Annotated in this window: 156 protein-coding genes, 1 tRNA gene, 1 other RNA gene and 1 riboswitch; of the genes, 87 read left to right on the top strand and 71 right to left on the bottom strand. The window is 51.5% G+C overall.

Annotated elements, in window-relative coordinates:
• The 5 genes from F454_RS14455 to F454_RS0106655 all read right to left on the bottom strand — a co-directional run.
• On the bottom strand, nt 1-186 hold a 186-nt coding region (locus tag F454_RS14455; RefSeq protein ID WP_033367576.1), incomplete at its 3' end, for an IS110 family transposase.
• 77 nt (nt 187-263) lie between these two features.
• Complete coding sequence (locus F454_RS0106640; protein ID WP_156817173.1) at nt 264-692, bottom strand: hypothetical protein; 429 nt, start codon at nt 690-692, stop codon at nt 264-266.
• A 407-nt stretch (nt 693-1,099) separates the two neighbouring features.
• Entirely contained in the window at nt 1,100-1,561 is a 462-nt protein-coding gene (locus F454_RS0106645) for a glycosyl-4,4'-diaponeurosporenoate acyltransferase CrtO family protein (protein WP_018969859.1), read from the bottom strand.
• A complete protein-coding gene (locus tag F454_RS15690; protein WP_018969860.1) occupies nt 1,561-2,661 on the bottom strand; it encodes a glycosyltransferase family 2 protein in 1,101 nt (366 codons plus the stop codon). Before F454_RS15690 ends, F454_RS0106645 begins: the two co-directional genes overlap by 1 nt.
• A 9-nt stretch (nt 2,662-2,670) precedes the next feature.
• Nucleotides 2,671-4,170 carry a phytoene desaturase family protein gene (locus F454_RS0106655; RefSeq protein ID WP_018969861.1) on the bottom strand — a complete coding sequence of 500 codons (1,500 nt, stop codon included), beginning with the start codon at nt 4,168-4,170 and terminating at the stop codon, nt 2,671-2,673.
• Between the two features lie 82 nt (nt 4,171-4,252).
• Between F454_RS0106655 and F454_RS0106660 the strand changes: the two genes are divergently transcribed.
• Nucleotides 4,253-5,614, top strand: coding sequence for an aldehyde dehydrogenase family protein (locus tag F454_RS0106660; protein ID WP_026292758.1), 1,362 nt, complete (start codon nt 4,253-4,255; stop codon nt 5,612-5,614).
• Nucleotides 5,615-5,632: 18 nt separating this feature from the next.
• Here F454_RS0106660 and F454_RS0106665 read toward each other — a convergent pair whose 3' ends face one another.
• The 6 genes from F454_RS0106665 to F454_RS0106690 form a co-directional block, all read right to left on the bottom strand.
• A complete protein-coding gene (locus F454_RS0106665) occupies nt 5,633-6,097 on the bottom strand; it encodes an SRPBCC family protein (RefSeq protein WP_018969863.1) in 465 nt (154 codons plus the stop codon).
• Nucleotides 6,094-6,705, bottom strand: coding sequence for a tetratricopeptide repeat protein (locus F454_RS0106670; protein ID WP_018969864.1), 612 nt, complete (start codon nt 6,703-6,705; stop codon nt 6,094-6,096). Before F454_RS0106670 ends, F454_RS0106665 begins: the two co-directional genes overlap by 4 nt.
• The gene (locus tag F454_RS0106675) at nt 6,698-8,224 is read right to left on the bottom strand and encodes a phytoene desaturase family protein (RefSeq protein ID WP_018969865.1); all 1,527 of its coding nucleotides are present in this window, start codon (nt 8,222-8,224) and stop codon (nt 6,698-6,700) included. The genes F454_RS0106670 and F454_RS0106675 overlap by 8 nt, the downstream gene beginning before the upstream one ends.
• Nucleotides 8,225-8,331: 107 nt before the next feature.
• A complete protein-coding gene (locus F454_RS0106680; RefSeq protein ID WP_018969866.1) occupies nt 8,332-10,434 on the bottom strand; it encodes a GDSL-type esterase/lipase family protein in 2,103 nt (700 codons plus the stop codon).
• A gap of 30 nt (nt 10,435-10,464) precedes the next feature.
• Nucleotides 10,465-11,313 (bottom strand): NAD(+)/NADH kinase, encoded by an 849-nt coding sequence (locus F454_RS0106685; protein WP_156817174.1) that lies wholly within the window; start codon nt 11,311-11,313, stop codon nt 10,465-10,467.
• Nucleotides 11,314-11,428: 115 nt separating this feature from the next.
• Nucleotides 11,429-12,073 (bottom strand): superoxide dismutase, encoded by a 645-nt coding sequence (locus F454_RS0106690; protein WP_018969868.1) that lies wholly within the window; start codon nt 12,071-12,073, stop codon nt 11,429-11,431.
• A gap of 114 nt (nt 12,074-12,187) precedes the next feature.
• Between F454_RS0106690 and rmuC the strand changes: the two genes are divergently transcribed.
• On the top strand, nt 12,188-13,714 hold the full coding sequence (gene rmuC, locus F454_RS0106695; RefSeq protein ID WP_169334338.1) for a DNA recombination protein RmuC: 1,527 nt from the start codon (nt 12,188-12,190) through the stop codon (nt 13,712-13,714).
• Nucleotide 13,715: 1 nt separating this feature from the next.
• Here rmuC and F454_RS0106700 read toward each other — a convergent pair whose 3' ends face one another.
• Nucleotides 13,716-15,650 (bottom strand): discoidin domain-containing protein, encoded by a 1,935-nt coding sequence (locus F454_RS0106700; RefSeq protein WP_018969870.1) that lies wholly within the window; start codon nt 15,648-15,650, stop codon nt 13,716-13,718.
• A 183-nt stretch (nt 15,651-15,833) separates the two neighbouring features.
• Here F454_RS0106700 and F454_RS0106705 point away from each other — a divergent pair, with 183 nt between their 5' ends.
• Together F454_RS0106705 and F454_RS0106710 are read left to right on the top strand one after the other, a co-directional pair.
• Entirely contained in the window at nt 15,834-16,763 is a 930-nt protein-coding gene (locus tag F454_RS0106705; RefSeq protein ID WP_018969871.1) for an SRPBCC family protein, read from the top strand.
• A gap of 38 nt (nt 16,764-16,801) precedes the next feature.
• Nucleotides 16,802-17,386, top strand: a complete 585-nt coding sequence (locus tag F454_RS0106710; RefSeq protein ID WP_018969872.1) for a nitroreductase family protein — start codon at nt 16,802-16,804, stop codon at nt 17,384-17,386.
• 56 nt (nt 17,387-17,442) lie between these two features.
• Here the strand turns inward: F454_RS0106710 and ffs are convergent.
• An RNA gene (gene ffs, locus F454_RS16095) (signal recognition particle sRNA small type) lies at nt 17,443-17,537 on the bottom strand.
• Nucleotides 17,538-17,613: 76 nt separating this feature from the next.
• On the bottom strand, nt 17,614-20,430 hold the full coding sequence (locus tag F454_RS0106715) for an autotransporter family protein (protein ID WP_018969873.1): 2,817 nt from the start codon (nt 20,428-20,430) through the stop codon (nt 17,614-17,616).
• Between the two features lie 128 nt (nt 20,431-20,558).
• Between F454_RS0106715 and F454_RS0106720 the strand changes: the two genes are divergently transcribed.
• The 10 genes from F454_RS0106720 (at nt 20,559) to F454_RS15695 (ending at nt 33,516) form a co-directional block, all read left to right on the top strand.
• The gene (locus F454_RS0106720; RefSeq protein WP_018969874.1) at nt 20,559-21,314 is read left to right on the top strand and encodes an ABC transporter ATP-binding protein; all 756 of its coding nucleotides are present in this window, start codon (nt 20,559-20,561) and stop codon (nt 21,312-21,314) included.
• A gap of 74 nt (nt 21,315-21,388) precedes the next feature.
• Nucleotides 21,389-22,420 carry an MlaD family protein gene (locus F454_RS0106725; protein WP_018969875.1) on the top strand — a complete coding sequence of 344 codons (1,032 nt, stop codon included), beginning with the start codon at nt 21,389-21,391 and terminating at the stop codon, nt 22,418-22,420.
• Nucleotides 22,421-22,488: 68 nt separating this feature from the next.
• Nucleotides 22,489-22,887: a hypothetical protein gene (locus F454_RS0106730; protein ID WP_156817175.1), complete on the top strand. Its 399-nt coding sequence runs from the start codon at nt 22,489-22,491 to the stop codon at nt 22,885-22,887.
• 403 nt (nt 22,888-23,290) lie between these two features.
• Nucleotides 23,291-24,478: a ribonucleotide-diphosphate reductase subunit beta gene (locus F454_RS14470; RefSeq protein ID WP_018969877.1), complete on the top strand. Its 1,188-nt coding sequence runs from the start codon at nt 23,291-23,293 to the stop codon at nt 24,476-24,478.
• 134 nt (nt 24,479-24,612) lie between these two features.
• Entirely contained in the window at nt 24,613-25,695 is a 1,083-nt protein-coding gene (locus F454_RS0106740) for a ribonucleotide-diphosphate reductase subunit beta (RefSeq protein WP_018969878.1), read from the top strand.
• A gap of 95 nt (nt 25,696-25,790) precedes the next feature.
• Complete coding sequence (locus tag F454_RS0106745; protein WP_018969879.1) at nt 25,791-26,189, top strand: four helix bundle protein; 399 nt, start codon at nt 25,791-25,793, stop codon at nt 26,187-26,189.
• Between the two features lie 143 nt (nt 26,190-26,332).
• Nucleotides 26,333-29,623 (top strand): ribonucleoside-diphosphate reductase subunit alpha, encoded by a 3,291-nt coding sequence (locus F454_RS0106750; RefSeq protein ID WP_018969880.1) that lies wholly within the window; start codon nt 26,333-26,335, stop codon nt 29,621-29,623.
• Between the two features lie 161 nt (nt 29,624-29,784).
• Complete coding sequence (locus tag F454_RS0106755; RefSeq protein WP_205619000.1) at nt 29,785-31,200, top strand: hypothetical protein; 1,416 nt, start codon at nt 29,785-29,787, stop codon at nt 31,198-31,200.
• A 969-nt stretch (nt 31,201-32,169) separates the two neighbouring features.
• Complete coding sequence (locus F454_RS0106765; RefSeq protein WP_018969883.1) at nt 32,170-32,391, top strand: hypothetical protein; 222 nt, start codon at nt 32,170-32,172, stop codon at nt 32,389-32,391.
• Between the two features lie 183 nt (nt 32,392-32,574).
• On the top strand, nt 32,575-33,516 hold the full coding sequence (locus F454_RS15695) for a prohibitin family protein (protein ID WP_018969884.1): 942 nt from the start codon (nt 32,575-32,577) through the stop codon (nt 33,514-33,516).
• 76 nt (nt 33,517-33,592) lie between these two features.
• Here F454_RS15695 and F454_RS0106775 read toward each other — a convergent pair whose 3' ends face one another.
• Nucleotides 33,593-34,567, bottom strand: coding sequence for a helix-turn-helix domain-containing protein (locus F454_RS0106775; protein WP_018969885.1), 975 nt, complete (start codon nt 34,565-34,567; stop codon nt 33,593-33,595).
• A gap of 134 nt (nt 34,568-34,701) precedes the next feature.
• Here F454_RS0106775 and F454_RS0106780 point away from each other — a divergent pair, with 134 nt between their 5' ends.
• Nucleotides 34,702-36,354, top strand: a complete 1,653-nt coding sequence (locus F454_RS0106780; protein WP_018969886.1) for a sulfatase-like hydrolase/transferase — start codon at nt 34,702-34,704, stop codon at nt 36,352-36,354.
• Between the two features lie 133 nt (nt 36,355-36,487).
• Nucleotides 36,488-37,201, top strand: a complete 714-nt coding sequence (locus tag F454_RS0106785; RefSeq protein WP_018969887.1) for a peroxiredoxin-like family protein — start codon at nt 36,488-36,490, stop codon at nt 37,199-37,201.
• A gap of 76 nt (nt 37,202-37,277) precedes the next feature.
• On the opposite strand, the gene F454_RS0106790 is transcribed toward F454_RS0106785, so the two are convergent.
• Nucleotides 37,278-37,670: a group III truncated hemoglobin gene (locus F454_RS0106790; RefSeq protein WP_018969888.1), complete on the bottom strand. Its 393-nt coding sequence runs from the start codon at nt 37,668-37,670 to the stop codon at nt 37,278-37,280.
• 575 nt (nt 37,671-38,245) lie between these two features.
• Here F454_RS0106790 and F454_RS0106800 point away from each other — a divergent pair.
• A complete protein-coding gene (locus F454_RS0106800) occupies nt 38,246-38,521 on the top strand; it encodes an HTH domain-containing protein (protein WP_018969890.1) in 276 nt (91 codons plus the stop codon).
• A gap of 39 nt (nt 38,522-38,560) precedes the next feature.
• Here the strand turns inward: F454_RS0106800 and F454_RS0106805 are convergent, their stop codons facing one another.
• Complete coding sequence (locus F454_RS0106805) at nt 38,561-39,565, bottom strand: helix-turn-helix transcriptional regulator (protein WP_018969891.1); 1,005 nt, start codon at nt 39,563-39,565, stop codon at nt 38,561-38,563.
• 149 nt (nt 39,566-39,714) lie between these two features.
• Between F454_RS0106805 and F454_RS14480 the strand changes: the two genes are divergently transcribed.
• Both F454_RS14480 and F454_RS0106815 read left to right on the top strand, forming a co-directional pair.
• Nucleotides 39,715-39,909 carry a hypothetical protein gene (locus tag F454_RS14480; RefSeq protein WP_018969892.1) on the top strand — a complete coding sequence of 65 codons (195 nt, stop codon included), beginning with the start codon at nt 39,715-39,717 and terminating at the stop codon, nt 39,907-39,909.
• Nucleotides 39,910-40,199: 290 nt separating this feature from the next.
• Nucleotides 40,200-41,114, top strand: a complete 915-nt coding sequence (locus tag F454_RS0106815) for a lysozyme inhibitor LprI family protein (RefSeq protein WP_083912917.1) — start codon at nt 40,200-40,202, stop codon at nt 41,112-41,114.
• 64 nt (nt 41,115-41,178) lie between these two features.
• Here the strand turns inward: F454_RS0106815 and F454_RS0106820 are convergent, their stop codons facing one another.
• Nucleotides 41,179-41,586, bottom strand: coding sequence for an NINE protein (locus tag F454_RS0106820; RefSeq protein ID WP_018969894.1), 408 nt, complete (start codon nt 41,584-41,586; stop codon nt 41,179-41,181).
• 242 nt (nt 41,587-41,828) lie between these two features.
• Here F454_RS0106820 and F454_RS0106825 point away from each other — a divergent pair, with 242 nt between their 5' ends.
• The 14 genes from F454_RS0106825 (at nt 41,829) to F454_RS0106890 (ending at nt 56,576) form a co-directional block, all read left to right on the top strand.
• A complete protein-coding gene (locus tag F454_RS0106825; RefSeq protein WP_018969895.1) occupies nt 41,829-43,352 on the top strand; it encodes a DUF1254 domain-containing protein in 1,524 nt (507 codons plus the stop codon).
• 45 nt (nt 43,353-43,397) lie between these two features.
• Nucleotides 43,398-44,918, top strand: a complete 1,521-nt coding sequence (locus F454_RS0106830; RefSeq protein WP_018969896.1) for a DUF1254 domain-containing protein — start codon at nt 43,398-43,400, stop codon at nt 44,916-44,918.
• 5 nt (nt 44,919-44,923) lie between these two features.
• Nucleotides 44,924-46,453 carry a DUF1214 domain-containing protein gene (locus F454_RS0106835; protein ID WP_033367583.1) on the top strand — a complete coding sequence of 510 codons (1,530 nt, stop codon included), beginning with the start codon at nt 44,924-44,926 and terminating at the stop codon, nt 46,451-46,453.
• A 32-nt stretch (nt 46,454-46,485) separates the two neighbouring features.
• On the top strand, nt 46,486-47,460 hold the full coding sequence (locus F454_RS0106840; protein WP_018969898.1) for an AAA family ATPase: 975 nt from the start codon (nt 46,486-46,488) through the stop codon (nt 47,458-47,460).
• Complete coding sequence (locus F454_RS0106845; protein WP_018969899.1) at nt 47,457-48,422, top strand: DUF58 domain-containing protein; 966 nt, start codon at nt 47,457-47,459, stop codon at nt 48,420-48,422. Before F454_RS0106840 ends, F454_RS0106845 begins: the two co-directional genes overlap by 4 nt.
• Nucleotides 48,419-48,925, top strand: a complete 507-nt coding sequence (locus F454_RS0106850; RefSeq protein ID WP_018969900.1) for a DUF4381 domain-containing protein — start codon at nt 48,419-48,421, stop codon at nt 48,923-48,925. The genes F454_RS0106845 and F454_RS0106850 overlap by 4 nt, the downstream gene beginning before the upstream one ends.
• Nucleotides 48,918-49,910, top strand: a complete 993-nt coding sequence (locus F454_RS0106855; protein ID WP_018969901.1) for a vWA domain-containing protein — start codon at nt 48,918-48,920, stop codon at nt 49,908-49,910. The genes F454_RS0106850 and F454_RS0106855 overlap by 8 nt, the downstream gene beginning before the upstream one ends.
• Nucleotides 49,903-50,877 carry a vWA domain-containing protein gene (locus F454_RS0106860; protein ID WP_018969902.1) on the top strand — a complete coding sequence of 325 codons (975 nt, stop codon included), beginning with the start codon at nt 49,903-49,905 and terminating at the stop codon, nt 50,875-50,877. Before F454_RS0106855 ends, F454_RS0106860 begins: the two co-directional genes overlap by 8 nt.
• Nucleotides 50,871-51,563: a tetratricopeptide repeat protein gene (locus F454_RS0106865; protein ID WP_018969903.1), complete on the top strand. Its 693-nt coding sequence runs from the start codon at nt 50,871-50,873 to the stop codon at nt 51,561-51,563. Before F454_RS0106860 ends, F454_RS0106865 begins: the two co-directional genes overlap by 7 nt.
• Nucleotides 51,560-52,858, top strand: a complete 1,299-nt coding sequence (locus F454_RS0106870) for a BatD family protein (RefSeq protein WP_083912918.1) — start codon at nt 51,560-51,562, stop codon at nt 52,856-52,858. The genes F454_RS0106865 and F454_RS0106870 overlap by 4 nt, the downstream gene beginning before the upstream one ends.
• A gap of 318 nt (nt 52,859-53,176) precedes the next feature.
• Nucleotides 53,177-53,506, top strand: coding sequence for a hypothetical protein (locus tag F454_RS0106875; protein WP_018969905.1), 330 nt, complete (start codon nt 53,177-53,179; stop codon nt 53,504-53,506).
• Between the two features lie 681 nt (nt 53,507-54,187).
• Nucleotides 54,188-55,693: a Na+/H+ antiporter NhaC family protein gene (locus F454_RS0106880; protein ID WP_018969906.1), complete on the top strand. Its 1,506-nt coding sequence runs from the start codon at nt 54,188-54,190 to the stop codon at nt 55,691-55,693.
• A gap of 63 nt (nt 55,694-55,756) precedes the next feature.
• Nucleotides 55,757-56,212, top strand: a complete 456-nt coding sequence (locus F454_RS0106885) for a YehS family protein (protein ID WP_018969907.1) — start codon at nt 55,757-55,759, stop codon at nt 56,210-56,212.
• Nucleotides 56,213-56,282: 70 nt separating this feature from the next.
• Nucleotides 56,283-56,576 (top strand): hypothetical protein, encoded by a 294-nt coding sequence (locus F454_RS0106890; protein ID WP_018969908.1) that lies wholly within the window; start codon nt 56,283-56,285, stop codon nt 56,574-56,576.
• A 135-nt stretch (nt 56,577-56,711) separates the two neighbouring features.
• Here the strand turns inward: F454_RS0106890 and F454_RS0106895 are convergent, their stop codons facing one another.
• From F454_RS0106895 to F454_RS16305, 6 genes are all read right to left on the bottom strand, one after another.
• Complete coding sequence (locus tag F454_RS0106895; RefSeq protein WP_018969909.1) at nt 56,712-58,349, bottom strand: peptide chain release factor 3; 1,638 nt, start codon at nt 58,347-58,349, stop codon at nt 56,712-56,714.
• Between the two features lie 207 nt (nt 58,350-58,556).
• Nucleotides 58,557-59,135 (bottom strand): PEP-CTERM sorting domain-containing protein, encoded by a 579-nt coding sequence (locus F454_RS0106900; RefSeq protein WP_018969910.1) that lies wholly within the window; start codon nt 59,133-59,135, stop codon nt 58,557-58,559.
• Between the two features lie 59 nt (nt 59,136-59,194).
• Nucleotides 59,195-59,443, bottom strand: coding sequence for a hypothetical protein (locus F454_RS0106905; RefSeq protein WP_018969911.1), 249 nt, complete (start codon nt 59,441-59,443; stop codon nt 59,195-59,197).
• Nucleotides 59,444-59,452: 9 nt separating this feature from the next.
• The gene (locus F454_RS15700; RefSeq protein WP_018969912.1) at nt 59,453-62,131 is read right to left on the bottom strand and encodes an alkaline phosphatase family protein; all 2,679 of its coding nucleotides are present in this window, start codon (nt 62,129-62,131) and stop codon (nt 59,453-59,455) included.
• A 209-nt stretch (nt 62,132-62,340) separates the two neighbouring features.
• Entirely contained in the window at nt 62,341-62,817 is a 477-nt protein-coding gene (locus F454_RS0106915; protein WP_018969913.1) for a hypothetical protein, read from the bottom strand.
• Nucleotides 62,818-62,838: 21 nt separating this feature from the next.
• Complete coding sequence (locus F454_RS16305) at nt 62,839-63,015, bottom strand: hypothetical protein (RefSeq protein ID WP_018969914.1); 177 nt, start codon at nt 63,013-63,015, stop codon at nt 62,839-62,841.
• Between the two features lie 208 nt (nt 63,016-63,223).
• On the opposite strand from F454_RS16305, the gene F454_RS0106925 reads away from it, so the two are divergent.
• The 3 genes from F454_RS0106925 (at nt 63,224) to F454_RS0106940 (ending at nt 66,333) form a co-directional block, all read left to right on the top strand.
• The gene (locus F454_RS0106925) at nt 63,224-64,561 is read left to right on the top strand and encodes a sulfatase family protein (RefSeq protein WP_240471544.1); all 1,338 of its coding nucleotides are present in this window, start codon (nt 63,224-63,226) and stop codon (nt 64,559-64,561) included.
• A gap of 136 nt (nt 64,562-64,697) precedes the next feature.
• A complete protein-coding gene (locus tag F454_RS14490; RefSeq protein WP_018969916.1) occupies nt 64,698-65,531 on the top strand; it encodes a patatin-like phospholipase family protein in 834 nt (277 codons plus the stop codon).
• Nucleotides 65,532-65,637: 106 nt separating this feature from the next.
• The gene (locus F454_RS0106940) at nt 65,638-66,333 is read left to right on the top strand and encodes a PEP-CTERM sorting domain-containing protein (protein ID WP_018969917.1); all 696 of its coding nucleotides are present in this window, start codon (nt 65,638-65,640) and stop codon (nt 66,331-66,333) included.
• Between the two features lie 75 nt (nt 66,334-66,408).
• On the opposite strand, the gene ppx is transcribed toward F454_RS0106940, so the two are convergent.
• Nucleotides 66,409-67,914: an exopolyphosphatase gene (ppx, locus tag F454_RS0106945; protein ID WP_018969918.1), complete on the bottom strand. Its 1,506-nt coding sequence runs from the start codon at nt 67,912-67,914 to the stop codon at nt 66,409-66,411.
• Between the two features lie 226 nt (nt 67,915-68,140).
• On the opposite strand from ppx, the gene gltS reads away from it, so the two are divergent.
• A complete protein-coding gene (gene gltS / locus F454_RS0106950; protein ID WP_018969919.1) occupies nt 68,141-69,373 on the top strand; it encodes a sodium/glutamate symporter in 1,233 nt (410 codons plus the stop codon).
• Between the two features lie 28 nt (nt 69,374-69,401).
• On the opposite strand, the gene purT is transcribed toward gltS, so the two are convergent.
• The 8 genes from purT to F454_RS0106990 form a co-directional block, all read right to left on the bottom strand.
• The gene (purT, locus tag F454_RS0106955; RefSeq protein WP_018969920.1) at nt 69,402-70,583 is read right to left on the bottom strand and encodes a formate-dependent phosphoribosylglycinamide formyltransferase; all 1,182 of its coding nucleotides are present in this window, start codon (nt 70,581-70,583) and stop codon (nt 69,402-69,404) included.
• Nucleotides 70,584-70,621: 38 nt separating this feature from the next.
• A complete protein-coding gene (locus F454_RS0106960; RefSeq protein WP_018969921.1) occupies nt 70,622-70,981 on the bottom strand; it encodes a hypothetical protein in 360 nt (119 codons plus the stop codon).
• Nucleotides 70,978-71,874 carry a hypothetical protein gene (locus F454_RS0106965; protein WP_018969922.1) on the bottom strand — a complete coding sequence of 299 codons (897 nt, stop codon included), beginning with the start codon at nt 71,872-71,874 and terminating at the stop codon, nt 70,978-70,980. Before F454_RS0106965 ends, F454_RS0106960 begins: the two co-directional genes overlap by 4 nt.
• Nucleotides 71,875-71,894: 20 nt before the next feature.
• Nucleotides 71,895-72,365 (bottom strand): LysM peptidoglycan-binding domain-containing protein, encoded by a 471-nt coding sequence (locus F454_RS16705; protein ID WP_018969923.1) that lies wholly within the window; start codon nt 72,363-72,365, stop codon nt 71,895-71,897.
• A gap of 54 nt (nt 72,366-72,419) precedes the next feature.
• A complete protein-coding gene (locus F454_RS0106975; protein WP_018969924.1) occupies nt 72,420-73,229 on the bottom strand; it encodes a TatD family hydrolase in 810 nt (269 codons plus the stop codon).
• A 34-nt stretch (nt 73,230-73,263) separates the two neighbouring features.
• Nucleotides 73,264-73,683 (bottom strand): SufE family protein, encoded by a 420-nt coding sequence (locus F454_RS0106980; protein WP_018969925.1) that lies wholly within the window; start codon nt 73,681-73,683, stop codon nt 73,264-73,266.
• A gap of 12 nt (nt 73,684-73,695) precedes the next feature.
• On the bottom strand, nt 73,696-74,517 hold the full coding sequence (ygfZ, locus tag F454_RS0106985; RefSeq protein ID WP_018969926.1) for a CAF17-like 4Fe-4S cluster assembly/insertion protein YgfZ: 822 nt from the start codon (nt 74,515-74,517) through the stop codon (nt 73,696-73,698).
• A gap of 99 nt (nt 74,518-74,616) precedes the next feature.
• Nucleotides 74,617-75,456: a hypothetical protein gene (locus tag F454_RS0106990; RefSeq protein ID WP_018969927.1), complete on the bottom strand. Its 840-nt coding sequence runs from the start codon at nt 75,454-75,456 to the stop codon at nt 74,617-74,619.
• Between the two features lie 266 nt (nt 75,457-75,722).
• Between F454_RS0106990 and F454_RS0106995 the strand changes: the two genes are divergently transcribed.
• The 9 genes from F454_RS0106995 to F454_RS0107035 all read left to right on the top strand — a co-directional run bounded on the left by F454_RS0106995 (nt 75,723) and on the right by F454_RS0107035 (nt 87,676).
• On the top strand, nt 75,723-77,255 hold the full coding sequence (locus F454_RS0106995; protein WP_018969928.1) for a cellulose synthase family protein: 1,533 nt from the start codon (nt 75,723-75,725) through the stop codon (nt 77,253-77,255).
• Between the two features lie 19 nt (nt 77,256-77,274).
• Nucleotides 77,275-77,883, top strand: coding sequence for a L,D-transpeptidase (locus F454_RS14500; RefSeq protein ID WP_018969929.1), 609 nt, complete (start codon nt 77,275-77,277; stop codon nt 77,881-77,883).
• Nucleotides 77,884-78,058: 175 nt separating this feature from the next.
• Nucleotides 78,059-78,328, top strand: a complete 270-nt coding sequence (gene rpsT, locus F454_RS0107005) for a 30S ribosomal protein S20 (RefSeq protein ID WP_018969930.1) — start codon at nt 78,059-78,061, stop codon at nt 78,326-78,328.
• 190 nt (nt 78,329-78,518) lie between these two features.
• Nucleotides 78,519-78,749 (top strand): hypothetical protein, encoded by a 231-nt coding sequence (locus F454_RS0107010; RefSeq protein WP_033367586.1) that lies wholly within the window; start codon nt 78,519-78,521, stop codon nt 78,747-78,749.
• Between the two features lie 92 nt (nt 78,750-78,841).
• On the top strand, nt 78,842-79,708 hold the full coding sequence (pdxA, locus tag F454_RS0107015; protein ID WP_018969932.1) for a 4-hydroxythreonine-4-phosphate dehydrogenase PdxA: 867 nt from the start codon (nt 78,842-78,844) through the stop codon (nt 79,706-79,708).
• 72 nt (nt 79,709-79,780) lie between these two features.
• The gene (locus F454_RS0107020) at nt 79,781-80,128 is read left to right on the top strand and encodes an aspartate 1-decarboxylase (protein WP_018969933.1); all 348 of its coding nucleotides are present in this window, start codon (nt 79,781-79,783) and stop codon (nt 80,126-80,128) included.
• A 70-nt stretch (nt 80,129-80,198) separates the two neighbouring features.
• A complete protein-coding gene (gene secG / locus F454_RS14505; RefSeq protein ID WP_240471545.1) occupies nt 80,199-80,834 on the top strand; it encodes a preprotein translocase subunit SecG in 636 nt (211 codons plus the stop codon).
• A gap of 23 nt (nt 80,835-80,857) precedes the next feature.
• Nucleotides 80,858-82,045 (top strand): rhomboid family intramembrane serine protease, encoded by a 1,188-nt coding sequence (locus F454_RS15710; protein WP_156817177.1) that lies wholly within the window; start codon nt 80,858-80,860, stop codon nt 82,043-82,045.
• A 366-nt stretch (nt 82,046-82,411) separates the two neighbouring features.
• Nucleotides 82,412-87,676 (top strand): LamG-like jellyroll fold domain-containing protein, encoded by a 5,265-nt coding sequence (locus F454_RS0107035; protein WP_018969936.1) that lies wholly within the window; start codon nt 82,412-82,414, stop codon nt 87,674-87,676.
• 46 nt (nt 87,677-87,722) lie between these two features.
• On the opposite strand, the gene F454_RS0107040 is transcribed toward F454_RS0107035, so the two are convergent.
• A complete protein-coding gene (locus F454_RS0107040; protein WP_018969937.1) occupies nt 87,723-88,565 on the bottom strand; it encodes an alpha/beta fold hydrolase in 843 nt (280 codons plus the stop codon).
• 7 nt (nt 88,566-88,572) lie between these two features.
• Nucleotides 88,573-89,388, bottom strand: coding sequence for a transglutaminase-like domain-containing protein (locus tag F454_RS15715; RefSeq protein ID WP_018969938.1), 816 nt, complete (start codon nt 89,386-89,388; stop codon nt 88,573-88,575).
• Nucleotides 89,389-89,692: 304 nt separating this feature from the next.
• On the opposite strand from F454_RS15715, the gene F454_RS0107050 reads away from it, so the two are divergent.
• Entirely contained in the window at nt 89,693-90,682 is a 990-nt protein-coding gene (locus tag F454_RS0107050; protein WP_018969939.1) for a PEP-CTERM sorting domain-containing protein, read from the top strand.
• Nucleotides 90,683-90,774: 92 nt separating this feature from the next.
• Here the strand turns inward: F454_RS0107050 and F454_RS0107055 are convergent, their stop codons facing one another.
• From F454_RS0107055 to F454_RS0107070, 4 genes are all read right to left on the bottom strand, one after another.
• On the bottom strand, nt 90,775-91,455 hold the full coding sequence (locus tag F454_RS0107055; RefSeq protein WP_018969940.1) for a type I 3-dehydroquinate dehydratase: 681 nt from the start codon (nt 91,453-91,455) through the stop codon (nt 90,775-90,777).
• A gap of 89 nt (nt 91,456-91,544) precedes the next feature.
• A complete protein-coding gene (locus tag F454_RS0107060; protein ID WP_018969941.1) occupies nt 91,545-92,378 on the bottom strand; it encodes a metallophosphoesterase in 834 nt (277 codons plus the stop codon).
• Between the two features lie 32 nt (nt 92,379-92,410).
• The gene (gene thiD / locus F454_RS0107065; RefSeq protein WP_033367622.1) at nt 92,411-93,226 is read right to left on the bottom strand and encodes a bifunctional hydroxymethylpyrimidine kinase/phosphomethylpyrimidine kinase; all 816 of its coding nucleotides are present in this window, start codon (nt 93,224-93,226) and stop codon (nt 92,411-92,413) included.
• 122 nt (nt 93,227-93,348) lie between these two features.
• On the bottom strand, nt 93,349-94,329 hold the full coding sequence (locus F454_RS0107070) for an ABC transporter ATP-binding protein (RefSeq protein WP_018969943.1): 981 nt from the start codon (nt 94,327-94,329) through the stop codon (nt 93,349-93,351).
• A gap of 123 nt (nt 94,330-94,452) precedes the next feature.
• On the opposite strand from F454_RS0107070, the gene F454_RS0107075 reads away from it, so the two are divergent.
• From F454_RS0107075 to F454_RS14520, 6 genes are all read left to right on the top strand, one after another.
• Complete coding sequence (locus F454_RS0107075) at nt 94,453-95,058, top strand: phosphatase PAP2 family protein (protein ID WP_169334341.1); 606 nt, start codon at nt 94,453-94,455, stop codon at nt 95,056-95,058.
• 42 nt (nt 95,059-95,100) lie between these two features.
• Entirely contained in the window at nt 95,101-95,847 is a 747-nt protein-coding gene (locus tag F454_RS0107080) for a pyridoxine 5'-phosphate synthase (RefSeq protein ID WP_018969945.1), read from the top strand.
• Between the two features lie 3 nt (nt 95,848-95,850).
• On the top strand, nt 95,851-96,237 hold the full coding sequence (gene acpS, locus F454_RS0107085; RefSeq protein ID WP_018969946.1) for a holo-ACP synthase: 387 nt from the start codon (nt 95,851-95,853) through the stop codon (nt 96,235-96,237).
• 100 nt (nt 96,238-96,337) lie between these two features.
• Nucleotides 96,338-96,412: transfer RNA gene (locus F454_RS0107090), tRNA-Asn, on the top strand.
• Nucleotides 96,413-96,611: 199 nt separating this feature from the next.
• On the top strand, nt 96,612-96,962 hold the full coding sequence (locus tag F454_RS0107095) for a SpoIIAA family protein (protein WP_051083289.1): 351 nt from the start codon (nt 96,612-96,614) through the stop codon (nt 96,960-96,962).
• 243 nt (nt 96,963-97,205) lie between these two features.
• Nucleotides 97,206-98,132, top strand: a complete 927-nt coding sequence (locus F454_RS14520) for a DUF302 domain-containing protein (protein ID WP_018969948.1) — start codon at nt 97,206-97,208, stop codon at nt 98,130-98,132.
• Here the strand turns inward: F454_RS14520 and gluQRS are convergent.
• The 4 genes from gluQRS to F454_RS0107120 all read right to left on the bottom strand — a co-directional run bounded on the left by gluQRS (nt 98,080) and on the right by F454_RS0107120 (nt 102,181).
• Nucleotides 98,080-98,949, bottom strand: coding sequence for a tRNA glutamyl-Q(34) synthetase GluQRS (gene gluQRS / locus F454_RS0107105; RefSeq protein ID WP_018969949.1), 870 nt, complete (start codon nt 98,947-98,949; stop codon nt 98,080-98,082). The genes F454_RS14520 and gluQRS overlap by 53 nt on opposite strands.
• Before the next feature lie 21 nt (nt 98,950-98,970).
• The gene (gene rho, locus F454_RS0107110) at nt 98,971-100,620 is read right to left on the bottom strand and encodes a transcription termination factor Rho (protein WP_018969950.1); all 1,650 of its coding nucleotides are present in this window, start codon (nt 100,618-100,620) and stop codon (nt 98,971-98,973) included.
• A 409-nt stretch (nt 100,621-101,029) separates the two neighbouring features.
• Entirely contained in the window at nt 101,030-101,698 is a 669-nt protein-coding gene (locus F454_RS0107115) for a L,D-transpeptidase (protein WP_018969951.1), read from the bottom strand.
• A gap of 48 nt (nt 101,699-101,746) precedes the next feature.
• Nucleotides 101,747-102,181, bottom strand: a complete 435-nt coding sequence (locus F454_RS0107120; protein ID WP_156817179.1) for a hypothetical protein — start codon at nt 102,179-102,181, stop codon at nt 101,747-101,749.
• 104 nt (nt 102,182-102,285) lie between these two features.
• Here F454_RS0107120 and F454_RS0107125 point away from each other — a divergent pair, with 104 nt between their 5' ends.
• Entirely contained in the window at nt 102,286-102,867 is a 582-nt protein-coding gene (locus F454_RS0107125) for a hypothetical protein (RefSeq protein WP_018969953.1), read from the top strand.
• Between the two features lie 9 nt (nt 102,868-102,876).
• Here the strand turns inward: F454_RS0107125 and F454_RS0107130 are convergent, their stop codons facing one another.
• On the bottom strand, nt 102,877-103,371 hold the full coding sequence (locus F454_RS0107130) for a GNAT family N-acetyltransferase (RefSeq protein WP_018969954.1): 495 nt from the start codon (nt 103,369-103,371) through the stop codon (nt 102,877-102,879).
• 190 nt (nt 103,372-103,561) lie between these two features.
• On the opposite strand from F454_RS0107130, the gene rpmH reads away from it, so the two are divergent.
• From rpmH to F454_RS0107180, 11 genes are all read left to right on the top strand, one after another.
• Nucleotides 103,562-103,744: a 50S ribosomal protein L34 gene (rpmH, locus tag F454_RS0107135; RefSeq protein ID WP_018969955.1), complete on the top strand. Its 183-nt coding sequence runs from the start codon at nt 103,562-103,564 to the stop codon at nt 103,742-103,744.
• Between the two features lie 86 nt (nt 103,745-103,830).
• Nucleotides 103,831-104,187: a ribonuclease P protein component gene (gene rnpA / locus F454_RS0107140; protein ID WP_083912923.1), complete on the top strand. Its 357-nt coding sequence runs from the start codon at nt 103,831-103,833 to the stop codon at nt 104,185-104,187.
• Nucleotides 104,184-104,486, top strand: a complete 303-nt coding sequence (gene yidD, locus F454_RS16100; protein ID WP_083912924.1) for a membrane protein insertion efficiency factor YidD — start codon at nt 104,184-104,186, stop codon at nt 104,484-104,486. Before rnpA ends, yidD begins: the two co-directional genes overlap by 4 nt.
• Nucleotides 104,487-104,498: 12 nt before the next feature.
• A complete protein-coding gene (gene yidC / locus F454_RS15720; RefSeq protein WP_018969957.1) occupies nt 104,499-106,388 on the top strand; it encodes a membrane protein insertase YidC in 1,890 nt (629 codons plus the stop codon).
• Between the two features lie 136 nt (nt 106,389-106,524).
• Nucleotides 106,525-106,630, top strand: a riboswitch (TPP riboswitch).
• A gap of 115 nt (nt 106,631-106,745) precedes the next feature.
• Nucleotides 106,746-108,854 carry a phosphomethylpyrimidine synthase ThiC gene (thiC, locus tag F454_RS0107150; RefSeq protein ID WP_018969958.1) on the top strand — a complete coding sequence of 703 codons (2,109 nt, stop codon included), beginning with the start codon at nt 106,746-106,748 and terminating at the stop codon, nt 108,852-108,854.
• Nucleotides 108,855-108,992: 138 nt separating this feature from the next.
• Nucleotides 108,993-109,445 carry a type II RES/Xre toxin-antitoxin system antitoxin gene (parS, locus tag F454_RS14530; protein WP_018969959.1) on the top strand — a complete coding sequence of 151 codons (453 nt, stop codon included), beginning with the start codon at nt 108,993-108,995 and terminating at the stop codon, nt 109,443-109,445.
• Entirely contained in the window at nt 109,429-109,947 is a 519-nt protein-coding gene (locus tag F454_RS0107160; protein ID WP_018969960.1) for an RES family NAD+ phosphorylase, read from the top strand. Before parS ends, F454_RS0107160 begins: the two co-directional genes overlap by 17 nt.
• Before the next feature lie 78 nt (nt 109,948-110,025).
• A complete protein-coding gene (locus F454_RS0107165) occupies nt 110,026-110,553 on the top strand; it encodes a gamma carbonic anhydrase family protein (RefSeq protein ID WP_018969961.1) in 528 nt (175 codons plus the stop codon).
• 86 nt (nt 110,554-110,639) lie between these two features.
• Nucleotides 110,640-111,029: a bifunctional nuclease family protein gene (locus F454_RS0107170; protein ID WP_018969962.1), complete on the top strand. Its 390-nt coding sequence runs from the start codon at nt 110,640-110,642 to the stop codon at nt 111,027-111,029.
• A gap of 83 nt (nt 111,030-111,112) precedes the next feature.
• The gene (locus F454_RS0107175) at nt 111,113-111,946 is read left to right on the top strand and encodes a mechanosensitive ion channel family protein (RefSeq protein ID WP_018969963.1); all 834 of its coding nucleotides are present in this window, start codon (nt 111,113-111,115) and stop codon (nt 111,944-111,946) included.
• Between the two features lie 63 nt (nt 111,947-112,009).
• Entirely contained in the window at nt 112,010-112,612 is a 603-nt protein-coding gene (locus tag F454_RS0107180) for a nitroreductase family protein (RefSeq protein WP_018969964.1), read from the top strand.
• 138 nt (nt 112,613-112,750) lie between these two features.
• Here F454_RS0107180 and argH read toward each other — a convergent pair whose 3' ends face one another.
• Nucleotides 112,751-114,103 (bottom strand): argininosuccinate lyase, encoded by a 1,353-nt coding sequence (gene argH / locus F454_RS0107185; RefSeq protein WP_018969965.1) that lies wholly within the window; start codon nt 114,101-114,103, stop codon nt 112,751-112,753.
• A gap of 225 nt (nt 114,104-114,328) precedes the next feature.
• Nucleotides 114,329-114,469 carry a hypothetical protein gene (locus F454_RS16310; RefSeq protein WP_018969966.1) on the bottom strand — a complete coding sequence of 47 codons (141 nt, stop codon included), beginning with the start codon at nt 114,467-114,469 and terminating at the stop codon, nt 114,329-114,331.
• Between the two features lie 143 nt (nt 114,470-114,612).
• Between F454_RS16310 and F454_RS14535 the strand changes: the two genes are divergently transcribed.
• Entirely contained in the window at nt 114,613-114,948 is a 336-nt protein-coding gene (locus F454_RS14535) for a Dabb family protein (RefSeq protein ID WP_018969967.1), read from the top strand.
• A 1-nt stretch (nt 114,949) separates the two neighbouring features.
• Here F454_RS14535 and F454_RS0107200 read toward each other — a convergent pair whose 3' ends face one another.
• From F454_RS0107200 to F454_RS0107235, 8 genes are all read right to left on the bottom strand, one after another.
• Nucleotides 114,950-115,627 (bottom strand): ROK family protein, encoded by a 678-nt coding sequence (locus F454_RS0107200; RefSeq protein ID WP_156817181.1) that lies wholly within the window; start codon nt 115,625-115,627, stop codon nt 114,950-114,952.
• A gap of 56 nt (nt 115,628-115,683) precedes the next feature.
• On the bottom strand, nt 115,684-118,182 hold the full coding sequence (locus F454_RS0107205) for an SH3 domain-containing protein (RefSeq protein ID WP_018969969.1): 2,499 nt from the start codon (nt 118,180-118,182) through the stop codon (nt 115,684-115,686).
• Nucleotides 118,182-120,236 (bottom strand): VWA domain-containing protein, encoded by a 2,055-nt coding sequence (locus F454_RS0107210; RefSeq protein WP_018969970.1) that lies wholly within the window; start codon nt 120,234-120,236, stop codon nt 118,182-118,184. The genes F454_RS0107205 and F454_RS0107210 overlap by 1 nt, the downstream gene beginning before the upstream one ends.
• A complete protein-coding gene (locus F454_RS0107215) occupies nt 120,233-121,240 on the bottom strand; it encodes a vWA domain-containing protein (RefSeq protein ID WP_018969971.1) in 1,008 nt (335 codons plus the stop codon). Before F454_RS0107215 ends, F454_RS0107210 begins: the two co-directional genes overlap by 4 nt.
• Nucleotides 121,237-122,010, bottom strand: coding sequence for a hypothetical protein (locus F454_RS0107220; RefSeq protein ID WP_018969972.1), 774 nt, complete (start codon nt 122,008-122,010; stop codon nt 121,237-121,239). Before F454_RS0107220 ends, F454_RS0107215 begins: the two co-directional genes overlap by 4 nt.
• On the bottom strand, nt 121,970-122,839 hold the full coding sequence (locus F454_RS0107225) for a DUF58 domain-containing protein (protein ID WP_018969973.1): 870 nt from the start codon (nt 122,837-122,839) through the stop codon (nt 121,970-121,972). The genes F454_RS0107220 and F454_RS0107225 overlap by 41 nt, the downstream gene beginning before the upstream one ends.
• Nucleotides 122,840-123,814 (bottom strand): AAA family ATPase, encoded by a 975-nt coding sequence (locus F454_RS0107230; protein WP_018969974.1) that lies wholly within the window; start codon nt 123,812-123,814, stop codon nt 122,840-122,842.
• 136 nt (nt 123,815-123,950) lie between these two features.
• Nucleotides 123,951-124,259 (bottom strand): DUF3820 family protein, encoded by a 309-nt coding sequence (locus tag F454_RS0107235; RefSeq protein WP_018969975.1) that lies wholly within the window; start codon nt 124,257-124,259, stop codon nt 123,951-123,953.
• A 136-nt stretch (nt 124,260-124,395) separates the two neighbouring features.
• On the opposite strand from F454_RS0107235, the gene F454_RS0107240 reads away from it, so the two are divergent.
• Nucleotides 124,396-125,412 carry a ThuA domain-containing protein gene (locus F454_RS0107240; protein ID WP_169334343.1) on the top strand — a complete coding sequence of 339 codons (1,017 nt, stop codon included), beginning with the start codon at nt 124,396-124,398 and terminating at the stop codon, nt 125,410-125,412.
• A 90-nt stretch (nt 125,413-125,502) separates the two neighbouring features.
• On the opposite strand, the gene F454_RS0107245 is transcribed toward F454_RS0107240, so the two are convergent.
• The 3 genes from F454_RS0107245 to rpsB all read right to left on the bottom strand — a co-directional run bounded on the left by F454_RS0107245 (nt 125,503) and on the right by rpsB (nt 133,606).
• Nucleotides 125,503-131,412, bottom strand: coding sequence for a putative Ig domain-containing protein (locus F454_RS0107245; RefSeq protein WP_020684023.1), 5,910 nt, complete (start codon nt 131,410-131,412; stop codon nt 125,503-125,505).
• Between the two features lie 579 nt (nt 131,413-131,991).
• Entirely contained in the window at nt 131,992-132,858 is an 867-nt protein-coding gene (gene tsf, locus F454_RS0107255; protein WP_018969978.1) for a translation elongation factor Ts, read from the bottom strand.
• Nucleotides 132,859-132,922: 64 nt separating this feature from the next.
• A complete protein-coding gene (rpsB, locus tag F454_RS0107260) occupies nt 132,923-133,606 on the bottom strand; it encodes a 30S ribosomal protein S2 (RefSeq protein WP_018969979.1) in 684 nt (227 codons plus the stop codon).
• Between the two features lie 328 nt (nt 133,607-133,934).
• Here rpsB and F454_RS0107265 point away from each other — a divergent pair, with 328 nt between their 5' ends.
• Nucleotides 133,935-134,156, top strand: coding sequence for a hypothetical protein (locus tag F454_RS0107265; RefSeq protein WP_018969980.1), 222 nt, complete (start codon nt 133,935-133,937; stop codon nt 134,154-134,156).
• 66 nt (nt 134,157-134,222) lie between these two features.
• Here the strand turns inward: F454_RS0107265 and F454_RS16315 are convergent, their stop codons facing one another.
• Complete coding sequence (locus F454_RS16315; protein WP_156817182.1) at nt 134,223-134,372, bottom strand: hypothetical protein; 150 nt, start codon at nt 134,370-134,372, stop codon at nt 134,223-134,225.
• A gap of 83 nt (nt 134,373-134,455) precedes the next feature.
• Between F454_RS16315 and F454_RS14540 the strand changes: the two genes are divergently transcribed.
• Nucleotides 134,456-135,868 carry a sulfatase family protein gene (locus F454_RS14540; protein ID WP_205619001.1) on the top strand — a complete coding sequence of 471 codons (1,413 nt, stop codon included), beginning with the start codon at nt 134,456-134,458 and terminating at the stop codon, nt 135,866-135,868.
• A gap of 205 nt (nt 135,869-136,073) precedes the next feature.
• Here the strand turns inward: F454_RS14540 and F454_RS0107275 are convergent, their stop codons facing one another.
• On the bottom strand, nt 136,074-137,789 hold the full coding sequence (locus F454_RS0107275) for an alanine/glycine:cation symporter family protein (RefSeq protein ID WP_018969982.1): 1,716 nt from the start codon (nt 137,787-137,789) through the stop codon (nt 136,074-136,076).
• A 132-nt stretch (nt 137,790-137,921) separates the two neighbouring features.
• Here F454_RS0107275 and F454_RS0107280 point away from each other — a divergent pair, with 132 nt between their 5' ends.
• From F454_RS0107280 to F454_RS0107295, 4 genes are all read left to right on the top strand, one after another.
• On the top strand, nt 137,922-138,440 hold the full coding sequence (locus F454_RS0107280) for a hypothetical protein (protein ID WP_018969983.1): 519 nt from the start codon (nt 137,922-137,924) through the stop codon (nt 138,438-138,440).
• Nucleotides 138,441-138,523: 83 nt separating this feature from the next.
• Nucleotides 138,524-139,513, top strand: a complete 990-nt coding sequence (locus F454_RS0107285) for a murein hydrolase activator EnvC family protein (protein WP_018969984.1) — start codon at nt 138,524-138,526, stop codon at nt 139,511-139,513.
• Between the two features lie 75 nt (nt 139,514-139,588).
• A complete protein-coding gene (gene xseA, locus F454_RS0107290; RefSeq protein WP_018969985.1) occupies nt 139,589-140,926 on the top strand; it encodes an exodeoxyribonuclease VII large subunit in 1,338 nt (445 codons plus the stop codon).
• Nucleotides 140,926-141,609, top strand: coding sequence for a DUF3109 family protein (locus F454_RS0107295; protein ID WP_018969986.1), 684 nt, complete (start codon nt 140,926-140,928; stop codon nt 141,607-141,609). Before xseA ends, F454_RS0107295 begins: the two co-directional genes overlap by 1 nt.
• On the opposite strand, the gene F454_RS0107300 is transcribed toward F454_RS0107295, so the two are convergent.
• Entirely contained in the window at nt 141,606-142,271 is a 666-nt protein-coding gene (locus F454_RS0107300) for a hypothetical protein (protein WP_018969987.1), read from the bottom strand. The genes F454_RS0107295 and F454_RS0107300 overlap by 4 nt on opposite strands.
• 148 nt (nt 142,272-142,419) lie before the next feature.
• Between F454_RS0107300 and fabD the strand changes: the two genes are divergently transcribed.
• Nucleotides 142,420-143,352, top strand: a complete 933-nt coding sequence (gene fabD, locus F454_RS0107305; RefSeq protein WP_018969988.1) for an ACP S-malonyltransferase — start codon at nt 142,420-142,422, stop codon at nt 143,350-143,352.
• Nucleotides 143,353-143,535: 183 nt separating this feature from the next.
• Here fabD and F454_RS14545 read toward each other — a convergent pair whose 3' ends face one another.
• The 6 genes from F454_RS14545 to F454_RS0107335 all read right to left on the bottom strand — a co-directional run bounded on the left by F454_RS14545 (nt 143,536) and on the right by F454_RS0107335 (nt 151,092).
• Nucleotides 143,536-144,876 (bottom strand): hypothetical protein, encoded by a 1,341-nt coding sequence (locus F454_RS14545; protein ID WP_018969989.1) that lies wholly within the window; start codon nt 144,874-144,876, stop codon nt 143,536-143,538.
• A 193-nt stretch (nt 144,877-145,069) separates the two neighbouring features.
• Nucleotides 145,070-145,948, bottom strand: a complete 879-nt coding sequence (gene argB, locus F454_RS0107315) for an acetylglutamate kinase (protein WP_018969990.1) — start codon at nt 145,946-145,948, stop codon at nt 145,070-145,072.
• A 57-nt stretch (nt 145,949-146,005) separates the two neighbouring features.
• A complete protein-coding gene (locus F454_RS0107320) occupies nt 146,006-147,343 on the bottom strand; it encodes a hypothetical protein (protein ID WP_156817183.1) in 1,338 nt (445 codons plus the stop codon).
• Nucleotides 147,282-148,262 (bottom strand): aminoglycoside phosphotransferase family protein, encoded by a 981-nt coding sequence (locus F454_RS0107325; protein ID WP_018969992.1) that lies wholly within the window; start codon nt 148,260-148,262, stop codon nt 147,282-147,284. Before F454_RS0107325 ends, F454_RS0107320 begins: the two co-directional genes overlap by 62 nt.
• A gap of 44 nt (nt 148,263-148,306) precedes the next feature.
• Nucleotides 148,307-149,227 carry a nucleotidyltransferase family protein gene (locus tag F454_RS0107330; RefSeq protein WP_018969993.1) on the bottom strand — a complete coding sequence of 307 codons (921 nt, stop codon included), beginning with the start codon at nt 149,225-149,227 and terminating at the stop codon, nt 148,307-148,309.
• A 77-nt stretch (nt 149,228-149,304) separates the two neighbouring features.
• Complete coding sequence (locus tag F454_RS0107335) at nt 149,305-151,092, bottom strand: ABC transporter ATP-binding protein (protein WP_018969994.1); 1,788 nt, start codon at nt 151,090-151,092, stop codon at nt 149,305-149,307.
• 144 nt (nt 151,093-151,236) lie between these two features.
• On the opposite strand from F454_RS0107335, the gene F454_RS0107340 reads away from it, so the two are divergent.
• The 7 genes from F454_RS0107340 to F454_RS0107370 all read left to right on the top strand — a co-directional run bounded on the left by F454_RS0107340 (nt 151,237) and on the right by F454_RS0107370 (nt 161,067).
• Nucleotides 151,237-152,016, top strand: a complete 780-nt coding sequence (locus F454_RS0107340; RefSeq protein ID WP_018969995.1) for a hypothetical protein — start codon at nt 151,237-151,239, stop codon at nt 152,014-152,016.
• Nucleotides 152,017-152,047: 31 nt separating this feature from the next.
• Nucleotides 152,048-152,848, top strand: coding sequence for a coiled-coil domain-containing protein (locus F454_RS0107345; RefSeq protein WP_018969996.1), 801 nt, complete (start codon nt 152,048-152,050; stop codon nt 152,846-152,848).
• 116 nt (nt 152,849-152,964) lie between these two features.
• Complete coding sequence (locus F454_RS0107350) at nt 152,965-153,423, top strand: hypothetical protein (protein ID WP_018969997.1); 459 nt, start codon at nt 152,965-152,967, stop codon at nt 153,421-153,423.
• 134 nt (nt 153,424-153,557) lie between these two features.
• Nucleotides 153,558-155,543: a transketolase gene (gene tkt, locus F454_RS0107355; protein ID WP_018969998.1), complete on the top strand. Its 1,986-nt coding sequence runs from the start codon at nt 153,558-153,560 to the stop codon at nt 155,541-155,543.
• Nucleotides 155,544-155,694: 151 nt separating this feature from the next.
• Nucleotides 155,695-156,525 (top strand): EF-hand domain-containing protein, encoded by an 831-nt coding sequence (locus tag F454_RS15725; RefSeq protein ID WP_018969999.1) that lies wholly within the window; start codon nt 155,695-155,697, stop codon nt 156,523-156,525.
• A 146-nt stretch (nt 156,526-156,671) separates the two neighbouring features.
• Nucleotides 156,672-159,353: an MGH1-like glycoside hydrolase domain-containing protein gene (locus F454_RS0107365; RefSeq protein WP_018970000.1), complete on the top strand. Its 2,682-nt coding sequence runs from the start codon at nt 156,672-156,674 to the stop codon at nt 159,351-159,353.
• A gap of 250 nt (nt 159,354-159,603) precedes the next feature.
• A complete protein-coding gene (locus F454_RS0107370) occupies nt 159,604-161,067 on the top strand; it encodes a phospholipase D family protein (RefSeq protein ID WP_169334344.1) in 1,464 nt (487 codons plus the stop codon).
• 61 nt (nt 161,068-161,128) lie between these two features.
• On the opposite strand, the gene ilvE is transcribed toward F454_RS0107370, so the two are convergent.
• Entirely contained in the window at nt 161,129-162,010 is an 882-nt protein-coding gene (gene ilvE, locus F454_RS0107375) for a branched-chain-amino-acid transaminase (RefSeq protein ID WP_018970002.1), read from the bottom strand.
• A gap of 136 nt (nt 162,011-162,146) precedes the next feature.
• Between ilvE and F454_RS0107380 the strand changes: the two genes are divergently transcribed.
• Nucleotides 162,147-162,674 (top strand): hypothetical protein, encoded by a 528-nt coding sequence (locus F454_RS0107380; protein ID WP_156817185.1) that lies wholly within the window; start codon nt 162,147-162,149, stop codon nt 162,672-162,674.
• Here F454_RS0107380 and F454_RS0107385 read toward each other — a convergent pair.
• Nucleotides 162,663-163,862 (bottom strand): class I SAM-dependent methyltransferase, encoded by a 1,200-nt coding sequence (locus F454_RS0107385; RefSeq protein WP_018970004.1) that lies wholly within the window; start codon nt 163,860-163,862, stop codon nt 162,663-162,665. The genes F454_RS0107380 and F454_RS0107385 overlap by 12 nt on opposite strands.
• Between F454_RS0107385 and F454_RS0107390 the strand changes: the two genes are divergently transcribed.
• The 4 genes from F454_RS0107390 to F454_RS15730 are packed head-to-tail and all read left to right on the top strand — an operon-like array spanning nt 163,861 to nt 169,876.
• Entirely contained in the window at nt 163,861-166,293 is a 2,433-nt protein-coding gene (locus F454_RS0107390) for a transglycosylase domain-containing protein (RefSeq protein ID WP_018970005.1), read from the top strand. The two genes, F454_RS0107385 and F454_RS0107390, sit on opposite strands and share 2 nt — an antisense overlap.
• Nucleotides 166,294-166,327: 34 nt before the next feature.
• On the top strand, nt 166,328-167,389 hold the full coding sequence (locus tag F454_RS0107395) for a hypothetical protein (RefSeq protein ID WP_156817186.1): 1,062 nt from the start codon (nt 166,328-166,330) through the stop codon (nt 167,387-167,389).
• Between the two features lie 4 nt (nt 167,390-167,393).
• The gene (locus tag F454_RS0107400; protein ID WP_018970007.1) at nt 167,394-168,791 is read left to right on the top strand and encodes a hypothetical protein; all 1,398 of its coding nucleotides are present in this window, start codon (nt 167,394-167,396) and stop codon (nt 168,789-168,791) included.
• A gap of 17 nt (nt 168,792-168,808) precedes the next feature.
• Nucleotides 168,809-169,876, top strand: a complete 1,068-nt coding sequence (locus F454_RS15730; protein ID WP_018970008.1) for a GNAT family N-acetyltransferase — start codon at nt 168,809-168,811, stop codon at nt 169,874-169,876.
• On the opposite strand, the gene F454_RS0107410 is transcribed toward F454_RS15730, so the two are convergent.
• The 3 genes from F454_RS0107410 to proC all read right to left on the bottom strand — a co-directional run bounded on the left by F454_RS0107410 (nt 169,873) and on the right by proC (nt 172,018).
• The gene (locus F454_RS0107410; RefSeq protein WP_018970009.1) at nt 169,873-170,871 is read right to left on the bottom strand and encodes an endonuclease/exonuclease/phosphatase family protein; all 999 of its coding nucleotides are present in this window, start codon (nt 170,869-170,871) and stop codon (nt 169,873-169,875) included. The two genes, F454_RS15730 and F454_RS0107410, sit on opposite strands and share 4 nt — an antisense overlap.
• 12 nt (nt 170,872-170,883) lie before the next feature.
• A complete protein-coding gene (locus F454_RS0107415) occupies nt 170,884-171,147 on the bottom strand; it encodes a Sec-independent protein translocase subunit TatA/TatB (protein WP_018970010.1) in 264 nt (87 codons plus the stop codon).
• A gap of 61 nt (nt 171,148-171,208) precedes the next feature.
• Nucleotides 171,209-172,018 carry a pyrroline-5-carboxylate reductase gene (gene proC, locus F454_RS0107420; RefSeq protein ID WP_026292776.1) on the bottom strand — a complete coding sequence of 270 codons (810 nt, stop codon included), beginning with the start codon at nt 172,016-172,018 and terminating at the stop codon, nt 171,209-171,211.
• Between the two features lie 108 nt (nt 172,019-172,126).
• On the opposite strand from proC, the gene F454_RS16515 reads away from it, so the two are divergent.
• Complete coding sequence (locus F454_RS16515) at nt 172,127-173,749, top strand: tetratricopeptide repeat protein (RefSeq protein ID WP_169334345.1); 1,623 nt, start codon at nt 172,127-172,129, stop codon at nt 173,747-173,749.
• Nucleotides 173,750-174,050: the final 301 nt, after the last annotated feature.

Here is a 174,050-nt window from a genome sequence, read left to right on the forward strand (position 1 = left end):
ATGAGTTCCCGTTTCCATCACCATGCGCGCTTCTGGATACTTTTGTGAAAGCCGGCGTAGGCTCTCACGATGATTGGTGATTGAGCGTTGCTCTAGCGTTTCGCCAGCTTGGTCAAGGATGCAGATAGCGTGAGAACGATCTCCAAGATCGATTCCGATCGTATGAGTGGGAATGTGGTATTTCATAGGGTGAGAAGCATAGCAGAAAACGGTTCAATGTACCGTCTTCACCTTCTCATTCTATCTTGTTCGGCAAGGGCAGTTTAAAGTTGTTGGTGTGACCACTCTATCGGGTCTGCAGCTGAAAGAGACCATAGAGGAGTGATTACTTTGTTGTCTTCATCAAAACCGATCCATAGTCCATCTAAGCCTCCACTATTACGAGCCATAGCTTTCCAATCCAGACTGTTACCTTCACTGATGTATCTCTCCCAATCTGAGATCCATATCCAAACATTAGAGTCAATGTCAGTATTTTGGGGAGTTCCTAGTGTTTTTAAGGCTTCTTCTTTTGTTGCCCCTTCAGAAATCCAAAGCCGTTGTTCATCACGTCTTATTGTCATCTCGGTACAGCGCTCAGATTGAGGCAGCTCAGAGATATGTTTCTCGAATGGTCTGTAATGAACCAAGAGGAATGGTGCAGAAAAACACAGTAGTGCTACCAAAAATATTGACGGTACGAGAAAGCGCATGAAATTTAGCCGAACAGTTAAGTACACCCGCCGAACATTTGTTCGGTCGGAGTGCTACGCAAGGTCTAACAGCGGAGCTGATTTTAACAAGTGCCTTTTGCTTGGGGCAATCCATCAAACTAACAGGTAGAGGAGCCAATTTCGCAGAGCTGCGAGTAGTCAGTAGCGAGCTGGAAGGGCTGGGGTCTGATCGCTGGCAGCGAGTCCGGTTTCGCTATCCGATGAGGGATTGATCCTAGCGCGATGAAGCTCAGGCTACCGAGATGCTGCTCTATCTAGAGAACACTGCACCACAGCTGGAAGTCTGGGATTTTGGGGCTACGAGACCCCGAAGTTTGAGTCGTGTCTCCAGTCGGATATATGAGGACACAGCTTGTTCCCAAGCATGGTTTCTCATAAATTTCACATCACTTTGTATCAAACAAGACCACACGGAGCCTGAGCTCGGTGTGGCGGAGGTTGAGGATGCAGGGGAGGTTGGAGAGTTGGGCGTAGATGAGGATGATCCAGTTGGCGGGAGTGGGGTTGTAGATGACTAGAGTGGAGATTGCGAGGGCTTGGAGCCAGTGTGCGAATTGGCCGCGGCGGCACTCTGCTAGGAATTGTTGGAGCTCTTGTTTGTGATGGGATTTGATACCGGATTTACTCGGTCCCCCGAGCCACGGGGCGCCATCTGGGAGGATGTTCTTCCATTGGTGGACTCGAAATAGGCTGGTGTAGAGCTGGCTGGGTTCGTGTGCTGGGTTATGGTGTAGTTGGAACCATTGCTGAGGCAGCTGGAGGCTGAGCCAGGCGAAGCCTAGATGCAGGACCGGTATGAGTACGACGTTGAGTACTGCAATCCACAGTGCTGGTAGTTCTAGCAACATCAATGGACTTGGCGGCCTTTCCAGTCGGTGGTTTTACCCAGCTTCTTGGTCATGAGGCTGACGAAGAAGAGTGTTTGATAGAACAGGAGAGCGAGTGGGAAGAGCGCGGCATTCCAAGCGCTGAAGTTTCCAATCTTGGAGAAGGTGTTCCAGCATTGGCCAGCATAGATGATGTAGGCGGCGAGGGTGGCGATGGTGAATACGGGATCGGCAATGAGGGGGCTGAGTAGGAGTGAGATGAGGCTGAACATGGCGCCTGAGATCCAGAGAGAGGAGTATGTGAGGGCGCGTTTGTTGGTGTTGGCAGCGCCATTGCTGAAGCCTTTTTTCCAGCTATTCCAGAGCTCGGTGAAGCCGCCGGGGAACATGCGCATGCTGATGTCTTGGCCGCCGAGGTAGCTGGAGCAGGCGTGTCCAGCGGCATGCAGGTGCTGGCTGAGGTGGAAGTTCTCTAGGGTGCAATTTTTGACGCATTCGTGGCCGCCAATCTCTTGGTAGAGTGACTTAGGGATGAGCATGCACTGGCCGAAGAGCGCGGCTTGGCGGCCGTCGCTTTCTCCTCTGCCGAAGGCGTTGACGCCGAGGACCATGAGGGTGTTGAAGAAGCTGGAGGCTTCTTCGTAAGGCTCGCTGATCAGGTGCTTCGGGTTCACCGATACCGCACCTTCGTGGTCTTGAGCTGCTTGTTTGAGTTTGGCTAGGGCTTCGCTGCCACTGAGGCGGACGTCGGCATCGAGGAAGAGCAGGAGCTCGCCTGTGGAGGCTTCGACTCCCTGCATGCAGGCCCAGGGCTTGCCTTTCCATCCAGCTGGTAACTCGGAGCCGGTGATGACTGTGGCGCCGTGGGACTGGGCGATGCTCGCGGTGGCGTCGCTGGAGCCATCGTCGACAATGATGATTTCGAGCGGTTTGAGGTGTTGGTGTTGGAGGCTCTGGATGAGGTTTCCGATATTGGCTTCCTCGTCTCTGGCTGGGATGATGACTGAGATGTTTGAGCTACCTTGGGTGCTATCGGCATCTGGCAGGAAGCGAGGGTTTGAGAAGACTTCACGGAGTGCGAGTGTCCCAGCAAGTCCAAGTAATGGGAAGATGAGTAGCATGGGGGGTGGCTAGCGAAGCGGGTGGCGCTTGATGACTCGGTCGGCACATTTTTGTCCTGAGAGCACGACCATGGGCATGCCGCCACCGGGGTTGGTGCTGCCTCCTGTGAAGTAGAGGTTCTTGTACTTGGTGCTGGTTTTCGGTGCTTTGAAGCCGTAGTTCATGCCCCAGTCGCTGACGACGCCATAGATTGAACCTTTGTTGGAGTTGTACATGCGCTCGATGTCAATCGGGGTGAGGAGGTCTTCGACGATGATGCTCTCGCGTAGGCCGGTGAGGCCGCAGCGTTCCATCTTGTCGATACAGCGCTCTTTGAGTTCGATGTAGTCCTGCTCGGTGATTCCTGAGCCCTCTGCGAGTGGTGGGATGTGTGGCAGGATTTTGATGTTGTCGCAGCCTTCTGGGGCTTTGCTGGGGTCGGTGCGTGTGGGGGCGACGACGTAGAGTGTGGGGTCCTGCGGGAGTTGTTTTTTGTGGAAGACGGTTTCGAAGTGTTTGTGTTGGTCTTTGGAGTAGAAGAAGTTGTGGTGTGCCAGCTGTGGGAATGGTTTGTTGGTGCCGAGGTGGAGCACGATGCCGGAGCACGCAGGGGCAAATTTTTCTAAGTTCTTGATGAAGGCTTGGGGCTCGCCGAGGAGTTTTTCGTAGCACGGGATGACCTCCATGTTACTTACGACGATGTCGAAGTTTTGGATAGTGCCATCGGCTAGGGTGATGCCGGTGACGGTTTTTCCGGACTTGTTGATTTGAGTGACGTCGGCATTGAGGTGGATCTGGATTCCCAGCTCTAGCATGAGTTTCTCGAGTCCGCGAGCGAGGTTGTACATGCCATCGCGCACGTACCAGAGGCCGTAGTCGAACTGGATGATGGGCATGAGGTTCATGTAGCCTGGGGCGTCGAGTGCAGATGACCCAACGTACTTGATGAAGTACTCGAGGATGAGGCGCATTTGCGGGTCGCTGATCCGCTCTTCGATCGACTTAGCCATCGATTGTTTGTAGTCGATTTTGCCGCTGAAGAGTTGGAGGTTGTAGTGTTTGATGAATTCCCAGAGGTTGTCGAGGCCTTGTTCGAAGTAGCCTTCATCGACAATTTTGTATTGTTCGCGGGCGTAGTCTAGGAAGCTTTGGAACTCGCTCCAATGTTGTTCGAGGTCGCCGGGGAGTTTTTGTAGCTCCTGCTTCATCAGGTCTTGCTCTTGGTAGAGGTCGATGTGTTCCCGTTGTTCGAAGAAGTTGCGCCAGTGTGGGGTGACGGGGTCGAGCTGCACGTAATCGCTCATCTTCTTGCCAGCGCGCTCGAAGAGTTGTTCGAACATGTGGGGCAAGGTGAAGATCGATGGCCCAAGGTCAAAGGAAAAGCCTTCGATTTCCATGAGGTTGAGTTTGCCGCCTACGCGTTCATTTTTTTCGAACACAGCGACATCGTAACCAGCAGCTCTGAGTGAAATAGCAGCTGACAGACCTCCTAGACCTGCTCCAATCACTGCGACCTTGTTAGTTTGCATAGTGAAACAATCGCAACATTGCACCGTTTGTAAAGCTCCTTAGACGTTGCTGGATGGCTAATCTTTGCTATGTATGTAGGGGATGACTAGAGATCAATCAGCTAGGGAATTGGTAGAGGCGCAGCGAGCGTATTACCGCAGTGGGGCTACGCGTTCGTATGCGGCACGCATGGCGGCCTTGAAGTCGCTGGAGCGGAGTTTGATGGCGCACCGTGAGGAGGTCTTGGCGGCACTCGATACTGATCTAGGGAAACCCCCCGTGGAGGCCTACTTGGCTGAATATTTCTTTATCCTCAGTGAGCTACGCTTGGTGATGAAGTCTCTGAAAAAGTGGATGAAACCGAAGCGTGTCTCAAACCCGGTGTATTTTTTTCCGACCCGTACGGAAGAGCGCCGTGATCCGTTTGGGGTAGTGGGTATTTTTGTGCCATGGAATTATCCATTGCAGCTGGCGCTCAGCCCCTTGGTGACGGCGATAGCAGCGGGCAATTGTGCGGTACTCAAGGCGGCGGAAAGCGCGCCAGCGACGAGTGCTTTGCTGGCGAAGATTGTGGCTGAGGCATTGCGGGCGGAGCACGTGACGGTGATGCTTGGCGAGGTGGATGCGGCGCAGGACTTGTTGGCGAGTGATCTCGATTTCATTTTTTACACTGGTAGTACGCAGATCGGGAAGTCTGTGGGGCAGAGTGCGGCATCGCGCTTGATTCCTCACGTGCTTGAGCTTGGAGGGAAGTGCCCGGTATTGGTGGACAAGGCGGTGGATGTGGAAGGCGCGGCGCGGCGCGTTTTGGTGGGCAAGTTTTTCAATGGTGGGCAGACTTGTTTTGCGCCAGACTTTGTGGTGGTTCACGAGTCGGTGAAGCAGCGCTTTGTGGACGCTTGTGCTCGCTTACTGGATGAGATCCCTTGGGCTGCTGAAATGGCCTGTGTGGTGAATCAGCGCCACTTTGAGCGGCTGCAGGGATTGCTGGAGGAACCGATGATTCAGGCTGAGGGGGCGGCGCGTGTGGGTGGGATGAAGCCTACCATTCTGCCGGAATCGAGCTGGGATTCGAAGGTGATGCAGGAAGAAATCTTTGGGCCGATTCTGCCGGTGCTCACGTATCGTGAGGATGCGGACTTGGTGGCTCAGTTGCGGACGCAGGGGTCGCCCTTGGCCTTGTATTTGTTTTCTGAAAATGACGCCTGGGTGGAGGCGCGGATTGCGGATCTACCCTCGGGGGGTGTCTGTGTGAATGACACGATGAAGCAAGGTTCTCACTTGGGAGTCGCGTTTGGTGGGGTCGGGGAGAGTGGCTACGGGCGCTACCGTTCACGGGCTGGGTTTGAAGCATTCACTTACCAACGAGCAGTGGTGAAGCGCGGCTTCAAGGTGCGCGATATGTTCGAGCTAAAGCCGCCGTATGGCGACATGATCGAGAAACTGAAGAGCTTGATGAAGTAGCTACTTGATGCCAAGTGGCTAGCTGAAAAACTCTTTGGTGAAGGCCGCGCGTTGGTCAAAGATGTCTTCGAGTTGTTGCTTGACTTTGAGTGCGTGGGCGATGGCGCCAATCGGGCCAAAAGGCATGACATAGGTGACTTCATCGGTCATCAGCACACCGTCCTCGTTGCTCTCGAAGCGATGGATGTGGTGCCAGATTTTGTAGGGGCCGATGCGTTGTTCATCGACAAAAAAGCGTTGGGATTCCGAGTTGTCTTGGACGTGGGTGATCTCGGTGAGCCAGTTGACTTTGACCATGGGGGCGAGCTGGATCTTGTAGCCGATCATTTGTCCGACGTGCATGTCTTCGGCTGTGCAATGGGTGATCTCAAAGCCTAGACCTTCGGGGGTCATGCGCTCGAGGTTGCGTGGGGTGGCAAAGAAGTCCCAGACGGCTTTCATGTCGGTGGGGATCTGCTGCTGACGAATCAATTGGTGGATCATGGGGTGGTGAGTTTACCGTATTTGGAGTTTGGGTCGATGCGGTGGCAAGTGGCTTTACATTGCTGCGCGAGGGCGTCGCGCCCGTCCTCTTTGTAGGCGAGTGCGGCGTAGTAGAGCATTGCTTGGCGCTCGCGAGAAGAGAGCTTTAGGGTGCCTTTGAGGGCGCCTGGAACGAGGGTGTCGAAGTCGCTTAGGCTGATGCTCCGGCATTCAAAGATTTTGGGCACCCGGAAGTAGGCGATGGCGCGGACGAGGCGCACGCGCGGGTTGTGCGGGTCTGATTGGACGGCGTGATCGATGAGGTGTTTTCCTCGTTTGAGGTTGGAGACTTTGGTGGGGGGCCAGAATGCGGCCTTGGCTTTGAGTGCGTGTGCGCTGCCGAGGTAGGCCTCGGCGAGGTGGTCTTGTGGGTCTTGCTGCATCACAGCTTCAAACTGCGCAATCTTACGATCGATGGTGTCGATATCGAGGCTAAGGCATTCGTTGTGCCAGTTGAGGTAGCGTTGGTTACGCGTGGTGTGGGAGACAAAGTTTTGGTCTGATGCTGCGGCGATGTGGCCCAGCGTCAGGGTGATGAATAGGCTGGCTATGGTGGTCTTTCTAAACACTGACTTTCGCTGTTAATATTTCACTAGCGAGGTCGATCCGGGGGCGTTTGACGCCGTAGGACTCGCAGATCAAGTTCGCAGAGATTCGGGCACTTTCAAATATGGTGGGAAGCCCGCTCCCCGGATGCGTGCCTCCACCGACCAAGTAGACGTTGGAGAATTCCTTCATTTTGTTTTGTGGGCGGAAGGAAAGCATCTGGTCGAGCGTGTGCGCGAGGTTGAAGGTGGCGCCGAGGAAAATGTTTTGGTCTTCCCACCCCTGCGGGGTGATATAGCGTTCCTCCACGATGTGCTCGCGTAGGTCTTTCATGCCGGTTTTTTCGATGATTTTATCGAGCACTTTTTCGCGGTATTCGGCGAGGGTCTCTTCCCAGTCGTGTCCGTGGCGATTGTTGATCGTGGGGACCAGGATGTAGAGCTGTGAGTGACCATCTGGTGCGACGGTGGGGTCGGTGACGGTGGAGTTACGCACGTAGACTGACATGTCATCTGAGACCACTTGCTCGCCTTCGATGTCGCGCAGGTTCTGGTGGTAGTCGTCGGCGAAGAGGACGTGATGGTGTGGCTCGTCTGGGTAGACTGTGTCGAGTCCGAGGTAGAGCATGAAGGTCGAGCAGGAATACTTTTTCTTCATCAATTCCTCGCGCGGCGCGGCGAATTTGCCGAAGATGGTGTTGCGTGCGTGAGCGTAGTCGGCATTCACTACGAGGTCATCGCATTCCAGTATGGTGCCATCTTCGAGTTCGACACCGCGGGCGCGCTTGCCTTTGTAGTGGATTTCTTTCACCTCGCTATTGAGAAGGATTTTCCCCCCTTGGTCGCGGAAGGCATTGGCCATGCCCTCGGAGATGTTGGCGAGGCCTCCCTGTACGTGATAGATGCCGTGGGCGTATTCGATGTAGGAAAGGATACTGAAGAGGGCGGGGCAATCCCACGGTGACATGCCGAGGTATTTTGCTTGAAAGGTGAAGGCGAGCTTGAGGCGCTCATCGGTGAAGTACTCGCTCAAGACGTCCATCACGGATTTTTTAGTCGCCACATAGGGCAGGGCCTTGAGCATGTAGGGTTTGAAGTAGCTGCTGAGCTTGTGGTACGGGCTGAGGAGGCAGGGGAAGATGGTTTTGAGCTTCACCGCATGATCTTCCATGAAGCGCAGGTAGTTCTCAGACTCACCAGGGAAACTCGCCTCGATATTGGCCTTCATCGTTTCCATGTCCGAGCTGGTCTTCAGAGAGACGTCGCCCCAGCTGAGCGTGGTCATCGGATTGAGCGGCACGAAGTCCATGTAGTCCTCTGCAGTTTTGCCAATCTCGGCAAAGACCTCATCTAGGGTGAACTTTTGGTGCAGGAAGGTAGGACCCGTGTCGAAGGTGTATGGACCAGCTTTGATCGCGGAGTTGCGACCGCCCACACGGTCTAACTTTTCTACGATGGTGACATCATACCCACGGTGCGCTAGCATCATGCCATTTGTTAGGCCGCCGGGCCCAGCACCGATGATAATGATTTTTTTATCCATACTTTGGATTAACAAGTAGCTTAGCAAATACGAATGAGCAACTCAGCAATAGAAGTTTATCACCTGAGAGGTGCTGCTTGTTGTAGGTGGGTGGGGAAAGTGGAGGCTTATTTTTTGACCATGAGTGGCTTCAGCGTGGGGAGGATGGCTGCAGCCCAGGCATCATAGCCAGCCTCCGAGAGGTGGAGCATATCTGGCTGATAGAGCTCAGTTTTGAGGCTTCCATCGGCATTGGTGAAGCTTGGATTGAGGTTGAGGAAGGTGACGTTTTCTTTATCGCCAAGTGAGGCAATGCTGCTCTGGATGGTGTTGATGTCTTGGCGGAGCTTGGACTGTGGGTCGAGGTTTGCTGGGAAGGTGCCCAGGAGGAGGATTTGAGTGTTGGGAAGCTTGATGACGAGTTCTTCGACAAGGGCCTGGATGCCCGAGACGACTTGGTCTGCAGGTTGTTTGGCGGTGACTAGGTTGTTGATGCCGATCATGAGAACCACGGTTTTCGGCTTGAGGCCTTCGAAGTTGCCATTGTTGAGTCGATAGAGGAGGTGCTCCGTGCGGTCGCCGGAGATGCCGAACGAGGCCGTGTTCCATTGTGCGCCAAAGCTGCGGTCGAACGCACGCTGTCCACCTTTCTGGGCGATGCGTTGTTGTGCGCCAGACCAAGCCTGGGTGATGGAATCTCCGAAGAAGATGAGGTCGAGGTTGGGGTGGGTTTTGGCAATGTCGTTGATCTTGCGGAATTGTCCCCACCAAGTGCCTCCACCCCAGCCAGCGCCGGGGCGGTATTCGCTAGATGGTGCTGGGAGGATGGCGGGATTGGTGTAGGCTCCAATGCTGAAGAGTGAGAAGCTGGTGAGTACCTTGGGATTGGGCATGGAATGCGGGTGGTGGCCACCAGGCTTGCGGATGACCAAGGAAAAGTCGGAGAGCTTGGTTGCCGCAATTTCGCTATTTTCGCTGGGTGGCACGACCTTGTCGGCTTGGGAAATGAGGTAGAGTACGGGGATTTTCGAGTTTTTGAGGTGGTCGAGTTGGTCGACCGGGTTGAACGCGTATTCCTTTGCTGCGGCGTCGCTGAGCCATCCGTATGCGGCTTTGCATTGATCCCAATCTGGGGCGCTACCAGCTGAGAGGCCGAAGCCGCCTGGCCAGCTGCGGGTGTCGAGCACACCATTGTCACAGATGATTCCAGCCACTCTGTTGGGGTGCTTGATCGCCCAGTTGTGGATGATGAGGCCACCGCGGCTCATGCCTTCGAGTAGGGGCTTTTCTGAGAGTCCGACCGCCTGCATGGCGTAGTAGAACTTATCCCAGCGGGCGACCGCTTCGGGTGATCCGAAGAGGCCCGCCACATCGCAGTAGGCCACGTGCCAGCCGAGCTCGAGGAGGGCGATGTCTAGCTGTGGTTGATGTCCCCAGAAGCGTGCGCGCCAGACCCAAGGGGCACCTTTGGCGACTTGTTTTGGGGCGACAACCTTGCAGTCGGTGCCGAGGAAGCTAAAGCTTTGTTGCTCGTAGCCAAAGAAGTTAGAAACCTTGGCGTCATCCATGAGTGGGGTGGTGAAGTCGGGGTCGCGTTCGGTGGTGATGAACTGAAAGAGTCCGCGAGCCATGGCTTCGGCTCCGAAGCTATTTGGGTGGACGCCGTCTGGGAGCCACTGTGGTTTGTCGATGAGCAGTGATCGGAAGTCGAAGGTTTCTACGCCGGTTTCAAAGGCGACTTCGCGGATCAAGGGGGCGATTTGTTGGGAGACTACTTGATCTGTGATTCCCCACTTATCTTCAGCGACGGGGACGGGCTGGCAGAGGATGATACGTGGCTGAGGCTCGAGGTTCAGGTAGGGTTCGATGAGCGCTTTGGCGTCGGCTTTGAATTCGGCCTTGTGTGCCCAGTTATGTGGTTTGCTGTCATTGGTGCCGAGTTTGATGATGACGATGTTTGGCTGGTAATTGACTGATGCTTTGTAGAGTGCTTCTTTGCTGTATGGGTGGTCGCCTTTGCTGAGCATGGTACGCGCGCTGATGCCAAAGTTTTTGACTTCATAGTCGGCTCCGAGCAAGTGGCCTAGCTGGGCTGGGTAGCTCATGTCATCTCGGTCAGGGATGCCGGCGCCGAAGGTGATGGAGTCACCGACGCAGGCGATTTTGGTTTGAGCCACTGCGCTGAGGCAGAGGCAGAGCAGGATGCTGAGTGGGCGGAGTAGTGATTTCATAATGGATGAGAGTGGGGTCTTCTGGGGTGTTTAGCTCCAATGGAGTTTTTGGCGTACCGTAGAGTAGAAGCTACGGTCTTTGAGGGTCAGAACATTCAGATGGTGGCTGGCTTTTTTGATGCTGATGCTGGCGTCACTGGGGAGCTCAATCACCTCGCGTCCATCGATACTGACGAAGGCTGGGCTCTCAATTTGCTCGGAACTGACGAGCTCGACCACCGAGGACCCGTCGACCACAAGCGAGCGGTTGCTGAGCGAGTGAGGGCAGATGGGGGTGATGAGGAAGACTTCGGCAGTCGGGGCGATGAGTGGACCTCCGGCGGCCAGCGAGTATGCTGTGGAACCGGTTGGCGTGGCGACGATCAATCCATCAGCTCGGTATTGGTTGAGCAAGGTGCCATCGATGCGTGCGTCGATGGTGATCAGGCGTCCGGTTTGGCCACGGCTGAGGGTGATTTCATTTACCGCAAAGTCGGTGATGCTATTGCCATTACTGAAGAATACGGTGGTCTCTAAGAGGGTGCGTGGGGTCACCGTGAAGGCGCCATTGAGTATCGCGTCTACCAAGAGTGAAAGCTCAGTTTCTTGGCAAGCGGTTAGAAAACCTAAGGTGCCAATATTGATTCCGGCAATCGGCGTGCTACTCGGGCCGATGCGGTGGGCTGCGTTGAGCATGGTGCCATCACCTCCCATCACGGTTAGGATGTCGCACTCAGCGGCTAGAGCGGTGGCTGGGATTCCTTGATCATTGCCGATGATGGCGGCAGTGTCGTCTTCGAGTATGATCGAACAGCCTTTGCTTTCGGCCACGCGCGTGAGCTCATGGATTGTTTTCGCTGAACCTTCTTTGTGCGGGTTGGCAATGATACCCAATTTCATGTTGGCGAGTGTGAAGTTAGACGGCTGTTCTGTGAAGCCCTTAATGAGTTGAGGAGGCACAAAAAAGCACACACCGCTGTGGGTGTGTGCTGAGAAAAGGTGGATTGCTTGTCGATTATGCGTGTTCGCCTTCGCCAGTGGCAGTCGCGTACTTCTCACTCACGACGTCCCAGTTGACCACTTCGAAGAAAGCTGCGAGGTAGTCTGGGCGGCGGTTTTGGTAGTTGAGGTAGTAGGCGTGTTCCCAGACGTCACAGCCGAGGATTGGAGTGCAGTCGCAAGCGCCAGAGATTTCGCCCATGAGTGGGTTGTCTTGGTTTGCTGTGGAGCAAACACAGAGCTCACCCTTCTCATCGGAGCAGAGCCATGCCCAGCCTGAGCCGAAACGTGTTGCGCCAGCAGCGGAGAATGCCTTCTTGAATTCGTCAAAGGAACCGAACTTAGCGTCGATCGCTGCAGCGAGCTTGCCTGATGGAGCGGAGGCACCGCCTGGGGCGATGACTTTCCAGAAGAATGAGTGGTTGAAGTGACCACCGCCGTTGTTGCGGACTGCTGCTTGCTTTTCAGCAGGCACTTTGTCGAGTTGTTGGACGAGTTGGCAGATTGGAAGTTCAGCGAGTTCGCTACCTTCTAGTGCTGCATTGAGGTTGGTCACGTAGGTGTTGTGGTGCTTGGAGTGGTGGATCTCCATGGTACGTGCGTCGATTTGTGGTTCGAGCGCATCGTATGCGTATCCGAGTTCTGGAAGTTCGTATGCCATAATAGTTAGATGATATGATTGGCTCCCATCTGTCGATGTGTTAGCACATGACTGTTGAGAGCTGGTGATAGATTAGGCTCGACCTTTGAATTTCGCAAGTATCAAGATATGGATATGATCACTCCTGAAATGTTGGCAATTGCAGGTGCTGCAGTCACTGTAATTATGGTAGTCGTTGGTTTGTTAGCGAATGCTGGAAAAAAGTCAGCAGTAGCAGCGCTTGAGGCAAAGTTGGGCTCGGATTTGGCGCATGAGCAGAAGCGCAATGAAGAGCTGAAGGAGGAGCTGGAAAAGCTGAAGGGGGAGCACACTGCGATGAAGGTGAAGGAGGCTGACCTTATCAGTACCGAAGCTGGCCTGAGGGCGAAGTTAGAGGCAGAGCAAAAATCGTTAAAAGAAAAGGAGGCGTTACTTAGCAAAGCTGAGGCAAAGTTCAGCGACACCTTCAAGGCTCTTTCCCAAGACGCCCTTAAAGCGAGCCAAGAGCAGTTTTTGCAGTTGGCGAAGACGAGCTTCCAATCCCAGCATCAGAGTGCCAAGCAAGACATGGAGAAGCGCGTTGAAGCGGTGGAGGGCATGGTGAAACCTATCAATGCTTCGTTAGAAAAGGCACAGCAACAGGTGGCGGACATCGAAAAGGCTCGTGAAGGTGCCTACACGGCACTGCGTGAGCAGGTGCGCCACATGCAGGAAACGCACCGAGGTCTGCAGCGAGGTACTGAGCAATTGGTCAAGGCATTGCGCCAGCCAACTGGCCGAGGGCAGTGGGGGGAGATGCAGTTGCGCCGTGTGGTTGAGATGAGTGGGATGCAGGAGCATTGTGACTTTGAAACTCAGACGACCACGACCACGGATGAGGGCAAGCGTCTGCGTCCGGATTTGCTTGTGATGTTGCCTGGTGGGCAGCAAGTGGTGGTGGATTCGAAGGCTCCGATGGATGCGTACTTGGATGCGGTGGAGTCGAATGATGAGGCTGAGACCGAGGCGGCATTGGCGCGTCACGCGAGCCAGGTGCGAACTCACATCCAGCAACTCGGGAGTAAAAACTACCAAGATCAATTTGAGACGAGCCCTGAGTTTGTTGTTTTGTTCCTTCCGAGCGAGGCCTTTTTCTCTGCGGCATTGGCTCAGGATAGTTCGTTGATTGAGAAGGGTGTGGACCAGGGGGTGATACTCGCGACGCCCACGACCTTGATTGCCTTGCTACGAGCTGTGGCCTATGGATGGAGGCAGGAAGCGCTGGCGCAGAATGCGCGTGAAATTTCGCTGGTGGGGCGCGAACTCTACGATCGCCTCCGCACCTTTACCGAGCACGTTGACAAGGTGGGCAAGTCACTTGGCACGACGGTTGGTCATTTCAACAAGGCGGTTGGTTCCCTGGATACTCGTGTGTTGGTGAGTGCGAGAAAGTTCGAAGATCTGGGGGCTTCTTCTGAGGTCGCCTCGCTCGCCGAGGTGAAGCCCTGCGAGTCGGTGGTGCGCCAAGTGATCGAGCCAGTGCTTACGAGCTCGGATTCAGAGATTGGCACTGCGGCTTCAGCGATGCAGAAGGTGGTGGATGCTGGTGGCTTTGCCGATTTTGCCTCACCTGAGTCTGACTTCGAGGGTTTTCTCGCTGAAGGCGAAGGGGACGGGATCTGAGCTAGTATATAGCCATCTCGACCCACTGAACGAGGTACATGCCAGTGTTCTTGTCACAGTAGGCGTGATACTCTGGTGTGCGAGCGCGCACGTAGCGGCTGGTTTGTGGCTTGCATTTGAAGTGCTGAGGTTTGGTGTCACCTAGGGTGATGTGGCGCGATTCGATTTCAGTCCAGCTTGTGCCGTCATTGGAAACCTCGATGATGACTTTTGTTGGTTGGCCATAGCCTGCGTCTTGGCGCGGGTGGAGTACCACCTCGGTGAAGGTGCTGGGTGTTTCGAAGTCGATAGCGATCCATTCTTCTTCCGGCTGGATTTTTGCTTGGCTAGACCAGCCTTTGTTGCCCCAACCTTTGATTTGTCCATCATCCCATGCTTGGCTTTGGCCGTCGTTGATGAAGCGGCGATTGAAGTAGGCGCGTGGTGATGCCCACTTTTTCATGTTGCTGAATGCGCTGGAGCAAAGCGTTTGGCAATGGAGGGTGAGGCTTTTGCGAGGGAGCGTCTGGGGCGCGGTTTCGAGCACGATGACGGTATTGTGCGAGTGCCAGTGGGAATTGTCGGTTAGAGTGAGAGATAAGGACTCCGGGCTCTGAGCAAGTGTCACAGGAGCACCGCCGACGAGAAGTTTGGCATTGAGGAATTGCTTGCCGTCGGCTGGAGCCGGGAGGGTGAGCGTCTTGCCTGCGGGGGGATTGAGCACATGGATGTATTCTTTGCGGTCGTCGGTGGAGCGGGTGGCGACGATGCCATTGGGTAGCGACTTCAGGCGCAGCAGCGACTGTACCGGGTAGGAACTGCTGCAGTAGACATTGCTGAGTGACTCACGGACGGGTTTGACTAAGTCTGCCCAGACTTGGAATGCCTCACGCACACCTTTTTCCCAACGGCCATCGGCGTAGGGGCTCGCTGCCCAGCAGGCTCCGCCTCCTTCGACGGTGGTGCCAGCAAGGAAGACACTGTAACGGAACATTTGTTCTCCAGTGAGGCGGGCGATGCCGCGGTCGTGGCCACTAATTGGTGCCCAGTGCAGCCCTTGAACCACCGCGGTCATCTCGCGGTAGGATGGCCAGTTTTCCACATTGTAGTCATTTTCTGGGAGTTTTTTCCACGGTTCGTGCCAATGGGCACGCCAGACTTCTTTGACTTTAAATTCGGTGAGTTCTGTCGGGTTGAGCAATCCATAGAGTCCGAGGTTGGGGGCGCGTGAGGTGATGGTCTCGCGGAGTCGCGGAAGGTCGAGGATGCCGGGGGATTCGTTGACACTCGTTTTGCTCATGGTGCCGAGTGTGCTATCGAATCCTAGGCCGATGATGCGGCTGCCATAGCGTTCGGCGAACTCTGCGAATAGTTCGTTGGTGAAGTCGTTCCACTTGCTGTAGTTGGTGTTTTCGTTGATCACCTCGATCCCTAGAATTTTTTTCGCTTCGGGCGTGAAGAGGCTTGGGAGCAGGGGGTGGGTGAACATCACCATGTCGATGCCGCGCTTGTCTAGGGCGTCGATCATTTCACCAATGACATCGCGTGGGGCAGCCATGTGGCCGAGCCCCCACTTGTTGAGCACCTCGCTGGGGTGCATGATCGCCATGCCGTGGTAGTTGGTGAGAATGACGTAATCGAAGCCCAATGCGGCAATGTCATCGGCAATTTTCTCGATATCGATTGCGGCGTAGTAGGCGGCTTTGTTTGGGCTACGCTTTCCTTCGTAGTCGGTCATCTTTTCATTCCAATGGATGAAGAGTCCAAGGCGGCGGGAGAAGATGTCTCGGTAGTGCTTCGCCTCGATGGTGGCACTTGTAGCTGCTGGCTCAGCGGCAGGGGCAGGGGCTGGTGTTTCGGCTGCGGCCGTGATGCTGCCGAAGCTGCTAGCGAGCCCGATGATGGCGGCTGTGCTCCAGCGTTTGCCCCTTGCTTTGATCGTTGTTCCCCATTCCATAGATAAAAGTATTCTGATTGTAGCGAGGACTACTTCTGAGCCTGCGAATTCTTACACAGTATTTTTGAGGAGTGAGGGATAGCCTTCTGGATGCTTTGCCGCTGGGCGGCCAGCTGTTGGTGGAATTGGATCGCTCTCGAATGACTTGGTAGACCTATCAGAAATTTGTGCTATAAATGAAGTATGTCTACATACCATGCCTCCGCTTCTATTTCGATTCGTCAGGATATTGATGATGTGTATGCGTATTTACGCGATCTGAACAACTGGCCGGAATGGTCGCCTTGGTTGGTGTGTGATCCAGAGGTGAAGGTATCGATCGACAACACCAGCTATGCTTGGGAAGGGGAGTTTGCAGGAAATGGTCGGATTGAGATTTTGAAAGAACAGCCGCACCGTAAGATTGACTTCAAGATGGTGATGAAGCGGCCCTGGAAGGCGCGTTCGCACCTCGCCCTGTTGCTGCAAGAGGTGGATGGTGAGACCCAAGTGACGATGACTCGAGCAGGGAAGTTGCCTTTCTATCTCTTCTGGATGAAGGAGGTGATGCAGCAGCTGGTATTGATGGAATTTCAGCGCGGCTTGCGCATGCTGAAGGACCTCATGGAGACAGGCAAGGTGCTCTCGACAGTGGATTTTCTTGGGAAGCAAGAGGTCGAAGGGTGTTACTACGTGGGGGTAGAGCGCCACTGTGCCATGGAGTCTATGGAGATCGCCATGCGCGAAGATTTTGCCATGTTGATGGACTGGGTCAATGAGCAGCCTGATAGCCTTCTCGATGAACGAGGTAAGCAGATGTTCACTCTCTATGACCAATGGAACCTCAAGCACGGCGTCGTGCACTACCGGGTGTGTCATCCGGTGAAGCAATTGGTTGATGAGGTGCCGCATGGCTTTGTGCGCGGCAAGCGTGATGCTTGTGCCGCGCAGGTGATCGGGCACACCGGGTCGTACCGCCATCTCGCCAATGCATGGTCTGCCGCGACGGTGCGCGCGCAGGGTAGAATCTTCCGCGGTAACGGGCGCAATAAACCATTCGAAAAGTACAGTTCCTTCCCGAGTGAGGTGGGTGAGTCGTCAAGTGTCACCTTGGTCTGCATTCCCGAAAAATAGGCATTGCAATCCGGCTCGCATGGCTCAAATTTTGCGCCATGCAATCCAACGAACTTAGCCAAATCATAGCCAAGCGTCGCAGCATCAAGCCGGCGCTAATGGATCCAGCGCGCGCGATTCCGCAGGAACTCTGGGAGCAATTATTCGAAGCTGCCAATTGGGCACCGACTCACGGGCTCACCGAGCCGTGGCGCTTTGATGTCTTTGCTGGTGACAAGCGTCAGCTCGTGGCAGACGCGCTTCAAGCTAGCTACAAAAGCGTGACTCCCGAGGCTGAGTTCCGTCCTGAGAAATTTGAAAAGATGGGCAAGAACCCATTCCTAGCAAACTCGGTAGTAATCGTGAGCATGCACTTGGCTGAGGGGTCGAAGATTCCTGAAGTCGAGGAAGCTGAGGCGGTTGCCTGTGCCGTGCAGAACCTACACTTGCTAGCCTCTGAGCTCGGACTCGGTGTCTTTTGGTCATCGCCAGCAGTGAGCTATAGCAGCGCTTTCGAAGAGGCGCTTGAGCTTGGGGATAAGCAAAAATGCCTCGGCATGCTTTACGTCGGGTGGCCACGTGAAGGGCTCGAATGGCCGGTGAGCAAGCGTGGCAATGCCATGGATAAAGTCACCTTTCGCTAGGGCGATTCGATCATGGACTAAGGGCATCACTTCAAAAAGTGATGGCACTAAACAAAAAGTGCCAAGAGACTGCGGCAACTCTAGACACGCTACCGTTGCTCCGATTAAGGCCTGGCGGGTTTCACACGCTAGAGCTCCACAGCTCTTGACGCGCCCTGTGTAGGATTGGCGACAGGCAATTGCAAGAATCATTTTGGGAAAAGCGAGCAAGGCTCAGCTGCAGCGACCTACCAGAAAATGGAGATGTTGCCGCCCAGGCTTGATTCGTGACCGTGTGACCTCCACGCATAGAGGTAGCCGGCTCCTACTTGGCAGTTTTGTGTCACTGCTGCTTCCACGCCGAGCCCTGCGATGAGTCCATGTGGTCCGCGGTTTTGGCCAACGAAAGTGCTGCTAGAGATTCCGCCTAAGCCGGCTCTAATGTCATGGGCGCTATTTTGATCTGCATAGGCATCGTACTCGTAACGCAGTCGAAGCTTAGTTAGAAACTCACCAGCACGGATCTCATGCCTGTGGGTGAGATCGCATCCGGCACTGAATAGTAGGGCTTGAGCATCTGCTGATTCCACTTGGTAGTCGTAGCTGCTGCCGCCACCGCTCTCATTGAATCCGTTCTGCTTGAGGTAGGTGTAGAGCGCGCCAATGGATGGGGTGAGGGTGAGATCCTTACGCCATAGATAGTCTTTTTCCAACATCGCTCCGAGGGTGACGCCTTGGCTTGCAAAGTCGGCGCTGGAGGAGGACGCAATTCCTCCAGAGGTTGTGTGGTTGAGGCGTGAGGCATCGCTTTCCCCGTAGAATCCATTGAGCAAGGTATTGAGGCGTAGCCCGTTGTTTAGGCGGTGTTGGTTGTAGAGGCCTATGAGGAAATAGTTACTGTCAATATCGTGGTTGATATGGTCGTGCTCTTTGAGCCTGCTGAACGCGCCACCTATAAAGATTCCAGTGGTGTGGCTTTGGTTGTGAAGCAAGTCGTAGCCTGCGGCAATTCCAAAGATGTCGTAGTCAAAATTTCCAGTGACATTACTTGCTCCAGTGACGGATCCGTCGGTGAATGCAGTGTCTATCCAGAGCCTTTGTTGGTGTTCAAGTGCTTGATTGATGGTGGCTTTGGAGTCGTTTGACTGAGCCCGCATGAGGTGTCTTCTGGATGCTTGGCTTAAAGCCATATTGGATATGAGATCGGTGGCTTCAAGGCCGATAGTGAGATTGGATGAGTAGGCTTCTGGGTTGTTCTGGCTGGCGGCGAATGCCAAACCTGCGGTTGTGAGTCCTTGTAGCGCTGGATGCATGTTGAGCTGTGCTTGGGTGGGGGATTGATTGCCGCTGATGCCAAGAGTTTGTTGGATGTATTGTTGTGCTGCTTGTTGTTTGTTGGATGAAGAACTGGGTCTACTTGGAGGTGTTTGAGTGGTAAGGCTCTGGGGTAGCTGAATGGGCGTTGGTGTTTGTGCTACCGAGGAAACTACCTGCTGTGCGGTCTTGATGCCAAATCTCACCTTTACTTGCTGGTCGGTAATGGTGGTGCTTTCTGGCTCAGCTCCGACGAAGGCGTGAAAGCTATGGGCGTCCTCGACTATGTTGGCTGTTGGAAGTTTCGAGAGTCCGCTGGCTGCAGTGATCACGGTGAATTCTCTACCATTGAGATAAGCGCTGGGGCTCTGCGCCATTTGGTTGTCGACCAGACTGATGACAGGAAGGGTATTCATGTGGACTGCGCCAGCGACTTGGACTTGGTCGTGGGTGGTTCCTGGGAGGTCGCCCGCGCCTTGCGTGGGGTCCATGTTGACGCTGTACTTGGTGCCACTGAGGTCAAGTGCACCGCTGCCATTGAAGCTCAGTGTGCCGATTCCATTGTTGATGTTACCGGGGCTGAGTTGAATGATTTTTTGTAATGTTTTGGTTCCGAGTTCTACGGCACCATCTCCATAGAGTCGGCTCACTTCGGTATTGGAGTATACTTGGGAGATGTCGAGGGTGGCGCCGGCATCAATACTGACCGACGAGGCGTCAACCAAAGTGGCATCACCAGCCAGTCCGAGGGTGCCAGCCTCGATGCTGAGGTCGCCTTTGTAAAAGCGACTGATGCCGTGGAGAGTGATCTTGCTAGTCCCTCGCTTGATGAATCTCCCAGAGCCTTGAAAAGTGGCGCCTGGGATGTCTGCATCGAATGATTGGTCAAAAATGAGGCTGCCGCCATTCAGTGTGGTACGGGTGCCGTAGACAAAGGCATTGGATGTGATTTGAAGTTCTCCTTCGTTGACCTCGATGTAGCCGAAACCGTCGGTGAAGCCAAGGCTGTCACCTGAGGCTTTATTGACATCTCCGTTGAACGTAAATTTTCCAGTTCCTCTCTTGGTGAGCTGTGGGAGGCCTTGGTTGTCATAAATGATATTCCCGTTGTACGTGTAGTCATTGCCATCGCCATTGTTGACGATGATGTCGCCGTAGTTGTTGCTTTTTCCAATATTGGTGAGGCGGATGTCGCCATCTCCTTGGATGGCTCCTAAGCTGATGTACTGGCCAGTGGTGCTATCTAGGTTGAACTCGACGTGAAATGTACTTCCACTGTCGATATTGAAGTAGGCATTCTCAACGTGAAGGCGCGTGGTGGATGAGCCAGTGTTGTGTGTGATTAGCTTAAATTGCGCATTGTTGGTGAGGTGGACATCGCCTTGAATATTCGTGCTGAAGTTCGAATACATTGTCACTAGTCCTGAGCCGCTGCCCCCGTCATCGATGGTCAGTCCGTTACTAATGTTGATATTGGGAACTACAAATGCCATGCCTGTACCCATGCTGTTAATTGTTAGGCTATTGGGGTAAGTTAAGCTGCTGTTGGTGCCACCAACAATGCAAGTGGCAGTGGATCCATCGTTTCGGCCATTGATCACGGTGAAGCCTGGACTGGTGGGGAAGCTTCGTGGGTCGACTGCTGTACTGCCAGTGTGGTCACAGACTGTGTCTGCGGCGTAGACTTGCTTAGAAATTGGTAGAGAGAAGATGATACCAATGACGATTTGGGAGGTAGTATAAACTTTCATGAGAATAGTGAGATCTAACCATAATGTCAGGCTGACACCGTGATGGCAATGTGAAAGTGCTGCGGGGAGTTGATCTAGTGGCTTATTTCTCTTTTCAATTGCGTGGTGCTGCTTCTAAATGTGGGTCGATGTCAGAGAGGCAACCATTTATTGAGGCGCGAGGCTTGGAGAAGAGCTTTGGCTCACAGCATATTTTGCGCGGTCTTCATGCCACAGTGTACAAGGGGGAGACCTTGGTGGTGCTGGGGCCATCTGGTGAGGGAAAGTCAGTGTTGATGAAGTTGCTCACGGGCTTGCTGAGTCCTGATGCTGGCGAGGTCTTGGTGGACGGCAAGCGCATTGACAACTTAGACGAGCGCGAGTTGCTTACGTTGCGTCGCCGCATGGGCATGATGTTTCAGAATGGCGCACTCTTTGACTCGATGACGGTTGGCCAGAATGTGGCGTTTCCATTGCGGATGAATGAAGTTGCCGATGAGGAGGAGATCTACCAAAGGGTAGAGGAATCCTTGGAGATTGTACGGCTTAGCGGGCAAGGTGATAAGATGCCTTCAGATCTTTCTGGAGGCATGCGCAAGCGTGTCGCTTTGGCGCGCGCGGTGGTGAGTCGACCCCATTGTATTTTCTATGACGAACCGCATGCTGGACTCGATCCGGTCACGGCGGATAAGATTGATCGATTGATCAAGCGCCTCGAAGGCGAGCACGGGATCACCAATATCGTGGTGACTCACGAAATGCGTAGCGTGTTTCGGATTGCAGACCGTGTGCTCTTTATCAAAGGGGGAGTGGTTTATTGGGAAGGTACTGCGGCAGAGCTTCAGTCGGTAGATGATCCATTCTTGAGGGACTTCATCGATGGTAATTCCGGCGCGCCTTGGTGACTTTACGCTAGTGTGAGTGTTCCCTAAAATTCTGCCCTTGCATATCTAGCAGCAAGAGCTGAGAATCTGCGCCAATGCAGCTCAAAGAGAAACGCCCGGAAACCCTCGCAGGTCTTTTTGTATTTGTCGGCATCCTTGTGTTGGCATTGCTGATTGTGCAGTTTGGTAAGATCAAGCAACAGTTCAGCGATGATTATCACATTTATGTGGAGTTTGAGAATGCCTCAGGCTTGATCAAGGGCAGTGAGGTGCGACTTGGTGGTGCCAAGGTGGGGCGCGTGACGCAGGTCCCGGAGCTCACTGACAACTTGAGTGTGCGGGTGGATTTGGCAATTGATGAACGTGTTCCAATCTATCGTGGTTCTGAATTTCAGATTCAATCGTTGTCATTGCTAGGTGACAAGATGGTGGTGATCGTTCCACCGTCGACGCGTAGTGACGCCGCGAGACTGGTCGATGGAGACATGGCCCAAGGGGTTGAGACCGCAGGACTTCAGGGCTTGCAGTCAGATGCCTCTGGTGTGGCGCGCAATGCTCAGCGTGTGCTCAGTCGAATGGATGAGCGCTTGGCCGATGTAGAGGAAATGTTGGCGGATTTCCGAGTGACACTAGACCGAGTGAATAACGGGGTGCTTTCCGATCAAAATATTCAGGCATTCGAGGGCACGATGGCGAACATCGAAGAGACCACGTCACGCTTTGCCAAGGCTAGCCAAGATCTGGAAACAGGCCTCAAGGAACTGCCTTCAACGATCTCAGCCGTGCGAGCCGTGGCGGAGCGAGGCGACAGTACCTTCCAGAGCCTTCAGGAGAAGATGGATAAGATCGACCCTGTGCTAGACGAGCTGCCAAGCACCGTGCGTAGTTATCGCGAGCTTGGAAAGAAGCTCAGCCAGCTCACTGACAGCGCGAACACCACGATCAAATCGATGAAGCAAGGGCAAGGGCTACTGGGGGCTCTTCTCTATGATGAACAAGTCAGTCAGGATACCAAAGACTTCATCCAGAATCTCAAAAAGCATGGTCTTCTCGGGTATAAAGATGAAGACAGCTCAAAGCCTTACGATGCCAAAGATAGCCGTTTTCGCGGCATTCGACGCGATTGATCAGGGCATAGAAAACATGACTTCTCTTGTAATGGCGGCGTGTCCTCGAGTCCTAGAGAATCTGGTGCATGATCCACTATAGAAATGGTCGGCCCAAGCCACAAGATCCAGGCAATGGGGTACAAGGTTTTCAAGGTAGGCAGAATACACGGCCCTACGACCCAAGAAAAGAGCGCTGGGGTAGACGGGTGGCTCGCTACACGTATAGGGTGGCTTGGGTGGCACACGGCTACTTTGCTTTGGGCATGCTCCTACATTCCCTAGGAGCTGAGCCGTTACCGCATGCTGGATCTGTGCTCGTTCTCGCTCTTCCTGTGGTACTCGCGGGGAGGTTGATCGCCAACGGTCTCACTCGGCATGACGAAGATTTTAGCTACAAGGCTGTGAAGGTCTATTTCTCAGGCCTGCTCGTCTACTTGGTACTCGGAATAGCTGGCGCTGTGGTGAACCTATTCTTTGTTGCTTGAGCGGGAGTAGATTGAAGCGCGCTGAACTAGAGGTAATTAGCAAAAACAAGCCCGGGGAATCATCCCTAGAGAGGCAGGGAGCATGATGATCAAACGCGTGAATTATAAGATTTACCACTGTTAGTCGATTCATGTCAAAGAAAGAATCTAAGTCGGGGTTCTGCTAACTGTTAGGTTGATTTTTTTTATACCCAATCGGGTGGATTGTGACACTTTTGCCCACTTGGGTGGGGAGGGCTCTGAAGGCTAAGAAAATCCAAGCTTTTCGACGATTTTGTGGGTGGAGGTAGAAAAGAGGCTAGATGGGCAATAGCACAACATGTTGTATTGTGAATAATTTGTTTATACCACATAGGATAAAATGGCGTTGACCAGATTTAGTAAAATCGACATAGTTGTGAGCATGTCAGAGCGGGTGGCTGAAGCTGCCAAAGCGAGTCAAAACCACCCTGCGACGCCAAGCCTTGAAAGATGGGGCTTTGAAGCGCGGAGCCTACCTCAAACCACCTCCTACCCAGCACAACATCACACTATGTCCACCACCACAGTCACCCTCGGCGATCGCACCTTTGAGATTGATGAAGCCAAAGCGCAGGAAGCGTACGCGGCGAAGAAAGTCATCAATGGTCGTGACACCATGTTCTTCAATATCCTACCGCTGAAGTACCAGTGGGCGTACGAGCTGTATAAGGAAATGAAGAACAACCACTGGGAGCCTGAAGACGTGGCGCTTCGCGCGGATGCCGACCTATGGGATGCCTTGCCGGAGGAAGCGCAGCAGGTGCTACAGATGCTGATGGGCTACCAAGCAAGCTCAGGCGAGATCACAGGAGCGGAAGAAATTTATGCGATTCGTGACATTGTCACCGCCCCCGAGCTCAAGCTTGTATTTGGCCGCTACGTGCACGAGCAGAACACTCAGCAAGACGTCCTTGTTCATATCTTTAGTTCACTCGGGCTCAACCCGAGCCAATGCACCCAAGGATTCGCCGAGGTAGCCGCCAAGCTCAGCGCGTTTACCGCCGAGCACCTGGTTGAGCTTGATCGCCACCTCGACATGACTGATTTGGCCAACAAGCGAGCCTTCGCAAAGAACACCTTTTTCTTCAGCCAGTGCATGGAAGGATTGCAGCTCTACAGTCTTTACGCTCAATTGATTGGGCTTGGGCACCGAGGCCTGCTCACAGGCGTTTCTGAGATCTTTACCAAATTGCTTCGTGATGCGGGCTTCCGCTGCGAGCTCTTCCGGAAGCTCTTCATCGAGCTTTGCCAGGAAAACCCAGACATCCGCGATGCCGCCTTTGATGCTGAGCTCGAGGCACTGATGCAATCTGCGGTAGCGGTTGAGCAGGAGTTTATAGCGAATGCTCTTCCTGAGCTTGAGCAATCAGGTTATACTGCAGAGTCACTCACTACTTACATTGACCACGTAGCCGCCAAGCGACTGGCCTCTTGTGGTCTTGGCCCAGAGCCTGCTGGCTCCTCCTTGCCACAGCTAGACGAAGTATTCTTCCCGAGTGAGGTGCACGCTATGCACGCCAGCGCCACAACCTCCAGCAGCATTTCTGACTTCGACGACGACGACCTTTAGCGAAGCTAAAGGAGTGATCAGTGTGGAGTGCGAAGTGTGAAGCCCAGCATTCCTCAGCAACCACTCCTAAAAACCCTAGGTTTCAAATTATAAAATACTCCTCACTTCACACTCCCAACTTATCACTTGCACCCATGACAACAACCCAACTCGCTGACGCTTCCATCACTCTAAACTCCGATGCTGCTGAGCAAATTATTGCTAGCAAGCGCGTGATCAATGGCACCACCCCAACTGGCTTTGGACTCGCCCCACTCAAGTACAAGTGGGCCTACGAGATCTACAAAAACATGCGTGCCAACCACTGGGAGCCAGAAGACATCACCATGCAGAAAGATGTCGAGCAATGGCGCAGCGATGAAGTGTCCGACGTCGAGCGTTGGATCATCAAGATGGGCATTGGCTACTTCTCAGCCGCCGAAGGGATCGTTGGCGACAACGTGATCCACGTGATTCGTGAGCTCGTTTCAGCACCAGAGCTCAACCTCGTATTCCGCCGCCACGGCCACGAAGAAAACATCCACGCCGACTCACTCGTCTACATGGTTTCTTCCCTAGGCATCAATCCACACGAATGTGAGGCGATGCTCGAAGACATCCCAACGATCAAGGACAAGACCAACTTCGTGGTGAGCAATAGCCGTGGCCTCCGCCGCGACATGGACATGACCAAGCTCGAGAACAAGCAAGCGCTCGCGCGCAACATCTTCATGTTCGGCCAAGTCATGGAAGGCACCCAGTTCTACGGCCTCTTCGGCATGATCCTCAGCCTCTACCGCCAGAACAAATTCCCTGGGATCGGCCAGATGTTCCGCTACACCCTGCGTGACGAATCGAACCACATCGAACTGCTGCGCAACCTCCTCATGGATCTCATCGACGAGAACCCAGAGATCTGGACCGCCGAATTCCAAGAAGACCTCCGCGCCACCATGGCCGAAGGGATCCGCCTCGAAAAAGCCTTCATCCGCGATTGCCTTCCAGTGGCCGCTGTGGGACTCAATATGGCTGAGTTCGAGCAATACATCGATTTCATTGCTGACCGCCGCCTCACATCCTGTGGACTCGCTCCATTGGTCGAGGGTGGAACCTCAAACCCATTCCCATGGCTCGCCGAGATGATGGACATCAAGAAGGAACAAAACTTCTTCGAAGGCCGAGTCACCGAATACCAAAAAGCTTCGGCACTAGGAGAGATCGACGATGACGATCTCTAGCGCAGCTAGAGCGAGTGATACGTGTGAAGTGTGGAGTGCGAAGTTCCAACTAGCCTGCACTTATGACTTCACACTCCTAACTCATCACTAAGCGAATGATTAAAACCTTTGAAGATTTAGACGTATGGAAACGCAGCTGCCAGATGGCAGTGGACGTTTACAGCGTGCTTCAAGACTCAAAGGATTATGGACTAAAAGACCAAATGCAGCGCGCAGCTGTATCGATAGCATCAAATATAGCAGAAGGTTCTGACCGTGGGAGTACAGCGGAGTATATCCGTTTTCTCCGCTACAGCAAGGCATCCTGCGCTGAGCTTCGAACTCAGTTATACATAGCCCAAAGAATTCGGAAAAACTCCAATCAAGAAAGCCTCCAGAACGGCACTGAGTTAATTCAAGAAAGCAAAGAGATCTCTGCCATGTTGCAGGCTCTGATTAATACACTAGAACAAAAAACCAAAACCCCAACGAACCCAAAAACCTCGAACCAGTAGTTTCAGAAGTCCAGCACTTCACACTCCTCACTTCACAGATACAAGTTTGTCTTAAACCTCCAACTAACCCAAAAACCTCGAATCAGTAGTTTCAGAAGTCCAGCACTTCACACTCCTCACTTCACACTTATCCCTTTCCTACCATGTACCGTAACCTCACTCTCGAAGAAGATGTCGCACTGAAAAATGTTGTGACCCGTCCACGCTCAGAAAAGCCTGACTTTGCTTGGCGCGAGCAAGTCAATAGCAGCAATAAGAGCGTGCCACAGGTGATTGTGGTCAATGGCAAGTCTGAGTCTGAGCTCTCGCTCGAAGACGTGGCTGATACCATCGGTGGTGCCCTCACCGACCTCCTCTTGGCGCGTCAGGCAGAGGAAGCCAACATCTTCAACGACGAGAACCGTCACTTTGTTTCCAACGTCGCCCACAATGTGGCCGAGTCGCTCATCGAGCAAGTCACTGACGGTGGCCAGCTCAAGCTCACCAAGAACGACCTCTTCCTCCTCATCGAGAAGGCGCTGATCGAGAATGACGCCCACGACGTGGCGAAGTCTCTGGTCTTCAACCGTTCGCTTGCCGACAAAGGTTCCATCGAGGTTTCTAGCATTTCCAACGAGCCATTCACTGTGCGCCTGATCCGCCGCAATGGCAATGTGGTGCCATGGTCTGAGACCAAGATCGAGAACGCAGTGCGCCAGGCATTCCTCACCATGAAGGCAGATGCCGCACCAGCAGCACCAGTCGCTCACGCCGTCACCGAGCGCGTGCGCAAGGAAGAGAAAGCCTTCATCCACATCGAAGACGTTCAAGACATCGTTCAGGAAGAACTCATGCGCGCCGGTCACTTCAAGATCGCCGCTCACTACGTGCTCTATCGTGCCGAGCGTGCTGCCACTCGTTCAGAAGAAGATTCCCTTCCAGTCGAAGACCCGCAGCAGGATTCCATGGTCGTGGTCACCACCGATGATGGCAACTCGATCTTCTGGGATGGCACCGAGCTCAAGAAGCGTATCCAGTTCGCCTCCATCGGCCTCAACCTCAACCTCAGCGAAGCCGACATCGAGCGCGAACTCCGTCGTTCCATCGGCACTGAGATCACCCAAGAAGGTCTAAAGACCACCGTCATTCTCAATGCCAAGACATTGATCGAGCAAGACGCAGACTTCTCGCTCTTCGCCGGTCGTATCCTTCTTTCCTACATCTACGAGGAAGTGCTCGACTGGAATATCCTTAACGACGGCATCGAAGGCCTCAAGGCCGCCCACGTCACCTCCTTCAAGAAGCACCTCAAACACGGCGTAGAGATCAAGCGCTACAGCGCAGAGATCCTCGACGGTCGTTACGACCTCGACACCCTTGCCGAAGCGCTCGACCCAACAGCCGATCTCGACTTCGACTTCCTCGGCATTCAAACACTCTACGATCGCTACCTCGTGATCGACAAGACAGGGGACAAGCAACGCCGCCTCGAAGTACCACAGTTCTTCTGGATGCGTGTCTCCATGGGCCTCTTCAAGGAAGATGGCGAGAACAAGCAAGATTGGTGTATCCGCCTCTACAACCTCTACAAAGGTCGTCGCTTCTGTTCCTCCACTCCAACACTCTTCAACTCTGGCACACTCCACAGCCAGCTTTCCTCCTGCTACCTCTACAAGGTGGACGACTCGATCGAATCCATCATGCAGCGCGGCATCGCCGACAATGCCTACCTCTCCAAGTGGGCTGGCGGACTCGGTGGTTCATGGACTGCCGTCCGCGGTACCGGTGGTTACATCCAGGGCACCAATGGTGAATCCCAGGGTGTCATCCCATTCCTCAAGCTCCACAACGACCAACTTGTGGCAGTGAACCAAGGTGGTAAGCGTCGCGGCTCCGGCTGTGCTTACCTTGAGACTTGGCACAACGACATGGAAGACTTCCTTGAGCTGCGCAAGAACACCGGTGACGAGCGTCGCCGTTGCCACGACATGAACACCGCCAACTGGATTCCGGATCTCTTCATGAAGCGCATGGAAGCGCGCCAGGACTGGACACTCTTCCGCGCCAATGAAACTCCTGACCTCCATGACCTCTACGGTAAAGCCTTCGAGCGTCGCTACGAGGAATACGAAGTAATGGCAGCAGAAGGTAAGATCTGGTCGCAGAAGCAACCAGCGATCGAGATGTGGAAGAAGATGCTCAAGATGATCTTCGAGACCGGCCACCCATGGATCACCTTCAAGGACCCGTGCAACCTCCGTTCACCACAAGACCACGCTGGCGTCATCCACTCGTCCAACCTCTGTACCGAGATCACCCTCAACACCTCCGACGAAGAAACTGCGGTGTGTAACCTCGGCTCCGTCGTGCTCGATAACCACATCCGCGAAGATGGATCGCTCGACCACGACATGCTCAAGGAAACCATCACCGTGGCCATCCGTGCGCTCGACAACGTCATCGACATCAACTTCTACCCAACAGAAGCTGCCAAGACCGCGAACTCCCGCCACCGTCCGATCGGTATGGGGGTCATGGGACTCCAGAATGCACTCTACAAGAAGAACCTCGCCTTTGCCTCAGACGCAGCGGTCGAGTTTAACGACGAGATGATGGAAGCCATCGCATACTACGCCTATGGCGCATCCTCGGATGTTGCAGCAGAGCGTGGCACCTATTCATCCTACAAGGGATCCAAGTGGGATCGCGGCCTCATGCCTCAGGACACCGTCCAGCTCCTCGAAGACGAGCGCGGCGTGAAGATCGATGTGCCACGTGGCAACAAGATGGACTGGACACCAGTGCGCGAGAAAATTGCCAAGCACGGCATGCGCAACTCCAACGTGCTTGCCATCGCGCCGACAGCCACCATCTCCAACATCATGGGCACCACCCCGTGTATCGAGCCGAACTACAAGAACCTCTTCGTGAAGTCCAACCTCTCCGGTGACTTCCTCGTGCTCAACCGCCAGCTCGTGGGCGACCTCAAGAAGGAAGGCCTCTGGAACCGCGAAATGCTCGACCAACTCAAGTACTTCGATGGCGAGCTCGACGAGATCGCTGAGATCCCAGACCACATCAAGCAAAAGCACCGCACCGTATTCGGCGTCCCATACCAGGCCGTCATCGATGCCGCTGCCCGCCGCCAGAAGTGGATCGACCAATCCCAATCGGTCAACCTCTTCCTCGCCACACCAGACATCAAGACGCTCTCACACATGTACCGTCGCGCCTGGTCCACCGGCCTCAAGACCACCTACTACCTCCGCACACTCGGTGCCTCAAATATTGAGAAATCCACCATCGACGTGAAGAAGGAAACCCGTGGCGTAGCCGCCGGTACAGCAGGTGCCGCCGCAGCCGCCGCTCCGAAAAAGCAATACACCGCCGCCGAGGTCCAAGCATGTTCCCTCGAAGCCATGATGAATGGTGAAGAATGTGAGGCTTGTCAGTAGTTCTAAGACTCGATGACCGAGCCCTTCGGAACCTTGCGTGAAGAAGGGTGGAGAGTGCGAAGCTTGTCAGTAATATTTAAAGTAAAGCCTCTTCTGTTTACTATAGGGGCGAGCTTTCAATGTGAAAATTAAAGAGGTCTTTAGGGCTCAACCAAGGAATGATGGAACAGTTGGTAGAAAGTTTTGATATGGGCAAATATGAGCACATAAATAGTGAACAGAAGAAAGCTTGGGATAGAATTGTTGGGCTAGAAAAACGAGTGGATTCGGTTGTAGAAGACTGGGAGACTGTCCTTAAAAATCCAGAGCATACGGCTAAAAACGACGCGGCCACAACTAAAGGATACAGGACTCGGGGGAAAAAAGCATTAGAAGAGCTACAATCTACTAAACAGGAAGTTGAAGGCCTGAAGCTTGGTATGGAGGATCTTTATACCCATTACGATGCAAGTAAAGGGATCGCTAGCCAGGCTGTTGAGGATTTAAAAGCATCTAAGCTAAAACTAGATGAGAAGATAGGTGAGCTTCAGGACTATATCGAAGGGTTTGATTCCGTTATTGAAGAGCATCCTGATATAGAGCAAGAGATTAAAGGGTTGGCTGGAAAGGTTTCTGAAGGGAACGAGTTGCTCACTAAGGCCTCTAATACTCACAAATCAATACTTAGGCGCAAGGAGGAAGTCGATGAGGCGTATTTCGATATTTATGGATACGAAGACGAGGATGAGCTAGGTCAGACTATATTGGTGGAGGGGAAGAAAGATCGGCTTGAAAAAAGTTTTAACGATCTGACGCACAAAGCTGAGTCGATCGAAAAGCAGCAAACGCAGCAAATAGAATCTATTGATATAAAGTTTAAGGAGAAGGCTGATGCTTGGAAGGGAATTGTGGACGAACTTTCTAAGCAAGTGAAGGATCTGATGCCTGAAGCGCTTACCAAGGGGCTCAGTGCCGCATATTCTAAAAAGAAAACGGATGAAGAAGCTACCTTGATCAAGCACGAAGGGGCATTTGTAAAGTCCATAAGGTCAGCTGTAGGAGTTTCTCTTATTCCTTTCTCATTAGGTGTTTATATGCTTTTTAATGGTAATAGCTTAGATGATGTGATTTTGAAGGCTCCAAGTTTAGCTTCTTCAGTTTTGCCAATTTATATTCCGATTATTTGGATGGCTTATTCCGCAGATAAAAAAGCTAAGCTATCTAAGCGTCTGATTGAAGAGTACACTCACAAGGAAGTATTGAGTAAAACCTATGAAGGGTTATCGACTCAAGTTAATGCCTTGCCTGATGAAGAAGTGAGTGCGGAGCTTCGGGTTAAATTGTTAACTAATGTTCTTAATATTAGTGGTGAGAATCCAGGTAAGTTGATATCTGATTATAATAAATCGGATCACCCTGTTATAGACGTTCTTGAACAGAGTACTAAATTGACCGAGTCGTTCGAAAAGTTACAAAGTATTCCAGGTATAGGAAAGCTAGCTGAGAGGCTAATTAAGCGTTCAGAGGATGATATTGAAAAAACCGCACAAAAAGCTTCTAAAGGTTTAGATCAGTTGGATGAGAGTGAGATTGCATGAGATACATGGTGACATTCGTATTCTAAATATAATTCCTAATAGTAGAAGACCACTTTAATGAAGTTGTATAAGTTTCGTGATGAAACGCAGATGCAGTTTGGGTTTGATGTTATTTTTGAGAGAAGGTTTTTTTGCGCAGATTGGCGATTCTTGAATGATCCAACTGAGGGGCTTTTTACACATTCCCACTATACTGACGATGATCTTTACAAACTACATGGTGACAGGCTTGGTATAAGGGGGGATATCGCTTCAATGTGCAAACATGGTGCTAGGCATACGAGATGTGAAGCTCTGCGATGCCCAATTTTCTCTCCTTTGGGATCTTATAACGCATCAACCTCGCTGGACGACTGGGGACAGTCGTCCCTGCCTAGAGAGCATGGTGGTGCGGTGTGTCGAGATGATGAAATTCGACAGACACTCTGTGGTGTAACACATGAATAAAATACGTATTGATGACTCTTATGCTTGGTGGCTGGCTCAAGGTCGCTTATTCTTGCAATCAATTAATACCTAAGCTCATGAAGCTCTTCGAATACCACATATGACCAAGTTGTCTAATCATCGGTGCGATGGTTGTTTTCTTTGTCGTTAAAAAAATTTACGACTTTTTCACTGGTGGTGGCTGATGTGACAAAGAATGAGTAGTTACTCATTTTTCAAGTATGACATTCGGCTGTGCACACATGGTACCATGCTAACGAGATGTCACTACATCTAAGATCTCAGCCCTCGATCAGCCCCCTTTTGAATGTAGCTTAGCCGTCTTAAAACTACATGGTGGCAGGCACGGTATGAGGGGAACTATCGCTTTAATGAAAATCCCACGGGTATGCACAGTGGTCGGTTCAACATGACGGTAAGCTCCAACGTGCCCACGAGCATCCTAGGTTTCGCAGAGCATTCCGGTGGAAAGGTGGTAATTAGATTCTTGACTGGATTCTAGTCTGTTTGCGATAAGCTTCTATGATCGAAGAAATTGTGACACCACTAGTGAATGTGGTATTACGTGCCATGGGATGGATTTTTTTCGAGGTTCTAGTACAATTTATCATTGCGTGGCCCGGCAAAATTCTCTGCAGATTATTTGGAAAGAATGTTGATATCGACAGCGGTTCCGCACTTGTAGTTGGTATCATATTTTGGATTGGCTTCTTTGCCGTCGTTTACACTATGTTGCGCCAATAAATGTATACCCATGATGAAGCTAGTCTGTCTGCGAGAAGGATAAATGCTGCGGTGTGAAGTCATGTGCTTGGCTGACGTATCTCCAGCCAAGCGCTGGCAACTAGTGTTGGAGGGCGGTTGTACAAGAATTAGAAGGTTTAGTAGTCGACCTTAGAGTGCTTACTGTGGATGGTGTCTCTAACCATGAAACTAAATCAAATCAAGTCAGTTGCGGGAGTGGCGGTCGTTGTAGCGCTGGTTGTGGGTGGCACCTCGTGCTTCACCACTGTCGAGGGTGGTCACAAGGGGGTCGCCATCACTTTTGGGAACATCTCGGATCAGGAGCTCGATGAAGGATTCCACTTCAAGGCACCCTGGACCAAAGTCATTTCTATTGATTGTAAGAACCAAGCTGAGAGTGAATCGTTCAGGCAAGTGACATTGAAGGCGCGTGATCAGCTCACCTCACGGGTGGACATCACGGTGAACTGGAGAGTGGATGGTAGTTTTGCGGCAGAAGCCTACCGGGAGACTGGTGGCCTCGAGGGACTGCGCGATAAGTACCTCATTCCAAAGACGCGTAGTCTCATTCGTGAAGAAGGAAAAAGCGTGGAGCGTTCTGAGGACTTCTTTAGCTCCGACGTTCAGATCGCCCTTCAAGATGGGATTTTGACCAAGCTTAAAGAAACATTATCCGACAAGGGGATCATTATTGAAGCGGTGTTGTTCCGTAATATCGAGCTGCCACCATCGATCGAGCGTGGCATCAATGCCAAGAAAGAGATGCAGCAAGAAGCGGAACGCGCCGAAGCGACATTGCTCAAGTTTGAAACCGACCAGAAGCAAAAGGTGGCTCAGGCAAAGGCTGAATTAGAGGCGGCAAAAACTGAACAAGAACGCCGAATGGTGCAAGCCGATGCGAAGGCATACGAGATTGAGGCCGAGGCAAAGGCGAAGGCTCGTTCGATTGAGCTAGAAGGTGAGGCCCGCGCTAAAGCGATTGCACTAGAAGGTGCCGCACTCAGAGACAACCCGGTACTAGTAGACCTGAGAAAAGCAGAGAAGTGGGATGGTAAATTGCCAACCACGATGTTCGGTGCAGGGCAGGATGTCATGATTGACCTGAGCAAAACTCCGAAACAATAGCAATAATCCGAACCGCCCAGTTTCGTCAATAGACGCTAGGCTGGGTGGTTGGGACTCCTGAGTAGCCAGGATCACTCTAAAGAGTGTGAGATCCCAATGAATAGACCTTGGTTTTATCCGTGGATGGCAGTTCCCCGAACCGAGCTTTGTAACCCGCTGCAAATTGACCCATATGCCGGAATCCCCACTTTTTAGCGACCTCACTCACAGATTCACCTCCATCCGATCGCAAAGTTCTTCGCACTTCGTCATACTTCCTAGAAAGTAAGTATTGCTTGGGGCTCATCTGTAAATAGTTCTTAAATAAATATTGCAGCGATCGCTCACTCACCGCTGCAGCATCGCACAGCTCAGCAATTTTTAATGAACGTCCTCCGTGAGCAGTCATGTAGTCTATTACATTTTTATAGCTTTGTGACTGTCGCATATTCAAAATAGGCTGATAAACCCTGCTTCCCGATAACCACTGAGAGATGAGTCGATCCATCAAATTGTTCAAACGAAACCAATACTCCTCACGCACAGCTGACTCATCCAAATGGTTGTAGTAAATATCTCCCAACAATATTTCAATTTCTCTCCGGAAATTCTCTAAGGCCTCGCTAGGAAGGTGCACCACTTCCATGCCTAGTAGAAGTGAAGAGGGGTAGCTAAACTCCATTGCCTCGGCCTTTTTTTCGAGCATTTCTTGCGGAATATGGATCGCATAAATATGAAAGTCACTAGGAGAAAGTGATTCAAAATCCGAGTTGTAGGGAAAGCATAGCAGGTGATCATTTGCCACACTCTGGCCTCTCCACATAAAATTACCTTCTACTCTCTTTTGAATGATGAAAGTGCGACCTCCCTGTGGTGCGAGACCGTTTTGATGTAGTTTTCTATTGAGACTGCACTCTCCTAACTGGGTGCCATGCATTCCTATCTGCCGGATTTTCGCATGAAAATCACCTCGATCTAACTGAATGAATTCAGCCTGCCACTGCTTGGCTGTTTCAGTATAGAGATCAGAGTCATAAAATTCGATGTCTGTTTTGAAGTCTATGTGTCTCATGAAAATGCTCTTTTTTTGCGGTTTTTAGATGTTCGGAATGCCGATTTCCCGGAAAATGCTTGAGGTAGGTTTATATGGGTAGATTGTTGTGGGTAATTTTTAGCAAACTACACAAACTAATCCATCCATAATCTATGAAAAACAAACTAGTTATTTCTCTGCTAGCGGGGACTATCTTCTCTCAGGTAGCCATTGCAGATGAAATTATTCATGATGCCGAATACTACATTTTAAAATCTCAACACGAAGCACAGTGGAAAGAAGACGACCAAAGCGTGGATGCTAAGCTCACAGAATATAGGAACAACAACAAAGGGAAGTCACCGAACATTCTTTATGTCTTAGTCGACGATCTCTCTTTTGGGGAAATGGGCATCCCAGAAATGAACTACGTGAGAGGTTCCCAAACTCCTCGTATCAACCAATTCGCTGATGAAAGCATCTCATTCATGCGCATGTACACTGAGCCATCTTGCACGCCTTCACGTGTAGCGATGATGACAGGTCGTCATCCAGTACGTAATGGCCTAGGTGAAGTAAAGGCCACTGTGGCAGGAGAGGCTTTAGCAGCTAGTGAAGTGACCATTGCTGAAGTTCTTTCAGATGCTGGTTACAATACTGTTCACATAGGTAAATGGCACATGGGGGACATTGCCGAAGGCTATCCTCATAACCAAGGGTTTGACTATGCGTCCTTCCCTATTCATCAGCAGGTTTTGTTAGGTTTCATGACCCCTGAGTCAGATCAAGCTCATGTGATGCAAGGTTGGGTAGAAGGCTCTGACAACAATCCCTTTGCTTTAGATAAAACCTTCAAACCAAATGGTCTTGTGTACGGCCTCGAGGCGACAAAAGGAGAGCTGGCCAGGGAAGTTGATTTTAAAGCTGGAGAACAGTGGACTCAAAAGCACTACGATGCCATGAACGATAAATACCAGAGGGAGACTCTTGAGCAACTCAGGGAACTATCAAAAAAGGAGGAACCATTTTTCTTACAATACTGGCCGCTCATCCCGCTTGAGTTCGATCGGTCAGCATTTGATAAATTCGATATGCAAAATGGAGGGACTGGCGTAGAAAGCCTTCACAAGTTAGATAAATGGTTTGGTCAGATTCTGGATGAAGTGGATAAGCTAGGGATTACTGAGGACACACTCATTGTTCTTATGGCGGACAACGGTCGCTTCCGTCAATTTGACAGAGTGTTAGGGTTTAGTGGAGGAATTTATCGAGGTGGAAAGGTCGACACTCAAGAAGGGGCAGTCCGAGTAAATGCTTTTGCCCGCTGGCCTGGGATGATCAAGGCTGACCAACTCGCAGGAGATATGATTCATATCTCAGATCTCTATACAACCTTCGCTCACATCGGGAACGCTAAGCAGTACATACCTAGAGACCGAGTCATCGATGGGCTCGACCAAACGGCACTATTTCTAGAAGGTGAAGGTAAAGGTCGACGAGACTACGCATTCATCTATAGTGGTAACACACTTAGAAGCATCGTAAAACAGAAATACAAACTAGAGCTTCCAGAGCCTGGGCAGCCTGGTGTAGCAGCTAAGATATATGACCTGCAGCGAGACCCTAGGGAAGAATCCCCAATGCTTGAGGTGGCTCTTTGGGCTAGCGCGAGTTACCAAGACATCATTGCGCGTCACATTGGCCAGATGCAAAAGTACCCCAATGCAAAAGTTGGCTCAGGTCGACCTTATAGTGGAATCGAAAATCTGCGACCTGAAAGCAAGAAAATGGTCGACTTCTTTATGGGCTGGAAGAACCAGAATTAATACATTTCACCTAGCAACAAGTAAGCCTCAGAAGTGATTCTGAGGCTTACTGTTTTTGGGGTATGCCTCGTATCTATGGCTCAAATGGGGAGAGGCTTCGGAATAAAGCTGGGAGTGGGTACTCAGACTTAGCATGAAGCTTTTAACGACGACTGCCGCCTTCCTCCTCACTTCCGCCGCGACCCTTCTAGCAGAAGGATTGCAGGAACAATTAGATACAAGAAAATCAGCCTTTGAGTCGAAGGCTCCGAAAGAAACAATCACCGAGTACGACAAGGGAATTCAAGCGGTGCAGGACTCGGGGGTGTTGGAGGGAGCTCTCAATGTCGGGGACTCTGCCCCAGACTTCACTTTGAGCAATGCCATTGGAGAAAAAGTCACGCTTTCTACTCTACTGAAAGACGGACCGGTGGTGCTCACTTGGTACCGTGGTTCCTGGTGCCCGTACTGCAACATTGCACTGCGATCCTATCAGGAAAACCTACCAAAATTCAAAGCATTGGGAGCGCAATTTGTGGCTCTCTCCCCAGAGCTTCCCGACAAGTCGTTGCCGACCAGCCAGAAGCATGCACTCGAGTTTGAGGTCCTCACGGATCTGAATAACCAAGTCGCCAAGCAATTCAATATCGTCTTTGAAATGACCCCATGGTTGGCCAAGGCCATGGACAATTTCGCTGGGCTCGACGGCTACAATGGCAAGGGATACGACACTCAGACCTTGCCACTCTCCGCCACTTACATCATCACCCCAGATCGCAAAATCGCCTACGCGTTCCTCGATGCCGAGTACCGCAACCGAGCCACTCCAGAACAAATCCTCAAGGAACTAGCAAAGCTAAATGATTAAAGTAGACGGACGACTGGTAGTAGTTTTTAGGTCGTGCGTGTGCCGTTCAAACCTAGCAGGGATGGCCATTTTCTAACTACTTGGTTAGTCGATGGTGCTGGACGATAGAGAGCTGGGCTTGTCCCATCCTCTGTGCTGCCAGTTTCGCTTTTTCTGCGAGCTCTCCCACGAATAGGCGATCGAGTGTCTCGCCCCACAGCTTGAGCCAGCGGTCAAAGTGTTCCATGCTCATGGAATGCTTTAGTTGTTGATCCACCTGGATATGCTTCTGCACTGGATTTCCTTTGAAATTAGTTCCTCGTAGTAAATGCCCTTCCCAGAAGTCGCTTAGCTTCGACAAGTGATCGGGCCAATCGTCAGTGGGAATATGGTGATTGAAAATAGGGCCTAATAGATCGTCCTTTCTCACCTTGGCATAAAATTGATCCACCAAGCGGACAATATCTTCTCTAGATTCAATCGTTTTCATTACTGAATAAGTATGTCAGTTGTCGAAGTGAGGTCAACGTGCTAGAGAAGTTAGCTCAGTGGTAGCCGCTATATGGAGCTATACCTGACGATGAACAGTACCGAGCTTAAGCACCCTAGGTTTTAACGGGGTGGTACTTCTACGATTAGCGCAGGAACCCTAGGTTTATTTAGCAGTAGAGATGTCCGCTGCTATTCATTATGAGCGTTTGACTGAAGTTGAGGTAGTGGGAACTAGTGGTTTTCGAAACTTGCTTTTGGTGAGATTGTCGGTATTTTTCAAAGCGAACAACTGTGCCTGAAATTGGCTCATTTTATTATGGATCTCACAACTATTCTCACCGCAGCTGTCATTGTGCTGGCGGTTTTATTTCTTGCATGGCGTGGCTATATTGCGCTCAAGCGATATTCGTGTTGTGGTTCGTGTGGTTGCGATCTGATGACGAAGAAGGAACGCAAAGCGTACGAGGCGCGCAAGAACGCTGGGAACTGATTCCTTGCGTAAGCAGCATGGCCACGTGATTCCCCGTAAGGGACGACGAAAGGCTGGGCAACGCGACCGAATATTTGAACACCATGAATGCACTCGAAATTGCAAAATCTGTTTTAGAAGCCAAAGGTGGTTTTCTACACGTGAATGAAATCGCGAAGCATGCCCATGAAATGGAGCTATGTTCCGATGATGAGCTTAAGGACCTACCGAAGTTGTTGTCCTCCGCCTTATCTAAGGAGGTGAAGACAAAGAAACCCTTTTTCAGCAGAATCAAGGACGGTAAAGGGGGATTCGAGCAAGGTGTGTACCGGCTGAAGAAAAGTCAACGCTTCCCCAAACATCGCTGGGGCGAGTCCTAGTACAGACCGTAAGGGGCTTCGTAGAGTGAGAGGATAAGTTCAGCCGTCGGATTGATGGTTTTGTATGAAATTCTTTGGAGATTCTCCGGTCCACTTTTTGAAGGCATGGTTGAAGTTGCTGGTGTCGTTGTAGCCTAAATGAGCTGCAATTTCGTTCACGTACATTTTCCCTTCTAGCAACAAGCGCTTAGCTTCCTCAAACCTAACGCGTGAGGTGAGCTCGCGGTAGACGACTTGGTTTTCCTTGAGGGTGTTCTGCAGGGTGCGGATGCTGACTCCGGCCAATTCTGCGGTTTCTTCAATGCTAGGAAGAAATCCGCCTAGGCCTGCCCGCACGGTTTGCTCGATCGAGCCAATAGGGTCATCCGACGGCGCTGATTCTGAGAGTTTTGATTGTACTGAGGGGGAAGTGGACTCAGTGGCAGCATCGATACGGACACTGAGTAAGTTGCTTGGAATGTCAAAGGACACATGCTGGACATCGCGGGTGGCAATAGCGCCAGAGATCGCGGTAAAACCAGACAAGTCGCCGGCTTCAGCATCGATCGCTAGATGGCTCGGACACCACTTGTGTCCAGCCGCCAGACGCACGGCGTCAATCAGCACCAGTAAGGCAAAGCCATCCAGTGAGGCTCGGGCTGGGCAGTCGTCATGCTGGAGATTGAGACTCACGGATTCTGAGCTAGTTCCTTCGCCGATCCATGCGCGCGCTGCGGAGTTTGTCATGGGGACTGCCTTCACCAACCGTTCTAAGAGCTCTTCTAAGGAACCTGCATTGGCCAAATGCTGGCCAAAGTCTCCGAGGTCCATCACCGAGGTTTTTTCGCCAACCTTGAGTCCGAGTTGCTCCATTCCCTCGACTCCTTCTACCGCTGCCACAAAGCGACAAGCATATTCAAAGGGCAATAAGCCTTCGTGGTTGGTGAGGGTTTCTAGGTTCACGTGTAGAGCTTTCATGATGCGTTCCACGTCAGCCCCACCTTGGTGAAGGTAAGAGGGGAATGGGCTAAATGCCGCATTACGGGCCAATGGAATTCGTTTCATGCTAACAGAGGGATTGTGCAGCTACTTGCATGTAATCACAAGGTTATACCTTTGAGCTCATTCGGCATTTTTGGTTTAGTGTAAGTAGATCAAACAAAAGCCATAACGGCTTCAAGGTCACAACTAAATCTAACTAGAATATTACTCAAATGAAAACATGCACATTACTCACACTCGGACTTCTTGTTTCTCTCTCACCACTTTCATTCTCTTCGTCACCAAGCGAACGTAGCGACGACCGACAAGGTAACCGCAACGAACGTCAAGATGATCGTCAAGGGAACCGCGGTGACCGCCAAGAAAATCGCGGAGACAATCGCCAAGAGAGACAAGACCGCCGCTAGATAGCGTAAACTCTGCTCAACACACCCCGCTCAGGATCAGCTCCTGAGCGGGGTTTTTGTGTCTATTTGGCAACGGCTCAAGAGTGCTCAGAGGGGGTAGGTCTGCAATCAGAGTCTAGAAGAAATCTGTTAGATTGGTTCGAACGCTGATCATCATCTGATGCATTGGATGAGTCGCTACGCTATCATGGTGTGGTGGTGGCTTTCGAAATTTTAATCTTCCCATTTAAAAGTCAATGATTCGCAGTAAATAGCTTGAGTGAGAGTGAGGGTTTTTGTTAGGTAATGGTATGAAACGATTGACCTCTTCCATGCTCCTGGCTTTTGTTTGTGCGCTTCTAGCTCCTGCGGCGCTGGCACAGACTCAGCGCGAAATGAACGAGGAAGCAGCAAAGTATTTCCAGGATGCAGATAAAAAACTCAATGCCGCCTACAGCGCGGTGATTGCGTCTTTTGGTGAGGATGAGGGGCAAAAGGAAGCTTTACGTGAGGCTCAGCGTGCGTGGTTGAAGTTCACAGAGCTGCACCTCAAAGCCGTATTTTATGTGCCCGAGGGTGAGGATGCTCGCACGTATTTTGGATCGATACACGCGATGAATTACGCCTTCGAGAAGGGGGATTTGTATCAGCAACGTGCGGTGCTCTTGAACAAAATGATTGGGCTGAACGAGGAAGACGGGAGCTTGAATATCGTACCAGGACAGAGCATCGGGGCGCTGAAAAGTGGCAGCACCATCGATGATTTTATGATGTTCTATGGCGTGGAAAACATCAAAGAAGTGGAGGTGCCGATGGGTGAAGGGGAGACGGTCAAAGGCTACGCATTATTTCCCAACGATCCTGAGCGAGAAGTGACGATCATTTTTAGTGAGGATCAAAAAGAGCTAAAGGTTCTGATAACAAGCGAGACGTCCAGATGGACAATTCTCGATGATATAAAGATTGGCACCACTTTAGTGGATTTAGAGAAATTGAATCATTCAGAATTTAAGCTGTACGGCTTTGAATGGGACTTTGGAGGAGTCGTTAATTCCTATGGAGATGGGAAATTAGAAAAATACAGAAGCAATCTTACGGTCATTTTTGACCCAACAGTCTTCGACGAAAAAACGCAGAAGGTTCTAGGGGATAACGAGTACAAATCCTCGAACCAGAGCATGATCCATGCTAAGCCTGTGATTCGAGAAATCTGGGTGAGTATGTGACGCATTGAAGCCCATCACCCCAGAATTCTCTCAGACTGCAGAGTGTCAACGGCTTTGGAGAATGTTATCGCTCGCCAGCGTCTTGGCTATTGCGGATGGTGATTTGTTCGTTGAGTGTGAAGAAATCGTAGATGTAGCCCATGCCCATGAGTCCGCCGGTGAGCAACCAGATAAGGCCCGTGCCGATCTTGCCCATGTAGAAACGATGGATGCCAAAGATCCCCAGGAAAGTCTGAAGGATCCAAGCGATGTTGTAATCGATATTGCCAGATTGGTAGCGGAAGTCGCATTCCTTATCCATGGAGGGGATGAGGAAGAGATCGATGAGCCAACCAATGCCACAGAGCCCGGCGGTGAAGAACCAAATCACTCCAGTAATCGGGCGACCATAGTAAAAACGATGGGCTCCAGTGAACCCGAAAATCCAGAGTGTGTAGCCAATGGCTTTGGAGTGTGTGTCTGAGCTTGTCATGTCTAATGTTTGTTATAGGAGCGCTGGTGGCATGAGGCGAGCATGAATGGTATTTGGAATGTCGAGTTCGCCCGCCTACTTTGTTGTCTCTCAGATATTAGTTTTAATTGTTAGTTTTATCCGAGGTAGGCTATCAAAACCTTGCTTAGATTTGAAATCCTGTTAATGGTGATATGTTGATTTTAGAGCCATGAACCATGAGGGTGAATGAACTAACAACTATTGAAAAACCTGATAGATTTATGATGAAAATTAAAACCCTTCCTTCCCTCTTCTTGATGTCGCTAGGTGTTAGCCTTAGCACCGCGACTGCTCAAGATTCATTCAAATACACCACGGAGATACCCGCGGGGATCATCACCCCAGACAAAGTGGAGACCTCGATTGGCGAACTCGATTTCACCGACGGGGTACCATCGCGCGAGACTGCGGAAAAGGCCTACGACTTTATGGACACGGCTCGTGCGGCGGATGCTTTTCTCAAGGGCATGCCAGCGGCATCGATCGCAGCGATGTTGGAGGGCAATCACTCTCAAGGTGCGGTAGAGGCGCACCAAGTCGTTCTCTTTGATAAGTTGATGGATTCCAAGTCTCTCTTCCTGACCGCGAACACATCGACCGTCTACACCTTCCCTGATTTGGATCTCAAGCGAGATGGGCCGACCGTGGTGGAGGCTGCCAAAGGCATGCTAGGGGCAGCCAACGACGGGTTTTTCCGATTTGTTGAGAATATCACTGGGGGCAAGTACCTATTCCTACCGCCCGGTTACGAAGGTGAGGTGCCTGAGGGCTACACGGTGTTGCGTCCTGAGACTTATCGTTTGTGGGTGTTCCTGCGCAAGTCACCGAAGAGCAAATCCCCTGAGGATGTCGCGGCTGCAGCCCAGTTTGTTCGTGATGGTCTCAAAGTGTATCCTTTATCCAAGGCGTCGAATCCACCGGAGATGGAATGGATCAGCGGGACTGGAAAAGCCTACAACACGATCCACTACAACAATGCTGAGTTCTACGATCACATGCATGAGGTGATCGACTACGAGGCACCGGGGCTACTCAGCCCAGAGATTCGAGGTTTGTATGCCTCGCTTGGCATCGAGAAAGGGAAACCATTCAAGCCGGATGAGCGGATGAAGGCGATTTTGAAAGACGGCGTGGCGATTGGCAATGCGCAGGCACGTTCGATCGTTTGGTACCCACGCGTCGACATGAACATGGGAGGTGTCCAGATTTACCCAGATACCGGCAGTGCCTGGAATATGGGCTACCCCGAGCGCAATGTGCACTTCAGCGGTAAAGATGGCGTGACCATGAATACTGATGCTCGAGTGAGTTTCCACTACCCCTACACTGGCGTGACTCCTGCGATGGCGACACCTCGCGAGGGGACTGGTTCGGACTATGGCTGTATTTACCTCGACGGTGATAAGAATCCTTTCGATGGCAGCAAGACGTACAAAGTCACCCTGCCGAAGGACGCCCCGATGGCAAACTTCTGGGCAGTGACGATTTATGATACTCAGACCCGTTCGATGCTACAGACCGACCAAGAGGCCTGCGGTGTTGATAGCCTCCAAGACGGACTGCGCTACAACAAGGATGGATCAATCGACATTTACTTTGCCCCTAAGGCGCCTCCTGGATTTGAGAAAAACTGGGTACAGACGATTCCGGGCAAGAGCTGGTTCACCATCCTCCGGATGTACAGCCCACTCAAGGCGTGGATCGACCAGACCTGGCGCCCGAGCGAAGTCATCAAAACCAACTAATCGATCCATCACCAGGACGCACAAGTCACAAACCCACCATTCATCATGAAAAAACAAACCACCCATTCGCTTTGCCTGCTGGCATTCGGCGCCCTCTCAGCCACGAGCTTGGCTGAAGACACATTCAAATACACCACCGAGATCCCCGCGGGGATCATCACCCCTGACAAAGTGGAGACCTCGCTTGGTGAACTTGACTTCACCGATGGCGTTCCCTCTCGCGAGACTGCGGACAAAGTCTACGACTTTATGGACACCGCTCGCGCGGCGGATGCCTTTCTCAAGGGGATGCCGGCTGCCTCAGTGGCGGCCTTGATTGAAGGTGCTCATTCGCTTGGTGCTGTGGAGCACAACCAAGTGATGATCTTCGATGGCTTGATGAATGCCAAATCCTTGTTCCTCACTGGCAATAGCGCAACTGTGTATGTCGTTCCGGATCTGGACTTGAAGCGCGATGGTCCAACCGTGGTGGACGCGCCCAAGGGATTGCTTGGTGCTGCTAATGACGCCAACTTCCGATTTGTCGAGAACATCACGGGAGGGAAATACCTGTTCCTGCCGCCTGGCTACGAAGGTGAGGTGCCAGAGGGCTACAAGGTTTACCGTCCCAAGACCAACCGCTTGTGGGTTTTCCTGCGCAAGACGCCAAAGAGCAAAGCTCCGGATGATGTCGCCGCTGCGGTGCAGGACGTGAAAGAGAATCTCAAGGTCTACAAGCTAGCGGATGCCGCCAAGCCGCCGAAGATGGAGTGGTTCAGTGGCTCGGACAAGGACTTCAACACGATTCATTACAACAATGCGGAGTTCTACCATCACCTGAATGAGGTGATTCAGTATGAAGCAGCCGGATTGTTCACCCCCGAGGTGCGCGGGTTGTTTGCCTCTTTAGGTATCGAGAAGGGCAAGGAGTTCAAGCCCGACGAACGCATGAAGGCAATTCTTAAAGATGGGGTGGCCATCGGCAATGCCCAGGCTCGTTCGATCGTTTGGTACCCACGCATCGACAAGAACATGTCTGGTGCGCAAATCTACCCAGACACTGGCAGTGCTTGGAACATGGCCTACATGGGACGCAACGTGCACTTCAATGGCGAAGATGGCGGCACCATGAATACGGATGCGCGTGTGATGTTCCACTACCCATACACCGCAGTGACTCCCGCCATGGCGGCGCCGCGTGAAGGCACGGGTTCGGATTATGGCATTGCCTTCCTCGATGGCGACAAGAAGCCCTTCGATGGTAGCAAGACCTACAAGATCACCTTGCCGAAGGATGCTCCGATTGAGAACTTCTGGGCGGTGACGATCTACGACACCCAGACCCGCTCGATGTTGCAGACGGATCAGAAGAATGCTGGGGTGGACAGCCTCCAAGACGGCCTCCGCTACAACAAAGATGGATCCATCGATCTCTACTATGCTCCCAAGCCGCCTCCAGGATTTGAGAAAAACTGGGTGCAGACTGTGCCAGGCAAGAGCTGGTTCACCATCCTTAGGATGTATAGCCCGAAGAAGGCTTGGATCGACCAAACTTGGCGCCCTAGTGAAATCATCAAGACGAATTAGAACGGATGCGTAAACATAGAACCGCATGCTCAGTGGCGGGAATGCTAGGCTTGATCGCGTCAAGCTCAATGGCAGTCACGCCTACCGACCAAGGGTTTAACGACACTGGTGATATCTTGGCTCGTTCGAAGCAACACGCGAACATCGAGTACGACATCATGGTGCAGCGTGCTACCCAAGCCGCGATCTACTACATGCCGGCTGTTGCTCAGGTAGACTTCATCAAGGCGACGAGGCGAGTGGGTGGTGATTACGGCACCGTGAACTTTGTCACGAAGCCGTTTGGTTCCGACAAAGGTTTCCTCACTGCCAACGACACCACCGCTTATGCGTGGGGTTCTTTATCGACTAAAAAGGGTGCTGTGGTGGTGGAAGTGCCACCCATGAGCGACAAAATCGACTACTTTGGTTCGTTCATCTCCGCTTGGCATGTTCCGATGGTGGATGTCGGTTCTAAAGGTGCTGACCAAGGGAAGGGCGGCAAATACCTGTTCTTACCACCCAACTATGACGGCCAACATGGATCCGCGAAAGAGCTCGAAGCCAAAGGCTTCATCATCGTGCCGGGCATGGATGGCCATGACGCTTCCTACTCGTTTCGGCCCACATTGTTGAACGGTGCCAGTCACGCGGATGCGGGTCAGCATGCGAAAGGGATTAAAGTCTACGCTCTCTCAGACGCGCTCAAAGGCGAGGTCGAACCAACCAAGTATTTGGACGTGACAGGCTTAGCTTACGATTGTCTGCCGTACTACAACATGAGCTTCATTGAAGACATCAATGATGTGGTGCAGAACAACCCGATTCGTGAGAAGGACCGCGCGATTTATTCGATGCTCCAAAGCATAGGCATCAAAAAAGGCGAGGCATTCAAACCAACAGAAACTCAGAAGAAAGCAGCACTTGAAGGGCTTGAGCTGGCCTATTCTTACATGCAGAAGAAGTTCGTCACTGAGGGCGAAACGGTTGCTCCATTGTGGGTGAAGGACGGCAAGAAGCTTTCTCAGTGGTCGTTCTGGAACTTTGGTTCTCAGGCGCAGTTAGGCTTCCCGTTTGAAGATGGTGAGGAAATTCTGATCGATAAACGAGCGGCCTCATACTTCTACGTCACCTTCTTGCCGAACAAGCTCGGTGGTGCCACATTCTACCTAACGGGGCTACGAGATTCAGATGGCAACATGCTCAATGGCAAGGACACCTACAAATTGAATGTCCCAGCAGACGTGCCCGCCAAAGATTTTTGGTCGGCGATCGTCTACAACATGGAGACCAAGAACTTCAACCGTGGCGTGGACCGAGTCGGTGCTTCTACCAAAGACTTGGAGAAGATGGTGAAGAACAAAGATGGTTCCGTGGATGTCTACTACGCTCCCAATCTGGACAAGGTTCCCAAAGGCTACGAAGCGAACTGGGTGACCACTGAAAGTGCGACAAATGCCAATGATTGGTTCTTCCTATTCCGCCTCTACCGTCCCGCTAGCAAAGATTGGTTCAAGACCTGGATGCTCAATGACGTCGAGAACATCTCCAAATAGCTCGTATCACTCTCACTAATTCAAAATCTACTATGCAGATCGACTCGAACTTAAAAGCCTTCCAAGAGCTCAACGACGCCATCAACCGTGTGGTGATTGGCCAGGACCATGTGGTCAAGACCTTGCTTCTCGCTCTCTTGACGAATGGCAATGTTTTGCTGGAAGGGCTGCCCGGAACGGCAAAGACGCGTTCCGTCAAATCCTTGGCTCGTTGTCTGACGGCTGAGCTTGGGCGCATCCAGTTCACCCCTGACTTGTTGCCATCCGATGTGACGGGCAATGAGGTCTACCAAGAAGTGGAAGGGCGGCAGATGCTGCAGTTCCAGCAGGGACCTATTTTTAACAACATCGTACTCGCGGATGAAATCAACCGCGCTCCAGCGAAGGTCCAAGCCGCGCTTCTGGAAGCGATGGAGGAACGGACCGTGACGGTGGCGGGCAAAAGCTACCAGCTACCTCCCTTGTTCATGGTCTTAGCTACTCAGAATCCCATCGAGCAGGAAGGGACCTACCCGCTTCCGGAGGCTCAGATGGATCGTTTCATCATGAAAACCAACGTGGATTACCCGGATGATACTGCCGAAGAGGCGATCATCCGCCTTGTCCGTGGCGAGGAAGCTGGCGATGCCGTTGAGGAACCTAGCTTTTCTCAAGAGGTGGTATTCGCAGCGCGTGAGCAAGTGGCGGCTACGACGGTTTCTAAGAATATTGACCAATACATTGTGGCCTTGATCATGGCGACCCGTGACCCCGCGCGCTATGAGGATTCTCGCTTGAAGGATTGGATCCGCGTGGGTGCAAGCCCGCGAGCAAGCATCGCATTGGATAAGTGTGCTCGTGCTGCAGCTTGGCTGGAGGGCCGTGATTTTGTGACACCTGACGATGTGCGAGGAGTAGCGCATGGCGTGCTTCGACACCGCTTGATTCTCAGTTACGACGCCTTGGCCGAGTCGGTCACGACCGACGATGTGATTGATGAGATTCTGAAGAAGGTGACGGCTGCATGAAGCAAAAGGGCAAATGGTTCGGGGCGCAAGCCAGCCAGCACGGGGAGACGCAGGATGACCGCGTCGCCGCGAGCCTGGCACATCTGCGCGCATTAGAATTTTCTGCGAGAGGGTTCTCGTTGCTGCCGCGCCAGCCTGCCGAGAGCATCATGAGTGGACGCAACGCGTCACGCCTGCGTGGGCGTGGACTCAATTTCGAGGAACTGCGGCACTACCGGCCGGGCGATGACATCCGTACCATGGATTGGAAAGTGACCAACCGCACCGGAAAACCCCACGTCCGCGTCTACACCGAGGAAAAAGAGCGCCAAGTCTATCTTCTGGTAGACCAGAGGGTGAGCATGTTTTTTGGCAGCCAACGGGCGATGAAGTCTGCGGTGACGGCGGAGCTTGCGGCCTTGTTAGCCTGGCGCGTGGTGGGCGAAAGCGACCGCGTCGGTGCCTTGATCTTTGATGACCAACATTGCCACCACTTTACCCCGCGTCGCAGCCGTGAGGGCGTGATCGATATTCTGAGCTGTCTGGAGGCATCCAATGCCTCGCTGCGTGCTGGCTCCCGAGCGAATGCTGGACAACTCAATGTCGCGCTCGACTCGCTCATGAGGAGGGTCACTCACAATGCACTGGTGATCTATATTGGGGATGGATTTGGTTGGAATGGTGGCAGCGACGAAATGCTCAAGCTTCTCTCTCAGCACAACGATGTGATCACCATGAATGTGTTTGATCCAGCCGAGACCTTGCTGCCGAATTTGAAAGAGCTCGTGGTTTCTGATGGGGAAATGCAGATTGTTGTGACGGGGTCGCGTGAAACCTTGCAGCAACGGTTTGAGGAAAGCTACCTCAAGCACCTGCGACACATGCGTGAGGCGCTGCAGCGCTTTGACCTACCATTGATTGAAATGAACACCGTGGACGACCCGCTGCAGCAGTTGCTCCGAGCCATGGGAGCACCAGCATGAGTGGTAAAGTATTTGAAGCAGACTGGGGCAATGAATCACTGCGCGGGTTGGTGGAGCTGGAGTTCCCCGAGCCCGTGTCTCTGGTGCCCAGCACCCCAGGATGGTGGATCTTGTGCCTTGTCCTGATTGGGCTTGTGCTCAGGGGCTTTTGGAGGCGTCGGCAGCGTTACTTGCGCGATCAATACCGCCGTGAAGCATTGGAGCAATTGAGCTCGATCGAGCAAGGTCTCGCCGCTGGCGATTTTGGAGCCGTGCGCGAGCTGGCTCCCTTGCTAAGGGCCACGGCAATCGCAGCCGCTGGGCGTGATCAATTTGCGGGGCTTGAGGGCGACGGCTATGCTGTGGCGCTCGAGGAACTCAGCCCAGGGCGAGTGCCGGTGCCCGTGGAGGCGCTGCAGCAGCTGGCCTATGCGCCACTGGATACGATTGGGGGGATGGACACCGACAGCGTGATCCAGGCCTTGGAGGATTGGATTCAACACCATCAACGACCCCATGATTGAGTTTACACATCCTTGGGCGTTCCTGCTCTTGCTTGCTCCGGCATGCATCTACTGGTTGGTGCCATCGCACCGTGAAAGCCGTGATTCATTGCAGGTTCCATACTTCCAACGCTTGGCGGCCTTGAGTGGGGAAACCCCGCGCGTGGGCGCGAGCATTCGCCGACGTTTGGTGATCCAAGCGGTGGCTAGCTTGTTGGGTTGGTGTTTGTTAGTGACTGCTCTAGCGCGCCCAGAATGGGTGGGTGAGCCAGTCAAACTCGAGAAAACGGCGCGCGACCTGATGCTGGCAGTGGATTTATCCGGATCGATGGAAGCCACAGATTTCAGCGATGCAGCGGGTGAAAAGGTCGATCGCTTGACGGTGGCGAAGGAGGTCTTGGCCGACTTTGTGGCCGGGCGTGAGGGGGATCGCTTGGGCTTGATCGTCTTTGGCTCTGCCGCCTACATTCAGGCACCCTTCACTGATGACCACGCGGCATGGCTGAAGCTATTGGACGAAAGCATTGTCAACATGGCGGGGCCGAGCACGGCGCTGGGGGACGCCATTGGCCTTTCTATTTCGCACTTTCGCCAATCAAAAACCGAACATAGGGTGCTGATCGTGCTGACGGATGGCAATGACACCGGCAGCAAGGTGCCACCACTGGATGCCGCAAAGGTGGCGAAGGTGGAGGACGTGACCATCTACACCGTGGCGGTCGGAGATCCAACGACGGTGGGGGAAGATGCGCTAGACATGGAAACTCTGGAGGCTGTGGCTCGCGGCACGGGGGGGAGCAATTTTGTGGCGACCAACCGCGAGAGCCTGAGCGAGATTTACCAACGCATCGACGCGCTTGAGCCCGCGCGCTACGACAGCCTGTCGTACCGTCCTCGTCAGACGATGTTTCATGTGCCCTTGGCCGCATTCGCGCTGCTGTACATTCTATCGATGCCATTCTTTGTGTGGGCTGCGCGTCACAAACGGAGGGTGAACCATGACTGAGTTGGCATTCATTGAGACCTTGCATTTTTTGCGACCAGCTTGGTTCCTTTTGTTGATCCCCTTTGCCTTGATCAGCATGTTGCAATGGCGGTCGGGTGATCTGGAGCGCCAGTGGAAGGGCGTGATTGCGCCGCACTTGTTGCCCCATCTTGTGGTGCAGGGGAGCCAGCGCCAACTGATCTCTCCCTTGTGGGTGTCCTTGGTGGTGCTGCCAATGTTGGTAGTGGCATTGGCTGGGCCGAGCTGGACCCGTGGCGAGTCACCCTTTGCGGTTGACTCCGCCTCACTCGTGGTCGCGGTGGACCTCGGGGAGTCGATGGGCTCCGAGGACCTTCAGCCGAATCGCTTGCAACGGGCACGCAGCAAAATTTTAGAACTCTCTCAAGCGCGCGGCGATGCCAACACTGCCTTGTTAGCTTACGCGGGCTCGGCTCACACGGTCCTCCCCCTGACCGATGATGCCAGCATCCTTTTGCACTACCTAGAGGCGCTGCAAGTGGGGATGTTGCCGAAGTCTGGGAAGGCGCCGGAGTTGATTCTGCCGATGGCTCGTGACTTGCTGGCCGAGGGTGGTGGGACGCTCCTCATTGTGGCCGATGGTGCTACCGAGAAATCCGTGGAAGCCTTTCGCAGCCAGCTCGATGGAGCGGGGATTCAGCTGATTGTCTGGGGGATGGGGAAAACTCAGGCTGAGCTCGACCAGGACGCGGCAAGGGGGCTGAAAAGTGCCGCGCTGCCGCTGAATGAAGCCGGCTTGATCGCGCTGGCCGAAGCAGGGGGTGGAGCCTATCAGAGAGTCACTTTAGACGATGAAGACGTGACTCAGGTGTTGCAGCAGATTGATCGGCATTACGCGCTCAGCGGTGATAGTTCACGTCCGTGGGTGGATGGTGGCTATTACCTTGTTTGGCCGATTGCCTTGCTGTTTTTACTTTGGTTTAGAAAGGGGTGGTCACTCAAATGGTAGGCTCAATCATAGAGCGCTTGGGAGCGCACAAACGCAGGGTGCTTGCGCTGGCGGTGGTGTCCGCCATTGTTTGGGGCTTGGCATTCCCACAGTCCTTTTTGAACCTGTGGTTGAGCCCAGATCAACAGGGCAGGCTGTGGTTTCGCTTGGGCGATTATGAGAAGGCCTCGCGTGCTTTTGCCGACCCACGCTGGAAGGGTTTCAGCCTCTATGCCAACGAGGACTTCGAAGCGGCGGAGCAGTATTTTTCACAATACCAAGATGAGGCATCTTTGTTTGCCCGTGCCAATGCTCTGGCGCATTCGGGTGGCTATTACGCGGCTTTGGAACTCTATGAGAAGCTGGCCAAACAATTCCCACAGCACCCGGCTCCTGCCAAAAATATTCCGATCATGCAGGCCTTGATTCAGGCCACCGCGGACATGGCGGAGACTCGGCAAAAGAAAGAAAACCAATCGGGCAAGAAGCCTGGCGAGGGATCAGAATCCTCCGACGGCAGTGGCAAGCAAGGCGCAGGGAAGCTTGATCAGTACAGCGCCGAACAGTTGCTGCAGGACCCGGGGCTCACAGAGATGTGGCTGCGTCAGATCCAGCGCGATCCATCAGAATTTATCACCACCAAGTTCTACATGCAATTGGCGCAGAGTGAGAAGGAAGCGAGCAAGGAAAACCAGGAACAAGAATGAAGCACAGAAAGATAGTTGGGTTTTTGTTGATCATGGTCATGGCTCAAATGGTCTCGGCCGAGACGATTGAGGGGCTACTGAGTGCTGGCAAGCTCGAGGCGCGTGCGCTCGTCGCCACGCCAGCACCGCACTACCGCAAAGCTCCCGTCGAAATCGTGATCGAAGTGGGAACCCCAGATCGATTCAATGGCAGTATCCGAGTGCGCGACTTCACCGTGCCCACGACCTTGGTGCGACGCATGAGCAAGACCGCCAAGAACGAGACGCGGCGCCGTGAAGGTGTGAGCTGGAAGTTTCAGACATGGCGCTACCAAGTGCATGCCGAACACGAGGGAACCCTAGGTTTTCCAGAATTGACCACCTTCATCTCTGTTGAAACGGAAGCTCACGGCGAGGTGAAAGGGGCACTCAAATTGACTGTCCCAGCGATTCAAATTGTCCCAGCTCCGGGTACCGAGGGGCTGGATTCTTGGGTGGCGGCAACGGCATTTGATGTTGAAGAATCTTGGGAGAGTGAGCAAGAATCCTATGAGGTCGGCGATGCCGTCACCAGAGTGCGCAAATTCACGATCAAGGGCGCGCCCGCGATGGCGATCCCAGAGTCCGCCCGCATCGACTTCGATGGCATCTACGTCTACCAAGCCCCAGCATTGGTGGACGACCAAGAGGTCGGTGGCGCGCTACAAGGGACGCGCGAAGAACGCGTGGTCTTTACCTTCAAGGGAGGCGGTAGCTTCACGATACCAGAAGAGCAGATTCATTGGTTTAACCTTCAAAGCCAATCGGTGGAGCGCATCGATTTTGCTGAGCGGATTCTCCAAGTCTCGGGGCCACCAGTTTCAGCCGATCGCAGTGCCGATGCAGCACCTCGCAATGCGGCAACTTGGTGGTATGCCGGATTGGCTGCTTTGCTGATGGTGTCGGCCTATCTGCTGGCGCGCAGGACACATGGATCGCTGCGCATAGCCCAGGTGCGTGAGTCGCTCCAAGCCGCGCGGCGCAAGCGCCAAGACCGTGCTGCGTTCATGCAAGCCGCCGAGGCCCAGAACAGCCATCGTTGTCTGGAGTTGTTGTACCAACAAATGGCGGAGCTCAGTAGCTGGGAACTTCGTGCCGCCTGCCAGCACGACCCACGCATGTTGGCGGCCTCCGAGGCCCTCATGGCACATGCCTTTGGTAGCGGGAAAGTACCCGAGCCGAGTGAAGTGAAATTCCTGTGGCAGCTCAGCAAAGCGCCCAAAACGCAACAGCGCGAAAGCAACAAGCTAGAACTAAACCCAGGGTGCTCAGAGTAGGTGTGTGGCCAGCTTTAGGGCAGCCTTTGGCTGGAGTATTCAGTATTCAGTGTTCAGTTTTTCAGACCAGCATGATGAAACCTAGGGTTTTCACCTTTGGTGAAGTTGCCAGTTCTCAGTTAGCAGTTCACAGCCCAGCATGATGAAACCTAGGGTTCCTCATTGTTAGGGGTGCGATGTATTGATTGCGCAACACTGAACCGTTTGCGAATTGGATCGGAAGATACAAAAATCTTTCATTCAAATCAGGGGGGCTGTTAGTGTGTACGCGGCACTCCGACCGAACAAATGTGCGGCGGGTGTACTCAACTGATTAGCATGAAGACGATCCACCCTCGAACCATAAAAGGAAAAGATATCGCTATCTTCGTACACGATGTCGATGGCAACTCTGGCGGGAGTGCTGTTCTTTTTGGAGTTGCTCGATACGAAGATGAGCAGTTCTTCGTCGAAAGATCTCAAGAACCACATATGTTTCCTATACCTGAATCTGCATGGCCAAGCCTTAAGGTAAACGATAACCCTAAAGCTGGAGAATTATTTGAAGAAGCTCCTTTTGTCGTTAGGCTCATCCTTCGCCCTATGCCTGACGATACTAACGAAGACGACTTCGAGAAGCTAAACATACCTATACTAGATCAAGACTGACGTAATAAACTAACTTTGTAGATCCCAAAGATAGCCTCTCACCGGAGCTTTAGCAGAGCATGAAAGTTATCGGTTGTTGCATCATAAACTAGTCTGTCTGCGATAAGCATATGTGACTTGAGCCTTATGTAGTAGGCTTTCAGCCTACGGTTCTTTTTATACGTGAACCTAGGGTTGCGGCTTCGCCTGACCCTAGGCTGATATGGATTTCGCTTTCAGCGAAAAAGTCTCTTCTCAGACAGAATAAAACCTTTTTCACCTTCTGTGAAGTATCCGGTTCTCGGTTAGGAGTTCACAACTAGGTAGCTAGGTATGGAGGAACCCTGGGTTTTGGCCAGCCTTTGACCGGAGTGCGAAGTGTTCCGTGTTCTGTGTTCCGTGTTCCGTGTTCCGTGTTCCGTGTTCCGTGTTCCGTGTTCCGTGTTCCGTGTTCCGTGTTCCGTGTTCCGTGTTCGGGGCGGCACGAGGCACCCTAGGTTTTCATAAAGTTTGTAGTTCTAGCCATCTACCTTTTGCGGGTTTTTGTGCCTTTTTGCGGCAGAAGAAAGCGAGCTTTGGGTTTCATTGCTTTTCATCGTGTCTGGCCTTAATAAGCTAAATCCTAATACCTAAAACCGCGGCCTTCAGGCCGCCCTAAATATATCAGTGCGTTTTTGGTGGGAGTTTGTTAGTGTGATTTGCATGCTTGAAAGCTACTATTTGTTGGTGCCAGCGGTGGTGGCACTGGCGACGATATTGATCACGAAACGAGCGGCGCTTTCCTTGTTGTTAGCCTCTGTGGTGGGGGTGTTGATCCTTCATAGTGGCAATGTCTTGTTGGCTTCTAAGGGGTTATTGGTGGACCATCTATTCCCTTCGATTTCGGGGGTTTGGCATATTGGACCGATCATTTTCACCTTGATTTTGGGGAGCTTCGCTCAGGTGCTGGAGCGATCTGGTGGCTTTCGCAAGTTGTTGGAGATGCTGATGGGCGATGGATCGGTGAGCGAGGGTGCTGGCCAACGCAGGGCGCTTTTCAGCACCTACGGCCTAGGGTGTTTGTGTTTTTTTGATGGCTTGGCAAATGCGATTTTAGTCGGGCGCGTGGCGCGCCCTGTGACCGATGCGCTGCGGGTGTCGCGTCAGATGTTGGCCTACGTGATTGATTCCACTAGCTCGGCGGTGGCCTGCATTGCCTTTATTTCGACGTGGATTGCGACCCAGCTTTCATTGATCGAACAAGGGGTAGCGGGGGCTGGGCTGGGGCTGAGCTCGGCTGAGTTGTTTATTAGATCGATCCCCGCGAACCCGTATTGCTGGATGGTTCTGTTAGTTTTGTGGATGGTGATCTGGCGGGCTTGGTGGATCGGGCCGATGCGCAAGTACCAGCTGGAAGTGGTGCCCGTGTCTGAGGAACTTGAGCCCGCAGGTGCCTCGCTTGGCTCCGTGTTGTGGCCTTTGGCATCCTTGTTGGTGGCGATCCCTGGGGTGATTTTTCTTTGGCAGGATGGCGATCAATGGTCGTGGCGGAATGCGTTTTCTAGCAGCGCGGTGCCGCAAGCCATGGTGGTGGGAGCTAGCATTTCTTTGTTGGTGGCTTGTGCTTGTTTCCCCAAGCAAGGACGGGCTGAACTGGGCAAGCATGTGGTGGATGGTGCGGCGGCATTGTTGCCGGCCTTGTTGGTGCTGGTGTTTGCCTGGACCCTAGGTTCGGTGTTCAAGGAACTGGAGGTGGCGCAGAGTTTGAGCCAATTGCTGGGTGGGAATGTGGCCTTGCCATGGTTGCCACTCGCGGTCTTTTTGGTGGGGGCAGTGACCTCGTTTTTGACTGGTTCGTCGTGGGGGACGATGGGCTTGCTGATGCCCTTGTCTTTGCCCGTGGCGCTGGAGCTGGGGGCGGAGATGCCCGCCGACGCGTTGGGCGCTTATCTGCCGATGGTGATTGGTGCGGTGTTCGGTGGTGCGGTGTTTGGCGACAACTGCAGCCCATTTTCTGACACCACCATTGTGACGGCTCTGGCGACCGGGTGTAGCCCGAGCTCGCACGTGGCGACCCAGCTTCCGTACGCTTTGATTGCGGCGCTGGCGGCATCATTGGCCTACGCGATGATGGCTTTGGGTTTAAACCCAGGGTTCTCCACTCTCGCCATTGGCGCTGTGTTGTCCCTGCTTGTGTTCGCACTGAGTCGGCGCTCAAGTGCTCGCTGAGCCGTCTGGCATTTGAGATTGTTCTTGTCAGCCATAGGCGTGAGACCCAGCGTGCGTGTCAGTATGACAAACAACGATATCCTGCGCCGCCTACGCTATGCATTCAATTACAGCAATGTTCAGATCGCTAACATAATGCAACATGCCGGCACCGAGCCGAGTGCTGCGCAGCTGAGCTCGTGGTTGAAGCGTGAGGATGACCCTGAGCTTGTGAAATTCTTGGATCCCGAGTTGTGCCAATTTCTAGACGGTCTGGTGATCGAAAAACGTGGGCCGCGTCCGGATGGATCTAAGCCAGTAGTGCAGGAATTTATCTCGACCAATGAGATCCTAAAAAAACTCAGGGTGGCGCTCTCTCTAGGAGAAGACGGGATGATGGAGGTCTTCAAGAATGCGGACTTTGTGGTGACCAAGGCTGAGCTTGGTTCGTTCTTCCGCAAGGAAAGCCACGCCAAGTACGCCAAGTGCCCGGAACAGGTCCTGCGCAAGTTTATCCATGGTCTTGGTCAGCAAAGCTGATGTAAGATGCCGGCTGCTGTTTTGATGAGTGGTTGACTCTTTGGGGATGTGGTGTACCGCTCCATTCGATATGTCAGAACAACAAAACGCAACAAGCTCATTCGGTTTTCCTAAGTCCACCCCTAAGAAGCTTCAGGAGGATATCGAGAAGTCGATCCCGAAGGAATTCTACGAGCAAGCGATTGTGATCTTGCGCGACAACGAAAAGCAAAGCCTGCGCGACACTCTTTCCACAAAGCCATACCAGCTCACTCCGAGCATGATTGCCATGCTTCTCAAAAACTACTATTCACACGGTTGCGACACCGCAGTGATCTTGGAGAAGGCGAGCCAGCTCGCCGCTCTGATGCAGAAAGAACAATAAGTACGTTGTCCGCCTTTGGCTGGAGAGTTCCGTGTGCAGGCACCAGCTTTTCAGGCCAGCATGATGGAACCCTGGGTTTCATCTCGCAAACATTCCTAACTGATCATTCCTCATCCGAGGGCGCAGCCCGACCAGTTACTCGGTGGCGTGGTCGCGGAAGGTGAGGTGTTCGTTGCGGTCGTGGAGGACGGTGACCATGTACTTGGAGGAAAGTAGGACGACCCAATTGCCATCTTGATCGCGTGCGACGGCGGCGCCGGATGGAAGTTGTACTTTCGGTGGGTCCTGCGGGCGTCTCATGGTGTCGGGCTCATTTTCTTTGAACCATTGGACGACCGACCACGGTGGGCTTTCGAGTCTGGTTTCGACCTTGTACTCGGTGCGAAGTCGTTCTTGGAGGACCTCGAACTGGAGTGGGCCGACGGCGCCTAACATTGGCACTGCTTGGGAGCTACCATGCACGGTGTAGGCCTGAGCCACGCCTTCTTTCATGAGCTGCTCCATGCCGGAACGGTAGCGTTTGACCGCGGAGGTGTCGCTATTGAGGATGTAGGCGAAGCACTCTGGAGTGAAGCGTGGCATCTCTTTGTAGACGATGTTGGGGTCGCTGGTGAGGGTGTCGCCGATGAGGAAGTTGTAGTTCCCCACGAGGGCAAGGACATCGCCTGCGTAGGCGGTGTCGAGAGTTTCGCGGCCTTGGCCGAAGAGTTTTTGAGCATTGGCGAGGCGTACCTTTTTGCCAGAGCGTTGGTCGATGACCTGCATGTCGCGCTCGAAGACGCCGGAGACGATGCGTACGAAGACGGCGCGGTCGCGGTGCTTCGGGTTCATGTTGGCTTGGATCTTGAAGACGAAGCCGGAGAAGTCTTTGTTGGTAGGCGGCACCATTGCTTCTTTGCTGACTCGACCAGTGGGGGCTGGAGCCATGGATAGGAAGCTTTCGAGCATGTTCTGGACACCAAAGTTGTTCATGGCACTGCCGAAGTAGATTGGCATTTGTTCGCCCGCGAGCACTTGTTCGATGTCGAGTGGTGCGGTGAGCTCATTGATCATTTCCACTTCCTGGGTCACGGTCTCGTAGAGGTCGTCACCGAGTGTTTCGCGGACCGCGTCATCTTCGATTCCAGCCACTTCAAGCGGGGCCTTGAAGGCGCCGTGTGCAGTCTTCTCGAAGAGGTTGACTTCGGCTTTTTGGCGGTCGTAGATTCCGCGGAAGCGTGGACCATCGCCGAGTGGCCAGTTGACCGGCGCTGGTGCGAGCTTGAGCACGGTCTCGAGCTCGTCTAGCAGCTCAAGTGGTGGGCGAGTCGGGCGGTCCATCTTGTTGATGAAGACAAAGATCGGGACGCCACGGCGGCGACACACATCGAAAAGTTTGAGGGTCTGCGCCTCGATCCCTTTACCGGCATCGATGACCATGACCGCCGCATCCACAGCGGAGAGCACGCGGTAGGTGTCTTCAGAGAAGTCGTGGTGACCAGGAGTGTCTAGCAGGTTGACGCAGCTGCCATTGTACTCGAACTGTAGCACGGTGGAAGACACCGAGATGCCACGTTCCTTTTCCATGCTCATCCAGTCACTGGAGGTGGATTGTTGTTCTTTTTTAGAAGTGACACTACCTGCCAAACCAATGGCACCACCATAGAGCAAGAGCTTCTCGGTGAGTGTGGTCTTACCTGCATCCGGGTGCGAGATAATGGCGAAGGTTCTACGACGAGAAATTTCGCGGGCGGCTGCAGCGGGAACTGAGCTAGTAGTGGCTGAATTTGTCAAAACATGGAAGCGGTAACGCGAAGTGACCGAATAAGCAATGACAGTTTATGAGCGAATGTGTTGGAGGGAAATGTGTGTGTCTTTGACAGGCTGAGTGGTCAATTCTGAGACAACTATGGCATGGCAGTGCTGGAATCATCTGCAACCAGCCTAGGCCATCGGCGATGCCCTAATTTTCTGCTTGAGAGGTGCCAGCATGGGCGCGAATTACTTGCGGCGCCTTTTGAGAGCTGCGGCAGAACCAACTAAGAGTAGAGCGGCTGAGGATGGTTCAGGAATGGCTCCTGCACCTGCAGCAATAGGTGTGCCTGAGTCGTCATAGGCAAAATCGTATACCGTGATAGTATTCGCGGCAGCATCGAAGCTTAATTGAATCCAACCATAGTTGTTGCCGCTGTCTAGACGTACTCCGGCATACTGACCGGTGCTGGTGTCAAAGGTGCTACCATCTCGGACGTCACCATATGCACCGAAGCTACTTCCTGAACCGATGATATCTCCAGCAGAGTATTCTAATAAGTTAGATCCAGTTCTAGCAATCTGGGATTGTGGGCTTTCGATGGTGAAGTCATCAGAGCTGTAGTCGGCAATGAAGATTTCAGCACTAGGTACGCTACTGGCTTGGATAACCGCTGATTGGTTGGTGAAATCGATATAGAGTTCATCACCGTTTTGGAATGTTAAGGTTAGATCTGCAATGTCTGTATAAATGATCGCAGCGGTTGCTTGAGAGCCAGTCACAGTTAGACCTGTGAGGGCAATATTTTTGATGGAGGGATAATTCATATAATATGGAGGTTTAATTCACTCTACCATATTACATGTTCGGTGTTAGTTATTCAATGTTAATCTGTTATGAATGAGTTGATTAATTCTTCAGAAATATCAGGAATATCAAATCTCTTCTTTAGACGAGTGATAGGTTTTTCCATGGATTCGCTGGAAAGGGCCACGCCGATGATGCGTTGGTATTTACCTGAAAGAGCAATGCGAATCTGTGTGGTTTCAGTAATGGGGATGTCGGCGATGAGGGGCTTTAGGCGAGGTATTTCATCTGGCCAAGGCTTGCGTATCTGAATCGGTGTTGCCTTCATGAATCTGTGTTATAAAGAGTTTTTTTGGTTATAGAGCGCAGGATCAATGACTGCCTGAGCTGCCTGCATGAGGACTTGCTCCGTCATGGGTAGGATTTCTATGAGTTGTTTGAGTTGTCTACCTGGCTCTTCACTGAGCAGACCATTGTAATCGATCTCAACGAGTCTGACATTGGGTGCGCAGTGTAGAATTGCTAGAATTGTCTCTTTGTGTTTGGTGAGTTCTTGAGAGGTGAGTGTCTTTCCTGACGCTTGAGGGGATTGTGAATCTATCATGCTTGCTTGTGATTTAGAGATCTCTTGAGTATCCCTGCACATGAAGATGATGTTGTACTGGTGCTCGATTGGGAGGTAGGGAAGCAAGAGGGAAATGACCTTGGTGACTTTCCCTTCACTTTGCTCAATCACCTCAGGATTGGCAGCGAGTGACTTGATTGGTTCCCATTCGAAGTAACCGTTGGGGTTGCTTTGATCTGGGGTTCGTATGGAATCAGTCATGAGCGAGCAGCCTGCTTGATTTAGGATTTTCATCATCATCGATGTGCCGGAGCGTGGTAGGCCTGATACCAAAGTGAACGATTTCCCTGAACTGCCTGGGGTAATGACCTCCTTTGTATGGATGGAATCAATTTGCGATTGGTGAGCGCGATAGGCTTCGCGCTCACCTTCCCACTGGGTGAATCTAGTTAGTGAATCCTTATCTAACTGGCTTTTCTTATTAAGTTGTTGTTCCTTTTTGTGTTCGACGAGTTGTTTGAAGAGCTTGAGATAGTCATTGAGCTCGCTGCTATTTCTCCAGTGTTGGATGGTATTGACGCGGTGTTGGACGAGGATGTTCTTGGGATTGATCGAGAGAGCTGTCTTTGCATGTTCAAGTGAATTTTCCCAGTGTTCATGAGCTTCTGATATTTCTGATAGAATGAGATGAGCTTCGACACAGTCATATTGTAGATCAATGACCTTTTGAGCATTGTCTCTGGCGCGTTCTAGTTGTTTGTGTTGGAGGTGTACTTTCGCACAGCCCAAGAATGGACGGTGATCATCTGGTGTGAATTGTTTGGCCTTTTCGAAGGCTGCTAGTGCCTCACCAGCTTGGTTGAGGTTGTAGAGCACTTCGCCTCTACGGATCATTAAGGTGGCGCGGTTATCTTCTAATTCTTCAGATTGATCTAGATGGTTCCAAGCTTTCTCATAGTTGCCCCGAGCACATTCGATATTTGCCATTACCAAGTGTGCTCTGGGAGTTTCATCACCGTAGTCTAGGATGGTTTGGATACTTTCTTCGGCACCATCAAAGAGCTGCAGTGAGAGCTGGCATAAGGCGAGTTGGTTTGCATGATGGGGTTTTTCAGGAGCGAAGAAGTATGATTCCTCTAGGTACGGAAGAGCCTCTTCTTCATAACCAATCGATCTGAGAGCAACTCCCATATTCCATGCGTTGTTAGCGCGTGTTTGTTGGGTTGCCGCTGGGCCGTCTAATGAATCACTCTCGACATAGCCCAATGACTCAAACTGATTTAACAATGCATCTTCAGGGTCTCGATAAATAGGCTTAGCTTGATAGTGAGTGGTGGTGTTTTCCCAGGATGGAATCGTCTGGATTCCATGTTTTCCGGAAAATAGCTGGTCGAGAACCTTTCCATCCATGTCACTGCCGATTGCTAGGCCAAAATGGTGCAGTAAGGTAGGGGTGATATCAGCGAGGCGAGCTCCTTTTATCTCGTAGTTAGATTTGATGCCCGGACCTACCATCGCGACTATGCCCATTGGGCGGTGCCAAGCGGCGATGCCAGCGGTAACATTGGGTGTGACAATCGGGCGCTGGTGGTCGCTCTGAAATCCATGATCTGAGACCAACATGACCGTCAAATTGCTACCCGTATATGTTAGTAGATCACTTAATAGAAGGTCTTGCAGTTGATAGGACCTTTCCACGACCCCTTGGTACAAATCGAATAGTTCTTTATCGATGTGATCTCGATAGGGTGGATGAAACTCCATGAAATCGTGTGAAATCCAATCGAGGAAGTGAAAGTAGATACCTAAAAAATCGAAGTCTTGGTCTTTTTTGAGAATCTCGATAGAGCTGTTGTGAACTGTGTACAGTTCTGCGAGATGCTTCCGCAGTTTATACATTCTATTGAGGTCGCGCTGCGGGACACGCTTCAGGTTTGGAACAAGGTATTCCAGAATGCCTGTTTCTATCTCACCTGGATGTACTTTACATTCTTGGAATGAAGAAGCCATTGAATTTGGTGAGATGGAGTCTTCTTCGATCACTTGGCTTGTGAGTGGGCGTGTGAATGCATCAGAGATGCAGACGCCATTGATATTTTCCGCTGGGTGAGAGGCAAACCATCCGACCACATGAGCCTTCATCGATTGCTCGGACAGTAGGTTCCAGATCGCTTTACATTTCCTCGAATAAGACCCAATAGGTCTCACTTTTTGGGTTTCTGGGCATACTTCTGAGAAGCCTGCAATGCCGTGTTTGTGGGGATCTTTGCCTGTGCCAATCGAATTCCACAACATGGGGGAAAGGTAGGGGGGCATGCTGGCTAGGTTGCCATAAGAACCATTACGAACAATATTCTGAAGTTGTGGGAGCTTCCCTTGTTGCATCAATGGGCGGGCCACTTTCCAGTCAGCTCCATCCCAGCCTATAAGGAGGGTTTTTTTGAAAGGCATTACTAACAGCTTATAAGCTACTAGAGTAATCGACAAGAAGGAATTACTTCCTGAGTCCTTCTGTTTGAGTCTTTAGCATGGGGCTCCTTGCTTGAGTCGTCGTGCAGGCTCGTGAGAGAGCTTAGGAAAACTGGTTAATGAATCTGCATGAAGCAGGCTGTGCTTTGTGTCTGTAGACAATGGCTAGACGCGAGAGGGGGAGCACTTGCTCATTCACTGGCTATGAGTAGCGCTTTTATTTTCTCTTGGCTATCGGGCGATAGCTTATTGAGCGGGTAGGTGATTGGTTTGTCTTTGATGATAAAGATGACCTGCTGCTGGTTGGCTGACTGGATTGCTGCTGTGATAGATTTTCCCTGAAGGTTGGTCCATTCTTGTGATTCTGCTAAGAGTTCTTCCTGCTCAGCGGGCGCATCATTTTTGGCTTCGCTTTCAGAGCTCACTTGCTGTTCTTTGACGAACTTTTTGAGTTCGCGCGCTGCTTTTCTGGGATCTTCGGCAAGTTCTTCATAGGTGATGACATCGATGAGTTCATCGCCATCAGAGTTGGTGACGAAGACCATGGGAATGATGCGCCCTGCCTTTTGCTTTCCAGCTTGAGCTCCATTGGGAAGTTTTCCCCAGTCTGTTTTGGAGTGCGCGAAGACCACGGTGCCGGCTGATTTTAGGTTTTTAAATGCTGCCAAACTGGCAGTGATACAGGGACCTCAGGTAGAGCCAGGATCGGTGTAGACAAAGATGAGTGGCTCCTTGTCAGCGGTGGCTTCTTGTTTGGCTTCATCAAGCTCGTCGATAGTGAATATCGATTTGGGAACTTTGAAGCCTGCCAGAGCCAAATGGCCACTGAGTAGCAGAGCAATCATGATAAGGGGTGAGTGCTTCATGGGAATTGGGGATTCGCTGGTGCTATTATTAATCAAACAAGTATCAGGTAGAATAGTGTGATCGATCAAGGATAGATTACTCCATTGTCTGATGGAGGATGTGTGATGAGGCTTGAGCTCCTCAATGATCGATCACCTAGGGGTCGTCTAGCATGGTTAAAAATATCAAACAAAAGGTGAAAAATGTTCATTTATCGCTCGTAGTGATATGACTGGTTTGGCCATAATGTCATCTCGGTTGATTCAACAAACTACCAACACGATTAAAAAAATGCATACGAATTCTCTACGACTGCTAGCGATAGCTTTTACGAGCTTTTTATCTGTCCTTACGGTGACGGCTGAAGACAAGCCGCCTAATATTGTGGTCATTATCAGTGATGACCATGGATTCAATGATTATGGATTTATGGGACACCCACATATCAAGACTCCGCATATTGATAAGTTAGCCTCTGAGAGTAAGGTCTTCACACGGGGTTACGTCAGCACACCGCTCTGTTGTCCATCGCTGACTACGATGCTAACTGGCTTGTATTCTTACCAACACGGATACACAGGAAATGATCCAGTTGATGGCTGGTCTAAGCGCCAAAAATGGTTGGCCCATTACAAAACATTGCCCCAGCTGCCTAAGATGCTCCAAGAGAAAGGGTATCTGAGTCTGCATACCGGAAAATTTTGGCAGGAAGACCCTATCCAGGTGGGTGGGTTCACGCACTCGATGGGAAAAACATTACGCCACGGTTCTCAAGAATCATTGGGGATTGGGCGCGATGGGATGCAGCCGGTTTATGATTTTATTGACGAAGCTCAGGATAAGGAAAAACCATTCATGGTGTGGTATGCACCATTCCTTCCCCACACACCACATAATCCACCAGCTCGTCTAGAGAACAAGTACAAGGGCATCCGTAACGGGACCTACTTTGCGATGGTCGACTGGCTAGATGAAACCTGTGGCCAACTCCTAGGTTACCTTGAAGATAAGGGGCTCGATGAGAATACCGTGGTACTCTATATATCAGATAACGGCTGGCCTGGGCCTCACAAGGTGTACCCGTCTGAGCTTGGAATGAGAACTCCTATCATGATCAAGTGGCCTGGGAAGGTGACGCCAAACATGGACGTGTCAAATGTAGCGAGTAATATTGATTTAGCGCCAACGATTCTCAGTCTTGCTGGGCTTCAGAAGGCTGCAATGATGCAAGGTATAGACCTGTTGGACACGCAGGCGGTCGAGTCCCGTAAATTTGTCTTTGGAGACAACTATCACCACGACATGGCTGCGGCAGATAAACCCGAAGCATCCCTGCGCGCACGCGTGGCAATTTCAAATCAATGGAAATTGATCTCCTGGCAAGAAGAGCAACCCGACCTGCGAGAGATCCCATGGCTGACACCTGCTCCCAAGCAGCGCTATCAATTGTTCAACCTACAATTAGATCCATTTGAGAAACAAAATTTAGCCGAAGACCGGCCGGAAATTGTTGAACAGATTGAGAAAACATTAGACGCATGGTGGGTTCCAAACTCTCTAGATTGATTTAGATAGGATCACATTCATACGATTGGCTGATACTGGCATCTCACTTATCTCTCTGAGGTAGGTGAGATTTTTTGTTGCTACTCTGCGCTGCATGAGGTGTTGCCTCAGTGGGGGAATATTGTAGAACAAGAACATGAAGAAAATTGGTCTATGCTTGGGAGGCGGCGGGGCTAAAGGATTTGCCCACATCCCGATTCTAGAAGTGATGGATGACTTGGGGGTGAAGCCAGCTTGCATCAGCGGTACGAGCATTGGTGCCATTGTTGGAGCGCTCTACGCTTCAGGACGAAGTGCCCGAGAGATTGCCGATCTTAGCCTTTTCCCAAAACCCAAGGGTCTGAAAGAAGCATTGAAAAGTAAAGATTTAGGGAAACTTTGGGACATGATCGACCCGGATTTAGGTTGGAATGCCAAGGGGCTCTTGAAGGGGGAGAAGGTGTTAGGGTTCTTGGAAGAAAGTCTCAAAGTGAAGTCCTTTGAAGAGCTCGACATTCCCTTCCGCTGTGTGGCGACGGATTTCTGGAACTATGAAGCGGTCGCCATTGATTCTGGTAATCTACTGGAGGCCATTCGAGCGAGCATGGCCATCCCCTATGTGTTTGCACCGATTTCTAAAGGTGGTCAGGTGTTGGTGGATGGTGGCCTTACAAACAATGTGCCAGTCGATCTGCTAGATGATGATTGTGATATCAAAATAGCGATCAATCTCAGAGGTGAACGTTCCACGCCTAAGGATAAAATCCCGAATGCTCTCGATGCCGTGTTCCATTCTTATGACATTATGATGGAAGCCACGACGCAGGCAAAGCTGGAGTCATATCCAGTGGACATCTACCTTCATGCTCCAGTGGTCGATGTGGATGTGATGGACTTTCATCGCGCTGAAGAGGTCTACCAACAAGGGCTCCCAATGAAGCATGTCTTTCGTGAACAACTAGAGGCAGCTCTCTGGGATTCGTGTACTTAGGAGTCCTAAATTTGCATGGTTTGAAATTCAAGGTGGTTTAATGTTGCGTACCTGGTTGGATGTTTGGTATAAATCGTTACTCAATGATCATTAACCCTGTAGAATCATGAAAATTAAAAATAGAACACTGTGTGCCGCTCTTGCTCTTTGCACGGCTTTCACTCTGACCGCTGTTGATGCGGCTGTTATTCTTTCGACAGACGCCACTCGAATTGATGATAATGCTGGTGGAGGTGTTGGAAGTCTCGACCCCGATGGTGTAGGTGACTCTCTACCTGGTAGTGCTAACATGCTGGTAGGATACTTTGATAATGGTGCTGTCGAAGACATGGTAAGTGTTTGGGTGTTTCAGATGACTGGGTTCAGCTCTGGTGGTGATATTAGCAATGCGGATTTTTCGGTAGAGCAGACGGTGAATACCGGTACATTGGCGACTGATGTGCACGTGATTAGAACCTCTTCGAGTGCTAGTTTTCTGACAACTGACTATCAAACCACAGCTGCCACCTTGATGAGCAACTTCTCTACAAGTGTCGGGCTACAATCATTGGATGCAGGTGGTCAATCTGCACTGACCTCATACCTTCAGTCCAACTGGGTGGAAAATGACTATGTATTCATCGGAGTGAAAAACCAGACGACACCGACTGGCCTCACTAACGAGAATGGTGATGCGGGGAATTTCCGTATTTTCACGAGTGGTGCAAATGGAGGGAGCCTGACGCTAACTGTGGTGCCAGAGCCATCTTCTTCAGCCTTAATGGGACTGGGTGCTCTTGCTCTCTTGAGGCGTAGGCGCTAGGAGTTCGTTCCTGCATTAGAGGATCTTCAAAGCTCGGGTGAATCACCCCGAGCTTTTTTATTTGCTAGCTGCTGCCTATTCAAACTTCAGCTGCCAATCTACGGCCTTCCAGTAGGCTTGTTCGGTTCTGAGGTCAGCTTTCAGGAGTTTGTTTTTATCTAGCCATTTCGGGTCGACGCTGCTGAGTTGCCAGGTCTTTCCCTTCACCTTGAGAGTGAGGGGAGGGAGTGAGATATTGTTACGCTGACCGTTGACCACCACGGCTAGGCGAAGTACGCGGATGAGGTTGAGGACGTGTTTGCGTTTGAAAAGGGTGAGTTCTTCCATTTCATGAATTTTGAGGGATTTTCGGTGAAATCGGACGAGGGTTGCAATGACGCGCTGTTGTTCAGAGTTGAAACCGGGGAGGTTGGTGTGGCGGAGTAAGTAGGCTGAGTGGCGGTGAACTGAGGAGAGGTTGATGCTGAGTCCGACTTCGTGAAGGAGAGCACTCCAATCGAGTAACTCGAAGAGCTCAGAATGCTCATCGAGTCTGAGCTCTGGACTCACCTGTTGCAGAAAATCGTGCGCCTGTTCTTTGACATTGATGGCATGGTTGATATCGACCTTGTATTTTTGCGCGAGTGCTTCAGTGGTTCGCAGTCTGATGTCAGAGCGCTTAAAAAGATCCTCCATTTGGTAAAGGAGTCCTTCACGCAGCGCTCCTTCAGAGAAGTGCATTTCCTTGATCCCTAGGGCTCGGAATACACCGGTGAGAACCGAAACTCCTGCGACAAACACCGGCTTGCGCTCGGCTGATAGACCGACGAGATCGAGTGAGTCGATGGTGTCGAACTCGCAGAGCTTGCTTGCTAATTGCTTCAGCGCCTCCGCCGTGATGGCCCCATCTTCAAAGCCAAGGCCGACGAGGACCCCTCGGATTGATTTAATCGTGCCTGAGGAACCAAACGCGACTTCCCAGCCTGCGTTACGGTATTGTTCGGCGATGGGTTCAAGGCGTTGCTGAGCAGCAAGTACTGCTTTGTTAAAGAGTTTCTTTGTGATCTTTCCTTTGGCGAAATATGCTTTGGTAAAACTCACACAGCCCATTTGTTTGCTATTCACAATGTGAGGCTCGAACCCACGACCGATGATGAGTTCCGTACTGCCTCCCCCGATATCCACCACGAGTTTGGAGTCTGATTCTGGTTGTGTGTGTGCCACGCCAAGGTAGACGAGGCGTGCTTCTTCAGCCCCCGGAATCACTTCAACCGGGTAGGGCAGCACGCGCTTAGCTAGCTGAAGAAAGGTGGGAGCATTGGTGGCGATACGAAGTGTGTTGGTCGCGGCAATGGACACATCTTCCGGGGCGAATCCCTGAATACGTTCTGCAAACATCGCAAGGCAATCGAGGCCTCGGTTGATTGCGGCATCATCCAGCGTGTTTCTTTCATCGAGTCCTGAGGCTAGGCTCACCCGTTCTTTGTGTCGGCTAACGAGTTGGAGCTCTTGACCAATGACGCGCGCTACCACCATGTGAAAACTATTTGATCCCAAGTCAATGGCCGCAATCTTGCGAACTTTTTCTGATGCTGATGTCATGGCGGTAAAAATCTCTTACTGAGTTCCTAGATCATGAGGGAAGATGTAGGATTCAGCAATATGATTGTTGCCATTCTCTAGTCTCGCAGTGTGAGCATTTCGGGTGTCGTCATCTATGCTGTTCAAACACATTCGATACTGCTACGTGATCCGTATCGAGCTGCAATCGCTGAGCGCATTGAGGTGACTCGGTTGATAGAGCAATTAAGCAAACAATTTTATTGAGATGGAATATGTAGATAATGTGTTGGAAGTTGATACTTTCCTAACAGTGACTTTAGGGATTTTGGTGTTGTTCATTGGACGACGCCTGACGGGGGCTGTCGGGCTTTTGCAAAAATTCAGTATCCCGACCCCAGTATCAGGAGGCTTGTTAGTTGCCTTATTCATCACCTTGTTTTATTCGATCACAGGCATTGCTGTGAATTTCAGCATGGGAGCTCGCGACATTTTGTTAGTCTATTTTTTCACGACGATTGGCATCAACGCGAGCCTGAAGGACCTGATGCATGGTGGGCGACCGTTAGTGATTTTATTGCTGATCACGATTACTTACATGGTGCTGCAGAATCTGACTGGGATTGGGGTGGCTAGCTTGTTTGGACTGTCGGGTGCTGTGGGGCTACTTGGGGGGACTGTTTCGCTGATTGGCGGGCACGGTACAGCGATTGCATGGGCTCCTAAAATAGCGGAAAGTCATGGGGTTGAGAATGCGATGGAAATGGGGATCGCTAGTGCCACCTTTGGTCTGATTTTAGCTAGTTTGATGGGGGGGCCGATCGCCAATTACTTGGTGAAGAAGCATAAGCTCAAAGGCCAGAGCGACGAGGCTTTGGAGGTTGGTGTAGCCAATGACGAGAGCACTACCTCACAGATGGATTACATGGATGTACTAGACGCGGTGTTGGCCATTCACGTGAGTATTTTACTTGGAGGCTTGATTAATCTAGGTGTCGAGCAGACGGGACTCGATCTACCATTTTTCGTGAGTTGTTTGTTTGCTGGTATCTTGCTCACAAATCTGACGCCCAAGAACCTTCCTCGTCTCACGGGTACGAAATGGCCCACGCGCAAGCCGGCTGTGGCGATGGTAGCTGATATTTCTCTTGGAACCTTCCTCGCAATGTCCTTGATGAGTATGAAGCTGTGGGAACTCCTCGATCTAGCAGGCCCCATCTTCACCATCCTAGCAGCTCAGTTCGCGGTGGCGGTGGCGGTGAACATCTTCATCGTCTTTCCAGCGATGGGTAGAACTTATGATGCTGCAGTCATCTGCTCAGGATTTGGCGGGATTTCTCTTGGGTCGACTCCAACAGCGATGGCCAACATGTCGGCTGTTACCAAGCAACATGGGGCATCACACCTAGCCTTCATCATCGTGCCTCTAGTCTGCGCCTTCTTCATCGACCTAGCCAACGCCATGCTCATCCCTCTGTTCCTGGGCTGGGTTGCAGGGTAGAGACGCAGCCGCTTGGGTGAGGGGCTCTTTAGAGTGTCACTTCAAGTTTATTGTAGGCGCGTTCTGCCTTGGCACGCGCAGTGTCGGTGTCGACATCACGAGCGAGGATAACTGCCATGCGGCGGTGGCCATGCACTTCTTGTTTGCCGAAGAGGCGGATGTCGGTGCCGGCTTCTTCGAGCACTTTATCGAGTGCGCCAAATTGGACGTCTGTGGAGCTACCTTCAACCACCACAGCATGCGAGGCGGATGGACCGCGGAAGGCGATTTCAGGGATTGGTAGGCCTAGGATGGCGCGAGCGTGGAGTGCGAACTCCGAGAGGTCTTGGGAGATGAGCGTGACCATGCCGGTGTCGTGTGGGCGTGGCGATACCTCGGAGAAGATTACTTCGTCACCTTTGACGAAGAATTCGACACCGAAGAGACCGCGGCCGCCGAGGGCGCTGGTGACTTTATCAGCCATGTCTTGAGCGGATTTTTTGGCAGCTTGGCTCATTGCTTGTGGTTGCCATGACTGGCGGTAGTCACCGTCTACCTGTTGGTGACCGATGGGTTCGAGGAATGAGGTGCCGCCTACGTGACAGACTGTGAGAAGGGTGATCTCATAATCGAAGTCGACAAATCCTTCGACGATGACCTTACCTCCTCCGGCGCGACCGCCTTCTTGGGAGTAATTCCATGCGGCTTCGATGTCGGCTTCGCTTTTGATTGTGCTTTGCCCATGGCCAGAAGAGCTCATGATGGGCTTGCAGACGCAGGGGATACCGATGCTATCGATGGCTGCGAGAAATTCTTCTTTGTTTGCTGCGAATTGGTAGCGCGAGGTGGTGAGGTCGAGATCTTCGGCAGCGAGGCGGCGTATGCCCTCGCGGTTCATGGTGAGTTGGGTTGCCTTGGCAGTGGGCACGATGTGGAAGCCTTCGGCCTCGAGCTCGGCGAGTGTGTCGGTAGCAATGGCTTCAACCTCTGGCACGATGCAGTCTGGTTTTTCTAGTTCGATCACACGGCGGAGTTCTGCTCCATCGAGCATCGAAAAGGTGTGGCTGCGGTGGGCCACTTGCATGGCTGGTGAGTTTTCTTTGCTATCGCAGGCGATGACTTCCACGCCAAGGCGTTGGAGTTCAATGACGACTTCTTTGCCGAGTTCGCCAGATCCACAGAGGAGTACTTTGGTAGCCGATGGAGTGAGTGCGGTGCCGATGCTTGCCATAGCAAGATGCTGACTAGCTTGTGTTAAAATTACAACAGCTATTCGGCTGTGGGCTGTATTTTGGGTTCAGCCACCTTGGTCAGAAGTTGATGTAGCAGTGCGCAGATCTGAGCAGCAATGATCCAACTGCACAGACTCCAGAGGATTTCGTGCACCCAACGATTCGAGAATATGTTGAGGTAATAAGGCCACTCACCACTCAAGTAGCGGTTGAACAATACGATAAGTAGTGAACTCACAGAGCCTGCTAAATGGAGGTAGCGGTCGCGCTTAAAGATGAACAAGGCAATCGCAACAAGCAGGAGGCCGTAAACATTCACAGAGAATGCCATGAGTGCCAAGAGGAGGAATAGATAGAAAAACCATTCTACGAGCAATCTCAGGCGACAGGCTTTCATCGGGGTGTTGTCGGGTAGGCATCAATCAGCTCCTGCAGTTTACGTGTGCCTGGGTGGCCATTGTAGAGGACTTTACCCTCTGAGCTGATGAGCACGGCTGTGGGGAGGGTCTGGATCATGAGCTGGCGACTGAGGTCGAGACTGGGGTGTTCTAACAACCATTTTGCGTGATCGCGCAGTTGGAATTCGTCGAGTGTGCTTTTTGCGTCTGCGAGGATCTCTGGATTGAGTTCGCCGAGGATGCAAGTGCTATGGATTCCACGTTGTTTGGCTTCGTGGCAGAAGGCCTTCCAGGCATCAATAGATTCGATCCATTCTTGTGACCAAGGTGACCAGAAGAAGACCAAGTGGGCTGGGGTATCTAGCTTGCCAATCGAGCGTTGTTGGAGGGGTTGCTCAAGTGTAGGCAGCTGGCTGCTGAGCTCAATGCTGAGCTTGGCCATTGCTTTCTTTAGCTTGAAGGCTTCGATGTGTGGCGCCAGTGCGGGGGCTTGGCGGGGGCTGAGCCAAAAGGCTTCTAGCATGTGCTGTTGGAAGGCATTTTCTGACCCAAGTTCAAGGGCTGCTAGTGCTTGGGTGAAGTGGACGATAGCCTTCCAGTCGTCTTCGAGTGTGAATATCTGGGAAGAGGCGCTATCGAAATTGGAGTACAGGGGGGCGAGTTCTTTGGAGAGGGCGGCCAGTTGCTTGAAGTCTTGCTGGTCGACGTGGTGGATGAAGCGAGCCTCAAGCAGTACTTGCTTGCTCAAGCCGTCCTTCTTGCCCTGCGCCAGAGCTGATAGAAATTCGGCTTCAGACTGAGCCGCGAAGAGTGCCTCCATGGCGCTCGGGGCTTGCTGGTCAGCGGCTATTGCTGAAAAGCTGAGAGCCGCTGCTAGAAACAGAGAGCGCATGGGAGACTGGAGCAGGTTGCTTAGTTGCTGGGAATTCGCAATGTTTGTCCCACATTGATGCGGTCGCTGCTCATGTTGTTTGCAGCTTTGATGGCGCCGACGGTGGAGCCGTGGTTGCGAGAAATTTTCCAAAGCGAGTCGCCAGGTTGCACGGTGTAGCTGGTTGTTGTGCCGCTGGTAGCGGGAGCCGCAGCTGGGGCTGGTGTTGGGGCTGGTGTTGGGGCTGGTGTTGGGCTATAATCGGGCGTGACATTCGCCGGCGGGGTGTACGCGGTGGGTTGCTGCACGGGAGGAAGTGAGCCGCCGACTCCTGGTTGTGATGGGTAGGCATTGGTCTCGCCATTAGACTGAGGCACCGCATAGGGGTTTGAGCCCGGGGTGCTTGAATTTAAGTTGGCAGCCGGAGCGCCGTAGGGGTTGCCTGAGTTTGGGGTGCAGGAGCTGAGTGCTGCGGCTGCTAATGCAGGAACGAAGAGAAGCAATGATTTCATATGAAGTGGTACGTTAGAAAAAATAAAATTGTTACCACTCAATAAATCGTTCGGCTAGAGGGGTGGCAACTTAAAAAATGAGCAGACTGCCGATTCTGTGTGCTTGGCGAGTTGTTCTAATGACTCTCCTCTAGCGTCTGCGATGAAATCTGCAGTGAGGCGCGTGTGTCCGGGCTCGCAGCGTTTCCCTCGATGAGGCGCTGGGGCAAGGTAGGGGGCATCGGTTTCTAGCATGAAGCTACCAGCGGGGGCGGCGATGGCTGACTCGCGGCAGTCTTTAGCAGATTTGAACGTGCTGATAGCTGTGAAGGAGACGAGCCCACCGAGGTCGAGCACCTTGTGCATATTTTCCTGAGGGCCTAGGAAACAATGAAAGACAGCTTGGGCGCGATCGGAAAACTCGGAGTAGATTGCGAGTGCGTCGTCAAAGGAGGCGGTGCCGGATCGGTCGCGGGTGTGGATGACCACATTTTTGCCGAGTTTGCAGGCTAGTTCAAAGTGTTGACGCAAGAAGTCTTGTTGGCGTTGGTTGTAGGCTTCTTCGGTCCAGCCATCTGGGGCTGGGTGATAGTAGTCTAGGCCAGTCTCGCCGATGGCCACACATCGTGGGTGCTGCGCGTGAAGCTGGAGCTGCGTCATGTAGTCGTCTGGAGTTTCGCAGACGTCGGTAGGGTGGATACCGATGGCGCAAAAGATCTCTGGGTGTGCTTCAGTGAGTGCTAGATTGTTAGGGCAATCCTCTAGGCAGGTGGCGAGAGTCACCATCCTGCTGATATTTGCCTCGCTGGCACGCCTTACCAAATCAGGGATTTCTTCAGCTGGGAACTGGCGCGACGCCAAGTGGCAGTGTGAGTCGGTGAGCATGGGGTGGCGATCGCTACGGGGTCGATGGCTAGGCTTAGCCTGCTGAGCTGAGTTCAAGAGCTCGTTGCTTCATCTGAGTGGCCATGAGGTTGAGAGCATTGGCACGTGTTGGCGCGAGGTGTTCCTTGAGGCCAGTTTGGTCGATGAAGCTCATGTCTGCTGTGAGGATAGCATCGGATGATTCATTGTCGAGAATGCGCACGAACAGGGCGATCATGCCTTTCGTGATGAGGGAGTCGGAGTCTGCGGTGAAGCGGATATTCTCGCCTTCCTTCGTGGCTTCTAGCCAAACCTGTGATTGGCAGCCTTTGATGAGGCGTTCATCGGTGTGGAGGCTTGGGTCGAGCGATGGCATTTTCTTGCCTAGGCCGATGACGTATTCGTAGCGTTCAGTCCAGTCTTGGAAGAGGTTGAGCTCGTCTAGCAATTCTTGTTGTTTGGATGCGATAGACATGGTTGGAAATATTTAGATTGTTTTGATCAGGCGTGCGGTGCTGGTGCCAATTTGAAATTCTGTCTCGGAGTAGAATTTTTTGGCAATGAATGCCAGCCCAATATGTTTGCCATCAATGGTGGTGGCGCTGGTGAGCGTGCCAGCGGGTTTTTCTAGAGTGGCGCCATCGGCGAGCAAGGGAGCAGGGATTTCAGGAAGGGCATCGAGCTCTAGCATGGCGAGTTTTCGGTTGGTTCGGCCAGCGGAGCGCATGCGCGAGATGACTTCTTGGCCGGTGTAGCATCCTTTGCTGTAGGAAATGGCGCGATCTTCGAGGCCGGCTTCTGGAGGAAGTGTGTCGTTCCCGAGTTCAGCACCCCAGGCTGGAACCATGTTGGCAATGCGTATTTCTTCGAGTGCTTCAAGAGTAAGGTTGGCTTCGGGAGCCTGGGATGTTTCGACTAATTGTTCGGTGGCGGTTTGGCCAAAGCGATTGACGCTCCAGCGAGGTGCTGAGCTGTCGAGGTGTTCGGCCAGAGGCGCGTGAAGTAATCGATAGTTGTCGCTGAGGTCGGTGATTTCGACATCATCAGCGATGATGTAGCGATCGAGTCTAAGGTGGAGCTCCTCGCGTAGCTCAGGGGCTGCGTCTACCAAGAGACCGCCATGGTGGGCGCGCACAAATATGTCGGCATCCATTTTCCCTTTATGGTTGAGAATGGTGGCGTAGCAGGCGGCCTCAGGGGTAGCGAGTGAGAGGTCTTGACTGCATTGGCCGCTGAGGTAGCGCTGCGCGTCCTCGCCGGTGAGGTGGAAAATCGTGCGGTTGAGGAGGGCGATGGATGGTGATGGCATGCGGATCAATGGAGTGGTTGGGATCTGCGGTGGATTCTTGCGCAGATGCCCAGATACTCAAGTGAAAAGCATGCAATCGCACTCCGCCATGCTGGCGGCTTACTTGCCGCGTGAGAGCGCAAGTTTGGTGAGTTCTGCACTAAGGATTCGGATCTTACTGACTTTGCCTTCGGTGGGTTCCTCATCGGCAGCGAGGGTCATGGTGTCGCGTAGGTCGGCGCAGATTTGTTGAATCTTGACCATGTGGGGAAGTTCGGACACCTGAGGATCAAGGGAGCCGACGACAGATTCGTAGTAGTCTGCCACATCTTCACGGAAGAGTTGGTTGGCGCGTTCTTCGGTGAAGTTGCGATCGACAGCGAGTGACGCGCATTCGAGTGCACGGGCCCATCCACCCAATGAGATGAGGTGAGCGAGGTCTGCATCCCGCAGTTGGACTAGCTCGATCTCGACGTCCTTTTGAGTGGCGGCAAGTTCGGCGCGCAGTTCTTCAGAGCGGTTGTTGGCGGCGTGATCGAGGAGTGAGGCTGCGTGGCGGTTGACGCGTTCTCCTGCACCCAGGGCTTTTCCATAGCGTGAGAGTTCCTTGGCAACTTCTTCAATGTCATTGAGTGTGTTGTTTTGCACGGCGAGGAAGCCTTCCGCGATGAGCACGCCGATCTCGAGGGCTAAGTCGGAACGCACCAATGGCATGCGGCTGCGTTTGGGGTGCTGGGTTTCTTCGACTGGCAGTGGGGCAAGTTGCTCGAGGTCATCAAAGATGAGGCGGATCGATGGTGCCGTGAATTCATTAACTCCTAGTTCCTCTCGTACGTGTGGGTCGTCAATCAGATCTGCGGGGATTAGCTTTTCTGGTTCGTTATTCTCCTCAGCCCAGGCTATGTGGCTGAAGCTAAGGAGTGAGACTAGAGTGAGGCTGCCGAGTGGACGCAAAATCATGGTGTAAGGGAAACATAGATCCCTTTGGCATGGCAAATCTAAACACACTGATCTTTTCGAGAGGCTTGCTCCTTGTCTCAGACCGACTTGTTAGCCGCTGCACTGAGGGCTTACTGAGTCGTAATCAAGGGATTAAGAATGGAGTGCGAATCTTGTTAGGTTTGATACTAGTCATTGACATTTAGCACCGATTAGTGCATCGGCAGTATGCGGGTCGAATAACAATTTACCTGCAAACTCCTACACACCACAAACTTTCGACGGCCATGATGAATTGGATTTGGTTTATTGCATATTTCTTAGTGCTCATCGGCTTAGCTGGCTACGGCTTCCACCGATTGACTACCTTGTTTCTTTATTTGAAGCACGCTGACGACACGCCCACGCCGCTGAGGAAGTATGCGGATGCTGAGCTACCGGTGATCACGATGCAGCTTCCTTGCTTCAATGAATTGCATGTGGTGGAGCGTTTGATCGACCACATTGCTGAGCTCGACTACCCCAAAGATAAGCTTCAAATTCAGATTCTTGACGACTCGACTGACGACACGGTGCGAGTGTGTGCTGAGCAGATTGAACGTCTACACAGTTTGGGCTTTGACGCAGTGTATGTGCACCGCAACGACCGTATAGGTTTCAAGGCTGGAGCCTTGGAAAATGGTATGAAGACCGCGAAAGGGGAGCTTCTCTTTATCCTTGATGCAGACTTTGCTCCGAAACCAGACGTGCTTCGTAATACGGTACACTTCTTCACCGATCCTAAAATTGGGATGATCCAAACACGCTGGGGTCACATGAACCGAGAGTACAATATGCTCACTCGAATTCAGGCAATGTTTCTGGACGGGCATCTCGAGCTTGAACAAACCGCACGCAGTCGCTCTGGACGATTTTTTACTTTCAATGGAACTGGTGGTATGTGGCGCAAGAGCTGTATCGATGATGCCGGTGGCTGGGAGCACGACACGCTAACAGAAGATATGGATCTCAGCTACCGAGCGCAGCTCAAGGGCTGGCGCTTTGTGTTTCTGAAAGACATCGAGACGCCTGCGGAGTTACCGGTTGATATGGACGGCTTTAAGAGCCAGCAACACCGCTGGACCAAGGGCTCTATCCAGTGTTGTAAGAAGTGCTTGGTCGACATCTGGGAGAGTGGCTACCCTCTAAAGTGCAAACTCGAAGCGACTGCTCACCTAACCTCTAACTTCGCCTACTTGTTGTTGATTGTGTTGTGTTTTCTTCTCTACCCGAAGCAAGAATACCGCCCGACCTTCGAGTTGCTTGAAAAGTACCCATGGCTAGAGCACTTCCTGAATGTGCCGATTTTCCTGTTTGGCTCTGTTTCAGTGGCATTGTTTTACCTTATGGCGCAGAAGGCGCTGCGTCCGAAGACTTGGTACAAGGAGGTGGTTTATCTGCCAGTACTATTGGCGCTAGGCATTGGCATGTCAGTGAATAATGCCAAGGCTGTGATTGAGGCCTTGATGAACCATCAGACTGGATTTGTTCGCACGCCCAAGTACGGGATCGGCGAAAAAGCGGAGTCGAGTGGTGCTGAGAGTGTGAAAAGCAGTCGCTACAAAACGATGAAATCGATGATGCCCCTGATCGAGTTTGCCTTCGCCATTTTCTTTAGTGTGGTGGTGGTGTCGAATGCACTGGAGGCGAACTGGCTTTCAGCGGTTCTTCTGATGCCATTCCCTGTAGGTTTCTTTTATACTTCCGTACCATCCTTGCTGCGTATGATGCCGATCAATCAAAAGGCTGATGCTGAGTCGATTGTGGATGAAGGGAAGTAGTCGCCTACCAACCAGAGTCATGAAAACCCTCCATGTATTAGCACTACTATCTTTGAGTGTGTTTGTCGTCAGCTGTGGCATCGGGCATGATCGAAACCGCAGTGAGATGCTCGTCAGTGTTGCCGATCAGAAAATGCTGCTCAGTCAGCGCGGCCAGCCGGTTAAAGTCTATCCCGTCTCGACTTCTAAGTTTGGACTTGGGGATGTGCCCAAGTCGAAATGCACTCCTCTGGGTACAATGAAAGTCGCTAGAAAGTTTGGCGATGGCGCTGTGCCGGGTACCGTGTATAAATCGCGCAAGCCGACGGGGGAGATATTGAAGCCAGACGCACCAGGGCGCGATCCGATCGTGACGCGCATTCTCTGGCTGCGAGGCACGGAAGAACAAAATCGTAATGCGTTCGATCGCTACATCTATATCCACGGAACTCCTGAAGAACGCACCATAGGCTCCGCCACTAGCTATGGTTGTATCCGGATGAAGTCACATGATGTGATTGATCTCTACAACCGTGTTGGAATCAACGCCTCAGTCACCGTGGTGACTCAGCCACTATCACAGACTGAGGCCGGCCGGCTCTACGATCAGGCAATCCAAACTCAGCAGGCCGCAGCCACTGCGCAGTGAATCCGCGAGCCCTTACCAGAGTAGGAGGTAAGACCGCTACTCTAGGGCGACTCAAGGCGGTGGTTCCAGAAATTCCTAGAATTCATACTCAAATGCTTGACAAGATATGCGATATGAGTAGTTTTCCCCCCCCGGCGCTACGGTGCCAACTTCAGCAATTTTACTTTAACAAATCATGGCTAACTCAAAACAAGCACTCAAGCGCGTACGACAGAACGCTAAGCGCAACGCGACTAACACCGCTCTCAAGAGCCGTGTTAAGACACTCCGCAAGAACTCCATCGCAGCTGCAGCAGCTGGTGATGCAGACGTGGCTAAGAAAGCATACCAGCAGTTCACATCTGCTGTAGACAAGGCTGCTAAGAAGAATATCTTCCACAAGAACAAAGCTGCAAACCTCAAGAGCAAGACTGCCAAGGCAATCGTTGCTGCACAAGCTGCTTAATTCTCGTTTGCTGAAGTTATCAGTCTGAGAATTTCTCACGATCGGAGGCTCTTCTAAAGAAGGTCTCCGATTTTTTTGTCTCATTACTAAGTTGAATCAAAGTCCTCTAATAGGACTTGAATTCTAAGTCGTGAGACATAGCATCTTTTATAGAGTATTCCTCTTATTGGAATCTCAACAAACCACCATTATGAAGACCACTGTCAACGATAGCCGACTCAAGAAAGCCCAGGAAATAGCATCCAACCCTGTAGCTTACAAGGTTTGTGAAGGTTGCGACTCCATTGTGGGAATTCAATCGGTTACTTGCCCGAATTGCCATGGTTACCGTTTTGATGTTGATCCTACCCGGGTGGTGGATCAAGCGATTTACCTTGGTGCGCGAAAGCAAACATCGGTGACCAGCGAAGACATGGTATAGCCTGTCCCGTGCAGGATTTCACTCGAGTCTTGATTGTTGTGATCGGTAGTTGAACCGAACTGCAAGATCGATTATTGCCAGTGTCTACAGCGATGAAGACAATAGGAATCACCTTAGGCGATCAGGCTGGTATTGGGCCAGAGATTGTGGATGCGGCGCTTGAGCGTCTCGCTCTCCCGGATGGGGTTGAAGTACGCGTGATTGGCGAGAGATTAGAGGGTGTGGTGCCGGGTAAGCCCACGCTTGAGACCGCTAGAGCGGCCTTGGATTCTCTTGAGGAATCAACGCGATTGATGCGTGATGGTGAGATTGCCGCTGTGGTGACAGCTCCAGTGGCAAAGGAGGGATTGCATCAATTGGGGTTTGATTTCCCCGGGCAAACCGAATTTTTTGCGGAGCGGCTTGATTGTGAGAATTTTGCGATGTGTTTGACTGGGCGATCCTTGACGGTGGCCTTGGTGACCATTCACGTGCCGATAGCGCGTGTGCCTGGCCTCTTGAGCGAGGAGGAAATCGTGCGTGTTGGTGCTTTGCTGGCTGGGTTTCTGGAACAAAAGAACCGGCGCAAAGCTCGGGTGGCGGTGTGTGGTTTGAATCCACACGCTGGCGAGAATGGAGCATTTGGTGATGAAGAGGTGACTATCATTGCCCCTGCGATCCAGCTGTTAGGCGAGCGATACCCTGAGGCCGAGTTTAGTGGGCCTCACCCGCCGGATACGGTGTTTGGTGCTGCGGCGCAGGGAGAGTATGACGGCGTGCTCTGCATGTACCATGACCAAGGCTTGATTCCTCTGAAGCTCTTGGATTTTGATAATGGCGTCAATGTGACCTTGGGCTTGCCCGTACCGCGTACGAGCCCTGACCACGGCACAGCATTTGGCATTGCTGGTAAGGGAATCGCGAAGGCGGATTCCATGCTCAGCGCGATCCAGACCGCTTGTGACTTGGTGCGTCAATAATGCGACGGCTGGGATCTTGATTCGTGTAGAGAAAAGTTTGACTTTGTGGTCAAATTGGTAATTGCTCGCAGCATGTTACGTCAACTTTTGAAGTCAAAGATCCACCGTGCGATGTGTACGATGGCAGATGTAGAGTATGAAGGCAGTATTGAGATCCCGGGGGACCTCATGGAAGCTGCAGACATCATCGCGGGTGAGAAGGTGCTCGTGACCTCGGCAACTGCAGGCGGTCGTCTAGAAACCTACGCACAACCGGGTGTGCCGGGTACTGGCAAGATCATCATGAATGGTGGAGCCGCGCACGTCATCAAAGCGGGTGAACGTATCACGATCATGGCATTTGCACTTTCTTCTGAGCCAATCGAAGCGAAAAAGATTGTCTGTAACGACCAGAACGAAATCGTTCGCCTAGGCAAGTAGTGGGAATCTCTGAGTTCCCAACGAAATACCGCTTTACATTGAGTTATCTTCTCATCATATTCCGCGTCTCATGAAATTAATGATTTTAGCTGCATCTGGCGCTGTGCCGATCATCATCAACGTATTACTCGTTATCTTGGTAGCGTTGAGCTTGTTGTTGTGTTTGGTTATTCTGATGCAACGTCCTAAGCAAGAAGGTCTTGGTGCTGCATTTGGTGGTGGGATGACCGATCAAGCATTTGGTGCGCGCACCACGGATGTATTGCAGAAAGGCACCGTTTGGCTTGGCACACTCTTCTTTGTGATCACACTGACTCTTTCCCTTCTCGTCGCCTCGCAGAGTGAAACGAAAGAAGTGGAGTCGACACTTGCTGAAATTGAAGCAAGTCAAGAAGCAGAAAAGGTAGAGGCTGAGCAGGCTCCTGCCGAGGAAGTGGCGCCAGTAGAGGAGGCCACTCCAGCTGAGGCTGCAGAGGCGCCAAAGCTTGCGGAAGAAGCTGTGAAGCAAGCATCCGAAGAACTTACACAATCTGCTCCTGCAGCAGAAGAAGCTGCTAAAGAGCAAGTGGAAGCTGTCCAAGAACAAGTGACCGAAACTGCTGCTGCTGTTGAGGAAAAAGTGGAGGAAGCTGCTGCTGAAGTGCCAGCTGCTCCAAAAGCTGAGGACGTGGTTCCAGCTGTTCCTACTGAGAAGCCAGCTCAGTAATTCTATTTTAGACTCCGAATCCGGTGTCATATTCAATCGCATTGCCAATTTGGGCGAGACCGGACACGTTTCCTGTCAAACCTCAGATTGGCAATTTTGGTTATATCCGCAAGGGTGGGGAGCCGCAGGCCTGTGTCGATATGGATGCATTGATCCAGGGATGTCAGGCTGAGGATAAAATTCCCCTACTTGTTTGGACTCCAGACAGCGAATACCTTCAAGTCGCCGAAGAGTGTGTTGCCTTGCGTGCGATGTTCCTGAATACGACGCGTGAGCGGCTGGGAAAAAGGGCTCAAAACTTAGGTAGGATTAGCCTCCTATTAGGCGCTGTGGTGATTAGCTACTTGCTGATATCTCTGTGTGCTGGTGCTACTTTTGTAGAGGTCTTATCCTCAGGTTTTTTCCTACTCATTGCTCTACCGTGGCTTTTTTATACGCTGCTGCCATGGTACAATAGTACCAAGTTTCTGCGTCAATCTGCGCATCCTGATTCAAGGTTTTGGGAGAAGGAGGTGGCGGATGCTCGCTTTGAATATTGGCTACAGCATCAAAAAGCACCGTGGACTCAGGTTTTGAGTGTCATGATGATTGTGCTAGGTGCCATCCAATTATTTGTTTCTCAGGGCTTTGATTGGTCGCAGCATGCCGTTGGGTCCGTGGCGCTTACAAAACAAGCTTCTGATCCGTTCTGGCGCTACCTCACAGGGCCGCTGGCGCACGGAAATCTGATCCATTGGGGGATGAATTTTGCAGCGCTACGATACCTTGCCAAGCGAATGGAGTTGTTGGTGGGGTGGCAGCATATGCTCTGGGTGATCGTCTTTTCAGCTTATGCAGGGGCCGTGGCAACAGCGTATTGGATGCCAGAGGTTCCTAGCGTTGGGATATCAGGTGGAATCCTAGGGGTGCTTGGGTTTCTATTGGCCTTTGAAACACGCCACAAGGCACTCGTACCGAAGTCGCCAAGGCGTCGTCTTGCAGCAGCTCTTGCCTCGGTGACATTGCTTGGAGCGATTGGTTTCCAATTTGTTGACAATGCAGCGCATGCAGGAGGTCTTGTGGCCGGCGTCTTTTATGGTTGGGTGGTATTCCCAAGCAGCACCTCAGTCCAGCGGCCAGAGCGGCTGAAGAGGGATTATATCACAGGTGTGTTAGCGCTATGCATCCTACTGGTGGCCACAGTGACTTGCGCTTACCAGATGTTGGTATGATTGAATGAAGCTTGATGGCCACGGCTTGTGCTTTGTTGGTCTAAGGCAGAATAAATAACTGATAGATGATAGATGATCTGTGTGATCAAGTGAAGGATAATTGATGTGATTTTATGAAGCACGCCTGAGCTTTCTTGGTCGGGATTTCAGTAGATTTCTTGGCAAAAGATAAGATGACGTATCCTTAAAATTATGTGCTTTGTCGTTTGATACGAAGCTTCTTGGGAGTCTAGATACTTAGTATAGCCATAATTTATTATTGAGGCATTAGATTCACGAATACACAAATTGATGCGATTAATCTTACTATCTCTATGTTCGATACTGCTGCTGGTTCAGGTCAGTTTGGCCAGTCCGTCGCTTATTTTGGATGCTGCAAACACGGATACAATTCAGCTGGGTGCCGGGGAAGTTGTGGAGCAATGGGCTGACCTCTCTGGAAGAGAGAACCATGCGACCACTCTCGCGGGTGCTTTATTTTTGGACGAATCTCAGGCATCGCCAAGTGGCCTTTACGGCATTGATTTTGGGGAGACCTTGAATTCCTTGGAGTTGATGGATGCAAGCGCAAGTGACAGTGTGTTCGATTTTAGCGATGCTAGTCGCAAAGGTTTCGCAATGTTTGTGGTGCTTCGAGTGGATGCGAATATTGGTGGGTGGAATGATGTGATTGGCAATAGCAGCAGTGTGAGCTCCGGATTCGGGATGCGATTCAGTGATGCCGGCACACTTGCAGCCTATCTGGGGGGAAGCAAAATTGAGAGATCAAGTGATGCGCAAGTAACTGTTGGAGATACTTTCGTTCTAGCTGCAAACTACAATGCTGCTTCTGAGCAATTTGATTTTTATGATTCATTGAATGACAGCAGTACTAGTATCTCGGTGGCGCCTGGCGACTTTAGTAACGCCAGTGGATTGCTCCTTGGGGCGACGAATAATACTGGGCGCTTTCTCGATGGAGTTGTGTATGAGGTTCAGCTATTCGAGCGACCTCTCAGTACGCGTCAATTTGCTGAAGAATATGGTAAACTTAAGCAGAAGTGGGTCGCTCCGGCTGAGACTGAGATCACACCGTTTCTGCATTTGAATGCAGCGAGCTCGGAGCTTGGCTATGCGGAGGGCGCAGTGATTGCGCATTGGTCCGATCTCTCGGCGAATGGCTACGATGCCACCAATGAGGGGACGATGGTGACTCATGAATTCGGCGAGCACTTGGCAGAGTCAGGGGTGGCTGGAGTGCATTTCGGCGCTGCTTCTAGCAATTTGGAGGTCTTCAACGAGGTGGAGCAGGATGCTTTGCTAGATTTTACTGGGAGTGCTTCGGCTAAATCAGGTTTTGCAGTTCTTGTGGCATTCAAGACTGAGAGTTTCACACCGTTATGGAATGATATTCTTGGTAGTGAATCCTCGTTTGGTGATGGATTTGCTCTGCGGATGAGTAATACGGGGCAACCCGTGGCGACCTTGGAGGGTGTTGATGCTCGATCCAGTAGCAAGGTAGAACTTGGTGAAACCGTGTTGTTCGCTTTTAATTATGATGCGGTGGCAGGGAGCTACAGTTTTTGGGATTCTACCAGCGGGGAGACTCTCGTAGAGTCTGTGGTGGCGGCAGATTTTTCTGATAGTTCTCCCTTCACGATTGGGCGCGCGAATAATGCTGGGCGTTATTTTCATGGTTCGATCTACGAGGTGAAAGTGTTTGATCGCAATCTGAGTGAATCTGAACTTGATCAAGAAAAAGAAGTCATGAGCACTGCGCTGGCTGGGCTGGAGTTGCCAGTCGAAGTGATTGGTGTGGAGGGGCGCATTGAAGAGCGAGAGCTGTATTTAAGCCCATCACAAGCGGCTGAGGCAAATCGGCTATGGTTACAGGTCAATAATCTGGGATACGAGAATAAGGCGGCTGTCTCGATCAATCATGGAGCTTGGCTCAACTTGAACCACGACACGGTGGAGATGCAATACCAAGAGGCTCGCCGTGGAGGGATGGCGCATGGAGGTTTCAGTACCATTCGCTTGAGTATTCCGGTGGATGCTGGCCAGCTACTTGCTGGTTCGAACTCACTGCGCTTCCGCTTTAACGAATCGGATGGGCTGTCAGTGGGGTATCGCGTGGTGGATATGAACTTTCTTGATGATACTGGCGAACTCATCTTAGCAGACTCCAGATTCTATGAACAAGACCCCGATAGCTGGGAGGCACCCTACAGTGATCCAAGTTCAATTGCTGCAGGCAAGGTGCTGTGGGAAGAGGCTGGGCTATGGAGTCATCCTAAAGCTGATGGGCAGACTGGTTGGTGGTATGATCATCAAATCCCTGCAGCAAAGCCGATTTTGGCAAATTGCAAGGATTGTCATACCCGAGATGGGCGGGACTTGGAGATCTTTAGTTACAGTAATCAATCGATCATTGAACGCGCTCGCTTTCATCAATTGAGCGAGGAAGACGGTAAGTTGATTGCAAGCTACATCCGATCCCTTTCCGATGAGCACAGCACGGTTGGTAGGTACGGGCGACCATGGAATCCTCCCTTCCAACCAGGGCCGGCTGTTGCCGAGCGCCCTGTAGAGGAATGGGCCGCAGGGGCTGGGCTTGATGCCGTGTTGGATCGTGACGCGGATATGCGCGATTATTTATTCCCGAATGGTGAGATTTCGGAACAATCAGTGGATGCGTTTTTCGATGCCGATAAGATGCTCGACCACTCGCTCATCCCACTCTCGATTCAATTTCCAGATTGGAAACATTGGCTTCCAATGATTCACCCTAAAGACGCGTGGAGCCGGAACGGTTATTACGACAACCCAACAGCATTCAACAACAGTATCAGTGCCGATGTGAAAGGCAGTCTCACTGAATTCCATGGCCATGTGGACGACATGCTGCAAAATGGTGTCAACTTTGAGACTTTGATTTCTGAGTACAAAGAGTTTCGTAGTGATTTACGTTTCTTTGTGGCATCAGGGGACCTGCTTGATAATGATGGTACTTATGAAGGTGGAGCACGCCATTGGCGAACCTTATGGGGTGACGCCAATAAGCAAGGTCTCGTGATCGGTGATGATAGTGTGTACGATGCTGAGACACATTCTGTTGTTCGTCAGTTTGCAACTACCAGTCTCGCTAGGTTGCTGGCCGTAAAAAACTTTGAGTTCCACCATGAGCTAAATATTCAAGGGAGAGCAGATGAATACATCGACAGCTTGGATCAACCAGGCGACCGCCAATGGATTAGTGATGCCTACAATGTGTTTGAGACACCACCACACTTTAATGCTCCGTTGAATGGAGACCGGCATTATGATGGGCAGCTTCTCGCGACCGGGGAGTTTGAGTCTACGAATTGGTACCACCTTCAGTTAGTTCTAAATAGTGGTAACGGGCAGATGAGCCACAACTCACCTGTGGACTACAACTACACGCCTCCTTTTGTGTTGGACGCTTCCCATAGTTCGGGGATTTATGAACCACTGCGCTACTTCCTGACTTTAAATACAGCCTACCAAACAAAGACGTGGACGGGTGGAGAGGATCCGAATGATGGAAAAGGCTTCCGCATTCGTGTGATGGGGCCGTGGTATATTGCTAACATCAGTGATAGTACCCAACTCAATGGCTTTGGTTCAGGTTATATCCTGAGCTTGCTCGATCAGATTGAGCCGGGAATGAGTCATTGGGTGATGAACGCCATGCTCGAATTGTTTCTGACCGAGATGGAACAAGATCATAACGATCTTAGTGGGTGGACTCGCTATGACGTTGGTGGTGATTGGTCGCAGAATCTCGATCCCATTGCCACCACCACGACCTACCAAGACCCTCTAGATTCCAATAGTTCATTGGTGGCTACTGGTGACTGGGCCCATCGGATTTTTTACATGGTACGATTCCTTTCTGAACGGGGGGCGGATCCTGAGAAAATTGATCGACTCATCGATTGGGGGAAGGCTGCATGGCCGAATCTGGCAGATGGGGCGATTGGCTGGGATGCCTTGCGTGATCAATCTGCTACCACACTTGCACTCGACACAGGAGGCAATAGCTTAACCGCGACTAATGCTATTAGTGTGGTGATCCATAATGGCGGCGATACCCCAGAGGTGCAATGGTACGTGAATGATGTGCTGGTGGCATTGCCTTCCAGTACGAGCACCTTGCCATCGAGTTACTTCGATCATGGAGACACGATTCTGGTGAAAGTAACGAGTAACAGTGGTGACGTGCCAGCTGGGAATCGTGCGGTAGAGCTGAGCCACACCCTACCTCAACTGGGTTTTCAGCTGACTCGCGATGGTCAGGTAGTCGAAGCAGGAACTGGTGCCTTGGCTGAGATGGGGGATGAGCTGTTGTTGCAGGTGTCCCCGATTTCTGGGCCTGTCTTATGGTTGGATGCGTATCATCTGAATGGGACCACTCTGCCAAGTGATGGAGAATCTATCAGCACTTGGAGGGACATGTCGGCGACTGAGAATCACGCGTTGGCTCCATCTGTTGAGTATCAGCCAGTATTCCGAAGTGACGCGTTGGATGGGAGACCAGGTGTTGAATTTGGAGCTCAAGATTTGGATGGGCTTGAATTGTTGGATGCCAATGAGGATGACTTCCTCGATGGTGATTTCACCCTCTTTATTTTGGGTTCTGGGGATGTTGAGAATGGTCCATGGAATCTTGATTTGATTGGTAATGATACGTCTACAGGAAATGATGGTGAGGGATGGGGGCTACGCCTACGCAATAATAGTCGTTTGATCCCTATCGTTGGTGGTGAAGACGGGAATCTCCCTGGCTATGACTACAGCCAATTTACCATTCGAATCAATAAATCAGGTAATGATGTTGCGTATTACTACAATGGCCAATACGTCACAACGCTGACGCTGACGGATGGGGCGAAACTCACAAGAGACGATAACCGTTCGACCTTCTTGGGTACGATTAGCTATACGAATCCAGATGCTAGTGACTATTTCAAGGGCTTGTTGCATGAGGTGTTGATCTATGATCGCTCTCTAGAGCCCAGTGAAGAATCCTTGGTAGAAGGGTATCTATCTCACAAATGGTTAGGTGGAGATAATCTCACTAGCGATAGTTACTATTTTGAAAACCCTCCGATTGAATTGACACTCCAGTCTCCAGATGGGCAGGAGAGAGTCATCGATGAGTCACTCTTTGCTCAGCATCGCATTGATCTGGATTCGTTGATAGATTTTGGGGCTTACCAGCTAGATTTTGGCGGAGCGAGCGACATTGAATACGAGATTTTTCTGCGGCAGAATTTTGAGGCTTGGGCCGCTGAGAATCACCCATCCATCGAGAATCGCTACGTGGATAATGATGGTGATGGCCAGTCGAACTTTCTAGAGTATGCTCTTGGCTCAGATCCTGGAAATGCTGAGAGCATGGGAGGGATTGAGCTCGTGAATATGGAAAATGCCACAAGGCTCAGGTTGCCTGTGCGCAATGACGACGACAGCATTAAGTACACACTTCAGAGTAGTACGAACCTGGAGGATTGGGGAGGTGATACCCCGATTCTACCACACCCAAAAGCCAGTGCTACCGAGCTCATCGAAGTGGATTTCCCGCATGAAGTGAAAAAGTTTTATCGGATCAAGGTCGAGCCGCAATAATACGCAGAATACGACACAGAGAGAGTCGGCCTTAGCTACTTGAGGGTTATAAGGAGCGCTCTACCCAGTCGGAAACTGTGTCAAAAAGTAACTGGCGGTGGGGTTCTGCGAATGTTTCATGACGCATGCCCTCGAGCCCTGTCCATTGTTTTTGCGGCCATTCAAGCTCCTGGAATAACTGACGTGAGAATTCTGGCGGGCAGATTTGGTCTTCGAGCCCTTGAGTAAGGAGAAAGGGGTTTGGGTAGTGATGGCTCGTTAGAGTCTCATGCACGAATTCTGAAATCTCGATGAGCTGGCTGCCCCATCCCAGCGAAACTCGTTGGTGTGCTAGGTCTCCAAGCTTAGGCACACGATCGTCACCCGGCTCGCCTCGATTGCATTGTTCCGCCGTGACCTTGGTGTCGATGGTGGTACGTGGAAGTAATTTGCCAATTTTTTTAGCAATCCCAACAAACCAATCAGGATGGCCATTCGCTGGCTTGAGCAGCGGGCCGTTGACCCAACAAAATGCTGGTTGAGCTAGCTCACCTTTCAATGAGAGGGCGAGATGCCTTAAGGTCAAGAGGCCGCCCATCGAGTGTCCTGCGATACCTACAGGCAAGGAGCCAGCCAGAGCCAAGTTGTGTTGTATGAGCGCATCGATGTCTCGGAGTCTCAGGTGGCCACGCTTGCCACCGCTGCGGCCGTGACCAGGCAAGTCTGAGAGAATGCAACGAATACCACTCTGGGTGAAGGGGTGAAGTACTTCCACGTAGCGTTCGGCGTAGTCGCCTTGGCCATGCGTGAAAATACAAACCATTCTCACACGAACACCAGGCGGCGGCTCAAGGGTGAGGTGATGGTATCGCCGGCCAGCGATCTGGATGAATTGGACGTCAGGAACCACAGTGCAATCAATCTACATGCATCTTATCGAAGATCATGGTGAAGACTTTTTCGTCTTCGAAGCGTTGGCCTTTTTTAAAGCAATGCATCAGGTTGCGGATAATGCGAAGCAAGATAGAGCCCAAGGGGGCGCTCTCCGTGATGGCGTGTCTGGCGTAGTCTGAGATGTGTTTGTTTGAGTTGAGGACTTCTTCGACAGAAATTAAGCGCCCGCGATGGAAGCAGTCAGCGAGATGCTTTTTCCCATTGATTTGAATCATAGCGAGAAAGTGGCCAGGGTAGTTGCATCCATGCACTTCTAGATTGAGGCGCCGTGCCACCAAAATGTAGATGAGAGAGAGGCTGATGGGGTTACCCGTTTCGTTGTCGATACACCAGCAGAGATCGCTATTTTCGGGAGCATAGTAATTGTCTTTGTTTCCCTTGAACCGGCCTGACTCAAATAGCCAAGCGCGCAGTGCATTTTCTGAGATGTGTGCTTTTTCCGTTCGTGCCTCTTCGGCAAGGATATCAAGAAGGTCCGGGAGCGAGGGGCGCAGCGTGATGCCATCATGGAGAAAGTCTGAAACCATTGAAAGGTATGACTCAAAGGTTTCATAATCACCATCGACGCTGTGTGAACCTTGAGGTGGGACTTGCCACTCGGCCATCAATGTCTCGCGCCGGCCCGGTAGGAGCATCTCAGAGAGCAGCTTTTGGCTCGTCGTGGATATGTCGACGCCCAATGCTGCAATCTCATGACTGAGGTCACCACTCGTGTCGGCCAGTTCTTTGCTAATGGCACTCTGAATTGCAGGCTCTTCGTCATCTAAAAGCTGAAGCATATAAGGCAATTTCTGGAAATCAACCATACCTCGTAGAGACTAGCCTGTGCATGCGAGCAGGTCAACTATCTGATTCTTTAGATTTCTACTGTTGGTCAGAGGCTGATATGGCATTCTTTGTGCTATACTATCATTGATACGAACGACCATATACAAAAGGCAGAATGTACTTGTTGTAAGTTGACTATGCGAAGTTTCGGTGTATTATAGCTACCCAAACAATTCACATTATCTAACAATTTAGCGACCAATGAATTCCCCTCTACTAAGATTGCTGAGCATCATCGCATGCTTGTGTGTCAGTATGGCGGACAGCAAAGCCGCCCTATTGATGGATACCTATTTCACGACGGATCCAACGTATGATGATCCAGGTGACGCTACTGATGATTCCTTTGGTTATGATCTGCCTCTTGATGTTACGGTGTATGATGGCGATGAAATAAAGTTTAAAATCGACGTCGACAAAGGAACTTACGAGTGGGAGGTAAAGCGTGATAAGAACAGCCCGGCTACGAAGATTGAAAAGACTAGTGATAGTGCTGGGGCCTTCACGTTTGATCCGTCAGGGAAGGACTATGGGGCATTTATATTTGGAAGTCTAGATATCCAAGAAGGGGCAACAATTAAGTTGGACATGAAAGATGACGGTGGGACCTACCCCGGGTTTGCGATTCTAACCACTGGTGGCTTGTCGATTGCTGCCGAAATTGAATATGATGGAGAAGGCGATGGTCCGGGTGGGGATGTGTATTTGTATTCCCAGGGTACCATGACGCTTTCATCTCACATTTCCTTGGATGGAGATGATAATCATGATGATAATATGGGCAATGGAGGAAACTTGATTCTTCAAGCCGATGAAATTATTCTGGACGGAGCGACTTTATCCGCAACTGGTGGACAGGGTGATAAAAAGAATGATACTGGCGGAGCTGGTGGTAGTTTCTTAATTGATACGAACACATTGTCATTGGAAAATTACGACACAGAAGCTGGGCCGTATTTTGATATTCGCGGTGGCGAAGGTGACAAGAAAGATGGTGAGCTTGGTGATGGCGGAGTGGCTCGGCTGTATGCCGATGAAATCGACTTAGATGGAGTTTCTCAACCCGGGGACGATTTTTCTGATCTAGACCTTTTTGTAGAGTTGTTCGACGCGTCTCATTCGGTGAATGATGCCAATGTTGGTTCCGCAATTTTAGTTACCACTGCGGTGCCTGAGCCCAGTGCCACCGTGGCGTTGATGCTAGGAAGTGTGATGCTGCTGACGTCTCGCAAGCGCACCTTGTGAGCAGAGCGTAAAGGCTGGCTTGCTGCTCGGCTTAGATCAGACAGAAGCGGGGCTTCTTTGACCTAGCGTAGGCTGGGCCTTTAGTGTGTTTTCTAATAGGCTACGCTGGAACGAACCGCTTGGCTTAGCAGCTTAGCTGGCCATTGGCCTGGAGCGGTTTCTTTTGCTCCTAGAAAGCCATAGTTGAGTAGAGAACCAAGTTGTGAATACAAGACTCGTGACACCGGTCCCAAGCTACCCATGCCCATGAAGGAGGTGGCGATTGGGTGGCCTTCTTGCATGATTTTGGCACAGCGGTACATGTCATCGAGGCTCTTGTGCATCACCGCTATTTTTACCATGTCGGCACCTAGATCGATAGCGCGGCGGATGCTTGCGCGGATCTCTTCATCTGATGGAGTTAGGTTAAAATTGTGCGCGGAAGCGACGATGAGGGCTCCATTACTGCGGGCGAGCTCAGCCGACTCTGACATGGCCTCCAGGTTTGCGAGTTCGATGTCGACGAAGTTTGCAAATGGCGAGAGCCCGACGATCAATTGGCCGCGTTGTTCCTGACTGAGTTCTGCCACTCCACCCTCGCTGGGGCAGCGTGCTGTGATCAAGGTTTGTAGTCGGCTCGACTTGAGGCTGAGTAATTGTTCGCGCACCTTGGTGATTTCGCTGATGAGTCCATCGAGACGAAATTCTACGATATCGCATTCCTCAGGATCATATTGATTCTGGATTTGGGAAACATGGGCAACGGAGCCTACCACCTTGGGGCTCTGAGGCATGCTAGGATGGCTGCGTCTCATACTCATGGGCGTGGATGGTGCACATGGAACCACAAGATTCAACTCCAAACCCCGGGGATGTGAGTGATCTAGACTTGGCGGCGCAAGGTGATGCGAGCGAGCTCAGGGGGGCAGGCGAAGCGCACGCGTACTCCAGTGGTGCCCACGCCACGGCTGACAAAAATCTGTGAGGCATCGCGCTCATAGCGATCGTAGATGTAAAGTTTGCCAAAGTTGACTTTGGCAGGAGCATAGCCAAAGAAGGGGACTCGGCATTGCCCGCCATGGGTGTGGCCTGAGAGTTGCAGATCGATCTTCCGAACCGCACGCATGACATCGAAGTAGTCTGGCTCGTGCACCAGAGCGAGGATACTGGCATCTTCTGGAATGCCATGTAGTGCTGCTTTGGCATTGGGTTTGCCTTTCCACACATAGTCTGTGCCAGCGATGTAGAGGGGACGCTTGGCACTTGTTTCTAGTTTGAAGTTTTCATTCGAGAGCAGGGGGATCCCTTCCGCTTCGAGCGCTTTTTTGTAGTAACTGCGTAGGTCGCACCAGCCATCGTGATTGCCTAGGCAGGCCACGGTTCCGTAGGTGGCTTTGGGGCGTTTGAGATGATCGAGGAGTGCGGGGAAGCACTCGGCATCGTGGTCCACAAAATCGCCAGTTAGAGCAATGAGGTCGACGGGGTTCTGTTCGAGCGACCGCACCACTTTTTGCATGAGTTTGTGGTCTTTGTCCGGCTTGTAATGAAAGTCGGTGAGGTGGGCGATGGTGAAGCCGTCCAGCTCTGGGTCGAGATCCTTGATGAAGATCTCTCGTTTCGTCGTGCTGAGGAGGTTTGGCTCAAGCATGAAGGCATTTCCGAAAGCAGCCGCCATGGCAGCGGCGCTCATCTGGAAGTAGCGTCGGCGGGTAATCATTGATGGTGGGAGTTTGTTGAGGGAAGGAGGGCTCAGGGCTTGAGGGCTCCTGGCCGCAATTGATTGAGGGCTTGGACTTGGCCACCGCTAGGTGACTGGAAGTCAAAGGACTCAGTAATGGCGGAGTGTACCCAATCTTTAGATGTTTTAACAGCATCAACCATACTTAAGCCTCGTCCGATGTTCGCAGTGATGGCGGCGGATAGTGTGCATCCGGTGCCGTGTGTGCTGTCGATATCGATCGTGGGTGCGCTAAATCTGTGGTGTTTGCGGTCGGTGTATAGGACATCCACTCGATCGTCGCTTTGTGGCAGGTGCCCACCTTTGACAAGGCATGCAATGTTGTAGAGGCTGCTAATTTCTCTTGCAGCATCTTCCATTTCGCTGAGTTGTGAGATCTCTTCCTTGAGGAAAACTGAGGCTTCTGCGAGATTTGGAGTTACTAGGGATGCGACTGGTAGAAGTCGTTGGGAGTAGGCATCGATGGCATCATCTTCAATCAGATGGGTGCCAGAGCTGGCAACCATCACTGGATCCACAATGACGGGTATGGGGAGGTCTTCTAGTAATTCACTCACTGCCACAATGTGTGCTTTGGAGTAGAGCATCCCGGTTTTGATCGCCTTGATCTGGTAGGTTTCGAGTAAGACTTTGAACTGGTCTTGGAGGATGGCTGGTGGGATGGGATGAATCGAGACTACTTGGTTTGGGGTCTCGGCAACAACGCAGGTCAGAGCGGTTAAACCGTGGGTGCCGAAATAGGAAAATGCTTTGAGATCGGCTTGGATGCCAGCTCCGGAGGAACAATCGGAACCAGCGATGCTGAGGACTACGGGTGGTTTGATCATGGTCGGGGTGATGATGGCTAGGGTGAATGGTGAACGATGAACCAAGTGCCAAGATGCTCAATTGGTTCGAAATGGATCTATGTGAGATTGAGGTAATGGACAATGGAAATCTTCCAAGCTTGTCATCCTTGGGGAGCTAGACAACCCGTGCAATCTTGAACCCAATGGCCAAGCTCGATTTCTTTCAGTTCAGGGTTGCGGTCACAGAGGCAGAGGTTCGGATTGCCTAGGGTGTTGCGGTGACGGAAGGCGCAGCCGGGTGGTGGGTCGATGAGCGATGGTGGGAGCCCCGGTATGGTAAAGAGGCGTTCGCCTTTGGCGTGCTCCGATGGGGAGGACTTGATCAATGCGCGGGTATAGGCGTGTTTGGGGTGCTGGATGAGTTGTTTGGTGGGGGCATTTTCTACGACACGTCCTGAGTACATCACCATGATGCGGTCGCAGACTTGTGAGACAACGGCGAGGTCATGTGAGATTAAGATCACGGCGGTGCCAAGCTCTTGCTGGCGTTGCTTGATGAGGTCGAGTACTTGCTTTTGAACTGTCACGTCGAGTGCTGTGGTAGGCTCATCACAGATGAGAAGGTCGGGCTTGGTGATCAATGCCATGGCGATGACGACGCGCTGACGCATGCCACCCGAGAATTCGTGTGGGAATGCATGCACCCGTTTTTCTGGGTCAGGGATCCCGACTTCGGCTAGTGCGGTGATTGCGCGTTGTAGGGCTTCTGCTTTGCTAACCTTTTCGTGCAAGAGCACGGGCTCCATCAGTTGGGTAGAGATTTTGAGGTAAGGGTTGAGAGAGGTCATCGGGTCTTGGAAAATCATGGAGACCTTCTTGCCGCGAATGTTCCTCAGGTCGGACTCCGAGGCGCTCAGTAGATCCGTCTTGGAATCTAGGATGGCCGTGCCGGAGTGGATTTTCCCTGGAGGCTTGGGGATTAGTCCCATGAGAGAAAAGCAAGTGACTGACTTACCTGAGCCAGATTCACCTACGATGCCTAGGGTCTCACCGCGTTCTACAGAAAATGAGACGTCTTCCACTGCGTGCACGACTCCGCTGCGCGTGTGGAAGTAGGTAGATAAGTGAGAGACTTCGAGCATTGGGCTTCACTATGCAAAGATCGCAGGACTTGCAGCAAGGAGAAAAGGAGTGCTATTGGTGTTAGTTCGCGCTGGTGATTTGAAAGTGGCTAGTGCTATAGTTTGGGCGCGATGAGACTGGAGATGAAAGAGCTACTGCGCCGTCTGTATTCAGGCGCTATTTTAGTGATCTGGATTATCCTTCCATACGCACTTTTGCAAGCGATTGAAATACGCGAAGTTTGGTGGCTTGAGCAAACTCTTTTCGATCGATGGATCGGCATCCACTTCAATGCGGTTTGGGTCTATTTTAGTTTTTACTTCTTGCTGGCATTTGCAGGATTGGCACCAGAGCGCAGAGTCTACCTACAATACTTGTACGCTGTTGGGTGGACGACAATGGCGGCTCACATGATTTTTTTAATGATACCTAGCGGCTTATCTCGCGATGCGATTGAGATGCAAGGAGCGCCTCAGCTGTATCAATGGCTGGTAGAATATGATAAACCGCGCAATGTCTTTCCATCGTTGCATGTGGCTTTGTCGGTGCTAGCTGGTATGGCACTCCAGCGATCATGCAGATTTTCGTCATTCGTCAAGGTGCTCGTTTGGGCTTGGGTATCTGGGATTGTTTGGTCGACGGTGGCGCTTGGTCAGCACGTGATTTACGACGGGATTTTAGGGGCCTTGATTGCGGTGGTGACTTGGTGGGTCGTGGGGCGATATGCGACGAGTTTGCACCCTGAATAAACGAGCTTTGACAGAGGCTGCTGGGTGAGGCATATCCAAGTCATGAGTTTACTTTTAGGTGTCAACATTGATCACGTAGCAACCCTGCGCCAAGCGCGATACGCCCTGCAGCCAGATTCTCCGAATGCGGAACCTTCGCCTGCATCGATTGTTCGGGATGCGAAGGCTGGAGGGGCTGACTCGATCACGATTCACGTGCGCGTGGACCGTCGCCACATGCAGGATGCCGACGCGTATGAGGTGAAGAATACCTGTGATCTTCCGATTAATCTCGAGATGGGGAATACTCCTGAAATGCTAGCCTTAGCGCTCGATCTGAGCCCCGAGTTTGTTTGTTTGGTCCCTGAAACGCGTGAGGAAGTGACAACAGAGGGCGGCTTAGATGTGCATGGCCTTTTTGATTCGCTTCAGCCAACAGTCGCGAAGCTCCGCGAGGCTGGTATTAAGGTCAGCATGTTCATTGACCCAGATGTGGAGCAGGTGGAGGCATCCGCACGTATTGGGGCTGAGATGGTAGAGCTGCATACTGGCTGCTTCGCCAATGCCTTTGGTGATACACGCAAACAGGAAGTGCAGCGCCTGACGCAGGCTGCGAACAAAGGGCATGCTCTCGGTGTCCAAGTGAATGCTGGACACGGCATCAATTACACGAACATTGTGGATCTTTATGAGGTGCCACATTTCGCTGAATTCAATATCGGCCACTCGATTGTGGCGCGCTCGGTGAAGGTGGGCTTTGAGACTGCAGTGGCTGAGATGGTCGAGCTTATGAAAGGATACCAAGGTTAAGCTGTGGTGATCTTTGGCATTGGTATCGACGTCACAGAAATCGATCGTATCGAAGATATGATTGAGCGCCTAGGTGAGCGCTTCACTCAGCGGATTTTCACCCAAGAAGAACGAGACTACTGCGAAAGTCAGAAGGCCCCAGCAGTCCACTTCGCAGGGCGCTTCGCCGTAAAGGAAGCTGTGGCCAAAGCCTTGGGGACGGGCATAGGGAAGGATCTTGCCTTCATTGACGTCAATGTACGGCGTGCTGCATCTGGCGCACCCAAGGTGGAGTTGACTGGTGATGGTAAAGCCTTTATGGAGAGGCGCGGGATTCGCCAGATCATGGTAAGCCTCACACACGCAAAGCACTACGCAGCAGCGAATGCGATCGCGATTTGCGCCGACTGAAAAAAGTGCATATTCTCCATAGTTTTTTCTTGCACATGATCGTGAGTTCATGCAGTTTTCCGCCGTCGCGAGTCAGAGTGATCTGATGAATGACACAAGTTCCGGCATAGCTCAGCGGTAGAGCGGGTGACTGTTAATCACTAGGTCCTTGGTTCGATCCCAAGTGCCGGAGCCATTTAATAAGCCTCATTTCCAAGTAGGAGATGAGGCTTTCCTTTTGTCCTCAAATGCGCGCTGGGTAGCCAGTAGAGTAGGGTGGTTTGATTCAAGTATTCGACTCTAACATATTGTGACGATTCGCTCACATCGATGATTTCTCTAGACATAGTGTGATTCATGGTGGTGAATATAGTGTTATGTATGAATTGTCTTTGATGAATGATGGATCTGTGGTGTTCGAGTTGAATGGTGCACCTGACGCGGTCGACATGGAGAATATTCTGCAGCAAATGAGTGAACTCTCGGAGGGAAAGCAGGGAATGACCATGCTCTATAAGATTTCTTGTTTCGAGATTCCCTCGGCCTCAGCAATGATGGTCAAATTGAGCGATTTACCGAGATGGATCGGGGTCATGAAAGCGTTCAAGAAAATGGCAATCGTCACGGAAAAAGCATGGATTCGCAATGTGGCGGAACTTGAAGGTTTTTTGATCAGGGGCCTCGAAATTAAAAGTTTTGAGTTCGACGAAATTCACCAAGCAGAAGCCTGGCTCGACGAGGGATAGAAGCCGCAGGGTAGTGGCCAGAATTTAAGTTTTATAGGCACCCTCGACTGGGTGCTTCGAAAATGTTAAATATAATCATTCATGACATCTATTTGTTAGCTTTTGTTGATAGATGAATGGTGTGATTTAGTTTTGTGATAGATGTGTGTTTATTCAGTTGAATGGATGTGTGAGCTCATGGCATAATGCAGCCCTTCTCGGATTCGAATTGTATCGGATCGAGTCGCCAACCCCTCATTCCACATGAAGAAGCTCCCCATTCTTTTAGCCTTACCACTGTTGTTAGTTAGTTGTGACTCAGGTTCGCATAGTGCCAACCGTGACCTTGAATTAGAAACTTCAGATAGAGCGATTGCTGTCGTTGAAGGCAGTGCCAAGCAGGCGGGGATGTCGCGCCTGCTCAGCGTGGATCACTCAAGGCTGGCGGCGGCTGAGGGGGCTGTTCTTGATGCCAATCGTGTGAGCCTGTATTCGAGTCCGCGCGTCCATTCAATGATGCTAAAAGAGAATATTCGGTCTGGTCTGGATCTGCCGTACCGAGTGCAAGCGTATTACCACAATGCAGAGTTCGTGGTAGACTATACCTCTGCCGAGTTTGTCGCCATCCGTCATGGAGTGAGCGAGTCGCCAGTGGTGCACCTACTAAAGCGCGATTTAGAGGCATTGGTAGAGGGGGTACCAGAGGCGCGTCCGGTCCCTCACGATGGTCTAGAGGAAAACTATGGGATTGTGGAGCTGCGATCAGGATTTGTCTTTGATGAAACGGTCAGCAAATTGAAGGCAGCAGTGTTGAGCGAGGGGGATACTCAATGGTTTGAGACGATCGACTTCCAAGCTCAAGCCAAGCAATTTCAGATTGAACTACCGCCAGTGAAGCTCTTGATATTTGGCGCACCGACACCTGGTGCTAGAGCGATGCGTGAGTTTCCGTCCATTGGTTTGGATGCGTTTCCTCAGAAAGTTCTCGTGTATCAAGATGGGGCGCAGGTGCGTGTGATTTATAATGAAATCCCCGCAATGGCACGCCTGCACTATGGGGACGCGGCCTTCGCGCACAAGTTTATAGCATTTCGACTCAAGAGTACCCTCGATCAAGCGATCTCGTTGGAGGATAAAGCTATGAGTACTCTTGCTGTCTCAGAGCTAATTCAAGAGCTTGTTGGGGAGTGAGCCCCTGCTTGCTGCGTAGGGATTGTAGGGATCGTGCTGCGTGGCGCTTCGCCAAGCGCACTCCAGTATCGTCAGTGACGAGCGGGTGATGGTGGTAGCGAGGTTCAGGGAGCTCGAGTAACACTTGTAGTAGGCGGTGAATGTGCGTCGAGTCTAGCAGGTCTCTGCCTCTAACCACATCGCTTATTCCTTGGTAGGCGTCGTCTACGACAACCGCGATATGGTAGGAGGTTCCTATATCCTTCCGCGCTAGAATGAGGTCTCCTAGGAGTTCTGGTTGGACTGTGATTTTACCGTGATAGTGGTCATGGAAACTCAATGCTCCGACAATCGCTCCCGCTTTTCGAGCATCTAAGCGCCAACTTGGAGTGCGACCTTCAGCTAGTTTTTGATTGATTTGAGAATCGCTCATGCCATGACAAATCTGCGGGTAGTGAGGACCATCCGAGCCATGTGGCGCGTGGGCCAATTGTGTGAGCTCGTTTTGGATTTCTCTACGTGTGCAGAAGCAGGGATAGATGACGCCTAGCTCTTTGAGCTTATCCAGTGCTAGATCATAGGCTGCTAGGCGGTCTCGCTGACGTAAAAATGGCTTTGGCGCATGAAGCCCGGCCCACTCCAAGTCTTCTTCAATAGCTTGGTAGAATGTGTCTCTAGTCCGCGTTTCGTCAATGTCTTCGAAGCGCACTAGAAACTGCCCCTGTGTGCTCAGAGCGAGCTGGTGCGCTAGGTGTGCGGAGTAGAGGTGGCCTAGGTGAAGCAAGCCTGTGGGCGAGGGGGCAAATCGGGTGATGACCTCAACTTCAGGAATTGCCATAGGAGCGTAGCTCTTTACTTGTTAGCCCTTAATTTCTAGCAACATTTGTGCATTGTTGTGGAAGCGCTTTAGGAAGAATATCAGACGCTCCATTGCTTCGTGAGGGCGTGCCCCTGAGAGGCCACGACGGATGAGGTGAATCTTGTGGAGCATATGTTCCGGTAGCAGAAGTTCTTCACGTCGTGTGCCTGACTTAAAGATGTCTACCGCTGGGAAGATGTACTGTTCGGCGATCCGGCGATCGAGGCAGAGCTCCATGTTACCGGTGCCTTTGAATTCTTGGAAGATTGCTTCATCGGCGCGTGAGTTGGTATGAACCAAGGCTGTAGCGACGATGGTAAGTGAGCCTGCTTCGCGGGTGTTTCGTGCTGCTGCGAAGAGCTGACGCGGGACTTCAAGGGCGCCTGAAATGATACCTCCTGATTGGATGCCGCGGCCTTTACCCTTTTTGTTGCCACCCATGTTGGTGTTGTAGGCGCGGGCGAGGCGGGTGATGGAATCCATGAGTAGGAAGACATGCTCTCCAGCTTCCACGAGTCGCTTGGCGCGTTCGATACAGAGCTCAGCAACGCGGCAATGGTTTTTCGCTCCAGAATCATTAGAACTTGCGTAGATTTCTGCCTCTGGGAGGTTCATCTTGAATTCCGTGACTTCCTCTGGACGTTCGTCAACGAGGAGAATCATGAGGTGCATTTCTTCTGAATACTTGTCGCGAACAGCTTCAGCCATATGTTGCATCATGGTGGTTTTACCTGAGCGCGGCGGCGAAACGATGAGCCCTCGTTGGCCTCGGCCAATAGGGGCGATGATGTCGAGTACGCGTGTGGAGAAACGATCGCTTTCTGTTTCAAATGGAATGCGTTTGCTAGGGTTCACCGCTTTGAGTTCTTCAAAGTGTGGTAACTTGCGCGCTTCGTCGACTGGCTTGTCATTGACGCTGTTGATCTCCACGATTTGGAGTCCGCGAGGGCCCTCTTTGGCGATAGCTTTGATCCAGAGCCCTTCGCGAAGCCCATTGACTCTCACGATATCAGGTGAAATGAAGACATCGTTGTTGGATTGCTCGAGGTTGGAAGAAAGCTCTCTGAGGAATCCAAACCCTTTTGGGCTGAGTTCCAAAATACCGCTTACCGCGACAGGTGGGCCGGTGAGTTCGACTGGCTTTGTCTCGCGGCGTTCGCGGTTCCCGTTTCGGCGGTTGCGGTTATTATTACGTCGATTGCGATTGTTATTGTTGCGACCGTTGCGGTTACCATGATTACGGTTTTTATTTTCTCCGTCTTGCGAGTTTTCATGTTTCTGCACAGGGCCCCCGCCTCTAACGCGACCATTTTTTTTGGCTGGCGCTTTCGCTTGCTTACCTTCTTGAGGAGGAGCGGATTCTTTCGCTTGTTCAGGTGCTGGAGTTTTCACTGGCTTGGGTGCGGGGGATGGTGCAGCGCTTTCTGTTGTCACTTGAGCTGCTGAGCTTGGAGCTGCTTCGGCGGGTGATGCCGCTTTTTTGGTGCTGGTTTTTTTTGCCACTTTCTTGGTGGTGGCTTTCTTGGTAGCAGTTTTTTTCGCGCTCGTTTTTTTCGCCGCTTTTTTTGCTGCGGTTTTTTGGGTCGCAGCCTTTTTGGCAGTCACTTTTTTTGCCGCTTTTTTAGCAGGCGTGGAAGCTTCTTCGCTCATAATAAATTGGTGTGGAGATACCCCTAAATACGGGGGGTAATCTTCTAACTAATGTTGTAGTTGGGTAGGTAAAACTGGTTAGAACTAACGGTTCGTAAATGGTTCTGTATGGAAAAGTGTCGTTTCGGGAGTGTGCCCGAGCTTGTTAGTGTAAGCAGAATGGGTGTGACTATTCTCGACTAACAAAGGCGTCTGTGAACTTTAAGAAAGTTCGAAAGGGGGAATCAGATAAGCTGTGAGCTGCGTGTGTCCTAAAACTCTAGGTTTGCAACACAGATATCGTGAAGACGCTTCATGTTGCGACGGATGTGCGGTGAATGCAAATATTTTTTTATCAAGCCTGTGACGAGTGTACAAAAAAGCCATCCATGTTGGCATGGATGGCTGTGGAGAAAGCGAGGGAGTTATCTTACTTGAGTGTCGGTGGTTTGTGACGCTTGTAGACTTTGTTGGTGACGAGGTACTCGATTGGGAAGTCTGGAAGTGGGCCCGCATCGACTGGGCGTGGGACATTGCGTCCGATGGTTTGGTCTTCGGGTTGTGAGTATGCGATGTTGACTGGAGTACCAGTTTTGACGATTTTGAAGAATTTTGGAGCCACGTTGTGATGCATGCGGATGCAGCCATGGGTGCAGGGTGTGTGTTTCATCCATCCTGTGTGGAATCCGTAGGCAGATTTGAATTCCATCCAGTACGGCATTGGGGTGCCGATAAATTTGGTGCCAGCAGGTTTGTTGCGTAGGTAGCCTCGTGAGTAGCTGCCGTTGCTATGCTTGAAGTAACCATGGGTATTTGCACGGCGGTATTCTTCTTTACTGTAGATGGTGAAATTCCCTTTGGGAGTTGGGGTGGAAGCTTTACCAACGGAGACAGGCATTACGAGAAGTGGCTTATTGCCTTCCATCACGTAGACCATTTGGTTGTTGGTTGAGACTTTGACTCTAACGTTGTTGGGGTTTTGAGGTTTGGTGGCTGGACGGTTGTAAGCGTCGTAGGCACCAAGGTTGGCATTCGGTTCGCAGGAGCTAAGGAAGATAGCTAGGGCTGCAGAACTTAGAGCGAGTAGGATGTTTTTCATGGGAACTGTAAGTTAATGGGTTTCTATCAAGAGAGCAATGCTGGAATTCTATCGGCGTGGATTGCGTGAGTTTTCCCAGCTAATGACGCGCTCGTTGCGGAATTCTACTTGAGCAATAAGTTCGGTGTCATAGCTGGTGCCGCGGTTGACCCCTATACCATAGTGGTCATAGCCATAGTATCCGTAGCCGCCATAGATTCCGCCTGTGGTGCGAGGTGAGTGTTGGTAGTAATACCATTTTTCAAATGGCCCTGATTGGTTTTGGCCTTTGGCGGAGCGGCTGGGGTTGCCCCAGGCGATAAAGACTGCTTTTTTAGGCATGCCTTTCTTAATCTGCCCACTTTGAACGAGATTTTGATCCTCGGTGCTGAGTTCGGAGTAGATGTCGAGATTGTTGGAAATTCGCTTTTGGATTTGATTGGTCGCACAGCTGCTGAGGAACAGGGAAGTGAGAGCTGCCGCAGCGATGAGGTGGATTTTCATGTCTCTACCAATATCGAAGATTAGGGAGTGGTTCAACTCCCAATGTCTTGGCTGCTTGGTTTGCGCCTTGTCAAATTGTGACGGATTCGGTACATGCATTCTTCATGCAACGCGTTCTATCTATCTTAGTTCCTGTCGCGCTCCTTGCTTCTTGTGCGAGTGAACGTGAGGTGAGCTATGAGCAGGCAGAGGCCTCAGGACTGGCGAAGTACCAGAGTGATGTGCGTTACATGGTTGATGAAGCGGGAAATGTCCAACCTACTGGTCAAGACCAACGCAGCCAATTCGAGTCAGAGGGGAATTTCTACCAAGCTCAGAGCCAGAAAAATTCGCAGTTTTCGAAGTCTGAGTACAATGCGTCGCGGTGGAACCAGAATGCGAATTCGAGCTACAGCAAGAAGGCGTACTCTGACGGCAAGGCTTCCGGTTCTTACAAACATTCACCTTACTTCGTGCAACAGCAGGCAGCGGCGCAAGGCCGAGAAGCCGCTGTGTCGCAGCAAAGCTATGGACAGCAAGGAGCTTACGCTCAGGCTGGAAACCAAGCATACTCAAATAGCACATCCGTGGCTAAACCAACAGATGCTGCGACGTCTAATCGCAATCTGCCGCCGCCGGAGATCTTTACACTGGGGGAGATCAACCAACTGGGCGTGGACGATACCAACGCGATGTTGGGTAGATAGAGAGTGTGCTTAATCGATGTTCAAGCGCATCGGGATCATGGACGAGTGGGCGAAACCGTGCTTTTGGAAAAAACGCTGGGAGTCTTCACTAATTTTGTCCGTCAGTAGTGTGATGCGGGCAAAGTTCTTTTGCTTGGCAAAGTTACTGACGTGATCCAGTAGAAGGGTGCCGTAGCCTTGGCCGCGGTGGCTCGGGTGCATGATAAAGTCTTCCAAGATAAGGACCATTCCGCCCATGGCGGTAGAGATGGTGAAGAGTAGGTTCACCATGCCAAAGATTTGGTCATCATTGCGCAGCACAAAGATGCGCCCCCTTGCGGGCTGTTCAAGAATCATGGAGACGCCTTCGCGTTGTCTTTGTGGGTCGGAAGTGAAATCACCTTGTTGCTCGAAGAGTGCAGTGAGTAGATCGGTGATTTGATCTAAATCTTCGATGGTAGCAGTTTGTACTCGGGGGAGATCGTTGCTGGAACTTAAGGTGCTTTGTTGAAGTGTACTACTCATAATCGGGTGTCTGGAGGATAAGGCACTGATGTTTTAATCCCAAATTTACTTCGAATCGATAAAAAAATGACTATAGAGACGAATGACGTATTGACAAAGCGTCTGAAATACTTAGTTTGCCCGCCCACCCAAGCATCTCGTAATTGAGTGATTGGCGAGGCACATTAATCTTTCAAAAGGATATATCACCATGAGCAAAAGAACTTACCAACCATCTAAGCGTGTTCGCAAGCGTCAGCACGGTTTCCGCGCCCGCATGGCTACTAAAGCTGGACGCGACATCATCCGTCGTCGTCGTCAGAAGGGTCGCAAGCGTCTCCTTCCGAAAGGTGCTGAGCTTCAATACAAGCGTCACACCAAGCAACACACCTAATTGACTCGCAGTGATTTCACTTGGGGTGCGGTAGTCGTATCCCAAGTTATTCACTGTATGATTCAATCAGCAAAGTGAAGCGCCCCATGCGTCTTCCTAGAAAATTCTCGATGAAATCTCGTGCAGAATTTGCACAGGTTCGAGAATTGGGTAGGTCGCGTTCGGGGCGCTATCTTGTTGTAAGCGTGCTGGAGTCAGACGAGCTCGAACATTTTAAGTATGGGCTCATCACCACCAAGAAGATTGGCAAGGCGCATCAGAGGAATTATCTTCGCCGCGTTGTTCGCTCGATCATGAGTGATCACGGAGGGCAGGTGATCGGTAATCGCTACGTGGTGACAATCTTACGTTGGAGGGCTCCAGAGGCTACTTATGAACAACTAGAGCGCGAGTGGTTGAAGCTGGCGCGCAAGCTTGGGGCCTTGCAGGAAGAAGAGTCATGAAGCGTCTGCCAGTGCGAATCATCCAAGGATTGATCCGTGGATACCAAAAGTTTTTGAACCCAATGTTGCGGGTACTATCAGCTGGGACCTACACAGGCTGTCGTTTTTCACCTTCTTGCTCGCAATATTTTTATGAGGCTGTAGAGATGCATGGGGCCATCAAGGGGAGTCTGCTAGGAATCGGAAGATTATGCAGGTGCCATCCCTGGGGCGGCTTCGGACACGACCCAGTCCCACCCAAGAAGAAGTGCTGTTGCTGTGATCAGCCAGTTACTTCTCACAAAGAATCACAAATTTAGACACACACAACAATGGATAGGAAAGCATGGATCATCCTCGTACTTTGTAGCCTTGGCCTGGTTGCCAACTACTACTACATGAGCGAAACCCAGAAGGAGCTTGAAGTACAGCAACGGGTTGAAGAAACAGCCCAAAAGACTGTAGAAGCGGAAGCCCTGAAAGATGGCTTAGTGACTCAGAAACCTACGATCGAGTCGGGTGAAAAAGACCAGCCTCATACTCTCGTCGGGATGGATGGTGAGATTGAAGATGTGATCTACACCTTCACCAACTTCGGAGGCGGCGTGAAGTCTGCCGCATTCCCACAGCAGCAGACGATTTATGGAGAGGGCCATGTCGAGGTCAACGTGCATTCACCCTTTGCTGTTGGTGCCCTTGCCGATGACTACCAGAAGATCGACAATAGCTATTACGAAATCGTAGCCAAAGACGACAAGTCCATCACCTATCGAGGCCAAGTCGCACCGGGAGTTGAAGTGACGAAGTCATGGAAGCTCGTAGAAAAAGCGGAGGCCAAAGGCTACCAGCTTCATTTGGACGTGACCTTCAAGAATGCCAGCGCGAGTGTGATCAATGTTTCTGATTACGGACTCTATACGGGAACAGTGGCTCCCTTGCATGGCAAAGAAATGCAGGACAAAGCAGGGTGGTTTTACTTTGAGGATAGTTCCTTTTCATTCAAACAGCACAAGCCATTCTCGGGGGGGTGGTTCAGCGATGCCAAAGCGGTGGAGATCATCAAGCCATCTTCGCTTGAGTATGCTGGTGTGAATAACCAGTTCTTCACCACATTCATCATGCCGAAAGGCTTCCAAGCTGACTCACTTTGGGCAACTGGACGTGAGCGTGAGATTCAGGAAGACGAAGAGATGATGAAGCGTTGGGTCTTCACCATGGGTGTCAACTTTCCTGACCAGGTAGTCAATGCTGGCAGCGAGCAAAGCTACAGTGTCGATATCTACATGGGGCCAAAGAAGCGTGAGCTGATCAAGCAAGTGGCGCCACACACTGACTCGATCATGAATTACGGATGGTTTAGTGTTTTCGCGACATTCATGAGTTGGGCGCTCAACATGATTCATGGTTGGTTTGGTGATGCTTCATGGGCTTGGGGCGTTTCCGTGATCCTCTTGACAGTATTTATCCGCATCATCATTTGGCCGCTGCACAACAAGTCCACTCGTACGATGAAGCGTATGGGGAAACTGCAGCCGATCATGAAGGAGATGCGTGAGAAATACGCAGACAATCCTCAGAAGCTCAATCAAGAGACCATGAAGATGTATCGCCAGTATGGCGTGAATCCGATGGGTGGGTGTTTGCCAATGTTGATCCAGATTCCAATTTTCTTTGGTGTGTTCAAGATGCTGGGTTCTGCCGTTGAGATGCGTGGAGCGAGCTTCCTGTGGGTTGAAGATCTTTCCCGTCCGGACACAGTCTTTGAAGTGATGGGTGTGCCAATCAACGTTCTTCCAATTGTGATGGCGATCACCATGGTGCTGCAAATGCGCCTCACCCCACAAGCTGGTGATAAACTCCAGCAGCGCATCTTCATGATGATGCCTTTGATGTTCTTCTTCTTCTGTTACAACTACGCAGCCGCCTTGGCTCTGTATTGGTCCACGCAAAACGTGGTGTCGATCGGTCAGACTTTGTTGATGAAAAAGCTCCCTGAGCCAGAGCTCAAGGAATCGGGGAAATCCAGCAATGATGACTCAGCAAAGCCACGCAAGAAGGGCCTCTTCGAGAAATTTGCAGAGCGCCTTGAAGATGTGCAGCGTCAGCAAGAGATTGCGGCCGGTAAAAAGCCTGGAGGGAATGCCCCACAAAATCCGATGGCACCCGGTCAGATGAAGCAAGCTAAGAAGCCAAAAAAGCGCGATCCAAAGACGGGCGGCTAAGTCGATAGGATTCTCTAATCGAACATTTTATCAAAGCGGAGCTGAGCAATCAGCTCCGCTTTTTTCATCGTATCATTACCGCATCTCGTCGGGCATATAGAATCCTCTTGCATCTATGATGGTGGGAACTACCTTGATCGCAAGACAGGGGAGCCGCTGAGGCTGAGAATGGACAGTTACGTGCATGACCCTTGGAACCTGCTGCGGTTAGAACCGACGAAGGGAGTCGCCTGAGATGCTAACAAATTGATCGTATGTAAGGTTAGTTTACTCAGTCAACTCGCCTGTCAGACACCGCTCTCGACAGGCTTTTTTATTTACTTTATACAAACTCAAGACACCTAGAACTAAGTTATTATGATTTCACCAGATGAATCGACGCCAGAGAATTTGACTCAGCGCTCAGACTATACCGGCAACTTTGTAGAGAACATTGACAACTCCGCTGAGCTTGAAGCGATCGAAAAAGATCCCACCATTTTTCCTAACTCGACTCGCGTCTATGTGGGTGGCCAGCTGCACCCGAGTGTGAAGGTTCCGATGCGTGAGATTCGCCTATCAGATACAGAGCATCCGAATGGCAGAGTGGAAGCAAATGCTCCAATCCGAGTCTACGATTGCTCTGGCCCATGGGGAGACCCGTCCTTCAATGGTGATCCACGCGAAGGGCTCCCAGCTCTCCGCCGCGATTGGATCATCGGGCGTGGCGATGTAGTCGAATATGATGGGCGTGAAGTGAAGCCGTCTGACAATGGCTACCTCTCCGACGTGCATGCTGAGAAGTATAACGAAGGAAAGAAGGCAAAGAACAAGCTCAAGGAATACCCGGGACTCAAGCGCAAGCCGCTCAAAGCATCAGCGGGCCACCCCGTCACTCAGAAGTGGTATGCAGACCAAGGCATCATCACCCCTGAAATGGAGTTCATTGCGATCCGCGAAAACATGGGGCGCATCGAAGAATTTAAGACGGTCAACGACCGCTACCCAACACTGGACGAACTTCCTGACGACGCATCTGATGCGATCAAAGAGCTTATCAAGAGCAAGTCGCACACCCCCGATGGCTACAACATGCCGCGTCCATCAGACATTGATCCGTTCAAGCAGGTGTCTCGCAACCGCATGGATCACCAACACCCAGGTCAATCGTTTGGTGCTGAAATCCCGAAGCTCATCACCCCAGAGTTTGTGCGTTCTGAAGTGGCGAGAGGCCGTGCGATTATCCCAGCGAACATCAATCACCCAGAAATCGAGCCAATGATCATTGGGCGTAATTTCCTCATCAAAATCAATGCGAACATCGGTAATTCAGCTGTTGCATCTACCATCGATGAAGAAGTCGAGAAAATGCGCTGGGCCACCAAGTGGGGTGCTGACACTGTGATGGATCTTTCTACCGGCAAGAACATCCACGCCACCCGCGAGTGGATCTTACGCAACTCTCCAGTGCCGATCGGCACCGTTCCAATCTATCAGGCACTCGAGAAAGTGAATGGTAAGATCGAGGATCTTACCTGGGAGCTCTTCCGCGACACACTTATCGAGCAAGCCGAGCAAGGGGTGGATTACTTCACCATCCACGCTGCGGTGCTTCTACGCTTTGTACCACACACAGCTCGCCGCATGACTGGCATCGTCTCCCGCGGTGGCTCCATCATGGCGAAGTGGACGCTCGCGCACCAAAAGGAAAACTTCCTCTACACCCACTGGGATGACATCTGCGACATCTGTGCCGCTTACGATGTTTCTTTCTCGATCGGTGATGGCCTCCGTCCGGGCTCCATTGCTGACGCCAACGACTACGCGCAGCTCGCTGAGCTCGAAATCCAAGGGGAACTCACCACACGCGCCTGGGCAAAAGGCTGTCAGGTGATGAATGAAGGACCAGGCCACGTGCCACTTCACCTCATCAAAGAAAATATGGAGAAGCAAATCGAGTGGTGCCACGAGGCTCCATTCTACACTCTCGGCCCACTCACCACCGACATCGCTCCTGGTTACGATCACATCACTTCAGGTATCGGTGCTGCAAACATCGGTTGGTACGGCTGTGCCATGCTCTGCTACGTGACTCCCAAAGAGCACCTCGGCCTTCCGAACCGCGACGACGTGCGCGAAGGCGTGATCACCTACAAGCTCGCAGCCCACGCTGGCGACCTTGCCAAAGGACACCCAGCGGCGCAGGAACGCGATAACGCGATCTCCAAGGCTCGTTTCGAGTTCCGCTGGCGCGATCAATTCGCCCTAGGCCTCGATCCTGCACGCGCGATCGACTTCCACGATGAGACATTGCCAGCTGAAGGAGCCAAGACTGCTCACTTCTGTTCGATGTGCGGACCCACATTCTGCTCGATGAAAATCACAGCAGACGTCCGCAAGTACGCAGAAGACAACGGCTTCACCGAGGATGCAATCGAGGAAAAAGGTCTGGAAAAAGCGACCGCTGAGCTCACTGGCCAAGCGTAGTCATAGCAATCATTGATCATTTATTCAAAAGCTCAGGCGCCAAGGTGTCTGAGCTTTTTTTATTGAAATGAAGTTATCATGTGATGTGTTGCAAGTTTTCATTTGAAGGTGTTCATCTGATGTGATACATTCTCTCATATGAGAAGTGGTGTGGTGCATAGTTTCCTCCCGAAAAAAGAAGAGAAGTCTCTAAAACTTGCAGAGGCTGAGGACTCATATGGAGCAGAGAAGACTCTCGTGCAGCTGCTCAGAGAGGGCTTTCCGATGGCGGAGTTCCATTGCCTCCAGGACTTACTTCAAGTGCCTGAAGAGGAATTGGGGCGCCTGATTGGTATCTCGCAGGCTACCTTGCATCGTCGCAAGAAGCTGGGCCGCCTAGACACACCGGAAAGTGAACGTGTCGTGCGTGTGGCACGCCTCTTCGGCATGAGTATGGAAGTCTTTGAAACGGAGATTGCCACGCGTGAGTGGCTCAAGTGCGAACACCCTAGCCTCCTCAATGAATCACCATTGGCGCATATGGATACCGAATTCGGCGCTCGAGAAGTAGAGAACCTCATCGGTAGGCTCGATCATGGAGTATTCTGTTAAGTCGAAGCTGTCGGAGCTCAGTGCTGCTGCGGAGGATGAAGGGATGCTCTACGCCTATCGTATCGTGGCCCCTCGTTGGGTGGAGTCTGCATTTAGTGGAGAAGGGGCTCACAAGTATGGTGGCCGATGGAATGCCCCAGGTAGGCATGTTGTTTATTTGGGAGGCTCTCGTGCTCTGACGGCCTTGGAAATGCTGGTGCATCTCACCACCCCAAGTTCTCGTAAAAAGACCTACCAGCTCATACGTGTTGGGATTCCTAGGGAAGACCTTGCTGTCTATCCATCAGAGATCTTGCCTGCACACTGGAATGCTGAGCCGTCGATGGAACCGACTCAAGCCATTGGCAATGATTGGGTCGATGCCGCTGCTCAGCTCGCCCTCATGGTCCCTTCGGCTCTGATTCCTGAAGAATACAACCTCCTCCTCAATCCAAAGCACCCACGCTTTTCAGAATTAATGATCGAACCTCCGTTAGATTTCCGCTTTGATCCGAGGTTATGAGAATTTGTCTAATGCTTTCGATACGCTGAGGTTGCACTTAGCACTTTTCACTCGCTCTATCATGGCTATGGTTAGGGTATGGCTATTGAGACCTATGAATCGTTTGCTCCTGAAGTCCATGACTCGGCGTTCATCACTGCGAGTGCGGATGTGATCGGGCGCGTGCGTGTGGAGGAGGAAGCAAGTATTTGGTACAATGCGACCTTACGTGGCGACATCAACGAGATCGTGATTGGTCCGCGTTCTAATGTGCAAGATAATGCCGTGATTCACTTGGCAGATGATTATGGAACCTACCTCGGTGAGTTGGTGACTGTAGGGCATGGTGCGATTGTTCATGCAGCAACAATTAAAGATGAGGTGTTAGTTGGTATGGGTGCCTGTGTGTTAGATGGTGCAGTTGTTGGTGAACGTTCGATTATTGGAGCCAATTCATTAGTGACTGGAGGCATGATCATCCCACCGGGTTCTCTCGTGATGGGTTCCCCTGCGAGGGTGGTGAAGAGCCTAGATCTTGATGCTCAATCCAAGGTGAGGCATTGGGCTGAGAAGTATGTAAAACAGTCGCGTTTATATATGGCGCGAAGCAATGGTGGCGTGGTATAGTGGGATATTCTAATTGTTAAATTGTGATGCAAGCTGAGGTGGTACGTGTGGAACCTGTGGCTCTGATTCAGTCAGAGACAAGCTGCATGTTGTTCATTAAAGGGGAGCATAAAACGATGGTCATGCACATTGACCCGCATGTAGGGAATGCGATCAACCTAGCTCTGGGGTATCAGAACACACCGCGGCCCATGACTCATGACCTATTTATCAATAGCCTCAATGGCATGGGTGCTAGGATCAGGCGTTGTGTGATTGTGGAAGTGGATGATCAAGAAGTCTATTATGCTAGATTGATCATCGAAGCTCAGAACGAGGTGATGCAGCGCAAGGTTTTAGAGATTGATTCTAGACCCAGTGACGCCATTGCCCTCGCAGTGCGATGCGGAGCGCCTATGTACTTTGTGAAGGAACTCTGGGATAATTTAGAGGATGCAACCGCATTGTTGGAATCGATCCAAAACGGTGAGGATTGAATGGTCCTCCATTCCCATTAATTCAAACATTCATACGAATTTGCTAGATCTATCAAATCGAATCGAGCATAAATGCTACTGTGATGAATACAATTCTAGCTGAATTAGATACAAGCACGATCATAAACCTCGTGTCCCAATGGGGCGGTAAAATTTTACTCGCGCTCCTTACCCTCATTATCGGTTTTTATATTGCGAACTGGGTGGGGGTGCTCTTAGGAAAACGCCTTGATCAGAAAGGGGTTGATCCAACGGTGAAACCGTTTTTATGCGGCCTGGCGGCCACTCTCATTAAGGTAGCAGTTGTTGTTTCTGCAATTGGCACCCTAGGGGTAGAGGCCACCTCTTTCGCAGCGATCTTTGCTTCGATGGGTTTGGCTGTCGGTATGGCGCTGAGTGGCACCTTACAGAACTTTGCTGGTGGCGTGTTGCTGCTCGTGTTCCGACCATTCAAGATTGGAGACGTGATTGAGACGCAAGGGTACACTGGATGCGTGAAAGAAATTCAAATTTTCCAGACATTTCTAACAACACCTGATAACAAGTTGATCATGGTGCCGAATGGCAAGGTTGCGAACGACTCAATGGTCAACTACTCAGCGATGCCTGAGCGTCGCGTCGACTTTGTATTTGGCATCGGCTACGGCGATGACATCGATCAGGCCCGCGGTGTGATTGAGCAGGTGATAGGTGAAAATACTGCCGTCATCACTGACGAACCTGGGCGTGAGCCAATGATCGTAGTAGGTGAGCTAGCAGACAGCTCGGTGAACTTCACTGTGCGAGTTTGGGTGAAGTCAGCAGACTATTGGGATGTGTTCTTCTCTACCAATGAGAAGGTGAAGAAAGCCTTCGACGCAGCAGGCGTTTCTATCCCATTCCCACAACAGGATGTTCATGTCTTCAAGCAAGGATAAACTGATCTTCTGTGATTACTTTGGAATAGATCCAACAGAAAACCCTCACAGATACGTAGCACTATGAATACATCAGAAAATATTGAAAGCCGTCGTTCGATCAAACATTACGATCCTGAGCACGTCATGCCCGAGGCAGATCTCCAGGAGCTTCTCCGTCTGACCAAACTCGCACCATCATCCTTCAACATGCAGAACTACCGCATCTTGGTGGTTCGTAATCCTGAGCTGCGCCAGCAGCTTCGCGAAGTGGCATGGGACCAAGCACAAGTGACAGATGCCTCTGTGCTCTTCATCCTGTGTGCAGATCTCAAGGCGCACCAAGCAGACCCTTCAGACTACTGGGGGCACGCACCGCAGGCAGTGCAGGATATTCTGGGACCAATGATCAAGCCGTTTTATGATGGCAAGGATCAATTGATTCGTGACGAAGCGATGCGTTCTTCAGCACTTGCTGGCATGACGCTGATGTTAGCGGCTCGCGACCTCGGCTACGATTCTTGCCCGATGGTCGGCTTTGACCCGGATGCTGTTTCTAAGTTGATTAACCTACCTGATGGCTATGCGTTGAGCTTTATGCTTCCGGTGGGTAAGAAAGCTGAAGAAGCTTGGGACCGTGGCGCCCGTCTTGCTGACGATAAAGTGGTCTCTTACGACAGGTTCTAAAAAAATTTAAAACATTCCTCCCGAACACAACACCCTACAGGATTTTGTCTTGTAGGGTGTTCTTGTATCACTACAAAAAAGCCTGAGTGCATCATGTGACTCAGGCTTTGAAAATAATGCGTACTCAGTCGCTTTTTACTAGAGAGTCGACTTCCAGCGCGCTACTTCACTTTTCACATTTTCGACACTTGGAGCACCTGGGTTGGTGCGCGCTTTGAGCGCGGTCTCAAGCGAAAACACATCCTTGGCATCGGTGCCGTAGTGTTCGGAGATTTTAGTGAGGTCGATTTGGTCGAGTGGGGTCTTCGACTCGACAGCGACGGCGACCGCCTGCCCTACGAGTTCATGAGCGGAGCGGAAGGGCACGCCATTCTTGACCAAGTAATCGGCAAGATCGGTAGCGAGCAGCATGGGGTCTGAGGCTGCGGCTTTGCATTCTTCGACATTCACGGTCATTTCTGCGATCATCTCAGTGTTCACTGCGAGCGCCATCTTGAGGGTGTCAATAGAGTCGAAGAGTGGTTCTTTATCTTCCTGTAGGTCGCGGTTGTAGGTTAGAGGAAGCCCTTTGGCGGCAGTGAGGAGGGAGACGAGGTTTCCGTAGAGGCGGCCTGTCTTACCGCGGGTGATTTCACAGACGTCTGGGTTCTTCTTCTGTGGCATGAGTGAAGAACCAGTGGTGTGAGCGTCGGAGAGTGTGGCGAAGCCAAACTCGCTGGAACACCAGAGAATGAGGTCTTCGGAGATGCGTGATAGGTGAGTGCCTACAAGTGCAAAGTCAAAGAGCAGCTCCATGATGTAGTCGCGATCTGAGATAGCATCCATGGAGTTAGTTGTGACTCTATCAAATCCTAACTCTTCAGCAATTTGCTGGCGATCTAGGTTGATGGTAGAACCTGCTAGAGCCCCTGAGCCAAGTGGTGAAACGTTGACGCGCTTGCGGGCATTTGCAAGGCGGTCGATGTCGCGAGCAAACATTTCTACGTAGGCGAGCAGGTGGTGCCCAACAGTCACTGGCTGGCCACGCTGGAGGTGGGTGTAGCCTGGAATGACTGCATCTGCGTATTGCTCGGCCTGCTTGAGCAATGCGCCTTGCAGTTCTTTGATTTGGGTGCTGAGTGTGTCGATTTCTTCGCGACAATAGAGGCGGGTATCGGTAGCGACCTGGTCGTTGCGAGAGCGCGCGGTATGAAGTTTTCCGCCAGCAGCGCCAATGCGCTTGGTGAGAGCGGACTCGATGTTCATGTGGATGTCTTCGAGTTCGATGGAGAAGTCGAAGTTACCGGCGTCGATGTCTTTTTCGATCTCACGGAGTCCAGCCTCGATCTGTTGGAATTCCTCGTTGGTGAGGATACCAGCTTTGACTTGAGCACGGGCGTGGGCGATGGAGCCGGCGATGTCGTGCTTGTAGAGGCGCCAATCGTAGGAGATGGATTCTCCATATTGTTGTACGAGATCAGCGGTAGCTTTTGAAAATCTTCCTTTCCACATGTGCTAGGTCATAGGAGAGAAAGGCGGAGCTGTGAAGTGATAATTGCGAATTTGTTCGCCTGAGACATTGCCAGTAGGGCGGCAGCTTGTATTCGCCATGAAAACAAGGAGAGAAAAGGGGAGGGACAGCGGCACTTCAGCAATGGTAGGCTGAAGTTAGGGGAGGGGAATGTGTTGCAGGGATGAAAGAGTTCGTCCTGCTTAGGTGGTGGGCTCAGAACGGACTTATTGGTCCGTGATTGGCAGCTTGGCGTAGTCGGCCTTCTGCGGTGCATAGGTCTTGATATCCCCACTGTGGTTGAAGGCGGACGCCAGCCAAACACCGAGTAAGATCAATGAGCTCCCAAGAAATAGGCGTAATTTCATGCACCCAGTTAGTTAATTTTGTAAGGAATTGTCAACTATTTGCTACCGTTAATGAGTTATTTGTTGTTATGAATGCAATCGTTCAAAGCAAGTGACTTAGGTGATCTTGTTAGAATATTCACTTTATACCACCACGATCATCGATGTCCCATCCAGAACCACGCTGCCCGTACCGGCACATAGTATTATTTCAATTTAAGGCAAGCGCGGGAGCTGAGCAGATAGCAGACATTGAGCAGGCATTCATGGCGCTCAAGTCAAAGATTGAAGTCATCGAGTCAATGGAATGGGGGCAGAATGTGAGCCCGGAGGGATTGAATGATGGGCTTAGCCATGCTTTTTCTCTAACCTTTGCGTCGAAGGAAGGACTTGAGCAGTACCTCCCGCATCCTGCGCACCAGGCATTCGGCGAGCAGTTGCGACCAATTTTGGAGAAAGCGGTGGTGCTTGATTACGTGGCGCAGCCGGTCTTGGGGTGATTTACCATGGTTCTTCCCAGAGTCTGAAGCCTCCGGTGAAGGCTGCGTTGTTATCGACGCATCGGGTGTTTTCCGGTAGCTGTTCGATGAGTTTGGCATTGCCGCCACCTAGCACGACTTCATTGGCGGTAAAGGCGGCGCGCAGGATCTTAACGACCTCGAGAGCTTCGTGTTGCCAGGCATCGAAGCCCATATCGGAGAAACCATTTTTACCGACGAAGTCTTCAAAGCTTTTGCCGTCGCGGTAGGGAAGGTGACCAGCTTCCATCGGGACAGGGGTGTAATCTTTGATTAGCGTGGTGCCGAGCCCTGTGCCAAAGCCGAGGAATAGCATGGTGCCGCCTTGGTAGCAACCGACTGCTTGCATGGCAGCGTCGTTGATGACTTTACAAGGCATGCCAAAGGCTTCTTCGAAATCAAATCCAATCCAGCCGGTGCCTAAGTTTACCGGGTCAAGCTGTGGGCTGTTGTTGTCACAGACACATGGGCAACCGATGGAAATCACCTCGTAAGTCCATTCATGGGTAGCTTCTTTGACTTGATCGACGAGTTGTTGGGGATGCAAGTCTGGATCTGATGGGATCTTGATACGCTTCTCTTGACCCGTGGCTAAGAGCTTGATGTTAGAACCGCCAATGTCGATGACGAGTGTGGGTCTCGAGTTAGATGAGTTATCCATAGCTAGTGACATCATAGGACGAATCTAGCTCATCGCACAATATTGAATCTTAGCTACTAGCGGTCAATTTGTTGGAGTTGTGCGGTCGGAACCCAGGCATGTTTGTTGTTGGGGAGTTGGATGTGCGTCCAAGCATTGTTTGTTTCGAGGATGGCGCACTCTACTCCATCACTGAGCGGCACCTGGAAGGCATTGGCAAAGCGATGGCTGGGGCCTTTTTTGGCAATCGCATGATCGACGATGACGACGGCGGCGTTTTGGTGCTTGGTTTCTGAATGGATGGTCAATCCAGCCAGTACTGCAAAGATGCATAAAGTCATCACACAGATTTTGCGGCTTCGGGGTGAACGTAGGTAGAGGTAGGTGAGCAGGCTAATCCACAGAAAAGTAGAACATAGGCTGAGGGCGCTGCGCAGCCAGATACGCGGGATCTTGAGTAAGGCCTGCCCGCTGTGAGCTCCTGTGTGGATGGCCACGAGTGAGCGGGCTGACGCTAGGTTGTCCGTCACTTGAGAATCGAGGGGCAGGTAGTAGCTAGCAGAGCGGAAGGCTGCAATCGAACGCCCAAGTTCGCCAGCGTGAAACCAAGCATTTCCAGCATTGTAGTAGGACTTTCCTGGGAGGTGTCCAAGATCTGCAGCAGCTTCGTAGCACAGGGCCGCTTCGGCAAATTGTTGCTTTGATTCGGGACTTAGTTGTTGAGCTTGAGCGAAGCGTTGCTCAGCTTTGGACCAAGGGGACGAGGCGTTGGCTCGTGGCGAGAAGATGATGGCAGTGATTATGATGCACAAGGTGGTAACTCCAGCCATGGCCTTGCTGATACGCTTGGCGATTGGCAACAAATTGGGGAGCTGTGCGGGTGATTTAGCAGACGCATAGGCTTGTTGATCTAGAGTCTTGTGCGTGGCGATGACTTGATCAATATCCTGCTGATTGACCTTAGCATGCTGTAGGCATTTTATTGAATCGGCGCTGGTCCAGGCGCCTGGTTTGGCGTGGTGTTGGACGGCAATCCATTGGATAAAGGCTGCGGCTTGTTCGGGGGTTCCTGGCTTGGATCGCTTGAGTGAGAGCATGGCCTTGCGCGATGCTTGGAAGGCTGGGTCTAGCTTGAGGCGGCGTCTCAGTTGCACCACTGGCCATAGAGAGATCATGGCGATGGCTCCGATGAGAAGCATGCTGCTAAGATTTTCTGAGAGGCAGACGATCAATGATTGGATGAAGTCCTGCATGGTATTGGCTTGGTGGTTACTCCAGATTCCATCTGGCTGAGTCTGGAGTGTGGTGGGTGATTGGAATTGGCTAAGTGGTAGAGTAGAGGCGTCTTCGAGTGGGCTAACATTGAGCGAGATTGATGCTGAGCTTAGTGTGGCGTAAGCCCCCGCATCGGAATCGAATACGATTAGTTGGATTGGTGGTATTTGTTGCACTGAGGGGGTGAGAATCCTCATGCGATTTTGGTATGTTGTGTGCTGAGGGTTCCATGTGCTCGAGCGTGTGGAGTCGATGATAAAGCGTTCATCGAAGTCTGCAGATTGTCTGAGCGAAGGCATGTCTATCAAACTCTGAGGAACGGGAGTGTTGAGTTGTGTGGTGTGGGTGAGCAAGTCGCCAATCTTTGATTGTTTAGGCTCGATGTTTTGGGAGACTTCAAGGGGGAGGAACAAACCACTGAAGGTTTGATCGGCAGGGAGCTCAGGGAGTGGAAGAACCTCAATTTCTAGGGCTTGCGATTCGATCCACCATTCTTGGAACTGTGCTTCATCGGGCGGTGTGGTAAAGAAGCTGTTGTTAAAATGAGCGGCGTAGTGGCCAAACATAGCTTTGGGTTTTGCTAGCTTGGCGACTTCTAGTCGGGTTCTGGGGAGTGTGTGTGTGCCGGCTCTTTCGAATTTCAGGTAGAGCGGTAGGCTCACCGTACCTAATGCCTTTTCATTGCCCGCGATCTTCTGGCGGGTGGCGATCACACGGCGCCCGCCGATTGGTAGTCCAATCTGCTGATCTTCCTCAGCGGTGTTGCGTGGGATGGCCACTTTGATGCCTTCATCGTGGAAGAAGCTGGGGTTGAGGCGTAGATTCTGGAATGCTCCGGCATGGACGCTGCTCATCCAAGTAAGGTCGACGCGCAGCGGTTCACCTACGTAGACCTTGGTTTTGCTTGGCACAATGTTGAGCGCCATCTTATCGACTTGTTGAGGGGCATCGACATTGAATGTCGACGCTTGTGATGTCAGGGTGGATTGGCCCGAGCGGAATTGGAGCGCGGGGAAGGTGAGGTTCCCTGCCTTGTGGGGGATGAAGCGCAGGTGGAGTATGGACTTGATCTGTGGGGCCTTTGGCTTCGTTTCAAGCTGGTAATCCAGGAGCTGCAGGTGATCGCCCAAGTTGGTGAGATTGGTGGGTTCATCGATGATCTTGTTGAAGCTTAACGTGGCGCGTACGGGCTGGTGGATGAAGAGAGACTTCTGGAGCAGCTCTGGGCGCGGCGTCTCAGCGTGCACGCATGCTGCGCACATGGCGATCGCGAGGCTCAGTATGGGAAGTAAGGTGCGCATCAGTAGTCGTTTTCAATGTTTGCGGCATTTTTACTGGCGCGTTTTTGTTGTCTGAACTGGAGGTTTCCTTGTTCTTCCTGAAGGATTTCTTCTGCAGAGTAATTGGGGGTTGGCAGCCCTTGCATTGCGGCACTGGCAGCGAGGTCGCCCTGTTTTGCATCGTCGCTCAATGTCGATTGCGCATGATCATTCATCTCATCAAATTGTTCTGAATCCTCACCGGGTAGATCGGATTCATCTCCCTCTTCACTGGCTTTCTGTGAGTCGCCTGAAAGGGACTTGAGGATCAATTCTATGGTTTCAATGGCGGCCGTCTGCCTTTGCGAGGCTGGGAACCATTGTTCAGCTTGGAGCAAGTAGGTGTGGGCTTGAGTGAGCGTGGGGATAAGCTTCTGACCATGTTCGAGTGCTTGGCTCATGAAGGTGATGGGAGGCGCGGCAGGTGGGAGTTGTTCTAGCAGCTGCTGATGCAGCTCCTCTATCATCTCTATGGCTTGCTGACTGGTATTGAGAACCGTTAGTTGCTGTTGTGCTTGTGCTGGCTCGCTGAGGCGGTGTTGGAGCACCTTGTCTCTGAGTTTGACTTGTGCATCGAGAGCTTGCTCGAGGAGGGCGATGATTTTGGCAAGTTCCTCCTCGAGTTCTTTTTCTTGTTCTTCGAGTTCTTGAATTTGGGTTTTTAGAGAGTCCATCCACTGTGAGCAATGTGCGATGGCGGCACTATGGCGGCGTTGCTGAGGGTTGTGACGTGCACTGCTGAGGAAGGCGTGGCGTGCCTGTTGAGCAAGCTGGTAGGCGGTTTTTGGCGTGTCGGCTGATTTAGCCAAAGCGCGGAGGCTGAGACCTAGGTTCATCTGGACGGCCGCGAGTGTTGCTGGGCTTTGGTTGGCCTCTATCATCCTAACATAGAGTAATTGGAACTCGGTAGCGGCTTCTTCGTAGCTGTGGTTTTGATAGAATGTGGCGGCTTGCTCGAAGCTAGGAGGGCGATTTTCTGTGTTGAGTTCACGGGCATCGAGGGTTTGCATGCAGGGGGTGATGCAAAGCGCTAGCATGGTGGCGTGACCGATCTGAAGCCCGCGCTTGCCCCAGAGCTCGGAGACCAGGAGAAGGAGGATCGCTGGAAGGATCAACCAGAGCGCGGCTTCCTGGTAGACGACAGCTCCTTCTGCCATGTCGCTGGACTGGCTTGATTTGTCTTTGATGAAGTCGTGGTAGAGATGGCCGAGATTGAATGGTTGGGTGCCAGCGGGGTGGTACTCGGCGCGAGGTGTTATTGAGGCAAATTGTTTGAGTGCTAGGTCATCGAGCTTGGTTAAGACAGGTTTGCCATTTTGTGTGAGCTCAGAGTCTTGACCATCTCGTTGGATCGGGATCGGTGAGCCTACAGACGGGTCGCCAAGTCCGACGAGCAAGACATCGACTTCATCGCGATTGAGGGCCTGAGCGACACGGTCCATGACGGATCCATGGTCTCCACCGTCGGTGAGTACGATGAGGTCTTGCACGCCTTTGCGACCATCTAGGTAGACTTGGTCGATCACTTTCTCTACGGCGGATTGTATTGTGGTGCCTCCGAAATCGACACTGCGGGGGTGTGCTTGGTCCAGCATGTAGCGCAGGAAGTCGTGATCGTAGGTCAGTGGGCAGAGGATGGAGGAGCTGCCAGCGTAGACGACGAGGCCGACGCGTTGGTTAGGAATGCTGGGTAGGGTGTCGCGTATCGCTTGCTTGGCAAGCTCCAGACGCGAGGGGCTGAGGTCGTTTGCGAGCATGCTACGGGAGACGTCGAGGGCAAAGACTAAGTCACGGCCCGGCTTGTTGAGGGACTCCACTTGCGGGTCGTAGCCTGGGCGCGCTAGGGCTAGGCACAATAGGGCGACTGCCAGCACGCGGAGCACATCACGTAGCTTGCGGTGGGTTGGTGTGTTGCCGCCCATCGAGCGCAGTAAGGTGATGCGCCTTTTGCGTGCGTGGGTGAGCAATGCCACCAGCGGAAAAATCAGCAGCAAAAGCAGCAAGTAGACGGGCTCTTGAAAGGTGAACTGGTTCATGGCACGACGCGGAGGATGGTGGCTTCCAAGACCAAAGCTAGGGTGAGAGAAAGGAGACCGAGGGAGAGAGGAATCCAAAATAGTTCGCTGATTCGCTCGTGATCGCGGGTGGTCATCTGCGCGGTTTCAAGTTGATCGATTTCAGCGTAGACAGCGCGCAATGAGGCGAGGTCGTGGGCTTGGCGAAAGATGCCGCCAGTCGCAGTACTGATGTGTTCGAGTGTCTGTTCGGCGGCGTTGAGTGTGGGAGTGGTTTCTTGGTGATCGCCTAGGCTGATGCAGTAGATCTTGCAAGCCCAGGATTTTGCGAGTCCAGCCGCCTCGAGTGGGAGGTGGGCGCCTGAGTTGTTTTCTCCGTCGGTGAGCAGGATGATGACCTTGCTCGTGATGGCATTGAGTTCATCATCGGATTGTTGATGTTTGAGCTCTTCGAGTTTCTGTAGTCGTGCTGCGGCAATCGCAAGGGCGTCTCCGTAGGCAGTGCCGTCCTCGTTCGGGCGTTCTTGGATGTCCAGGCTGCGAACGATTTGTAGCAAGGCTTGGTGGCCAAAGGTGAGTGGGCTACGGGTGTCGGCGTAGCGGGCGAAGGTGATCAGGCCGATCAGGTCATTCGGGCGCCCAGCGAGCTCCTCGCCATCACCTTCGATGAAGGTCTCTACCATTTCTTTAGCAAGCTCCATGCGAGTGATCGTGGTGCCGTCGTGGCGGTAGGCTCTCATGTCCATGCTGCTCGAAACATCGACCAACAACTGGATAGCAATCCCTTCGTTGACGTCTTGGCTGAAGTTGGATTGCGTTTGAGGACGGCTCAAAGCGATGATGAAAAGGAAGATGGACGCGTGGCGCATGGCCACGGGGATCCAGAGGTATTTGGCTTTGCCGTGGTCGGCGTGGCCCCATTGTTGCGTGGAGGCGACCGTGAGAGCGCTGCGCTTGCGCTTGCGGCGTAAGAGGAACCAAAAGAGGGGGGTCAAGATGAGGAACCATGGCGCGCTGATGCTCATCCTTGGGCCTCCTTCTGTAATTGTTGCAGTAGCGCGTATGCCTGTGGATCACGGGCGTAGAGTGCGGATTCGAGAACGGCTCTCTGGGTGGCTGTGAGTGAGTTGCCCTGGAGAAGCGACTGGATGGTGCCCCGAGGGATGACTCCGGTTTTAAGTGCCTCGATTAACACGCTGAGTGTCGGGGGAGCGGTAGCTGTGGGGATAGGTGTCACGCGCTGTCGTTGATACTTGAAGAGAAGCACACCAAGCAAGGCGATGCCTCCGACGCAGAGACTGATCCATAAGGGGAGGGAGGTGTTAGGTGATGCATCTTGGGGTAGAGTGAGGAGCTCTGTGCTGAGCTGCTCTGTAGTTGGTGAGGCAACGGTGACTGTGATGGGGGGGGCTGTGATTGTTCGTGTCTGTGGGCCGCGGGTGAGTGTGGCGAAGATGCCATCGATGGCGATCTCGCCGCTGCGGGTAGCCTGCAGCGTCCATGCGTGGGATTGGCAAAAGTGCCCCCCGAGCATCTGAACGGGGTTCTTGGTGCTATTGCTGAGGTAGATATCAGGCATCTCTTCGATGAAGAATGCAGTCTCCATGAGTGTGGGGCTTCGCAGTGTGGCAGTGAGAATCAATGGCTCACCCACGGTGCAGCGTTCGCTGGAAATGCTGACTTGGAGTTCTTGGGCGCTAGCAGTGATACTGAGGAGCGCTGTCCAGATGATGAGTAAGGTACGCATGATCGGTTTAGCCTCCTGTTTCGTCAGCTTCTCGGCGGTGTCTGGCATGAAAATAGCCTGCGAGCGCTTCGGCTGTGTTGTCGCCTACGTTGACTTCAAGGAGGTCGATTCCTGAGCTGAGCATGCTGTGTTTGAGAGCTGTGCTATGTTGTTGGTGTCCTGAGCTGGCGGCGCTGTCGACTACCCGTTGTTCGCCAGTTTCGGCATCTTCAATACGCATCAACCCCCGTGCGTTTTTGGCCGTTGCGGGATTGGTGTCGGCGATATGGATGGCATTGACATCGTGACGCAGAGAGAGCGACTGCAACTCCTGGCTGTATGCGTCGGTGAGAAAGTCGGAGATGACGAAGACGATCGAACGCTTCTTGGTGATGTGGCCAAATTGCTGAAGCGTTTCGACGAGATTGGTGCCGCGCCCCTGGGGTTGAAAGTTGCTGAGAGCATCCATGATACGGAGTGCCTGGCTGCGGCCTTTGGCAGGTGGGATGACGAGTTCGACCTGGTCGGTGAAGGCAATCAAGCCGACACGGTCTTGGTTTTGGATAGCCGCCATGGTGAGCATGGCGCCCAGCTCGGTCATGGTGCGTCGTTTGCGCCCTTGTTCGTCGTGTGACATCGAGGCGGAGAGGTCGACGAGAAGATAGAAAAATTGTTCACGTTCTTCGATGTAGCGTTTGATGTGGGCTTCGCCGGTGCGGGCAGTGACCTTCCAATCCATGGCTCGTACGTCGTCTCCAGCTTGGTAGAGGCGCACGTCTTCAAATTCGATCCCTGAACCTTTGAAAATCGAGCGATATTCCCCAGCCAGTAGGTGTTCGACTGGGCGGCGGCACTTGAGCTCTAGCAAGTTGAGCTGATGTTCGATGAAATCATTCACTTAGTGTTTCGGCACGGGTACTTGACTGAGAATTTGGTCGATAAGCGCGTCGGAGCTGAGCGATTCAGCTTCGGCGCGGTAGGTGATGGCAATGCGGTGTCGTAGGATGTCATGAGCGACATCTTTGACATCTTGGGGGAGGGTGAAGTCGCGCCCTTGCAAGAGGGCCCTCCCTCTCGCGGCGAGCGACAAGTAGATCGAGGCGCGTGGTGAGGCTCCAAAGCGGATGTAGGGGCTGAGGTCTAGGCCGTAGTTGGCTGGGTGGCGGGTGGCATCGACAATGCAGAGCAGGTAGCGCTCGATTTTTTCATCAATAAAGACGGACTCGAGGTCCTGGCGCAAACTCATGAGTTCATCCATGGTCAGCACAGCTTCTACCTCTAGCATGGGCTCGGCCTTGGCCATGCGTTGGATCACCAAAAGTTCATCCTCCATGCTTGGGTAGTCGACCTTGAGTTTGAACATAAAACGATCCACTTGCGCTTCTGGCAGGGAGTAGGTGCCTTCCTGTTCGACTGGGTTCTGCGTGGCAAGTACGAGGAAGGGGCGGGGCAGTTCATAGGTCTTTTTACCCAAGGTTACCTGTTTTTCCGCCATGGCTTCCAGCAGAGCAGACTGCACCTTGGCTGGGGCTCGGTTGATTTCGTCTGCCAGCAAGATGTTGGTGAAAATCGGGCCTTTATCGGCGTTGAAACTATGATCACGTGGGTCGTAGACTAAGGTGCCGGTGAGGTCTCCAGGGAGGAGGTCGGGGGTGAATTGGATGCGGCTGAATTGGGCGTGGATCGACTTTGCAAGGCTGTTCACCGTGAGTGTCTTGGCCACTCCTGGGACACCTTCTAGCAGGACGTGACCATTGCAGAGCAAGGCAAGCAATAAGCGATCTATCAGAGATTCTTGTCCAACGACGACTTTACTGATGCCCTCACGGATAGTTTCAAGCGTGGCGGATGCCTTGTTGGTGTCAGTACTCATAAATATTTAGGGTGTGTGGGAAGTGATGGCTACGCTGCAGTATTGGCTGGTATTTCAAAGAATGCAAACACCCGAAGAACGCTTGTTTGCGCTATGTAGATCATGTTAGTTGCTGATAGATGGGAGCGTTTTTGAGTTAGAAATCGCTTGTTGGTTTGGGCTTTCTGGTGCTGATTCTGCCGCCGCGAGCTTGGCGGATCGGGTCGAAGACGGGGTCCATGCCGCATTCTTTGATCGCGTGTACGGCTTGCATGAGTTCCCCGAGTTGTCCTTTAGGGAAGCCACGTTCGGCGAACCAAGCGAGGTATTCTGGTGGTAGGTCGGTGAGCGGGATGCCGTGAGGTGGGTAGTGGTTTGGTCCAAACTTGCCGAAGGGCATGTGCGCATTGCTGATGCTGGCAAGGAGGTTGCGAAAGTCTTCGCGGTCGATTTCTGTGATGTCCATGTGGGATGAATGATTTGCTAGAGCTGTGCTGCATGTGCGCGTTCAAATTGAATCTTTCTTGTCAGATTTGTCTTTTCCTATGCGTATCATTTTCTACAACCATATCACTACAAATGAATTTGTGAACCACCACCCGATGATGAAACTACACACATTACTTTTTGGCGCCTCACTCTGGTTTGGCATTTCTGCGACAGGGCTTGCGCAACTTTCGGTACAAGACCTGCAAAAGTCTGTACAGAAGGTCCGCCAGCAAGAACAACAATTGAATCAGCAACGACTTGAGCTGGAAAAGAAGCGGCACAAGATCGAGGCTCAGATCACGATCATTCAGAACCAAGCGGCATTCGATCAGGCGGTTTCTGCGATGAAAGTGCAGAAGCCAAAGAAGAAGCGAAAGTTGCTCATCTACTCACGCACCCGTGGCTTCAGACACGACTCGATTCCTTATGGAGTCTACACTCTCACTGAGCTGGGAAAGCGTACCGGCGCCTACGATGCGGTATCTAGCGAAGATCCGAATGTTTTCCTCCAGCCTGACTTCATGGAGTACGATGCCGTTTTGATGCTCAGCACGACTGGGAATGATGTTATCCCCAAAGGGCCAGCACGCGAGGCATTCCAGAAATTTTTGGCACAGAAGCGTGGTTTGGTAGGTATCCACGCGGCCACCGACTGTCACCGTGATTGGGACCAATACCTCACTGCCATGGGGGGGCTCTTTGATGGGCACCCATGGAATGCTCATGATGTGGTGACTTTTTATAATGAAGAGCCGGATCACCCGATCTGTGAACATATCAAGACGGGCGATACTTTCCGCGATGAAATCTACCAATACCGCGACGACCAATACTTCTCTCGCGACAACTTGCGTATCTTGTTGAGCCTCGACCTTTCAGGCAAGAACATGAAGAAGCCTGGGATGAAGCGTAAGGACAATGACTACCCAGTTTCTTGGATTCGTAAGTACCAAGGATCTCGCGTGTTTTACTCAACTCTGGGTCACAACAAGGCCACGTTCCACAGCGTGATGGCGCTGCAGCATTTCCTCAATGGTATCCAATTTGCGATGGGCGATCTCGCAGCAGATGCTCGCCCAAGCTCAGAGGTGGGGAATGGCAAGCCGCAGCCCCTGCCAGAAGGGTTCTAGGATTTATAGCTAGATCTATTCCAATCAAGAAAAGCGCCCCAGCCACGGATGAGATGGCTGGGGCGTTTGCGTGTCTGAATGGCAGCTGCGTTATTGGCTCTGGATATGCATCGAGTCGATGAAGAGGGAGTCCAGCTGGGTGTTGTTGCTGTCGCGGTTATTGTCGGTGGCACGGATGTGGATGGTGCCACTGAGGCCTGTGGGTAGGCTGAATGTTTGCTCGGTATTGTCATCGCTAGTTTTACTGACGCTGAACATCGAGATGAAGTTGCTGCCATCGATCGAGTAGGCGAAGTTGAAGCTATCGCCCTCGGAGTTAGAGCTATGGAAGGCTTCGAGGTGGAAGCTCACTTGGCCGAGCGGGATGTCGGTGAATGTCCAAGTGTATTCTGCGGCGGAGCTATTATTGTCGATCGCTTCGCTGATGCTAAAGTAGGCATCATCGCTGATGTCAGCATCTCCAAGGTTGCCACTTGGTGATCCTAGCGTCGCGTTGCCCGTGGTGGCGATCGCGTATTGAACTTCCTTGATGGTCGCGGTGAGCGAGACATTGGAGATACTCAGGTATGGGGTGCTAGCATTGTTGGTTTTCCGAGCAAAGCCGATCGCAATGTAATCGTAGTCCGATAGTAGGCTGGGAGCGTTGACGAAGCTGGAGAGGTCGAAGCTGCCGCTGTAGCTTTGCGCTCCCGTGCTTCCAGTCAGCTTGACCGCCGCTGCTTTGTTGTGTCCTTCATTGCTTGCTCCATTGGCGTCCCAAGCACCATCGATTCCGCCGAGGTTGTAATCGTCGAAGGTGCCCGTGTTGCCGATAGAGGAACTTCCATCTGAGTTTTCCCAGACGTTGCCATTGGTAGACGCGAGGTTCATGGTTAGGGTGCCTGCTGCGGAAGGGGTGGCATTTTCCACATAGCCCCAGAGGTGCACGTAGAGTTCTTCGGCGCTATCACCTTGGTTGTAGTCAAAGCTGAGCTGGATTTCGTTGTGCGGTTCATTTGGCAGACCGGTGAGGTTGATGATGGCAGCCACGGCCCCTTCTGCAGGTCGATTGGTGGCTGTGCTGGTGTTTTCAAGCACGCCATTGCTGAGGCTCCAAGCGCTCTGGGAGTGTTTTTTGAGATCCACATCATCGCGTAGGAGGCGGGTGTCCGTGCTCATGCTGACCATATCGGCAGAGCTTAGCAGGATGTAGTCGGCTGGCTGTACTGGGATTTCCAAGGTGATGGAGTCCGTCCCACCAAGGGCACTGACTTGGATGGTGAAGGCGTTATTGCCGACATCGCTGGTTTCAGGAGTGCCCGTGAGGGTGCCATCTGTGGCGATGTCGAGCCAGCTAGGGCCCGTTAGTTTTGAGTAGCTGATGGTATCGTCTTCAGGATCTGATGCTGCGCCATCGAGGAGGTCGCTACTAAAGTAGTTCCCAACCTTGGCGTTGGTGCTGATGATTGGGTCGTAGTAATCGAAGCTCGGTGCTTGATTGACCGCGGAGGCGACTGCCGCAGTGACTGCGGATTCTACGTTGTTGGTATTCCAGCTGGTGACCTGGTAGGCATAGACGGTGCTGCCGTTGGCGCTGGTGTCTGAATAGTTGCTGGAGCTCAGCCCATCTGCCAAGAGCACAAAGCCGGAGCCTGAGTCACGGTAGACTGAGTACGTAGCAAAGTCAGGGTCATTACTATCTGCCCAGTCGAGTTGTACTGCGCCGACGCCTGATGTGGCGGTGAGGCCGCTGGGTGTGTTTGGAGCTTTGATGCTCGCGGTGATACTCAAGTTTGAGATGGTGACCGAGGCATTGGTAGCGCCGGCCACATTGCGGGCGAAGCCGATTGCCATGTAGTCGTATTGGTTCACAGCATTGGGGGCGGTGGAGTAATTGGTGAGGTCGATGGTGGCGCTGTAGCTTTGCGCGCCGGTACTTCCCGAGAGGATGGCAATCGCGTCATCACGGCTGCCGTTACCAAAGGCTCCATCAACATTGCCAAAACTGTAGGGCGTGAGAGCTCCACCTGAAGATTCCCATACGTGACCGTAAGTGGATTCGGTATTCATGGTGTTGGTGTTCGAGCTGGAGCTCACATCGGTGTAGCCCCAGAAGTGAACCACGAGTTCTTCGGCGGGGTCAGCGGTGGTGTAGTCGAAGCTTAGGGTGATGACGTTTTGTGGCCCGCTGTCGTGACTACTCAGATCAATCATGGCTCCAATCGCTCCTGTACCAAATTTTGAGACATCATTGCTGCTATTGGAGAGGGTCTGGTTGTTCACCTGCCAATCGCTGCCTACGGTGTGGCGGAATCCTACGTCATTGCGTTGTAGGCGTACATAGGGGCTGGGGTTGAGCACCACATCTGCTGGCGAGAGCAAGGTGTGGGTGATCGGGTAGACATTCAGTTCAAGTGTGGTGGTGTCGCTGCCTCCATTTGAGTTGGCTTGGACGGTGAAGGAATTGATGCCACCATCCCCGATGCCAGGTACCCCGGAGAGTGTGCCATCGGCAGCGATGTTTAGCCATGCGGGACCGGAGGCTTTCGAGTAGGTGATGGGGTCGGATTCTGGGTCATTGGCAGTTCCGGCAATGGTGCCTGCGTATGGTGCCCCTTCGGTTCCGGTGTTCGAGCTGAGCAAGAATTGTGGGAATGTGGGCGGCTGATTGATCAAGCCGTAGACCTCATTGCTGAAGTTTGACTCTATCCCTGCGTTGTCCCAACTAGTGATGACGTAGTAGTTGTGGGTATTGGTACTTTGGTCATCAAGGAACTGGCTCGTGGTGAGTCCAGTGGCTATCGCTTGGTAGCCTGATCCCGGTTGAGAACTTCTGTAGACGGTGTAGCTAGCCCAATCTGGGTCGATGCTGTCGGCCCAGTCGAGGCTAAGCTGTCCGGTTCCCGTGCTGGCCACGAGCCCAGTAGGTGCTGTCCCGGCTCTGGGGGTGATCGAGAGTGCCACATTGGAGATGCTGACTGCAGGTGTGGTAGCGGTTCCGATTTCGCGGGCGAAAGCAATCACAAGATTACGGTAGCCGCTGAGGGCATTGGGTGCGGTGGTGAAACTCGAAAGATCGAATGTGCCTTTGTAGCGTTGAGCACCGGTTGTGCCGCTTAGAATGACTGCGGCTTCATCGCGATAGCCGGCTGTGTTGGGGAAGACGCCATTGGGCTGTCCTAGGTTGTAGGGCACCATGGTGCTGGTGGTGGTGTACCAAGCGTTTCCATTCGGGGCGCCGAGGTTCATGACCCAGGTGCTGGCAGTGGAGTTCACATCCTCCAACCCCCAGATATGGACGTAGAGGAATTCAGCTGCATCTGCGGTGTCGTAGTCGAAGCTCAGCTCGAATTGCTGCGCATCATGGGGGAGTGTGCTGAGGTCGATGCTCAGTGCCACTGGGCCTTCGCCTACATTGTCGTTGCTGGTGCTTGTGTTGCTTAAAACTCCGTCTTGTAGAGTCCAAGCACTGGCGCTGGACTTGCGGAAGCCAAAGTCATCGCGGTTCAATCCACCATTGGTGAGGCTAGCGATGGCGCTTCCCTCAAGGATGCTTTCGCGGGATAGGACACGCACCCGCCATGCGGCATCGAGATCGTGGTTGGGGCGTGGAATGTTGAAGACGTAATCGCTGGTGCCATCGGGGTTGTCCACCGCTTGGTAGTACTTGTTGGTCTCGAGTGGTACATTCTCGAGCTCAGTCCACTGGCCGTCGTTCCAGCGTTGCACGGTGAGCTCCTGACCTGCATGTGCTTGCTTCAAGGTAAGGGGAACGTGGCCGATGCCTCCGCCTTGGATGGTGAAGTCGGCGATTACTTCACCGGTATTTTCAGCCAAAATCTCAAGTGGATAGCTGCGTAGGATACTGCCTTTTTCGGCAATCACATCCATCAAGACGTTGTGTTTGTATTCATCTCTCACCATTTCCCAGGCGGAGGTGCCGTAGTCGTCGAGGCGGTTGACTAATTCAGTATCATCGCCCCAGTAGCTGCTAGATTGTTTTGGAGGCATGACGAACTCGATCTCACCGGTGACGATGTCGCCAGCGCTATAGGAGTTCTGAACTGAGGAGGAGCTAAAGTCGAATACCATGTCATTGTTGACTCCATAGGTGTGGACGTAGAGTGGCATCGGGCTGCCATTGAGGTTTGAAGATAGTGGGATGATGCCTCGCAGTGCATGCGCTGTTTCAAAGCCACCGAGTTCATCATCGATGCTCAGCCACTTTCCATCCATGAGGATTGGTGAGCCTTTGTAGGTGTCGCCACCTGTGTCGATGGTACCTGTGTTCACAGCTCCTTCTTCACCACCTATGTAGTAGTTGGTGTAGGTGGCGGAGTTGTAGTAATCGCTTTCCATTTGGTAGAAAACGAGGCGCTCAGGATTGATGACATCCTGAAGAAACTCGTACTTGTAGTCGTGGAATCTGCGGTGGTAGTCGTTGGTGCTGGCGGCGCTGGCGCGATAGGTGAAACGGATTTTGTCGTCATCTGTCACGCCAGTGTAGAAGACCTCTGACATGTTTGGTCCTGTCCAGTGGTAGCAGGTTTTCATGCGTTTGCCCCAGCGGTATGTGTCGTTGCTATCTCGGTAGATGAGGAAGTCGCCTCCACCCACGTTTTCGGTCCAGTTGTGTGTGACGCCGGCGCTATTGGTATTGTAGGAGTTGGTGAATGTTGGGCGGACATCATCGAGGAAGGCTCCACCGAGGTGCTGGGTGGGATCGTAACAAAACGACTCACCCCAAGCGCCCATAGCGCTCTCGTCCCATTGCCAATTGCCTCCATAGCCGATGAGTGAGAGTTGGGAATGTGAAATCGTACCAGCATTTCCCCAGTAGCCAAAGGCCACACGAAGCTTGAAGCGGCGGGTCTCATTCGGTGCCAGAGTCACCATTGTTGAACCGCGCAGCCACGAGCCATCATGCACGATGGGCGTGTAGACCCCGTCGACCAAGTCGCGGTGCCAGTTCTTTGAAACCTGTACCGGAATGCCGATTGGTCGCCCATCTACTTCATCACAAAGCACCATGGTGGTGCCTGTGATGGCACGCGGGATCACTTGATCAAAGACGAGTGGGATGTTCTCGGTGGTGCTATTGGGGTTGGTGACTTCGATGACAAATTCATCGACACGCTCCTTCTCGGCGGCGTGGTTGATGTGAGCGCTGGGGACTTCGATTTGGATTGCTCCGGTGTCAGGGTTGTAGGTGGTGTCGAGGCTGCTATTGTCTTGGAGGTTCTTGGTGTCCGTGATGTATGTCACCGGGTTGAGATCGGCGAGTTTGAGGTCGTCTTGTGGCTTGATCGTGAGGTTCACGATGTTGTCCAAACTGTCTGCGAGGTGTGCTTGGCCGTCTGGTGAGACGACCATGATCGTCGCACGTGTGATCGGGTTGCTGGTCTCTGAGGTGAAGTCTAGGCTGAAGGTGACGCGGTCTGGCCAGGCACTTATTTCCAGACGACATTCGTCGTCAACGCTGAGGATATTGCCATTGGCATCCTCAAATTCGAGACCAAGGTGGTCAACACGCTTGAGGTACTGGCCACTTTCAATCATGCGTAGATTGTCAAAGCCTTGGCCGTTAACGATGGCGCGCTTGCAGTCATAGGCTATGCCATCGCGGTACACACGGAGAAGGAAGGTGCTAGCAGGTGTGTGGGTACTAATATCTTGGTCTAGCGCTGTAAGGTAGTCGCTTCCTGCTAGGCTGTCATAACCCTTCAGAGTCATGTCATCACAGTCTAACATCATGCTGTAATAGCCTGTCTGAAATACTAGGTCAGGGTTCTGGCGAGCCTGATTATTGGCTTCGCTTTGAGGGCGCCTACTCGAATAACGCGATGGATATCCATTCTCAAAATAGAGGTAGGAATAGTTGAGGTTTTGATCAGCTCCGATGGCGTCGATGAGCGTGGTGAATCCTAGGAGAATACTGAGTTTTCCTAGATGGAGGAGCTTGTTTTTTCTGAGGGGGGAGGTAGAAAAATGTCCAAGATTTTGTGCAGGGTCTTTTTTCATAATATTCTAACAATGTGTGGATTAGGTCGTCCAGTGGATCATTGCTAGAGTGTGATGTACACGTGAAAATATCTTTGGCTGTTTTCAAATTGTGGTGAATATAGTGAAAAATGACAATAGGTGGGAATGTGAGAGGTGTCCTACAGATTGAGGGTATTTGTTAGGTGTTGTGTCGCATCTGTCACACAGGTGATGGGAGGGGCTCTGCTGATTAATGATCGATTGTTAGTTTCAATAAATGCATAGCCTTTGATGTTTTATGAGTATGAATCATGCATTCTATTTGTGAAAGTAATGGGCACAAAAAAGTCCGGCTGGAAGAACCGAGCCGGACCAAATTCGACTGAGTGAAAACTCACTCAGTATGTTAACGATGTGTTACTTAAGCAGCACCCATCATATTGAGTACCTTGTACACGTAGGTGATTGCCATTCCGATAAGTGGGAGTAGGAAAAATGTGAGAATAACTGCCTGGATTGTCTTTTTCGCCATCATAATGCTAGAACTGTGGGTAAGTGGTTTCTCGATAAAACAATGCCCTGCGCTCGATGTCGAGGCAGGGCATTGAAAAAATGTGCTTAGGCACCGATGCTGAAGCGTTCGTAGCGAACAAGCTTGAGTGTGTCACCGAGCTCCTTGCTCTTAGCTTCGATAAGCTGAGTGATGGAGAGGTCTGGGTCCTTAACAAAGGACTGCTCAAGGAGAACTTGCTCAGAGTAGAACTTATTGATCTTACCCTTGAGGATGTTGTCGATGATGTTTGCAGGCTTGCCAGCTGCTTCGAGCTGCTTGCGGTTGATTTCGTTTTCTTCCTCAACAGTGGATGCGTCGATGTCATCACGTGTGAGGCCAGCAGGGTTAGCTGCTGCAACGTGGAGTGTGATGTCCTTCACTAGCTCCTGGAAGGATGCTTCGGAAGTGGTCTCTGGCTTCTCAGTAGCTACTTCGATGAGTACACCAACCTTGCCACCCATGTGGATGTAGGATGCTGCGGCACCAGCAGGAACAGCAAAGCGTGAGAGGCGAGAAATCTTGATTACTTCGCCGAGTTCCGCGAACTTAGCACCGAGAGCATTTTCAACAGTACCTTCGCCGAAAGTTACGGAGAGGGCTGCATCTGCGTCAGCTGCGTCGCTGTTTGCAATTGCTTCAACAAGTTCACCAACGAAAGCTTGGAAAGCTTCGTTCTTAGCAACGAAGTCAGTCTCACAGTTAATTTCTGCAAGGACGCCAGTTTTCGCACAGGAAGAAACGAATGCGGCTACGATACCTTCAGAAGTTTCACGGTCTGCACGGTCGGAGCGCTTAGCTTCGCCCTTTTCGCGAAGAAGCTTTGCTGCTGCTTCGAAGTCGCCGTTGGTTTCAGTGAGAGCTTTCTTACAAGCCATCATCCCTGCGGATGTGAGCTCACGAAGTTCTTTTACTGCGGATGCTGTGATTGCCATAAGATTAATTTGAAATTAGGAATTAAAAATTAGAAATGTTTCTGTGTGACGGTTTCGTCCAGAATTAGCCCTTGGAGCCGACTACGATGGAGTCAACGAGGTTCTGAAGGAGGACGCGGATTGAGCGGATTGCGTCGTCGTTGCCTGGGATTGGGTAGTCAACTACTGATGGATCCGCATTGGAGTCGACGATCGCGATCACAGGGATGTTGAGGCGACGAGCTTCAGCTACTGCGATTGTTTCGCGAGCTGAGTCAACGATAACGATTGCGTCAGGAAGCTTCTCCATGTCGCGCACACCACAAAGGTTGCGGAAGAGTTTACCACGCTCACGGGCAAGAGCAGCGAGTTCCTTCTTGGACATTGCCTTGTACTCAGGCTGCTTTTCGATGTCTTCGAGGTACTTAAGACGCTCAACAGAGCGACGGATAGTAGAAAGGTTGGTGAGTGTGCCACCCAACCAACGATGGTTTACGTAGAACTGGCCAGCAGCTTCGGCAGCTTCTTTCACTGCGTCTTGTGCCTGGCGCTTACAACCTACGAAGAGGATCTTTTTGCCTTTACCAGCGAGTTCTGTGAGGAAGCCAGATGCCTTATCGAGGTTCTGTACTGTCTTTTCGAGGTCGATGATGTAGATGCCTGCCTTGTCCTTCATGAGGAAAGGCTTCATTTTTGGATTCCACTTGCGTGTCTGGTGACCATAATGGACTCCAGCGTCTACCATTTCTTGGATGAGTTCGTTAACCATAATTGTGTGTTGTGTCTGCCCTTGAATCAGGGAAGCTCTGTGTTGAGTGACTCCGCCGCGGAGGTGATGCTTCATTCGAGTCTCTCGTTGTTGTGCGGCGGCGTGAAACGAAGCGCGCGGTTATTAACAGTCGAGGCTGCTTTTGGCAAGGAATTGTTTGCGACTTTTTAGCGTCATCTTAGTGTGCTGATTTTAACACTCATCCGCTGGGGGATTGAGGGCAGATAGCGAGGGCTCGATCGTGGTGTTTTTGAGGAATGGATCCTCGATCTGTTTTATTCATGTTGAATGAATTTCCCTAGAGCTTTCATTTTTGTTAGGTGGGTGCATGATTGAAATAGTAAATGGTGGCATGGATGCCGATGGTAAGCACCTCTACAGTCTCTATATTAACAAAAGTGCGGTAGGTCTCGAACGTGAAGTTAAGGTGCGTTTTTTGCACGATCGCAGCGAGGGGCTTGCGGCCTGCCTGCGTGCTGCTGCTGAGGCTCTAGATGAACGCGCGCGCCGAGAGGGAAGGGAGATTATAGAGCTGGGTCCTATGTGCTAGGTTGTTAACAACTGGCAGCACATAGTGTTGTTTGAATAGATAGATACAGGATCTCTTGTTGTTAGGTTAGTTGGCTAAATACTTGATACAAGTGATCAGGTCCCTGCGTAGGTATGACTCATGATGAGATTGGAATGTTTTAGCGGGCTTGATGATGCAGGTCTGAAGAGCCGTTACTTCCATCATGCCGAGGGAGGCATCGTTTGAAAAAAGCATGGCAAAAGGTATGGGTTCCTGCGGATGGATGGCCTAAGTAGTGAACTTCTAGCAGATTTAGAAAACAAAAGAAAAAGAATAGCATGAGTAGTATAAACAAGGTCATCGGAGCAATGTTGCTCAGCGCATGCAGTCTCTTTGCTGAGGCAGTTGAGCGCCCCAATATCATCATCGTCCTAAATGACGATCAAGGGTACCAAGATTTAGGTTGTTATGGATCACCAGATATCAAGACGCCGCACATCGATGGTATGGCGGATAAGGGGATGAAGTTTACAAGTTTCATGGTGTCTTCGCCTGTATGCACAGCTTCACGTGCGTCATTTCTAACTGGTTGCTACCCCAACCGCTTAGGAATCCGGAGTGTGTTGTTTCCTAGCCGTGGGTGGGGTGGTTTGTCGCCCGAGCATGTGACGATCGCCGAAGTGCTGAAGACTGTTGGATACAAAACTAAGGCTGTTGGGAAGTGGCACCTGGGTGATGAACCAGAATATCTGCCAACGAATCAAGGTTTTGATTCATACTACGGTATCCCATACAGCAACGATATGTTTCCTGCTAGGAACATGAAATATGCCGAGGATTGTCATTTTCGAGAGGGAATCAGTCTCGAAGCAATCCATGAAGCTTTTGCCAATGATCGAGGCGGTAAGGGGCGCGTGATGAAAGACAAAGTGCCGCTGATGCGTGGCGAGGAGTGTGTCGAGTTTCCTGCTGATCAGGCTACGATTACCCGACGTTTTGCCGACGAGAGCGTGGCGTTCATCTCAGAGAGCGTGAAGGAAGGGAAGCCATTCTTTCTTTATCTCGCGAACTCGATGCCCCACACCCCCTTATTTGCTTCTGAAGACTTTTTGGGCAAAAGCGAGCGGGGCCTCTATGGCGATGTGATTGAGGAAATGGACCACAATGTTGGGCGTCTCCTCAGCAAACTCCAGGATTTGGGTATCGAAGATAACACTATCGTGATTGTGACATCCGATAACGGCCCTTGGCTAGTGAAGGAAGAGGAAGGAGGCAGTGCGCTGCCATTTTTTGAGGGGAAGATGACTTACTTCGAAGGTGGTCAGCGCGTGCCATGTGTGATGCAGTGGCCCGGGCGTATTCCTGCTGGATCGACATGCGATGCACTCGCCCTCTCGATGGATTTACTGCCGACCTTTGCCCATGTCACAGGGGCTGCATTGCCGACGGTGCTGCCTCTAGATGGTAAGAGTATTCTGGAGCTGCTGACTGGTAAAGAAGGGGCGACCTCGCCACATGAATATTTTTTCTATGGGCAGCACGCTGTGCGGCACGGTGACTGGAAGTATCACTCGCGTGAGGTCTTTAAGGTCAAGCACAGCGCCCGAGATCACACTGGGCCAACACTTTACAACTTAAAGCATGACGCCGGCGAGAGTAAGAATGTGATTGATGAATATCCAGAGATTGCCGCTCGTTTAGCCAAGGTGTTGGAGTCAAATCCAAATAAAAGAAAGGCGCACAAACCATAGTGTGCGCCTCGCCCCGCGGTGACTTAGTCAACTGGTGATGGGGCTCTAGCTAGCCAAGAGTATGCTGAAAAGGTACCCTCTATATGGGCATTGTGGATCGCTACTGATGAGTTTACGTCATCGAGCTGTTGCGAAGTTGGCGACTCTATGAGCTAGAGTGTTTCAGAGGCACTTTCTATGGCGCTAATCGCTGTACCATGGTGCTTTATCTTGTGCCTTCTTCATCCACTTTCTTGGCGTGGGCCCGGTAGTCTTCGAGTTCTTTGCGGATGACGGGGAGCAGGAAGTAGATACCCACCATGTTGGGTAGAACCATCGCGAAGAGCATGGCGTCTGAGACTCGGACCACATTGCCGATCGACGCTACGGAACCAATCACGGTGAAGATGCAGAAGCCTAACTTGTAGAGAATGTCGGCGACTTTGTTATCGTGACCAAAGAGGTAGTTGACTGCTTGTTCTCCATAGTATGCCCAGGAGATCATGGTCGAGAATGCGAAGAGGATCACAGCCACTGAGAGTACTTGGGGGAACCAAGCTACAGAGCGACTGAAGGCTAGGGAGGTTTTCTGGATGCCTGCTACCGAGTTGACATCATTAAGGTTCATCCAAAGAGGGGAGTCAGCTTCACCTTCTTCGTAGACTTCACCGTAGGTGGCTTCGCCTACTTTTTGAGTGCTGATGAAACGAACTTCATGATCCTTAGGGAGAGTGGTGACAATGTGCTCGATCGCATCGGGGCTGCTGTAGAGGGCGACTTCATCTTTTTTGGTGATTCCATCGATCTTCCATGTTCCCGAAATGACGAGGACTAGGGCGGTCATGGTGCAGACCACGACTGTGTCAGTAAATGGCTCAAGCAGGGCGACGAGGCCCTCGCTGGCAGGCTTTTCAGTCTTCACCGCTGAGTGGGCAATGGGTGCTGAGCCGATGCCAGCCTCATTAGAGAATGCGGCACGTTTGATGCCTTGAATGAGGACGCCAATGATGCCGCCACCTACAGCCATGGGAGAGAAGGCTCCCTGGATGATTTGTTCGAAAGCTCCAGGAATGGATGAGGCATTGGTGAGAAGGATGAAAAAGGCGGCAAGGAGGTAGATGCCGCACATGAAGGGCACGAGAAAAGAGGTGACACGAGCGATGGACTTGATCCCACCAAGAAGGACCAAACCAACAAGTACTGCGAAAATCACACCAAAATAAATGGTTTTATCACCCTGTAAGAGCCCGAAAGTGGAGGAAAACTGGTTGGCTGCCTGGTTGACTTGGAACATGTTTCCCGCGCCAATAGCCCCACCGATACACATCACTGCAAAGAAGATGGCGAGTGCTTTACCCAGTGTGCCCAGGCCTCGCTCAGCGAGCCCGTCACGCAGGTAGTACATGGCACCACCGTGGGTTTTCCCTTCTTTGTCGAATTGGCGGTACTTCACCCCGAGGGTACATTCTGCGAATTTGGTGGTCATGCCACAGAGCCCCATCAGAATCATCCAGAAGGTGGCGCCGGGGCCACCAAGGCCGACGGCCACGGCCACACCTGCGATGTTTCCTAATCCAACCGTTGCGGAGAGTGCTGCTGTTAGTGCTTGGAAGTGCGTGATTTGTCCCGGAGCATCATCCGGTGTGTATTTCCCTTTGACAGTACGTATTGCTAAACCAAGGCCGCGGATGTTCAAAAACTTGAAGTAGATGGTGAGGAATACCGCTGTGCCTCCGAGAATGGCAAGTACGATCGGTAGTGAGGTGCTGCCACCTACTGGAACGGCGTAGAAGACGATGTTTTCCAAGAATGTCGCCACGTCATCGAGTGCTGTGTTGATGGCTTGATCCACGCTTTTTGTTTCATTGGCGTGGGCCCCTGAGCTGAGAGCAAGGATGGTGATGAGAGTGGCGAGGGATTTGTGATAGAGGCGGTGCAGCATAGCTTGGGAAAATTGTTAGTTGCTGCTAGGGTGACAGCCCCGACGGTGATCACAAGTCGAAAAGTAGCGCGTGATGGAGAGCTGGAAATTTTTCTTCACAGAACTCAGCTGATAGCGCAGGGTGTGAGCACGATGCGCATATTCGTTAGCTTCATTCTCACCCTCGTTCTCACTCAGCTAGCTTTTGCCAATGGCAAGAAGCAGCCGCCAGTGACAGTCACCTTCCACACTGAGGCCACTGATATTGAGTCAAAGAAGTTGGCTTACGAGATCGATACGCCGAAGGGGAAGCACTGGATGAGCAAGAGCCCTTTCATTACTACCAGTGATATCACCGCCTATTTCGCTTTTGTTTCCCCGCACAACCCTGACTTGTATGGGGTGAGTTTTCAGTTGAGTCGTGGTGGTGCTAGCCGTTTGAGTATGACTTCAGGTCAGCACGCTGGGAAGTGGGTCATGTGTGCCATCAATGGTAAGGTGGTGGATATGCTCTACATCGATCGGCAAGTGGATGGCCGTGTGATCACCATTTGGCGCGGGGTGGATTCTACCATGCTGGAAGCCTGCAATCAGCTAATTCCTAAAATAGGAGAGTCTCAGAAAGCTTGGAAAACACGCCTCAAGTACGAGAACAAGCAGCGTAAAGAATAAGAACTCTGCGGAAGTTTATGATGATGTGTCGAATCTTAGAAATTCTATCTAGTGTTAGATGGGGCTTTCTAGCGGCGTTGCTGATGTTCCCAGTGACGGCAGCTGAACGCCCGATGGAGGTGAAGCTTCCTACGGAGAATCGTCACTTGTTTAGTGAGGAACCTGAAAAGTTTTACATGTACACCTATCGAAAGTTTGAAGGTGTGGAGTCGCGCCCTTGGACATCTGGTGCTTATGGATATGTGCGCACACTGAGGCGCACACCCGAGGGGATTATTGGAACGAAGTTCCATGAGGGAATCGATATCAAGCCGGTGAAGCGCGACAAGTACTCGCGTCCCCTAGACATTGTGATGGCGATTGCTCCGGGTGAGGTGGTGTATGTCAATCCCTACGCTGGGAATTCCAATTACGGTAAGTATGTGGTGCTGCGTCACGACTGGGGTATGGGTGAGTTTTTTAGTCTCTATGCGCATTTGGCGACGGTGAGTTGCAGTAAGGGTGAATCAGTGACTCAGGGGGCTCCGCTTGGGAAGATGGGCTATACTGGTGCAGGTATCAACCGTGAACGCGCTCACCTGCATCTGGAGTTAGGTGTGATGATGAATCGCGATTTTCAGCGATGGTATGACAGGCACTTCAGTAGCAAAAATAAGCACGGGCTGCATAGTGGCTTGAATATGATAGGCATGAATGTGGCAGAGGTGTTGATTCGTAGTAACAACAACCCACGTCTCACCATGAGTCAGTACCTTCGCTCAGTTCCGGTGGCGTACAAGGTCACGGTGCCACGTAAAGGTACCTTGGATATTGCCAAGCGTTCGCCTTGGATCTGTGTGGGCGATCATTCGATGCGCTCACCATCGTGGGAGATCAGTTTTGCTCAGTCGGGTTTTCCCTTGGCTATCAAGCCAAGCATGCGGCGTGTGGCGAAGCCAACCTTGAGCTACTTGGCATCGCCTAGTTCGAACCATCGATATCACAGCAAGGGGTTTCTGTTGGGTAGTGGGCGCCAAGCGAGCTTGTCTAAGTTAGGCTTGCGCACGATTTCGTTGCTGACCGGAGAGTTTTAAGCTAGGTGGGATGATGCGAGTGCCTGCAAAGTTGGTGGTTGGCGACATCGGTAACTTGTGTAGATGATAGTGGGGATGAGTGAGAATAAGGTACTGAGTGTGACCCGCGTGGTGCGGAGAATGCGTAACCTGCTAGAGCTGGAGTTAGGCTCGATGTGGGTGGAGGGCGAAATTTCTAACTTGAGGCGTCAAGCGAGTGGTCATGTGTACTTTAGTCTCAAAGATGAAGGAGCGCAGATTAGCTGTGTGATGTTCCGAGGGAATGCGGCGCGAGCGAAGGTGTCAATTGATCACGGCATGCAGGTGCGGGTGTTTGGTGAAATTTCTGTGTATGAAGCGCGCGGTTCGGTGCAGCTCGTGGTACGGGAAGTAGAGGCCGCAGGTGTGGGTGATCTGCAGGCGAAGTTTGAGGCATTGAAGCGCAAGCTTGAGGCCGAGGGACTCTTTGCTCAGGAGAGTAAGAAGGCTTTGCCACGCTTTCCGATGCGAGTCGGGCTGGTGACCTCTGGATCAGGCGCGGCGCTGCAAGACATGCTGCAAGTGATGGAACGCCGCGCACCCTGGGTGCAAGCGGTTCTTTATCCCGTGCAAGTTCAAGGCCAGGGTGCTGAACGTGGAATCGCCCGAGCAATCGAGCGTTGGGGGAATGGGGAGGCCGAAGGCTTGCCTCAAGTGGATGTGTTGATCGTGGGGCGCGGTGGCGGCTCGCTCGAGGATTTGTGGAATTTTAATGAGGAGGTGGTGGCTCGTGCTATTGCGAAGTGCCCGCTTCCTGTGGTCTCGGCGGTTGGGCATGAGATTGACTTTACTATTGCTGACTTTGTGGCAGACATGCGAGCCCCGACGCCTAGTGCCGCTGCTGAATTGGTGGTGCCTGATCGTGCCGAGCTGATCGCGAGGCTTGCGCGAGCGGATCGCACGATGAAGCGTGCTATGCGTCACACGCTGGAGCAATACCATCTGAAGTTGTCAGCGATGCAGCGCGGGGCACTTTCCTTAAATGTGGAGCGTGTGCTTCGTGAGCCGATGCAGCGGCTCGATCAACTTGGCCAGGGAATGGAGTATCAGCTTCAGCGTGGGTTAGACTCAGCCACTCAGGGGTTCGAGGTCCTTCAGCATCGCTACCACCGCGTGCATCCTGAAATTATTCTTCGTGAGCGACTCGAGAAGTTGCAGCAACGAAAAGACCGCCTACAGCAGATTGTGCAGCAACGACTGGATGATGAACAGCGTGAGCTGGAGAGCCTGAAGAGTTTGCTACGTGCTTTGGGGCCCGAGTCTGCGTTCGAACGCGGCTTTTCGATAACGGTGCGAGAGGATGGTTCTTTGCTTCGCAGTGCGGATCAAGCCAGACCAGGTGAGTCGCTGAAGACAAAATTGATCGATGGTGAGGTCTCGAGTGTGGTGGAGTGATGGAGACGCGTTATCCTGAGACGGCCAAAGGATTGGCTGAGCAATTGCGGCACGCTTTACTCGACCATGAAGCCTTCGAGATGAAGTTGAGACCCTGCACGCTGGAGCGCTGCAAGGCCACCTGTTGTTACGACGGAGTCTACTTGTCTGCCGAAGAGGCAGATGGGCTCAGGGTCTTGGTGTCGGAGCAGCGCGAGCGCTTGCAAGCGTATGGGCTTGATCTCCCTGATGAGGCTGTGGTGATGGCGCGTGGTGGGCGTGCTCAGAAGACCGCGACGCGCGAGGCTAAGCCAGGAGAACTGGCAGAGGACTATCCGGAGCATTTCCCAAAGACTCGCTGTGTGTTTCTCGACTCGATCGGACGTTGTGGAATTCAGCGTATGAATATGGAGGACGCGGTGCATCCGTGGCTCGATAAACCACTGACTTGTTGGATCCACCCCATTGCCATTCAATCCCCTAAGAGAGGAGGATCGCGCAGTCTCATCACGATGGTGCCTCCAGACAAGGATCCGCAGAAGGAGGCTGGATACCCAGGCTTTGCCTCATGCACCCATTGTGGCCGCCCTGAGGCGGGAGGTCAGCCAGCGCATCTGGTGCTGGAGGAGGAGCTTAAGATGTTGGGGGAGCTTGCTGGTCGCGATTTTCTAGCTGAGTTACGCGCCCCTAAATTAGAACCTTAAGCTTCTGGAGTATCCGAGAGCTTTTCAACATGGTAGAGCGAGCCGTGAGTGTCGCGAAACTCTCCGTTCTCAAGTTCGGTGAGTACCAGCTGTCGGTCCCTTTGAGATGTGCCAATTTTGAGTAGTATCGGGATCAGCAAAGTGAGTAAAACTAGAAGGATCGCAAGCACTGCGACCAGTCGATAGTATCCCTCATTGTCAATCTCTCCCCATGCTGCGACTATGATTTGGGCTGCTAGGATTGCGATGAGTGCATCCGCAGTTTTCTGTACCCATCGGTGTTGGCTTGTTAGTGTGGGGAGCTTGAGAAGAAATGCGTGTGCCGTGGCGACGGTGATCACGATGGAAGTGATGGTGAGTTTCCAATAGATTTCATCTGAAATCTCGGCCCAGATTCCGAGCGTGAGAAGCGCGGCAGAAAGTGCCGAGAATAGCATTCCTGCGGTGCCCAGTCCGCGTTGTTTCCTTTTTTCGATAAAGGCTGCGCATGACATCGAACAGATGCTTGCTGCAGAGATGATGAAGCAGGTTGCTAAGATCTTTAGCTGGATCTCACCAAAGTCACCATTCAATACCGAAGCAATGGCAATCAGGGCGCTTAGGCTCAAAAAACCAATGAAAAGTTTGAGGAAGAGTCGTTTGCTATCGGAGGCATTCATCATTAAAGAGTCGCTTCAGTAAGACATAAACGAACACCCTGTTATGTGATAGAAAAATGTGAGGAGTCTAGGAGAATCCGCGATTGGAAGTCGGCAAGTCAGCCCAACATTGGGGGTTGCCATGGGCTGTTTCGGGGGCTAGAAGATTCACATGTCAAAGCAAGTCGTAGTATTGTTTTCCGGTCAGGGTGCTCAGAAGGTGGGCATGGGTAAAGATTTAGTAGATGCGTATCCTGCAGCAAAGGCGCTCTACGAGCAAGCTGATGCGGCATTGGGCCGTGGTCTGAGCGAAGTGGTGTTTGAGGGGCCTGATGAGGAACTCACACGCACAGGAAACTGCCAGCCGGCTCTCTACCTGCATGGTCTTGCGTGTCTCGAGGTGCTTAAGGAAAAAGTAGCCGATCTTGAGATCGTAGCTGCCGCTGGCCTCTCGCTTGGTGAATTCACTGCGCATGCCGCAGCTGGCACGTTCTCATTTGAAGATGGGCTCAAGGTGGTAGAGCAGCGCGGTGCCTTCATGGAAGAGGCATGCAACTCTACGGAAGGTGCGATGGCGGCGATGATTGGTGGCGACGAAGCGACTGTGTCCGCTCTCGCTGAAGAATCAGATGTGGATGTGGCGAACTTCAATGCTCCGGGGCAGATTGTGGTATCCGGCTCAGTTGAGGGTGTGGATAAGGCAGTGGCTGGCGCTAAACCAGCAGGCATCCGCATGGCAAAGAAGTTGAAAGTGGCAGGAGCATACCATTCGCGCTTAATGCAGTCGGCTCAGGATAAGTTAGCTCCAGTGCTCGCGGACACTGAAATCACGATGCCAGATGTGCCAGTGTACTCGAACTTTAAGGCGACTGCTGTGGCGGATCTTGCTGAGATCCGTGAGACACTAGAGAAGCAAGTGACTGGCTCAGTACGTTGGACCGAAAGTATTCAAGGTCTTATTGCCGATGGTCACACTACCTTTATCGAGCTCGGCCCTGGTAAGGTGCTAGCCGGCCTCATGGGGCGAATCGACAAGTCCGTGACCATGATTTCAGTGGAAGACGTGGCGTCTCTCGATGCGGCTGTGGAAGCACTCAAGGCCTAAGCAATTTTTTCAGAAAAGCGCTACTGCTCGGTGAAACACATGGTGGCACCCTTCGCCTGGAGGGGTGAGTATCACAAGTAAGCGGATCAGACGCTAACATTTAAAGAAAAACCCAGAGAGCGATGCGCCCTCTGGGTTTTTTGATGGTGCTGAGAAGTCGGTGACTCTCATTGTTGGAGTTCGTTATTCCTGTGGCGCACCACGTGAAATACTGTGAACTGCTTTGCCGTCGATCCAGTATTCGATGGCGTAGTTGCCCTGTTGGATGGAGGCGCTGTAATCGAGGAAGTTCTGGATACTCTTGCTCAGCTGAAGGCTGAAGTCAGTGGTTAGAGCTCTACCTGGATCGAACGCTGTGTTGGAATCATCGAAGTTGCGGAACCAACGCATCCAATCAGCTCCAGCGTCTGTACCATCCGCTGGAATCTCAACTGGTGGATTGTTGAGGAAGGGCATGATACCAGAGATGGCTGGAAACTGAGCTGTGCTGTGGCAGGACATACAGCTGGAGCTTGGATTGTCCGCTGGACCATTGAGGCGGCTGTTCCAGCCCAAGTGCTGTGCCGGTAGGCTCGCGTCATCATTGATCACTGTCTCTTTGAGCTTGTCGTTGATGATGGTCTTGGTTGGCTCTGGGTTGGAGTTGCTAAGAGTGATCTCAGGGTCGTTGCCCCACATTAATCCCACTGGCTGAAGGTTCTTCCATGGGTTCTCATGCTTGAGAGCGCCATTGTAGGCAAAGGTACCGAAGACCCAGCCGTTCGCTTCTGTAGCACGAGAGTCTTTGACCATGATGTCCATTTGAAGCAATTGCACTTTTGTCTGCACGCGCTCGTTAGAGTTGGCGTCGCTACCTGGGATGTCCTTTTTGTAGACGTAGGCGTTCCATGAGACTGGATTGGCCAATTGTGGAACCTGATCTTCTCCGAGTGTGGTGAAGAGGAACTTGGCAACCACGGTGCCCTCTGGGAAGCCATTTTCGCTCACGTAGCTGAGGTCTGGGCTGCTTGGGTTCTGCCATGTCTGGCCAATGGTGTAGCCGCCTTGAGCATTATAGAAACCTACGGCGTAGGCAGATGTGGCGAAGGTCTGAGTCGGAGCGATCTGCTTTTCATTGAGTGGACCTTCCTTGGTGAGACCGTGAAAGCCTTCGCGGCCGTTGGCGCCCCAGTGCTGCCATGGTACGTGGAACCACTTTTGCGCCTGTTCACCACTGAAGGTGAAGGAAAGCTCGTTGTCCTTGAGGTTGATGTTGTCCTTGAAGGTGTAGTCACGAACTGCGATCGCGTATTCCTTCCACTTGGTCTTGAAGTCGATGTTGAGAATCTTGTCAACTTCGGGATCAAGCTTCGGTAATTCCTTTGGGTAGTCATGGCTGAGCTTGAAGACTGGACCATGGTAATCATCCGCTGAAAGCATCGCCCCGAAGTCCGGGAAATCGTAGTTCAATTCAAGAGAAGGAATGCCCTGTGCGCACAGAGCTCCAGTAGCAGCCGTTGCTGCCAAGAGGGTTGATTTAATCATATATTTTTTCTTTGTGAGGTTCTTGATAGCTCATGTACGAATCCAGCAATAACAAGGATGAGAATACTCTCAGTGGATGCTATTGAAGAATGAGCACGGTCGCTAACGACGTTCATTTAATGTCGCTTTCTCTTCCTCACAAGAAAAATGTTAGAATTTGTTAGATCGAGGGTTTGTGTTGGGTTTGGGTATGCTATTGAGTGACCTCGGTACCGATTCCAGAGGTGGTGAAGATCTCCAAAAGCAGTGAATGGGCTTGGCGGCCATCGATAAAGTGCACCTTGCCCACACCATTGTTGAGGGCATCGAGGGCGGAATTGATTTTTGGAATCATGCCACCCGAGATGGTACCATCGGCCATGAGGGCAGAGGCTTCATCAGGATTGATTGACGGGATGAGGGTGTCTGGGCGTGATGGATCACGCATGAGGCCTGGGACGTCAGAGAGGTAGATAAGCTTTGAGGCTCGCAGGTCTTTAGCGAGGGCTGCTGCTGCAAGGTCTGCATTGACATTGAGCGGCTTGCCTGTGCCGAGCTCCGAAGCGAGTGGTGAGATCACTGGAACGATGTTAGCGTTCAATGCTTCTTGCATCTTTTCTTTTTGGGAACCAACCACCTGGCCGACGCGGCCGATGTCGACTTTATCTCCATCGTCATTGGTGCCTTTGATTCTTTCGCCAATAAACACGTCGGTACCAGGAACGCCGACCGCCTTGCCTCCGAATTCGCGAAGCATTTCTACGAGGCCGGGGTTGAGGGTGTCGCTGAGGGTTTTTTCAACGATGGAAATTGCTTCTGGTGTGGTGACGCGGAATCCGCCAACAAATTTAGCTTCGAGTCCTGCTTCTTTCATCGCAGCGGAGATTGCTTTGCCGCCGCCATGGACAACGACTGGGTTTACTCCGACGACTTCGAGAAAGACGATGTCACGCATGACTTGCTTTACGAGTTCTGGGTTTTCCATGGCTGAGCCTCCCATTTTGATGAGGAAGGTTTGGCCACGGAATGCTTGGAGGTATGGAAGTGCCTCGATGAGGGTGGCTGCTTTTTGGGTGTAGGCTTCGATGCTCATGATGGTGTGCGTGTGCGGAATAGAAAAATTGCGTGATTGCTGCTGGTAGGAATCAAGTCAGGACCGAGCGAGTGGTTTAGCTAGAATCGTGCTTAGTGTCCAGCATATCAATAGTGCGCTCAAGTAGCTGCTCATAGGAGTCCAGAGGTGTACGGAGTGATAGAGTATGAGCAGCACGACCCAGAGCAGGATGATGATCGTGAGGTAGGAGGTGCTACTACGAAGGAAGCTGTAACCAGAGCAGCGAACACCAAGAAGCGAGAGGAGAAAGAGCAGCGTGATCTCTGCCCAAACTGGCAGACGTTTGACCGTTTCAGGATTGCCTGCTCGAGGAGTATGGAGGAGTTGGGTTAGCTGATCGAGTGGGGCCTCCACCGCCGCAAATCGATCCGTGTCCATGCCTCTGGCTGTGATGATAGCTGCTTCTTGTCTTGCTCCAATGATGCTGGTATTGGCGCTCATGGCACTTGAGATTTGGCGAGCTGCTTGTGGGGTGGTGAGGGCGGAATTCGGGTGAAAACGCCCGAATGCGTCAATGGGGATGAAGTGTCCAGCATTGCCCAAGCGGATGAAGGAGCCGGGCTCGACCCGCACCTCGTTCAGCGTGGCGCCTGCCTCTTGGATGAGATGTAGGAGAGGCGCGTAGAACACAATACGTTGATCCCACCGAGCGAGCAAGGGGAGCGATTCGACGTCAGTTTCAGATTCTAACTTACTGAAGCCAATCCAAGTATTCTCAGGAACCTCTATCGTGGGAGGGTGGCTCTGGTGATTGACTATTGGGAATAAGCTGACGTCTCCATCGATACTAGAGAGTGGAACCGAAGAGCGGAAGAAGGCAGGGCTGATCGGGCTGGCGGTGAATTGTCGACGCAGTGGTGTCGCAATGACGGCTTGCTTAAACTGGCCAATAGCGGTGCTGAGCGTGCCATTGCTGGCGATGTCTAGATCTGGCCAATGCAGGTGGGTGGCGATGAAACTACGCTGGATCCCCAGGTTTTGTAGATTGAGGCAGGTGATGGCCAAGTCGGCCGGATGGTAGAGGCCGAAGGCATTGATTTGTTCGGGGTCATCATCGATGCTGCAGAGCAGGTAGTCTAACTTAACCGGGGTGGGGCCTAGCACTTTGCGGATCGTGATGCCGCGTTGGCCGGGGGATGGTGGGTCGGCAACTTTGGCTCCGACTTGAAATTTTTCCTGTTGGACTGGGGCTAAGGCGCGATCGATTGCTGAGACCCAGCCATGCTGTGAGCTGCTGAGCTGCACGTAGAGCCCACCGAGTAGGCTGACTAGTAACAGGAATGCGGTGATCGAGCGACGCAATCTCACGAAGCTAGTCTTGCGTGGGTTGGTGATTTTTTGCGACTTCAAGTACCGGAGTAATGGCTTCCTCATAGTCGGTTCCGCGGATGACATCAGCGAGCAGGGAGCATGCTGTTGGGATGTGCTGTTCAAACCATTTCTCTCCTTTATTGGAGACGAGGTTGCCATAGGCTCCTAGCGCTTGCATTAGGCGCTGGGTGGCGCATTTGAAGAAGATGTCATCAAGCGGGCGTTCTTCCGAAATGTCTTCCCAGATATCGAGGAGCTTCTCTCGCTCTTCTGCTGAGTGATTCATGTATGGGTCAAAAATCAAGGATGCGATGTCGTATTCTTGGCGTCCACGGCGCATGCCTTGGAAGTCGATGAGGAATGCTTTGCCGTCTCGTACGATGATGTTTTGAGATTGGAAGTCGCGGTGGACGAGGTGGCGTGCTGAGGCACCGAGCGACTCGGCCACCTTCTTGAGTGACGGATGTTCGCGTAGCACCTGCACCTCATTGTGGCTCATGCCGAGATAGATTTCGGCGAAGTTATCAAAGAAGTAATCTTGTTCCCACTTGTAGAGTTCTGGGTCGAAGGGTGGTTGGAATTCTAGGTCCTTTGGAGCGCGCGTGTAGAATAAGCGATCGAGTTGTTCGAGAGCAGAGCGATAGATTGGCTCGCGTAGCTCCCAGCCCTGCCCTTTGAGCGAGTGTAGATCAATTTCCCCTAGATCCTCGATCAATGCACAGCGGCGACCAATGTTATCATAGAGAACCTCTGGAACATTGAGTTTGGCTTTTTTCAGGAACTTGGAAACAGGAAGGTAATTGGCATTGTCGGCTCGCTCTAGGGTGTAATAGATGCCAATGTACGTTGGGTAACCCTCTGGCTTGATTCTCACAATGGTACGTCCGGAACCACCTTTGACAATGGGTTCGATGACGACCGAGTGAGTGGGCTCGAGCTCGAGGTGAGTGCGAGTAGCGGTGAGCAAGGTGTCGGTTGGCATGGTGTGAGTGAGTTAGGCAGTTTGAATGAAGCAATGCGGCAGGCTTAGAGTGTCTCCATGCGATGTGATCCCTCTGCTTGGTAGCGGACAATGCACTGATAGAGCTCAGCACCTGCGTGGACGTGCGCATTGGGCCAAACGATGGAGTTACTCAATTTGCTTCCTTGTTCAATCACACAATTTGCGCCTAGAAAGCAAGTCTTAGTATCGACCTGGGCGTCTGGATGGATGTTTGCTGTACTGCAGCTAGTCGCTTCTACTCCAGTCTCTTGGGCTAATGCGTGGTGTGCGCGCAGGTATTCCTCGATGGTGCCGAGGTCTTGCCAGCTTGCTTGCTCACAGAAATGAGCTCCAAGCTGTTGCCGTTCTGCTAGAACAATAAAAGCAGGGATAATGGAGACTTTTGTGTCTGCTGGAATGAGGTCGAGAAGATCGGGCTGTATGATATAGATGCCCGAAAATTGGTGAGTCCCTGGGTCAATCTTGCGCAGGTAACGGATATCAGTGACGCGGTCACCTGCGATGCCGACATTACAATTAGCTCCCCCAGCCAGGAGGGCGAGTGTGGCATGGTCTTCAGTCCTGCTATGCTGCGAGATCAAGGCGGCAATGTCGATGTCGGTCAGAATATCACCATTGTAGACCAGTAAGGGTTCTCCATCTATCCAGTCGGCAATGTTTTTGATCCCACCGCCAGTCTCAAGTAGGACTGGCTCGTGATAGAATGTGATCGGGCAGCCACGATAGCTTTGCTCAGGGAAGTGCTCGAGCCATGCTTCAGCACAATGGTGGGTATTGATGGCAAATGCCTCAATGCCAGCTGCAATACAATGATCCAGTACGTGCTCGACCATTGGCCGGTTGGCGAAGGGGACCAAGGGCTTGGGGAGTTTTTCTGTGAGTGGTCTGAGGCGTGTGCCGAGTCCAGCACCTAGAATGAATGCTTTGCGTGTGGGGTGAGCCATCCGATCAGTGTGTTGATTGCATTCTTGTTTATGTCTATCTCTGATAGAAGTCTAGGCATTTGTATCAGCCCCATTACCTAATTGCTAGGTTCGATCAGAGCCTGCCTACAGAGCTCGGTGTATCGCCCTCCTTGAGCGAGTAAGCTTTGGTGATTCCCTGATTCAATGATCTTGCCTTTATCTAGCACGTGGATGATATCGGCATTTTGGATGGTTGAAAGTCTGTGAGCGATGACGAAGGCGGTGCGGTTGGACATGAGTTTGTCTAGCGCCGCTTGAATGAGTTTTTCAGTTTGGCTGTCCACGCTCGCAGTCGCTTCATCGAGGATCAGAATTGGGCGGTTTTTGAGTAATGCTCTGGCAATGGATAGTCGTTGCTTCTCTCCACCCGAGAGCTTGACTCCCCGCTCGCCAACATTTGTGTCTAGTAAATTCGGTAGGGCTTCGGTAAAGGCTCGCGCATTCGCAGCCTCCAAGGCAGCCCATAGTTCCTCATCGGTGGCGTCGCGCTTACCGAGTAGGAGATTCTCTTTAACGCTACCATTAAAGAGGAAGGAGTCCTGGGTGACGTAGGCTATGTTTGCTCTAAGCTCTGCCTTGTTGAGGGTGTTGAGTTCTTGGCCGTCGACCGAGATAGAACCGCTGTCGTACTCGTAGAAACGCGTGAGCAGATTGACCAAGGTAGACTTGCCCGCTCCAGTAGATCCTACCAAGGCGATGGTTTGACCAGGCTTTGCTTCGAGGCTGATATCATTCAAGGTGGGGAGTTCGTCGTAACTAAACGATACGTTTTGCATCCGGATATGGCCGTGAAGTTCTTGCTTGATCGGCACGCCTGCTGAGGCGTGAATTTCATCTTCGGTGTCGAGGATCTCGAACACGCGATCGGCTGCAGCCCTTGAAGATAGAGCCATTTGATTGAGCCCATGAAGTTTGCCAATAGGTTCATACAAAGCCCAGAGGATGGTGTAGAAGTAGAGATAAATTTCGGTTCCAATCTCGGGGTTGTTAATAATGCGGATAGCTCCAACAAGTAGAACTAACACATAACCGATATTGTTAACAAAACTCATGCTAGGTGAATAGAATGCCCAATACTTCATTACCTTGAGTGTGGCAGCCTTGACTTTAGCTGAGAGTGAGTTGAATCGATTGAGTTCGTCTTCCTCGGCTGCGTAGGATTTGATTTGGGTGATGCCGGCGATGTTGTCACTGAGTACCGAATTCATTTCGCCAGTGTAGCGCTTCACTTCGCGGTGCCTGTCCTTGGCATTGCGCGTGTAGAGGACTGCACCGATGAATAGCAGAGGCAGCGGCGTCAAGGCCGTTAGTCCTAACACGGTGTCTTTCCAAATGAGGTAGCCTCCAACGATTGATATTTGGAGCACCGCGATGAGACCTTGTTCGATTCCATCGATGAGTAAGCGTTCCATGGAGGGAACGTCCTCAGCCACACGTGTCATGATATCGCCAGTTCTCCGGGAGTCGAACCACTTCACCGGTAGGCGCTGAAGCTTATCATAGAGTTCCGAGCGTAAGTCGTAGACCGCACGTTGCTCAAAGATGTTGTTGATGATGATGCGAAGGCAATTGAAGAGCTCACGGAGGAAAAATGCGCTCAGGGCGATTAGAGCGAAAGTCACCACGTTCATGATGCTTTCGTATTTAAATTCAGGTAGGTGAACCCTAGAGTCAGCTGTGCTAGATGAGGTTTCAAACTCCTTTAAAACCTCGGTGTAGACTCTGCTAGTCATCTCAGGGAAAACCAAGAGCATGACAGTCATCAGCACAGCGCAGAGCAATTGCGCTGAGGCTAATTTAGGATACCGATTGTAGTAGGAAAAAATGCGAATGATTGTCTTCATGTGCGGTACGACGAGAAGCAGAAAAGAGGATAATAGTAAAGAGAAGTGAAAAAACTTCTGATTTTAGGGTTGTCGAGTGGCATTTGAAACTCTTAGAGTTCGTTTCACTCATTACCTACACATAAAACCACACTGAAAACCACAATGGCTACTAAAATATTAGGAGGACTGACAGTACTTGCCTTGCTTCTTTCCGCCTACATTGGCATGAAAAATAGCTCTGTTCGCGAAGAACAAGCTGATAAGCGCGCCCGTGCAGAGCGCAACCGTGACGCTGCCGCGGAGGATCTAGCAAGTATTAAGCAGAAGCTTGACGACATCAAAGCAGAGCAAAAAGAACTCACTGCGAAAGCTGCACAAGAGAAAGCAAACTTAACTGAGTTTGAAGAGCAAGCGAAAGCAATGGCTGAGAATGCTGTGGTCAAAAAGAAGCAATTCGAAGAAAATCAGGAACTCATTGATGAGTTGAAAGTTGAGTTAGAAGGCCAGCCTGATGCCGAAGAGCTCGTGCCTCAAATCCGAGTAGCAAAAAGTAATGTAGCAGAACATGAAGAAGCCTTGGCAATTGATAAGGCTGATCTAGCAGAAGTTACTAAATCTACCGAACAAGTTTCTAGCAAGCTGACCTACCTTGAAACAAAACTTGAAGGATTGGCTAACGGAGTGTCTTCGCCTGATTTGAGTACGCGCATTCAGAGTGTGTTTAGCAAGTGGGGCTTTGTGACGCTGAAGGCAGGTAATGCTCAGGGGGTAGTGGCTGGCTCTAATTTAGACGTGCTTCGCAGTGGTGAGGTGATCGCCAAGCTCAAGGTGACAGCAGTCGAGCAATACCGCGCTACTGCAGATATCATTACAGACGTGGACGCCGATGAGGTGGTGGTGCGTGCCGGTGACAAGGTAGTGGCCGAACAGATGGGTCAGTAATCTTAATTCAATACCCCTAAAGACTAAAAACATGAAAACAATTTTATTAGGAGCTGCCTGTGTTGGTGTTGCTGCAGCAGGTGTCTACTCCGTGACCCAGACAGCTCAAATGAAGAAGCTCGTTGAAGAGACCTCTTCGATGGAAAAGGAGATGCGCCTCAGTGACAATGAGCGTGCTGACACACAAAAGCAGTTTGAAGAGATTGACTCTAAAATCGAAGATATCCGTACTGAATACAACGAATACTTGGCTCTGCTAGACGACCGCAAAGCGAAGGCTGGCGACCTCAAGTCACCTCGTAGCTTGACCATGAAGGTGGAGCGCCAGGAGGACGAGATTAAGCAATACCAGGAAGAGATCGCGGCGAATATTGAGGCATTTGAAGCGGAGGGTGTCGAGATTACTGAAGCCGCTGATTTTGTTTCGACCATGGAAGCAAAGGCAAAGACGCTCGAAGAAGATCATGAGGCTGTTGTGGTAGCTCTCGAAGAAGCTCAAGTGGCTTACGAAGAGAAGAATACCAAGTACCAAGGTTTGTTGGAAAAAGATCGCAAGCGAAATGCAAGCTTGAGCCAGAACAGCATTTCTTCCCTCATCACAGCCGTTGATGGCGAGTGGGGCTTTGTGGTGATCAAACCACATCCTCGTGCTGTCATCGATCAAAGCTCTGGACTCATCGCAGTGCGTGGTACTCAGCCGCTGGGTAGACTCACCGTGGATTCTATTGAGTCAGGACGCATTGTTGCTAACGTTGACCTCAAGTCCATGCCTCCAGGCTCGCGCATCCGCCCGGGAGATCGTGTGATTCTCGCTGAGCCTAACCGCCGATAACATCCAACACTAAGTATTAGTGTTGATTTAATTTAAGAAGTGCCACCCTCAACGAGTGTGGCACTTTTCGTTAGTATTTTAAGTGGTGATTTGATATAAGCCCTAGACGCAGTGTGATGGACGGAACGATAGTGAAAAAAGAAGGCGAGCCAGTGAAGCAATTTTCAGTGATGCTGCAGAATCGTACAGGGTCCCTGAGTTCTCTGGTGCGCTTGGTTCGTTCTGCCAATGTCGAGCTTCTTGGTATCAGTGTGCAGGATTCTAAAGACGCTACAATCGTACGCATCATTGTCACGGATCCTGATACGGTTTTTTGTCTTTTTGCGGAAAAGGGGATTCCACACACGACCTGTGAGATGGTGGTGGTGGCGTTGCGGGAATCTGGTGTGGGCATAGGAGCGTGCCTCGAAGCCTTGGTGGCGGCCGAAACGAATGTCGAGTTTGCCTATAGTATGATGGCGCACCCGGACAGACATAGCCTGTTAGCATTGCATCTTGATGATTATTCCTTTGGAATTGATGTGCTAAATCGCGCGGGATTTAAGATTCTGTACCAAGGAGATTTGTCACGATAAAGTCACCGAATCTATCATCGCTGACAATTGCTAAGTGATGAGCAGATATTTGAATAGAAATGTCATAAATTCATGTGTGCGTTAAAATTGTGGCTTGTCTGAGTTGACGACTTGGTCAATGGTTTGCCTCATCTATGAATGAGAGTATATTAAAGTCAGCAGCTGCGCAGGCGCGTGGTCTAGCAATTGACGCAGTGCATGCATGTTCTTCCGGTCACTTAGGCCTTCCACTTGGTTGTGCAGAGATCGGATCAGTACTTTTCGGTGAGTGTTTGGATTACAATCCAAAAGCGCCAAAGTGGCTTAACCGCGATCGCTTCATTCTTTCAGCAGGTCACGGTTCTATGTTTATTTACACGTGGCTCCACCTGAGCGGTCACGACCTATCACTTGAAGAGGTAAAGAATTTCCGCCAGCTTCACAGTATCACACCAGGTCACCCAGAGTTTGATGAAACTCCAGGTGTGGAAGCAACTACTGGCCCACTTGGTCAGGGAATTGCCAATGCGGTTGGTTATGCAGTATCTGGCAAGCACGCTTCAGCACGCTACAACACAGCGGATCACAGCATTTTCAACCACAACATCGTAGCTCTTGCTGGTGATGGTTGTATTCAAGAAGGTGTGGCTCGTGAAGCAATCGAATTTGCTGGGCATAGCGGACTCGATAACTTGGTGCTGATCTACGATAGCAACGACGTGACATTGGACGCGATGGCTGATGTGTCACAGGGCGATAAAGCTCAGGACTACTTTGAGTCACAAAATTGGAATGCCGTGACCATTGATGGTCACGATCTAGCGGCTGTGAAAGCAGCTGTGGACGCAGCCAAAGCAAATAGCAATGGTAAGCCATCGGTGATCATTGCAAAAACTGAGATCGGTCGTGGTATTCCACAAGTGGCTGGAACTCAAAAGGCACACGGTGAAGGTGGTGCAGGCTTCGCTGCAGAAGCGCGTGCTGGACTTGGCCTCCCTGAAGAACTCTTTTATGTGTCTGATGACGTTCGCGCATTCTTTGCCGCTAAGGCAGAGGAGTCAGCAGTGAAGTTTGCTGAATGGCAGAAGACATACGAAGCCTGGGCTGGAGCGAATCCAGAACTCGCAGAGGAACTCAATAACGGAGTTGCTAAAGCAATTCCAACAGATCTTCTGGAGCGAATCCCGGCATTTGAAGCTGATTATAAAGATGCCACTCGTGGTACGGGTGGTGTGGTGATCAACAAAGTGGCTGCAGAAGTGCCTCAAGTGATTACTGGCTCAGCTGACCTATACGGCTCTACGAAGAACTACATCAAAGGCGGTGGTGACTTCTCTGCAGAAGACGCTTCTGGCCGTAATCTTTGGTACGGTATCCGTGAGCACGCAATGGGAGCGATTATGAATGGCATCGCATACGACGGCTTGTTCCGTGCCTCTGGTGCTACATTCTGTGTCTTTGCTGATTACCTTCGTCCATCAATCCGTATTGCAGGTCTTGCAAAGCTTCCTGTAACTTACATCTTCACGCACGATTCTGTGGGTGTGGGTGAAGACGGCCCAACTCACCAGCCGGTTGAGACAGTGTCCGGCCTTCGCGTGATTCCTAACCTCGACGTGGTACGCCCAGGTGATCCTGAAGAAGTGGCTGCTGCATACGCGGGCTCTCTCGCTCGCACAGACGGTCCAACAGCGTTGATTTTCACCCGCCAAGGTATTCCTCATCATTCTGATGTACCAGTTGAAGTGCGTCGTCAGGGCGCCCTCAAGGGTGGCTACGTGCTCAAGGAAGAAGTGGGCGAGCTTAAGCTCATCCTCATGGCTTCAGGTTCTGAAGTTGGACACATTGTAGAAGCTGCGAAGGAGCTTGGTGATGGAGTTCGTGTGGTATCAATGCCTTGTTTTGAGCGCTTCGATCGTCAGTCCGCTGACTACCAAGAAAGCGTTCTTCCAAGATCCTGTACTAAGCGTCTTGCGATTGAAGCGGGTGTGACTGGACTCTGGCACAAGTACACAGGCTTCGACGGCAAGGTACTCGGTATTGATCGTTTTGGTATCTCCGCGCCTGGCAACGTAGTGATGGAGGAGCTCGGTATGACTGCATCCCACGTTACTGCTGCTGCTAAAGAGCTTCTTGGCTAACACCTCATTCACACACGGAGTGTTCTTCGTGTGTCAGTTTTCCAATCGGCCTACCTTTTTTGGGGTAGGCCGATTTTTTTATTATCTTTGCAACGATTCTGATTATGCTGGGTTTTATAGATGATTTCTGTGCTTTTCTGAGCCTAGTACCATGACCTCTAATCTCAAACCATTGACTCTTCAATTACTCATTGCCTGTGTGCTAATGAGCGGTAGTGCGATGGCGGCAGAGCAGGAGGAAGGGGGAGCGCGTGAGGGGGGCAAGCCTGGAAAATTTGCTCGAGATGGTGAGATGCATCAGAGGGTGTTGAAGCGATTTGATGCAGATGGTGATGGCGTTCTTTCTGATGAAGAGAGAAGCGTGTTTCGCCAAGAGATGCAAAAAAAGAGAGCTCAAGGGGCTCGCGCTGACGGTGTGGAGAACAGAGCTCCGCGTGGTGGAAAAGGCGGAGCCAAACACCAGGAACGACGCAAGAAATTCCTCATGCGCTTTGATAAAGATGGTGACGGGAAACTCTCGGAATCTGAACGTCAAGTAGCTCGTGAGTGGATGCAGAAGCGTCGGAAAGAAGCGGATTCCGCCCGCAAGCGCGTGATGCTGAAATTTGATAGTGACGGTGACGGTAAAATTTCACCCGATGAAGCTAAAGCTGTGCAGAGGAAGCTTAAAGCATTCGACCAACAGGCAAGGCGTGATTTGCTAGACAAGTACGATACTAATGGCGACGGCAAATTAACAGCGGATGAGAAACGATCTGCCCACGCCGCTGAGAAGCAGGCGATGATCGATCAATATGATACAGATGGTGATGGTGAATTGAGTGCTGAAGAGCGCAAAGCAGCCTTTGAAGATATGTTGGAGAATGACCCGATGCGCTTATTAATTCAGCTTCGTAAACAGAATAAGCAAGGCGGGGCGAAGCCACGCCGTGGGGGATTCCCAATGTTTGAAAAAAATAAGCCGACTAGAGGTGCTGAATGATTTGTTCTAACTGACCTGCATACAATGTGTTTTGATAGATCTCATTGTTTATGAAACGGATTGCGGGTTCAGTATGATTATCTAGGGGGGGGGTAAGTTAAATGAGTGGTTTACCGTTAGAAGCTTATTTGATAGACCATTGAGGCATGGAACTTAGAGCTGAGCACGAGACTGCCGAGCGTATCAGACTAGCAGAAGAGGCCTCATTTGAGAGGAACTGGAAGCGCTGGGGGCCATACCTGGCCGAACGTCAGTGGGGTACTGTTAGGGAGGATTACTCAGAGGGTGGAAATGCGTGGGATTACTTCACCCATGATCAGGCGAGGAAGCGAGCATACCGTTGGGGAGAAGATGGTTTGTTAGGTTGGTGTGATAGAAAGTCTAGGATCAATTTTGCACCAGCTCTTTGGAATGGGAAGGATCCGATTTTAAAAGAGCGTCTTTTTGGTCTCACTGGATCACAGGGGAATCACGGGGAAGACGTGAAGGAATGTTATTATTACCTTAATAGCACGCCAACACATTCGTATACCCGTGCTCTCTACAAGTATCCAATCGCTGAATATCCGTACTCGCAATTGGTGGATGAAAACCAATCACGTGGTCCTGCGGATCCTGAGTACGATATAGAGGATACAGGGATATTTGATAATTATGAGTACTGGGATGTAGAAACCAAGGTGGCGAAGGCTGGTCCAAGTGATTTGTGTTGGGAATTATCAATCACGAACAAGAGTAGCCATGAGGAGACGATTCATGTCTTGCCTACTGTGTGGATGCGCAATTCTTGGGCTTGGGGCGAAGAGCATTTTGAATCCGATTGGAGTAAGCCTAGTATCGTTAAGCAAGGTGATCGCTTGGTTATGGAGCATTGTGATATGGGAATCTTCCATTTCTATCTCGATGAAGAGGGAAGCGAAGTTCAGGAATGGCTGTTTACTGAGAATGATACCAATCAAGAAGAGCTTTTCGGGCAACCTAATAAGTCTGAATATTTGAAAGATGCGTTTCACAGACATGTGGTTGATGGTGAAGCGGGGGTGGTAAATCCAAAGCAGGAAGGGACCAAGGTGGCAGCCTGGATCAAGGTCACGGTTCCAGCTGGAGGCAACCACAAGATTCGTTGTCGATTGATCGCAGAAGAAGATGACCGCGGTCAGCGTTTTGAAGATTTTGATGAGGTGCTGGCATTGCGCGCATCTGAGGAACAGGAGTTCTATGATGCTCTTCTACCTGAAGGTCAGAGTGAGGCTGAGGATCAAGTGTCGCACCAAGCTTATGCTGGGTTGCTGTGGTCGAAACAATTTTATTACTACACCGTCAAAGCCTGGCTTTATGGCGATAACGGTCGCGAAAACGCGACGCATTCTCGAGTGGTCGGGCGCAATAAGGATTGGCACCATTTGTTTGCACGAGATGTTCTATCCATGCCGGATAAGTGGGAGTACCCGTGGTTTGCTTGTTGGGATAGTGCCTTTCACATGGTTGCATTTGCTCGTATCGATCCAGACTTTGCGAAGAAGCAGATGTTGCTTTTCCTTCGCGAGTGGTACCTGCACCCGAACGGGCAGATCCCTGCGTATGAATGGAGCTTCTCTGATGTGAACCCACCGGTGCATGCCTGGGGTATTTGGCAAATCTATCAAATTCTTGAACGCAATGGAGTGGAGGATCTTGAATGGTTAGAGAAGGCTGTTCAAAAGCTATCATTGGTATTCCAGTGGTGGGTCAACCGCAAGGACGTGGATGGGAATCACTTGTTCTCCGGCGGCTTCCTAGGGCTTGACAATATCGGTGTGTTCGACCGATCCCAAGAGTTAGGAGACGGCGCTCGCTTGCTGCAGTCGGATGGTACCGCATGGATGGGGGGCTTCTGTGCTCAAATGCTTGAGATGTGTCTCAAGCTAGCTGAGACGCGCCCAGCATACGAGGACATGGCTTCCAAGTACTTTGAGCACTTTGTACGCATTGCGCGCGCACTGAATGAGGAGGATGGCGACGGATTGTGGTGTGAAGAAGACGGTTTTTATTATGACCAACTGGTGCTTCAGAGCGGTAAGAAAATCCCGTTAAAGGTCCGTTCTATGGTGGGCTTACTCACGATGATGGGTGTGGCTGAAATTGACATGAAGAAGGTGCGTAAGATGCCCGGTTTTATGAAGCGATTGCATTGGTTCATTGAGAACCGCCCAGACTTGGCTGAGTACACGAGTTATCGAGACGCGGACCGTGATAACAAGGAGTCACGTTTGCTCATGTTACCGCTCAGAGATCGTTTTGAAAAACTACTCACACGCATGCTCGATACAGACGAATTTCTATCAGAGTATGGTTTACGTTCGCTATCTAAGGAGCACAAAGAACATCCATATAGCATTGTTTGGAAAGGTGAAAAGCACGAGGTGGGCTACGTTCCTGGAGAGTCAGACGGGTACATGTTCGGAGGCAATTCTAACTGGCGTGGTCCTATCTGGTTTCCTGTGAATTATATCGTGTTGTCGTCTCTACGTCGTTATCAGCATTTTTATGGTGATAATTTCAAGGTGGAGTTCCCGAGTGGCTCCAAAGAAATGCACACATTGGGAGAGGTCGCGGATAAGGTTGGGGACCGTTTGATTGGGATGTTTTTGCATCAAGAAGATGGTGTGCGCCCAGCGATGCGTGGATCTGAGAAGTATAAAGTTGGTGAACCTTGGGAGGACTTGTTGTTGTTTTATGAGTACTTTAATGGTGAAACTGGCCACGGATTGGGAGCCAAGCACCAAACCGGATGGACTGCGCTCGTAGCTACCTTACTTCGTGATCGCGTGCGCTCTGCTCGTGGATGATAGCTTGCCTGGAGCATCACGTGGTATTTGTGTTCTCCGTAGAGTGTGAGAACGTGAGTGATAGGGCGAGTGTGGCGTGGCGTTATTGCCTTGTTCACTCGCATGAGCACCCAGCCATGGGGAGAAGCACGACGAGAGTAAATAATTGATTAGAGCGACGATTGAGAACTGCATGAAGGAGATGATGCGCCAGTGCCTGATGAAGTGGTTGAGTGCTTCATGGTTATGCTGCTTAGTTGGGTGTACGTACTTGGCCCCTATCGATATTCAGGAGCCTGAGGCTGCGGCAGAAGTGTCGCCGAGTGATTATTTAGTCCAACAATCATCAATTTACCCGCAACAAGGCGATCGATCCTATTTCCATCTGATTGAGGATGCGAATGAATCTTTGCAATGGCGTCTTGCTTTGATCGATGCGGCTGAGACGTCGATTGATTTGCAGACATTCATCTGGGAGGCTGACCAATCAGGTTGGTTGTTATTTGATCGTGTGTTGCGCGCTGCAGAGCGCGGGGTGAAGGTGCGGGTGTTGATTGACGACATCTGGCTCAAGAGTAATGAATCTTTGTTGGCTAGTTACGAGCATCATCCGAACTTATCGATTCGTCTCTACAATCCCATGAAGGTGCGAAAACCTAGCATAGGTCGGGGGCTTTATTTTCTCACACATTATGCAGAGGCGACGCACCGCATGCATAGTAAAGTATTGCTTGCTGATGGGGTGTGGGCGCTCAGTGGCGGTCGAAACATTGGCGACAAGTACTTTGGGCTATCGGGTGAATATAACTTTCGTGATCTCGATGTGTTGAGTGTCGGTGCTGTTGTCCCTGAAATGCGTCATGAGTTTGATGTCTTTTGGAATAGTAACATCGTCTATCCAGCGCGCTACTTGGGAGACGCAGTCGAGAACGAAGTATTGTTGGGTGAAACAAAGAAGATGCGCAAAGGGGTGGAGGATATGAAGCAAACGCAGTTACCGCATCTGATTCTAAGCTCACGGTCATGGGCTCAACTTTATCGAGATGCTCAAGCCTCATTCTTTCCGGGGCGTGCGACATTTATTGCTGATACTCCTGGGGGGGAAGAACGTGTGCTCGATGAGTACTTATCTCAATACCTCTATGAGGCTCAGCGTGAGGTGGTGATCGTTACACCTTATTTGATTCCATACAAGGCGAGCTTTGATGAGTTGGAAGAGATGATTGGGCGTGGGGTGCGGGTCAAGTTTGTGGTGCCATCGATGGGGGCAAATAATCACCTCATCACACATAGCCATTACCGTAAGTACCGCCGGCGCCTTCTGTCGTTAGGTTGTGAACTTTATGAGTACCGCCACGACCCGAGCGAGCAGCAGCGCGCCATCAGTGATGCAGGGGGGAATCGCGCACCGTTCCTTTGTTTGCACAAGAAGGCGATCGTGGTGGATCGGCGCTTTTGTTACATTGGCTCATTGAATATGGACCCTCGGGCACTCATGATCAATGCCGAGTCAGGCTTGATTATTGACTCTGTTGGGCTTTCGGGGGCCTTGTGTGGTCAAATCGATATGATGGTGCAGCCAGAGAATGCTTGGAGGGTTTCATTGTCGGAAACAGGGGCTTTGCAGTGGCGGGGTGTTGGAGGCGCTGTATTACTGAATCAACCAGCGCGCAAATTTTCACAGCGTGTGTGGGATAGTTTTGCGCGATGGATTCCGATTGAGAGTGAGCTTTAAGGGTGCAAAAAAGGACACCGTGGGTGCCCTTTGCAATGTGTCTGGGTGGTGTCCGCTGCGATTAGGTGCAGGGAGTGCCTTCGCTGTTGGCAAGAGCTCGAAAATCTTCAACGAGACGCTTACTAATCGGGCCTGGCATGCCGTCCCCAATACTACGTTGATCGTACTTCACACATGGGATCACTTCCGCTGCAGTACCAGTGAGGAAGATTTCATCAGCTGTGTAGAGGTCGTAACGCGTCATGGATTTTTCTTCAAGCTCAAGGCCAGCCTTTTCGCACAGTTCGAAGATGACTTGGCGTGTGATGCCGTCGAGTGAACCGTCAGAAACCGGAGGCGTCGTGAGTTTACCGTTCTTGATGACGAAGATGTTGTCCCCTGTGCACTCGGCAATGTAACCTTGTTCGTTGAGCATCACGCCTTCCATTACGCCGGCTTGGATGCATTCGATCTTAGCCATGACATTGTTGAGGTAGTTAAGAGACTTTACCTGAGGGCTGAGCGAAGCTGGAGTCGGGCGTCGTGTGGCACAGGTGATGAGCTCGAGGCCTTTGGTGTAGTTTTCTTCAGGGTAGAGTTGGATCGCCGCAGCAATGATAAACATCGAAGGTGTTGGGCAGAGGTAGGGATTGAGACCCAAACCGCCGGCACCGCGGGTGATTACTAAACGGATGTAGCCGTCGGTGAGACCATTGGCTTTGACGGTCTCGACGGTTGCTTTACAAATCTCTTCAAGGCTCCATGGCAGCTCAAGGTGGATTGCTTTTGCAGATAGGATGAGACGCTCGATGTGCTCCTCCAATCGGAAGACGCGACCACTGTAGAAGCGAATACCCTCAAAGATACCATCACCGTAGAGGAGGCCATGGTCGAAGACGGAAAGTTTCGCGTCCTCTTTTGCTACGAGTTCGCCATCTAGCCAAATTTGTTGCGTGTCGCTCATTATCGTTTGTTATCTGCGTTGAGTAATTTCTGCGAACGTAGTGAAAAATTTAGCGAATGCAACTCACGAATCAGAGATTTCGATATCATTGAAATTAGAAGGATATTCCCACTTTGCAGATACGAAATTATGAGCCATGATGAATCTAATGGAAATTTTGATTAACATCCTCTCTGAGCCTTTTACCTGGGGCTTGCTCATCGGCCTGGCACTCACATTTTTTGTGTGGCGCTCAGGAGCAAAAGATAAGAAGCATCTCAGGTTAGAAGTGAAGCGCGTGCAAGAGGAGCTAGCTAGCATGCAGACCCACCTCAGCACACAATTAAAGATCAATGCCGAGGGGAATGAAAAGCAGCAGAAGGAACTAGAAGAGTTGCGCGAGCAGAATGAGAACCTGCGGGTGAATATCCAAGCAATTCAGCAAAAACCAGGTAAACTCGAGCTGCGGAAGTTGGAAGTGATCGAGACAGCGGTGAGTGTGCTACGTGAGCAAGCGCCTGGGTTTGCTGGTGCCTGGGAGAAGGCGCTGCGTGAAGCTGAAGATGATTACGTAGCCTCCGAGTCAGGACTTAAAAAGTTGATTCGCAAGGTGAGCCCTGGCTTCCGGGCCACACCTGACACGACGGCAAAGAATTTAGAGGATAAAGGTGAGTTAGGAATCTAGCTCGAGTCGCTGCATGGCAGTTGTCGATGGGCTGGCGCCTTTGCAGGCCTCGAGTACAAAAAATTGTGAGCCCAACATGCTTGGGTGAGTCAGTGTTTGAAACTGCCTGATTTCCGATGGATCGATGGGCTGTCCTTCAGATGACTTTTGATTGAAGTACGCAGCTCCTAGCCTACTGAAGTAGCTCGATTGCCTTTCAAAGCAACTAGGGGTAAAGCCGTGACGATTCATCACCTTTGCCCAGTTTGTAAAATCGACGTGGGCCGTGATGTCCTGCTCGCCAACTTGTGTTAGTGGATTGTCGTTAGCTTGGTGGCGGTTGAAACAGCGCAGGGTTCCTTCCACGCGATGTGGAGCGTAAAGTTCTGAATGAGCATAGCCGTAATCGATACAGAGGATGGCTCCATGTTCAATGGCTTGCGCCAGAGTCTGAGAAAGTTTCTCTAGTTCTGGGCGGAACTCAGTCGTGTAGCCATCGCTGAAGTTTTGTCCTAGGGTGTCCGTGAAGGCCAGTGTTTCCGTGCAACGGATTTCACGGGTGTCCCATTGAAAGCTATCCTCTATCCAGTTGACCACACGCTCGCACCACTTGCTTTGTTTGTATTGGATCAAGCGAACAGGGAAGGCGTCCAATAGTTCATTGCTCAGAAAAATAGTGTAATCGGGCAATGAAGGGAGCGCATCCAGCGCTACATGGAGTAGTTTGTCTGCGTGTGCTGCGAGTATGCGTGTTTGTTCCTGTCGCATTGATTCTAGTGGCTCACTGATAATGTATTGAACCTTGTGGTAGAGCTCTGGGTGCTGGGCTTGAATAGCATTGAGTACATCGAGTGCAAGGTGGCCTGTGTTGGCTCCAAGTTCGAGGATGTTGAGCGGTGACCCAGCGCTGTGCTCTTGATGCAGTTTGGCTATACGTTCGGCTAGAAGGGTGCCAAAGACTGAGCCGACACTGACAGAGGTGAAGAAATCTCCGCTTTTTCCCACGCGTGAGGCCCCCCTCGCGTAGTACCCGGCTTGAGGGTGGTAGAGGGCTGAACTCATCCAATCATAGAAGCTCATGGAGCCGTTCTTGGAAATTTTATCCTTTAGTTGTGATTCTAGCCAGCTCAGGGTTGCAGGATCGCTGGCGTCGGAGTAGAACAAAGAAGTCTGCTCGGCCTCATTGGCAGATGAATGAATTGGCAACATGATACGCAAGAAGTTTAACTCCCGGCGCAAAGTGCGCAAGAAAGCAATCTTCCTAAGACTTTGGTTTCTTGCGATGTTCTTCTGTTTGGTGATCGGAGCAGGTGCTGCGTATTGGGTGTATAGTTATGTCACCGATGTCTACCGCGAACGCGCGGCCAGCTACGACATGACCTTGATTAACCAGATCGAGGTGCCCAGCGTGATCTACGACCGTAAGGAGCGTGAGATCGGCCGGATGTTTGTGGAAAATCGCAGCCCGATCAATGTGGAAGAAATCCCCATCAAGATGATTGACGCTCTGGTTTCTGGCGAAGATTCGAGATTCTGGGAGCACGATGGGGTTGATTACATGGGGATATTGCGAGCAGCTATTCTGAACTATAAATCTGGCAACGAAGACTCAGGTGCATCGACGATTACTATGCAGCTCGCACGGAATGCCTACGACCTGAAAGGTGAGGCACTCAAACGTGATGAAAGTAGCTATGAGCGCAAGATTGTTGAAATCTTTTTGGCTCAGCGAATCGAGCAATACTATACCAAGCAGGAAATCCTTGGGTTTTACCTGAACCGTGTGGCATTTGGTAGTGGTTACTTCGGCGTGCGCTCGGCCTCGCTCGGTTATTTTGGCAAGGAGCCAAGAGATCTGGAAATCCAAGAATGTGCTTCTTTGGTGGGCTGTATTAAAAACCCCTCCACCTTTTCTCCATTGCGCAGCAAAAAGAACAACAAAAAGGCGCGCGATCACGTGCTCACGCGTATGGCGATTGAAGGAAGGATTTCAAACAAAGAACGTGATGCCTTGCAGTCCATGCCGGTGGAGGTGAATCCCAATCCGATCGAGCGCCAGACATCTCACATCTACGATCGCATTGCAGCTACTGTCCGTGAGTATGTTTCGACTGAGCAGCTGGCTGTAGGGGGGCTGAGAGTTTTCACATCCATTGATCGAGACATTCAGGAGTCGATGGAGCGCAAAATGCGTGAGCAATTGGCGCTGGCAGAAAAGCAAGAAGGTTACAATCACCCGCTGCATCAAGACTTTGATCGCCGCGAGGGGAAGCGTCCTAAGTATCTACAAGGTGCCGCCTTGATGTACAATTACCATAATGGTGAAGTGATTGCCTACATTGGAGGTCGTAGCTTTTCCCACTCACAGTACGATTTTATTGCATCTGGAAAGAAGCCACTAGGCACGGGGTTTTTCCCTTTTGTTTACACTGCTGCAGTGGAGTCAGGCTATCTGATGACCCATCCAATGCTGGATGAGGCGATGGACAACCGCCAAGTCATGGTTGATGGAGTCGAGGGGATACTCGGCGAGTGGGGTCATGAAATTGATGATCCAAGCTATCAAGGGAAGATCATGCTACGCGAAGGCCTGGCAAAGTCGAAAATCGCTGCAACGGTTCGTCTAGGGCGTGAGGTCGGAATTGATAAAGTCCGCAAGGTTGCGAAACGTTATGGTTTGGTTACCTCGAATTCGGAGAAGTTGTTGCCTCGTGAACTGCTGGGAACAGAATCTGCTTCATTGATGGAGGTCGCCAGTGCCTACGCTTCTTTTGCTAATCACGGGAAAGTAGCCAGTGACTTAACTTGGGTGACACGCATCGAGAATAGTGAGGGACAGGCAATCTACGCGCACCCGAAAAAGTCAGTGGCACACAAGCAAGTCATCCATCCCGCAACAGCCTACTTGATTCACTCAAGTTTGGAATCCGCGTTGAAAGAAGGCAGTGGGAAGCGCGGGCTAGAAGGCTCAGCATTGCTTGAGAGCTCAGTGGCTGGTAAGCCTGGGACGACGAGCGATTTTGCTGACAATTGGTTTGCTGGCTACAACAGTGAAGTGAGTTGTGCTGTATGGTCTGGGTTTTGGGATGGTTCACGTAAAGAAATTTATCCAGAGGCATTCAGTGTCGACACCGTCATGCCAATTTGGAGAGAGGGGATGGAAATTTACCAAAAGACCTACCAGCCTGAGTCAATCGTGCGACCACCTGGAATTGTGGAGCTTGATGTGTGCCGTGAATCTGGCGAAAAACTCACCCTGGATTGCGAAGACTACGTTCGCAACCCCAAGACTGGAAAAATGGAAACTGTGCGCACGAGTATGAAGGAGATTTTTTATACCAAGAATCGTCCTGAGCACCATTGCCATATCCACAGCCGAGGTCTTATTGCTTCGCGGGCTTTAATTGTCTCTGGGGACATGGGGCTTGATGATGTCCAGCCAGTCACAGCTCAAGCTCAAACCTTATTGGGTGATGACCCATATGGAGCAGAGCAGAATACATTGATTACTGCTTCTGAGGGGGCTGTAGGCTCTGATGCTACAGGGGCAAAAGTGCGGGTTGATCAATTGCCTGAACTAGACAGCCAATCACTCATTTCTGTTGGGGAACCCAAAAAGTTAGAAATCTTAGAGGACTAGACATCTTCGATCTGCGAATTGGAACATTGTCGACTTGCGTAATGATATAGCGCTCGTTAGAGTCGGTTTAATGGTTCTAGAGTTGGAGAAAAAAGCATACGTATGCCCGTCTTGTCGTATTCTTTTCTCGGTGCGTCATGGCAATGAATCTATCGTGGTTGAATGTCCAGGGTGTGAGGAATCCGTGAGAGCAGGGGGCGATTCTAGCACCCTACAAAAGTATGCAAGTGCTCAAGTTGCCTCAGGTGAAAGCAAACGTGCTCAGGTGTGGGATAAAGAGCTAGCAGTGGAACAAAACCAATGGGAAGCATCATTTTTTCCATGGGCGGTGATTGGTCCAGCGGTGTTATCAGGCCTCGCTGGATTTGTGATTCTCATCATGGTGCTGCAGAATCAATCAAGTAATCAGTTCTCTGATGGGCTGAACTTGAAGGGTGGTATGGCTTCATTTGAGAGTGGCTTGGATGCCACTGAGGTGCTTCCGAGCAATGAGGTGATGACAGCTTTTCTAGAGAAGCTCTTCAAGGCTAAGTCACTTGATGAGGTCAGCCCCTTGGTGCGAGAGGATGACGTGGAATATCTATCGTTACACCCTGAGAGCTTGGAGTTGATGTCCAGCTACAAGGAATATATCCACACAGAGTACACCGATCTTTCAGGCTATTTTGTAGTGCGATACTTTGACCAAGGCGGTAATAGTAGAGCCCTCGTGGTGAAACAATTGGCCGACAAATCAATCGTGATGGACTGGCAAGCGAGCTACGGTATAGGAGAAGTGACTTTTGATACATTCCGTGCAGAAAAAGCAAAGATTCCAGTTTTGATGCGAGCGATGGTGACCAAAACTGAATATTATAACAACGGTTACGATTCGACTCATTGGCAATCGTACAGTTTAAGCTTTGAAGGTTCTGATGAATACCTCATTGCCTATGCGTCTAGGAGAGGTTTCCTAGTGCATCAACTGGAGCCTTTTGGCGTGAAAATTGTCGATCGACCCTATACTCTCTATTTAAAATACCCAGCGATTGAATTGAGCGATGCTCGATTGGTTGAAATTGATTCGGTCGCAAGCAACGGATGGATCCTGAAATAAGCCCATGAAAAAGAAACATCAGCCGCTAAGTTCCCTAGATAAGGCACTCCAGATCAACCTCGATAAGGAAAAGTACGGTGCCTTTGCTGAGATCGGAGCAGGCCAAGAGGTCGTTAATTGGTTTTTTAAGACTTCTGGTACAGCCGGGACTGTTGCGAAGTCGATCTCGGCATACGACATGACGATGAGCGATGAAATCTACGGCAAAGCGCAGAGGTATGTCTCTCGAGAGCGTGTCAAATCAATGCTTGATCATGAATATGACCTGTTGATTGAACGTTTGGCAGCCAAGCGCGGTAGTGATACCACCTTTTTTGCGTATTGTAATACTGTGAGGGCCAGAGGCTACCAGGACAATGATGAGTGTCATGGATGGATGGGTGTGAGACTTCAGCTTACTCCAGAAGCGGAGCCTTGTCAGATACTCTGTCACGTACGTTTGCTGGACCAAACGAATACTGACCAAATGGAGGCTCTTGGTGTCATTGGCCTGAATCTCATCTATGCGTCATTCTATCACCGAGACAGCCTGGAGCATTTTGTGGAATCTCTCCTCGATAATCTGAGCGTGGAGCGCATTGAAGTCGATATGCTCAAATTTTTAGGGGAAGAGTTTCGCTATGTCGACAACCGCCTGTGCTCTTTGCAATTGGTGAAAAGTGGACTCACTCCGGCTGCAATGTTCACTCCTCAAGGGGAGGTGGTGCAGCCCGCTGAGGTGCTGTACGCTAAGCCTGTGGCACTGCTGCGCGGTAGCTTTGATCCAGTAAGTAACCTTCACCTAGACATGCTTGAGCAAGGGAAAAGAGCCTTACAGAGACACCTAGACAACAGCAAAGAAAGAGAATTCATGAGCCTCTGTGAAATTTCGATGAATAACCTGCTAGAGGAAGGTGCAGATAAGTTAGATCATTTGGATTTCCTTAACAGAGCAGATGCTCTTCAAGCCGAGGGGCAGACCGTTTTGATATCCAACTACTCTCAATTCTATCGTGTGGCGAACTATCTTAGCATGTACACGCGTGAGCCCATTGCTTTCATTTTGAGTGTTGGCTTGTTGGTCGAGCTCTTTAATGAAAAGTGGTCATCTGATCTCGACGGTGGTGTGCTTGAATCATTCGGTCGCTTGTTTAAGCACAAGATCAAAATGTTTGCCTATCCATGGAAGGAATCGAAAGATTCTGAAGTGGTGACTACGAGCAATATTAAGGTAGACCCCAAGGCTGCAGGGCTTTTGCAATATATCATCGATAATGATTTGGTAGAGGCAATCGAGTCGAGTGATACCAAGCTTCTTAATTATTCAGGTGTTCAGCTCAAAGAGATGATTCGTTCGGGAAATGAAGAATGGCTTGATTATATTCCTAAAGCAGCCCAAGCAACCGCTAGAAGATTTCGTTAGCTTGAATGATTAGAACAATGTCGACTACCGCAGACCTCAGAGGCCTACTTCATTATGTGCCTATTTTTAGAGGGAAGACCTTCGTGGTTGATGTTCGTTGGGATTTACTAACAACAGCTGGCCAAGCTGAGTTTGTTCTCGATATTTGTGCGCTTCAATCCATCGGGGTGAAGCTTGTGATCGTCTCATCAGAAGATGAGTTAGATCGAGTACTTGATTGGGCTGTTGAGCATGAATTCCGAAGTTCGGTCTTAACGGGTAGTTATAGCGGCAGTGATGTGGCCAAGGTTTTGGAGCGTGGTCAAGCAGCGATGATGCCGCGACAGGGGAGTCTCCTATCCGCAGGGCTGCTGAAGCTCTCGACGGATTTGGATGCTGCTAAGGTTATCGCTGTTGCTGATTTTGTATTGAAAGCGTCCCGTGGTGACGTCGTTCGTTTCCTGACGGTGAAGGAGGCTGAGCAATTGCCAAGCAACCTTACAGCAGAACACCAAAGTCTATTGGATCATGCTGTAGCCATTTGCCGTGGGGGAGTGGATCGTGTGCACCTTTTGGATGGAGGCGAGCCTGGTGTGATTTTGAAGGAGCTGTTTTCAAATGAAGGTGTAGGCACTATGGTGTATGCTGGAGTCTACCGTCAGATTCGCACACTTAAGGAGGAGGATATCTCTGAGTTGTTAGGCTTGATTGGACGATCGGTCAAACGCACGCATTTGGTGCCTAGAACATACGAAGAGGTGGCCGAATCGCTTGAGGACTATGCGGTGATCGAGGTGGATGGCAATGTTTTGGGTTGTGTGGCTCTCTATTGTTATGAACGAGTGGGCGAGATTGCTTGTTTGTTTGTGAAGCAGAACCATGAAGGTACGGGCTATGGAAAAGACTTAGTAGACTTTATGGAGCAACGAGCGCGCGACTTGGGGATGGAATCCATCTTTGCCCTCACGAATACAGCATCGAAATTCTTTGAAGAACGTCTCGGTTTTCAGCCGATTGCTCTTGAGTCGCTTCCAGTTGAGCGCAGAGAGTCACTAGTGAGCAGTGGCCGTAACTCTCTAGCCTACTGCAAAAATCTATCAAGTTAGCGGAACTTGATCAACAGTGGGTGGTGGTCGCTGGCCCTACTCCATTGATGCGGTCTCTCAATTTTAGAATCAGTCTTGTTGATACGCTGCAGCATGGATGGGGAAGCGAGGGCGTAGTCGAGCCTCGAGTAGAGATCTTGGTGTCGCCAATAGTGCGTCCACCTGTTGCCATCATCATCTGAGAGTTCTAGAGCTTTAAGATAGTGTTGTGAGTGGGCTTTTCCGGCGATTGCTCGAATACTTGCTGAGTTCAGATGATCGTTGAAGTCCCCATACAGGATAAGATCTTTGTTTGTTTTTAAAGCCATGAGCACGTGCTCGCGGACCATGTGTGCTTCGTGGCGTCTGAAGCGTTCTTGGTCATAGTGTTTTGACTTTCGTTGGGATTTTAGATGGATCCCAATGAGCCTGACTGGAGAGCCATTGATGTTCATGGTCACGTCCAGCATGCCACGCAGCATTTCGTATTTTCTACCGTCCATCTTGAATGAGGTCAGTGTGTTAGAGTGGACGGTAAAGGGGTGCTTGGATAGAAGTGCTAATCTGCGGTATGGGTCGACGCCGTGGTGTAAATACTGGTAGGGATAGTCGAGTTGCTTTGCGGACAACCGGCGGCTGAGGTCGTCGAGGTCGGCTTGTGTCCCAATTTCGCACATACCCAGGATGTCGGGTTTGATTTTAGTGATGTGCTTGATGAGGTCACGGATCTCTCGCTCAGGCTTTGCTTGGAGGCCATCAGACTTGGACCCGCGTTGCATCCAGAGGTAATTGTAAACATTGTAGGCAAGTAGAGTGGTTTCCTTGCCAATAGGAGTTTGCGTTCTGTTGCGCTCTTTATTTATGGAGGGCTCAGTGAGGGCTTGATGGTCAGGGGTGCTCTGGCCGGTCGGCCAATTTGCGGTTTCTCTAGCTTTTTTTTCGCAGGAGCTAAAGCAGAGGGCCAGAAAGCAAAAAACTCCACAGCACAAGGCCTGTGGAGTTTTTTGTAAAGTCATTGTCTGTTGAGGCTATGCCTCTTCAGATGGTTTAGCAGCAGGGCTTGCATTCTCTACTGGTTTTTTGGGAGCTGGTGTGTGTATTTCCTCATGTTCTGCCCGTGTGATTTCGTGCTCAAATTCCTCTCTGGCTTTCTTGAATTCACCCATGCTTTTACCGATTCCGCGTGCAAGTTGCGGAAGCTTCTTCGCCCCAAAAAGCAGGAGGATGATAATGAAAATCATGATCATCTCACCACCTTGTGGGAGAGTTACGAATGACAAAAATGCGTTCATGGAAATAATCTTAGATGATAAATGGACAATAGCAAAACTTTTGTATTGGGATTAGATACGCTTAGTTACGTCCGAGTTCTTTCGATTTTTCAGTGGCGGCCTCCACCGCGGCGATTGTGGCAGATCGGAATCCATGATCTTCCAATGCTTTGAGTGCAGTGATGGTGGTGCCACCTGGTGAAGTTACCATGTCTCGAAGTAAGGCGGGGTGGAGTCCAGTCTCTGCGACCATGCTGGCTGCTCCGAGTACTGTTTGGGTGGCCAACTCTAGGGCCTGAGCTCTAGGGAGGCCTTTGAGCACACCGGCGTCGGCGAGGGATTCGATAAAGGTATAGACATAGGCTGGTCCACTGCCCGACACTCCAGTCACCGAGTCCATCAAGGATTCATCGACTTCGATCACCGAACCGACAGATCCCAAGAGCTTGCCAGTAGTAGAGGCGTCTAGGTCGGAGGTGTTGGAGCCTGTTGAATAGGCTGCCGCCCCCTTTCCGATCAAGGAAGGGGTGTTTGGCATACAACGCACGACCCGTGCAGAATCGGGAAGGATGCTTTCCATCGCTTCCAGTTTGAGGCCTGCTACAGCAGAGATAATCAGGGTGTTGTCGAGGCTCTCGGGTGTTTCAGCTAATTCGAGTAGAACAATTTTGCTGACGTTTGGTTTGGTGCAGAGGTAGGCGACATCGACGATTGAAGCGAGCTCGGTGTTCGATGCCAGTGGATTCACTCCGAGTTCTTTCGCTACGGATTGCCTTGTTTTTTCGGTACGAGAAGTGATGTATACATCTTGAGCCTCAACGATGCCTGCAGTGAGCGCGCCTTCCAGAAGGGCTCGGCCCATCTTGCCGCAACCAATTAGTCCTAATTTCATGTCCTCTAGGCTAGAACTTCTTGGTTCTAGTGTCCAGTATTGCTTGGATGAAATCTATTGGAGAATTCAAGTTGATCTGCATCTGAGACTGCCCTAATGCTATTGAGCATGAAGTGGATGACGTGCGCGCTTTCTTTGTATTTATGTTTCCCCATGATCTCGGCTGAGCCGAAGGAGGAAGAATCGGTCCGTTTTGATCCACAACGATTGATCGCAAATCCTGTGAAATCATTGGCTGTGCCATCGTCGAATCCTTCATTGGCCGAGCCGATGTTGTTGGTGTTTTCTCCGAGTATGGAGGCTCAAGAGCACGTTCGCCAAGGTTTTGCCTGGATCAGTGCGTCATGGGATTTTGAAGCTTACCGCCACTTCTGCGCAGCAGTGGAAGCTGATCGACAGTGTTTGATGGCTTATTGCGGTATCGTATTGGCCCTGACTAGCCCACAGCATGAGTTTCATGAGCAACGTGCTGTTGCCTATAACCGAATGCTCACCTTGGCGGAGTATAAAGAAGAAGGTGAATTCTTTTACCCTGAGAATGAGAGGATGTATGCGGTGGCAATTGCTGAATTGATTGTCGGTGGCGTGGGGAAGAGTGCACGCGTTTTCCATCACCTTGCTAAAACCTACCCGAACGACACGATGGGTAGATTGCTCGCGAATTACCTATCGCGCGGTGGTTATGGGGATCTTCAGCGCCCTACGGTGAGGCAACAGCGAAGTATCGACAATATCCAGAGTATTGTTGAGCAAGAGCCAGATGACTCCTTGGCGTTAAATTTTTTGATTATGTTGCAAGCGGAGGCGCCTCAAACTGCTGTTGATTTTGGAACTGATCTCGAGCCATTAGTGAAAAAGTTGGTGGATCTGTCTAAAGCTGGGGTGCCGACGTGGCATGAATTGCATGGCTACATTGCGATGCGCGCAGGAATGGCAAAAGTGGCAGAGTCCTCATACCGCAAAGCGTACTCTCAGTTCCGGGATTGGAAGAGTAAGAACAAGGTAACCGCAGCTGATTCAGATGTGATCTTACGTGTGGGGATGAAGCTTGCTGAACTCATGCTCAAGCAAGGTCGTGATGAAGAAGCCATGGAGGTTTTAGATGTTTTGACCAAAACCCCTCTGATGTTGTTTCGCGAGGAATCATCTGCACGAGTTCTTTATATGTGGGGGCTTCAAACATTGCCAATGAAAGCTGCCATTGCGAATAGAGAGTATGCTTTGGCGAAGAAGCGTATGCCAATGCATTTGTTTGCTGACGATTCCAAAGATGAGCCACTTCTGGATATACTCAATGCCTATCGTGCATTACTCGACTGCCACCTCGCAGTGAGTGAGGGCGCCACACAAAAAGCGGATTCGTATTATACAAACTTCAATCGCCACCTTGATCAGTTGGTGAAAAAAGAAGGGAAGTATCATAAGCATCCAGCCTACCTAGAGTATATCCGCAGTCTCGACGGCTTATTGATTTATTCCAAAGAGCTAAAATCGAGACTCGTGTCGCAAGATCATGCCAAGTTGTATTGGCTGCAACTAGCCGCAGAGACACCAAATATTCCATCGCGTATTCAGCCATTAGAGGTGATCTATCCGATGCAGTATAGATTGGGCGAGTTTTTTGAAGCCCAAGGTGATTCGGAGGCTGCACTTGAAGCATACCGAGCCGCTACGGTGAAGGATCCCATATACCTCCCTGCTCATCAAGCGGTGGAACGACTGTCAAAGTGAAGGCTAGCACAGGTGCTCAGTGTTCAGCTTGGCTGGTCTAGAGCCATGACACTCCAGTCTTATGCCAAAAGAGTAGTGAATTTCCAGTTCGAGCTATTCCGTGATGTGGATTAGATGGGTTTCCCCTAAAAGTGAATTTGTTGAAAATGCAGTGGTTTATGGATGGTCTTGAATAAAAAGTGAAAAAAGGTGCCGAAATGACTTGCGTGACTCTGAGGAATATGTAGATTGCGCCCCGCCTCACCCGCCAAGGGGAGCGCAGGAGAAACTCGCTAAGTTGATCCGGAGCACGGCTCCGCAA

The sequence above is a fragment of the Rubritalea marina DSM 17716 genome, from assembly GCF_000378105.1.
Classification (GTDB): domain Bacteria; phylum Verrucomicrobiota; class Verrucomicrobiia; order Verrucomicrobiales; family Akkermansiaceae; genus Rubritalea; species Rubritalea marina.

Excerpts from the sequence above, each read along its gene's own strand:
- F454_RS0106870 (WP_083912918.1), top strand. The coding sequence starts at position 51,560 with ATGAAGCACAGAAAGATAGTTGGGTTTTTGTTGATCATGGTCATGGCT.
- F454_RS0106745 (WP_018969879.1), top strand. The coding sequence starts at position 25,791 with ATGATTAAAACCTTTGAAGATTTAGACGTATGGAAACGCAGCTGCCAG.
- F454_RS0106680 (WP_018969866.1), bottom strand. The coding sequence starts at position 10,434 with ATGAAATCACTACTCCGCCCACTCAGCATCCTGCTCTGCCTCTGCCTC.
- F454_RS0106665 (WP_018969863.1), bottom strand. The coding sequence starts at position 6,097 with ATGATCCACCAATTGATTCGTCAGCAGCAGATCCCCACCGACATGAAA.
- F454_RS0106790 (WP_018969888.1), bottom strand. The coding sequence starts at position 37,670 with ATGAAAACGATTGAATCTAGAGAAGATATTGTCCGCTTGGTGGATCAA.
- yidD (WP_083912924.1), top strand. The coding sequence starts at position 104,184 with ATGAAGCGTCTGCCAGTGCGAATCATCCAAGGATTGATCCGTGGATAC.
- F454_RS15695 (WP_018969884.1), top strand. The coding sequence starts at position 32,575 with ATGAAACTAAATCAAATCAAGTCAGTTGCGGGAGTGGCGGTCGTTGTA.
- F454_RS0106830 (WP_018969896.1), top strand. The coding sequence starts at position 43,398 with ATGAAAAAACAAACCACCCATTCGCTTTGCCTGCTGGCATTCGGCGCC.
- F454_RS0107175 (WP_018969963.1), top strand. The coding sequence starts at position 111,113 with ATGAATACAATTCTAGCTGAATTAGATACAAGCACGATCATAAACCTC.
- F454_RS0107180 (WP_018969964.1), top strand. The coding sequence starts at position 112,010 with ATGAATACATCAGAAAATATTGAAAGCCGTCGTTCGATCAAACATTAC.
- ppx (WP_018969918.1), bottom strand. The coding sequence starts at position 67,914 with ATGACATCAGCATCAGAAAAAGTTCGCAAGATTGCGGCCATTGACTTG.
- F454_RS0107165 (WP_018969961.1), top strand. The coding sequence starts at position 110,026 with ATGGCTATTGAGACCTATGAATCGTTTGCTCCTGAAGTCCATGACTCG.
- F454_RS0107240 (WP_169334343.1), top strand. The coding sequence starts at position 124,396 with ATGATGAAACTACACACATTACTTTTTGGCGCCTCACTCTGGTTTGGC.
- F454_RS0106860 (WP_018969902.1), top strand. The coding sequence starts at position 49,903 with ATGACTGAGTTGGCATTCATTGAGACCTTGCATTTTTTGCGACCAGCT.
- F454_RS0106725 (WP_018969875.1), top strand. The coding sequence starts at position 21,389 with ATGCAGCTCAAAGAGAAACGCCCGGAAACCCTCGCAGGTCTTTTTGTA.
- F454_RS0106815 (WP_083912917.1), top strand. The coding sequence starts at position 40,200 with ATGAAACGATTGACCTCTTCCATGCTCCTGGCTTTTGTTTGTGCGCTT.
- F454_RS0106975 (WP_018969924.1), bottom strand. The coding sequence starts at position 73,229 with ATGCTCACCGACTCACACTGCCACTTGGCGTCGCGCCAGTTCCCAGCT.
- F454_RS0107215 (WP_018969971.1), bottom strand. The coding sequence starts at position 121,240 with ATGAGCATCAGCGCGCCATGGTTCCTCATCTTGACCCCCCTCTTTTGG.
- F454_RS0107275 (WP_018969982.1), bottom strand. The coding sequence starts at position 137,789 with ATGCTGCACCGCCTCTATCACAAATCCCTCGCCACTCTCATCACCATC.
- F454_RS0106800 (WP_018969890.1), top strand. The coding sequence starts at position 38,246 with ATGAATGCACTCGAAATTGCAAAATCTGTTTTAGAAGCCAAAGGTGGT.
- F454_RS14500 (WP_018969929.1), top strand. The coding sequence starts at position 77,275 with ATGAAAACCCTCCATGTATTAGCACTACTATCTTTGAGTGTGTTTGTC.
- F454_RS14470 (WP_018969877.1), top strand. The coding sequence starts at position 23,291 with ATGTCAGAGCGGGTGGCTGAAGCTGCCAAAGCGAGTCAAAACCACCCT.
- F454_RS14535 (WP_018969967.1), top strand. The coding sequence starts at position 114,613 with ATGTCCCATCCAGAACCACGCTGCCCGTACCGGCACATAGTATTATTT.
- F454_RS0107325 (WP_018969992.1), bottom strand. The coding sequence starts at position 148,262 with ATGCCAACCGACACCTTGCTCACCGCTACTCGCACTCACCTCGAGCTC.
- F454_RS0107335 (WP_018969994.1), bottom strand. The coding sequence starts at position 151,092 with ATGAAGACAATCATTCGCATTTTTTCCTACTACAATCGGTATCCTAAA.
- F454_RS14540 (WP_205619001.1), top strand. The coding sequence starts at position 134,456 with ATGAGTAGTATAAACAAGGTCATCGGAGCAATGTTGCTCAGCGCATGC.
- F454_RS0107080 (WP_018969945.1), top strand. The coding sequence starts at position 95,101 with ATGAGTTTACTTTTAGGTGTCAACATTGATCACGTAGCAACCCTGCGC.
- F454_RS0107300 (WP_018969987.1), bottom strand. The coding sequence starts at position 142,271 with ATGATGAATGCCTCCGATAGCAAACGACTCTTCCTCAAACTTTTCATT.
- F454_RS0107280 (WP_018969983.1), top strand. The coding sequence starts at position 137,922 with ATGCGCATATTCGTTAGCTTCATTCTCACCCTCGTTCTCACTCAGCTA.
- rpsB (WP_018969979.1), bottom strand. The coding sequence starts at position 133,606 with ATGGTTAACGAACTCATCCAAGAAATGGTAGACGCTGGAGTCCATTAT.
- F454_RS15690 (WP_018969860.1), bottom strand. The coding sequence starts at position 2,661 with ATGCTACTCATCTTCCCATTACTTGGACTTGCTGGGACACTCGCACTC.
- F454_RS0106710 (WP_018969872.1), top strand. The coding sequence starts at position 16,802 with ATGCAATCCAACGAACTTAGCCAAATCATAGCCAAGCGTCGCAGCATC.
- rnpA (WP_083912923.1), top strand. The coding sequence starts at position 103,831 with ATGCGTCTTCCTAGAAAATTCTCGATGAAATCTCGTGCAGAATTTGCA.
- F454_RS0107345 (WP_018969996.1), top strand. The coding sequence starts at position 152,048 with ATGAAAACAATTTTATTAGGAGCTGCCTGTGTTGGTGTTGCTGCAGCA.
- F454_RS0106845 (WP_018969899.1), top strand. The coding sequence starts at position 47,457 with ATGAAGCAAAAGGGCAAATGGTTCGGGGCGCAAGCCAGCCAGCACGGG.
- F454_RS0106660 (WP_026292758.1), top strand. The coding sequence starts at position 4,253 with ATGACTAGAGATCAATCAGCTAGGGAATTGGTAGAGGCGCAGCGAGCG.
- tsf (WP_018969978.1), bottom strand. The coding sequence starts at position 132,858 with ATGGCAATCACAGCATCCGCAGTAAAAGAACTTCGTGAGCTCACATCC.
- F454_RS0107230 (WP_018969974.1), bottom strand. The coding sequence starts at position 123,814 with ATGAGTACTGACACCAACAAGGCATCCGCCACGCTTGAAACTATCCGT.
- F454_RS0106900 (WP_018969910.1), bottom strand. The coding sequence starts at position 59,135 with ATGAATTATCCCTCCATCAAAAATATTGCCCTCACAGGTCTAACTGTG.
- F454_RS0106980 (WP_018969925.1), bottom strand. The coding sequence starts at position 73,683 with ATGTCTATCGCATCCAAACAACAAGAATTGCTAGACGAGCTCAACCTC.
- F454_RS0107050 (WP_018969939.1), top strand. The coding sequence starts at position 89,693 with ATGGCGGACAGCAAAGCCGCCCTATTGATGGATACCTATTTCACGACG.
- F454_RS16315 (WP_156817182.1), bottom strand. The coding sequence starts at position 134,372 with ATGCTTTTTTCAAACGATGCCTCCCTCGGCATGATGGAAGTAACGGCT.
- F454_RS15700 (WP_018969912.1), bottom strand. The coding sequence starts at position 62,131 with ATGCCTTTCAAAAAAACCCTCCTTATAGGCTGGGATGGAGCTGACTGG.
- F454_RS0106785 (WP_018969887.1), top strand. The coding sequence starts at position 36,488 with ATGAAGCTTTTAACGACGACTGCCGCCTTCCTCCTCACTTCCGCCGCG.
- F454_RS0107220 (WP_018969972.1), bottom strand. The coding sequence starts at position 122,010 with ATGCCAGACACCGCCGAGAAGCTGACGAAACAGGAGGCTAAACCGATC.
- F454_RS0106875 (WP_018969905.1), top strand. The coding sequence starts at position 53,177 with ATGAAGACGATCCACCCTCGAACCATAAAAGGAAAAGATATCGCTATC.
- F454_RS0106740 (WP_018969878.1), top strand. The coding sequence starts at position 24,613 with ATGACAACAACCCAACTCGCTGACGCTTCCATCACTCTAAACTCCGAT.
- pdxA (WP_018969932.1), top strand. The coding sequence starts at position 78,842 with ATGAAGACAATAGGAATCACCTTAGGCGATCAGGCTGGTATTGGGCCA.
- F454_RS0107120 (WP_156817179.1), bottom strand. The coding sequence starts at position 102,181 with ATGAAAATCCACCTCATCGCTGCGGCAGCTCTCACTTCCCTGTTCCTC.
- F454_RS0107285 (WP_018969984.1), top strand. The coding sequence starts at position 138,524 with ATGTTCCCAGTGACGGCAGCTGAACGCCCGATGGAGGTGAAGCTTCCT.
- F454_RS0106990 (WP_018969927.1), bottom strand. The coding sequence starts at position 75,456 with ATGATTTTGCGTCCACTCGGCAGCCTCACTCTAGTCTCACTCCTTAGC.
- parS (WP_018969959.1), top strand. The coding sequence starts at position 108,993 with ATGAGAAGTGGTGTGGTGCATAGTTTCCTCCCGAAAAAAGAAGAGAAG.
- F454_RS0107060 (WP_018969941.1), bottom strand. The coding sequence starts at position 92,378 with ATGATTACCCGCCGACGCTACTTCCAGATGAGCGCCGCTGCCATGGCG.
- F454_RS0107235 (WP_018969975.1), bottom strand. The coding sequence starts at position 124,259 with ATGGACATCACAGAAATCGACCGCGAAGACTTTCGCAACCTCCTTGCC.
- F454_RS14520 (WP_018969948.1), top strand. The coding sequence starts at position 97,206 with ATGAAGAAGCTCCCCATTCTTTTAGCCTTACCACTGTTGTTAGTTAGT.
- ygfZ (WP_018969926.1), bottom strand. The coding sequence starts at position 74,517 with ATGCCATCACCATCCATCGCCCTCCTCAACCGCACGATTTTCCACCTC.
- F454_RS0106940 (WP_018969917.1), top strand. The coding sequence starts at position 65,638 with ATGAAAATTAAAAATAGAACACTGTGTGCCGCTCTTGCTCTTTGCACG.
- F454_RS0106780 (WP_018969886.1), top strand. The coding sequence starts at position 34,702 with ATGAAAAACAAACTAGTTATTTCTCTGCTAGCGGGGACTATCTTCTCT.
- F454_RS15730 (WP_018970008.1), top strand. The coding sequence starts at position 168,809 with ATGTCGACTACCGCAGACCTCAGAGGCCTACTTCATTATGTGCCTATT.
- F454_RS0106925 (WP_240471544.1), top strand. The coding sequence starts at position 63,224 with ATGACTGGTTTGGCCATAATGTCATCTCGGTTGATTCAACAAACTACC.
- F454_RS0107095 (WP_051083289.1), top strand. The coding sequence starts at position 96,612 with ATGAATGATGGATCTGTGGTGTTCGAGTTGAATGGTGCACCTGACGCG.
- F454_RS0107070 (WP_018969943.1), bottom strand. The coding sequence starts at position 94,329 with ATGCTCGAAGTCTCTCACTTATCTACCTACTTCCACACGCGCAGCGGA.
- F454_RS0107365 (WP_018970000.1), top strand. The coding sequence starts at position 156,672 with ATGGAACTTAGAGCTGAGCACGAGACTGCCGAGCGTATCAGACTAGCA.
- rpmH (WP_018969955.1), top strand. The coding sequence starts at position 103,562 with ATGAGCAAAAGAACTTACCAACCATCTAAGCGTGTTCGCAAGCGTCAG.
- F454_RS0106840 (WP_018969898.1), top strand. The coding sequence starts at position 46,486 with ATGCAGATCGACTCGAACTTAAAAGCCTTCCAAGAGCTCAACGACGCC.
- F454_RS0106995 (WP_018969928.1), top strand. The coding sequence starts at position 75,723 with ATGATGAATTGGATTTGGTTTATTGCATATTTCTTAGTGCTCATCGGC.
- F454_RS15725 (WP_018969999.1), top strand. The coding sequence starts at position 155,695 with ATGACCTCTAATCTCAAACCATTGACTCTTCAATTACTCATTGCCTGT.
- F454_RS0106835 (WP_033367583.1), top strand. The coding sequence starts at position 44,924 with ATGCGTAAACATAGAACCGCATGCTCAGTGGCGGGAATGCTAGGCTTG.
- F454_RS0107410 (WP_018970009.1), bottom strand. The coding sequence starts at position 170,871 with ATGACTTTACAAAAAACTCCACAGGCCTTGTGCTGTGGAGTTTTTTGC.
- F454_RS0106730 (WP_156817175.1), top strand. The coding sequence starts at position 22,489 with ATGATCCACTATAGAAATGGTCGGCCCAAGCCACAAGATCCAGGCAAT.
- yidC (WP_018969957.1), top strand. The coding sequence starts at position 104,499 with ATGGATAGGAAAGCATGGATCATCCTCGTACTTTGTAGCCTTGGCCTG.
- F454_RS0106865 (WP_018969903.1), top strand. The coding sequence starts at position 50,871 with ATGGTAGGCTCAATCATAGAGCGCTTGGGAGCGCACAAACGCAGGGTG.
- F454_RS0106705 (WP_018969871.1), top strand. The coding sequence starts at position 15,834 with ATGTCTACATACCATGCCTCCGCTTCTATTTCGATTCGTCAGGATATT.
- F454_RS0107380 (WP_156817185.1), top strand. The coding sequence starts at position 162,147 with ATGATGAATCTAATGGAAATTTTGATTAACATCCTCTCTGAGCCTTTT.
- F454_RS0107200 (WP_156817181.1), bottom strand. The coding sequence starts at position 115,627 with ATGGATAACTCATCTAACTCGAGACCCACACTCGTCATCGACATTGGC.
- F454_RS0106715 (WP_018969873.1), bottom strand. The coding sequence starts at position 20,430 with ATGAAAGTTTATACTACCTCCCAAATCGTCATTGGTATCATCTTCTCT.
- secG (WP_240471545.1), top strand. The coding sequence starts at position 80,199 with ATGAAATTAATGATTTTAGCTGCATCTGGCGCTGTGCCGATCATCATC.
- F454_RS0107205 (WP_018969969.1), bottom strand. The coding sequence starts at position 118,182 with ATGCGCACCTTACTTCCCATACTGAGCCTCGCGATCGCCATGTGCGCA.
- fabD (WP_018969988.1), top strand. The coding sequence starts at position 142,420 with ATGTCAAAGCAAGTCGTAGTATTGTTTTCCGGTCAGGGTGCTCAGAAG.
- F454_RS0107385 (WP_018970004.1), bottom strand. The coding sequence starts at position 163,862 with ATGTTGCCAATTCATTCATCTGCCAATGAGGCCGAGCAGACTTCTTTG.
- F454_RS0107170 (WP_018969962.1), top strand. The coding sequence starts at position 110,640 with ATGTTGTTCATTAAAGGGGAGCATAAAACGATGGTCATGCACATTGAC.
- F454_RS0107075 (WP_169334341.1), top strand. The coding sequence starts at position 94,453 with ATGAAAGAGCTACTGCGCCGTCTGTATTCAGGCGCTATTTTAGTGATC.
- F454_RS0107160 (WP_018969960.1), top strand. The coding sequence starts at position 109,429 with ATGGAGTATTCTGTTAAGTCGAAGCTGTCGGAGCTCAGTGCTGCTGCG.
- F454_RS0106755 (WP_205619000.1), top strand. The coding sequence starts at position 29,785 with ATGGAACAGTTGGTAGAAAGTTTTGATATGGGCAAATATGAGCACATA.
- gluQRS (WP_018969949.1), bottom strand. The coding sequence starts at position 98,949 with ATGGCAATTCCTGAAGTTGAGGTCATCACCCGATTTGCCCCCTCGCCC.
- F454_RS0106700 (WP_018969870.1), bottom strand. The coding sequence starts at position 15,650 with ATGGAATGGGGAACAACGATCAAAGCAAGGGGCAAACGCTGGAGCACA.
- F454_RS0106965 (WP_018969922.1), bottom strand. The coding sequence starts at position 71,874 with ATGCGCTCTCTGTTTCTAGCAGCGGCTCTCAGCTTTTCAGCAATAGCC.
- F454_RS0107055 (WP_018969940.1), bottom strand. The coding sequence starts at position 91,455 with ATGCCTCAGAGCCCCAAGGTGGTAGGCTCCGTTGCCCATGTTTCCCAA.
- F454_RS0107125 (WP_018969953.1), top strand. The coding sequence starts at position 102,286 with ATGCAACGCGTTCTATCTATCTTAGTTCCTGTCGCGCTCCTTGCTTCT.
- F454_RS0106765 (WP_018969883.1), top strand. The coding sequence starts at position 32,170 with ATGATCGAAGAAATTGTGACACCACTAGTGAATGTGGTATTACGTGCC.
- F454_RS16515 (WP_169334345.1), top strand. The coding sequence starts at position 172,127 with ATGAAGTGGATGACGTGCGCGCTTTCTTTGTATTTATGTTTCCCCATG.
- F454_RS0107020 (WP_018969933.1), top strand. The coding sequence starts at position 79,781 with ATGTTACGTCAACTTTTGAAGTCAAAGATCCACCGTGCGATGTGTACG.
- F454_RS16310 (WP_018969966.1), bottom strand. The coding sequence starts at position 114,469 with ATGAAATTACGCCTATTTCTTGGGAGCTCATTGATCTTACTCGGTGTT.
- F454_RS0107350 (WP_018969997.1), top strand. The coding sequence starts at position 152,965 with ATGGACGGAACGATAGTGAAAAAAGAAGGCGAGCCAGTGAAGCAATTT.
- ilvE (WP_018970002.1), bottom strand. The coding sequence starts at position 162,010 with ATGAGCGACACGCAACAAATTTGGCTAGATGGCGAACTCGTAGCAAAA.
- F454_RS16305 (WP_018969914.1), bottom strand. The coding sequence starts at position 63,015 with ATGAAGCACTCACCCCTTATCATGATTGCTCTGCTACTCAGTGGCCAT.
- F454_RS0107340 (WP_018969995.1), top strand. The coding sequence starts at position 151,237 with ATGGCTACTAAAATATTAGGAGGACTGACAGTACTTGCCTTGCTTCTT.
- F454_RS0106890 (WP_018969908.1), top strand. The coding sequence starts at position 56,283 with ATGTCAGAACAACAAAACGCAACAAGCTCATTCGGTTTTCCTAAGTCC.
- F454_RS0107130 (WP_018969954.1), bottom strand. The coding sequence starts at position 103,371 with ATGAGTAGTACACTTCAACAAAGCACCTTAAGTTCCAGCAACGATCTC.
- F454_RS0107390 (WP_018970005.1), top strand. The coding sequence starts at position 163,861 with ATGATACGCAAGAAGTTTAACTCCCGGCGCAAAGTGCGCAAGAAAGCA.
- F454_RS0106885 (WP_018969907.1), top strand. The coding sequence starts at position 55,757 with ATGACAAACAACGATATCCTGCGCCGCCTACGCTATGCATTCAATTAC.
- F454_RS0106640 (WP_156817173.1), bottom strand. The coding sequence starts at position 692 with ATGCGCTTTCTCGTACCGTCAATATTTTTGGTAGCACTACTGTGTTTT.
- argH (WP_018969965.1), bottom strand. The coding sequence starts at position 114,103 with ATGTGGAAAGGAAGATTTTCAAAAGCTACCGCTGATCTCGTACAACAA.
- F454_RS0106905 (WP_018969911.1), bottom strand. The coding sequence starts at position 59,443 with ATGAAGGCAACACCGATTCAGATACGCAAGCCTTGGCCAGATGAAATA.
- F454_RS0107400 (WP_018970007.1), top strand. The coding sequence starts at position 167,394 with ATGAAAAAGAAACATCAGCCGCTAAGTTCCCTAGATAAGGCACTCCAG.
- F454_RS0107415 (WP_018970010.1), bottom strand. The coding sequence starts at position 171,147 with ATGAACGCATTTTTGTCATTCGTAACTCTCCCACAAGGTGGTGAGATG.
- F454_RS0106675 (WP_018969865.1), bottom strand. The coding sequence starts at position 8,224 with ATGGATAAAAAAATCATTATCATCGGTGCTGGGCCCGGCGGCCTAACA.
- gltS (WP_018969919.1), top strand. The coding sequence starts at position 68,141 with ATGGAATATGTAGATAATGTGTTGGAAGTTGATACTTTCCTAACAGTG.
- proC (WP_026292776.1), bottom strand. The coding sequence starts at position 172,018 with ATGAAATTAGGACTAATTGGTTGCGGCAAGATGGGCCGAGCCCTTCTG.
- F454_RS0106805 (WP_018969891.1), bottom strand. The coding sequence starts at position 39,565 with ATGAAACGAATTCCATTGGCCCGTAATGCGGCATTTAGCCCATTCCCC.
- F454_RS0107265 (WP_018969980.1), top strand. The coding sequence starts at position 133,935 with ATGATTGAAATAGTAAATGGTGGCATGGATGCCGATGGTAAGCACCTC.
- F454_RS0106750 (WP_018969880.1), top strand. The coding sequence starts at position 26,333 with ATGTACCGTAACCTCACTCTCGAAGAAGATGTCGCACTGAAAAATGTT.
- F454_RS0106775 (WP_018969885.1), bottom strand. The coding sequence starts at position 34,567 with ATGAGACACATAGACTTCAAAACAGACATCGAATTTTATGACTCTGAT.
- F454_RS0106960 (WP_018969921.1), bottom strand. The coding sequence starts at position 70,981 with ATGAAAGCCTGTCGCCTGAGATTGCTCGTAGAATGGTTTTTCTATCTA.
- F454_RS0106880 (WP_018969906.1), top strand. The coding sequence starts at position 54,188 with ATGCTTGAAAGCTACTATTTGTTGGTGCCAGCGGTGGTGGCACTGGCG.
- F454_RS15715 (WP_018969938.1), bottom strand. The coding sequence starts at position 89,388 with ATGCTTCAGCTTTTAGATGACGAAGAGCCTGCAATTCAGAGTGCCATT.
- F454_RS0107320 (WP_156817183.1), bottom strand. The coding sequence starts at position 147,343 with ATGAGGAAGCCATTACTCCGGTACTTGAAGTCGCAAAAAATCACCAAC.
- thiD (WP_033367622.1), bottom strand. The coding sequence starts at position 93,226 with ATGATCAAACCACCCGTAGTCCTCAGCATCGCTGGTTCCGATTGTTCC.
- rho (WP_018969950.1), bottom strand. The coding sequence starts at position 100,620 with ATGAGCGAAGAAGCTTCCACGCCTGCTAAAAAAGCGGCAAAAAAAGTG.
- rmuC (WP_169334338.1), top strand. The coding sequence starts at position 12,188 with ATGATCACTCCTGAAATGTTGGCAATTGCAGGTGCTGCAGTCACTGTA.
- F454_RS0106820 (WP_018969894.1), bottom strand. The coding sequence starts at position 41,586 with ATGACAAGCTCAGACACACACTCCAAAGCCATTGGCTACACACTCTGG.
- F454_RS0107245 (WP_020684023.1), bottom strand. The coding sequence starts at position 131,412 with ATGAAAAAAGACCCTGCACAAAATCTTGGACATTTTTCTACCTCCCCC.
- F454_RS0106655 (WP_018969861.1), bottom strand. The coding sequence starts at position 4,170 with ATGCAAACTAACAAGGTCGCAGTGATTGGAGCAGGTCTAGGAGGTCTG.
- F454_RS0106855 (WP_018969901.1), top strand. The coding sequence starts at position 48,918 with ATGATTGAGTTTACACATCCTTGGGCGTTCCTGCTCTTGCTTGCTCCG.
- F454_RS0107115 (WP_018969951.1), bottom strand. The coding sequence starts at position 101,698 with ATGAAAAACATCCTACTCGCTCTAAGTTCTGCAGCCCTAGCTATCTTC.
- F454_RS14480 (WP_018969892.1), top strand. The coding sequence starts at position 39,715 with ATGAAAACATGCACATTACTCACACTCGGACTTCTTGTTTCTCTCTCA.
- F454_RS14490 (WP_018969916.1), top strand. The coding sequence starts at position 64,698 with ATGAAGAAAATTGGTCTATGCTTGGGAGGCGGCGGGGCTAAAGGATTT.
- F454_RS0107210 (WP_018969970.1), bottom strand. The coding sequence starts at position 120,236 with ATGAACCAGTTCACCTTTCAAGAGCCCGTCTACTTGCTGCTTTTGCTG.
- F454_RS0107295 (WP_018969986.1), top strand. The coding sequence starts at position 140,926 with ATGGAGACGCGTTATCCTGAGACGGCCAAAGGATTGGCTGAGCAATTG.
- F454_RS0106645 (WP_018969859.1), bottom strand. The coding sequence starts at position 1,561 with ATGTTGCTAGAACTACCAGCACTGTGGATTGCAGTACTCAACGTCGTA.
- F454_RS0107330 (WP_018969993.1), bottom strand. The coding sequence starts at position 149,227 with ATGGCTCACCCCACACGCAAAGCATTCATTCTAGGTGCTGGACTCGGC.
- rpsT (WP_018969930.1), top strand. The coding sequence starts at position 78,059 with ATGGCTAACTCAAAACAAGCACTCAAGCGCGTACGACAGAACGCTAAG.
- F454_RS0106850 (WP_018969900.1), top strand. The coding sequence starts at position 48,419 with ATGAGTGGTAAAGTATTTGAAGCAGACTGGGGCAATGAATCACTGCGC.
- xseA (WP_018969985.1), top strand. The coding sequence starts at position 139,589 with ATGAGTGAGAATAAGGTACTGAGTGTGACCCGCGTGGTGCGGAGAATG.
- tkt (WP_018969998.1), top strand. The coding sequence starts at position 153,558 with ATGAATGAGAGTATATTAAAGTCAGCAGCTGCGCAGGCGCGTGGTCTA.
- F454_RS0106720 (WP_018969874.1), top strand. The coding sequence starts at position 20,559 with ATGTCAGAGAGGCAACCATTTATTGAGGCGCGAGGCTTGGAGAAGAGC.
- purT (WP_018969920.1), bottom strand. The coding sequence starts at position 70,583 with ATGGCAAGCATCGGCACCGCACTCACTCCATCGGCTACCAAAGTACTC.
- F454_RS0107010 (WP_033367586.1), top strand. The coding sequence starts at position 78,519 with ATGAAGACCACTGTCAACGATAGCCGACTCAAGAAAGCCCAGGAAATA.
- F454_RS0106690 (WP_018969868.1), bottom strand. The coding sequence starts at position 12,073 with ATGGCATACGAACTTCCAGAACTCGGATACGCATACGATGCGCTCGAA.
- F454_RS16705 (WP_018969923.1), bottom strand. The coding sequence starts at position 72,365 with ATGAAATCATTGCTTCTCTTCGTTCCTGCATTAGCAGCCGCAGCACTC.
- F454_RS14545 (WP_018969989.1), bottom strand. The coding sequence starts at position 144,876 with ATGATTAAATCAACCCTCTTGGCAGCAACGGCTGCTACTGGAGCTCTG.
- argB (WP_018969990.1), bottom strand. The coding sequence starts at position 145,948 with ATGAGCATCGAAGCCTACACCCAAAAAGCAGCCACCCTCATCGAGGCA.
- F454_RS0106825 (WP_018969895.1), top strand. The coding sequence starts at position 41,829 with ATGATGAAAATTAAAACCCTTCCTTCCCTCTTCTTGATGTCGCTAGGT.
- F454_RS0106685 (WP_156817174.1), bottom strand. The coding sequence starts at position 11,313 with ATGAAATTGGGTATCATTGCCAACCCGCACAAAGAAGGTTCAGCGAAA.
- thiC (WP_018969958.1), top strand. The coding sequence starts at position 106,746 with ATGATTTCACCAGATGAATCGACGCCAGAGAATTTGACTCAGCGCTCA.